A 226,745-nucleotide genomic window follows, 5' to 3' on the forward strand; every position below is an offset into this window, starting at 1 on the left:
TTTCTTTTTGCAATGATAAATCTCAACCGCAGTATCAGAGTTAGCCTTTTTTCCTGTTTAGCCGCGGCGTCAATGACGTTAGCAGCCTCGGCACAGTCTTGTGTCGAGCTTACCGACAGTGTCCCAGAGTTGGAAATTGCGAAGTCTTCATTTGCAGATGGCGATTACGGATCACCAATTGAATTCATGGCGGGGCTGTCTGCATCAGAATCTGAAATTGAAGGGTTTCGAGGGCAGATGTTGGAAACCTATCCTAATGGGTTTGAGTTTTGCGAAACCGTTATTTCGAGGAGCCTTTCTTCGAAGTTTCGTGAGGAAGTGATCGTTCTGGGAGAACCGGGTAAAGAGGTTGTGTACTTGCATTGGCAAGCCGCAAATTTCCATGATGAGTGGATTGTCCTGAGCTTCGTAGTGACCACGAATTTTCTTGATATTGAAGGGTTTTAGACAGCGGCTTTTAAGCTATTTTTACAATGGGCCGTAGCATATCTAAGGGCCCACTGTGAAAAGCCAAGTTAGGAGCGTTGGAAGGTACGCATGGAAAGCAGACTTTGGCGCGGGGACATCGTAGCTAATCTAAATCCCGCTCACCGGTCATTCAGCGCGAAGCCAGATGATCCCACTTATCCATCCACATCGTCCACGTCCGCTTGCCCTGACAACTTGCGCCGCACAATCGACCATGACAGGCCGATCGCCAGCACCAGCGATAGCACAACTAGACCCAGCCATGTGTTGAAGGTCGGATCGGCCAGACTGATCCACCCGAAATCAAACAACACCCAGATCAAGGTGCCCGCCACTGCCAGAATCAGCAGCATCCCGAACAGGCCAATCGACCGCAATGTTGCCCGCAAATAGATAATGTAGCCGACCAACAAGATCAGACAGGCGAGGATCGTCAGCGGGATCTGTGTGGCGTAATTGGCCATGCCCCAGCGCACGACGTTCCATTCTGTCGGGTTATATGTCGCGGCCAATAGCAAAAAGGCAAAGGCCCAGCGTAAAAGAAATCCCATGAAACTCGCCTCTTAACTTGGTGTTGGGGGACTTTGACCAGACCCATCCGCGCCTGTCTAGAACTTTGGTGTTTCACAGGGCGGTTCGCATGGCTATAGGGGGCACGGGATTCCAAAAGGACAGATATCATGGCAAACGTAGTCGTCGTGGGCGCTCAGTGGGGCGATGAAGGCAAAGGCAAGATCGTAGACTGGTTGTCCGAGCGGGCCGATGTGGTTGCGCGCTTTCAGGGTGGTCATAACGCAGGCCACACATTGGTCGTCGGTGAAGAGGTCTACAAACTGCATGCGCTGCCGTCTGGTGTGGTGCGGGGCGGTAAGCTGTCGGTGATCGGCAACGGCGTTGTTCTTGATCCATGGCATCTGGTCAAAGAAATCGAAACGATCCGCGCACAGGGCGTTGATATCACGCCTGAAAACCTGATGGTTGCTGAGAATACACCGCTGATCCTGCCGTTCCACGGTGAACTTGACCGGGCGCGCGAAGGCCAGAATTCGGTCGCGAAAATCGGCACTACTGGTCGCGGTATCGGTCCTTGCTACGAAGATAAAGTTGGCCGTCGCGTCATCCGCGTCGCTGATCTGGCCGACGATGCGACGCTGGAACTGCGTGTTGATCGGGCTTTGGTGCACCATAATGCGCTGCGCAATGGACTTGGTCTTGAGCCAATCGACCGTGACGCGTTGCTGGCTGATTTGCGTGAAATCGCGCCAGCCGTGTTGGCCTATGCTGCTCCCGTTTGGAAAGTGCTGAACGAAAAGCGCAAAGCCGGTAAACGGATTTTGTTTGAAGGGGCGCAAGGCGCGTTGCTCGACATCGACTTCGGGACATACCCGTTTGTGACGTCTTCCAACGTGATCGCGGGTCAAGCGGCAGCGGGCACAGGCATGGGTCCAGACGCGATCGATTTCGTTCTGGGCATCGTGAAAGCCTACACAACACGCGTCGGCGAAGGCCCGTTCCCGACTGAACTTGATGATGCCGACGGTCAAATGCTGGGCGAACGCGGCCACGAATTTGGCACTACAACTGGGCGTAAACGCCGCTGTGGTTGGTTCGATGCGACACTGGTGCGCCAGACATGTATCACATCAGGCGTGACCGGTATCGCATTGACAAAACTTGATGTTTTGGACGGTTTTGAGACGCTGAAAATTTGCACCGGCTACGAATTGGACGGCGAACGTTTGGACTATTTGCCAACAGCCGCCGATCAACAAGCGCGTTGTGTACCAATCTACGAAGAGATGCCGGGTTGGTCCGAAACCACTGAAGGCGCGCGCAGCTGGGCAGATCTGCCAGCCGCTGCCATCAAATACGTGCGCCGCGTGGAAGAGTTGATCGACTGTCCGGTCGCACTACTTTCCACATCACCAGAACGCGACGATACTATCTTGGTAACCGACCCGTTCGCCGACTAAAGGTGTGACTGATGGCGCTTAGCTATAAGGCCCGCAAACGCTGGGCATTGTTCGTGCTGATTTTTGGGATACCGCTGTACATTGTTATGGCGGTGACCATCATGAATTGGCTGTATCCTGATCCGCTCAATCGGCCTTCAGTGCTGGTTGAAGTCGGCGTCTACATCGGGCTGGGCGTGCTTTGGGCGTTTCCGTTGAAGGCAATCTTCAAAGGGATCGGGCAGGCTGATCCGGACGCATAAGCGGCGCGAGGACTTTCGACATACGGAAATTGGACAGGGTGACGCCGTTTTTGGTGACATCCTGTTTTGCGTTTATGACCCAGTCTTGGCGCATGAAGAATGGTTCGGCCTTGATGCTGGCGTCGCTGGTCAATCGGGGGATTTGACGGGCGACGGCCCATTCTTCGACGGCTGCATATAGCTGCGATCCGACCCCTGTCCCGATGTGATCGGAATGGACAAAGGCCAGATCGATATAGCCAGCGTCATCAATGGTCATGAAGCCAAGCATCTGGTTACCATGTTCAGCGACAAATCCGCTGACGCCATCAAAACGATTCTGCCATCCATCAATATCCGGCACAGGGCCAGCCCACGCGCGGCGTTGATCCAAGTTATAGGCGTCAGCCGCGCCGTTCATGATCGCGTCGTAGAAAATCAAAACGGCACGACTTGCGTCGTAAGTTTGCAGCGGCCTGATCATCTTTTCACTTTCTTTGCGGGCGGTTGTTAATGGCTAACTTTTGAAGGCCACAAACGCAAACGGGCGGGGAAATCCCCGCCCGTTTCGTTAGTGTAGCAATCGTTTATGCAGACCGCGCGTCAGGGCGGAACCGTGTCTGTTCAGACACTTGGAAACGACCGTTGCGGACTTTGCTGATCCGGCCTTGGCGCAGCAACGTGCCGAAGGACCGCAGACCGTCTTCACGGCTGAATTCTTCGTCTGTTGTCAGCTGGACCTTTTTCATGATCTGCGGACGCGAGAAGTCTTCGACACCTTCCACGAAGGATGTGTATGCAGCCGCGGCTTCCAGAAGGTCTGGCAGGTCGGACGCACCCATTTGGGCTGCGAATTCTGCGAAACCGCCTGTGTCTTTGGCGTCTACTGGCTGTGTCGCAACGCGGCGTGGCTGCACGTCTTCTTCCATGGCTTCGTCTTCGTCGACACGTTGGGACGCCACCAATTTCAGCGGGGCTGCACGTGGGCGTTCGGTGCGAAGCGCCTGATCTTCAGGGGACGCAGGGCGGCGCGGGCGCACGACCTGGTCCAGATCATCGCGGAACGCTTCTTGCTTTTCAGCGTCGCCGTCTGATTGATCGCCCAATTGACGCGCAGCTTCAGTTGCTGCGACAGCCGCTTTCAGCTGCGCAATCGCATTGCGGCGACGGCTGCCCGTTGGTTCGTTCAGCGCGACGTCGGTCTGATTCAGGATACGAGAAACCGCAGAATCAGGCTCTGGCAGCACACCGCGACCAGCACGTGCAGGCGTTTCAACAACTTCCGGCATTTCAGGTGCTTCTGCTGCGGTGTCTTCGATGACAATTTCCGCAACTTCCGGTGCTTCGTCTTCGATTGACACAACATCTTCAGCGACCGCGGCCAATTCGCGCTGCAGGTCATCTTCGTCGTCAGCAGAAAGGCTGCCCGACGGGATCGCTGCTGCTACCGCGGCGCGGATTTCGTCTTGCTTGGATGTTTCATCCGCAACAACGTCCTCGATTTCGGCAACGTCAGCTGTTGGTTCTGCTTCTGGTGCGTCTTCGATAACAGCTTCAGCTTCGTCAGCGACAACTTCAGGTGCATCGACCTTCAAGGCCGCCGCAACACGTTGCGCGACGTCTGCGTCGTCTTCTGCTTCCTCGGCGACTGGTTCCGCGACAACCTCTGCAGGCTTGTCCTTCCGCAGGCGGACGATCCGCGCACGTACAGGCGCTTTTTGTGTTTCAGCTTGTTCGGCATTTGGCACGTCGATGTCATTCAGGTCAGATGACAAGTCGGACTGCGCTTCTTCCAGTGCTTTTGCTTCGGCTTCGGCGGCTTCGGCAGCAGCTTGCGCTTCTTCCCGTGCTTTCGCTTCGGCTTCGGCAGCAGCCTGTGCTTCTTCCTGAGCTTTTGCTTCAGCTTCGGCAGCCTCCGCAGCAGCTTGCGCTTCTTCCTGAGCTTTTGCTTCAGCTTCGGCAGCTTCCGCAGCAGCTTGCGCTTCTTCCTGAGCTTTTGCTTCAGCTTCAGCGGCCTCCGCAGCAGCATGTGCTTCTTCCTGTGCCTTTGCTTCAGCTTCAGCGGCCTCTGCTGCAGCTTGCGCTTCTTCCTGAGCTTTCGCTTCAGCTTCGGCGGCTTCTGCAGCAGCTTGCGCTTCTTCCTGTGCTTTGGCCTCAGCTTCAGCGGCTTCGGCAGCAGCTTGTGCCTCTTCCTGTGCTTTGGCCTCAGCTTCAGCGGCTTCAGCAGCAGCTTGTGCTTCTTCCTGTGCTTTGGCCTCAGCTTCAGCGGCTTCTGCAGCAGCTTGCGCTTCTGCCTGTGCTTTCGCCTCAGCCTCTGCGTCATGGTCATCTGCAATGATGTCTTCTGCAGTGATTTTCACGACGTCGGCTTCCGCATCGCCAAGTAGTGGTTCCTCTGCGCCTGCACCGTCCTCATACGATTCTTCGACGGGGGCGGCTGGTTTGCCAACGACGGCACGGATGCGCTGCAGCTTTGCCGCGACGCTTTCCGCATCTGGGTGTGCTGGCGCGTCCTGTTTGAATGTATCGTTCGCCGCTTCTGGTGCGACTTCATCGATTTCAACGGCGGGTGCTGCAACCAAAGATGCGGCAGGCATCAATGCGGATGGTGATTCTGCGTTTAAAGGCGCTTCTGCTTTTGGCGGCATCGTGACCGTCTCTTGCGTGGCCGTATCATCGTCGATTTCGGCGCGCAGGCGAATGCCTTTGCCGTCCATTTTTGCTTCGACGCGGCGGGAAATTTCGCGTTCGGCGATCTTCGCCAGCATTTCAGCATCCGGGGCAGGGGGTTCCGCACCGAAGTACCGATCATCCTGCGCAAGATCGCGGAAATATTCCGCAATTGCCTTCATGGAATGAAATGAATCGTCGAACCCTTCCAAGGTACACGAGAAGGTCCCATATGAGACGGTAAGAATCTTTGTTGATCCAGCCATGATTATTGCTCGCTTTCTGCCATTCGCTTTGACAGTCTGTTTACCACCAATTGGTTCCCAATCCGGAACAACACCGCGGTTATTCCAGTATTATTTCGTGTCTGAAATATGGCAAGTTTCCCAAATAAGGCAAAACCCCCATGACAGAGCTGATTGTTGACGCCGCCGAACCGATTGCTTTGATCGGTGGTGCGGACCTTGGGCCAGAACATCTTAACATACTGCAAACACTGACCCAAACCTTTGTTGCGGCCGACAGCGGCGCGGATCATTTGCGCCGCGCGGGGATCACGCCAAAGGCGGTTATCGGCGATTTCGACAGCCTTTCGGCAGCGGCGCGGACGGAATTCGCGCCACAATTACATCATCTCCCTGAGCAAGACACGACCGACCTCGAGAAGGCTTTAAGTTGTGTATCTGCTCCCGTCCTGATCGGTGCGGGATTCTTAGGGGGGCGGTTGGATCATTCGTTTGCGTCGTTCAACGCACTTGCGCGATCATGCGGGAAGCGCTTGATTTTGCTGTCAGACACCGAATGCTGTTTTCTGTCGCCGTCAACGCAGTGGGACATTGAATTACCCGAAGGCACACCGTTCGCGATCCTACCGATGACGGATGTGCGCGCGACAACAAACGGACTGGTGTGGGACATGGACGACATGGCGCTTAGTCCGGTTGGCCGTGTCAGTTCGTCGAACAAGACCAAAGCGCCAATCGTAACAGTCCGTGTGACCGGCGCGGCTATTGTGACGCTTCCGATCGAGATGCTTCAAGCTGCGATAGCCGTTGTTCGCGCAGAATGATGTAAAGTCCGGCTGAGATCGTGATGCAGATCCCAAGTGCGGCCAAGCCGTTCGGCAGGTCTTTGAATATCAGCCATCCAATGGCGGTTCCAAAAGGAATCTCAAGATATTGCATCGGGGCCAGCGTTGACGCGGGCGAATAGCGCAAGCTGCCTGTCATCATCAGGTGGGCGATAGTGCCAAGGACGCCGAGGATCAGAAGTAGGATCACGTCAGTTTGTGCAGGCCAGGAAAGATCAAAACCAGGCACATTCGGAAACGCGATCAGTAAGGGGATCAGGATGACCAAGGCTTGCAGCCCGCTGATCGCTTGGAGGTGAACCGCATCAATTGTTTTCGCGATTTGTCGTGTCACCAGCATGAACAAGGCAAAGACAACTGCGACACCAAGCGGCAAAAGCGCGGGCCACCCGACGGCGGCAAAGTTGGGTTGGATCACGAGTAGCGTACCGACGAAGCCAATGGCGCAGGCCCAAATGCGATGGGGGCCGACAACTTCGTGCAGGACAAAGTGACCCAGTATCAACATGATGAACGGCATAACAAAGGCGATCGCAAGCGCGTCTGCGAGCGGCAAGTACCGCAGGCTTGAAAACATCAGCGCGACCCCCGCGATGTGCAAACACGTCCGCAATAGAATTTTGGGAAACGTGCCTGCAGGCGGCCGTAAAGATTGACCGCGCAATAGAACGAGCGGGGTCAACAAGATCGCCTGGACGCCGAACCGGACGCAGATCAAACCCATCAGTGCAACCGTGCCGCCCAGCACCTTTGCCATGGCGTCGCCAAGCGGTGCGAGCACGCAGAAACCGAGCATAAGAAGGATGCCGAGAAAGGGGCGGTCTTGGGACATAAGAGAACGCTAGTTTGAATGCGCGGTGGGTACAATGCGCGTTGCGTATGGTGCGGAGGCGGGAGCCTCCGGCAGGGGGGTGGAAGTCATCAAAGAAACCAGCGATGCGCCGGAACCGTGATCGCGCGTTTGATGATAGGTCAGCAGTTAGGGACGTTTACCGCCAGACCGCCAAGCGCGGTTTCTTTGTATTTTTCTGACATATCCACGCCCGTTTGCCGCATGGTTTCGATCGCTGCATCAAGCGGGACAAGGTGTGTGCCGTCGCCGCGCAATGCCAGCGAAGCCGCAGAGACCGCTTTGATCGCGCCTAACCCGTTGCGTTCGATGCAGGGAACTTGCACCAATCCTTTGACGGGGTCGCAGGTCATGCCAAGATGATGTTCCAGCGCGATTTCAGCTGCATTTTCGATTTGCGTGGGTGACCCACCCAGCGCTGCACAAAGACCCGCAGCTGCCATGGCGGCGGCAGAGCCTACTTCGGCTTGGCATCCGCATTCAGCACCTGAAATCGACGCGTTGAATTTGATCAATCCGCCGATGGCCGCCGCCGTGAGCAAAAAGTCAGGGACCCGCGTGATCGTGGCACCGGGCACATGATCTAGGTAGTAGCGGATCGTCGCGGGCACCACGCCTGCGGCCCCATTGGTGGGGGCCGTGACGACCTGCCCCCCATCCGCGTTTTCCTCATTCACCGCCATCGCGTAGGTCGACATCCAATCATTGATGGTATGCGGGGCGGATAGGTTCATGCCGCGTTCCGCTTGCAGGGCATCATGGATGCCCTTGGCGCGACGTTTGACATTCAGGCCACCGGGTAGGGTCCCGTCGGTAGCAAGCCCCCGATCTATGCAGGCTGCCATCACGTCCCAAATGCGGGTCAATCCGCGATCTAAATCTGCATGCGCCATCCGGCTCAGTTCATTGGCACGCTTCATATCGGCGATTGATTTGCCGGACGTGTCGGCCATCGTTAGCATTTCCGCCGCCGTTTGGAATGGAAAGGGGACTGGTGCGCCGGTATCGGTGTCCTTTCCGTCCGCTAATTCCTTATCGGTCAGGACAAAACCGCCGCCGATGGAATAATAGGTCTGGCTGATGATGACGTCGCCTTGGCTGTCTGTGCCGTGCAATTTCATCCCATTGGCGTGACCGGGCAGGGGGGCACCATAATCGAACAATAGGTCTGTCGCAGGATCGAACCGCAAAGCTGGCAAGTCGTTTGGTGTTAGTTGTTTCGACGTTCGAATATCATCAAAGGCTGCGTCTGCTTTGGCCTTGTCGTAATCATCCGCCCGAAACCCCGCCAGCCCCAAGATGACGGCACGATCCGTCGCATGCCCGACGCCCGTGAACGCAAGTGAGCCGTGCAGGGATGCTTTGACGCCAGCAACAGCAAAAGGTTGGGACCGCAGATGATCCAAGAAACGGGCAGCAGCCACCATCGGGCCGATGGTGTGGGACGATGAAGGACCAAGTCCCACCTTGAACATATCGAATACGGACAGAAACATTAGGCAGCGCTTCCTTCTAGGGGGCGGGCAGGGCTGGGTTTGGAAAAAGGCGTTTGTCCTAAACCCTCTACTTGGCAAACTTCGCTGACAAGCGGGCGGTTTTCGTAAGCAACGGCAAAGTTGTGCAAGGTCGGCCATTTTGACAGATCGAACCAAGTCGTGTCACCGCCGTAAAGCGCGCACCACCGCAGCATAGGGGCGTGATAACAGGCCAGTGCGGGGCAGGCGACGTTGTCCCAATGGGTGTCTAGTTGCGTGAAATATGACGTCAAGCGCAGGCGGGCTTGCTGCCGCAGCCCTGCGGGATCGCTCGCCATGTAAACGTCAGGATAGAACAACATGCGCAACGCTGGATGCACGGTATTCGACAGCCAAAACAGGCGCGTCAGGGCGATATCACGCGGGCCTGTATCCGGCGCGGGAAAGACGGTGCCGGGGCGCTGGTCAGCCAGCCACAGAAGGATTGCCGCAGTTTCAAACAGCGGACCGTCAGGCGTTTCCAGCGTGGGGATCAAACCGTTGGGGTTCATCGCAAGGTAGGCTGCAGAACGCTGTTCTTTGGTCGCGCGATCAACCAGCACAAGTCGGTGGGGCATATCCATTTCGGCAAGCAAAAGCCGCACGCTAAGCGATGCGTTGTCAGGCGCGTAATGAAGAACCAAATCGTCAGTCATGGTGTGAACTTAGTCCCCGCATCTTTGGCCGACGCGCTGAAAACGACGCAATAGCGGCTTATTCGGCCTCAAGCGCGCGCAGTTCATCTATAGTGTAGCTGATTTGCAATTCACCATCGAGACCAGCCTCAAAGTCGGGGTGTTGGGACAGGCAACCGACGTCACATAGTTGGCTTGCGATTTGATCGACGCCGTCGACATACCAAAACCGTCCGCCCGGTGTGGAAATGTAGCCATCGACGCCTTCGGCTTCATCCGCTTCCAGATCGCCAACAGATGGAAATTCGGCTGGCGTGTCATAATCGAACGCGCCATGCGTATGGTAAGACGCGATTGGTACACTGTCTTCGGGTGGCTCATCTGCTTCGCAGTGGCCGATTGCACCTTGGACGGCAGGGGTTGCTGCTAGTTCGCCGTCAGCGTCGATCACGATGTAGCCGCAATATTCACGATTGGCCGCAAAAGAAGGGCCTTGAAGCGCTTCAAGGGTTGCTTTGGCCAATGCAACTTCGGCGTTGTGTTGTGCGGCGACAGGGGTGGCTATGATGGCCAAAGGGATCAGGAACTGTTTCATGTCAAAACGCTAATGGGTGGCGGCGCAGGTCGCAACATGCCCTGCATTTTTCCGTTTCTTCATGACGCGATGCGGCCTATACATTTTGAAAATCGAATTGAGCGGAGCTGCCACCATGTCGTCTGACCTGTCCCCCATCGACAAAGCAAAATTTGTGGCTGCAAAGCGGGCGGCTCAATTCGTGCAAAGCGGCATGAAAGTCGGTCTTGGAACAGGATCAACTGCTGCGTGGTTGGTGCAATGTTTGGGTGAACGGGTGCGCGATGAAGGGCTTGCGATTAAGGGCATTCCGACATCCAGCCGCACCGCCCAACTGGCCCGCGACGTTGGTATCGACGTCATCTCGCTTGATGAAGCGCAGACGCTGGATTTGACGATTGATGGTGCTGATGAATATGACGGCAAGCTGAACTTGATCAAGGGCGGTGGTGGCGCGCTGTTGCAGGAAAAGATCGTTGCGACTGCGTCCGAACGTATGGTCGTCATCGCAGACGCGTCCAAAAGGGTCGAAACGCTTGGTGCATTTCCATTGCCGGTTGAGGTCATCCCGTTTGGTTGGCAAACGACAAAGGCGCTGATCGAGGAAACATTGATTGGGTTAGATGTGTTGGGCCGGACGACCAGTCTGCGCATGAATGGTGACGCGCCGTTTCATACCGACGAAGGCAACCACATCCTTGATCTGCACCTCAACCGTATCGGTGATCCGCGCCAATTAAGTATGATTATCAATCAGATACCGGGCGTGGTCGAGAATGGTCTGTTCCTTGATATCTGCGACGCCATTGTCGTGGGGTATGGCGATGGGCGTGTCGAAGTGACGGATATTCATGAAGGATCAGTCGAAGAAACCCGTTTTGATTTTGTCGAAAAAGACAACATCTTTGCGGATATCGCCGACTAACGCCCCGACCACTTTGGTTTACGTTTTTCCAAGAATGCGGCGATGCCTTCGTGCGCGTCTTGTGTTGCGCTGATCTGTTTGATCGCTTGGTCGTTCGCGTCCCACATGGCGTCATCGGCACGCCCGCGCAACGCTGTCAGGCTTAGGGTTTCTGCAATCGCGATGGGCGCATTTTTTGCGATGGTCTTGGCAAGCTCAAGCGTCGCATCTGACAAGTCGGACGGCGAAACCGCGCGGTTGATCAAACCCCATTCCACTGCTTTTTCAGCGCTAAAGAGCTGACCTGTCAGCAAAATTTCGTTGGCAATGACTGCCGGTAGGTGGGCGCCCAACCGGACGGCACCGCCGGCACCAGCCACAATGCCAAGCGTAGGCTCGGGCAACCCGAAAACGGCATCGTCAGCCGCGATGATCAGGTCGCAGGCCAGCATCAATTCGAAACCACCAGCAAGCGCGGCGCCTTGGACTTCCGCGATAATCGGCTTGCTGCGGTTCCGTTTCACAAATCCTGCAAAGCCGTGTTCGCCCAGCAATATGTCGTTTGCTTGCCCCGCTTGAAACGCCTTCAGATCCATGCCCGCGCAGAACACGAGTCCTGCGCCGCGCAAGATGCCGACCCGTAATTCCGGTGTGTTTTCAAGGCGATCTACGGCTTCGCGCAGTGCGGTACAAGCGTCGGGGTTGATCGCATTGCGCTGTTCGGGACGGTTGAGCGTGATGATCGCGATATCGTCTTGGACGTCGAAAAGAACGGTGTCGGTCATGTCATTTCCTTTGCCATTTCGCGTAGTTTCGCGCGGATGATTTTGCCTGTTGTCGTCATGGGCATGTCGGTGATGTAGTGGATTTTGCGCGGTGCTTCGTAGGCGGCGAGGCGCGATTTGACGTAAGATGTGATGTCTTGGGTCAACGAACCATCGGGGGTAACATCTTCATTCAAAACAAGAAATGCGGTCACGATGCTGCCCCGCACGGTATCCGGTGTGCCGATGACACCTGCTAGGCGAATGGCGGGGTGGGTGATTAGGCAGTCTTCGATTTCGGCGGGACCGATGCGGTATCCGGCTGAACTGATCACGTCGTCGTCGCGCCCGATGAACTTGATCCGGCCCGACGGCATTTGCTGGCCGCGGTCGCCTGTGAGTAAAAAATCACCGTGGAATTTTGCGGCTGTGGCGTCTGGATTATTCCAGTAATTCAAGAACATAACCGGATTGGGACTACGCACTGCAATTTCGCCTTCGTCGGTAGTTGGGTCGCCGTTTTCGTCAATGATAACAACGTCATGGCCGGGCACAGCGAAACCCATCACGCCGGGTTCGGCGGGCGTGATCGCCCCGCAAGACGACACGATCATGTTGCATTCGGTTTGCCCGTAAAATTCGTTGATTGTCACCCCGAATGTGTCGCGACCCCAATCGATCAGCGCGGCCCCGAGCGTTTCACCGCCAGACGCGACGGACCGCATCGGGACATCGGAAATGCCTGCGGATTTCAACATTTTCAACGCCGTTGGCGGGAGGAACGTGTTGCGGACGTTATGGGTTTTCATCAGTGTAACTGCTTGTTCTGCATCAAATTTCGCAAAGCGATGCGCCACGACAGGCACCCCGTGATGGAGCGCAGGCATAAGCACATCCAGCAACCCGCCGATCCACGCCCAATCGGCTGGCGTCCAGATTTTGTCGCCCGCTTGGGGAAAGAAATCATGGCTCATTTCGACGCCGGGCAGATGGCCGATTAGCACTCGATGCGCATGAAGCGCGCCTTTTGGATTTCCCGTCGTACCGGAGGTGTAGATGATAAATGCGGGGTCGTCAGCGGCGGTATCAACGGGCGTAAATATGTCGGGTTGATCAGCGCAGAGCGTGTGAAAATCAGGGTGTTTTTCACGTGCACAACCCGTGCACAACACGTGCACCAGCGCGGGAAGCTTTGACCGTATGGATTCGATCTTTGCCAAGCCTTCTTGATTGGTCACGACAACCTTGGTCCCTGAATCCCGCAGGCGGTGGAGCAGTGCGTCAGGACCAAAAAGCGTGAAGAGCGGGATCGAAATGCAGCCCGTCTTCAGCGCCCCGATGTGTGCGACGGCCGTTTCGATTGATTGGGGTAAAAGCACCGCGACGCGGTCACCAATATCGACCATGCTTGACAGGACATTGGCAAAGCGGTTCGACATCGCACGCAGATCGCTGAAGCTGTAGGTGATGTGCGACATGTCGGTAGCAACGTCGATGATGGCGGGGGCGTCGGGTGTCTGGTCCGCGATCCGATCGCAGACATCGACACCAATGTTATAGCGGTCGGGTATGTCCCACGCGAAATTGTCGCGCAGCGCTGCAATGCTGGTCGCCTCTTGTAACATGCTGTCCTCCCCCGATTTCGTAAATGAACGACTGTTCAATTTAAGAGTCAAGCAACCATGTACGGCTTCGTGACAAAGGTTACAGTCGCGCACCGTTGTAGTCTGGCCCATGCGGACATAGTTTGACGCTGAAATAGAAATGCGGCGAAGGAATACATGATGGCTTTTGATTTTGACTTGTTTGTCATCGGTGGTGGATCGGGCGGGGTGCGTGCTGGTCGCGTTGCATCGCAGAACGGGTTTAAGGTCGCGTTGGCCGAAGAATTCCGGATGGGTGGCACATGCGTTATTCGCGGCTGTGTTCCTAAGAAGCTGATGGTGTTCGGGTCGCAGTTTTCTGAGAGCTTTATTGACGCGAAATCATACGGTTGGGATGTCCCGACCCATCCGACGTTTGAATGGAAGAATTTTCGCGCGAAGATGCACGGCGAACTTGATCGGCTCGAAGGCATCTACCGCAATCTGCTGAAGAATAACGACGTGACCGTCTATGACAGCCGCGCTGTTGTGAAAGATGCGCATACGGTTGTTCTGCGTGACGGCCATGAAGTGACGGCGAAGACAATTCTGGTGGCCACCGGTGGGCATCCTGTTGTACCTGATTTTGAAGGGTCACAATACGCGATCACGTCGAATGATATCTTCTTGTTAGAGGAACTGCCGAACAAGATTCTGATTGTCGGTGGTGGCTACATCGCGTCGGAATTTGCAGGCATCCTGAACGGGCTGGGTGTTGAGGTGACACAAGCTTATCGTGGCGATCAGATTTTGCGCGGTTTCGATAATGAAGCCCGTAAGGTGATTGCCGAAGGTATGGTCGAAAAGGGCGTTGATTTGCGTTTGAACACCGATGTCGCGAAGATCGAAAAAGTTGCTGACACGTTCTGTGTGACGTTCAAGGATGGTTCTGAAGAGACGTTCGATAAGGTGATGTATGCAACGGGCCGCCGTCCGAATACCGAAGGGCTTGGTCTTGAGGATGCAGGTGTTGCGCTGGGCAAAAGCGGCGAAGTCGTTGTCGATGACTACAGCGCCACTGGTGTGCCGTCGATCTACGCGATTGGTGATGTGACGAACCGCATTCAGTTGACCCCCGTTGCGATCCGCGAAGGCATGGCGTTTGTCGAAACCGTGTTCAAAGGCAACCCGACGAAGGTGGACCACGATCTGGTTCCGTCTGCGGTCTTTACCCAGCCGGAATTCGGCACAGTTGGTCTGACCGAAGACGAAGCCGCAGCCCAAGAACCGATCGAAGTTTATGCTACAACGTTCAAACCGATGAACCATTCCTTCGCCGGTCGTCCTGATCGCGTGTTGATGAAACTGGTGGTGTCGATAGAGACCCGTAAGGTGCTAGGCGTGCATATTGTCGCAGATGGCGCAGGTGAAATGATCCAAATGGCCGGAATCGCCGTGAAAATGGGTGCAACTAAAGAAGATTTCGACGCGACGGTTGCAGTTCACCCCACAATGGCCGAAGAACTTGTGACAATGAAGGAACCCGTCAGATCGACTTGATTTTGCGGGTTTTGCCTACACATATGATATGACAGCCCGGAAGATGCGGGCAGCAGCATAGGAAGCACGATGGCAGGGAATAACGGTGGCCCTTGGGGCGGCGGTGGAAATAACGGTTCCAACAATGGTGGCGATAATCGCGGCAGCAACAATGGCGGGCGGCGTCCCGGCAACAATGACGGGCCGCAAATCCCGGAAATTGATGAGCTGATGAACAAAGGCCGCGAACAATTGCGCGTGCTGATGGGCGGCGGCAATGGCGGGCGTCCGAACGGCTCAGGTGGCGGCGGTGCCGGTGGCCCGCAGATTTCACGCGGGATGATTGGTCTTGGCGCTTTGGCCGCTGTTGGTCTTTGGCTGGCGTCATCGTTCTACACAGTCAAGCCCGAGGAACAGTCGGTTGAGCTGATGTTGGGCCGCTATTCATCGACCGGTGGTCCGGGTCTGAATTTTGCCCCATGGCCGCTTGTGACGAAAGAAATCCTTGCCGTGACGACCGAGCGGAACATTGATATCGGCACAAGCCGGTCCGGTATGGACGCGGGTCTGATGCTGACTGGTGATGAAAACATCGTGGATATCGATTTCCAAGTTGTTTGGAACATTACCGATCCGCAGCAGTATCTGTTCAACCTTGCTGATCCGCCACAGACGATTGCCGCTGTTGCGGAATCCGCGATGCGCGAGATTATTTCGCAGTCTGAACTGGCGCCGATTTTGAACCGCGACCGTGGTGCAATTGCGGATCGTTTGCGCGACCTGATCCAGTCGACATTGGACAGCTACGAATCCGGTGTGAACATCGTCCGGGTCAACTTTGACAAGGCCGATCCGCCTGAACCTGTTATCGCGGCCTTCCGTGCTGTTCAGGATGCCGAACAGGAACGTGACCGTTTGCAGAACGTCGCGGATGCCTATGCAAACCAAGTGGTTGCGGGTGCCCGTGGTGAAGCGGCCCAGTTGATCGAACAATCCGAAGCGTACCGGTCACAGGTTGTGAACGAAGCGCAGGGTGAGGCGTCACGTTTCACCGCGGTTCTTGCTGAATATGAAAAGGCCCCAGAGGTGACACGCAAGCGTCTGTATCTGGAAACCATGGAAGAAGTTCTTGGTGGCGTGGATATTATCCTGCTCGACGATGGGGCAGGCGGCAGCAGTGGTGTTGTCCCATATCTGCCGTTGAACGAATTGCGCCGAACCACTGATGGAGGGTCCAACTGATGAATAAGTCAGCATTTCTTTTGCCAGCCGTTGCGGTTGTTGTCGTTGGTCTTTTGTCGTCTGTGTTCATCGTTGATGAACGTCAGAAGGCGCTGGTCCTGCAGTTTGGTCAGATCGTGCGTGTTGAAGAAGAGCCTGGTCTCAGCTTCAAACTGCCATTGATCCAAGAAGTCGTGCGTTACGATGACCGTATCCTTAGCCGTGATCTTGATCCGCTTGAGGTGACACCGTCTGATGATCGTCGTTTGATCGTTGACGCCTTTGCGCGTTACCGTATCGCGGATGTGGAACGGTTCCGTCAGGCTGTTGGTGGCGGTGGTGAAGAAGCCGCTGCGCGTCGTCTTGATTCCATTTTGCGTGCGGAAACACGTGAGGTTCTGGGGTCTGTTTCATCCAACGACATTCTGTCTGTGGATCGTGCGGCGCTGATGCTGCGTATTCGGAATTCTGCGATTGCCGAAGCGAATGCGCTGGGCTTGCAGGTGGTTGACGTGCGTTTGAAGCGGACTGATTTGCCGTCTGAAAACCTCAACGCGACTTACGAGCGGATGAAAGCCGAACGTGAACGCGAAGCGGCGGACGAAATCGCCCGTGGTAACGAGGCCGCGCAGCGGGTTCGTGCGGGTGCGGATCGTACGGTTGTGGAACTTGTATCTGATGCGACGCGTCAGTCCGAGATCACACGCGGTGAAGCAGATGCAGAACGCAACGCGATTTTCGCCGAAGCATTCGGTTCTGACCCAGAATTCTTTGAATTCTACCGGTCTATGACAGCCTACACACGGGCCTTGAAGTCGGGCAATTCGTCCATGGTTTTGTCGCCTGACAACGAATTCTTTAACTACCTGAAGTCTGATCAAGGCGCCGCTGCAAACTAAGTTTTGCGGAATTGAGATTGATGAATGGCTGGCGGAAACGCTGGCCATTTTTCGTTTGTAGGCTTGCCCGGATGGCATATGGTCGATTGAAAACGAAGGGGATGACAATGGCCGGCACGAAATCGACGCGCGAGACGTTTGCAAAGATGTCGTTTGCGAAGGTCTATCCGATGTACCTGCAAAAGGTTGAAAAGAAAGGCCGGACGCTGGATGAATTACACGCGGTCATTACTTGGCTGACGGGGTATGATGACGATCAGATCCAAGGCCTGATTAATGAAGATGCGACGTTTGAGACCGTGTTTGATCATGCCGATTTGAACCCGAACGCCAGCCTGATCACAGGCGTCATTTGTGGGTACCGTGTTGAAGATATTGACGATCCGCTGATCCAGCAGGTCCGTTATCTGGACAAGTTGGTGGATGAATTGGCCAAAGGGCGCGCAATGGGGAAAATCCTGCGCTGAAGAAGGATAAGATTGATGCACGACGACGGCGTTTTTGATCAAGCCATTGCGGAAAGCTATGACCGTATTCACGGGGACGGTAGTTCTGCCGCTGAAAGGCGTGTCGCGTCGGTTTTGCGTGATCTGGCTTTTGATGGCACGGCTCTTGAATTTGCGATTGGTACGGGCCGGATCGCGGTCCCGTTGCACCATGCGGGTGTGCGCGTGCAGGGGATTGAACTGTCGGCCGCCATGGTAGATCAACTGCGGCAAAAGCCGGAAGGCGCGGACATTCCAGCGGTCGTCGGTGACATGACGACAACCCGTGTGGACGGTGCGTTTTCCCTTGTTTTCCTTGTGTATAATACCATCGACAACCTGACGACACAGGACGCGCAGGTTGCTTGTTTTGCGAATGCTGCCGCCCATCTGACAGCAGGCGGTCATTTCGTGATCGAAACACTTGTGCCCCCGATCCAGAAGATCCCGTTTGGTGAAACCATGCGCGCGTTTAATCGGTCGGATACTCATTGGGGGATAGACGAATTTGATGTGGTCACGCAAAACTATGCCTCCCACCATGTGCGGCTGGAAGGGGAGACTTACGTCAAAAACACAGTGCCATTTCGCTACGCGTGGCCCGCAGAGCTTGATCTGATGGCGCGGATGGCGGGGATGCGTTTGGTGGACCGTTGGGCCGACTGGGACAAATCACCGTTTACGGCCACAAGCCCCAGTCATGTGTCGGTCTGGCGTAAGGATTAGGCCGGCAGCAAATACCGTCCGATCCCGAAGATATAGAGCACAGCAAACATCACGTTGATCCATTTGAGCTGCGGTTCGGTGCGCAGCCAACCGCAATAGATCCAGATTAGACAGAAGGGCAGGCTAAATAACATGGCCCCTAGGTGCCAGCCTTGGACAACGCAGATTGTGCTGCAAAACCCAAGGACAAACGCCACCCATTTCATCGGCTGCTCGTAGGCAGCAAACGACATCAGTGTCATAGAGAAACTTTCAGATGAACAGCGCCGTGGACCCGGCGATCTGCTGCGCATGTTTTAGCGAAAAACCGCCGCTGATGCGACGCTTTTTTTGGCGTTCACGCAAATCGATTCTTCAAAATCGTGGAAAATCAAAGGCGCGTGTTGGGATCGTTTCCAGTTCACGAAAAGCGGACCGCAAATCACAGCTGCGTGATGATAAAGGAGGATAAATTGTGTTGTGTATTTGCCGCCCTACATAGAGTGTTAGTGAAAAGGAATAACCTGCATTCGGTGTAGGTCGTTTCTGACGTCATGCTTGAGAGGGAGAGACTCGTGACATCAAAAGCAATTGCACTTTCGCAGGAATATTCTGCGGCCCGCAATATGGTGAAAGGTCTAATGACAGCGCTGGCCCTTGCTGGGGCCGTTGCCCTTGCACAGGCCAGCCCCGCGTTTGCCCAAGAACGCCCCGCAACCTTTGCCGATTTGGCCGAACAGGTCAGCCCGTCTGTGGTGAACATCACCACGTCCACCGTTGTTGCAGGCCGCACTGGTCCACAAGGTATCGTGCCGGAAGGATCCCCGTTCGAGGATTTCTTCAACGATCTGGAAAACGACAACGAACGGGATCAGGCCCGCCGGTCATCCGCGCTTGGATCCGGTTTCGTGATTTCTGCTGACGGCTATATCGTCACGAACAACCACGTGATCGAAGGCGCCGACGAGATCGAAATCGAATTCTTCCCGGGCGAAGGTCAGCCAACTGAACTGTTGAAGGCTGAATTGGTCGGGACTGATCCGAACACCGATATTGCGGTTCTTAAGGTCGAATACGAGACCGATCTGCAGTTCGTTGAATTTGGCGATAGCAACGCTGTTGGGTCCCGCGTTGGCGATTGGGTCATGGCGATGGGTAACCCGCTGGGGCAGGGGTTCTCTGTCTCTGCAGGGATTGTCTCCGCCCGTAACCGTGCGTTGCAGGGGACCTATGATGACTACATCCAGACAGACGCCGCGATTAACCGCGGGAACTCTGGTGGGCCGTTGTTCAACATGGACGGCGACGTGATTGGTGTGAACACTGCGATCCTGTCACCAAACGGTGGGTCTATCGGGATTGGCTTTGCGATGTCGTCTGACGTTGTGACCAATGTTGTGGACCAGCTGAAGGAATTCGGCGAAACCCGTCGTGGTTGGTTGGGTGTTCGCATCCAAGACGTCACGCCGGACATGGTTGATGCCATCGAAGGTCTGACAGATGCACGCGGCGCGTTGGTCACCGATGTGCCTGCTGGTCCTGCGGAAGATGCCGGTATGCTTGCGGGTGATGTGATCACTGTTTTTGATACGATCGAGATCGAAAACACACGTGAACTGGTCCGCATCGTCGGCAATTCGCCTGTCGGCAAAGAGGTGCCAGTCACCGTTTTGCGTAATGGCGGTACCGAAGACCTGACTGTTGTTCTGGGCCGTCGCGAGACATCCGAAGCGGTTGCATTCCCTGACGACGAAGACGTTCAAGAACCGGAAGCAGCTGAAGAGAAAAGCCTGCTTGGCCTGACATTGTCAGAGATCACACCTGACCTGACAGAGCAGTATTCAATTACAGCTGACACAGGTCTTGTGATTACTGGCATCGACGCGGATAGCGAAGCAGCATCCAAGGGTCTGGTTGAAGGTGATCTGATCACCGAAGCTGGCCAGCAAAAGGTCACAAGCGTAGGCGATTTCGAAGACCGTATTACCGAAGCACGTGACGCGGGTCGCAAGTCCCTACTGCTGCTCGTGCGTCGCGGTGGTGATCCACGGTTCGTCGCGCTGTCCTTGGCTGAGTAAGCGGACAACAAACCAATTAGAGAGGGCGGCCCAGAAATGGGTCGCCTTTTTGCGTTAAAGGGATGCGCGGTCCAGCGATACGATGCCCAGCGTTTCCGCAATGCCGCGTTGGATCAGCGGGCTATCGAAACCTTGGGGGGTTTGAAACGCCTGTATTGCTGCCCGTGTCCCAGCATCCAGCACACTGGTGATGGGGCCGCTGTAGGCGAGCCGTGCTTTAAGCGCGCGTTGCAGCGTGGCGACCCGTTCAGGGGTGTATTCCGGCGGACATAACGTTTCGAACCGCGTGCCTTCGCCAATGGGTTCGGTGACAGGCCGCGTTTGGTTGCGGAAGATTGGTGGCGATGTGAACGTCCCGCCGTCGCCCCTGACGCCTGGTGTCACCAGCACCTGTTCTTCGATTATGCGCGTGCGCGTGGGCGGCGCTGTGCGGGCAAAACACTGCCCTGACACGGTCGTTTCGATTTCACCGTCCGTGATCAGGTTCTGCACGGGAGGCAGCGCTGGCGCGGATTCCGATGGTGGCGGCACAGGTGTGCACGCCAATGCAGCGCATAAAAGTGGCGCGGTCAGAATGGGTCGTAAAGTCATCGGCTGCTCTGCGCGTTGTTTGAGGGATAGTAGCCGGAGTTGCCTCAATCCAAAATGGCCAATCTGCGGACCGCGCAAAACTTGGCTAAGTGTGTCGCGTCACCCCCACATGTGTTGGGGTTTTTGTGACTGGTCCTATGGGGCAAGCTGACCTAGATATAACGCAACGCATTAGACTTGTTGAGGAACGAATGGCGAAAATTACTTATGTTGAGCACGGCGGCAAAGAGCATGTCGTTGACGTAGCAAACGGTCTGACCGTGATGGAAGGTGCCCGTGACAATGGCATTCCAGGGATTGAGGCCGATTGCGGCGGTGCATGTGCCTGTTCAACTTGCCACGTTTACATTGACCCTGCTTGGGTCGAAAAGGTGCCTGCAAAGGACGCCATGGAAGAAGACATGCTTGATTTCGCCTACGAGCCGAACGCAGAAACATCGCGTCTGACTTGCCAAATCAAGGTGACGGATGCTTTGGACGGTCTGCGTGTGCAGATGCCAGAAAAGCAGATTTAAATGCTGGGTCGTCTGACCATTGCGGCATGTCTTGCGGCCCTTGCAGGGGCCGCAAACGCCGACGTGACTGCCGCCCGCTATACGGAGCCGACCACCCGCTATGCCCACGGCATTCTGGGCGATGCGATTGAATTCGGCGCATTGGTCATGACTGTTGACGGGGCGGAGGTGACGCTGCGGTTGCCGGAAACGCATGTCTTTGAAGACGTCGCACCACGCCTTATTGATATTGATTTGGACGGCACGCATGAAGTGATGGTCGTCGAGACGAAGATGACCGAAGGCGCGCGGATCTCTATCTATAACGGTGCTGGTGAATTGGTTGCTGCGACCCCGCATATTGGTCGGTCGAACCGTTGGTATTCCCCTGTCGGGGCTGCTGATATAGACGGCGACGGATTGGTCGAAGTTGCCTTTATCGACCGTCCCCATCTGGCCAAGACGTTACGTGTTTGGCGGTATGATAATGGTGATTTCACCGAAGTGGCCGCAGCCGCTGACATGACCAACCACCGGATCGGCGAAGCTGATATCGCGGGCGGTATCCGTGACTGTGGTGATGGCCCCGAAATGATCGTGGCGTCGGGCAATTGGACGCGGCTTCTGGCGGTGCGTTTTGACGGTGAATTGACGGCAACGGATATCGGGCCGCATGCCGGTCGCGACAGTTTTGTCGCTGCGATGGGCTGCTAAAGAATAGCGGACAATGTGATCAGCAATGCGATTTCGGTCAGTTGCTGTGTTGCCCCTAAGATATCACCGGTTTGACCGCCGATTTTGCGGTGCGCGATACCGGCCCATAGGCTGGCCGTGATGCCCGCGACGATCAGCAACGTGCCTGCTGTGAGCCCCAATGCGAAGAACGCGCCCAACGTAGCGACGCCAATGGCCAGCCACGCCGTGACAGGTTTAGGGCGTCCTACGGATTGGCTTAGGCCGTTGTCCCGCGCGTTGGGCAGACCTGTCATCAGCGCGACCATCGCGGCACGGCTGAGCATGGCCACAGCAATCAATGCTGCAATCCAGTGGTCGGATTGCACGATTGCTGTAAGTGCGGCCCAGCGGATGATCACAGACAACACGAGGGCCAGAACACCGTAGGCGCCATTGCGGCTGTCCTTCATGATTTCGAGCCGTTTGGCTTTGTCCCAACCGCCCCACAGGCCGTCGGCGCTGTCGGCCAGACCGTCTTCGTGCATCGCCCCTGTCAGAATGACGCTGAGCGCGAGCATGAGGCCCGCCGCGATTGGTGGCGCGATGCCGACCCAACCAGCGCAGAGGCCCAAGACCACCATGGCGACCGCGATCTTCAATCCGACAAAGGGATAAGCCCATGCTGCCAGTGGTCCGCGCTGGATCGCGAGATCGGTGTTCACCTGCACGGGTACGCGTGTCAAAAGCCCTGCTGCTGCCGGGACGTCATGCCAGTGAATGAGGCTCATGTCGCGATTTGCCACGGTATGTCCCTTTTACGATCTTTCCATCTGCCCTGTGATCGTTAGACAGATGCAAACGATGTTGCAACGAGGTCCTCATGTCCGCTTCTTTTTCTACCCTTGCTGAATTTCGCGCTGTTTTGGCGTCAGCACCTGATGCGGACCCCGCTGCGACGGCGGCGGCACAGGACCGCAATGGTCAGCTGACCAAGCCGCCAGGTGCATTGGGGCGGCTTGAAGATCTTGCGATTTGGTACGCAGGCTGGCGCGGCACAGACAAGCCGTCGCTTGAAAAGCCGCAAGTCATTGTCTTTGCTGGCAACCACGGCGTTTGTGCGCAGGGCGTGTCGGCCTTCCCGCCGGAAGTGACCGTGCAGATGGTCGCGAACTTTGAACATGGCGGTGCTGCGATCAACCAGTTGTCTCAGGCGTTTGGGGCGAAGATGGACGTGCATGCGCTTGATCTTGATAATCCGACGGCCGATTTTACGGTGGCACCCGCGATGACCGAAGAGGAAGTCATCGCGGCGTTGCGCACGGGGTGGGATGCGGTTGATCCGGATGCTGATTTGCTTGTTACGGGCGAGATGGGGATCGGCAATACGACATCTGCCGCGGCCATTGGTGCGGCGATCATGGGCGGCGATGCGGCTGAATGGACGGGGCGCGGGACGGGTGTTGATGATGCAGGTCTTGTGCGTAAGACCGATGTCGTTGCACGTGGTTTGGCGTTGCATGACGTGTCTGATCCGCTTGAAGCGTTGCGCTGTTTAGGTGGCCGCGAATTGGCTGCCATGGCTGGCGCGATTGCTGCGGCGCGTGCGCACCGTATTCCCGTGATTTTGGATGGTTTCATTTGTACGGCAGCGGCTGCGACGTTGGAAAAGTCGGTGCCGGGAGCGTTGGATCACGCGGTTGCGGGGCACCTGAGTGCGGAAGATGCGCACCGTAAGATGTTGGACGGTATCGGAAAAGAACCGCTGCTACAGCTTGGTCTGCGGTTAGGTGAAGGGTCGGGTGCGGCCCTTGCCATTGGTGTTCTGAAGGGGGCGATTGCCTGTCATTCGGGCATGGCGACATTCGCGGAAGCGGGCGTTGCGGCAGGCGAGGCCTAAGACCTAACGACCACCGCGGCGCTTCTTGGCGTCGCGGGTTTCTTCGCCGGATTGTTGTTTTTCGGCGAGCGCGGTTTCCAGATCGTTGTTCAGTTCTTTCGCGCGCGCCACGTATTCAGCGTTGTCGCGCAGCGCCACGCCCGGTTTCCAGAATTCTGACAGTTCGCGGATTGCCGCGCGGTCATGTTCGTAGAAGAACGTTTCAGCCTCGTTGGCTTCGAATTCCGACAGCCCCAGATTTTCAAGCGCATAGCGCCCCGCACGCAGCGACGAATCGAAGAGTTCGCGCACGATGTCGTTGGCTCCTGCGGCATTCAGTTCGTAGGCGTGCACGCGGTCCCGCGCGCGGGCGATAATATGCAGGTCGGGCCGCGTTTTGCGGGCGTATGTCACCAGCGTGTTGGCCATCTTCTTGTCATCGATGGCTACGACAAGAACGCGCGCATCGTCCAAACCGGCGGCTTTCAGCAGGTCAGGGCGCGTTGGATCGCCGAAATACCCCTTGAACCCAAAGGTGCGCATCATCTGGACGGTGCTGAGGTCGTTGTCGATGACGACCGTCGAAAAGCCTGCGGATTGCACCAGCCTGTTCACGATTTGGCCAAAACGACCGATACCCGCGATGATGACGGTGCCTTGTTCGTCGACGTCATCATCGGCCATGTCATGCCCGTCGGTGATCCGTCGGCTGGCGATTTCGTAGATGATAAACAGCAGCGGTGTAATCAGCATCGACAGGGCGACGATGAGCAAAAGTTGGCTGGATAAACCTGGGCTGAGCACGCCTTGTTGGCCCGAGAACGAGATCAGGATGAAGCCAAATTCGCCTGCTTGCGCGAGGCCGAGTGCGAACAACCAGCGGTCTTTGCCCTTGATTTTAAACAGGACGGAAAGGCCGTAAAGCACGATGCCCTTGATCAGCATGACCCCGACGGTCAGGGACAGGATGAAGACCGGTTCGCGGAAGAAAAGTCCAAAGTCGATGCCCGCGCCGACCGTGATAAAGAACAGGCCGAGCAACAGGCCCTTGAACGGTTCAAGATCGCTTTCCAGTTCATGGCGGAATTCGGAGTTTGCCAAGACGACGCCCGCCAGAAATGTCCCAAGCGCGGGGGAGAGGCCAACAAGGGACATCAGCACGGCGATCGATACGACCATGAGCAGCGCAAGAGCCGTGTACATTTCGCGCAGACGCGCATGATGGATGTACCGAAACACAGGGCGGGTTAGGAAGATACCCGTCAGGATGACTGCCGCGACGGCGCCGAGGGTGACAAGCGTGACGCCCCAACCGGGTAGGCCGTCAACGAGGCTCATCGCGTGATGGGCGTCATCATGATCGGCGGTGCGGACCAGCGATCCGTCTGGCGCAATTGTTGCAGTCGCCGTGATCGCCAAAAGCGGCAAGATGGCCAGCATAGGGATGACGGCGATATCTTGAGTGAGCAAAACCGAGAACGTCGAGCGTCCTCCGTTGGTTTGCATCAATCCTTTTTCCGACAATGTTTGCAAAACGATAGCTGTCGAACTTAAGGCAAATATCATCCCGATTGCGAATGCGACGTTCCATGCATAGCCCATCGCCATCGCACCGCCCATGATGAGCGTTGTGGTCACAGTTATCTGCAATCCGCCAAGGCCGATAAGCCTGTCACGCATGTTCCACAGAACCCGCGGTTCCAGTTCGAGGCCGATCAGGAACAGCATCATGACCACGCCGAATTCTGCAAAGTGCTGAAGGTCTTGGGTTTCTGTGCCGACAAGACCGGTGATTGGCCCGATAAAGATGCCTGCAGCCAGATATCCTAATACCGACCCAAGCCCCATGCGTGCCGCAAAGGGCACCGCAATCACGGCTGCGCCGAGGTAAATCGTGGCTTGAAACAGGAAACTTTCCATAGTTTTGCTTTACGGATTTTGGCCGGACGATTGGCGGGGGACGGGCCATGCGGGCGTGTTGAATAAATGATCAGATGTATTTCGAGAGCTAACGGGATCGGTTCGTTTATGCCAGTCCCCAATGAACATGGCGTTGATGATTGCTGGGATTTTCTATCGTTTGCCCGATTGGACGCAGCGCGGTTGCAGGTTTAGCCCGAGGGCATCTGCAACGCATAGGTTTGCCCGCGTTTAACGAAGTTCAGCGCGCTATCGCCGATCGCTGTCACGCGGCCACCGTCAAGGTTACTGCCGACCTCAACTTTGACGTAGCGCCCGCTTCCCAAACGGATCAAAGCCCGCCGATTGCCCGGACGTCCGTAGACGCCGATCAGGTTCATATCGCGCAACCGGATCGCGTTCGACACGGTCGCGGCTTGCGCAACGGTGGCAGTCGTTGGTCCAGACGCGCGGGCAGGTGCGGTGGCGACGGGTGCTGCAGGGACGGCCGCTGCTGCAGTTGCTGCGGCGGCGTTGCGTTGTTGCTGACGTGCTGCCAGCGTTTGGGCGGATGCGACGACGCTGCTGAAATTACGTGGCCGCGAATCTGGGCGCGGTGACGCGACAATGGCGTTGCGGGTCGGGTTGACGATTTGGCTGGGCGGGGCGGCCGCCGCGATGGACGCAACGATTGAGCTGATATCGGGGTTTTCTGGTACGACTTCTGGCGCTATTTCTTCTGCGACGACGGGATCTTCTTCGACAACAGGGGGCGCGAGATCGGCAGGGCGCACGGACGGGCGCAGACCAGCAAGAGCGGGATCAGCAAACGGTTCAGGTGGTGGTGGCGGGACCAAGCCATCAGGACGCAATGACGGGCGGAACGATGCAAGTGCAGGATCGTTGCCCAGTAAATCACCGTCTTCGCGGGTGGCGTCTGGTGGCGCCGATCCCGGACGCAGCGGCGGTGTCAGGGCAGGGCGACCTGCGATAACGACCGTGCCGTCAGCGGCTTCGTCAATTTCGGGGGATGTGGTGTTTTCGCTTTCGTCGGCTTCGGGCGCAGAAATTTCGGGATCGACGCCGGCCGTTTCGATCTCTGGGGTCGTTGCCTGATCATCCGCTAGCTCTGCGACGTCAGTGTCTGTTTCAGGCTGGGCAGCCTCGTCCGTTTCCGAAACTGGGTTAGTGGTTTCAGTATCTGCTGTGTCCGCATCCGCAACATCTGTTTCAGTCGCATCATCATCGTCGGCAGGTACAACGGCGGCGGCTGGTGTGACTTCCGGCGTGGGCCGTAACGGTGGCGTAATCGCGGGTTTGCGACCGTAAATCCAGACGCCTGTTGGAAGGATCGTTCCGTTCGCAGCCGCGAGGATAAATCCGTTTTCGTCGCGTTGGACATTGCGGTCCGGCGCGGTCGGATTGATCGGCGCGAGAATTGTGCGGTCCGGTGCCGCGACCGCGCGGTCGGGGCCTGCAGGCTGCGTATTTGGCGTGATGGCAGGTAGTGTCGCAATGGCAACGAGACCGTCTAGGGTGCCTGCCTGTGCTTCATCAGGGAGCCGTGGGGCGCGTTGCCAAACGCCTGTTGCGGCGTAGATGCGCGCGGCCTCTGATGGGCTGAGCACAGTTCCCGGTGGTGTCGTGAAAACAGGCTGGGCGGCGGGTTCCGGCGTTGCGGGCGCGTCTTCCGTCGGTGTTACGGCCGCGACATCAACAATCGCGGGGGCCGCAACGACGACAGGCGGTGTTTCGTCCACGTCCGCAACCGTTGGCGTCTTGAAGAGGCCCGCGATCCCGTTTTCCATTCGGCTGCTGGCCCACATGGCCGCAATCACCATGAACGCCAAAAGGGCGGCCGTCATGATCAGGCCGAGGTGCTTGGGCTTGCCGCCCACCGCGGCAGCACCAGCCTTTTTGCCTTTGGTCCCGCCCAATGCCAAGTCGGCCTTGCTAGGAGGCGCGGCTTGTGGACGTTTGATCATCGCGAGAAGCGGTGCAATTGGATTTGAACGCGGTTCTTTCGGTGCGGTCACAGCCGCTCTGTCCGCAGGGCGGGCCGCCACGGGTGCCACCACTGGAACGGGCGCTGCGGGCGTTTCATCAGTGGCCTTCAGCGGCTTTGGAATCGCTGGCGCATCTGGTTCTGAGGTTGAAACGTCATCGGCTTTATTCTTAGTCCCGCTGCGGGCAAAGAATGCGATGGGGCTTTTATCAGGATTAGGTGGTGTCGCAGGGCGCGATTGCTCGCCCGTTTTAGCGTCCGGTGCGGCTAAAGCTGGCGGTTCAGGCGTCGGGTCCGGTACGCGACGCGCTCCGGTTATTTCGACGGCCCGGCTGCGGCTGGCGAAAACGGGTTCTTCGGTTTCGGCGTCCGCGGTTTCTGTGTCGGGCGTCGTTTCCGGTTGGTCGTCGGTTTTCTCTGGAGACGGGACGTCGTCTTCGGGCGCGGGCGTTTCTGCCTTTGGCGGGGCTTTCCGGTCACGGCTGAAAACGGGTTCTGCTTCGGCTTCAACAGCGTCAGTTTCGGTTGTTTCGGCATTCAGATCTGGTTGATCTGATGGTTCGTCGGTTGTGGAGGCTGCGACGTCGTCATCTTTCGCATCCGGCGTGTCGGGCTCGTCGATCGGCAGTTCTGCTTGCGCAGGTTCGGGGTCTTCGGATGGCGCTGGCTCGGGATTTGCCGGGCTTGGCGTTTTCATGAAACCGGGCAGCGTGCCGACGCTTGTCAACACCGCAGGGCTATCGTCGCGGGTGATTTCCACGTCAGGCCCGACCACGCTGACGCAATGCTTCGTCGGTCCAAAGAAGACTTCGGTGCTGAATGTCAGCGGCTCTGCCACAGCGACAAAAGTCATCGGTTCGAAACCGTGTTCCTTTGCGAAAGCTTCCGCTTCTTCAAGGGTTTGACGTGCGACGGCTGCGATTTGTGTGCGGCCACCAGTCCGTTCGAAATCGATCACGAGTTCATTCAGCGGGATCGGTGTTTCCTGATCAATCGCGCCGTGAATATCCTCGAGCGACGTGCGGGTCGTATCGATTTCGATGTATTTGATCTGGTCGTTCGGCAGCAGCAGTTTTGTCCGCAACCCGTCTGGTTCAAGACCCAAAGCGGTGTCGCGCAAGGCCATCATTTCGCTTGCAAGATCAGGCGCTTCTAATGACACCTCTCCGGCCAGCGCCCAGCCGTCCGCTACGCGGTGCAGCAGGCGAATTCCTTCGAAGGAGAGTGAAAGCGCGAAATTTGGCGTCATATGAAAGTCTTAACAGGTTCACAACATACGCGAGAAGGGGAATTATCCCGCCCGCGCTATCTATCGCGAAATTCCGCCAAATCCAAGTGCGGGGCCTAGCCGCGCCAAGGAATGCGGTATCAAATACGTCCAAGGGGTGAATGAAACCCTAATTTGGAGAGGATTTTCCATGCGTGGATTGATGTATGTTGTGGCGGCAATGCTGCTGGTTGTTGGATTTTCGGGGCATGCGAGCGCCCAAGAACGCCCCCTGATCACGGTGGTGGGCCATGGAACAGTGACTGCAAAACCGGATATTTTGCGGATCATGATTGGTGTCGTCGCGCACGCGGATCAGGCCAGTGAAGCGGTTCGCGAAATGAGCGATGATTTGTCCCAAGTCCTGGCCGTGATGTCCGACGAAGGTCTGCCGCCCGCTGATATACAGACCAGCAGTCTGCGGTTGTCTGAACGGTACAGCAACAATCGCGAATACGACGAACCGCCAAAAGTGATCGGTTTTACCGCGCAATCCAACGTCACGGTCATTGTGCGCGATCTGGATCGGGCTGGGGGCATTCTGGATCGGTTGGTGTCTGAAGGTGCCAATCAGATCAGTGGCTTACAGTTCGATGTTGAAGATAAAGCGCCGTTGCTTGAACAAGCGCGGATTGCCGCGGTTGCTGATGCGATTTCCAAGACAGCGCTTTATGCCGACGCGGCGAACGTGAAGCCGGGTGCGATCATTTCGATCTCTGAGGCGTCCGGCGGTGGCGGGTTTGAGCGTGGTCAAGTTATGGCAATGGCCGAAGCGCGGAGCGTGCCGATTGCGGCTGGTACATTGGATGTCACTGCACAAATCACGGTCGTGACAGCCATCGAATAGCCAGCCCCGCACGATACGGGACTGGCTATTGGGTTAGGCAGTGGCTTTGGCCAGTGCCTGATCCAGATCGGCGATGATATCGTTTGCGTCTTCGATCCCGATAGACAGACGAACGATCCCCGGCCCTGCACCAGCTGCTTCTTGCTGTTCAGCCGTTAGCTGGCGGTGTGTGGTCGACGCGGAGTGGATGATCAAAGACCGCGCATCACCCAAGTTGGCGACGTGGCTGAATATTTCGAGCGAATCGACAAGCTTGATACAGGCGTCGTAGCCGCCTTTGACCGCTACCGTGAACAATGCGCCGGCACCACGTGGGCAGATCTTTTCGACAAGATGCTGATATGGCGATGATTTCAGACCCGCATAGGTCACGTAATCCACGCGCGGATCGTTTTCGAGCCACGTCGCGACCTTCATCGCGTTTTCAACGTGACGCTCCATCCGCAAGGAAAGCGTTTCGATCCCCATCAGCGTATAGTGCGCGGCTTGCGGGTTCATCGTCATGCCAAGATCACGTAGACCAATGGCGATGCCATGGAAGGTAAACGCCAGCGGGCCGAACGTTTCCGAGAATTTCAAGCCGTGGTAAGCTGGCTCTGGTTGGCTGAGCGACGGGAATTTGTCGTTTGCGGCCCAGTCGAATTTACCAGAATCGACAACGCAGCCGCCGGTCACAGTGCCGTTGCCTGTCAGGTACTTCGTCGTTGAATGCACGACCAGCGTTGCACCATGTTCGATCGGGCGGCACAGGTACGGTGTCGCTGTGGTGTTATCGACGATCAGCGGAATGCCTGCATCGTCGGCCACGTTAGCAATCGCACGCAGGTCAGTGATATGACCGCCGGGGTTGGCAATCGCTTCGCAGAAAATCGCGCGCGTATTGTCGTCAATGGCAGCAGCGACAGCCTTTGGATCATCCATATCCACGAATGTCGCGGACCAGCCGAAACGTTTGATGGTTTGGCTGAACTGGGTGATCGTGCCACCGTATAGGCGGGACGATGCGACGATGTTCAGACCCGGCCCCATAATCGGGAACAGCGCCATCAACTGGGCAGCGTGACCGGATGAACAGCAAACGCCGCCAACACCGCCTTCAAGGGTCGCGATACGTTCTTGCAGTGCGGCCACAGTCGGGTTTGTCAGACGCGAATAGATGTAGCCAACTTCTTGCAGGTTAAACAATGCGGCTGCGTGGTCGGCGTCGCGAAACACGTAGGCAGTTGTTTGATAGATAGGCACTTGGCGGGCACCGGTCGCCGGATCAGGGCGTGCGCCTGCGTGAATTTGTAGTGTGTCAAAGCCGTAGGTTGGGCCGTCGGTCATGGTTCTCTCCCCTAAATCATGTTGTGTTCACCTAATCGTGAAATGTACGATTTCGCAACGGCACCCGGCAAAGAAGGACCAAATTATGCCTCATCCATTTCACTTGGCGTTCCATGTTCTGGATTTAGATGAGGCCCGAGAATTCTATTCTGGCGCTTTGGGGGCGGTCGAGGGGCGGTCAACAGACACATGGGTCGATTTCGATTTCTTCGGGCACCAATTGTCACTGCATCTGGGCGAACCCTTTGCCAACGCTGCGACGGGTAAGGTCGGCGATCATCTGGTGCCGATGCCGCATTTCGGAATCGTCTTGCCGTTAGGTGAATGGACGGCATTGGCGGGGCGGTTGGAAGAGCGGCAAACCGATTTCATCATTGCTCCCTCGGTTCGCTTTAAGAGTGAACCGGGGGAACAATGGACGATGTTCTTTCGGGACCCGTCAGGTAATCCTATTGAAATCAAAGGCTTTGCTGACAGGTCAGGTCTGTTCGCGGGCGAGCATTAATGCGTAATCACGGACGTCTTTTGGCCACGAAGCGATCTTCGTGGCGAACCCCATCCAGTCGTTAGCAAATAAGCACCGCGACGCTTCTTCAAAGTCCGGCAGATCGCCGCCGATTGATGAGATGAATGCATAGGTTGTTGTCTGTCGCGTATGATCGGATCGGCTGCCTGCTGATCGTTGTATTTCGGCGTCGACCAAGCGGCGCAGGACAGCAGATGCACCGCCTTTCTGACCAGCAAGCCAGTCCCAATGACGTGGCAAAAGGGTAATTTCGCGGGCCTTGACGCCTAGCTTGGGACGGCCACGTGATGGGGGCGGGGCGTCGCGCAAATCAACGTCGCGCACCTGTCCAGTCAAATCATCATAAATCAATAGGTTTACACCGCGCGGCATGGCTTCGCGCTGTGCGGCAATCATCGCAGCCATATCGCCGTTGGCAACAACGGCATGATGGTCGAATGCAGTATAAGTGGTCATTTCAAGTCTCCCTGAAATGTCTTTTATTATCCGGATTTAATTGAGTCAATATAATCCGGGTTTAATTCTTTTGGTCATAAATATCTCGGGGGTTTGGGGGCTGGCCCCCATGCAGCAGTGCAGCGCGCGCAACGCATGACTGCGGACCGCATCGCGGCGTCCGTCTAAAGCTAAATATAGATTGCGGCGCAGCCGCGCCTTCAGGTCAAACTATCGGACCCAGAATCCAGCAGACTTAATCTTGTTGCGGATTTGCTGTTCTTTGCGGGGCAGGTTGTTGCGGTCAAACATGGCCCGTACTTTGTGGCCCCGTTTTTGGAAGACCATCCGTTTATAGGGCTCGTATTGCTTGAGCAGCTTCTTGATCTTGTTAGGGGCGGCAACGGCTTCCATCACTTCAACCGCGTGATCGCTTTCGCGTGCATAGAACAGCGGTAACAGGCGGTAGTGGCAGGTCGCATCGCCATCGAGGCCGTCCAATTCCGGACCCGGTCTCCCGCCGCCAAAGGAATGGATCACCAAGGGCAATACGACTTGGTCCAGCCATGGGTCCAGCGACTGGACTTCTAACTGTTTTGGCGCGTCATCACGCACCGTAAGCGCATATTCCAGGAACCTGTCGCCGAAAGCTTTTGCATCCGCCCCGAAGAACCAGCCTGCGTTGAAATACATGTACCGCTGCCAGTATTCGTCCGGTTGTGACAGATCGAGGCTGCTTTCGAAATCGAGCCCGAATTTGTCGTAAAGCGATTTCCAGATCGCGGTGTAGCCATCCCAATACAACTCTTCTTGCGGCCATGTACCTTCGCGCTTCATCGACGCGGCGGGACGATCAAAATCGAACGTGATTTGCATCAGATCGCCTGTGACCAAGGTGTCTGTGTCGAAGAACACAAACGGTTCGCCCGCAGGCATGGCTTGCAGGCCTTCGATTTTGTTGCCGTAGGGATAGGATTGCCCGAAATGGCGGCTTTCAAACGGCCGGACTTCTGCGCCCAGTTCGATTAAACGCGCACGCACATCGTCGCTGATCCGTGGGTCGTGGTCCCATTTGTCGCCCGGTTGTGGTTCGACGACGATCATCTTACCTGCGAAATCGGGCGTCATCGCGCGCAGCGAGGCCACAAATAACAGCGCTTCATATTCTAGCCGTCCGGATTGCCCGACGATCATGATATTGAATGGCTGGCCTGATGCCTGTGACTGCGCCATAATAAACCTACACTTCTGCGTCTTTCGATCTTCTTAGCCTAGAACGCAGATGTGGGACAGCCTGATGATTGGGCGGTAAAGAACGAATGAGGTAGTGTGATGTTTGGACTTGTTTTGCCTTATGTGATCGGGCTTGCCATCGGGATTGAGCCCAATGCGCCAGCTGACGTGGCCACCAGTCTTTTGCCACCGGTTCTGGAGGACGGGTCAGGCGATGATGCGGCCTTGCGTGAACCCGAGCCACAAGTACCGACGGGCCAATTCACCACGGCCGTAGAGGTCAAACCCATTCTGGGCATGACCAAAACGAATTGGGTCGCTGTGCGTGCATACGAAGGGCAGGATCTGCTCTACTTTTCGCATCTCTTGGCGTGGCGCTGTGGCCTATGGGACATTCGTTATGGGGTGAACGGCGCGCCTGCGGACACGGTTGTCGCGATGGAGCCGTGCCATGATGACACCGCCCAACCCAATAGCCTGACCGATGTGATCAACTTTCCAATTTACGCAACATTGCCGCTCGATTCCGTTGAAAGCGTTTATATAGAGATCGTGTTTGACGACGGCACGACCGACTTTGCCCAGTTCGACAGGTCCGAAATTTTGATCCCCTAAGCGTAAATGTGGCTTCTTGTGCCGCTTCTTGGCTTTTGCATGCGTCTGCGCCTGTTAGACAGCTGAATGACCAAAAGAGCGGGAAATCAAAAAGCGATGCGTAGGATGCGACCAAATCACGTGAAACGGCCACATGGTTGATATTTGGTCGGGCATTGCATCCGCGTTCTGGTTGATCGTGGGTTTGGACGCTGAGCTGCTTGAAATCAGCCTGCTGTCCCTGCGTGTTAGCCTGACAGCTGTTGCGATTGCTTGTCTGATCGCGATGCCCTTTGGTGCGTTTCTGGCTGTGCAACGGTTCCGCTATCGGCGTTTGCTGATTTCGGTGATCAACGCGCTGATGGGATTGCCACCCGTTGTTGTGGGGTTGGTGGTTTATATTTTGCTGTCCCGATCCGGCCCGTTTGGTGTGTTTGGGTTGCTGTTCACGCCGTCCGCCATGATCATCGCGCAGGTGATCATTATCACCCCTTTGATCGCATCCATTACCCATCAGTCGATGCGCGATCTGTGGGCCGAATATCATGATTTGCTGATTTCGATGAACGCGACAAAGGCGCAGCGCATTCGGACTTTGCTTTGGGACGGGCGTCGTAATTTGCTGACTGCCGCGCTCGCTGGTTTTGGTCGTGCAATCGGTGAAGTGGGCGCGATTATGATTGTCGGTGGCAATATTGATCACGCGACGCGGGTTTTGACGACGGCGATTGCGCTTGAGACGGGGAAGGGTGATTTTGCTTTGGCGCTTGGATTGGGCTTTGTCCTGATCGGATTGGCACTGGCCGTCAATATCGCGATCCATTGGCTGTCTGGCACGGAAAGGGATCGTCGATGGTAGCTGAGATGTTTCCTTTAACCCTTCAGGGGGCAGAGGTCCGGCGGCGTGGGACGCGTTTGCTGGGACCGGTTGATCTGTCGCTGCCGCGTGGTGGTTTCACTGCGATTATCGGGCCGAATGGGGCTGGCAAGACGACGCTGCTGCGGATCATGCATGGGGTCGAACGGATCAGTGCGGGATCGGCGGATTGGGCGATTGAACAGGCCGCAGCACGCGCGCGCCAAGCTTATGTGTTTCAACAACCGATCATGTTGCGGCGCAGTGTGGCCGAAAACCTTGCCTATCCGTTGCGGCTTATTGGCACTGAACAGGCCGCGCGTGACCGATTGGTTGCAGAATGGGCCGACCGCATTGGCCTGACCGCGTCTTTGCAAACGCAAGCGACGCGATTGTCTGGTGGGGAGCGGCAGAAACTGGCGTTGGGGCGTGCGTTGATCCGCGATCCGGATGTTTTGTTCTTGGACGAACCCTGCGCTAATCTGGACGGTCCGGCGACACGCGAGATCGAGGCGTTGTTGCAGGCGACCCATGCTGCGGGCAAGACGATCTTTTTGGTCACGCATGACATGGGGCAAGTCCGGCGGTTAGCGACAGATGTTATGTTGCTGGTCGGCGGGCGCGTCGTAGAAATGGGCGGACGTGATGCAATGATGTCGTCGCCGCAAACACCTGAATTAATTGGATTTCTAAACGGAGAAATACTGACATGATCCGCAAAGCTTTGACGGCTGCATTTATTGCATTGATGTCCCCTGCGGCGCAGGCCGAAGTCGTGAAATTGGCTGTGACAACGTCGTTTGAAAACTCTGGTCTGGCCGACGTTTTGTTGCCGGCGATCTACGATGCGCTTGATATTGAAGTGCAGCTTTTGGTTGTGGGAACGGGACAGGCTTTGCGGTTGGGGCAGGCGGGCGATGTCGACGCCGTTTTGGTCCATGCGAAGGCTGCCGAAGAAGCATTTGTGGCCGAAGGCCATACGACGCATCGTCGGGAAATCATGTACAATGATTTCGTGGTGATTGGCCCGAGCTCTGATCCTGCGGCCGCGTCAGATGCGGCCACCGCGACGGCCGCCCTGGCCGCGATCGCACAGACGCAAGCGCCGTTTGTCAGTCGGGGGGACGACAGCGGGACCCATAAGGCCGAACAGGGGTTATGGGCTGAGGCAGGGTTGTCCGTGGCTGATTTTGGCGATTGGTATCAGGAAGTAGGCGCTGGCATGGGGGCGGCACTGAATACGGCATCCGGCCTGAATGCCTATACATTGTCGGATCGCGGCAGTTGGATCAAGTTTGGCAACAAGGGCGATCTTGCCCTGTTGTTCGAAGGGGATCCGGCGTTGTTCAATCAATATAGTTTCCTGCCGATCCGCCCCAGCAAATTTGATCATATTCCGGCGGCTGCCATCGCTGAACTTGAGAACTGGTTGACGGGTGAAGAGGCGGCGCAGCTGATCAATGGATATAGAGTAGATGGTCAGCAGTTATTCACGTTTAACGCGAAAGCACCGTAACGTTGGAGTGCGCTTATGCCCAAAACTATCACGCTGACACATCATTACGATCATCCGCCGCAAGCTGTTTGGGATGTCGCGACCGATTTTGACGCATTTGTTGAAGCGACGAAGCGGCTTGTGTCGTTCGACGGTTTACCGACGGAGCCTATGTTTGAAGGCCAAAAGATCGATGTGACGTTCCGCCTGTTTGGGAAGCTGCCGCCGCAGCCTTACCACATGGAATTGGTCGTCTTTGATCCCGAAGCGCACCGTTTTGAAAGCCACGAATATGGTGGTGCGGTGAAGTCGTGGAATCATACGTTGACTGTCACAGAAACGGCGACAGGATCGGTCCTGACCGACCGTGTTGAGATTGATGCCGGATGGATGACACCCATTTATGCAGCTTACGGGCGGTTTATGTACCGCCAGCGGCATCCTGTCAGAGTGCGGTTGTTGGCGGCTTCAGCCCTTGACCGCGCCGTCGCTGAGACCTGAAACGAGATATTTCTGCGCGATCAGGAAAACCACTGTGATCGGCAATCCTGACAGAATTGCAGCAGCTGCGAAGTCGCCCCAGAGGTATTGGAATTCGTTCAGGTAAAGCCGCGATCCGACAGCAAGGGTCATTTGAGATTCTGACCGGATTAGCACGGACGCAATGGGATAGTCGTTGATGAAGCCGATAAAGGCCAGAACGAAGACGACGGACATGATGGGCACAGCAAGCGGCAAAAAGATGAAACGGAAAGTTTGCCAAGGGGTGGCGCCGTCGATCATCGCCGCTTTGTCGAGGGCTGTGTCGATGCTGTCGAAATAGCCTTTGATTGTCCAGATATGCAGGGTCACGCCGGACATGTAGATTAACACCAGTGATAGATGGCTGTTCAGGCCGAGCAGGGGGCTTACCTCGCCTAGTGCGTCGAAGATTGCGTAGATCGCGACGAGCGCGAGCGTTGTCGGGAACATCTGGATCAGGAAGAGCCCGTCGAGCATGGCCGCCTTGCCTTTGATCCGGATGCGGCTGAAGGCATAGGCCGAGATCGTGGCGATCATCAGAACGCCGAAGCCCGCGATCAGGCCGATTTTGATTGAATTCCACATCCACAAAAGGACGGGATAGGGTGGTGAAACGACTGTGCCGTCTGCGCGCGTATAGTCAAACCCGAAGGCCAGCACCCAGTGTTCGAGGGTCGGGTTTTGCGGGATGATGGAGCCTACTGCGAAGTTGCCTTCGCGGAACGAAATCGACAGGACCATCACGAAGGGGAACAGGATCAGCGCCAGAAAACACAGCATGAAACCATGCGCTAGGATTTTCTTGATGCGGCGCTGGCGGGGGTGTTCAACGATCATGCTGTGGCTCCGGTTTGGCGGTGTGACGCGCGTGCAAGCACGACGCCCCACCCGCCATCCCGCAGGTTTGCGGGGTGGTATAGGTGTATTTCATCGGCCCGCTCTTTTCGCGGCCGCTTTGCGCATTGCGACGAAATTGGCGTAGGAAATCGCTGCGACGACGAGGAAGATCAGCAGTGTGATTGCCCCCGCAAGACCAAATTGTTGGCCTGCATTGTCGAACGCCAACCGGTAGGTGAAGGACGCAAGGATGTCGGTTTCGCCCGCCGGAATGATCGTGCCAGGAATGTCGGGCAGGCCGCGTGTCAACAAAAACACCAGCACCATGTTGTTGAAGTTAAACGCAAATGACGCGATTAGCAGTGGCAAAAAGGGTGGAATGATTTGCGGCAGGGTGATCGTGAAGAAGACCCGCAACGCTGACGCGCCTTCGAGCGCCGCTGCTTTTTTGTGATCTTCCGGCACCGATTGCAGGAAGCCCATCGCGAGGAGCATCATGTAGGGGTAGCCGAGCCAAGTGTTGACGATGACCAGCATCGCCCGCGCCAGATTGCCGTCCGTGAACCACCGCGGTTCGATGCCGAATAGGCCGTTGAGGATCAGGTTAATTTCGCCGTTGTTCTGGTTGAACAACCCTTTGAACACGAGGATCGAGATGAAGGCCGGCACCGCGTAGGGCAGAATTAACAGAACGCGGTAGATGGCTTTGAAACGCAAGTGTTCCCACTGCAGGATCACAGCCAGCGTCAGCCCAATCGCAAAGGTCAGAACGACGGATAAGATCGCGAAAACGAATGTCCAGATGAAGATCGACACCATTGGTTCGCGGATGCCTTCGGAGGTTGCGATCCGTTCGAAATTGTCTGTGCCGATGTTGACGCGCCAACCCGGTGGGACTTGATCGCCATTCTGGTCCACGAAGAAACCCGTTTCGTGGTCTGCCGTCAAAACAGACCCGTCGCTTTTGGTCAGCGTGTCGGGGCCAGTCTGCACATAGTCGGGGGTGACTGTGGCGAAGGTGCGCAGGCCCGCGTTTTCAATGGTGCTGCCGTCTGGTGTGATCAACGACAGGGCCTGCAAGCCTGTCCGCAGTTTGATCGCGTCGCGCCGTTCAAGCAGGGTTTGCGGTGCATCGGCTGGGACAAGGTTTGCGGTTTGCGTGTCTTGCAGCGTGACCGGATCGGATAACAATCCGCTGTCTGGTAGCCAAATTCGGTAGCTATCGCCGTCGGGTGCGACGGCGAAGGGTTGTTCTGTGGACGTATCGGTGCTGCCGCGCGATGTCAGGACTTCGATGGTTCGTTCGTATGTCAGAAGGTTAAAAGACGAATAGTTCGTGAAGCCGATGTAGATCGTGTAAATCACGGGGAATGCGATGAAAATCAGGACGGCGGCAATGCCCGGAAAGATAAACCTGCTGCCATAGAACCGCGTTGCCCCGAAGATGATCGCAAAGCCTGTCGCCAGCGCCAAAAGGATCGCCCCGAACAGAGGTTGCCCGATTTGGTAAAGGTAGAAAGACCCATAGAGCAACACCAGCGACGCGCACACGACGACCGCAAGGCGCGGCCAGTCGCGCGTTGAAGCCGAGGGATGTGTTTCGGTCATGGTGCTCATCTATTGCTCCTCCCAAAGCAGGGGCGGCGCGAACGCCGCCCCGTTTGATTTATTCGCCCAAGATGCGGGATGCCGCGTCGTTCAATGCGTCGGCTGGGGACGCTGCGCCTGTCGTGATGTTCGTCAAAGCAGGTGCCATGGCTGCCCAGAATGCGCCCATTTCCGGATTGGATGGCATAGGCACGCCATTTGCCGCAACGCTGAGCATACCAGACACAAGCGGGTTGTTCTGTGCTTCGGCGGCGGATGCATCAGCCAATGCGCCCAGACCATTTTTCGCGTTCCACGTTGCCAGTCCTTCGTCCGTGGCAAGATAGTTTTCGATCAGTTCAACCGCGAGATCCGCATTTGGGGACGCCGCGTTGATGCCCAATGCCTGCACGCCGAGGAAAGGTGGGGATACTTCGCCGTTGACGGTCGGGATCGGTGCCACTGCGAAGTTCAGGCCTGATGCTTCAAACCCTGCCCATGACCACGGACCGTTCAGGACCATTGCGACTTCGCCGTTGTTCATCGCGCCGTCCATGACGCCGTAGTCCACGCCTTGTGGCATGACGCCATCGTCGAAGAGCGACTTGAGCACTTCCGCACCCGCAACTGCGCCGTCGGTGTTCACGCCTGTCGCTGACCCGTCATAGCTGCCGTCGACCTTTTGGAACGCATAACCGCCACCAGCCATGAGCATCGGCATCGTGAAGTATGTGTTGTTGTAGTCCCAAAGGATCTTTGCGCCGTCCAGTTCGAGGTCTTTGATTTCTTCAAAGGACGCAGGCGGTGTTTCGATCAGGTCGGTGTTGTAGATCAAGGTCACGGCCTCGACCGCCAATGGGTAACCCCATGTTTTACCGTCAAATTGCATAGCGCCCATGGCCGCTGGCAGGATGTCTTCGGACCAACTGGCGGATGGTTGCACGGGGCTGATTAGCCCGCCGTTTGCCCATTCGCCGAAACGGTCGTGCGCCCATAGAACGATGTCCGGGCCATCGCCGGTTGCGGCGGCTTGCTGGTATTTCTGGGGCAGGTCTGGATCGACAACTTCAACGATAACTTCGATGCCGAGGTCTTCGGTGAAGCCTGCGGTTGCTTCTAAAAGCGCGTCGCGGTCGCGGTTTGCGCCTGTCCAGATGACGATTTTGCCATCTTCAAACGCATAGGCCGGTGCTGCTGTTGCAAGCAAAAGTGCCGTGATTGATAGGGTCTTTTTCATGGTCTCTCCTCCCAGAGATTAGGTGTTAGAAATTGTGAGCGGCAGGTCGCCGTCGTGCGTCAGGAATGCAAAACCATTGCCCGGCAAGGACAGGTTGCTGCCATTGTACGTTGCATTGTTTGGTCCGATCATGGTGGCACCCGCTGGCACCGTGATGTTCTGCGGATCAGTCGAAAGATTGAACACGCATGTCATGTTTTGTGTGCCGGTTGACCGCGTGAATGCGAGGATTGGTTCGGATAGCTGCTGGAATTGCGTCTTGCCGTGGCGCAGCGCGTCGGACGCTTTGCGGAAGGCGATGACGTCTTTGTAGAAGGCCAAGATGCTATCTGGCCCTTGTTGATCGACGGCTTTCGCGGCTTGCGGCGGTTTGACGGGTAGCCACGGTTTTCCAGTGGAAAATCCTGCGTTTGGTGCGTCTTTTTCCCAAACCATTGGCGTCCGGCAGCCATCGCGGCCTTTGATCCCGGGCCAATAACGCAGCGCGGGCGGATCTGTCAGTTCTTCGTAAACCAGTTCGGTTTCGGTCAATCCTAGTTCTTCGCCTTGGTAGATCCCGATTGTGCCTTCGAACGACATCAGCATCGCGGCTGTGAGACGGGCAAAGGTGTCGGTGTCGACAGCGTGGTCGGCCCAGCGGGTGACATGGCGAAACACGTCGTGATTGCTGAACGACCAGTAAGGGTGGCCGTCTGGCGCGCCTTGTTGAAAACCTTCGACGCAGGATCGCAGGTGGTCGGCTGTGAATGTGTCGCTGAGCATAGCGAAACTGTACGCCATATGCAGCAGGCCCGACCCGGCGGTGTATTCGCCCATAATGCGGGTCGCGCGATTGCCGCCTTCGCCGACTTCACCAACCATCATGATATCGTCGTATTGATCGGTCAGCGCGCGAAGTTTGCGTAGGAAATCAAGGTTCTCTGGCCGCGTTTTGTTGTAGATATTGTCTTGCATCCCGTACAGATCGGTCGCCATGACCTGTGGGGCGGCCTGTGCTGCGGGATTGCTGCGCAAATCCTGATCGTGGAAATAGTAATTGACCGTGTCCAACCGGAAACCGTCCAAGCCGCGATCAAGCCAAAACTTGCACGTTTCCAGAATGGCGTCGATCACGTCGGGGTTGTGAAAGTTAAGATCTGGTTGCTCAATCAGAAAGTTGTGCAGGTAGTACTGACCGCGCTGCGGATCGAATTCCCACGCGGGCCCGCCGAAATGGCTATGCCAATTTGTCGGCGGGGACCCATCGGGAAGGGGATCTGCCCAAACATACCAATCTGCCTTGGCATTGTCGCGCGAGATCCGGGATTCACGGAACCATTCATGCAGATTCGACGTATGTGACAGAACCTGATCGGTGATGACTTTCAGCCCAAGTTTATGCGCGGTTTCGATCAAGTGATCGAATTCTTCGAGCGTGCCAAACAGTGGGTCAATCGCCGTGTAATCAGAGATGTCATACCCCATGTCTTTTTGTGGCGACATGAAGATCGGGGACAGCCAGACGGCGTCCGCGCCTAGTGTCGCGATGTGGGGTAGCCTGCGGGTAATGCCTGCTAGATCGCCAACGCCGTCACCGTTGTCGTCCTGAAAGGAGCGGGGGTAAATTTGATACACCACCGCATCACGCCACCATTCTCGCATCGTCGTCATCCCTTTTTGATTCGAGGAGACCGTATCAGGTGGTTTCAGAAATTCAAAACGTTTTAAATTGGCATTATGGCTATACAAATGGGAATATATTGGTATTTTGGCGGAGTCATTTTAATCGCTTTGAGGTGTCCATTGTGGCGACGCTAAAGGAAATCAGTGCTGAGTTGGGGTTGTCCGTTGCGACGGTCAGTCGTGCCCTGAACGGATTTCCAGAGGTCAACGTCAAGACGCGGACTAAGGTTCAAGAAACGGCTGCGCGGCTGGGTTACAAGCCGAACAGAGTGGCGCAACGGCTCGTGACAGGGCGATCCGGCATGGTCGGAATGATCGTGAAGATCAAACCGGATATGAGTGCTGATCAGACGTTTTTCGAAATCCTGACGGGACTGACCGCCGCGCTTTCTGCGCATGATGTCGACTTGGTGCTTGCGGTTGATCAGGGCGGCGATCCAGTGAAGCCATACGAGAAAATGCTTGAGCGCGATATCTTGGACGGCTTCATTCTGAACGCATCTGCGCCGAACGATCCGCGTGTCGATTTCCTGCTTAAGATGGGCATTCCGTTTGTTTTGCACGGGCAGGATCGTGTCGATCCCCGGTATCCATTTTATGACATCGACAATAGGGCGGTGTCGGCCGATGGCGTGAATATGTTAGAGGCGTTGGGTCACCGCGCGATTGCGCTTATCAACGGTGGGTTGCATCACGCCTTTGCGGTGGAACGTCTTGCTGGGTTCGAAGAAGCGATGACATCGCGTGGTCTGGAGGTCGTTGTTGAAAACGGCGCTGTTCTTGAAACGCATGGCTATATGGCTGCGCTGAACATGCTGAACGGGGCTACGCCGCCGACCGCGTTCATGTGTGCGTCGACCGTTGTTGCAGATGGTGTCATTCGGGCAATCCGCGATCGCGGACTGCGTGTGCCAGAGGATGTGTCGGTCATGGCGCACGACGACGCGTTGCCATTGACTCGCGCGATTAACTTTGACCCTGCCTTAACAGTGACGCGCGCGCCCTTGCGCGATGCATGTGGTCCGCTGGCGGATATCCTAACGGACCATTTGCAAGGTAAACCCTTGAAAGAATGCCAAGTTCTGGTGAAAGCCGAACTGATTGTGCGCGGCTCCACGGGGCCTGCGCCGAAGGAGAAATCATGTTAGATGCCACCACACCTGCCGCGCTTGCGATCCAAGGTCTGAAAAAAGCTTATGGCGCCGTCGAAGTCCTGCACGACATTGATGTGACGATGGCCGAACGCGAGTTTCTTGTTCTGGTTGGCCCATCCGGCTGTGGGAAATCGACGCTGCTGAATTGCATCGCGGGGCTTGAGGAAATTACAGGCGGCGATCTGCTGATTGGCGGGCGCAACGTGACGGACGTGCCGCCCAAAGACCGTGATATCGCGATGGTTTTCCAATCATATGCGCTTTATCCGACGATGACGGTTGGCGAGAATATCGGCTTTGGGATGCGTATTCGGAAGGTGGCGAAGGCCACGATGGATGCGCGGATCAATGAGGTCGCGGCGCTTTTGCAGATTGATCATTTGCTTGATCGTTTGCCGTCACAGCTGTCTGGTGGTCAACGGCAGCGGGTCGCGATGGGGCGAGCGTTGGTGCGCGATCCGAAGCTATTTCTGTTTGATGAACCGCTGTCTAATCTAGATGCGAAGCTGCGCGTTGAGATGCGGGCAGAGATCAAGCGGCTGCACAAAACCACAAATGCGAGCATTGTGTATGTGACGCATGATCAGATCGAGGCCATGACATTGGCGACGCGCATTGTCGTTCTAAAGGACGGGTTTGTGCAGCAAATTGGGACACCGCAAGAGATTTACGACACGCCTGCAAATACATTTGTTGCGGACTTCATGGGTTCACCGCCAATGAATTTGGTCCCTGCGACAGTAAATGCGGCAGGGGTGCAGGTCGGCGAAACGGTCTTGGGCGCTGACACAACCGATCTGCCGGAAAAGGTGATCCTTGGAATTCGGCCAGAGCATTTTCAGATCGCGACAGGCACGCCGGATCTAACGGTGACGCCGACCTTGATCGAAAATACCGGCGCGGAATGCTACCTTAATTTTATGATCAACGGCGTGCAGGGCACCGCACGTTTGCCCGGACGATTGGACGAGGCGGATTTGTCGCCGCGGGGGCTTCAGATTGCACCTGGTGCGATGTGCTTTTTCGATACGACGACATCTGAACGCATCGCGCGATAGGGCTTCTACGCCGATGTGATGCGAAGCTAGTTGCGAATGCTTCTCATTAACGCTATCTCAATTCTGAGTTTACTTGGATTGAGGCGATACATCGTGACCATGCGACTTTTGACGACCACGTGTTTGGCGACGCTGCTGGCAACCGGGGCCCATGCGGATCGCCTAAAAGTAGTGACGACCTTCACCGTTCTGGCCGACATGGTGCAGAACGTGGCGGGGGATGCGGCGGACGTCGTTTCGATCACCAAACCGGGGGCTGAAATCCACGGGTACGAGCCGACACCGCAGGATTTGGTCCGCGCCATTGACGCTGATTTGATCCTTTGGAACGGGCTGAACCTAGAGTTATGGTTCGAACAGTTCTTGGCGAATTTGGGCGAAAAACCGTCTGTGACGTTAACGGACGGGATTGATCCGATTTCGATTGCAGAAGGTGCCTACGAAGGCAAAGCCAACCCGCATGCGTGGATGGGGTTGGATAATGCGCTGATCTACATCGATAATATCGAAGCGGCTTTGGCTGAATATGATCCGGAAAATGCGGACGTCTATACCGAGAATGCGGATGTATATCGAACAGCTTTGCAGGACACGATTGCGCCGCTACGCGAACAGATTGCGCAAATTCCCGAGGAAGAGCGTTGGCTTGTTACCTGCGAAGGTGCGTTTAGCTATCTGGCCCGCGATTTCGGGATGAAGGAATTGTATTTGTGGCCGATGAACGCCGATGCGATTGGCACGCCGCAACAAGTGCGCGGTGTCATCGATGGTGTCCGTGACAACGATATTCCGGTCGTTTTCTGCGAAAGCACGGTGAATACATCACCTGCGGAACAAGTCGCGCGCGAGACGGGGTCGACTTTTGGCGGCGTGCTTTATGTTGATAGCTTAAGCGCAGAGGGCGGGCCGGTGCCGACCTACCTTGATCTGTTGCGTGTGACATCTGAAACAATCGTGGCTGGCCTCAATGCTGATGAAGACTGACACCGCTGATGGGATTTTCGCGCAAGACGTGACGGTGACCTATCGCAACGGACACACAGCGCTTCATGACGCGAGTTTCGAAATTCCGCGCGGGACGATCACCGCTTTGGTCGGGGTGAACGGGGCAGGCAAGTCTACGTTATTCAAGGCCATTATGGGTTTCGTGCCCGCCGCGAAGGGCGAAATCAAGCTGCTTGGTAAATCGGTGAAGCAAGCGCTGCGTGAAAATCTGATCGCCTATGTCCCGCAATCTGAAGAAGTCGATTGGGCCTTTCCCGTGCTGGTCGAAGACGTCGTGATGATGGGTCGTTATGGCCATATGGGGTTCATGCGGCGGCCACGCGCAAAGGACCGTGCGGCTGTTGAGGATGCGTTGCGGCGCGTGAATATGTTGGAGTATCGCCACCGCCAGATCGGTGAATTGTCCGGCGGTCAGCGCAAACGCGTATTTTTGGCGCGGTCATTGGCCCAAGACGGGCAGGTCATTTTGTTGGATGAACCGTTCACTGGTGTGGACGTCAAAACCGAGGATCAGATCGTCGCTTTGCTGCGTGAATTGCGGGATGAGGGACGGGTGATGCTGGTCTCTACCCATAACCTTGGGTCTGTTCCGCAGTTTTGTGACCGCACCGTTCTGGTGAAAGGCACTGTGCTGGCCCATGGCCTGACTGAAGATGTTTTCACCCACGATAATTTGGAAACGGCGTTTGGCGGCGTGCTGCGGCGGTTCACCATTGGTGGCGCTGATCTGCATGACGATGATGATACCCGCGAGGTCAGTATTATCACCGATGATGAACGTCCTTTCGTGCAGTATGGCGAACGCCCTTCCGAGGATGAAAGGCCGTGATCGACGCGCTGCTACTGCCCTTTAGTTATTCCTACATGTTCAACGCGATGTGGGTATCTGCGCTTGTAGGCGGCGTTTGCGCATTTTTGTCTGCGTATTTGATGTTGAAAGGCTGGTCGTTGATCGGAGATGCGCTGAGTCATTCCGTCGTTCCCGGCGTTGCGGGGGCTTACATGCTGGGCCTACCGTTCGCACTTGGCGCATTCATTTCCGGCGGGTTGGCCGCCGTTGCGATGCTGTTTTTGTCGGGCCGGTCGGGGCTGAAAATTGATGTGATCATCGGGATTATCTTCACGTCGTTCTTTGGCTTGGGCCTTTTCATGATTTCGCTCAATCCGGTGGCCGTGAATATCCAGACGATCATCATGGGTAATATTCTGGCGATTACGCCGGGTGATACGCTGCAACTGGCTGTGATCGGTTTCGTCTGCTTGGCGGTGTTGCTGCTGAAATGGAAAGACCTGATGGTCACCTTCTTTGACGAAAATCATGCGCGCACGATTGGGTTGCGACCTGATCTGTTGAAGGCGATGTTTTTTGTATTGCTGTCCGCCGCAATCGTGGCTGCAATGATGACCGTCGGCGCGTTCCTTGTGATCGCGATGGTCGTCACACCGGGGGCGACGGCCTATCTGCTGTGCGACCGTTTCCCGCGTCTGATCATGGTGTCGGTTGCGATTGGAACGATCACGAGTTTCGTCGGCGCATACATCAGTTTCTTTCTTGATGGAGCCACTGGCGGCGTCATTGTTTGCCTGCAAACGCTGATCTTTCTGTTGGTTTTCGTCTATGCGCCGAAACATGGGATGCTTGCCGGACGACGCAAAGCCGCGGCTGCGTTGAAAGGGGGGGCTGTCTGATGGACTATTGGTTACTGCCTTTTCAGTTTCCCTTTATGCACAATGCGTTCTGGATCACTTTGTTGATTGCGCCGCCGACTGCTTTGCTGTCGTGTTTTCTGGTGATGAAGGGTTGGGCCTTGATGGGCGACGCCGTAAGCCACGCCGTTTTGCCAGGCGTCGTTTTGGCGTGGATGACGGGGATACCGTTGATTGTCGGGGCGTTTGCAGCGGGCATGTCTTGCGCTTTGCTGACCGGATATCTGGCCGAAAACAGTCGTGTGAAACAGGACACCGTCATGGGTGTTGTGTTTTCTGGCATGTTTGGCTTGGGCATTATTTTATATACGTCGATCACGACCAACGAACATTTGGATCATATTCTGTTCGGGAATATGCTGGGGATCGGGTCTGAGGATTTGTGGACCGCTGGCACGATTGCCGTCGGCGTCTGTGCTTTTCTACTGCTGAAATGGCGGGACTTGGAATTGCATGCGTTTGACCCTGTTCAAGCCAAAGCAAGTGGCCTGTCGGTGAACCTGCTGCACTATGGATTGTTGGTTGCGCTGTCGCTGTCCATTGTCGCGACCCTATCAGCGACGGGGCTGATCCTTGCCGTTGCCCTACTGATCACGCCGGGCGCGATTGCGTTTTTGGTTGTCCGCAGTTTTGGTCACATGCTGGTCGTATCGGTGATGGTGTGCCTGTTTTCGATGTTGGCTGGTACTTACGCGAGCTTTTTCCTTGATAGTGCACCCGCCGCGACGATCGTGTTGGTCCTGACGGCTTTGTTCGTGGCGGCCTTCGTTTACCGTTTGCGCGTGACGTACAAAACATCGCGCAGTGCGGGGTGAGATCACGGATGCGTGTTTGTCCTTGGTGACATAGTCACCGTCATTCTGGTTGGGATTTGCCATGATTGGGCGAACGCAACACAGGAGATTTCCCATGCAAATGACACGCAACGTTGGCAAAGCCGACCGTATGATCCGTTTGATCGGTGGGGCCGCATTGGTCGCTGCCGCTGCTTTTGGCGTCATTGGGGTTTGGGGCTATATCGGCCTGATCTTCGTCGCTACGGCCTTTATGAATTTCTGCCCGCTTTATAAAATCGTCGGGTTCAAGACCTGTACCGACTGCTGATGATGTGACGCCACGGCTTTGGTGACTTTATCACTGTTGAAACCAGCCGTGGCCTGTACATATCTGCAAGGAACAAAGGAAAAGGTGCGTCAATGCTTATTGAGACGACGTTTACACCGCTTCAGTCGCTCGCGGGTGGACTGCTGATTGGTGCTGCTGCTGTGATGCTGATGGGCTTCATGGGGCGAATTATGGGGGCCACTGGGATCCTCGCAGGTGTGATCAGCCCGACGGGCTGGTCTGATTGGTCATGGAGAGCCGCTGTTTTGCTGGGCATGATCACGGGCCCGATTGCGGTTCTTGCGATGACGGGTCAGATGCCAGCAGTTGAAGTCCCTGTCGGGATGCCGATGTTGGTTGTTGGCGGCTTTATCGTCGGGATGGGCGTTACATTTGGTGGTGGCTGTACATCTGGTCACGGTGTCTGCGGCATGGCGCGGCTTTCGCCACGGTCTATTGTTGCCACGGGTACGTTTATGGTTACGACTGCGATCACCGTATTTGTGATCCGTCACGTGATCGGAGGATAAGAGATGCGTTTGATTGGAAGCTATATCATCGGTTTGATCTTCGGGATCGGCATTTCGATTTCTGGCATGGCGAACCCGGCTAAGGTCACGAATTTCTTCGACTTTGCAGGTATCTGGGATCCAAGCCTTGCCTTTGTGATGGGCGGTGCCCTGATCGTGACGTTCTTTGGGTATCGGTACGTTTTGAAAAACACGGCCCCGATGGTGGATACCAAATTTCACCTGCCGACGCGCCGTGATCTGGACGCTAAATTGCTTGGTGGATCGGCGCTGTTTGGCGTTGGTTGGGGGATTGCCGGTTTCTGTCCCGGTGGTGCTTTGCCCGCGATTGGCACAGGCCGAACCGAAGTGTTGGTCTTTGTTGGCGCCATGTTGGCAGGGATTTTTGCAGCAAAAGCGTTGCAAAATATGATGGCCGCAAAAGCAGCCACTGCTTGATATCAAAAGGGGGCGTTGATGTTTTCAACGCCCCCTTTGCTTTAGTTGAGAGACAGTTCCGCCACGAGCGGCGCCCAGCCCGCCCCGTGCATATCCCGATCCGTGATGTCGCCCTGAATGACGGGCCGCGGTAGGCTGAATTTCACGACATTCAGCGTGTCGATGTCGAACCGCTTTATTGTATCCACATCCACTTGAAATGCAGCGGCGACGCGGTCAGTCGATAGGCTTTGCACGATCTGCTGATAGGCCTGCGGCGTTCCGCAAAAGACGTCGACCGTCAGCCAGAACGGCCCCGCGTTTTTGCTGCGCACCTTGGTGACGATATCTGCGACGGTGTTCATGCGTGGACCTCCAAACGGAAGGCCTGCATCGGATCATTAAGCGTCATTGTGTGGTGCAAACAGAACGCGTAGGCCGCGCCGCGGTCGATTTCGGCGGGCGAGAAGGGGAAGGCGAACGTTGGCACTTCTTCGTCCTTTGTCAGCGGATGGTGCAGCAGGTAGGGGTTCAGCAACTTGGCAATCGTGTTCGCGGTTGCTTGGGTTTCTGCAGTGACGATGGCCATGACTCCGACCTCGGTCAGGGTGGTGTCGCGCGTTTCGAGTTTGCCGAGGGTACTGTCCTGACCGATGATCCGCAGTTCGCATGTGAAGGCTTCTCCGGCCATGCGGTCGCGGACTTTGGCGGCGTGTTTGGCGATGATATCATCGCACCACGCTTGCACATTTCGCACATAGTGGGCGTCGCGGATCGTGACGATGCTAATCGTCTGATAGCCCGCGATCCGCGCACCTTCGATCTTGACGGTGTAGTTGTCCGATGGATGCCAGACTGATCCGGTAACGCGCACGGATGTGTCGTCTAACGCCGTATAAGTCGCTGAAGTCACATCCAAATGCCCACCCGGTTCATACAGAATGAAGGGATCGGAGTTTTCGTAAAGCATGTGTGCCGATACTGTGTGGGGCGTCGCATGTGCACCGTCAGCGAGCGGCGTGATGGTGAAACCATCCGCGTCAAAATCGATCATGATGACGCCGGATTGCGGGTTGGTTGCACAAAGCGCACCACATTCCCCGATCTTGGCACCATGCCACGCCGCACCTGCATTGTCCCCGTTGGTCAGCGGAAGGGCGGCGATAATGGCAGTGTCGGTGGTGCGACCTGCGATGATGATGTCCGCACCAGTCGCGAGGGCCGCAGCGATTTGTTCGGCACCGGCGAGGGCCACGATGTTTTCGCAGGACGTGATCAGGGCTTCGGAAATGTCCGGCGCGCCTGATAGTGGGGCGAGCGTTGTCTTGGCGATCTCCAATGGGTTTTGGCTAGACCGGATCGTTGCAATTTTGGCGGTGCGGTTATCTTCGACCAGCACTTCACGCGTGATGTCGAGCAGCCAGTCGACCATACTGTCGGTCCCGCAGGTGCCTGCTGTGCCGATCACCAAGGGGCAACCGGCGGCATGGGCGGCACGCATCAGCCCCGCCCATTCCGTTTTTGTAGATTCGCGGGCGTATTTCGACACCCCGCGTCCAAGATATGATGGCCCTGAGTCGGTGGACCCGCCGTCAATAGCGATCAGGTCCGGTTTGAGGGCAACGCCGCGCGAAAGGGCCTCGGCATCATAGCCAAGACCCAATGCGCCTGATGGGATCAAAATTTTAGTCACTGATTGCCTGTGGTTTGCGAAGGATATTGCGCAGGAACATCGGCGCGATGAAGCCAGCAATGGCAAAGACCCAGAACCCAATCGCAATCGGGCTTGAGAAGAGATACGTCGGGTCACCGTCGGAGAGGGTCATGGCGCGGCGCAAAGCGTCTTCCATATTCCCGCCGAGCAAGATGCCAAGGATCACAGGCACTGTTGGCACGTCAAGCTTGCGCAAAACGTAGCCAAGCATCCCGAAGCCCACAAGCATCAGCAAGTCGAAGTAGCTGCCCGTCAGGGAATAGATGCCAGTGAAAGAAATCATCGTGACACCTGGCAGTAGAATCCACGCAGGCACCGTGAGGATTTTGACGAAGATTTTTACCATCGGCACATTCATGATCAAAAGCACGACGTTCGCGATTAACAAAGAAGCGATCAGCCCCCAGACAACGTCGGGGTTGTCCCGGAACAATGTTGGCCCCGGTGTGATGTTGAGCGTCATCAAAAGTGCCAACAGAACCGCTGTTGTTCCCGATCCTGGCACGCCCAGCGTCAGCATCGGTACGAGTGCGCCACCAGCCGCAGAGTTGTTTCCGGCTTCGGGTGCAGCGATCCCGCGGGGGACGCCTGTCCCGAAACCGCCTTTTTCACCGGCGATGGATTTCTCTGTCATATAGGCAAGGAAAGACCCAAGCGACGCACCAGCCCCGGGCAGAACACCGGCAATGAAGCCGACACCAGAGGCGCGCAGCATTGTTGGGAACGTCTGGCGGATGTATTTCCAAGGAATTGTCACCTTGTCGAGCACCACGCCGATGGACGACCCTTTGCCGTGGCTTTCGATAAAGAAGAAAAGTTCCGCGATCGCGAACAGGCCTACGATGGCCACAAGGAAATCCACACCATCATATAGGTGCAGGTTGCCGCCAGTTAAGCGTGGCAGACCAGAGGACGAATCCACACCAATCATTGCAATTCCTAGACCGATACAGGCCGCAATCGCAGATTTGGCTTGGTTGTTAGACGCCATGCCGCCCAAGGTGCAAAACGCCAGCAGATAAAGGGCGAAATATTCGGCCGGACCGAACAGGAAGGCCACGCGTGCAAGTACGGGCGCCAACAAGATTAGACCGATCGTGGCCAAGAAGGCTCCGACAAAGGACGCTACGCCGGACAGCACCAGCGCATCACCCGCTTGTCCGCGTTTGGCCATCGGGTAGCCGTCGAGCGTGGTCATCAACGCAGGCTCATCACCTGGAATGTTGAGCAAGATCGAAGAAATCCTGCCGCCGTACATGGCGCCGTAGTAGACGGCTGTCATCAAGACTAACGCGGACGTCGCATCAAGCCCGAGCGCAAAGGAAATTGGGATCAGGATCGCCACGCCGTTTGATGGGCCAAGCCCCGGCAGTGCCCCGATTATTGTTCCAAAAAAGCAACCGATGACGGCCAGCATGAGGGTGTAAGGCGATAGGGCGACCGAAAAGCCGAGCGCCAAATTAGAGAGGATATCCATCGGATTAGTGCCCCACGAATGGAATGAGAATGCTGATGGCGTCCCACAGCTTGGCTGGGGTTGGCACGCGGTAGGCCACGATGTTGCCCAGCATGAGAATATATTTGAAGATCACGAACAGACCGATGGCTAATCCAAGCCCGGTCAACGCGGCTTTGCCAGCGTGCGGCGCAATTTGATAGCTTAGGATTGCGGCAGTGATCGCGGTTGGCAGAACAAAGCCAAGCGGCGTGATCATCACGGCATAGACGGCCAACACGAGAACGGCGATGAACAGCCCACCCCATGTGCGGGATGCGGGCCAATCAGGGTCGGGGTCGGGTTTGAAGATTAAGACCAAAGACGACAGCGCAGCGACGCCCCCGATCATGAGGGGAAAGAGCTTGGGCAAGAATTCACCCGAAAACATATTCGTCTGGATCTGAGTGGCAGCCGCGATATACGCGGCTGCCGTGATCAGGGTAACCAGACCGAAAATACGGTCTGATGCCATTACTGAGTAACCCCCAGTTCAGCGCTCATGCTCGCGATGTCTGCGACGAGGCCGTCAACGTATGACTGGAAGTCGCCGCCAACTTTAGTGAATGGTGCCAGGCCGTTATCAGCCATTGCTTGCGCCCACTCTGGGCTGTCTGCAACCTGCTGAAGTTTGCCAGCCCACGCATCAAACTGCTCATCGCTGATGTCTTTTGGCACATACAGACCACGCCAGTTGACGGCCACAACAGGGTAACCCTGTTCGGTCGCCGTTGGGATGTCGTCAAAGCCCGGAACGCGTTCGTCTGTGAGTACCGCAATAACGCGGATGTCACCGTTTTCGAGGAAGGACACAACTTCGGACATGTCGCCTGTCATTGCTTGGGTGAAACCGCCGACTGTCTGCGTGATCGCGTCTGCACCACCGTCAACGCCGATGTATTTTACAGAACCGATGTCTGTGAAGCCAGCTTCTTTCAGGACCATCAATGGCTTGAGGTGATCAAAGCCACCAACCGCAGACCCACCTGCGAAGGCCACGGAACCCGGCTCTGCCAAGATCGCATCGACCAGATCGTTCAGGCTTTGATATTCGCTGTCAGCGGCAACTGCGATGATGCCCGGATCAGCACCGATGGCACCCACAAAACGAACCTGATCGGCTGTCATGCCTGCATAGGCGTTCTGGGCCAGACGAGTTGTTGTTGCTGAAGAAGCCGCGATGATCAGGTCTGCATCGTCAGCACGTTCGGTGACAACGTGGTTATACGCCAAACCACCACCAGCGCCTGGCATGTTGGTGACCTGAACAGGGCTGTCTACTGCATCGATATCATACAAGATTTTGCCGATCTGGCGGCATGTGAAATCCCAGCCACCGCCCGGGTTCGCAGGTGCGATGCATTCTGCGGCATAGGACGCAGTGCCCGAAAAGGCGAAGAGTGCGCTGGTGGCGATTGCGCCAAGAAGCGTCTTTTTCATGTGATTTTCCTCCCAGTATTCACATTGCGTGGGAGGTCGTTGTCGTTTCGTCACGCCAAGCTCCCCCCTTGCGTGCCCTTAGGTTTTGGTCCCAACCTGACAGCAACCTGACAGGTGCTCAGGAAATGTGCAGTTTATGAAAAAGAGGCGATCCGGTGCGATTTCTGTTGGTCGAGGATAACCATGATTTGGGGCAGTCTGTGCAGACGCGATTGTCGCTGGATGGGCACGCCGTTGACTGGGCTGTTTCGCTGTCGGATGCAGAAGATCACTTGGCGGCTGCGCGTTATGATTTGATCCTGCTTGATATCATGTTGCCTGACGGGGATGGGCGCGATTTTCTGGCATCCCAAAGGCGCGCAAAACGGGACACGCCTGTGATCGTTATGACCGCACGTTCGGCGGTCGCGGATCGCGTTGCATTGTTAGATACGGGTGCGGATGACTACGTCACAAAACCGTTTGATTTTGCAGAGTTAGAGGCCAGAGTTCGTGCGGTTGTCCGGCGTCGTGGTGGTGCTGCGCAAACGGCATTAAGCTATGCTGATTTGACGTTTGATCCGCTCGCGGCAACCGTCACGTTTGCGGGCGAAACACGTGAACTGCGGAACCGTGAATTGAGGTTGTTCGAGGTCTTGGTCGCAGCACCTGATCGCATCTATTCCAAGGCCCAATTATGCGACCGATTGCTGTCCGCGGCAGAGGCCGTGACCGACAATGCAATTGAGGTTTACGTTGGCCGTCTACGCAAGAAATTGGAAGGGTCTCGCGCCAAGATCGAGACGGTGCGTGGTGTTGGATATCGGCTGACGGAATCATGAAAAACCTGTTCAGTCCGGCAGGATCGATTCGCCAAAGGCTGGTTCTGATTCTGCTTGTTGTGGCCGCTGTGCTGGCGGGGCTGTTATATCTGTCCGTCCGTACGGTTGCAGATGCCGCCGTGGAAACAACTCAGGATGCGATTTTGGGTGCGGCGACGGTTGCGATTGCAGAGGAATTACGCGGTGGCGAAGACGGTATTACCGTCGAAATTCCTTACGCGGCCTTTTCGATGTTGGGGGCTACGGGGCAGGATCGCGTATTTTATCGCATATTGGTTGGCGAAGAGACGGTCACTGGTTACGCGGATTTGCCGTTGCCGAACACGTCGTTAAGCGGGCTTACCCCAACGTTTACTTCGCAGGTATATCAGGGGGTTACGGTGCGGACTGGTGCGGTTTCAAGGTCGGTTCTTGTCGATGGCACATCACAGGTGGTGACGGTCTTGGTGGCGCAAACGCGGACAGCCCAAGAAGCGATTTCGCGACAGATGGCTAATCGGGCAGCGGCCCTAGGTCTTGGGTTCTTCGCCTTTGCAGCGATCCTTTCCATTTTTACTGCGCGGTCTGTCCTGACCCCACTGAACCGATTGGCCGAAGCGATGGGGCGACGCGGCCCGCAAGATTTACGTCCTGTGGAACGCGCGGTGCCGACGGAATTAGCCCCGCTGATGCACGCGTTGAACGGGTTTATCGCACGGCTTCGGGGCGCATTGACGCGCACGGAAACCTTTATCACTGAAGCGGCCCATCACGTGCGGACGCCGCTTGCGACGGTTCGCGTCCAGGCCGAAATTGCGATGCGGCAGACCGATGACGATGCGCTGCGGGCGACATTGCGCAATGTAATCAGGGCGGTAGATGACAGTGCACGCTCTGCAGGGCAGTTATTGGATCACGCGACCGTTGTTTATCGCACGGATCAGCGTGCGGACGAACAGGTTGCGCTTGGTCCTTTGGTTTTGGATGTTGTTGATAGCTTTTCACCGACGGCGGATATGCGCGACATCGCGTTGGGGACCTGTGTACCTGACGATGTGATCGAGCTGCAGTTCGATCGGCTCTTGATCGAAAGCGCGCTGCGCAACCTGATTGATAATGCGGTGAAATACTCCTTTGCGGATAGTGAAGTCGACGTAGAACTGAGCGTGAAGGATCGCATGGCGATGCTGAAGGTGCTCGATCGTGGTCGTGGGATCGGTGCGGGGAATACGGCGCAATTGGCTGGCCGATTTCGGCGTGGCGAAAATGTTGGCGATGTCATCGGGTCCGGTCTTGGGCTGACTATCGTGCGCGACGTGGCCCGTGCTATCGGCGGAAGTTTTGAGATAACAGAGAGATCGGGAGGTGGCACATGCGCCATTTTGTTGCTGCCGCTGGCTTAAGCGTTCTGGCGTCGTTGTGCGATGCGTATGAAATCGAAGAAGAAACCGTTTTTGAAGGCGGAGCCGTTGAACTGTCGATCTTGTCGACGACAGACACCGAAGCATTCGCACCTTTGATCGCAGCATTCCAATCCACGAATCCGGACGTGACGTTGCGCTATACGGTTGCCAACAGTCAGCAAGTCTATGCTGCGGTTCAAGAAGAAGCGCCATTTGATCTGGTGATTTCGTCTGCGATGGATTTGCAGCTGAAGCTTGCGAACGATGGCTTTGCAACGGCGCATGGATCGGATGAAACGATTGGCCTGCCGGGGTGGGCGCGGTGGCGCGATCAGCTATTTGCATTTGCGCAAGAACCTGTCGTCATTATCGCCTCGACGACTGCATTTGGTGCGAACCCGCCTCGCACGCGCGCAGATTTGATTGACGTTTTGCGCGATGACCCTGCGACCTTCACAGGCCGGATTGGCACTTATGATCCAGCGCGATCCGGTGCGGGGTATTTGTTCGCCACCCAAGATGCGCGTCAGTCGGATTCGAGTTGGCGGCTGGCCGAGGTGATTGGTGGTCTTGATCCCAAGTTATACACCACCACTGGCGATATGATCGCAGGCGTTCAATCCGGCGAACTTGCGATTGCTTACAATGTCTTGGGGTCTTACGCGTCACAGCGACTGACGGAAGGCGACGCCATTATCATCGAAGCGCTGGATTTTACGCATGTTTTGTTGCGAACCGCTTTGATCCCGCGCACGGCCACGCGGTCGGATCTAGGTGCATCGTTCTTGGATTTTTTGTTGTCCGAGGAAGGTCAGCGGTTGATTGAAGATGAAACGGGTTTACCGCGTATCAATGAAGCGGCTTTGGCGGCGGGGCCGCATTTGCGTCCGATACGGTTGGACCCCGGCTTATTAGTGTTTGTCGATCCGTTAATGCGTCAGCAGTTTTTGAACGAATGGACCGCTGCTGTTGTGCAAGACTGACGGTGCGGGAGCCTCCGGCGGGGATTTGGAGGGCGTCAAAGAAACTAGGGGACCGTGACATCAATCGTTTGGATCAGCCTGTTGCTCGCGCGGTCATAGACGAGGATTTGATTGTCTGTGGTCACCACGCCAAACCAGTCCTGACCTTGGGTGAACGAATAGGCGCTGGTGCCTTCGGGCAGGGTGATCCGGTCCGGCAAAGGCAAGGGGTCGCGATTCAAGCGGATGACAAGCATTGTGATCATCAGTATGAAGCCCGCAATCATCACAACCGTCAGCACCGTGACCAGCCGTTTCAGGTAGGTCAGATGTGGCGGAAGCGCCTCGGGAACATCATTCATGTCTGCGACCATTGTAAACTTCTCCATCGCGGACAATCCGCCGCCGCGTCTTGATAAGGCGTTGGCCCGTGATGTGCCAGAGGAAGCATCGCTGTCGCGGTCGCGTCTTGCAAAGCTGATCGCGGATGGATCGGTGAAGGTGGATGGCGTCGTGGTCACAGACCCGCGGTTTCGGGTGGCTGAGGATGCCGAGATCGCGATTGCAGTTGAGGTCGCGGAAGAAAGCCATATCGGGGCCGAGGATATCCCTTTGGATGTCGTGTATGAGGACGATGATCTAATCGTTGTGAACAAACCCAGCGGCATGGTCGTTCATCCGGCCCCGGGCACGCCCGGTGGGACGCTTGTGAATGCGCTGATCCACCATTGTGGCGAAACGCTGAGCGGTGTGGGCGGCATGAAACGCCCCGGGATCGTGCACCGGATTGATAAAGAAACCACCGGTTTGCTGGTTGCTGCGAAATCTGATCGCGCGCACCATAGTTTGGCCAAGCAATTCGCGGACCATTCGGTCGAACGACGGTATCTGGCGCTGTGCTATGGTGAGCCGTCGTCGAATGATCCACGCCTGCGTGGGATCAAGGGCGCGTCGTTCGAGGCGTCAAACATCCTGCGGGTTCAGACGTTTTTGGGTCGTCATAAGACAGACCGTCAACGTCAGGCCGTGTCGTTTGAAACGGGCCGTCATGCGGTGACGCGAGCACGGATTGTGCAATCGTTGGGTACGCCGCCGGTTGCCGCGTTGCTGGAATGCTGGTTGGAGACGGGGCGCACCCACCAAATTCGTGTTCACATGGCCCATTGCGGGCATTCGCTGATCGGCGATCCGGTTTACGGTGGACGGCGCAAATTGTCGCCTAAAGCTGTGGGCCAAGCAGGTGTTGACGCTGTGGCTGGTTTCCGCAGGCAAGCGTTGCACGCGGCGACATTGGGTTTCGTCCATCCCGTCACCGGTGACGAGATCGAATTTGAAGCGCCGATGCCTGACGATATGGCCGTACTTCTGCGCGCGCTTGGCGGTCAGGGCTGAAACATACAGTCCCATGTGCGTGATCGCACAGTAATACCACTTCCCCAATCGGCGCGGCGTGTTCATATATTGAATACGAATTTGGGGTAGGGCCACTTGAATAGGTCCAATACTGGCCCCATATCCATGTTAAGCCCATAAACATAGGGCCGCCCATTTTAGGGTAGGGAGTATAAAACATGAGTAGCTACGCAAATTTACCAGCACCGTCCCCGGAACAGGGGCTGAACCGTTATATGCAAGAAATCCGCAAGTTCCCGATGTTGGAGCCGGAGCAGGAATATATGCTCGCGAAACGTTGGGTTGACCACGAAGATACGGATGCGGCGCACCAGATGGTGACGTCTCACCTGCGTTTGGCTGCGAAGATTGCGATGGGTTATCGCGGCTACGGCCTGCCGCAGGCCGAAGTGATATCCGAAGCGAACGTTGGTCTTATGCAGGCTGTGAAGCGGTTTGATCCTGAAAAAGGGTTCCGCTTGGCGACCTATGCGATGTGGTGGATCCGTGCGTCTATTCAGGAATATATCCTGCGGTCTTGGTCACTTGTGAAGCTCGGGACGACATCAGCGCAGAAGAAATTGTTCTTTAACCTGCGTAAGGCGAAGAACCGGATTGGTGCGTTGGAAGAGGGTGATCTGCGTCCTGAAAACGTGGCACGCATCGCGAACGATCTTGGTGTGACTGAGACTGAAGTTGTTTCCATGAACCGTCGGATGTCGGGTGGTGATGCGTCGTTGAACGCCACTGTCGGGTCCGAAGGCGAAGGGACAATGCAGTGGCAGGATTGGCTTGAAGATGAAAGCGCGAACACTGCGTCGGATTACGAAGAGCATGACGAACTGGACGCACGTCGTGAAATCATGGCCGAGGCAATGGGTGTGTTGAATGACCGTGAAAAGGACATCCTGATGCAGCGCCGCTTGGCCGAGGAAACGATCACGCTCGAAGATCTGAGCGGGAAATACGATGTGTCGCGCGAACGGATTCGCCAGATTGAAGTCCGCGCATTTGAAAAGCTGCAGTCTGAAATGCACAAGCTGGCCCGCGAACGTGGGATGCTGGAAACAGCTTAACTGCAGCTTAGAATTTGAAATACAGGCCGTCGCGGGAAACTGCGGCGGCTTTTGTTTGTTTCAGGGACCCGCTACGTTGCCCGAAATGGGAGAAACCACATGACAATTCAATGGGGCGTCTTGGGCGCATCAAGCTTTGCTCGCGATAACATGGCGCCTGCAATCCACGCGGCAAAGGGTGCGAATTTTGCGGCGCTGGCAACATCGTCCGTCGACAAAGCCAAAGGGTTTCAGGCCTATGCGCCGGATATCGCCGTTTACACAGACTACGATGCCATGCTTGCCGATCCAAAGATTGCGGCCATCTACATTCCGTTACCGAACCATTTGCACGTCCCTTGGACGATCAAGGCACTGGAGGCGGGCAAGCATGTGTTGTGCGAAAAGCCGATTGCGTTGAAAGAGTCCGATTTCGACGACCTGATTGCGGCGCGGGACAAGTCCGGATTGATTGCCGCCGAGGCATTCATGATCCCGCATCATGCACAGTTCGCCCGTGCGCGGGAATTGGTCCAATCCGGCGCGATTGGCGAACTGGTCCATATTGACGGCACGTTCAGCTATAATAACGCGGGCGATCTGGACAATATTCGCCACGATCCGGCCAAGGGCGGCGGTGCGCTGCCTGATATCGGCGTCTATCCTATCGGTGCCGCACGGCTTGTATCGGGGCAGGAACCGCAGAGCATCACGCTTGCGAACCTGCGCTATGAGAATGGCGTTGATGTGTTCGCCCAAATTGCTGCGAATTTCGAAAGCTGTACTTTCTCTGCCGTCGTATCAATGCGGATGATGAATTATCAGCAGATGACGTTCCACGGAACCACCGGCGTGTTGCGCCTGACCTGTCCGTTTAACGCGAACAAGGCGGATGTGGCTGAGCTGATTTTGGATCGGAAGGACGCGCCGCGTCATGTTGAACGTTGGCCTGCGGAAAACCATTACGTGCGGCAGGTCGAGAATTTCAGCGCTGCCGCAAGGGGGAACGCGGAATACCCCGTGCCGCTGGAATGGAGCCGCGGCACGCAACAGATGTTGGATATGATTTACGCCGCAGCGAAGTAAGTTGCTTTGGCGGAATGAAAAAGGGCGGTATGTGAACCATGCCGCCCCTTTTATTTAGTCTTCCATCGCTTCGAGTTCGTCGATGAAGCCTTCGATCATCGACAGACCTTTGTCCCAGAATTTCGGGTCAGAGGCATCAAGCCCGAACGGGGCGAGCAGTTCTTTGTGATGTTTTGAACCGCCCGCTTTGAGCATGTCGAAGTATTTGTCTTTGAAGTCGGGGTCGCCTTCTTCGTAGACCGCATAAAGCGCGTTTACCAAACCGTCCCCGAATGCATAGGCGTAGACGTAAAACGGCGAATGCACGAAGTGCGGGATGTAGGCCCAGAAAGTTTCGTATCCCGGTGTGAAATCAAAGACTTCGCCAAGGGATTCGGCCTGTACGGACATCCAAAGCGCGTTGATGTCGTCTGGCGTTAGTTCGCCCTGCGCGCGTGCTGCGTGCAGTTTGCATTCAAAATCATAGAACGCGATTTGGCGCACGACCGTGTTGATCATGTCCTCGACTTTACCAGCGAGCAGAACCTTGCGTTCTTCTTTCGTCTTCGCGCCTTCCAGCAGTTTGCGGAAGGTCAGCATTTCGCCGAACACCGACGCCGTTTCGGCGAGCGTCAGTGGCGTGGACGACAGCAGTTCACCTTGTTCGGCCGCCAATACCTGATGCACACCGTGGCCCAATTCGTGGGCGAGCGTCATCACGTCGCGTGGTTTGCCCAAGTAGTTTAGCATGACGTATGGGTGCACCGTTGTGACTGTTGGATGCGCAAATGCACCCGGTGCTTTGCCCGGTTTCACGGGCGCGTCGATCCAGCCGTCGGTGAAGAACGGTTTCGCGAGATCGGCCATTTCTGGCGCAAAGTCAGCGTAAGCGTCCATCACGGTTTGCTGCGCTTCATCCCAGCCGATCAGGCGTTCGCTTTCCATGGGGAGGGGCGCGTTGCGGTCCCACGTTTCCATCCGGTCCAGCCCTAACCATTTGGCTTTCAACGCATAATATCGGTGCGACAGACGCGGGTAGGCTGAGACGACGGCGTCACGTAGTGCTTCGACAACTTCCGCTTCGACGTGGTTAGACAAGTGCCGACCGGCTTGTGGAGACGGCATTTTGCGCCAGCGGTCTTCGATCTCTTTTTCCTTGGCGAGCGTGTTGTGTACGCGAGCGAAGATCTTGATGTTTTCTTGGAAGACGTCGGCAAGCGCGTGCGTTGCGGCTTCGCGTTTGCTGCGGTCCTGTTCGGTCAGCAGGTTGAGCGTTGCTTCGAGGTTCAGCGTTTCGCCGTTCACTTCGAATTCCAGACCAGCCATTGTTTCATCGAAAAGGCGGTTCCATGCGGCAGAGCCGACAGTGGATTGGTCGTGCAGGAATTTTTCCAGCTCGTCAGACAGTTGATGCGGTTTCATCGCCCGCATACGGTCAAACACCGGTTTGTAACGGGCAAGATCCGCATTGGCGTCCAACAGGCCCGCAAGATGGTCATCTTCAAGCCGGTTAAATTCCAGACCGTAAAACACCAGCGGCGTTGTGAAAGCAGTAATTTTGTCCTGCATATCCGCCATAAACTTCGCGCGGTCGCTGTCAGTTGTGATCTGGTAGTACCGCAAGCCCGCGTAGGACATGATGCGACCCGCAATGACGTCGATTTCTTCGTAGCGTTGTACCGCCTTCAGCAGGCCAGCCGCGTCGAGCGTATCAAGCTTGCCTTCGTAGTCGCTGGCGAAATCGGCACAGGCTGTGTCCAGCCAATCCATGTCCTTTGTAATTTCCGGACCATCGGGGCTGGGGTACAAATCGGTCAGATCCCATTCTGGCAAATCGCCAAATTGATTGTGCCCACCAGCGGGATTTGCATCATGGACTTGGGGATGACTACGCATCTTGGAACCTCTTCTGAACTTTCCAGTCGTACATAGGCAATTGCGGCCTGTGTTAAAAGGCTCGCTCGGTTTTGTGCGAACAAATGCGCCGGTTCATCCGTATAGCGCGAGCATCTGTTTCAAATCATCAAGCGTGTTCGCCTCGGATACCGGTTTATCGTGCCGCCAGCGCAGCATCCTCGGGAAACGCAAAGCGACGCCGGATTTGTGACGCGGGGACGCTTGGATACCTTCGAACGCGATCTCGAACACGTGTTCGGGCGGCACTTGGCGGACGGGCCCGAATTTTTGCAGCGTATTTTTGCGCACCCATGCGGTGATTTCGCGAAACTCTTTGTCGGTCAGGCCGGAGTACGCTTTGGTGAAGGGGGTCAGTTCGTTGCCGTTCCAGACCGCAAAGGTGTAATCGGTGAACAGGTTGGCGCGCCTGCCGTGGCCTGCCTGCGCGTAAATCATGACGGCGTCGATTGTTAGCGGATCGACCTTCCATTTCCACCAGTCACCGCGTTTGCGTCCTGCCAAATACGGGCTGTGCTTGTTCTTCAGCATCAGCCCTTCGGCGTTCAGGTCGCGGGATTTATCGCGCTCCGCTGCCAAATCGTCCCACGTTTGAAAGGCAACGCTTTGCGATAATTTGATCGGTGCCGTGTCAGGGGCCGCGTCGATGATGGCGGACAGCGCAGCGCGTCGGTCAGACAAGGGTTGATCGCGAATGTCGGTTCCGTCTTGTTCCAGCAGGTCGTAGGCCATCAAGATCACGGGGGCCTCGGTCAGCAGCTTTTTCGGAACGGTTTTGCGGCCGATCCGCTTTTGCAGCGCGTTGAACGAGAGGGGGGCATCGTTGGCGAAAGCCAATACTTCGCCGTCAATGACGGTCCCGTCCGGCAGATAATCTTTCAGTTGGGCGAATTCGGGGAAGCGATCTGTCATCAGGTCTTCGCCGCGTGACCAGAGGTGGTGTTCGCCGCCGCGCAATATGAACTGGCCGCGAATACCGTCCCATTTGCGTTCCGCGTTCCAATCCGTTGGTTCGCCAAGGTCGTCGAGCGTGTCCAATCCATAGGCGAGGTAGAACGGGTAGGGGCGCGATAGGTCTGCGGTGGGATCATTCGCTTCGATTAGGGCGTGAAATGTTGTGGTTTCGGGCGTCCAGTTGCCCATCAATTTGTGGGTCAGAGCGGCTTCGTCTTGGTCGGTCGCTTTGGCCAAGGCGCGGGTCATCAGTTTGGTGCTGACACCGACACGAAACCCGCCAGTCAGAAGTTTTGTAAACAAGAACCTTTGCATGTCGGGCAGGGTGTTCCACGCGTCGATGATGCCTGTTTTACGAGCGTCGTCGTCCAGTGTGCCAAGTTGTTTTATCGTTTCAATCCAGTGGGTCAGGGACTGATCCGCCGTCTGTTCCGGTGGTGGCAGAACAAGTGAAATCGTTTCGGCCAGATCGCCGACGATGTTGTAGCTTTCTTCGAACAGCCAATCGGGCAGGCCTGCGACCTCTGCCGCCCATGTGCGGAGTTTTCCGGCTGTGATGGTCCGTTTCGGGCGACGGCCCGAAAACAGTGCGATCGTCCAAAGTTTGTCGTCGTCAGGGGCGGTCGTGAAATAGTCTGCGAGTGCTGTGACTTTGGCGGTTGTTTTGGTGGATTCGTCGATGCGGGCGAATAACTGGGCGAAGTCCTTCATGCGTCGTCCGCCTCTGTTGTGTCTTCGCCGTTGTATTCTGTGGACACGACGTGGGCATCATATCCTTCTTCGCGCAACCATTTGTGGAAGGCGTCCGTGTAGCCGTGGGTGGCAAAGATTTTTTCGGCACCCGTCGCTTTGATTGCCGCGTTCAGCCCATCCCAGTCGGCATGGTCAGACACGATAAACCCACGATCGGCCCCGCGCCTGCGCCGCACACCGCGTAGCGCCATCCAGCCGCTGGCGAATGCGGTCGAGGTCGGGCCAAACTTCTTCATCCATGACCCTGCCATCGCGGATGGCGTCGCGAGCACCAAGGCGCCAGCGTAATCTTTGACGTTTGTTTCGGCAGTGACCCGGATCGTGTCGGGCAAAGCGATGCCCTGACCACGCAAAATGTCGTTGGTGTTTTCAATCGCCCCGTGGGTCAGGATCGGGCCAATGTCGGCGTTCACTGTGGTCAGCAATCGTTGAGCTTTTCCAAGAGCATAGGCACCAAGAACGGATGTTTTACCTGCGGCTTTGTTTGCGGCCCACCAATCGTTGATCTGGGTCGTCAGGATGTCTTCGGGTGTCCATTTGAAGATTGGCAATCCGAACGTGCATTCGGTGATAAACGCGTGGCAGCGGACGGGTTCAAATGGCTCTGACAGGCCGTCGGCCACTGTTTTGTAGTCCCCTGACGCGACCCATGTTTCGCCTTTCACTGTGACCGTGATCTGCGCAGACCCTGGTACGTGTCCGGCGGGATGAAAGGAAACGGTAGCACCCCCGATTTGGCGCGTCTCTGCGTAATTGATCGTGTCGAGCGACACGTCGCCTAAACGGTGGCGCATGACGGGGGCAGCGGCGGCGGTTGCAAGGTAATGGTTCATGCCCCAACGCGCATGATCGGAATGTCCGTGCGTGATCAGGGCCCGATCAACGGGCTGCCACGGATCGATATAAAAATCGCCAGCAGGACAGTAGATGCCGCGGTCTGTGAAGGTAAGAACGTCTGCCATACCCAAAGGATAGAGCTATTCGTGCGTTTGCCTAGGGATGCGCGTTAAAGTGGGCGATCATCGTGTCGTAGACAAACCGGCGCGATGCTGGGATTTCCAACATGACCTCGTGTTCGCCTTTGTCGATCATGTGCAAGGTGCCGTTTGGCCATTTTGCCATGCGATCTTTGATGCGCTGAGGGTCTACAATATCTTCGTTCGTGCCCAAGAAGGTGACAGTTGGTGTGGAGGGAGACGGGCGGTTCGATAACCGCAGCATTTCACGCAGCGATTCCCCTAACCATCTGATCGACGGGCCACCCAAGGCCAGATCGGGGTATTTGGTAAGTTGTTCGACAAGACGATCCCACATGTCGCGGTCTTTGGTCAGCGTGTTGATGTCGAAATCTTCGCGCAGCACATACGACACAGGTGGCTGGCCCGGTGCGAAAACATTGTCTTTTCCAAATGCGCCAGCAACTGCCGACACGGCCCATGCGCCTGGACGCACGACGGGCGAAAGGCCGATGCCCCACATTGGCGCGGAAAAGGCGGCAGCCTTTACCGGCAGACCTTCCATCAAGGCCCGCAAACCGATGCAACCGCCCATGGAATGACCGATCATGTAATAGGGTTCAGGAAGGCCAAGTTCTTTGACGTGTGCCATCACAGCGGACACATCTTTTTGATAGTCGGCAAATTTCCCCACGTGCCCCATGCGTCGATCGCCAACCATCCGGTCGGCCAATCCCTGACCGCGCCAGTCGATGGAGACTGTCGCATAGTTGGCATCAAGAAATTCGCGGGCCGCATCGCCGTATTTTTCAACGTATTCCGTGCGGCCCGGAAAAATAAGCACCGTTCCTTTGACGTCCGCGCCGGTCCAATGACCCACACGAATTTTCAGCCCGTCGACAGTGGTGACCCAATGGGCCGCCCCGCCGTCAGGACCATAAGCGACATCGTCATGAAACGGTGCAATATCCATAGTTTACAGGACGCCTGCCAATTTCATGGCAAGACCCATGTCGCCGTCGACTGACAGTTTGCCTGTCATGAAAGCGGCTGTCGGGTTTTGTTCGCCATCAAGGATTTCCTTGAATGTTTCGGCGGTCGCGGACAGCGTCACATCTGCATCGTCGTCGGCTGCACGCGCGCCGTCGCCATCAATGATAATGGACCCTTCGTCTTCGATGACGAACTTGGCTGTGCCGCCGTCAAATCCACCGTCCATTTTTGCGTTCAACTGGGCTACGGCCTCGTTCACTACGTCGCTCATCGGTTTATCCTTTTTGAATCTTATATGCCCTCTGGCGAAAGCCGCCTGACACGTTACATTACAACTATGGCTACGCTGACACATCTCATCAAACGTACCGTTACGGCATTTGCAGTGACGTTAACGTTAACGACCCAAAGTTTCGCGCAAGAGACCGCTTTGGACGGGCTTTTTCAAGAGCTAAGCGAGGCGGATGAGGGCAATCATGCGCGGATCGCCGACCGCGTGATCGCGCGATTCGAAAAAAGCGGGTCGGCTGCGATGGATTTGTTGCTGCGCCGTGGTGGCGATGCCTTGGAAGAGGGGGATGATCAGGCCGCGATTGAGCATCTTACAGCCTTGGTCGATCATGCGCCTGATTTCGCCGAAGGGTATCATCACCGTGCGACCGCTTATTTTCGTGTGGGGCTGATGGGGCCTGCATTGGATGATTTGCGTCAAACGCTCGTTCTAAACCCACGTCATTTTCGTGCGATGTTTGGTGTGGGTATCCTGATGGAAGAGCTGGGCCGCCGCGATGAAGCGATTGCGGCGTATGAAGCGGTTCTCGAGATTTATCCGTTGGAACCTGACGCGACCGACGCGCTAGCACGCCTTGCCTTAGAAATTGAGGGCCAAGCGATCTAATCGCTGGCCCCGCCGGGGACTATTATCATGCAAAATTCCCGGATTACGGCCGTTCTTGGCCCGACGAACACCGGCAAAACCCATTACGCGATTGAACGAATGTTGTCGCACAGGACGGGTGTGATTGGCCTGCCTTTGCGCCTGCTTGCCCGCGAGGTTTACGACCGGATCGTTGCCGTGAAAGGGCCAAGTGTTGTGGCCTTGGTGACGGGCGAGGAACGGATTGTGCCGCCCCGCACCCAATATTGGGTCTGCACGGTTGAGGCGATGCCCGAAGGCATGGGATGTGATTTCCTTGCTATCGATGAAATTCAATTATGTGGTGATGCGGAACGCGGTCACATCTTTACCGACCGTCTTTTGCACGCGCGGGGTTTGCGCGAGACGCTATTCTTAGGTGCTGAAACGATGCGGTCCGCAATTGCCGCGATGGTTCCGCAGGCGCAGTTTATGTACCGTGAACGGATGTCCCAGCTGACATACTCAGGTTCGAAAAAGCTAAGTCGGATGCCGGGCAGGGCTGCGATTGTCGGGTTTTCGGTTGAAAATGTATATGCGATTGCCGAATTGCTACGTCGTACAAAAGGGGGCGCTGCCGTGGTCATGGGCGCGCTCAGCCCTCGGACGCGTAACGCCCAAGTGGAGATGTATCAGAACGGCGACGTTGATTATCTGGTCGCGACGGACGCGATTGGGATGGGGCTGAACCTTGATATCAATCACGTAGCGTTCTCGGCGATTTCCAAATTCGACGGGCAACGGATGCGGTATCTGTTTCCAGAGGAACTCGCGCAGATCGCGGGGCGCGCTGGGCGGCATACGGCGAACGGCACGTTTGGGGTGACAGGTGAGGCGCCCGCCTTGGACGACGGCGTCGCGCAGGCGATCATGGATCACCAATTCCAGCCGGTGAAAAAACTGCAATGGCGCAATAGCGACCTGCAATTCGGCTCGATCAAACGCCTGACGCAAACGTTGGAAATGCGCACTGACGACCAATGGCTGACCCGCGTACGCGAAAGCGACGACCTTGCCGCACTTAAGGCGCTGGGCGACGATCCGCTGATTGCGGCACGGGCAAAAGATGGCCCGTCTGTGCGGCTTTTGTGGGACGTTTGCCGCATTCCAGATTTCCGTGGCATCAGTCGCGGGGAACATGCGTCACTTTTAACCCGTATTTACAGCGACTTGCATCAGCTAGGACATGTTGACGAAAGCTGGCTGGCGTTGCAGGTTGCGCGGATTGACCGTCATGATGGTGACATAGACACATTGTCTAAGCGCCTCGCGTTCATCCGAACGTGGACCTATGTTGCCCAACGCAAAGGGTGGGTTCGTGACGAAACACATTGGCGTGAGCTTACGCGCGCTGTAGAAGATCGCTTATCAGACGCACTGCATGGTGCGCTGACCCAAAGATTTGTCGACCGGCGCACCAGCATTTTGCTGCGGCGGTTGAAGCAGAAGGAGAGCCTTGTGGCCGAGGTTAATGAGAACGGTGAAGTAACAGTTGAAGGCGAATTTGTGGGGAAGCTGGAAGGATTCCGGTTCCGCATGGATAAAGCTGGCAGCCCCGACGAGGCGAAAACGCTGCGTCAGGCAAGTGTGGCGGCATTGGCCCCGCATTTCCATCTGCGTGCTGATAAATTCTACAATGCCCCCGATACTGAAATTGATTTCACCGAACAGGGCGGCCTGATGTGGGGCGACCAAGCGGTGGGTAAGCTGGTGGCAGGATCCGATATCCTGAAGCCTGGTGTCGCTGTTTTTGTTGACGATGAAGCCGGGGCTGACGTTGCCGCGAAGGTGGAACGCCGCCTGCAGCATTTCATTGACCGCAAGGTCGCCGCCGCGTTTGAACCGCTGCTCGGCTTGAAGAACGACGACACGCTGGAAGGTATCGCCAAAGGCTTTGCATTCCGTCTGGCCGAAGGATTCGGGATTGTCCCACGCGGTGAAGTTGCCGCAGAGGTCAAAGACCTCGATCAAGACGCACGTGGCGCATTGCGCAAACACGGTATCCGTTTCGGTCAGTTCACTATCTTTATGCCGTTGCTGCTGAAGCCTGCGCCGACGCGTTTGCGCTTGGTGCTGTGGTCGCTGGCCAAAGATCTTGCTGAATTCCCAGAAGCCCCACCTCCGGGTTTGGTGACAGTCCCGTCTGAAAAAGGCGCGGCACCGGGCTACTATGCCATGGCAGGTTATCGCGCGGCAGGCGAACGGGCGATTCGCATTGATATGCTGGAACGCCTCGCAGATATGCTGCGCGACCAAGATAGCCGCGGTGGCTTTGAAGGCACCGCAGATATGCTGTCGATCACGGGCATGACGTTGGATCAATTCGCGGATCTGATGATAGGTCTCGGCTACAAGGCCGACAAGGGCGAGCGGGCCAAGGTGAAAGCCGTGAAACCTGCGCCAGAAGCACCAGCTGCGACAGACGACGCGTCAGAAGCACCGGCAGTGTCCGAGGAAACGACTGAAGAAGCGCCCGAGATGGAGGTGTTCTATACCTTCACATGGGGCGGTCGTGCGAATGCAAACCGCCAAGGCGGTCGTCCGCAAGGGCGCGGTGATAAACCACGTGGCGACAACAAGCCGCGCGGTAAGGGTAAGCCAAAGGGCAAACCCGGTGGTCGCGACAGCAATAAACCGCAAAGTTTTCAGGCAAAACCGCGTAAAGAAAAGGCGATTGACCCTGACAATCCTTTCGCGGCATTGGCAGCTCTTAAGAACAAGTGACGGACCAAGCCCGCGATACGATCCGGCTTGATAAATGGCTTTGGCAAGCGCGGTTTTTCAAATCGCGCTCGCTTGCGGCGGGGATCATTACCGCGGGAAAAGTCCGCGTAGATGGTACCCCCGTCAGCAAACCCGCGCGATCCGTGGGGCCCGGTAACACACTGACATTTGTGAAAGAAACCGACACGAAGGTAATCCGCATCGTTGCGTGCGGCACACGGCGCGGACCCGCACCAGAAGCGCAAGCGCTGTACGAAGATCTATCGCCCGAACCGGTGCGGAACACCCATTCCAAAAATCCTAGCTTTGATGGGAAAGGTAGACCGACGAAACGTGATCGCCGGAACTTGATGACGCATCGGGGCGGGAATGGTCCTTTGGACCTTGATTGACCGCACACTCTGTCCTAGGTGGGGCAAGAGATAAACGGATGACCCTGCTATGACCTATATCGTCAACGACAATTGTATCGCCTGCAAGTACACGGACTGTGTGGAAGTATGCCCCGTAGATTGTTTCTACGAAGGCGAAAACATGCTGGTGATCCACCCAGACGAATGCATCGACTGTGGCGTGTGCGAACCGGAATGCCCGGCTGACGCGATCCGTCCGGACACAGAGCCTGACATGGAAAAGTGGGTTGAATTCAACCGCAAGTATTCCGAAATGTGGCCGGTCATCATCACCAAGAAAGACCAGCTTCCGAATGCGGAAGAAATGGACGGCAAAGAAGGCAAGATGGAATTGTTTTCCGAAGCCCCGGGTGAAGGCGGTTAAGCCACGTTTACCCCCATTTGACCTTTCCCAACGCCCCGCTTTTATCGGGGCGTTTTTTGTGATACACTCTTCCGCAATGAACGCTACGATTTGACACATTCCGAAGACGCCATGCATCCGACGGTACCTTTTGGTTCCGCCGGTTTTTTGTCGTCGCGTGTCACAATAACCGCCATGAAAGGACTATCATGAGCAAGAAGAAGTTAGACTTTAGCCCGAACGAATTTGTTGTGTACCCAGCCCACGGTGTCGGCAAAATTATTGCCGTCGAAAAAGAAGAGGTCGCGGGCTTCGACCTTGAGATGTTTGTCATCGTCTTTGAAAAAGACAAGATGAAGCTGCGTGTGCCGACAAACAAGGCGATTGACGTTGGTATGCGGTCGCTTGCGACGCCGGACGTTGTGTCACATGCGATGAAAACACTGCGTGGTAAGGCGAAGGTCAAGAAAGCCATGTGGTCCCGCCGTGCGCAGGAATACGAGCAAAAGATCAACTCTGGCGATTTGATCGCGATTGCGGAAGTTGTTCGCGATCTGCATCGTCAAGACGACCAGCGCGAGCAAAGCTATTCTGAACGTCAGTTGTATGAAGCGGCATTGGAGCGTTTGACACGCGAGATTGCGGTTGTTGCAGGCAGTGACGAAACGGCTGCGGTCGAAGAAGTGACATCTGTTTTGGTTGGTCGCGCCGCATAATTTTGCGAACATTTGAAATGGAAAAGGGCGACACGCGTGTGTCGCCCTTTTTTTGTTGGGTCGGATTGGGGGCCAGCCCGTCGCCATTGTCGATCAGACGAATGGCGCAAATTGAAAGGCGACCCCCCGAGATATTTAAGGCCAAAAGAAGTTAAAGCGCGCGCCAACCGATATCGGTGCGGTAAAAACCGCCGGGCCAGTCAATGTCTTTCGTCATTTTGTAGGCCATGGCATGTGCCTCTTTGAGCGTATCGGCGCGTGCGGTGACTGCCAAGACACGTCCGCCAGTAGCGGTGATCTGTCCGTCTTTTTCAGTTGTGCCTGCGTGGAACGTCATATGTCCGCTGTCTTCGGGAAGGGCGTCGAGCCCTTTGATCACGCTGCCTTTTTCATAAGCGCCGGGATAGCCGTTAGCCGCCATGACAATGGTCATCGCGTGGTCGTCCGCCCATGTCGCGTTGATGTCGGCGAGGCGATGTTCGGCGCAGGCCTGTAGCAGGTCAAGAACCTGACCGCCCAAACGCATCATCAGACACTGGCATTCCGGATCGCCAAAGCGCACGTTGTATTCCACAAGGCGCGGTTGGCCGTCTTTGATCATCAGGCCGACGAACAACACACCTTCAAAGGGTGTGCCGCGTTTCGCCATTTCATCCATTGTTGGCTTGATGATATCGTCGAGCGCCTTTTGCGTCACTGCGTCTGTCATGACAGGGGCGGGGGAGTAGGCCCCCATGCCGCCAGTGTTTGGGCCCGTGTCGCCGTCGCCCACACGTTTGTGGTCTTGCGCCGTGCCGACGGGCAAAATGGAGGTGCCATCGCAAAGAACGAAGAATGATGCTTCTTCGCCGTCCATGAATTCTTCGATCACGACTTCCGCGCCGTCGTTACCGTCGAACATGTCAATGATCGCGGCTTCCGCTTCGGGCAGGGTCATCGCAACGGTGACGCCTTTGCCAGCAGCCAAGCCATCAGCTTTAACAACGATGGGCGCGCCTTGGTCGCGCACGTAGGCCAGTGCCGCGTCGCCGTCGGTGAAATGCGCGTAGCCAGCGGTTGGGGCGTTGGCCGCGTCGCAGATTTCTTTGGTAAAGGCTTTAGACGCTTCAAGCTTCGCTGCCTCTTGCGATGGGCCGAATACCAGCAGACCCGCGTCACGTAGGCGGTCTGCGACGCCGACGGCGAGTGGGGCTTCGGGGCCGACGACCACAAAATCCACAGCGTTTTCAGCGGCGAAGGCGGCCACAGCATCGCCGTCCATGATGTCGACGCTGGCGCATTCGCACATCTGCGCGATGCCTGCATTTCCGGGGGCGACAATCAGCCGGTCGCATTTCGGGTTCTGTTGGATTGCCCATGCCAGCGCATGTTCGCGCCCGCCGCTGCCCAAAATCAAAATATTCATCGCGTGTCCCCGTTGGCCTTTGTTGTCAGGCGTTCTAAAGTCCGCGCGAGCATGCAGCAAGGGCAGATCACATGGACTTATTCGACGACGAAGGCCCCGAGAATGAAGCGGGCAACAATGCCCCGGAATTTTCGGTGTCCGAGATTTCGGGTGCGGTGAAGAAAACCATCGAAGGCGGGTTTTCGCATGTGCGGGTGCGGGGCGAAGTCGGACGCGTGTCGCGGCCGAGGTCGGGTCATCTGTATCTGGACCTGAAGGATGATAAGGCGGTGCTGGCCGGTATCATCTGGAAAGGCCGTGCTGTGGCATTGGCCCAGCAGCCCGAAGAAGGGATGGAGGTTATCGCGACTGGTAAACTGACCACATTCCCCGGTCAGTCGAAGTATCAAATGGTGATCGAAGACATCGCGCCTGCGGGTGCCGGTGCATTGATGGCCATGTTGGAAAAGCGCAAGGCGGCGTTGGCTGCGGAAGGGTTATTTGCCCCGGAGCGTAAGAAGGAACTGCCGTATCTGCCAGAGGTCATCGGCGTTGTAACATCCCCATCTGGCGCGGTTATTCGCGATATTCTGCATCGGTTACGGGATCGTTTCCCCCGCAAGGTGCTGGTCTGGCCTGTCGCGGTCCAAGGTCAGAAAAGTGCAACCGAGGTGGCACGCGCTATCGATGGTTTTAATGCCATGACACCGGGTGGGGCGCTGCCACGACCTGATCTTCTGATCGTCGCCCGTGGTGGTGGATCAATTGAGGACCTGTGGGGCTTTAACGAGGAAATTGTGGCACGCGCTGCGGCCGCGTCTGACATTCCGTTGATTTCCGCGGTGGGTCACGAAACGGATACCACGTTGATTGATTTCGTGTCCGATATGCGGGCACCGACGCCAACGGCGGCTGCGGAACTTGCGGTGCCAGTGCGGCTTGATCTGTTGGCTTGGGTGGATCAGCAGGGCGCACGTTTGAGCCGAGCGCTTTCGACTGGTGTGACGCAGCGCCAGCAACGGGTGCGCGATCTGGGGCGGGCATTGCCGAAGGTCGAAACCTTGGTCGAAGGACCACGGCAGCGCTTGGATTATTTGGGCGAACGTCTGCCTGGTGCGTTGAATGCGGCGGCGGCGAAGAAACGAGTCGCTTTGTCGAACGCTGGCGGGGCGTTGCGGCCCGCGACGCTGGCGCGTGGGATCGCGGCAGAACGGCGGCGCTTGGATGATCTTGGGGGGCGATTAACACCCGCATTGCAACGCAAACTGAACGATAAGGCACAATCTTTCGGGCAGGTCGTACGCGGACTGCAACCTCGTTTGGTGCAAGGCGACGTGATCCGCAAAGGCGAACAATTGACCAACCTCATTGGTCGTCTGTCGGATCGTGCGAGCCGCCAACAGTCTGAAAGACAAGCTAGATTGGACGCGTTGGACCGTCTGCGCGAAACCTTAGGGTATAAAGAAACGTTAAAACGTGGCTACGCCGTTGTACGCGGTGACGGGCAGGTTGTGACGGACACCAAAGCGGCGAAAGCTGCGCGTGATTTGGAGGTCGAATTTGCCGATGGCCGCGTGACGTTGAACAGCAATCCACAAGGGTCGTTGTTCTGACGTGATGTGACAGACCTGCGCCCTTTCCAAACATGGGGGGCTGGGCTATTTGACGGGCAAGCAAAGCGGGAACACTTATGACGTTGAATTTTGAAGAACCGGGTCAGGTCGAAAAAGACTGGTCTGAAGCGATTTCACCCATCGAAGAAATCATCGACGACGCCCGCAATGGCCGGATGTTTGTGCTGGTGGATCATGAAGATCGCGAAAACGAAGGCGATCTGGTGATTCCTGCCCAAATGGCGACGCCGGACGCTGTGAATTTCATGGCGACCCACGGGCGTGGTTTGATTTGTTTGACACTGACGTCCGAACGTTTGGACGCGCTGGATTTGCCTTTGATGGCAGCACAGAATTCATCCCGTCATGAAACCGCCTTTACCGTCTCGATTGAAGCACGCGAGGGCGTGACGACAGGTATCTCTGCTGCCGATCGCGCCCGCACGGTCGCTGTGGCGATTGATGCTGGTAAAGGTGCCGCTGACATCGCGACACCGGGCCATGTGTTTCCGCTGCGGGCCCGCGATGGTGGTGTGCTGGTGCGTGCTGGCCATACCGAGGCAGCCGTTGATATTTCCCGCCTTGCTGGTCTGAACCCGTCTGGTGTGATTTGCGAGATCATGAAGGACGACGGCGAAATGGCGCGTCTGCCGGATCTGGTGTCTTTCGCGCAATTGCATGGGCTAAAGATCGGGACAATTTCCGATTTGATCGCGTATCGCCGTCGCCACGACAACCTTGTGAAGGTGCAGTCGGAAGAGGTGATCACCTCTGAATTTGGCGGTGATTGGGATATGAAAGTCTATTCCGATCAAGCTCATGGCGACGAACACATTGTGCTGACCAAGGGTGACATCACGGGTGACGCACCTGTTCTCGTGCGGATGCACGCAATGGACCCAATGTTGGACGTGATCGGCACCGGACCGAAAGGCCGCGCCGCCGAATTTGGTCACGCTATGCAAGCCGTTGCCGACGAAGGGCGTGGTGTTGTTGTGCTATTGCGCGATACGGAAATGAAGTTGGAAGTCGCAGATGATGTGTCGCCGAAAACCTTGCGGCAATACGGGCTTGGGGCGCAAATCCTGAGTTCTTTGAACCTGAACAAAATTGAACTGCTGACCAATTCACCGACGCCAAAGATCGTCGGGCTCGAGGCCTACGGCCTTGAAATCGTTGGTACACGCAAAATTTCGGAGCTTGGATAATGGCTGGACCGTCTCACTACATCATGCCGCTGCCGGAATTCGATAAGCCGGTGAAAGTTCTGATCGTCGCATCACCTTATTACAAGGACCTGTCCGACCATCAGATCGCGGGCGCGAAGGCCGAAATCGAAAAGGCTGGTGGCACGTGGGACATCGTGAACGTCCCCGGTGCGTTGGAAATTCCGACAGCGATTAGCATTGCCGAACGGATGAGCAATTTTGACGGCTACGTTGCCCTTGGCTGCGTGATCCGCGGTGAGACGACGCATTACGATACGGTCTGCAATGATAGTTCGCGGGCGATCCAGCTGCTTGGCTTGCAAGGCGTTTGCATCGGTAATGGTATCCTTACTGTTGAGAACTACGAACAAGCGCAGGTGCGTGCGGACCCCGCTGATCAAAACAAAGGTGGCGGTGCGGCCGCTGCGGCCTTGCACCTGATCGAACTCAGCCGTAAGTGGGGCCGTCCTGATAAGGGTATCGGGTTCACCAGCGACATTCTTCTCGCGCAGCAAGGCAAAACGACGGCATGACCATTTCGAACAATCAACGGCGCAAGATGAAATCAGCGGCACGGCTTTACGCAGTGCAGGCGTTGTTTCAGATGGAATCGTCTGGTCAGACCGTTGATCAGGTGATGATCGAATTCAAAGACCATCGCTTTGGCGAGGTATTTGACGACGTTGAAATGCAAGAAGGTGACGTGGATACGTTCCATGCGCTGATGGAATATGCCGTTGATAATCAAGCGGCTATCGACCAGATGACCGACCGCGCCTTGGTTGCAAAATGGCCGATTGGCCGGATCGACCCGACATTGCGTGCTTTGTTCCGTGCCGCAGGTGCTGAACTCAGCCTGAAAGACACGCCGCCCAAGGTTGTGATCGTTGAATTTGTTGGCGTCGCCGAGGCGTTCGCGCCGGACAGCAAAGAATCCAAGTTTGTGAATGCTGTGCTGGACCACATGGCCCGCGAGGCCCAGCCGGACGCGTTCTAGAATCAGCTTGGCAAACAGCCTGTCGATGCGTTTGTCATGTCGATATAAGCTAGACCATCATCACCAAACACGCCTTGTGTCACGTAGTCGCCCACTGCGACCGCAACTGTAGCGCCCGCGATTTCTGACCCTGACACTGTGATCTGACGGCCGCCGACAATGGTGTCGTCAAGATCGGCTGTGAGGCGGATCATCGCATCCGTTGGCAGCATGCCCACTGAAATATCCAGCGTTGTATCGCCGTCTGTCACGGCACCTGCCGTGACGTTTTCGGTCAAAACTTCAACGGGTTGAAAGACCTCAACGCCGGCACCTTGTGCGCTTGTATCGAAAATGAGGCCACCATTGGACCCGTTTAAATCGAGTGTCACGGTCGCATTTGTTATCGCGCAGCCAGCGTTCAGCAATGTGATGCTATCCTTTGGTGCGCCATCTTGGAACTGGACTGTCAGGCCCTGCGCTGTGGCGGAGGTCGCAAATAGTGAAAGGGCGATGATCGGCAAACGCATTGGGCTTTCCTTTGTTTTCGGCTCTTTCAGCGACGTAGCGCCCGCGCGGCGTTAATCAACATCTGCTGTAGCTCGCATTAACCTTACCCTCATTTTCCTTCGCTAGATCAGTCGCAACGCTTTTGAGATGAGGAGAACCCATGCAAAATGCAGTCATGACGTTTCTGATGCTGTTGTGCGCAACGTCCGTCAGTGCCGATGGACCATTGCCCAACCTATCGGATCCGCCAGTACGGCCAATTATTCGCGACGCTGGGCAGCGGGGCAGCGTGGTCGGCGGTCCGCCGCTTGCATTACCAACGGGGCAATCCGGCCGGTTTGGGTTTTGCAACAATGCGCAAAGGTCGGGAACGCCGCCAGATGCCTATGGCTATGACGTCAAAATCGCGTGCGACGCTGTCCTGATCGGCGGCGGTATTTTGGGGGTCATGTTTATGCTGGGTACGGCATCGTCTACGAATTGACGTGCAAAGGTGGCGAGAACCGCAGCAACCGTAGGGGGTTTATTCCCGAGGACCTGTATATACAGGTGGGCGCCAGATAACTGAACCAGGGCTCAGACAGAGCCAGCTCCCTCGGATTTGCTTAAGGCCACTGGAATGTAACCGCCTGATCACGAGAAGAGCAGAAGCTCGCCACAGCATCAGATAGGGGGCAGGGCGCGTTGCGACAAGGGGCAACCGACACGAGCGGCAAGAAAACAGCCAAACCGACGGCTGTGTTCCGTGTGCATTGACGGCGTTAACCAGCCTGATGTGCATCTTCACGCAAACGCGCGAGGTGATCGTCCCAGCCTTTATCAAGGGCCAAGGTCAGGCCAAACGCGTCTTCGCTTTCTGGTAGGCCTTCATGCAGCAGCGCAAGGCGTGTGCCGCCCGGAACATCCGTTAGGGTCCATGTAACAGTGCTAGTCGCGTCGCCCAATGGCCCGATTGTAAATGTATAGCGCAGCCTATCAAAGGGTTCAGAGATAAGCACGTCGCCCCACATCAACCGATCTCCGCTTTCGACACCAAACATTTCATAATCACCCGCGGCCAACGGCTTTGCAGGTTTATGGAACCAAATCGCCAGTTTTTCGGGATCAGTAAGGTATTCCCAAACTTTTTCTTTGTCGGCCTTGAGATAGATGGTCTTTTGTAAGGTTGTCATGGTGTGTCCTTTTCAATGGCAGTCTTCAAACTATCGAGACGGTCGTCCCAGAAGGCGTCAAAGTCGCTGATCCAGTCACGGATCGGTCCCAGACCGCTGGGTTCAAAAGTGTTGTATCGCTCGCGGCCCTCTGGTCGGGTCGAGATCAGACCCGCCTCTGCGAGGATGGTCAGATGTTTTTTGACGGCAGCACGCGTCATGTCGAAATTTTCAGACAGCTGTGCGATCGTCATGTCGCCGCCACGTAAATGCATCACGATGGCACGACGTGTCGGGTCAGCGAGGGCGCGAAAAGCGAGTTGTGACATTGATGTTATCCGATACCTTTTGGTATCACAATGAATATGATACCAAAAGGTATCGCGTCAAGCGCCGGTTTGAAAACGCAAAAGGCGGCAGCTTTGCAGCTACCGCCTATTCGGGCCGGATCAATCGTCCAAAGATCCTGCCTTTGGTCTCGATGGATTAGTTGAAGTTGTAGACGACAGAAACACCGAACGTGTTTTTCGCGTCGCCAATTTCTTCGTCTGTTGCATCGTCAAACGCTGTTGCGAGGCTTGTACGCAGAACCATTTGATCTGTGATCGCAACGTTCAATGCCAATTCGTTGGACAATGTTGTTGAGAACTCAGAATAGATCACATCTGTGTCGTTTGTGACGTAGCTTGTGTCAGTCAAGCTGCGGAAATAGTTAGAAGAAACGGCAGCAGCGGCTTCTTCAACGCGCTCTTCACCAACGACATCCGCGATCCGGTAACCTGGACCCGCTTGAACAGACCACTGGGAAATGTTGTCGTTTAGGATGCGGTAACCAACACCGGCACCAACGAAGATGTCCTGTGATGTTTCACCCGTTGTGTCTGCCAAACGGTCAAACGCAAGGTCGGCTTTTGCGAAGCCAAAGAATGCGTCGCCAAAGTTGCGGCGGTAATCAATACCTGCCAGCAATTGGTTTTCTGTTTCTGTGCCGTTGTCTTCGCCGTAGACGAAGCTCGCTGTTGCGTCGATGCCGTTTACGCCGTCGAATGTGCCGTAGCGCAAGCCAATACCCAGATCGGATGACGTGTCGCCATCTTCGGATGTTGATGTGCCGCGCAGGGACAAGGACCCGTATGCGCCGACTTCACGGCCTTCGGTCCCGAATGTAAATGTGTCGCGTTCTGCGTCGTCATTGATCTGTTCTTGCAGGTCTTCTACGGCGTCTGATGTACGGTCTTGGTTATTGAACGCAGATGTCTGTGCGAAACCGGCGTTTGCAGTCAAAGCAGCGGCAGCGGCTAAGATAAAAATATTCGTTTTCATGGGGTTATCCTTTCCCAATAGAATGAACCGTCCTGTCTTAGGTACGGGTGCATTTCTGCTATGGGTGGCATATTGCAATACCAAACATTAGGGAAATTCAAAATAATTGTGGTTAAGCCAACTTTTGCTCATCTATGAGCGGATGTCGTCCACATCGTTTTTTTCCCCTAGAATCTCTGCTGTTTCATCACCGTTAAGTACAGCAAGCTGACTAAGAACAGCGTCACCGTCTGCTTCGGCATGCGACGAAACCAAGTTCAACCTGGAAAGCGCCATGTCGCGGACGTCTTTATCCATGTCTGTACGCCAGACCGCCCAGACAGGGTAGGGGAAGCGAGGGGCATCGGCGACAAGATGCAAATCGCCGCTGTCGAGATACTTTTTGACGTAGCGCGCCGGTAGGTAAGCTGCGGCTTGGCGGTTGATGACGTATTCCGCAACCATCGCCCCCAGCGAAAACGTAAGCCCTGGATTCGTTAGATCAGGCAGTGCGATGGCATGGGCTCCGATAAATTCCGGGCCCCAATCGACGAACACATATCGCCCGGTCAGTCCGTCGCATGTCGCGCCTTTCCACGACGCGACGAGCACGAGTTCTTCTTCCAGCACCATATCGGCGGATAATCCGGGTCTAAGTTGCGGGGTATAGAGCAGGCCGATCTGCGTGATCCCTTCGATCAGGAACCGCGTGAGTCGATCTGGCATCCCAAGTTCCGCCCTGATGTTGAGATCCGGCATCGCCGATTGCATTTGGTCGATCCACCGAAACCCCAGCCGTGGCCAAAGCGAATACTGTGCCCCGATGGAAATGCTGCGCGTGAACCCTTCGGGTATTGCGACTTGCTGGCGCGCTTCTTCCCAGACCCGTATCATCGACAAAGCGTAACGTTCGAATTCACGCCCCGCTGGCGTTAGTTCTGCACCGGCTTTGGATCGCGTAAACAGCGGTTTGCCAAGCGAATCTTCAAGACGTTGAACACGCAAAGACACTGCAGATTGGGTGACAAATAGTCGGTCCGACGCCGACACGAACGAACCAGTTGCAGCAACTTCGAGAAAGGTTTTGAGCAGCGTAATATCCATGATCGCGAGCATGAGTGTTCTTCATGATTGGCGCAAATGATATTTGAAACTGGCATGTGAATTCGTCAAAACGGGCGTTCGTCGACTCAGTCTTGATTTTTGTTCACCTATTGTTCATGTTTGAGGCATGTATGATGAAGCCTCCCAAACACCGCTGATGCCCGGTCAATTGCTAGCCCGTGGGGTCAGCCGCCATATGCGAAGCCATGATTTTGTAAGCGTGGAAGAACTAGTGCCGACCAGCGGTCTGCGTGTTGACGTTATGGCGCTTGGCCCGAAAGGCGAAATTTGGATCATCGAATGCAAATCATCCCGTGCTGATTTTCAATCCGACCACAAATGGGAAGGATATCTGCCGTGGTGTGATCGATTCTTTTGGGCCGTCGATACCGATTTCCCAACAGAGCTGTTGCCAGACGACACTGGGCTCATCATCGCAGATGGGTATGACGCCGAAATCATCCGGATGAGCCCGGAAACCAAGCTGGCACCGGCCCGTCGAAAAGTCATGATCCAGAAATTTGCACGACATGCCGCCGTGCGGGCGCAAGCCGCGCGTGATCCGGGGCTTGCGTTACCGGGTGCTATGCGCGGCTAGGACGTTATTTTTTGCCGATCGCACGCGCAGCCATGGCTGCGGCTTTGATTTCTTCGGCAATATCGTCCGCCTCGGATGGGTCAAAATCCATTGGAATTTCGATACCAGAGCCTTCAATGAACAGGCGCACCATCCCTTGATCGGTTGGGCCGATTTGCAGATTTGCTTCGATATTGCTCTCGTCATTGATACCCATGGGGGTCCCTCCATTTGCGTGTGTGTGACGTAGCCTGCCTTGATGCAATTTGGCAAGACTGGACCCCTTGCAATCGCCGTAGACCCACGTTAAATCCCCCCCAGTGCCGCCTTAGCTCAGTAGGTTAGAGCGCTTGATTGTGGATCAAGAGGTCCCTGGTTCGAGACCAGGAGGTGGTACCATTACCCCATTTTTGGCAATGCGTATGCGCCACGTGTAGACGTGAGGCGAATGTATTAGGCTGCGGAAAAACCAACGATAAGTTGACGTAGGCCCAATGCGGCCCCTGCAAAAATGGCGGCGAAGGTAACAGGCGCGCTGAATGACAGGATCGAAAAGGCGGATAGGCCTTGCCCGATGCTGCACCCTATAGCCACGACGGCCCCCACGCCCATCATCGTTGCGCCAAATATTTGACGGCGCAATTCGCGGGGATCTTCACAGGCTTCCCACCGGAAATGGCCCTTCATCAGGCTACCGATGAACGCGCCAACCCAGACACCTACGACGGACCCGATACCAAACGACAGGCTTTGGCCCGATGCAGTCATTCCATAAAGCATCGTTTCACCGATCGGCACGGAAAAGGTATGCGAAACAATTGCCAGATCGTCAAAACCGGTACGGTTGATAAAGCTCATGCCGGCCCAAGCGGACGCGACTGCAAGCGCGATAACGATGCTCCAGAAGATGTTCATGCGATCCGCACGAAAGGCCTGATTTGACAGGGCAAAGGCCACGGCTGCCACGCCAATGATGACGCCGATCAGAGGTATCGAAATGCCTGTTGCCGCCCCGATCAAATGGGCAATGCCATTTGGCGCGGCTGCGGTTTCAGGTGCGGGGAAAAGGTACACGCGTATCCATGCCAGTGGTCCCGATAATGTCGCAAACGCAGCAAGCCCCATGACGACAACAATCACGAACGACCGCAGATCACCGCCACCAAGACGGGCGAGGGCTGTAAAACCACAGTTGCCCGCAAGCGCCATGCCGTAACCGAACAATAGCCCACCTGCGATGCTTGCAACGGGGGACCACGTCTGCCCGACATAAAAAGATGCTGCCGGATCGAACAGGCCTGCAGCCATCAATCCAAAACTGCCGATAATTGCGAAACCGATTGCTGCAATCCAGATGCGCAGGCGCGAATCGTTGCCGCCGTACAGTACGTCTTCGATGGCCCCAAGCGTACAAAAGCGGCCCAAACGGGCAGCGAGCCCTAGCAAAACACCACCAAACAGGCCGACAACCGCGGCCATATTTGCATCCCCCCATGCGTCAAGCATCGGTTTCCTCCCTGATCATCTAATTGCACCGCCAGCTCCCATTGGCGGACACAGTTAGTCTTTGTTGCAAAACAGCTCGTACACCAGTCCGAGAACCCTGCGGGATCGTTCGTCTGATAGGCTATAATAAATCGTCTTGCCTTCGCGGCGCGGCGTCACCAGTCCTTCGAGGCGTAAACGCCCAAGCTGTTGTGACACGGCTGCCTGTCGGGCAGATAGCAACTCTTCGAGTTCTGTGACCGATTTCTCGCCTGTTGCGAGGTGGCACAGAATCATCAATCGACCTTCGTGGCTGATTGCCTTCAGGTAATTTGTCGCGGTGGTGGCATTATCCATCATCCGATCCAGTTCTTCTGGATCCATGTCTGGATGAAACACGGGGAGGGTCATATTGGGATCAGTCTGCCTTGCCGATTGCGATTGAAACTTCCTATAGAAATTCCCCATCCGATCAAGCCTTCCGCCGGATCAAGCCGTCTAAGGCCGTCCCAACTGTGCCTTTACTGTTGTTATCCTTCGGGTTCGTCATAGGCGACCCCGTGTTGATCCATGAGTTGCCCTAGCAGTCCCCAAAAGAAATCGTCCCCAGGGTATCCTTCGAGACGCCCGAGTTCTGCACCGTCGTCGAGTAAGATAAATGTCGGTGTGAAGTTCACGCGCCGCGCAAGCGCGATGTCGTCTGGCAAGGGTTGCGAGATGTCAACGCGCCGCAACGGGGCTGCGCGTCCTTCGCCCGTCTTGGGATAGATGTGGCCGACTTCGTCATTCCAGCGCGCACACCAAATACAACCGGGTTCTTCGGCCATCATCAGGACGACGTCGGCGCGGGTGATTTGTGGGCTGCCAATACAGGTTGCCACAATCAAGGCGCGAAAGAGGATAGCCAAACGCTTATACATTCAATAATCTTAATATGAATGACGCCGTTCGACAAGGACACTTAATGCTAGATGTAACATTCTTGGGCGCTGCAATGGCGGGCCTGCTATCGTTCTTTACGCCGTGCGTGTTACCGATGGTGCCGTTTTACCTGTGCTACATGGCTGGTTTGTCGATGAACGAACTGCGCGATGACATTGATATTACGGCAGGTGCCCAGCGTCGTTTGATCATCTCTGCCATCTTCTTTGCGTTGGGTGTGACGACGATTTTTGTGCTGTTGGGCATGGGGGCAACCGCACTTGGGCAGGTGTTTGGGGCTTGGCGCGATGCATTGACCTATGCAGCGGCGGGTTTGCTTTTCATGTTTGGATTGCACTTTCTCGGCGTCGTCCGCATCCCGTTGCTTTACCGCGAGGCCAAGATCGAAAGCACGGCAGAGCCGACGACTATCATCGGTGCATACCTGATGGGGCTCGCGTTTGGTTTTGGCTGGACGCCCTGCGTTGGTCCGGCATTGGCCGCGATTTTGATGGTCGCAAGCGGTATGGGCGATGTGTGGCGGGGTGGGCTGCTGCTGTTTGTTTATGGTCTCGCGATGACGGCGCCATTTATCATTGCGGCATTGTTTGCGCGGCCATTCTTGGGCTGGGTGCAGCGTAACCGCAAATACATGGTCCACGTGGAAAAAGTGATGGGCGCGATGTTGATCCTTTTCGCGATCCTGATTGCCACCAATTCGGTCAACTACATTGCCCAATGGATGATCAACGTCTTTCCGGCATTTACGAACTTTGGATAGGGGAACACTATGTTTTTACGTCACATTCTAAGCTTTGCCTTCGCGGTTTCAGCGCTACCCGCGCTGGCGGTCACCTTAGGCGACGATGGTTTGCACAAGACGGATTGGATGCGCGAAACCTTCCTAGATTTGCGCGAAGATCTGGAAGAGGCGAACGCCGAAGGCAAGCGTTTGATGGTCATGATCGAACAGCGCGGATGCATCTATTGCACGAAAATGCACGAAGAAGTTTTCCCAGATCCAGAGGTTACGGCCACCATCGAAGACGCGTTTTTTGTGGTCCAATTGAACCTGTATGGCGACCGCGAAGTTGTGGATTTCGACGGGGTGGCGATGTCCGAAAAGGACCTCGCGCGGCGGTGGAATGCCATGTTCACGCCGATGGTGATGTTCTTTCCGTCAGAGGTCCCAGTAGGGGTGCAAGGTAACGTGGCAGCGGTCGCGACAATGCCAGGTGCATTTGGCCGTGGAACCACGTTGGATATGCTCACTTGGGTGCGGGACGAAGGGTATTTAGGCGATGAAGCCTTTCAACGATATCACGCACGGATGATCGAAGAACGCTCTGCGGCCCAATAAAATAAGGGTCACAAATCAAAACATTCAAATAATTGATTTTGTTGTTGCGAGAATCCTTTTCGGTGGTCTACGGTATACATCAAGATTTTGTGATCCAGGGAGGGACCATGAAGCAGATCGTTTGTATCGGCTTAAGCGTCGTGCTTGCCACGTCGGCCATTGCTGAAAATGTAGCCCCAGATGATGTCGTTTACGGCGAATACGGTGATGTCACCGCGTCGCTGAGCGGGACAGCGGGAGACCCCGCAGCGGGTCGCGAAATTATGATTGCGCGGGGCAAGGGCAATTGCATTGCTTGCCATGCCGTCACCGAACTGATGGATCAACCGTTCCACGGTGAAGTTGGCCCAATGCTGGACGGGGCTGGTGATCGGTGGACCGCCGCAGAACTGCGCGGTTTGGTGGCCAACGCGAAGATGACGTTCGAAGGCACGGTCATGCCAGCCTTCTACAAAACCAGTGGCTTTAACCGCCCGGGTGATGCGTACACAGGCAAAGCAGCCGAAGGTGAACTTTCACCGCTGCTGACCGCCCAAGAAATCGAAGATGTTGTGGCGTATCTGCAAACTCTTACCGAGTGATCAGAGCCAAATTTGCGAGGAAAAACAATGAAACTGACGCGTAGAGACACGCTGATGCTGGGTTTGGGGACCGCTGTTGCAGCGATGATCCCGATGCAAGCATCTGCTGCCGTGGACGAGGCGATTGCAGCCTTTACCGGTGGCGCTGAAATGGGCAGCGAGGGCATCACACTGATCGCCCCCGAGATTGCCGAAAACGGGAACACTGTTCCTATCGAAGTTGACGCACCGGGCGCTGAGGCGATTCTGATCCTTGCTGCTGGCAACCCGACACCGGGTGTCGCGGAAATGCGTTTTGGTCCATTGGCTGCGGCCCAGTCCGGTTCCACACGGATCCGCCTTGCTGGCACACAAGATGTGATCGCGATTGCGAAGATGCCTGACGGGACATTCGTGCGCGCCAGCCAAGAAGTAAAAGTGACCATCGGCGGCTGCGGCGGCTAAGGGAAGGAACAAGTCATGGCAGATAATGTAAAACCCCGCGTCCGCGTTCCACGCGAAGCATCAGCCGGTGAAGTCATCACCATCAAAACGCTGATCAGCCACAAAATGGAATCCGGTCAGCGCAAAGACGACGATGGCAACACGATCCCACGGTCCATCATCAACCGCTTCACCTGTGAATTTAATGGTGAAAGCGTTGTGGATGTAACGCTTGAACCTGCGATTTCGACGAATCCGTTCTTCGAATTCCAGTCGGTTGTGCCAGAAACAGGCACCTTCGTGTTCACATGGTACGACGACGATGGCGACGTCTACACCGAAAGCAAAGACATCGCAGTATCGTAATGCAGTCGTGCGGTCAGGGAGGGCCTAGCGTATGAACAAGTTCCTAAAAACAACGGCACTGGTCACTTTGGCCGCCGGAGCGGCGCAGGCCGATGAAGAGGCAAATCTTGTCGTGAATGGCGAGATTGAAATCACAGTACGGGCAGACGCGCCTGCGCATATCGATGGCCTCAGCGAGGTTCTGTCAGGCTGGGTGTTCCGGTCTGACGAAACCCAAGCGTTCCAAATGGACGACTTTGAAAATCCGGGGATGATCTTTGTGGATGACGCGATTGATGCGTTTAACACAGTCGAAGGGTCCGAAGAAAAGTCGTGCGCAAGCTGTCATGAAAATCCTGAATCGCTTGCTGGTGCGCGGGCCGTTTATCCAAAATGGAATGACGAAGCCGAAGAAGTGCGGACGATGGCGATGCAGATCAACGGCTGCCGGACCGAACAAATGGGTGCCGAAGAATGGGCCTACGACAAGACTGACATGCTGAACATGGAAGCTTTGATGGCGTCTGTTTCGCGTGGTTTGCCGATCAACGTTGCAATCGACGGTCCAGTTGAAGCAACTTATCTGCGCGGTGAAGAACTGTATTACGAACGCACCGGTCAGCTTGATCTGTCTTGTGCCAGTTGCCACGAAGATAACTACGGCAACTACATTCGTGCCGATCACCTGAGCCAAGGCCAGATCAACGGGTTCCCGACATACCGCCTGAAAAACGCAAAACTGAACGGCGTGCATTCGCGGTTCCGTGGCTGTGTGCGTGACACGCGTGCGGAAACATATGCCGTCGGCTCTGACGAATTTGTAGCTCTTGAATTGTATCTCGCATCCCGCGGGAACGGTCTGTCGGTCGAAGGGCCGTCTGTCCGGAACTAAGAACCTCACAAGCCCGTGCTCAGTTTTCTGAGTGCGGGTCTTTTTTTAGGATAAAACATTCATGTTTTTGCATGTGAATGTTTCGAACGAAAGCAAAGCTAATGATTTCACGCCGTGATTTTCTGCAAGCCTCGATGGCCGCGTCCGCAATCTACGGCGCCTCTGGGTTCGGGAATTGGGGCCGATTGGCTGCCCAGCAGGCGTTGTCGCAAGACCAGTTGTTGGACTTTGATACCTACGGCAATGTGTCCTTGATACATATCACCGACATCCACGCGCAGTTGAAACCGATCTGGTTCCGCGAGCCCGAGATCAATCTGGGCGTTGGGTCGAACAAAGGTGCCGTCCCACACATCACTGGCGCTGATTTCCGCAAGGCATATGGTATCGATGATGGATCGGCCTCTGCTTATGCGCTGACATATAATGACTTTTCCGCGCTGGGGCAGGCTTATGGCAAGATGGGTGGTCTTGATCGCTGCGCCACGGTGATCAACAAAATCCGCGCGGATCGTCCCGATGCCTTGCTACTGGATGGCGGCGATACGTGGCACGGATCTTACGGGTGCTATCATACGCAGGGCCAAGACGTCGTGAATGTGATGAATGCTTTGAAGCCCGATGCGATGACATTCCATTGGGAATTCACGCTCGGGTCTGATCGGGTGCGTGATATCGTGAATGATCTCCCGTTCGCGGCACTCGGTCAGAATATTTTTGACGCCGAATGGGATGAACCCGCCGAAGATTTCGCGCCTTACAAGTTCTTTGAGCGCGGTGGGGTGAAGATCGCCGTTATCGGTCAGGCCTTCCCATACATGCCAATTGCGAACCCGGGCTGGATGTTCCCAGAGTATTCATTCGGCATCCGTGATCAGCGCATGCAAGAAATGGTGGATGAAGTACGAGGCATGGGCGCTGAATGCGTTGTTTGCCTGTCTCACAATGGTTTCGACGTCGATAAAAAGATGGCGGAACGGGTGAAGGGGATTGATGTGATCCTTGCCGGTCACACCCACGACGCGCTGCCCGAACCTGTGCTGATCGGCGATACGATTGTTGTGGCCTCAGGGTCCAACGGTAAGTTCATCAGCCGCGTTGATCTGGATGTGCGCGACGGCAAGATGATGGGCTTCCGGCATAAATTGATCCCGATTTTTGCGGATGTGATCGAGCCCGACAAAGAGGTCGCCGCGCTCATTGACGAACAGCGCGCACCATTTGCGGCGGAACTGGCCGAAGTAATCGGAAAGACCGCTGATGATACGACACTATTCCGGCGCGGCAACTTTAATGGATCATGGGATGACCTGATCTGCGATGCGTTGCTCGAGGAACGCGAGGCTGACATCGCCATGTCACCGGGTGTGCGTTGGGGACCGTCGATTATGCCGGGGCAGGATATTACCCGTGAAGACCTGTGGAACGTGACTTCGATGACGTATCCAAACGCCTATCGCACCGAAATGACAGGCCAGTTCATCCACGAGATCGTGGAAGATGTCGCTGACAACCTGTTTAATCCGGACCCCTATTACCAACAGGGTGGTGACATGGTGCGGTTGGGCGGTATGGGCTACCGGATTGATATCACCAAGCCGATTGGTGAACGCATCACCGAAATGACGCTGCTCAAGACCGGCGAAAAGATCGATCCGTCCAAGACCTACGTCGTCGCAGGTTGGGCATCGGTCAACGAAGGCACAGAAGGACCACCGATTTGGGACGTGGTCGAAAACCACATCCGCAATCAGGGCACTGTTTCAGTCACACCAAATACCTCCGTTCAGGTTGTTGGCGCGTAAGATAAGAGGACGAACCATGAGTAATATTTACAAAGGTCTGAAACCGTCTCGCCGGAATTTTCTGCGCGGTGCAGCGGCCAGTGGGGCCGCTTTAGTTGGCGGCGCTACGGGCGCGCGCGCGGCTGGCGATCCGCTGATTACTGAAAAACAGCCGTGGTCGCAGTACCTTGGCGCAGGTGTGGATGAAGCCCCTTATGGGATGCCGTCCAAATTTGAGGCCCACGTGCGCAGGCAAGACGTGCCGTGGCTGACCGCTGATCCGATCAGTTCGATCAACTTTACGCCGCTGCATGAACTCGACGGGATCATCACGCCCAATGGTGTTTGTTTTGAACGGCATCACGGCGGTGTCGCAGAAATTGCCCCGCAAGATTATCGGTTGATGATCAATGGGTTGGTGGACCGCCCGCTGGTCTTTACGATGGACGACCTGATGCGGTTCCCGCGTGAAAACCACGTTTATTTCCTCGAATGCGCGGCGAATTCCGGCATGGAATGGGCGGGATCGCAGCTCAATGGCTGTCAGTTTACCCACGGCATGATCCACAACGTGATGTACACGGGCATCCCGCTGCGTCTGTTGCTCGAAGAGGCGGGTGTGAAAACGTCCGGCAAATGGTTGCTGCCCGAGGGCGCTGATGCGTCCGGTATGACCCGTTCGATCCCAATGGAAAAGGCGATGGACGACTGTCTTGTCGCCTTTAAGATGAACGGCGAAGCGTTGCGGCCAGAGCAAGGCTATCCAGTCCGACTGGTTGTTCCCGGTTGGGAAGGCAACATGTGGATCAAGTGGCTGCGCCGCATCGAAGTGGGCGATCAGCCGTGGCATCACCGCGAGGAAACGTCGAAATACACCGACCTTTTGGCGAACGGTCAGGCGCGGCGGTTTACGTGGGAAATGGACGCAAAGTCCGTGATCACCAGCCCAAGCCCGCAAAAACCGATCACACATGGTCCGGGACGTATGGTTCTGACGGGTGTGGCGTGGTCCGGTCGCGGCACGATCCCGCGTGTGGATGTCACGCTTGATGGCGGTATCACATGGCATCTGGCGCGCATGTCGGGGCCAAGCATGGATAAGTCGATGCACCGTTTCTATTACGACTTCGAATGGGACGGAAAACCGATGCTGCTACAAAGCCGCGCGCACGACAGCACTGGATACGTTCAGCCGACCAAGGATGCATTGCGTGCGATCCGTGGCGAAAACTCAATCTACCATAACAACAGCATCCAAACATGGTCTGTGAACGAACAAGGGGTGGCTGAAAATGTCGAAATTTCTTAAGATTTTCGCGCCTGCAGGGGCGGGTGCTGCCTCTATGTTGACGATGGCCTATGTTTTGGCCGACCAGTTTATCGTTGATATGCCAGCGCCTGTGCGCGGTACGCTTGTGCAGCCCGCGAACGCGCAGGACACAGCGACCACAGCGGAAGAGCCGATGGCGCAAGACGAACCGATGGTCGTGATGGCCGCCGCTGAAATGCCCGAAGGCGGTTTTGGTCTTGGTCGCGATGCGCTTGCTGAAGAAATCGCCGCTTGGGACATCGACGTACGCCCTGATGGTCAGGGGCTTCCTGCAGGTAGCGGCGACGTCTGGACTGGCGAAGAAGTTTTTGTTGCAAAATGCGCGGCTTGCCACGGCGATTTTGGTGAGGCCGTCGGCCGTTGGCCCGTGCTTGCGGGTGGTCGTGATACATTGTCTGACGACGATCCAGTCAAGACAATCGGGTCCTACTGGCCATATCTTTCCACGGTTTATGACTATGTGAACAGAGCGATGCCATTCGGTGAGGCGCAGTCGCTTGAACCGGATGAGATCTACGCGATCACGGCGTATCTGCTTTATGTCAATGATCTTGTCGAAGACGACTTCACCCTGACGAACGAAAACTTCCTCGAAGTTGAAATGCCGAACACGAACAATTTCTTTATGGATGACCGTCCGGAGGTCGAACTGCCGTTGTTTGTCTCTGCGGACGTTTGCATGGAGAACTGCAAAGACAGCGTCGAGATCACGATGCACGCCAGCGTCCTTGATGTGACGCCGGATGACGAAGAGGAAACAGCTGAAGCTGCAGAACCTGCTGTTGAAGCAGAGGTCGTCGTTGAAGAACCAGTCGCCGAAGAAGCAGCTGTAGAAGAGGTCGCAGTCGCGGCCGTTGACCCAGCTTTGGTAGAAGCTGGCGAAGGCGCGTTCCGTCAGTGTAAATCTTGCCACCAAGTAGGCGAAGGCGCTGTCAATCGCAGTGGCCCACAATTGAACGGGATCGTGAACCGCACCATCGGTAGCGTCGAAGGGTTCCGGTATTCCGGCACATTTAACGATGCGCAAGAAGCAGGTGACGTTTGGACCGAAGAGATGCTCGCGGCATTTCTCGCTGATCCCAAAGGCACCATGGCGGGCACCAAAATGTCGTTCCGTGGTGTGCGTAACGAAGACGATATCACGGCGCTCATCGCATATCTCAAGAGCTTTGGTAGCGAATGATCAGGGCTGTCTGCGTTACCATAGGTCTTTGGGCCGCATCGTCTGCCAGCGCACAGCTGAACGGGGATGCGGTGCGCGGTGAAGAAATCTATGCCAAATGCGCAGGCTGTCATAAGATCGGGGAAGGGGCGGTTGACCGGATTGGCCCAAATCTGAACCACATCTTTGATAGGCCTGCGGGTGCATCCGAAGGGTTCCGATATTCGAACGGGTTTCGTCGGGCGGCTGATGGGGGGCTGACGTGGGACTATGAAACGCTGGATGCGTTCATTGAAAATCCACGGGCGTTGGTGACCCAAACAAGGATGAGCTTTCGTGGCATGCCGGACCCGCAAGACCGCGCTGATCTGATTGCTTATCTTCGAGCGTTTTCTGATAACCCGCAGGACATTCCTGAATCTGCCCCAACGGCACAAGCCGTTGACCATTCGGTCGCCCCTGAAATCTTGGCCATCGTGGGTGATCCGAGTTACGGCGAATACCTGTCGGGCGAATGCACGTCGTGCCACCAAACGAGCGGTGTGGGCGACGGTATTCCCGCAATTACCCAATGGCCAACCGAGGATTTTGTGACAGCGATGCATGCCTACAAAGATGGTGTGCGTGCGCATCCCGTCATGCAGATGATGGCGGGACGGCTGTCCAATGAGGAAATCGCGGCCCTTGCCTCGTATTTTAAGGACGTCGAATAAATCGATGCCAATTAGGGAGGATGACATTATGTCATTGAATAGAAGAACATTTATGGCGGCTGCATCTGCTGCTGTAACGGCGCTTTCTGCACCGATGGTCTTAGCGCAAGGGCGTCCGCGCGTTGTAATCGTGGGCGGGGGCGCTGGGGGGGCGACTGCTGCACGTTACATCGCAAAAGACAGCGACGGCGCGATTGACGTCACGCTGATTGAACCATCACGCCAATACTACACATGCTTCTTTTCCAACCTTTACCTTGGCGGTTTCCGCGAAATGAATTCGCTTGGCCATAGCTATGGCGGCTTGGCGGCAGACTATGGCATTAACGTTGTGCATGATTGGGCGACTGGCGTGGACCGTGAGGCAAAAACAGTTGCGTTGGCTGGCGGCGGTGCTGTGCCATACGACCGTTTGATCCTGTCACCCGGCATTGATTTCATCGAAGGGTCGGTCGCTGGTTGGGACTTATCATCACAAAACGCGATGCCGCACGCCTACAAAGCCGGGTCCCAGACTGAGTTGCTGAAAGCGCAAATCATGGCGATGCCTGAAGGCGGAACATTCGCAATGGTCGCCCCGCCGAACCCGTATCGTTGCCCACCTGGTCCTTATGAACGGGTGTCGATGGTTGCGCATTTATTGAAGAATACAAACCCGACCGCGAAAATCCTGATCGTTGATCCAAAAGAGAAATTCTCTAAGCAGGCACTGTTTGAGGAAGGTTGGGCGAAACACTACGACGGTATGATCGAACGCGTTGGCCCCGACTTTGGCGGCGACAACGTGACTGTCGATGCCAACGCGATGACCGTCGATATTGATGGCGAAGTGACCAAGGTTGACGCCTGTAACGTGATTCCAGCCATGAAAGCTGGCCACATTGCAGAAATGGCTGGCATCACCGAAGGGAACTGGGCGCCTGTCAACGCGGCCGACATGTCATCAAAGATGGACGAAAATATCCATGTTCTTGGTGATGCATGTGCGCAGGGCGACATGCCGAAATCAGGCTTCTCTGCGAATTCACAAGCAAAGGTCTGCGCCAACGCGGTGCGTGGTGCCTTGACCGGATCCACCGTGTTCCCTGCGCGTTTTGCGAACACGTGCTGGTCATTGATCGACACAGACGACGGTGTGAAAGTTGGCGCAACCTACGAGGCCACTGACGAAAAGATCGCAAAGGTCGACGGGTTCATCAGTGCGACAGGCGAAACGTCCGAAGTACGGGCTGCGACGTACCGTGAATCCGTGGGTTGGTATGACGGCATCACGTCCGACATGTTTGGGTAAGGTCTGGTGGGGGCTTGACCTGTATCAAGGCCCCACAACCCAACGCGACCTATCGTAAAGTCACAAGGAGGAACGATTATGAAAACTGCTTATATGACTGCGCTACTTGCTGCGATGGCCACCAACGCCATGGCAGAAGATTCCACGATTTACGCGTTTGACGGCACCTTCGAAGATGCGACCTTTGCTGTCGAAAGTGCTATCCTCGATCAAGGCCTCGTGATTGATTACGTCAGCCACACGGGCGAGATGTTGGCGCGGACCGGGCCTGACCTTGGTAGCGACGTCGACCTGTTCGCCGCTGCCGACATTTTCGTTTTTTGCTCGGCAAAGCTGTCGCGCGAAGTGATGGAAATCAATCCCATGAATATCGCGCATTGCCCTTATGGTATCTTCGTGGCCGACCAAGCCGGAGACGTCAGTATCGGCTACCGCAACTATCCAGAGGGCGAAATGCAAATGGTCCAATCCTTCTTGGATGACATCGTGCAGGACGCTTTGGGCGAATAGGAACGACATGAACTACTCTGCTTTTTTTGACCAAACGCTGACTGATCTAAAGGACGACGGAAATTACCGTGTGTTTGCTGATCTCGAACGGCATCGCGGTGATTTTCCGAAAGCCACCAATCGCGGGGATGAAACCCGCGAGGTGACGATCTGGTGTTCGAATGATTACCTTGGCATGGGCCAGCATCCAGACGTGATCGCGGCGATGCATGACGCGTTGGACACGGTCGGGGCAGGGGCAGGTGGGACGCGCAACATATCAGGCACGACCCACCATCACGTCGTTCTGGAACAGGAATTGGCGGACTTACATAGCAAAGAGGCGGCGTTGTTGTTCACGTCCGGCTATGTGTCGAACTGGGCCGCTCTGGGTACTTTGGCCGCGAAAATTCCGAATTGTTTGGTGCTGTCGGATGCGCTGAACCATGCGTCAATGATCGAAGGCATTCGCCATTCCAAAGCAGAGCGGAAGATTTGGCGGCATAACGATCTGGACCACCTCGAAGAACTGCTGGCCGCACAACCGCTGGATCGTCCGAAACTGATTGCCTTTGAAAGCGTCTATTCGATGGACGGGGATATCGCGCCGATTGAGGCGATTTGTGATCTTGCCGAAAAATACAATGCGCTGACCTATATCGACGAAGTTCACGCCGTGGGTCTTTATGGCCCGCGCGGCGGCGGCATCGCGGAACGCGAAGGATTGATGCACCGGATCGACGTGATCGAAGGCACGCTTGGTAAGGCGTATGGCGTTGTCGGTGGCTACATCGCGGCCAGTGCGGCGTTGTGCGATTTCGTGCGGTCCTTTGCGAGCGGCTTTATCTTTACGACGGCGTTGCCTCCTGCCGTGGCGGCAGGCGCTGCCGCGTCTATCAAACATCTGAAGTCGAGCCAGACAGAGCGTGACATCCATCAGTCTAAAGTGGCCGAAGTCCGTGCAAGGCTAGATGCCGCTGGCATCCCGCATATCGACAACCCGAGCCATATCATTCCCGTGATGGTCGGTGATCCGGTGAAGTGCAAATACCTGTCCGACATTTTGATGGCAGAGCACGGTATCTACATCCAGCCGATCAATTACCCGACGGTGCCCAAAGGCACCGAACGGTTGCGGATTACGCCGTCGCCAGTGCATTCGGCCGACGACATTGATGCATTGATCGGCGCGTTGGAAGATCTGTGGCACCAATGCGAATTAGCCCGCATTCCGATGGCCGCCCAGTAGGTTGACGTAAGTCAATGCAGGGTGGTGCCTGACCGATTAGGTCAATGATATGTTAGAAAGTGCACTTGAAAACTATGGCGATGGCGTTGTGCTGGTTAGCTTCGGCGCACTGGTTGGCATCTTGTTTGGGGCCGCGGCGCAGCATTCCAAGTTTTGTTTGCGGGCCTCAACCGTCGAGGTCGCAGAGGGCCAATTTGGCCCACGCTTGTCGATCTGGTTGGTCGCCTTCACGATGGCGGTTGCCACCGTTCAGACCATGATCGTTCTGGGCTGGTTAGACGTCTCTGACAGCCGCCAAATCGCGAATCCCGGTAGCCTTTCTGGCGCGATTATCGGCGGTTTGATGTTTGGTGTCGGAATGGTTTTGGCACGCGGTTGTGCAAGCCGTCTGTTGGTCTTGTCCGCTACTGGCAATCTGCGCGCCCTGATCACCGGACTGGTGCTGACGTTAGTTGCGCAGGCGTCACTGCGCGGGGTCCTGTCACCTGCGCGCGAGGCGCTGAGCGGTTTGTGGATGGTGTCCGGCGGCACTGATCGTGATTTGCTGGCGCAGCTTGGGCTGACATCTGGCATCGCGGCTTTCATCGCAGGTGCTGCCTTGTTTAGTGCGCTTCTTTTTGCGGCGTCTCGCAAGGTTCCGTCGACCCATATCATCGCGGGCATCGGGGTTGGGTTAGCCGTATCTTTGGGCTGGCTGGTCACCTATCTGGTCGCGATGACGTCCTTCGACGTTGTGTCCGTGACGTCGGTGACTTTCACAGGGCCGGCCACAGATACGTTGATGGGCTTGGTCAGCAACCCGCAATTGCCGCTTGGGTTTGGTGTCGGTCTTGTGCCGGGCGTATTCGTGGGCGCTGGGGCTATGGCGCTGTGGAAAGGCGAGGCAAAAATTCAACGCTTCGGCGCTGACAATCCGCTTGAGAACTACCTGATCGGTGCCGCACTGATGGGCTTCGGTAGCATGTTGGCGGGGGGCTGTGCAGTTGGCGCAGGGCTGTCAGGCGGCGCAATATTTGCCGTGACCGCTTGGGTGGCCGTTGGATCAATGTGGGTCGGCGCGATGGTCACGCACCGGATAATCACCCACAGGCCAATCATGCGAACAGTGTAGTCGCGTCCTATTCGAATTCCATTTGTTCGTAGACACGGCCTGCATTCTTTGTGGCCAGTTCTTCGAACGTATCAAGGTGCAAATAGGGCGACTGATCTACGTAATATGCGTCCGCAAGCCCGCCGCCGCTATCAAGATGTTCGCCGACTTTGCCGCGCAAATATTCCAGATAGCCCTTCGTATACAGACGAACTTGATCCATATTCGTCGGATGCCCGTGGCCTGGAATAACATAAGTTGCGTCCAAAGCTTCGAATTCCGTATCCCACGTTTCGAGCCAATCAAGGGTATAGGTATCTTCGAAAATTGGCAGCATACGTTCGTGAAACGCCATGTCGCCTGCAATCACGAGATCTTGGTTCGGCAGCCAAACAACCACGTCGCCCGCACTATGGGATGGACCTAAGTAACGCGCTTCGATCCGGTAATCGCCGAGCTCGATGATATGGTCGTCATCGAAGGTTTCGGTCGGGCCTTGCAACACGGTGCCAGCATGTCGGTCGCGGTTCACCCGTTCGGCATTTGCGATGATCTGGCCACCGCGATCCGCAAATTCGGCTGCGGCATCGACATGGGCAATGATCGGAACGTTTTGGGTTGCCCAATAGGAATTGCCGAGCATCGCATGGCCTTGGCCGTTTTCGTTGATCACAAGAACAACAGGTTCATCTGTCCGCGCCTTGATCTCGGTATGAAGCGCTTCCCCCAATCCGTATGATCCGCCGCCGTTGATCACAACCACGCCTTCGCCTGTGACGATAAAGCTGAGGTTGTTATTATGGCCCGCGTTTTCATATGTCGGCGGGGCTGTGGCCCCGATGGCGCTGAAAACGCCGGGAATGAATTCGACGGGTGCACTGTAAAGCAGCGATCCGGGATATTGATCGGCAATGTCTTCATTTGCGATAGCCGTTGTGGCGGTGCAGGCCGCGATTAAAACGATGGGTTTCATGTTTCTTCTCCGACGAAGATGTATCCGCTGTCGCGTTTCTCGGCGCGACCAAGCCCACCGCCGGGCAGGTGGAACCCAACGAACCGCATCTGGTCTTGCGTCAACTGATCCAGCAACCCTGCACGGGTCTTTGCCCCCAAGATGGGATCCTGATCTGAATTCGAATGCCACGTCGGCTGTTCAAAACCGATGTGGTGATTACCAATTGCATCGCCCACAATCATGATCGTTTCTGTCCCGACCTGCACCGCGAACGCCATATGTCCGGGGGTGTGGCCCGGTGTTGCGCGTGCGGTCACACCCGGCAGTACTTCTGCGCCATCACCAAAGAATGTGATGCGATCTGCAATCTCACCCAGCCGATTGGCGGCACCGACTGCAAAGGCCTGCCGATCTGACCGGATCGTCGAAACGGTGTTCGGATTTGTCCAATAATCCCATTCGGTTTGCCCGATGTGATACGCAGCTTCAGGAAACCAAAGATCGCCAAAGTCATCCAGCAGGCCCCATAGATGATCAGGATGTGCATGGGTAAACACGACGTCCGTGATATCAAATGGGTCGACACCCAGTTGGTCCAAGGCATCGCTGAGCTTACCAGCACTCGCCATGAAATCAGCCCCTGAACCGACATCGAACAGTACTGTCCGATCAGCTGTGCGCAGCAATGTGACATTGCAGTCGGGGGACACAGTTTCACCGACCAATCCGTTACGCGTCAGAATTTCATCCGCACCGGGCGCAGGCATGTCGCCCAAGACAAACGAACGCGGCAAAACAAGGTGCCCGTCGCTAAGCGTGTGCAGCTTGGTATCGCCAGCAACAACAGCGGACTGTGCCCACGTCATGCGCGGTGTCGCAAGTGTCACGCCAGCGGCGGCAACTGATTGAAGCAGGGCACGTCTGCGGATCATCGAAACATCCTCACATATTCTATTTTGTGAATATTAATGTGCAGAACACGATGCCGAAAGTCAAACGAAGCTTGCGGTGTTTAATGGGGGGGGGGCGCACGCGCATCTAAAGGTACCCTTAAGTTATTGAAAAGCGCCGCGAACGGTCTTTTCTTAAGGGCATCTTTAGATGCAATCACTGTGCGTGAATGGTGGGCGACCCTGGAATCGAACCAGGCGTGAGTCGCCTCGAGGGAGTTACAGTCCCCTGCCACACCTTGCGGCCTGTCGCCCACTAGGCGGCTGATTACCGATGCCACATCACCCCGTCAACCGCAAAAAGCCACTCTTTTGCCCCCCTTCACAGTTTGTTTCGAACGCGGTAGGCAGCGGGGTCTCAAAGCGTCAGGAAAACAGATGAAAAAGCCAAAGTGGGTTGTTGCAAAAGAACAAGCAAAACGGGTGGCTGCGAATGAAACAGTCTGGTTGTTTGGCATCCATGCGGTGCGTGACGCGCTTGAGAACCCGAAACGTGTGAAGCTGCGGCTTGTTGTGACGCGCAATGCGATGGACAAACTAGCCGATGCAATCGGGAAGGCGGGCATTGAGCCTGAAATCTCTGATCCACGTAAATTTGCGGCACCGCTTGATCCGCAGTCAGTCCACCAAGGAGCTGCTTTGGAAGTGAAACCGCTGGATTGGGGCAAAATCGAAGAAATTGCACTCGGTGGTGCGGATGATTCAGGTCCACCGCGCATTGTTCTGCTCGACCGTGTGACCGACCCACATAACGTCGGGGCGATTCTACGGTCTGCTGAAGTGTTTGGTGCACGGGCTGTGGTAGCGATGAACCGCCATGCCGCGCCCGAAACAGGTGCCTTGGCGAAAACCGCAAGTGGTGCGTTGGAACGGCAACCCTACGTGCGGGTCCGCAATCTGGCGGATACGATGATTGCCCTGAAAGACATGGGGTATCTGGTGCTGGGCCTTGATGGGACCGCTGAACAGACAATCGAACAGGCTGTCGAAGGCAAGCGTGACCGCGCAATTGCGCTTGTGATGGGCGCCGAAGGACCGGGTTTGCGCGAAAAAACGCTAGAAACCTGCGATTCTTTGGTGAAAATCGATTATGCAGGCGGATTTGGGTCGCTCAACGTCTCAAATGCGGCGGCTGTCGCCCTATATGCTTCTAAAGGGTAAGTAAAAAGGGCTGCTTGATGACGATCACCAAGGTTGGGACGTGTTGCTATTGCGGAACGAAAGCGGCTTTGGTGTTACGCGGATCAGAGCGGCACGAACTTAGCTGCAGCACATGCGGCGCGCCGCTACATGCGCTTAAGATTCTCCCGCAAAGGGCAGCGGAGCCCGCGCGCCTAAAAGCCGTCTCCCATCGCCCAAAGCCGCAAAAGGTTCGCGATTATGAGAACGCCAAGCATCGCGTGAAACCCGGTAAACGCCGGAAATCAAAAAGCCTTGGCCGCAAGATATGGTCAGAGGTTTGGGACGTTGTCGAAGACATCTTTGACTGATCACGCGCGTTAAGAACGTGTTCACATTTTGCTGATCAACTCTTGGATATGCGAATACTAACCCCAGATTCGTAACAAGGCATGGCATTGGAACCTGCCTGTCTGTCTTACTGTCCCTCGTTCCATACCTTGCGCCCGGGTTTTCCCTGGGCGCTTTTTTCTTTCGGGACCGCGGTCTAGGGTGAACCATGACGTATTCAGATGATTTTCTGCGCAGGATTCTGCGCCGCGCCAAAACAATCGCGATTGTCGGGGTGTCCGCCAAAGAAGTTCGGCCAAGCTATTTTGTGGCGAGGTACCTGCAACTGAAGGGCTATCGGATTATTCCGGTCAACCCCGGTATTGCAGGACAGATGCTTTTCGGGGAAAAAGTGTACCCCGATTTGCAAAGCATCCCTGACACCGTTGATGTGGTCGATATTTTCCGCAGATCGGACGCGGTGCCGGGCATCGTTGACGAGGCACTGGCGCGTTGGCCCGATTTACAGACGATCTGGATGCAGATTGGTGTGGAACACGCAGGCGCCGCAGCCGTGGCAGAGGCGCGCGGTGTTGATGTTGTCCAGAATCGGTGTCCGAAAATTGAATACCAGCGATTGATGGGCGAATTGCGGATGGGTGGGTTCAACACCGGAATAATTTCTTCGAAATTATGAAGGGGCGCTGCCCCTTGTGATCCCCGAGATATTTTTGACCAAAAGAAGTTAGCGGGACGCCTTTTCGGCGATGCCAGACTGTGTGGTCCGCGATGCGAGTTCGGCTTCGATGTCGGCGAGTGTGACATCACGCGCGGCGCACATCACCAGCAAGTGGTAAATCGCATCAGCGGCTTCCGAGGTCAGTTTCGCTTTGTCGCCTTTTATGGCTTCGATGATCGCTTCAATTGCTTCTTCACCGAATTTTTCCGCGCACTTTTCCGGCCCCTTAGCGAGCAGTTTTGCGGTCCAGCTGCTGTCCGGATCTGCGCCTTTGCGGGCGGCGATTGTGGCGGCGAGGTCGTGAATGCTCATGCGGTTCTCATCGGGATGCCGGCGTTTTCCATGTGGGTCTTCGCCTCTGCTATGGAATAAGTGCCAAAGTGGAAGATGGACGCCGCAAGTACGGCGGATGCGCCGCCTTCGGTGACGCCCTCAACAAGGTGATCCAGCGTGCCGACACCGCCTGATGCAATGACGGGTACGTTAACTGCGTCGCTGACGGCGCGGGTCAGCGGCAGGTTGAAGCCGGATTTCGTGCCGTCGCGGTCCATGGAAGTCAGAAGGATTTCGCCTGCGCCTTTTTCCACAACTGTGCGTGCAAATTCGACGGCGTCGATGCCCGTCGCCCGACGGCCGCCATGGGTGAATATTTCCCAGCGGCCCGGTTCGACCGTCTTCGCGTCAATCGCCACAACGATACATTGGCTGCCAAAGCGCATCGCGGCTTCTGCCACCACGTCTGGATTGGCCACAGCCGCTGAATTGAAGCTGACCTTGTCGGCCCCTGCGAGCAGAAGGTTGCGCACGTCGTGATGTGTTCGTACCCCGCCGCCAATCGTCAACGGCATGAAACATTGTTCGGCGGTCCGCGTTGCCAGATCGAACATCGTGCCCCGATTTTCTTCGGTGGCCATAATGTCGAGGAAGCAAAGTTCGTCGGCACCGGCTGCGTTATAAGCGATGGCCGCATCAACGGGATCGCCCGCGTCGATAAGGTCCACAAAGTTCACGCCTTTCACGACACGCCCTTCGGCGACGTCCAGGCAGGGGATGATGCGTGTTTTCAACATGCCGTGAGGTTTAGGGGGAATCGTATCGCTTGGAAAGGTGCTGTGTCATGTGTTGGGCTCCCTTATGAGGAGAAAACCATGAAACGTATACTGACTGCCATGACGACGGCACTTTCTCTGATTGGAGCCCCATTGATGGCCGAGACGATCACACAAAACTCACCCAAATCCGTATCTGCAACGATGGACGCGCTTCAGGCTGCTGTTGAAGGCGCGGGTGCGACTGTATTTGCGCGTGTGAACCACGGCGCAGGGGCCGCATCGGTCGAGATGGAGCTTTATGATGCGGAGCTGTTGATCTTTGGCAATCCACGGCTCGGTACGCCTGCGATGCAGGCTGACATTCGTGCGGGCCTGCAATTGCCGCTGCGCGTGCTGGTGTACGCGGGCGACAATGGGACGGTCGTAGCCTACGAAAGCGTCGAGACATTGTTTGACGGGTTGGATGTGCCATTGGACGCTGAATTCGCACAACGCATGACGGGTGCATTGGCCATGCTGACCGGTAAGGCCATCGCGGAGTAAATCCAACGGCTTCTTTGCGGATGTTCGGACAAGGGGCGGCGTGACCGCTGCCCCTTGTCTTGTTATGCAGTGAGCAAGGCCATTGCTTCGGCCAGATCGATGGCCCCATCATAAAGCGCACGGCCTGAAATCGCGCCGGAAATCACGTCTGTTTCTTTCAGCGCTTTGAGGTCTGCAAGCGACGACACACCGCCAGACGCAATCACCGGAATATCGACGGCGCGGGCGAGGGCGGCTGTTGCATCAATGTTAGGGCCTTTCATCGCGCCATCACGTAGAATGTCTGTATAGATGATCGCGGCAATCCCTGCGTCCTCAAACGATTTGGCCAGATCGGTGACCATGACGTCGGTTTCTTCGGCCCAGCCGCGTGTGGCGACGCGCCCGTTACGTGCATCAAGGCCGACGGCTACTTGGTTCGGGAATGCCTTTGCAGCTTCGCGCACCAAATCAGGGTTTTCGACAGCAACCGTGCCAAGAATAACGCGGGTCAAACCGCGGTCTAGCCAACGTTCGATCGTGGCCATGTCGCGGATACCGCCACCCAATTGGGTCGGGACCTTGCAGGCCTTTAGGATCGCCTCAACTGGTGCGGCGTTTACCGGTTCCCCTGCGAAGGCACCGTTCAGGTCAACAAGGTGCAGCCATTCGCAACCCGCTTCAACAAAGCTGCGCGCCTGTGCAGCCGGATCGTCGTTGAAGACGGTTGTTTGATCCATATCGCCGTGCACAAGCCGCACAGCGTTACCGTCTTTAAGATCAATTGCGGGATAAAGGATCATGGCAGTACTCCGGTTGCTTGGCCGCTTTCTACAGTCGGGGGCGTGGAATGCAATGCGTGCCCGACCCAACGTCATTGTTGCTTTGCGACCTTGCTCGCGCCCAATCTGCGACATCACTTACGGGAGGAAGAGAAAATGAAGACTTTGGTATTGGCGGCGGTTGCTGCGATGTCGATGGCGACCACTGCTGTGGCGCAAGAAGCCGTCTATGGCGAATGGAAATCCCAGCCGGGCGAAACCGGTGGTTACATCCACGTGCGCCTTGGGCCGTGTGGGTCAAACGTGTGCGGTGAAATCACGCAAGTGGTTGGCAACGACAACACGTCCATTGTTGGTCGCACGATCATTCAGGGCATGTCACCGCAGGGTGGCGGGTCTTATACCGGCGGCACGATCTGGGCGCCTGATACAGACAAAACGTACAAATCCGACATGACCATGAACGGTAACAATTCAATGGTTGTTCGTGGCTGTGTTGGTGTTTGCACAGCGCTGACAAGCCGTTCACAGACGTGGACGCGTGTACGCTAAATCCTAAAGAAGTTGCGCCTCAGCGGCGCAGCTTCGTTCCCCGCCGGGACGCAGGCCAGTTTCGACAAGTAGGCCGCGATCCCGCGCTTCGTAATAATATCCGCGGGCATACCAACTCACAGCCGTGGCTTCGTCGCCGTTCGAAAGCAACCAAGCACCTCGCAGATATCGCCCCGCATAAAGCAAATTCGTTTCCGCATTCAGCAGGCTTTCAGGCGTGCCGCGATGCCCCATCGTGCGGGCTGTCTGCGGCAAAATCTGCATCAAACCCCAGTAAGGGCCGTTGCGTGCGCCCGCCCGATAATCGCTTTCGCGTTGGATCACGCGGTGTAGCAGGCTTTCGGGAATGCCATGGCAGGCCGCATATTTCTGCACCAAGGTCCGCATTTCGCGGGTTTCACCAGGGTAAAGTCCGATATCGTCGCGCGTGCCTTGCGATTGCGCTGCGACCTCTGGCGATCTTACGGGAATAAACCCGCAACTGGCGACAGAGCAGGCAAGGGCGAGACACATCAAACGCTGAAACATGAGAAGCTTTCTAGGGTTGTTTCCTAAAAGCTAACGCAACTTGGCCCATAACGGTAGTCAGGGTTTCCAGACGGGCAAACAGTCGCCGTCTACGGCTTCCACGACAGGAAGTTGCCAATCATTCGCAGGCCAGCGTCTTGGCTCTTCTCGGGATGGAACTGCATCCCAATGATGTTGTCGCGTCCGACAATAGCAGTGATATCGCCTGCGTAATCAACATGCGCCAGACGTTCAGCCGGATTGGTGACCGTCATCGCATAGGAATGGACAAAATACGCGTGTTCGCCAGTTTCAATGCCCTCAAGAACCGGATGCGGATTGTCGATCATCAGATCGTTCCAGCCCATATGCGGAATTTTCAAGGACGGGTCGGACGGTGTTATTTTGTGAATATCGCCTGCAATCCAGCCAAAACCTGCGGTTGGTTCATATTCATGACCCGTGGTGGCGAGCATTTGCATGCCCACACAAATCCCCATGAATGGGACGCCACGCGCGGTCACGGCCTCTGTGATCGCGTCACCAAGCCCGGTGCGGGCCAGCAATTCGGCGCGGCAATGCGGGAAGGCCCCATCGCCGGGCAGCACGATCCGGTCGGCCTTGGCCACGATGTCAGGGTCGGCGGTGACGTGAATTGCGCCGCTGCCAACTTCCGCAGCCATCCGTTCAAACGCCTTTTGCGCCGAATGCAAATTGCCGCTGTCGTAATCGATAAGGACCGTCGTCATGTTTTGTTACTTTCGCGCAATTTGGTCCAAAAACCGGTGCCCACTTTTTGGATCGCACTCATAGTGCACCCTTAGTCGACGGAATAGCGTCTGCTTTACGCGGGTCCGTTTCCAGCGCATCGCGCAACGCGCGTGCCACAGATTTAAACGCGGCTTCGACGATGTGGTGGGCGTTAAACCCGTGCAGCTTGTCGATGTGCAGCGTGATGCCGCCGTGTGTCGACAGCGCTTGGAAAAATTCGCGCACCAGTTCCGTGTCGAACGTTCCGATCTTGCCGAATGGTAGATCAAGGTTGCAGATCAGATAGGGGCGTGCGGACAGGTCAAGCGCACAGCGGACCTGCGCGTCGTCCATCGCAAGGTGGCAGGACCCGTAGCGTACGATACCCTTTTTATCGCCCATCGCTTCGGTCAATGCTTGGCCAATCGCGATGCCTACGTCTTCGACCGTGTGGTGGTCGTCGATGTGTAGATCACCCGACGCCCGTACTGTCATGTCAATCAACGCATGGCGCGACAGCTGGTCCAGCATGTGGTCAAAGAAACCCACGCCCGTCTGGTTGTCATAAATCCCTGTGCCATCAAGGTTTAGGGTGACGGTGATATCGGTTTCAGCCGTTTTGCGCGTGATCGTTGCAGTCCGCATGGGAACCTCCGTAGGCGTTGCAGCCCGCTTATAGGCGCGCGGCGGGCAGGGGCCAAGATGGTGCGTGACGAATATGGGCAGATGTGGCGAGAAGGCAGGAATACCCGACTTTGGCGGATGCGTCGGCTGTCTTAGGGTGACGGCATTCCAGATACAAAGGATTGCGTCATGATCCACTTTTACCACGGTCTGATCGGGGACCACCGTCATTTTTCGCAGGTCGCTGCGCGGCTTGAGAATGGCGTCGGACGGTGCCACGCGCCAGATATTCCGTTTCTGGATCAAGACTATAGCGATGTTGTCGATGACCTCCGCGATGCGGGACTGCGACCAACGGTGCGGGTCGGCAATTCCATCGGGTGCGGCTTGGCTGTTGCATTGGCGGGCGACGACGATCAATTGATCCTGACGGCCCCGCCGTTTGATTACAGTCGCGGGATGGTACCGTTACGCAAAGCGTTCGTACGTCAGTGGATCAAGGGTCTTTACGTCCAACATGGTGCGATCAAAGGCGAAGCTGCGTTTCTACAGCACGCAACGGCCCAAGTGCACGGGTTGCTTGAAAGCAGGGCACAGATCAAACGGTTGCGGCAGTACAAATCAGCGGCGCAATCTTTCTGGGACGATCCGCGTTTGGTCGATCTTCAAGACCGGATCACGTTTGTCATCGGGGACGCGGATTACACAACGCCCACCGCATGTTTCCTGCAAACGGTGAAACGGCGTCTGCCACGCGCAAAAGTCGAAGTTTGGGCGAACTGCGGTCACGCGGTGCCCTTAGATGCACCGGACCGCTTGGCTGCTTTGATCCGGCATCGGTCCATTGGACTGCTTGGGCGGCAGTCACAACCATTCGCGTTAAGTGCTTGAAAAGATTGGTCCCCGAAACGACGAAGGGCCGCCCGAAGGCGACCCTATCGTGACACTCACTGGGTAGGTGAGTATCCAACTTGGAGCGGGCGAGGCGATTCGAACGCCCGACCCTAACCTTGGCAAGGTTATGCTCTACCCCTGAGCTACGCCCGCTTCCTGTTGGTAAGGGGGGATTTAAGGGGTGTTGCGGATGGCCGCAAGACCAAAATTACACTGATTTCACATTTTTCCAAATTTGCGCGGGAAGCTCTTATTTATAGGGCGTTTAGGGCCGCAGATTTTTGTTGGGGCATCCGAGGCAGTGCAAATTTTACACATCACGGCAGCAAGATCGATCGCCCTGTGGTGCGATGATACCGTGGTCGCGTGAATCGCTGGCCGAGGGTGTTTGAAACAGGGGGCTATTTTGCGAATCTTGGGCCAAAAAAATTCGACCCAAGATGCATTTTCTCGAAATTAATCCGCAGCTTGCGCAAATTCGATGAGATCCCAGCGATTGCCGAACGGGTCTTGGAAGACGGCAACGGTCCCGTAGGGTTCAACACGCGGCGTTTCTTCGAAATGGACGCCATTTGCCACCATCGCCGCATGATCAGTTGCGAAGTCATCCGTCTCAAGAAAAAGCCAAACGCGGTCGCCGCCTTGTTTGCCGATGCAATCGCGCTGGTCGCCCACAGCGCGTGCCAGCAGGAAATTGGTTTGGTTGTCCGGGTGGCCGACGCGGACCCACCGCTTTTCTTCATCAATTTTGTCATCTTGCAGCAGGTCAAAGCCAAGCGTGCCAACAAAGAATGCGATCCCCGCGTCGTAGTCGGGCACGAGGATCGCGAGCATGGAAAGATGTTTCGTCATAGTAGGCTATGCAGAACCAGACCGACAGCGCCAACGGCCTGCATCAATGTGGTCAGGATCATGCCGTATGTTCGGTAGGTAAAATTCATCGGGTGCACCCAGAACGCCATGGCGTGCAGCAATCGACCCGCAAACAGCATCAGACCAAGGATATGAACCGCCAGACCTGGGGCACCTTGCAGTTCGACGCAGGCCAGGATGATCAGGCCAATCGGTGTGTATTCGGTAAAGTTCGCCTGACCACGCACCCGTTGGCGCAGATCTTTGCTGTCCGCATCGCCAAGCGAGACGCGATTGGCACGCCGGAAAAAGATAACGCGGTACGATAGCGCCAGAAAGATGAGGGTCAGAAGGCCCACGTAGAGCGATGTGATGGGAAGCATTTTTATGTCCTGTGATATGTCATCGCAGGCTATAGGGCCGGATCATGCGCGGCTAGGTATTTTTCTGATGAAAAATGTGAGGGCTTTGCCCTCAAACTCCCAGGATATTTGCGGCCAAAAGAAAGGCAGCGAGGACCATGCCCCGCTGCCGATTGGATTTATTCAAGTTCGACGAGCAGGTCTTTGGCGTCGATCTGACCGCCAGCCGCCACGTGAACCGCTTTGATGGTCGCGCCGCGGTCTGCGTGGATGCCGGTTTCCATTTTCATCGCTTCGATGGTCAGCAGCAGATCGCCTTCTTTGACTTTTTGACCTGCGGAAACAGCGACGGTTGCCACCACACCCGGCATTGGTGCCCCGATGTGATCTGCGTTGCCCGCTTCAGCCTTTGGACGCTGCACTTTTTCAGACGCGGCGAGACGGTTCATCACGCGAATTGTCCGTGGTTGACCGTTGAGTTCGAAGAACACTTTAACTTCGCCGTCTTCGTTCATGTCGGACACTGCCTGCATGCGGATTTCCAGCGTCTTGCCCGGATCGATTTCCGCCGCGATTTCTTCGCCCGGTTCCATGCCGTAGAAGAACGTTTTGGTCGGCAATGTGCGCACGGGACCATATGTCCGGTGGCGACCCATGTAATCAAGGAAGACTTTCGGGTACATCAGGTAGCCGTTAAGATCTTCGTCATCAATGACACGTCCATCCAGCAAATCGCTAAGCTCCTTGCGGGTTGCATCCAGATCAACAGGGGCCAAGTGCTGGCCGGGACGGTCTGTCGACGGCTTTTCGCCCTTCAGCACCTTCTTCTGGATTCCCTTTGGCCAGCCACCCGGTGGTTGACCAAGCGAGCCCTTCATCATGTCCACAACAGAATCAGGGAAGACGACGTCGGTTTTCGGGTCTTCAACATCCGCGCGTGTCAGGTTTTGGCTCACCATCATCAAAGCCATGTCACCCACAACTTTGGAAGACGGCGTCACTTTGACGATATCGCCGAACATCTGGTTCACGTCTGCATAGGTCTGTGCGACCTCGTGCCAACGTTCTTCCAGACCCAAGGACCGTGCTTGTGATTTGAGGTTAGTGAACTGACCTCCTGGCATTTCGTGCAGGTAGACTTCGGATGCTGGTGCTTGCAGACCGGATTCGAAGGCTTTGTAATGTTCGCGGACCTGTTCAAAATAGTTTGAAATCTCGCGGATCGCTTTCACATCAAGACCTGTATCACGTTCGGTGCCTTTCAGCGCCTCAACGATAGACCCAAGTGTTGGCTGGGATGTGTTGCCGGAAAAGCTGTCCATCGCCGCATCCACAACATCCACGCCCGCATCTGATACGGCCAGAACGGTTGCTGTTGCAGCACCGGAGGTATCGTGCGTGTGGAAGTGGATCGGCAGGCCGACCTCTTCTTTCAACGCCTTAACCAGCGCACGACCAGCGGCTGGCTTCAACAGGCCAGCCATGTCTTTCAGACCAAGCACATGCGCGCCCGCCGCTTCCAGTTCTTTGGCCATGCCGATGTAGTATTTCAGGTCGTATTTCGCCCGATCAGGGTCCAGCATGTCGCCTGTGTAGCAGATCGTGCCTTCGATGACTTTGCCGGACTTGCCAACCGCATCCATCGCGACGCGCATGTTTTCAACCCAGTTGAGGCTGTCAAACACGCGAAACACGTCAACGCCAGAGTCAGCGGCTTGGCGCACGAATTCTTGCACGACGTTGTCAGGGTAGTTGGTGTAGCCAACCCCGTTGGACGCCCGCAAAAGCATTTGCGTCATGATGTTTGGCATCACCGCACGGATGTCGCGCAGCCGCTGCCATGGGCATTCCTGCAAGAACCGGTAGGCCACGTCAAACGTCGCACCGCCCCAGCATTCTACAGAGAACAATTGATTCATTTTCTGTGCATAAGCAGGGGCCGCGTTGATCATGTCGATCGACCGCATGCGTGTGGCCAGCAAGGACTGGTGACCGTCACGCATTGTGGTGTCGGTGATCAGCAATTGGTTCTGATCGCGCATCCAGTTGGCCACCGCTTCCGGACCGAAATCGTCCAGAATGTTGCGTGTGCCGGGCACGACCTCAAGTGATGGTTTCACCGGTGGTTTTGGTGGTTTCACATCGGCGGCAGGGCGCGGACGACCAGCCGTTTCGGGGTGTCCGTTTACCGTGATGTCAGCAACATATGTCAGGATTTTCGTAGCTCGATCGCGGCGCTTTTTGAAATCCATCAGGCTTGGCGTCTCGTCGATGAATTTGGTGTGGTATTCATTGGACAAGAAGGTTGGATGCTTCAGCAGGTTTTCCACAAACGCAATGTTGGTCGACACGCCGCGAATACGGAATTCGCGCAGGGCGCGGTCCATGCGGGCGATTGCCATTTCCGGTGTGGGCGCGCGGGCGGTCACTTTGGTCAGCAAAGAGTCGTAGTAGCGTGTGATGACTGCACCTGAATATGCGGTGCCGCCGTCAAGACGGATGCCCGGACCCGTCGCCGAACGGTACATTTGGATGCGACCGTAATCGGGAATGAAGTTGTTTTGCGGATCTTCGGTTGTCACGCGGCATTGCAGCGCGTGGCCATCAAGTTGAACGTCGTACTGGGACGCGCAACCAGTTGCTTCGACCAAAGATTTGCCTTCAGCGATCAGGATTTGGGCACGGACGATGTCGATGCCTGTGACTTCTTCGGTCACGGTGTGTTCCACCTGAACGCGCGGGTTTACTTCGATGAAGTAGAATTCGCCGCTGTCCATATCCATCAGGAATTCGACCGTACCGGCACATTCGTAGTTCACGTGCTGGCAGATTTTCTTGCCGAGATTACAGATTTTTTCGCGCTGGGTGCCTGACAGATACGGGGCAGGGGCGCGTTCGACTACCTTTTGGTTCCGGCGCTGAACCGAACAATCGCGTTCCCACAGGTGGTAAATCTGGCCGTGGCTGTCGCCGAGAATTTGGACCTCGACGTGACGGGCCCGCACGATCATCTTCTCCAAGAAACCAGCGCCGTTGCCGAATGCAGCTTCTGCTTCGCGACGGCCTTCAAGAACCTTTTCTTCAAGCTCTTCTTCAGAATTGATGGCACGCATGCCGCGACCGCCGCCACCCCATGAGGCTTTCAGCATCAAAGGATAGCCAACTTCTGCGGCTTCCTTTTTGATCGCGTCCATATCGTCGCCAAGCACATCCGTGGCCGGAATAACCGGAACGCCCGCATCAACGGCCACGTTACGTGCAGAGGCTTTGTCGCCCAACATCCGCATTGTCGCAGCCTTTGGGCCGATAAAGGTGATGCCGTTGGCTTCGCAGGCATCTACAAATTCAGGGTTCTCGGACAGCAGGCCATAACCCGGGTGGATCGCGTCGGCACCTGACATCTTTGCGACGCGGATGATTTCTTCGATGCTCAGGTAGGCGGCGACGGGACCAAGGCCCTCACCGATCCGATATGCCTCGTCCGCCTTGAACCGGTGCAGGCCCAATTTGTCTTCTTCGGCGTAAACCGCGACCGTCTTCTTTCCCATCTCGTTTGCCGCGCGCATGATGCGGATCGCGATTTCGCCGCGGTTCGCAATGAGAATTTTTTTGAAGTCAGTCATGGTCGTCCCTTTCGCAGTTGCGGCACCATTAGTTACAAAACGGCCTTTGTAAAGTTCGTATAACTGCGTAGTTTGCGCTAACGCTGCATTGCGGCGCTATTTTTGCGGTTTTGCAGCCATTCGCGCGGGGATTGCCCAGTCACGCGGCGAAATTCAGTGTTGAAATTCGACTTCGTTGAAAATCCCGCAGCAAACATGGCTTGCGTGATTGGCACGTTTTCGTTGGAAATATCCGCGCAGACCGTTTGGATGCGGTAGCCATTGATGAGACGCGACACGTTTTCGCCAGTGCTTTGGTTGATGGCGGCCGACAGTTTTTTCACTGGTACGTGCAGGCGGTGCGCGAGGCGGGTCAGATTGAGGTCCGGATCAAGATACAGCTTTTCGGATTCAAGCAACGCCGTCGCACGAGCGAAAAGTGCGGTCGCTTCTTCATCGGCTGGTTTTGGTGTTGTTGGCGGCGGGGCGTGTTCGACCGTATGCGTGACCGGTTGCGCCAAGCCGATCAGACCGAGACACAATAAGACGACCGCAGAGATGATGTTGACAATGAATGGCACCAAGTCACCGAAGCCCGCGATCACAGCCCCGAAAATGAACACATCAATGGCCGCAGTCGCCAGCAACGTCAGCGCCGTGCCCATCCATAACTTGCGGGCTGTTTCGGTGCTTTCAAGCGGGACATTCGGTAAGGCGTCCGGTCCTTTCGAAATTGACCTTAGTATCGCGATCCCGTGTCCAGCGAACCAAAGCGCCAGAAGGCTGTCCAAAGCCATTGGCAGCACGTTCGCGATCACAAGCATGATTGCGGGGCCGGCCACCAAATGAAGTTCATCCCACTTGCGTGCGTAAGGACGTTGGGTTGTCGTCACATAAGCAACCCATGCCATGGCGGCGATCAGGCTCGCGTTGGCGACTTGCAGATTAACCAGAAACGGATTGGTGACGATATCGTTCAAGGTCGCAATCATCGCCTGTGCCGCACAAAGTGCCAGCAGGATTAACAAAGGTCGTGCCACACCAGTCAGCCAGCCCCGCACAAGGACAAAGCAAAGGATCAGGCTCACAACAACGGGTAGGGGAAGGTTAATCATGAGACAATTTAGTCCTGAAATCGGTTTGCGGACGACCTGAATGCGGTTTCAGGACGTATTTTTCTAAGGTGTAGGCAATTGCTGGATCAATGTCACAGGAAAGGACGCAGACATGAGACACACGATGACACTTGGGATATGCACCGCAGCGACGGTAGCTGGCGCGGCAATTGTTTTGGCGAGCGATACGCAGAATGCAGCTGCAGCACAGGGGTATACCGTCCAATCCATCACGGCGCCGCATCGCGATGCACCAATCGAGGTGCACGTTTGGTACCCGACGGACAGCGCTGTGGTGTCCGAAACTTTTGCAGAAAACGCGTTGTTCGATGGGTTTGAAGCGCAGCTAGACGCACCCGCACTGTCAGGTGAGCATCCTGTCGTGATCTTTTCACACGGGTCGGGTGGCAAAGCAGTCCAAACCGGATGGTTCGCATCGGCCATGGCCGCACATGGGATCATCGTTGTGTCGACGAACCATCAAGGCACCATGTCACGCGACAGTGACCCGCATCAGACGCCCATGCTCTGGCAACGGACGCGTGATCTGACGGCAGCATTGGATGCGTTAGAGACTGGCGCTTTGGGGGAACTAGCTGCGGATATGGATCGGGTTGCTGCTGTCGGTTTTTCATTGGGTGGTGCGGCTGCATTATCTTTGGGTGGGGCTGCATTGTCAAAAGACGCCTTTATCCGGTATTGCGCACAGCCCGTGGAAAAACCTGACTGTGACTGGATGAACGCAGCAGGTGTCGATTTCGACGCGATTGATGCCAAGCTTTACGAAGCGGATTGGACTGACCCAAGGATCGACGCGGTTCTCGCCATTGATCCGGCTCTGACACAGGCGATGACAGCTGATGGTCTGGCCGCAATGGAACTGCCCGTCATGACGATTGGCTTGGGGACGGCAGATACGATACCGCATGCGGTGGATGCATCCCATCTTGGTACAAAACTGCCGGACGCCGCGCATGTCTGGATACCCGAGGCGGCCCATTTCAGCTTTCTGCCAACTTGCGGGATCATCGGGAAAGCGGCAACGGCGCTGATGGGTGATGATAATATCTGTTCCGATTGGGGGCTGCGCCATCGCGATGTGATCCATGGCGAGGTTTTAGACGCAGCGGGGCAGTTCTTGGCAGACGTTTTTGCCGAAGACGCTTAGGTGAACGTAGCGGGCAGCGGATCAAACCGCTGCTCGCGTCAGACTATATAGAGCCGGCTTCCACCATATAGTTGCTTGCAGTGCACATCGCCGCGTCATCCGATGCCAAAAACAAAACCATGCGGGCGACGTAAACCGGATCAATGAGGTCGGGCAGGCATTGCGATTGCTTATGGTTTTCAAGCGCTTCTGGCGTCGTCCATAGCTCTTTTTGACGCTCTGTCATGATCCATCCGGGAACGACCGTATTCACACGAATACGATCACGCCCCAAATCGCGGGCCATCGTACGGGTCAGGCCATGTACGGCGGCTTTTGCAGTGGCATAGGCGGGGAAATTCCCGACGGCTTCCCACCAGCTGTTCGAACCAAGGTTGATGATCGACCCGCCACCCGCAGAAATCATGCCGGGGGCGACAGCTTGCATCGTGAAGAACATATGGCGCAGGTTCGTATCCATACGTTCGTCCCAATATTCAGGAGTGACGTCTTTCCAATCATGACGATCATCGCGGGCGGCGTTATTGGCAAGCACAAGGAAATCCCCCACTTGCGATGCCAGTTCTGCGATCGCGGTCTGCGTGGCCGCGATGTCGCGTAAATCGCATAGGGCGTAGGCAGCCCCTGTTTCTGCGGCGACCTTTGCACTGGCGTCTGCATCACGATCAAGGAATGCGACCTTGGCACCTTGTTCGGCAAATGCGGCGACGGTCATGGCACCAATTCCGCTTGCGCCGCCTGTGACAAGAACAGGTTTGTTGCGCAAACTAGGGTAGGTCGCGAACTCTGGCATGGGTGATCCTCCTCAAATGTTGTGCAAACCCTAGAACAGGTTGCGGGATAGAACCAGCAGGGGCACAGTCATCTCAAATGGGTTGGAGGAAATGACTAAATGGCACAGGACGTTGTTGGATTCGTAGGCGTAGGCCTGATGGGGCATGGGATGGCCAAGAACATCTTGGGCGCTGGGTTCGAAGTGCATGTGATCGCGCACCGGAACAGAGGGCCAGTGGACGATCTGGTCGGGCAGGGCGCGCAGGAGGCCAGCAACCTCGCCGCTCTCGCGACCGCCGCTTCAATCATCCACATCTGCGCACCGGGTTCGCCGCAGGTCGAAGCCATCGTCATGGCGCTTTTGCCGACTTTGGCAGAGGGCAGTGTCATTGTGGATTGTTCGACGTCTGATCCAACGTCCACTGCGAAACTCGCAGAAATATTGGGAGAAAAAGGATGCTTTATGGCCGACGCGCCATTGGGCGGCACACCCGTGCAGGCCGAAGCAGGGGAACTTGCGACAATGGTTGGGGCGTCTGAAGACACATTTGCGCGGATCAAACCGGTGCTTGATGCGTGGGCCGATACAATCGTGCACATGGGCGACGTCGGCGCTGGGCATAAGATGAAGCTGCTCAACAACATGCTCGCGATGGGCTATGCGGCAATGTATTCCGAAGCACTGGCACTGTCCGAAAAGGTTGGGATCACGACGGATCAGTTCGATAGCGTGATCCGCGGTAGCCGGATGGACTGCGGGTTCTATCAGACGTTCATGGGATATGCGGTCGAAGGTAACGCGGAGGCCCATAAGTTTACGATTACCAATGCGTTGAAAGACATGCGGTATCTCGAGGCGATGGCGGATAGCGTTAACCTTGCGAACCCCGTTGGGAATGCGATCAAGAACAGCCTTGCCATGGCACATGCAGATGGGGGCGATGGTCCCGAAAACTACGTCCCGCATCTGGTGGATTACGTCGCCAAACGAAACGGTGTGAAGCGTAGCTAACGCCTAGATCACACGGTCGGGCAGTTCGGCGAGACGGCGCGCACCGATCTGGCCCATGTTGGCGATCATATCTTGGCGCAGAATATCAACGACATGGGCGGCCCCCGGTTCGCCCATAGCACCTAGGCCGTAATGAAACGCACGGCCCAGCATGACAAAATCCGCCCCCAGTGCGAGCGCACGCATGATATCGAGACCGCCTTGCACGCCGCTGTCGAAGATAATTGGCAGATCGGTCGCTGCGCGGATCGCTGGCAGCACCTCGATTGTCGCGGGAGCCGCATCAAATTGACGGCCCGCGTGGTTGCTGATCCAGATCGCATCAACCCCTTTCGCCGCGAGCGCTGTGACATCGTTAGCGTCCAACACCCCTTTGATAATCAGCGGCCCATCCCATTCAGCCCGCAACATATCGACATAGTCCCAATCAGGAGACGTGCGTAGCAGATAACCCACGTGCTGGTTTGAAGGCAGCCTTGTCGTTTGTTCGGCGTAACTGTCCATTAGTTTCATGCGGGGCATGCCGATCTTGCGAATGCCATCCAGCCACGCAGGACAACGCGCTGCCTGCATCGCCAAGCGCGGCGTCAGGCGCGGCGGTTGTTGAAGCCCACCGCGTGTTTGGCGTTCGCGGCGTGATGCGACCGGCACGTCGACTGTCATCACAAGCGTATGAAATCCAGCATCTTTCGCACGTTTCAGCATGTCTGCGCGAATACCCGCGTCACTTGGGGGGTAAATCTGGAACCAGCCCTGACCGCCGTGATGATCTGCGACGTCCTCTGGCGTTTGGGTTGCGACCGTTGAAATCGTGTATGGGATCGCTTCTTTCGCGGCGGTCCGTGCTAACATCTGTTCCGCACCCGGCCAAATCAGGCCCGACATACCCACGGGGGCGATTCCGAACGGCAGCGGATATTCTCGGTTAAGAAACGTCGTCGACAAGTCTGGTGTAAACACGCCGTGCAGGATCGAAGGTTGGAACAGGACGTCGTCCAGCTTTTTCCGGTTACGCTTCAACGTGGCCTCTGTCCCTGTGCCACTGTCCAGATATTCCCAAACGAAATGTGGAATACGGCGCTGGGCACGGGCTTTTAGGTCGGAAATGGCGGGAAAACGATCGTGGCTCATGGCGGTACCGTATGGGGGAAGGCGCGTTTGGGGCAAGCGTTCAGGTGAGTTGTTTTGGACAGATGAAAGCGGAAGGTCGCGAAGATGTAAAACCTGCAGAACAGACCGCGAACATTAGGGTTTTAACGTGTACGGATTCGCGGTAACATGCGGCATGAGCAATTTTTCCGATGAAGATGCCTTCGAGGCAGCGTCCGTTCCTTTGTCCCAGCGTGCGATGGCCAGTCGCGGTGCGCCTTATCTGGACGGGTTGAACCCTGCCCAACGCGAAGCGGTTGAGGCGTTGGATGGTCCTGTGTTGATGCTGGCTGGTGCTGGCACGGGTAAGACGAAAGCGTTGACCACGCGGATTGGTCATTTGCTGGCGACGGGGACTGCGCGGCCGCACGAGATTTTGGCGGTGACGTTTACCAACAAGGCTGCCCGCGAGATGAAGAATCGTGTGGGTCAAATGATGGGCGAGGCCGTCGAAGGCATGCCATGGTTGGGCACGTTCCATTCGGTTTGTGCTAAACTGTTGCGGCGCCATGCGGAATTGGTCGGGTTGAAGTCGAACTTTACGATTTTGGATACGGATGATCAGCTGCGTCTGCTCAAACAATTGATCCGCGCCGATGGCATTGACGAAAAACGCTGGCCGCCGCGCATGTTGTCAGGGATCATCGACAACTGGAAAAACAAAGCACTGACGCCAGACAATATTCCTGCCGCTGATGGCGGGGCGTTTGATCACAAAGGGGTGGCGCTTTATGCCGCCTACCAGCAACGTCTTAAAGATCTGAATGCGGTCGATTTTGGCGATATCCTGCTGCATATGGTTGTGATCTTTCAGCAGAACCAAGACATCCTAGATCAATATCAACGTTGGTTCCGCTATATTTTGGTGGACGAATATCAAGATACCAACGTGGCCCAGTATCTGTGGCTGCGGTTGTTGGCGAGCAAACACAAGAACATCTGTTGCGTCGGTGATGACGATCAGTCGATCTACGGCTGGCGCGGTGCCGAAGTCGGCAACATCCTGCGGTTTGAAAAAGATTTCCCCGGCGCTGTCGTGGTCCGGCTGGAACAAAACTACCGATCCACCCCGCATATCCTTGCTGCTGCGTCTGGCGTGATTGCGGGCAACAAGGGACGATTGGGCAAAGAGCTATGGACCGCCGAAGAAGACGGCGAAAAGGTGCGCCTGATCGGCCATTGGGACGGCGAAGAAGAAGCGCGCTGGATCGGCGAAGAGATTGAGGCGATGCAACGCGGCACACGTGGTCTGGATAAGATCAGCCCCGACAACATGGCGATTTTGGTCCGTGCGTCGCATCAGATGCGTGCATTCGAAGATCGCTTTTTGACGATCGGCCTGCCGTACCGCGTCATCGGCGGGCCACGTTTCTATGAACGGCTCGAGATCCGCGATGCCATGGGCTATTTCCGGCTCGCCGTGTCACAAGATGATGATCTGGCGTTCGAACGTATCGTGAATACACCCAAGCGCGGCCTTGGCGACAAAGCTGTGCAGACGATCCAGATGGCTGCGCGTGAAAGTGGCGTGTCACTGGTTGAAGGCGCGCGTATTTGTGTTCAGGAAAAACGACTTGGCGGTAAGGGACTGAAAGAACTGACGATCTTGGTCGATGGCTTGGACCGTTGGCATGCCCAAGTGATGGCCGAGGCCGACACACATGTTGAATTGGCCGAGATGATCCTTGATGAATCGGGCTACACAGGCTTCTGGCAAAACGACAAAACGCCTGAAGCACCGGGGCGGTTGGAAAACCTCAAGGAACTTGTCAAAGCGCTTGAGAATTTCGAGAATCTGCAAGGGTTTCTCGAACACGTCAGCCTGATCATGGATAACGAGACCGAAGAGCAGGGCGAGAAAGTCAGCATCATGACGCTGCACGCCGCTAAGGGGCTCGAATTTCCGGCTGTGTTCTTGCCCGGTTGGGAAGACGGATTGTTCCCCTCGCAACGGTCGATGGATGAAAGCGGGGTCAAGGGGCTCGAAGAAGAACGCCGTTTGGCCTACGTCGGCATCACCCGTGCTGAACAGATTTGTACGATTTCATTTGCTGCGAACCGGCGTGTCTATGGTCAGTGGCAGTCGGCGCTGCCGTCGCGGTTCATTGACGAATTGCCAGAGGACCACGTCGACGTTCTAACCCCACCGGGTCTGTACGGCGGCGGATTTGGGGCGGCTGGCATGGCCGCGAGCGCATCGCCCGCGACCCAAGCCGCAATGGGGTCGGACCTGCATGACAAGGCCGCGAACGCTGACGTCTATAACTCACCCGGTTGGCGCAGGTTGCAAACGCGTAGCCAACAACGCGGTGTGGCCCAGCCCGCTGCTGCCAAGAACATGACGATTGATCTGGACGCCGTCAGCGCATTCACAACCGGTGACCGCGTGTTCCATCAGAAATTTGGGTACGGCGAAGTCATGGGGATTGAGGGCGACAAGCTTGAGATCGAATTTGACAAAGCCGGTTCCAAACACGTCGTGGCGCGCTTTGTCGTGAATGCGGCTCAAGCGGACGATGTGCCGTTCTAGTGGGTCAAAACAGGGTAGAGCGACAGTAGTAATAGTACGGCCATCGTGATGTTGAAGCTGCGCAACCGGCGCGGCGTACGCAACAAGCGCCTGACTTGCACGCCCAGCCACGCCCAGACTGATACCGATGGTAGGTTCGTTGCGGCAAAGATTGCGGCGACAGTCAGGGCACCAACCCAGACCCCATTTTCTTGCGGGGCGTAGTTGTTAATGGCTGTAATCGCCATGAACCACGCTTTCGGGTTCACCCATTGAAAAGCGGCCGCCTGCATAAACGTAAAGGGTGATCCGGTGACCGATTTCGCCTCGGGCGGTACCGCATTTGCGATTTTCCATGCGAGCCAGACCATGTAGCCAACGCTCAGCACCTTTAGGACCGTGTTTAATACCGGATAGGTGACAAAAACCTGCAGCAGAATGACGCCGACCATCGTGACCATAAATGCGTGGCCCAACGAAATTCCCAACATATGCGGGATTGTGCGGCGCAGTCCGAAATTCGCACCAGATGCCATCAACATAAGATTATTTGGACCGGGGGTAATGGAGCTGACGAAGGAGAATGTCATCAGGGCGATCAGAATTTCTTGGGTCATTCGGGCACACTAAGCCGACATGCAAGGCAATGGCGAGCCGCGATGTTGCAAGTTAAGGATTTCTCAACAGTGAAGCCTCATTCTGCCAGCTTATGATCAGTATAGGACGGACATGATGTTGCGATTGAGATCGGCGGCGACGGTAGCACAGAAATCCTGGCCTGAAGGTCTGCGTGTGGCCGTTGATCGGGTCATGGCCGTGATCTGGTTCGAAACGGATGGCACAATTATTGAGGCCAACAGTAATTTCTGCAATCTCATGGGCTATGATCCGGCGGACGTCGTCGGGAAACCGCACAGCATATTTGTGGAACCGTCATTCGCGCAAAGCGCTGGGTACAGGGATTTCTGGGCCACTTTGCGCGCAGGTGACGTTCACGAAGGCGAATTTCGGCGGCTGACAAAATCCAGTCAGGCCGTCTGGATCAAGGCGTACTATAATCCTGTCTTTGATGAAAACGGTCAGGTTGTTCGCATTGTTAAGGTCGCAACAGATGTGACAGCGCAGCGGCAGGCGACAACGGATTTGTCCAATGGGTTGCAGTCTTTGTCAGACGGGGATCTGTCCGTGCGGTTACCAGCTGCGACATTGCCGCTGTTTGCGCCGATTAATGCGCAATTCAACGCGACAATGGACCGGCTGGAACAGCTGGTCAGTTCCATCAACAGCGTGTCCCGCGGGTTGGAAACCGAATCAAACGAGATTGCGCGCAACGCACAAGATTTGGCGCACCGCGGTGAAGCGCAAGCGGCCACCTTGGAAGAAACCGCCGCAACGCTTGAAGAAATATCAAGTGCTGTGCAGCAAACCGCATTGAATGCACAACAGGCGACGTCATTCGCCCAAGAGGCAGCCGGCAATTCCGGCACAGGAACACGCGTCGTGTCTGATGCGATTGCCGCAATGCAGGAAATCAAAGACGGGTCAGGTGAAATCGGGAAAATCATTGAAGTCATCGATTCCATTTCTTTCCAGACGAATCTACTGGCGCTGAATGCGGGGATCGAAGCTGCGCGGGCCGGTGATGCTGGCAAGGGGTTCGCCGTTGTCGCCAGCGAGATTCGCGCTTTGGCACAACGCACCGCAGAAGCGGCACGCGATATTTCGGAACTGATCGTACGCAGTAATGCAAATGTCGCGTCTGGGTCTGATCTGGTTGATCAAACAGGCGCATCTTTGGGGCTGATCGGGAATGAACTGGATCAGGTTGTGACAAACATCAAAGAGATTTCACAGGCTGCATTAGAGCAGTCAGAAGGACTGGCTGCGGTAAACGCAGCGACGTCGCAAATTGATAACACGACCCAAAAGAACGCAGCGTTGGCGGATCAGAGTGCGCACAGTGCAGCAAAGCTTGCGCAGGGGGCTACAAAACTACGGGAATTGGTGAGCTTCTTTCAAGCGTCACAGGTCAACGACCAATCTCACAATCAAGATACGGAAATGGTGTTTCGCCGAACCGCTTAGGTTTGACCTGTCGACAAGACGTAAAAAAACCGCAGTGCCCGGGAGGAGGTGGGCGCTGCGGTTCTCTTATTTGTGCCCACGACCACGGGAGGAGGTGTGGTGTAGGCGACGAGAGCGGCTTAACCCGGGAGGAGGTGGGCTGGACCGCTCTATCTCGGCTAGTCGGGAGGAGGTGACATCGCCGAAAATCTGTTTTTTGAGGTGTCCGACGACATCCGGGAGGAGGTGGATGTCGTCGGTCCTTCAAGTGTCCCGGTCATATCTGGGAGGAAGTAGACCGGGGATATCGGATCATTCATTCTGGGAGGAGAGAAGTGATCCGAATGCGATTATTTCTGTGCTGCGTCCAGTGCGATCCGCTTGATCATGGAGCGGTGGATGCCGAGGTCAGCCAGCTCACGGTTTGTGAGGGACTGAAGTTCGTTGTATGTTGTTTTGTACAACTTGCGCTGCGCGTATGCTTCGCTGATGTTCGCGAAAAGCGCTGTTGCGCGGTCTGCAAGTGTTACTGTCGCAGTGCGGTTCTCAGTGATAAATGCCATCGTCTTCGTCTTTCGTTTGCGTCGTTCGGCGGGAGGTGCCGTTCTTTCTGTTGTGACTGTTATGTGGGATTTTGCTGCATCTGCACAATATTCAAATCGGCATTGCTGCTATGCAGAAAATGCATGAGCATTCCTGACCTATTGTCTTGAACCTGTCACAAATTGTCTTAGGGGGCCCGCGTTGTCTTGCGAATTGCCTCAAATCTGTGAAACAGGCTTCTAGATTGTGCAATTTTCAGAAAGAGGCAGAGCGATGTCAGTCACACGTGACCAAGTTTTAGGCGCATTGGGCGCAGTTACGTTGCCGGGCGGCGAATCTATCGTTGCGCGCGACATGGTACGGGCGTTGACAATAGAAGGTAGTACCGTCCGTTTCGTGATCGAAGCACCGACTCCAGAAGAAGCAAGCCGCATGGGCGGCGTCCGAACTGCCGCACAGGCGGTTGTGTCAAATCTGTCCGGCGTTGAAAGCGTGTCTGTTGTCTTGACGGCGCACGGACCTGCGACGCCAGCGGCGGCACCGAAAGGTGAACCGCCAGCGTTGAAGGTCGGACGTCACCCAACACCGCAGGCTGGTCCTGCGAAGGTAACGGGTGTCGACCGTATCCTTGCGATCGGGTCTGGCAAAGGCGGTGTGGGTAAATCGACCGTTTCTTCGAACCTTGCCGTGGCGCTTGCCAAAGAGGGGCGTCGCGTCGGTTTGCTTGACGCTGATATATATGGTCCGAGCCAGCCGCGCATGATGGGCGTCAATCAGCGCCCCGGTTCGCCAGACGGCAAGACTATTATACCACTCAAAGCGCATGGCGTGACGATGATGTCGATTGGGCTGATGGTAGACCCTGACAAGGCTGTCGTTTGGCGCGGTCCTATGTTGATGGGCGCCTTGCAGCAGATGCTGGGGCAGGTGGAATGGGGCGAGCTTGACGTTCTTATTGTCGACCTGCCGCCCGGAACTGGCGATGTGCAGCTGACATTGTGCCAAAAGACGGAACTAACTGGCGCAGTTGTCGTCAGCACGCCGCAAGATGTGGCGCTGCTGGATGCGCGTAAAGCGCTTGATATGTTCAAGTCGCTCAACACGCCTGTCCTTGGCCTGATCGAGAACATGTCGACATTCCATTGTCCGAATTGCGGTCACGAAAGCCATATCTTTGGTCACGGTGGCGTAGCAGCTGAGGCCGAGAAGATCGGCGTGCCGATGCTTGGCGCGTTGCCGATTGATTTGGACACGCGGCTGGCGGGCGACGCAGGAACGCCAATTGCGGCGGGAGACAGCCCGATGGCCGAAGCGTACCGTCAATTGGCGCGGCGTTTCATTGACGGTGGCATGGCGTAACCGGACTGCCAAAGTAATCGAAATAGAAAACCCTCGCGTCAGGCGGGGGTTTTTAGATTCTGGGAATTCATGGGGCGTCTGGGAAATTATGGAATCTAAGTGGACAGATTTGGGATTCGATAAGATTCGCATCAAATACGACACCCGATCCGAGGTAATCGGCGCTTTGAAATGTCTATCAAGCAAACAAACTCAAAAAAAATGGGAATTTTGTGTACCACAATATATGCCGTTGTGGATAACCTTAATTCGGAATTTATCCTTTATTAACTGACGCGAATGTTACCTCCCACGAAACACTGCATACTATATGTTGTTTTTGGGGTGTTCGAAAAACATCATATGGTTCCATGAAATCCCAAAAAGGTGTTGATCGGTGGGCGAACATAGGTCACAACATAAGCACGGCAACGACGAGAACATGACAACAAGGGGCGAAAAAGAACCCCACCGGCAAAAGCAGGTTTCATACAGGCCTCGTCATTACCGAACGAAGAGATCCGGCGCGCGAGCGAGCAGACATCCCCCCAGGTGGCGCGCGCAGCTGGACGAGCCCGATAAGGGCAGAAGGTGGCGAATTGAGCAGTGGCAGCAGCTCAGTTCGCCATTTTCACATCTAACGCCGATTTGGGCACATCAGAGAGGACCAAGGGACAGTGGTCTTGAGTTTTACAGGCGAACACACCCAAAAGGTGGACAGCAAGGGACGCATGTCGATCCCTGCTGATTTTCGTCGTGTGCTTGAGGCTGGCGATCCCGAATGGACCACTGGCCTATCTCCCCGCATGTATCTTCTTTATGGCGATCACCTGAAAAACGAACTGCACGGCTACACCGTGGAAGAGTTCAATAAGGTCGTCGATCAAATCAACGCATTGCCTCGTGGGTCTGACGCGAAAAAACGCCTGTCCCGGCTGTTTATCGGTCAATCCATCAAGCTGGACGTTGATAAGGATGGTCGCACTGTCATGCCCATCAAGCAGCGCCAGAAACTTGGCCTGAAAGACGGTGAGCTGTATTTCAGCGGCCTTGGTGATCACTTCGAGATTTGGAAAGCCGAAACCTATACCGAGGAAGTCGGCGATAACATGGCCGATTGGCTTGAAGGGCAGGGCGACGACTTTGATCCGCTCAGCCTGTTGGACGGATAAAGAATATGTCAGCTGCCGCAGACCAAAACGACCCTCACATTCCTGTCCTGATCCGGCCGCTTATCCAAGCGGTCGCACCTGTCTCTGGCGTTTGGCTGGATGGCACGTTCGGGGCGGGGGGGTACACACGTGAATTGCTGGCCGCCGGCGCGGATAAAGTGATCGGTGTGGATCGCGATCCATTGGCGTTTGAATTGGCCGAACCGTGGACCAAAGATTTCGGCGACCGGATTGAGTTGGTTGAGGGTGTGTTTTCACGGCTCGACGAATATGCGTCTGATCTGGACGGGATCGTGCTGGATCTGGGTGTATCGTCGATGCAGTTGGATTTGGCCGAACGTGGCTTTTCTTTCATGCGCGACGGACCTTTGGATATGCGTATGTCGCAGGACGGGCTGTCTGCAGCCGACATCTGCAACACCTATGATGAAGAAGAAATCGCCAGCATTATCTTCCTGTATGGCGAAGAACGCGCATCGCGTCGCATTGCCAAAGCCATCGTCGCGGCGCGTCCGTTGGAAACAACGCTGGAATTGGCAAAGATCGTTGAAGGCTGTTTGCCACGTTCAAAGCCCGGTCAATCGCATCCCGCGACGCGGACGTTCCAAGCGCTACGGATTGCGGTGAACAACGAATATGGTGAGCTGGCAGAGGGCCTTATGGCCGCTGAACGTGCGCTCAAGCCTGGCGGGCAGCTTGCTGTCGTGACCTTCCATTCAGTCGAAGATCGCATGGTCAAACGGTTCCTGCAGGCCCGTGGCGGCGGCATGGCCAATGCAAACCGCTACGCGCCCGCGACCGAAGAAATTGCTGCTGCCTTTAAGGTGACAAAGCGCAAGGCCATCGGGCCGGATGAACAAGAATTAGCTGAAAACCCAAGATCACGTTCCGCGAAACTGCGCGTGGCCACCAGAACAGACGTTCCGGCGGCGGACATTGATCCAGCGGACTTGGGGATGCCAATGAAGAAGAAAAAGGGAAAACGGTGATGCGGGGGCTCATGTTGTTTGTGGGGGCCATTATGGTGATGGCGCTGGGGTTTTGGTCATATCAAGAGAACTACAAAACCCGTGATGCGATTTCCGAGGTCCGCAAGTTGCACCGCGAAATTGGTGCGGCGCATGAACGTATCGGCATGTTGCGCGCGGAATGGGCTTACCTGAACCGTCCGGACCGCCTGCGTGATCTGGCTGAGCTGAATTATGAACGTCTTGGCCTTCTACCATTGATGCCGGATGCATTCGGTCAGGTTGACCACATCATTTATCCATTGCCGGAAATCCTGCCGATCACTGATCCGATTGACGTCAACAACTACGTTCCAGAACCAACCGACGAGGATCCGCTATGATCCGCACGCCCCTGCGCCCGCTTGCCCGTATTCTCAAAGCCCGTGATCAGGGCGAAGACACGAAAGCGATTGAAAAAGAGAACATCCGCCTGCGTCATGAAGAAATGGCTGATCAGGCACGAATGCGCGCCGAAGGGCGTTTGCTTGTTCTTGGGGCTGCATTCTTCGTGGCGTTTATGACGATTGGTCTGCGCATGGGCACGCTTGCGGGCACCGTCGCGGAAGAACCGCGCGCGGTTGCCAACGGCAACCCGATTATCGGCCAACGGTCCGATATTGTGGACCGCAACGGGCGGATCATGGCCACGAACCTTGAAACATTCAGTCTTTATGCCCACCCGCAAGACATGGTTGATCCTGCAAACGCAGCGACGCAGCTTGCCGCCATTTTCCCTGAAATGGACGAAAAAGAACTGCTCGAAGACTTCACAGGGTCGCGCAAATTTCTGTGGGTCCGCAGACAGTTAAGTCCTGAACAAATGCAGCAGGTCCACGATATCGGCTCTCCGGGGTTGTTGTTCGGTCCGCGTGAAATGCGGCTCTATCCAAACGGTCCTGTCGCCGCACACATCCTCGGTGGTGCGTCCTACGGGCGTGAAGGCGTGGCTAGTGCCGAAGTGATTGGTGTCGCAGGCGTTGAACGTCAATTCGACAACTTCCTACGCGATCCGGCAAGCGAAGGTGCGCCGCTGGAGCTGTCGCTTGATTTGACCGTGCAGGCCACGACCGAAGAAGTGTTGCACGGCGGTATGACGTTGATGAACGCCAAAGGTGCTGCATCCGTATTGATGGACGTGCACACAGGCGAAATCATCGCGATGGCGTCTTTGCCGGACTTCGACCCTAATAACCGCCCGCAGGTTTTGTTGACGGGCGATCAATCAGACAGCCCATTGTTTAACCGCGCGGTGCAGGGGGTGTATGAACTCGGCTCGACATTCAAAATCTTCGCGGTAGCACAGGCCATGGAACTTGGTTTGATCAACGCGAACACGATGATCGATACTAAAGGTCCGCTAACGTGGGGTCGTTTCCGCATCCGCGATTTCCACGACTACGGGGCGCAATTGTCCGCAACGGACATCATCGTGAAGTCGTCCAACATCGGCACCGCTCGCATTGCATTGCAATTAGGTGGCACCCGTCAACGCGATTTCCTGGGTGAACTCGGCTTCTTAGAAGCCACGCCTGTGGAAATGATTGAAGCGCCGTCAGGTGCGCCATTACTACCGCGTAACTGGTCTGAAATCTCAACGATGACAATCTCTTACGGGCACGGCATTTCGACGTCACCGCTGCATTTGGCCGCTGGATACGCGTCGCTTTTGAACGGCGGTACGAAGGTTGAGCCGACATTGCTGCGTCAACATCACCCGCAAAACGGTGAACGTATCGTCAGTGAACGTGTATCTCGCGCATCCCGCGACATGTTGCGGGCTGTGGTTGAACGCGGAACAGCGTCCTTTGGCGAAGTTTTGGGCTACGAAGTGGGCGGCAAGACAGGAACAGCGGACAAGCCGCGCGAAAATGGCGGTGGTTACTACGATGACAAGGTGATTTCGACCTTCGCCAGCGTGTTCCCTGCTGACAACCCGCGCTATGTTCTGATTGTGACGCTGGATGAACCGTCTGAAAATTCAGGCGATAAACCACGCCGCACGGCTGGTTGGACCGCTGTACCTGTCGCTGCAGAGATGATCCGCCGTGTCGCACCGCTGCTTGGCCTCAGACCAGAGATTGAAACCCTCCAGCCCGTTGGTGTAACACTGACCTCAAACTAATACTGAGGGTCGGACATGGGCAGTCAACAACATCAGGCGGCGTCGCTTGCAAGCTTGGGGCTGCGTGCCGCCGGTGGCCGCGAAGCAGATATTACAGGCCTCACGGTTGATAGTCGGGCGGTTTTGCCTGGCATGTTGTTTGCGGCATTGCCGGGTGCGAAAGTGCATGGCGCGTCCTTCATTGGAAAAGCGTTGGCCGACGGTGCAGCGGCCATTTTAACGGATCAGGACGGGGCAGCGCTAGCGGCAGAGGTTCTGACGCAATCAGATGCCGCATTGATCGTTGCCCAAGACCCACGTCAGACATTGGCCCAGACCGCGTCACTCTGGTTTGGCCCGCACCCTGCGAATGTCGTGGCGGTAACCGGAACAAACGGAAAAACATCCGTCTCGACCTTCTGTCGTCAGATCTGGGAAATCATGGGCTGTTCGGCCGTCAATCTTGGCACAACGGGCGTCGAAGGATCGTGGACATATCCGCTCAGCCACACAACACCTGAACCGATCACACTGCACCGCGTCATGGCCGACGCAGCCCGCAACGGTATCACGCACACCGCGATGGAAGCATCGTCGCACGGGCTTGATCAGCGCCGCCTTGATGGGGTGATGCTGTCGGCGGCGGGGTTTACGAACTTCACGCAAGATCACCTTGATTACCACGAAACATTCGAAGCTTACTTTGAAGCCAAAATGGGTCTGTTCACACGCGTATTGTCCGAAGATGGCGTCGCGGTCGTGAACCTTGATGATCCCAAAGGCGACGAGGTCGCAAGCCTGTGCACATCGCGCGGCCAGGAAGTCATCGGCGTTGGCCGTCACCCTGACGCGCAATTGCAATTGACCGGGCAACGGTTTGATTCTGTTGGCCAAGATGTGTTGTTCAAATGGCAGGGCACCCGTTACCAGACCCGCCTTGATCTGATCGGCGGGTTCCAAGCCGAAAACGTTTTGCTGGCCGCAGGGCTATGCATCGCGTCGGGGTCTGAACCCAACGATGTGATTGACGCGCTGCAAGAACTGACAACCGTGCGTGGCCGGATGGAGCTGGCAGCGACACGTGATAACGGCGCTGCCGTGTTCGTTGATTATGCCCATACGCCGGATGCTGTCTCGACCGCGCTGAAAGCAATGCGCCCGCACGTGATGGGCCGCATCGTGGTCATTGTGGGGGCTGGTGGCGACCGTGACACATCGAAACGCCCATTGATGGGGGCTGCTGCGGCCCAGCATGCAGATGTGGTGATTGTGACTGATGACAACCCGCGTTCCGAAGACCCCGCAAGCATTCGTGCCGCTGTCATGGCTGGCGCATTGAACGGCGTCGGGACGCCTTCTGTGACTGAAATCGGTGACAGGGCAGAGGCGATTTTGCGCGGCGTCGATTCGCTGGCACCTGGTGATGCGTTGTTGATCGCGGGTAAGGGCCACGAAAGCGGCCAAACTGTCGGCGATACCGTTTTGCCGTTTGACGATGTGGAACAAGCCAGCGTCGCTGTCGCGGCCTTGGAGGGCAAGATATGACGCTTTGGACCTCTGCGGATGCAGCCGCAGCGACGGGTGGCAAGACCACAACAGACTGGGTGGCCAACGGCGTTTCAATCGACACCCGCACGATCCAAGAAGGCGACTTGTTCGTTGCCCTGAAGGACGTCCGCGACGGGCATGACTTTGTCGCGATGGCGTTGGACAAAGGGGCGGCAGCAGCACTTGTCACACATCGCCCTGAAGGTGTCGCAGACGACGCGCCTTTACTGATTGTGTCCGACGTTTTGGTCGCGTTGGAACAGCTTGGGGCCGCGGCACGCGCCCGCACGAATGCCCGCGTGATTGGGATCACCGGATCCGTCGGCAAAACGTCCACCAAAGAAATGATGCGGATCGTGTTAGAGGCACAGGGCAAGACCCACGCCTCTGTCGCGTCTTACAACAACCATTGGGGCGTGCCGCTGACGCTCGCGCGGATGCCAGCCGACACGGATTACGCGATCATCGAGATCGGGATGAGCAATCCGGGCGAAATCGCGCCGCTGTCCAAGATGGCCAAGCCGCATGTGGCAATGATCACCACCGTGGCGGCGGCACATTTGGAAGCGTTTGAAGACCTGTCCGGCATCGCCGTTGAAAAAGCGTCGATCATGGACGGGCTGCAGTCCGGTGGCATCGCAATTTTGAACGGCGATATCGAAACGGCGCATGTGCTGCGGGATCATCTGGGCGAGAACACTGGCGTCTGGTTCGGCCATGGTGCGCAAAGTGATTGGAAAATCAATGACGTACGGATCACACCTGATGCAACGGTGATTCAAGCACACGGCGCAGGGGAAGATTATCTTTTCAAGCTCTCTGTCCCTGGACGTCATTTTGCGATGAATGCGGTTGGGGTTTTGGCGGCGGTTAAAGCGCTTGGTGCTGACCCGATGCAAGCCGCACTTTCCATCGCGGGATGGTCACCCGTTGAAGGGCGCGGCACCCGTGAAGTTGTGACGATTGACAGCGGTATCGAACACGGCACGATTGACCTGATCGACGACGCCTTTAACGCCAATCCAACGTCCATGACAGCTTCACTAGAAGTGCTGGCCGCGACGCAACCCATTGATAATGTGGGGCGTATCATCAAAGGCCGGCGCATTGCCGTGCTGGGTGATATGCTGGAACTGGGCCCTGATGAAACCGCCAATCACCGCGATCTGAGCGAAAATGAGCATCTTCAATCTTTGGACGTGGTGCATTGTGCTGGGCCGCGGATGAAACATCTTTGGGATGCGTTACCCGAAGAGCAACGCGGCGAATGGCGCGAAACCGCTGCGGATGTGGCTGCGATTGCCAACACGCTAGTGGACGCGGGCGATGTGATCCTTGTGAAAGGGTCAAAAGGCAGCAAAGTCAGCCTTGTCGTTGACGCGATCCGTAAACTGGGGCATCGCGATGCTGCGCAATCAAAAACCGACCAAGAAGGACGAGTTTAAATGTTATATTGGCTAACGGCCCTATCTGATGGCGGTGATTTTTTCAACCTTTTCAGATACATCACCTTCCGTGCGGGCGGTGCGTTCCTGACTGCGCTGACATTCGGTTTCATCTTTGGCCTGCCATTGATCAACGTCCTGCGTAAGCGTCAGGGCAAGGGCCAGCCGATCCGCGAAGATGGTCCTGAGGGGCATTTTGTCAAAGCTGGGACGCCAACGATGGGCGGTTTGCTGATTGTGGGCGCGTTAACCACGTCTACGCTGCTTTGGGCGCGGTTGGATAACCCCTATGTCTGGATGGTTTTGTTTGTGACGCTGTCATACGCGGCGATTGGTTTTGCCGACGATTATGCAAAAGTATCCAAGCAAAACACGGCTGGTGTGTCGGGGCGTGTGCGTCTTGGTCTTGGCTTCCTGATTGCCGCAATTGCGGGCCTGTGGGCGGCGTATTTCCATCCGGCTGAACTGTCGAACCAGCTTGCCGTGCCGATCTTCAAAGATCTTTTGTTCAACATGTCGTTCCTGTTTGTCCCGTTCGCAGTCATCGTGATTGTGGGCGCTGCGAACGCGGTCAACCTGACGGACGGGTTGGACGGTTTGGCGATTATGCCGGTTATGATCGCGGCGGGAACCTTTGGAATCATTGCGTATTTTGTGGGTCGGGTCGATTTCTCGGAAAGCCTTGGTCTGCATTATGTGCCTGATTCAGGTGAAATTCTGATCTTCTGCGCTGGCCTAATTGGCGGCGGTTTGGGCTTTCTCTGGTACAACGCGCCACCCGCTGCGGTGTTCATGGGCGACACAGGATCGCTGGCACTTGGCGGCGCTTTGGGGGCGATTGCTGTGGCCACAAAACACGAGATCGTTTTGGCAATTGTCGGCGGCCTGTTTGTGGTCGAGGCGCTGTCTGTGATCATCCAAGTGCTGTACTTCAAAGCGACTGGGAAACGCGTTTTCCTGATGGCCCCGATCCATCACCATTACGAGAAAAAGGGCTGGGCGGAATCGACGATTGTGATCCGATTCTGGATCATTTCGTTAATCCTCGCGATGATCGGTTTGGCGACGCTGAAAGTCCGCTAAACCGCTTGTGATTTGCGTGCACAATGCGTGCACAACCCGTGCACCGCGATGTCGTGTCGTGCCGCATGGTTTTGGACAAAGTTGAAGGGCGTCATATGATTCCAGTGCAGGGGTATCGCGGTCAGAAGGTCGCTGTTTTGGGCCTTGGCCGGTCTGGCAAAGCAGCCGCATTGGCATTGCGCGAAGGCGGGGCGGTTCCAGTTGTATGGGACGACGGGCAACCTGCACGAGAAGCTGCTGCCGACGAAGGCTTCGACATCTTGAATCTGACCAAAGCGGGGGCGTTCGACGGTATTGCGGCACTGATCGTTAGCCCCGGCATTGCCCACCTGTACCCCAAACCACATCCGGTGATTGCTGCTGCATGGGACGCGGGTGTACCCGTGGACAATGACATCGGCCTGTTCTTCCGGTCCTTCGCGACGTCCGATTGGGCAAGTTTCGACACTGCCCCGCGCGTCATTGCGATTACGGGATCAAACGGGAAATCCACGACCTCTGCCTTGGTGCATCATATCCTGACCGAAAACGGGCGTGCTGCTCAATTGGCCGGTAATATTGGCCGTGGGGTGCTGGACATTGATCCACCGTTGGACGGGGACATCGTGGTGCTGGAACTGTCGTCTTATCAGACTGATCTGGCTCGTGCGCTGACGCCTGACATTGCAATCCTGACGAACCTCAGCCCCGATCATCTGGATCGTCACGCGGGCCCCGGTGGCTATTTTGCCGCCAAACGACGCCTGTTTGCCGAAGGTGGTCCGGACCGCGCCGTGATTGGCGTGGATGAAGACGAAGGACGCTATCTGGCCAATCAGTTGGTCGATAGCCTTGCTGATGATCGGGTGATCAGGGTGTCGTCTGGCCGTAAGCTTGATCAGGGTGGCTGGGCCGTCTTTGCGAAGAAGGGGTTCCTGTCAGAATACCGCAAGGGCCGTCAGGTGGGGTCGATTGATCTGCGCGGGATTGCGGGATTGCCCGGTGCGCATAATCATCAGAACGCCTGTGCAGCTTATGCGGCGTGCAGGTCGTTGGGGCTTGGGCCAAAGGGGATCGAGGCCGCGATGCGGACGTATCCGGGGTTGCCGCACCGATCACAGGTGATCGCGACGTCCGGCGGGGTGACGTATGTGAACGACAGTAAAGCCACGAATGTGGATAGCGCGGCCAAAGCATTGGCGGCGTTTCCGAAGGTGCGCTGGATTTGCGGTGGGTTACAGAAAGAAGGTGGGCTTGAGGCGTTACACAGCGCTTTAGCTCACGTCGTGAAGGCTTATGTCATTGGTCGCGAAGCGGACGCGTTTGCCCGTGATTTGCCTGGTGTCGATGCGGCGATTTGCACAACAATGGAAGCGGCCGTCGCTGCGGCTGTGGCAGATGCGCAGGACGGTGAAGTGGTCCTGTTGGCCCCTGCTGCTGCGTCGTTTGATCAATACGATAACTTTGAACAACGTGGTGATGATTTTGCGGCACAAGTCCAAGCTGCGTTGGGCTAATTTGACCGGTAGGTTGCAATGGTGTCTGCGGCGGCGCCTGACTGTACCGCCTTTTTATGCGTCACCCCAAGCAGCACGGTGATTTTCTTCACCTTGGCGAGTTTTGCGATCGAAAGCCTGTGGAAGCCTTGGTTTCCGAAGATCAGCTTCCCGTCGCGATCCATATGGACGACGATACAATCATGCAGCCGCGCGTTTTTGTTAAGCGCATCGGGCAATGCGCCGTTGCGTTTGGTTTGTTCCCACAAGTCGTCAAGTCTGGCATAGCGTGCGACGAGGTCTGCGCGGGTGAAGCAATCATCGTATTTGCGCTGGATCGCGATACGTTTCACCCCATAGTCGATGATGCCCGTCTCTTCCCAAGATTGCCCGCCAATGAAGTGTTTTTTGCAGGCTTTGAATTTGACGGATCGCACGAACGGGCGTTGCGCGATGTCCCAATCACCGTCTTTGATTTGCCCAGTGCGCCAGTGGGGCAGGCGCAGATTGCCATTCGCGGCAGCGTGGTACCTTTCTTGTAGCAATTCAGGGGGGATATTCAGGCGCATCGCGGGGGCAGGCGCATTGCTCCCAAAGCGCAACCAGTTTGATAGGCGGAGTAGTCCGCTAATCCGCGACAAGTAGCTTAGCGCCCTGAGATGGTGGTCGGACCGCGTCATGTCCGCGTGTTTCTGATCGCTTGCCCCGCTGCCCAACCCGATGACCATGCCCATTGGAAGTTGTAGCCGCCGAGCCAGCCTGTGACGTCGACCGCTTCGCCGATGACATACAGGCCGGGGACGGATTTGGCTTCCATTGTTTTGGACGATAGGCCGTCCGTGTTGACGCCGCCGAGTGTGACTTCGGCTGTGCGGTAGCCTTCGGAACCCGATGGCAGGAGTGGCCAAGCCGATAGTGCGTCGCAGATGGCTTGTAGTCGTGCGTCGCTTTGATCCGCGATGTTGCCGGTCAGATTCATGTCGTCCTTGAGGAAATCAATCAGGCGGGCGGGGAGGTGCATCGACAGGATGCTTGTCAACGCTTTCTTGCCAGACGTTTCCCGTGCCCCGCGCAGCTTGTCGAAGAGATCGGCGGCGGGGATGACGTTGACGGTGATTGGATCACCTTCGTGCCAATAGCTGGACGCTTGCAGGATCGCGGGGCCGGATAGGCCGCGGTGGGTAAAGAGCAGCGCTTCGTCGAAGCTGGTGCCGTTTGCCGTCACGCGGGCAGGGGTGGCGACGCCGGCGAGCGGTTTGAATTTGTCGTCGCTGAAGGTCAGCGGCACAAGGCCGGGGCGCGGGGTGATCACATCAAGCCCGAAGCGATCAGCGATCTGATAGGCGAGGCCGGTCGCACCCATTTTAGGGATCGACTTGCCGCCTGTGGCGACGACCAGATTGGTCGCAGTGATCTGCGTATCGCGCCCGTCGCGTGTCAAGGTTGCTGTAAAGTGCGTGCCATCGTGGGCGATGTTGCTGATCGCCGTATTCAGCCACAGCTGCGCGCCGGCTCTGTCCATTTCCGATCGCAGCATCGCGACGATGTCTTTTGCGGTCTCGTCGCAGAACAATTGGCCGAGCGTTTTTTCATGCCATGCGATGCCGTAATCGGACACCAGATTGATGAAATCCCACTGCGTGTAGCGCTTGAGCGCGGATTTGGCGAAATGGGGGTTCTGGCTGAGGAATTGCGCGTGTGTCGTGCCCATATTCGTGAAATTGCAGCGTCCACCGCCGGAAATGCGGATCTTTTCGCCCGGCGCTTTGGCATGGTCGATGATCACGACGCCCGGACCCGCGTGAGCGGCGGCCATCATGCCTGCGGCACCTGCGCCAAGGATGAGAGTTTGGATATGCATGTCGCTGTGGGTGGCCTGAAATTTGAACCAGTGCAAGAGGCAGGCCGCAAAGTTGCGGTGTTGCGGTAGGTGAAAGCGGGCGCTGCACCAGTAAAAGACGTTATTTTTAGTGGTAAGACGCGTTTTTTCGCGCTAAGGTCACAGAATATAGATCCGCAAAAGCGGGCAAAGAGGCAGTAAGAGCGGTGATCCATGACGGAAATGGTCTATGGCACGGTCCCGGTACGTACCGGTGACCCTATTCTTCCACGTTGGTGGCGTACGATTGATCGATGGACGATGTCCTGCATTCTGATCCTGTTCGGGATTGGTCTCATGCTGGGTCTTGCGTCTTCGCCGCCATTGGCTGCGAAAAACGGGCTGGAGCCGTTTCATTACGTGACGCGTCAGGCTGTTTTCGGCGGTGTTGCGATGATGGTGATGGTCAGCGTGTCGATGATGCCGCCGCAGCTTGTGCGTCGTTGGGCCGTTATTGGATTTGCCTGCGCGTTTGTGGCGCTGGCTTTGCTGCCTGTACTGGGCACAGATTTTGGCAAAGGCGCTGTACGTTGGTATTCGCTGGGGTTTGCGTCGGTTCAACCGTCCGAATTTTTGAAGCCGGGGTTTGTTGTTGTCGCCGCGTGGATGTTGGCCGCTGGACAGGCTGTTGGTGGCCCGCCGGGTAAGTCGTATTCCTTTGCGCTGACCGTTGTCATTTGTACGTTCTTGGCGTTGCAGCCGGATTTCGGCCAAGCCTGTCTGGTCTTGTTTTCATGGGGTGTGATGTATTTCGTGGGCGGTGCCCCGATGATGCTGTTGCTGGTTTTGGCCGGTGTTGTCGTGCTTGTGGGCACGTTTGCTTACGCCAATTCAGAACACTTTGCCCGTCGGATCGACGGGTTTTTGTCGCCTGATGTCGACCCGACAACACAGCTTGGCTACGCGACGAATGCCATCCGCGAAGGTGGTTTTTTCGGCGTGGGTGTTGGTGAAGGTCAAGTGAAATGGTCACTGCCGGACGCGCATACCGACTTTATTATCGCCGTTGCCGCCGAGGAATATGGCCTTGTCTGCGTCATCGCGATCATTGCGCTTTATGCCACGATTGTGGTTCGGTCGCTGACCCGTCTGATGAAAGAACGTGATCCGTTTATTCGTTTGGCTGGCACGGGCCTTGCTTGTGCGTTTGGCGTGCAAGCGATGATCAACATGGGCGTGGCCGTCCGGTTGTTGCCAGCCAAGGGCATGACGTTGCCGTTTGTATCATATGGTGGGTCATCGCTGATCGCTGGCGGGATTGCAGTGGGCATGTTGCTAGCGTTTACGCGGTCGCGTCCGCAGGGCGAACTGGCGGATGTGCTTGGACGGAGGCTTGGATAATGCCTGCACCTTTATTGATTATCGCGGCGGGTGGCACGGGCGGACATATGTTTCCTGCCCAAGCGTTGGCTGAGGCGATGCTGGCAAAGGGTTGGCGGGTGCGCCTGTCGACTGACGCACGCGGTGCTCGTTATACGGGCGGATTTCCGGACGCGGTTGAAGTATCGGTCGTAGGGTCTGCGACCTTTGCCCGTGGTGGGATCGCCGCGAAACTGGCAGTGCCGTTTCGTATATTAGGCGGTGCGTTTTCAGCGATTGGTCGGATGATCAAGGATCGCCCTGTCGTGGTTGTGGGCTTTGGCGGGTATCCTGCGATCCCCGCGATGACCGCTGCGTGGGTGCTGCGCATTCCGCGGATGATCCATGAACAAAACGGTGTTCTGGGTCGTGTGAACCAGTTGTTTGCGAAACGTGTTGATCAGATTGCTTGCGGGACGTGGCCGACTGAATTGCCTGACGGTGTTGAGGGTATTCATACGGGCAACCCTGTGCGGTCCGCGATTTTGGATCGTGCGGGTGCACCTTATATTCCCCCCGGTGATTACCCGATGTCGATTGTGGTGATGGGCGGATCGCAAGGTGCGCGTATCCTGTCGGACGTTGTGCCGCCTGCGATTGCGAACTTACCGATGGAAATGCGCCGCAATATCCGCGTGTCCCAGCAGGCCCGCGAAGAAGACCTGGAACGGGTGACGGATTTCTATGCGGCCGAAGGTATCAAAGCCGATGTGCAGACGTTTTTTACGGATGTGCCGGAACGGTTAGCTGATGCGCAGTTGGTGATTGCACGCTCTGGTGCCTCTACAGTGGCGGACGTCAGCATCGTTGGCCGCCCTGCGATCTGGGTGCCGTTGGCTGTCGCGATCCGCAATGAACAAGAAGCGAATGCGCGCGAGCTCGTTAATGCGGGCGCCGCTGTGATGATGAAAGAGGACGTGTTCGAAGTCGACGCACTGTCCGCAGAGATTGCCAAGATCTTGGGCGACACGGACGCGGCATTGCAGATGTCGCGCGCCGCATTGGCCTGCGCTGTACCTGACGCGACAAACCGCCTTGAAACTTTGGTTGAAACGCTGGCAAACGGCCCGCAAGCTTAACGAATAGAAAGACCCGTGCGATGATGAAATCCGCCACAAAACTGCCTCTTGATATTGGTCCGATCCACTTTGTGGGGATTGGTGGCATTGGGATGTCGGGCATCGCCGAAGTGTTGATTGAACACGGGTACACCGTGCAGGGGTCTGACCTGAAGGCTACGAAGATCACGGATCGTCTGGCTAAATTGGGGGCCACGATTTTTGTGGGTCAGAAGGCCGAGAACCTTGAAGGCGCAGAGGTCATTGTGATTTCAAGCGCGATTAAGCCGGGGAACCCTGAGCTGGATACCGCCCGTGCGAAGGGTCTGCCTGTTGTGCGCCGTGCGGAAATGCTGGCTGAACTGATGCGGCTGAAATCGAACATTGCCGTGGCGGGGACGCACGGGAAGACGACGACGACGACGATGGTCGCGGCTTTGCTGGATGAGGGCGGGATTGATCCGACTGTCATCAACGGCGGCATTATCCACGCCTACGATTCCAACGCGCGGATGGGCCAAGGCGAATGGATGGTGGTTGAGGCGGATGAAAGCGACGGGACGTTCAACCGTCTGCCCGCGACGATTGCGATCGTGACCAACATCGATCCGGAACACATGGAACATTGGGGTACGATTGAGAACCTGCGCCAGGGTTTCATCGATTTCACGTCCAACATTCCGTTTTACGGGCTGGCTGTGTGCTGCACGGATCACCCTGAGGTGCAATCGCTCGTGGGCAAAATCCGCGACCGCCGTGTGACGACATTTGGGTTTAACGCGCAGGCCGACGTGCGGGCGATGAACCTGACATTTAAGGCGGGTGTCGCGCATTTTGATATTGCGTTGCAGGCCGAGGATATTGTGATCGAAGGCTGCGAATTGCCGATGCCGGGAGACCATAACGTGTCGAACGCGTTGTCCGCTGTCGCGGTGGCGCGGCATTTGGGCATGACGGCGGACGCGATCAAGGCGGCGCTGAAGGGCTTTGGCGGGGTGAATCGCCGCTTTACTAAAGTGGGCGAAGTGGACGGTGTGACGATCATCGACGACTACGGCCACCATCCGGTTGAGATTGCAGCTGTGCTGAAAGCGGCCCGCCAAGCGACCGAAGGCCGCGTGATCGCTGTGCACCAACCGCACCGCTACACGCGTCTGCACCACCACTTTGCGGAGTTCTGCGCCTGCTTCAATGACGCCGATGTGGTTGGGATCGCTGACATTTTTGCGGCTGGCGAAGAACCGATTGAAGGGGCGGGCCGCGACGATCTGGTCCACGGTCTGATCGCCCACGGCCACCGCCACGCGCGGGCTGTGGAAAGCGAAGATGATCTGATGCGGCTGGTGAAGGAACAAGCGCGTCCAGGGGATATGGTTGTGTGTCTGGGTGCCGGTACGATTTCTGCTTGGGCGAACGGGCTGCCTGCGCGGTTGAAGGGGTGATTTGGTGGAGATTGCGGAGGTTGTCGATCGAGAGAGTTTAGAAGCCTATTTGAATGGGCTTCCGGATGAATCGAATATGACGACTGCGCAATTTGTAGCGTTTCGTTCGGGCGCGCGCGTTGCGCCTATAGCGTTTCGTTTCTTTGCTGAGAATGGATTTGCCGACGATCATGCTGCGAGGGTTTTACCAATTTGGGCAAGCATAGCGGTGCAAAATGTTGTTTTGAGTGCGCCGGCTCGCAGTCTTAGCGGCGTCGCTATTTCACATGCCGCGAAAGCGATCGATTACCATGCCGACTATGCTGGCGCACATTCGACTGACATGGTTGCAGATGCGACCTTGGCAGTCAGCAACGGCAGCTTTTCTTCTGCTGCGGTAGTTGAAGCCGCCGATTATTTCAAAGGTACGGTTATCAATTCCGTGACCCACGGGGTGTATTATGCAGCCAATGCATTTGCCCAAATGACGCCCAAGGCAAGGGTCGATTTTTGGTCGTTTGTGCGTGATGACCTGCAGCATGGGCGGGCTGCGCAGGATAAACCCTTATGGTTAGACGCGGGTATGCCGGTTGCGCTTGAGGCTGAATGGCACGCGGCGTGTTCCGCATGCGATGCCGACAAATCTGGGGCAGATTGGACGTTCTGGACCACGTGGTACGACCGGATTTTAACCGGCAAAGACATACACGCAGATCGCCTTGCACCTATTTTCAACGAAATCACGGAAGAGCATTGGGTCGTTGATCCCGCGCGTGTAAATGCTCGATTTGAAGAGGTCTTGGCAATTTATCAGGCGGAATATGTCGTCCTTGATGGCGCCGGAACTGCGAGCAATCCACAGATCACAGACCTTCAGATTTATGTGGACACGGAGTACCGCACTTTGAATGGGCGCGTACATCGCGATCCTGCCGAGATTGAAATACTTGAGTTGCTCGAAGATATGAAAGTGTTCGTTGATTACATGCTTGGGCGGATTGAAACGTCCACTGATGCTGAACAAGCATCAACATTGGCGCATGAGATTTGGTCGGTCGTCGTGAAAAAGGCTAAAAAGCTTGCAATTGTAGAACCCGATCATCGGATGAGCTCTGCTATTTTGGGCATGGCGGAATCCGCTGGGGTTCTGGCCGACGCTGGCGTCGATGCTGATCCTAGACGGACAACCCGCACTGAACTAGCTGGCCCTGCGATTCAAAAGCAGGCAACGGGGTGGCGGCGGTTTTTTCCATTCATGAAGCAGGCGAGTGACCGATCATGACCCTTTCTGCCATCATCGCCTGTCTTTGGGTCATTGCTTCGGCTGTTGTCGCCTTTTTGCCGATGAAAAATCAGTATTTTCCGGGTATCATGTTACTTATCGCTGCCCCATTGATCATTGTCTGGCTGGGGTATGATTATGGCTGGTGGCTTGCTCTGATTGGTTTGTTCGGGTTTGTTTCGATGTTTCGAAACCCGCTTATTTACATCTATCGTCGCCTGCGCGGCGAAAATCCGGAGGTTCCGAAATGACGTTATCTGTTGTCTGTGCCTTGCTCTGGTTGGTTGTTGCGAATGTGTTGGGGATGATGCCGTCCAAGGATAATCATTGGCGTCGCGCCTATCTGTTGATTGCCCTTGGTGTCCCGCTTTTGGGGTGGGTCACGATTGAAAATGGCCCGTGGTTGGCGCTTGTGTTTTTGGCTGCTGGCATGTCTGTATTGCGGTGGCCCGTGCTGTATCTGGGTCGCTGGGTCCGGACCCAGTTTGCGAAAGATTAAGTTTTCATGGCCAACGTCCTTGTTCTTCTTTTGATGTCAGCTGCAGGGCTGATCCCGTTTTTTGCGGCCGCTGCGTGGATGAAGGCGGGCAAGGTCGGTTACACGATGACGTTGTTTGCCATTCTCGCGGCCTGTCTTGCGATTTCGGTGCAGGCTTCCACAAGATTGATGGGCGTTGATCCGATCAAAGCCATTGGTGCTGCGTTGTTGGTGTTTTTGCCCGCCACGATTGGCTGTGCGGTTGGCGCTCTGCTTGGATGGATGATAGAGCGGCGGCGCGTGAAGAAGTTTCAAGGAAAATAACCATGTTTGATCTGCCTGAGGTGCGCGGGACCCTGACCATGGATCGTGCGTTGGATAGTCTGACGTGGATGCGTGTCGGCGGGCCTGCTGACGTGCTGTTCCAGCCTGCGGATGTGGATGATCTGGCGGGTTTTCTTGCTGCATTGGACCCGCGCGTGCCTGTGTTTACGATGGGCGTCGGGTCGAACCTGATTGTCCGCGATGGTGGTATTCGTGGCGTCGTGATCCGCATGGGGCGCGGGTTTAACGGGATCGAGATTGGTGATCAGGTTGTTGCGGGTGCCGCTGCATTGGATGCGCATGTGGCGCGCAAAGCTGCCGCTGAGGGCCTTGATCTGACGTTCCTGCGCACGATCCCGGGGACGATTGGCGGTGCTGTGCGGATGAACGCTGGGTGTTACGGCACTTATATGGCTGACGTGCTGGACCATGTGGATGTGATTTATCGCGATGGATCGCGTGGCGTTTTGCAGGCGGCCGAACTGGATTTGCAGTACCGGCAAAGCACGCTGCCCGAGGGCGCCGTGATTGTCAGCGCGACGATGACCCCGCCGAAGGGGGATGTGGCGACGTTGGAACAGCGGATGACGGATCAGCTGGCAAAACGGGATGAGACCCAACCGACAAAGGATCGCACCGCCGGGTCCACATTCCGCAATCCGGCCGGGTTTTCATCCACGGGGCAGGCGGATGACAGCCACGAATTGAAGGCGTGGAAGGTGATTGACGACGCAGGAATGCGGGGCGCAACCGTTGGCGGGGCCGTGATGAACACGATGCATTCCAACTTTTTGACCAATGCAGGCGGTGCCACGGCGGGTGACCTTGAAGAATTGGGCGAAGAGGTGCGGAAAAGGGTTTACGCAGACTCTGGCATCACGTTACAATGGGAAATCAAACGGGTCGGCGAAAAGGCATCGTCAGGCGCGTAGATAATCAGGTCCGAAAACGGACCAACTATAAACGATGGGGCGCAAAGTCCCACGAAAGAGGCGGTGGGTATGTCGAGCAGGGCAAACCCGAAAGTTGTTGTTTTGATGGGCGGACCATCGGCGGAGCGTGACGTGTCGCTCTCAACCGGTCGTGAATGTGCAGCAGCTTTGCGGGTATCAGGATGTGACGTGATCGAAGTGGACGCGGGCGAAAACCCGAGTGCAGCTTTGGCTGTTCAGCTGCAAGATATTGCACCCGACGCTGTCTTTAACGCATTGCATGGCCGTTGGGGCGAAGATGGCTGTATTCAGGGGATGCTGGAATGGCTCCGCATTCCTTACACGCATTCTGGTGTTTTTGCGTCCGCGTTGACGATGGACAAGCAGCGCACCAAAGAAGTCTACGCCGCCAACGATCTGCCTTTTATGAAGTCCGTGATCGCGAGCCGCGAAGACGTTGAAGCTGCCCACGTGATGGAACCACCTTATGTGGTGAAGCCGTTCAACGAAGGGTCGTCGGTCGGTATTTATATTGTCGGCGAAAACCCGAATGGTCCCCCGCAGCTTGCCCGCGATATGCCGGATCAGGTGATGGTGGAAACATATGCGCCGGGTCGCGAATTGACGACTGCCGTGATGGGTGATCGCGCCTTGACCGTGACAGACATTATTACGGACGGTTGGTACGACTATCACGCCAAATATGCAGACGGCGGGTCGCGACATGTGATCCCCGCAGAGATCCCGCAAGAGATTTTCGATGCCTGTATGGACTACGCTCTGCGTGCCCATCAGGTGCTTGGCTGTCGTGGATTGTCCCGCACGGATTTTCGGTGGGACGAAAGCCGCGGTTTGGACGGGTTGATCCTGCTCGAAACCAACACGCAGCCCGGTATGACCCCGACGTCGCTGGCCCCTGAGCAAGCTGACAAGATGGGGATTTCTTTCCCTGATCTGTGCCGCTGGTTGGTGGAGGATGCGTCATGCGATCGTTGATCTTCAAGCACCCGCTCGAACGTAAAGCAGCAGCGCAGCCGAAGTTGCGCGCGCCACGTGATCCGGCCCCGTCGAAATGGCACTACCGCTATCAGCGCTGGATGTTGACGCCAGGTGTGCGGACGGCGGTGCGTGTGGGGACACCTTTGGCGTTGATCGCGATTGTCGCGACGTTGTGGGTGTCGAGCGACAATAACCGCGCGATGGTTGCCGGAAAATATGCTCAGGTGAAAGCAAGCCTGCAGCAACGTCCCGAATTTGTTATGACCGATTTCAACGTGATCGGGGCTGATCCGCAGACGACCGCTGATATCGAAGGTATCTTGCCTGTCGAATTTCCGGTGTCGTCGTTTGATCTGGATATGGAAGAGCTGCGCGAAACGGTTGAGCAGCTTTATGCGATTAAGTCCGCCCGTGTGCGTGTCGGTGAAAACGGTTTGTTGGATGTTGATGTCACGCCGCGCGTACCTGTCGCCGTTTGGCGGGATCGCAATACGCTGCGTCTGATTGATGCCGATGGAATTATCGCGGGCATTATCGAAGAACGCGCTGAACGCCGTGATCTGCCATTGATCGCGGGCGATGGTGCATTTGAAAATATCGACGAGGCGCTGACGTTATTCCAGACCGCTGGACCGATCCGCGAACGTGTGCGCGGTCTTGTGCGGATGGGCGAACGGCGCTGGGATCTGGTGCTGGATCGGGGGCAACGCCTGCTGTTGCCTGATGAAAACCCAATCACGGCGCTTGATCGCATGATTGTATTGAACGAAGCGCAAGACATGCTCGACCGGGACGTCGCGGTTGTCGATATGCGCAATCCAAAAAGAGCTGTCCTAAGAATGACAGCCGAGGCAGCAAATGCTTACCGCAGAGTAAGCGATACGGGGAACTAAGGGCAGATGCGGGATTTATACGAAAGCCAACGGGCCATGCGGAATATGCGCAAGGCGGCGATGCAACGGGGTGTGGTTGCCATTTTGGACGTGGGGACGTCCAAGATTGCATGCCTTGTGTTGCGCTTTGACGAAGCCAAGCCGCTTGAAGCGGATGGTATCGGATCAATGGCGGGGCAGTCGTCCTTCCGTGTGATTGGCGCTGCGACGACACGGTCGCGCGGTGTGCGTTTTGGTGAAGTCGATGCGATGCAGGAAACCGAACGTGCGATCCGCACGGCGGTGAATGCGGCCCAGAAGATGGCGCAGGTCCGTGTGGATCACGTGATCGCCTGTCTATCCGGTGCGCGTCCGCGGTCATATGGCCTTGATGGTGCGCTTGATCTTGAGGGCGGCATGGTCACAGAGCAGGACATCGCTCAAGTGATGGCGTCTTGCGATGTGCCTGATTACGGCGATGACCGCGAAGTGTTGCACGCCCAACCTGTGAATTTTGCGTTGGATCATCGGTCTGGCATGGCTGATCCGCGTGGTCTTGTCGGGAATACGCTGACGACTGATATGCATATGCTGACCGTGGATGCGGTGGCTGTGCAGAACATTTTCTTCTGTATCAAGCGCTGCGATTTAGAATTGGCTGGTCTTGCGTCATCTGCTTACGTGTCTGGCATGTCGTCGCTGGTTGAGGACGAACAAGAACTGGGTGCGGCCTGTATCGACATGGGCGGCGGGGCCACTGGCATTTCCGTCTTCATGCGCAAGCACATGATTTATACGGATGCTGTCCGCATGGGCGGCGATCATATCACGTCTGATATTTCGATGGGCCTTCAGGTGCCATTGGCGACGGCCGAGCGGATCAAGACATTCTACGGCGGCGTGATGGCCACGGGGATGGATGACCGCGAAATGATCGAGATCGGCGGGAATACCGGCGATTGGGAGCATGACCGTCGCACTGTGAGCCGCGCTGAATTGATCGGGATCATGCGCCCGCGCGTCGAAGAAATTCTGGAAGAAGTACGTGTCCGTTTGGATGCCGCAGGGTTTGAACACTTGCCGTCACAGAAGATCGTGCTGACCGGCGGGGCGAGCCAAATTCCGGGGCTTGATGGTCTCGCATCGAAGATTTTGGGGAGCCAAGTGCGTCTTGGTCGGCCATTGCGCGTGCAAGGTCTTCCGCAGGCGGCGACGGGTCCGGCATTTGCGGCTGCAGTGGGCATGACGTTGTTCGCGGCGAACCCACAAGACGAATGGTGGGACTTTGAAATTCCAGCGGATCGCTATCCGTCCCGGTCGTTCCGGCGCGCGGTGAAGTGGTTCAAAGACAACTGGTAGGGGTGACATGCCGCTGAGCGACGGATTCTCCGAATCCGTTGCTTCGTAATGTATGCATTGCCTAGGTGTGAGCGCTACATATGGCGCTACACCGAGTCTGATAGGGTCTAGATGTGGTGTTCCGCTTGTGCGGGCACTGTTGTCGTGCGTCTACATGTTGGGGTGTGGTGCGCTGACTTTTCAATATCTGGGATTTTCGGCGCGATCTCGCCGAAACCAAAGTAGATTTACCTATATTTTGTGGCTATTTCACGTTTTTTAGGTGACGTCATGGCGCTCTGGGTTTAGGATCGGCGTAATTATGCGACGACTGCCCGGTGGGACGGGCCCAAAAAAACAGGCGGACAGGAACCATGACATTGAATCTTTCGATTCCCGGACAGGACGAACTTAAACCACGTATCACTGTATTTGGTGTGGGTGGGGCAGGCGGCAACGCCGTGAACAACATGATCGAGCAAGAGCTTGATGGTGTTGAATTTGTCGTGGCCAACACTGACGCGCAGGCGTTGCAGCAATCCCGCTCTGAAGCGAAAATTCAGATGGGCATCAAAGTAACCGAGGGTCTGGGTGCTGGTGCACGCGCGACTGTTGGTGCTGCTGCCGCTGAAGAAAGCATCGAACAGATCGTTGATCACCTTGCTGGCGCGCATATGTGCTTCATCACTGCCGGTATGGGCGGTGGTACAGGTACTGGCGCTGCTCCGATCATCGCACAGGCTGCCCGCGAAATGGGTGTTCTGACTGTTGGTGTTGTGACGAAGCCGTTCCAGTTCGAAGGCGGCAAGCGGATGAAGCAAGCGGATGAAGGCATCGAAGCCCTTCAGAAGGTTGTCGACACGCTGATCATTATTCCAAACCAAAACCTGTTCCGTCTGGCCAATGAAAACACCACATTTACCGAGGCTTTCGCGCTGGCAGACGACGTTCTGTACCAAGGTGTGAAAGGCGTGACAGACCTAATGGTCCGTCCGGGCCTGATCAACCTCGACTTTGCTGATGTTCGCGCCGTCATGGACGAAATGGGCAAAGCGATGATGGGTACAGGCGAAGCAGAGGGTGAAAACCGCGCTGTTGAAGCCGCTGAAAAGGCGATCGCGAACCCGCTGCTCGACGAGATTTCACTCGAAGGCGCAAAAGGCGTTCTGATCAACATCACCGGTTCCTACGACCTGACATTGTTCGAACTGGACGAAGCTGCGAACAAGATCCGCGAAAAGGTCGATCCAGAAGCAAACATCATTGTTGGTTCCACACTGGACACAGCGATGGAAGGCAAAATGCGTGTGTCCGTCGTGGCCACAGGCATTGACGCGATTGCACGTCACATGGAAACACCTGTGCCGCGCCGGTCTATGTCCCAGCCATTGACACAAGCACCTGCTGTTGAAGAAGCGGCACGTGCGCCAGCACCTGTTGCTGCACCAGCGCCAGTTGCTGCTGCACCAGTCGCGGCCGTTGCAGCAGAACCTGCGCCACAGCCAGAGCAGCGCACAATGTTCGAACAGCCAGCAGCTGAAGCAGCCCCAACATTCGCGCCACGTCGCGAAGCAGTGGCTGACGATCTGCCACCGCCTGCGTACCAGCCTGCACCAGAGCCGACATTGGAAGCACCTGAAGAATTCGTAGCACCACGTGCTGCAGCGGGTACACCAACACCGGAAGCAATGGCGCGTCTGCAAGCCGCAGTTGGCCGTGCCCCAACAGGTCAAGTTGAACGCCCTGCAGCAGCGGGTCCTGTGCCAACAGCCGCTTCCGCAGATGCTGGTGAAGAGAAGCGTGGCTTCGGTATCAATTCACTGATCAACCGCATGACAGGTGCCGCTGCTGAGCCGCAGCAATCTGCCCGTCGCGCGCCAGAAGTGACTGCAATTCACGACGAAGCAGACGTTGATCCAGACCAAGAACGCATCGAGATTCCAGCGTTCCTGCGTCGTCAGGCGAACTAAGAATACGACATATTCTGTGATGTGGGCGTCCTGACGCCCCGTCACGATCACGAACGAAGGCCACCCTCTGGTGGTCTTTTTCGTTTGAAATCAGTGTATTGCTGGTGTTTCGGTCCCTGCGCTGCAATGCGGCGTGATCATGTTTCAGTCCGTCGCAATTGGTGAATTGAGATGCGGGCCTTGTCACCCTACTTTGCAGGTTAACGAAACATGTCTAATCCGCTGAGGCCCTGTGCAAGCAACGTTGAAATCATCTGTGACCTTTGAAGGGGTTGGCCTGCATGCAGGACAGACCGCCAAGATGGTTGTCCGCCCCGCATTGGCCGGAAGCGGAATCACGTTTCGCCGGATGGATATCTTGGGCGAAGCAGGACGTTTGCCTGCGCGTTGGGACATGGTGGAAGTGTCGCCGTTGAACACGCGTCTGCGTAATACGCATGGTACGACGATTTCGACAATTGAACATGTGATGGCAGCATTGGCCGGCTGTGGTATCCACAACGCCTTTATCGAACTGAATGGCCCTGAAGTGCCGATCATGGACGGGTCTGCTGCGGCGTTTGTCCGTGGTTTTGTGGATGCGGGTGTAGTTCATTTTGATGCGCCGATGCGCGCGATTGAGATTCTGGACACAGTTACGGTTGAAGAAGGCGACGCCTTTGCGACGCTGTCTCCTGCGACGTCACTGCAAATTGCTTTCGATATTGCCTTTCCTGATGCGGCCATCGGGACACAACGCAAAACGCTGAACATGGCAAACGGTGCTTTTGTGCGCGAACTTTGCGATAGCCGGACGTTCTGCCGCGCATCGGATGTGGACACGATGCGGGCCAATGGGTTGGCGCTTGGCGGCACCATGGAAAATGCGGTCGTCGTTGACGGCGATCAAGTGCTTTCTCCGGGTGGCCTGCGCCACGCTGATGAAGCCGTGCGTCACAAAATGCTGGACGCTTTGGGTGATCTTTACACAGCCGGCGCGCCGATCTTGGGCCGCTACACCGGCCACAAGGCAGGGCACGCTTTGACGAACAAGTTGCTGCGCGCGCTTTTTGCGCAGCCGAAGGCATGGCGCTGGGTCAATGTTGACCACACAATCGCGGCGCGTTTGCCCGGTGTTGGTGTGTCACATGCCGATCTGGACGCTGTCGCTTAACTTCTTTTGGTCTTAAATATCTCGGGGGTATGGGGGCTGGCCCCCATGTTCTCACGTATCCTCACGCGATGGATGCGCGGAAGTGACCGCAGGGTCTGTAAAAGGCATTTTGCACCCCAAATTTTTCTGTTAGACCTCTTCGGAAATGGGGCAAAACCCCTTTGAGCAGAAGTTGCGTTGCACGAGGACATCTATGTCAGGCATTTCCAAACCAAATGGGCGCAAAGCCCGCCGCTTGGGCCCTGTACTGGCGCTTGGACTTTTGGCAAGCTGCGGTTTGTTGGACCAAGAAACGCCGGTTGAGCTTGAAAACCTGACTGCGCAGCAGATTTTTGCGATGGGCGAGCTGGAGCTGGAAAAGGGCAAAGCGGACGAAGCGGCCAATATTTTCGGTGAAATCGAACGCCTGTATCCGTATTCCGGGTTCGCCCAGCGTGCGTTGATCATGCAGGCCTTTGCGTTCCATAAGAACCAGGATTACCCGAACAGCCGTGCCAGCGCCCAACGCTACATTGATTTTTATCCTGTCGAAGAAGATGCGGCTTACGCGCATTATCTTCTCGCGTTGTCTTACTACGATCAGATTGATGATATTGGCCGCGATCAAGGGCTGACCTTTCAGGCGTTGCAGGCTTTGCGCGTTGTGATCGAACAATACCCGGGGACGGAATATGCGTCTGCGGCCATCCCGAAATTCGACCTCGCGTTCAGCCATTTGGCTGCGAAGGAAATGGAAATCGGGCGTTATTATCTGAAGCGCAACAATTACGCCGCAGCCGTGAACCGGTTCCGCATCGTGGTTGAGGATTTCCAGACCACACCGCACACACCCGAAGCGTTGCATCGCTTGGTTGAATCGTATTTGTCGCTTGGCCTGACTGCCGAAGCCCAGACGGCTGGTGCCATCTTGGGTCACAACTACCAATCAACCGAATGGTATCAGGACAGTTTCGCATTGCTGACGGGGCAGGGCCTAGAGGCGCGGTCAGTGGGAGACAATTGGTTGTCGTCAATCTACCGCCAAGTGCTGCTTGGCGAATGGCTCTGATCTTTCACGGAAGGCGCGTTTAGGATGCTACGCGGCTTAGACATACGCGACATGTTGATCATCGACCGGTTGGAACTTGCGTTCCAGCCCGGTTTGAATGTGCTGACGGGCGAAACTGGTGCTGGTAAGTCTATCCTACTGGATTCACTGGGGTTTGTGCTGGGATGGCGTGGCCGTGCCGAACTTGTGCGCGCCGGCGCTGATCAAGGTGAAGTGACTGCGGTTTTCGATCTTCCTATAGGCCATGCCGGACGCGATGTTCTGGCTGAAGCCGGGATCGAAGTTGAAGACGGCGAGGTTATTCTGCGCCGGATCAACACACGTGACGGCCGCAAAACCGCGTGGATCAATGACCGCCGCGTCAGTGGTGAAGTGTTGCGCAATCTGTCCGAAACGCTGGTGGAACTGCACGGCCAGCATGATGATCGCGGGCTTTTGAACCCGCGTGGTCATCGGTTGATGCTGGACGAATACGCAGGCCTTGATGCAGACATCACGAAGGCTCGCGCCGCGTGGAAAGCACTGGCTGAGGCGCAAAAACGCCTGAGCGCGACACACGCCCGCATCGCCGAAGCACAAGCCGAAGAAGAATATCTGCGCCATGCGGTGGCTGAATTGGATGCCCTTGATCCGCAAGCGGGTGAAGAGGCGACATTGGATACTCAGCGCCGCCTGATGCAAGCCGCTGAAAAGATTAGGGCCGATATCGCGAAGGCTGGCGATGCGTTGGGCCTGTCCGGTGCGGAAGGCATGGTGAACGATGCGAACCGCTGGTTGATTGGTGCCGCTGACAAGGCCGACGGGCGTCTGGATGATCCGTTGGCTGCGATTGAACGGGCTGTTCTGGCGCTGGATCAGGCCCAGCAAGGCGTTGCGTCCTGTTTGGATGCCCTGACGTTTAACCCCGCCGAGTTGGAAGAAGCCGAAGAACGGTTGTTTGCCATTCGCGGTTTGGCTCGTAAGCATAACGTTTTGGCCGATGATCTTGGTCCGTTTGCCGATGATCTACGCGCGCGGTTGGCCGTGCTGGATGGCGGTGCGAAAGATCTTGCCACGTGCGAGGCTGACGTGATGACCGCGCAGGCGGCTTACGATGCGGCGGCGGATCGTTTGACCGCAAAACGCACCAAGGCCGCAAAGGCGCTGGACAAAGCGATGGCTGCCGAATTGGCGCCGCTTAAGATGGAACGCGCTGTTTTTGTGACGATGGTCACGCCGACAGACGCAGGCCCTGAAGGCCGCGACAATGTGGCCTTTACGGTTGCGACGAACCCCGGCGCACCTGCTGGACCATTGAACAAGATCGCTTCAGGCGGGGAATTGTCCCGCTTCTTGCTGGCTTTGAAAGTCTGTCTGACCCAAGCGGGCAAGGGCGGTCTGACGATGATCTTTGATGAAATCGACCGTGGTGTTGGTGGAGCGACTGCCGATGCGGTCGGGCGGCGTCTGTCCGAACTGGCAGGCGGTGGTCAGGTGCTTGTGGTGACACATTCCCCGCAGGTCGCAGCCCTTGGGCAGCACCATTGGCGTGTCGAAAAGCGGCAGACCAAGAAAGAAACAACATCTACGGTTGTGCCTTTGCTTGATGACGCGCGTATCGATGAAATTGCGCGCATGTTATCGGGCGATACTGTGACCGATGCAGCACGCGCCGCTGCCGAAGCCCTGATGGCACCAAGCAGCTAGCAACCACCCCTTGGACCACGCCACGTGATCCCGTAGGGTTTTGGTAACGCTGAACTTTGGCTTTGAAAGACCCGACCATGTCGTCGCCTGTTTCCCAGTTTCTGTCCGAAAGTTGGACCAAATGGTGCGGCATGGCCCAGAGCGGTCTCGTCACGATCAAACGTGAAGGACCGTCGCAGGTTCAGTTCTGGTTTATCGCGCTGTTCGTCGGGATCGGGGCAGGTTTTGCTGCACTCGGGTTTCGGCTTAGTGTCGATTGGCTTCAATCTTTTTTGTATCAGGCTGAAGACGTCAGTCGGCTGCATTCCTTGGCCACGCGGTTGCACTGGGTTCACATCATATTGATCCCCGCGTTTGGCGGATTATTAGTTGGCTTGATTCTGCATTTCTTCACAGATGATGGCAGATCACGGTCGGTCGCTGACGTGATCGAAGGGGCGGCGCTGAACGAAGGTCGGGTGCAGGTCCGGCGCGGCATTGCGTCAGCTTTGGCCAGTATGGTGACCTTGTCGTCGGGCGGATCCACGGGGCGTGAAGGTCCTGTGGTCCACATGGCTGCGGTGATTTCAACTGTGGTGTGCCGGTTCATTCGCGCCGACGGGATCACAGGCCGTGATTTGTTAGGATGTGCGGTGGCGGCGGCTGTTTCCGCCAGCTTTAACACGCCGATCGCGGGGGCATTATTCGCGTTGGAGATCGTGCTGCGTCACTTCGCGGTTCACGCCTTTGCGCCAATCGTGATTGCCTCTGTCGCCGGGACGGTCATCAATCGATTGGCCTTTGGGGATGTGACCGAATTTGTGCTGCCCGCCCAAAACGCGCTGAACTTCTATGTTGAATTGCCAGCGTTCTTGTTGCTGGGCCTCATGTGTGGTGGGATTGCAGTTGTGCTGATGCGGGCGATTTTCTGGACCGAAGATCTGGCAAACCATTTCCAGACCCAAACAAAACTGCCCGGCTATTTGCGTCCTGCAATCGCAGGCGTGTTATTGGGCCTGCTGGCCGTCGAATTCCCACAAATTATCGGGGTTGGGTACGAGACGACGACACAGGCGCTTTCGGGCAATTTGACCTTTGGGATGGCGGTGATGATCGCGGTCGTAAAGGTCGTCGCGGTTGCGATCACGATGGGCGGACGCATGGGCGGCGGGGTATTTTCGCCAGCGCTGATGGTGGGGGCTTTAACAGGGCTGGCTTTCGGGATCGTTGCGACAAGCATTTTCCCGAACGTGTCCGGAGAAGGATCGTTGTATGCGCTGGCAGGGATGGGGGCCGTGGCGGCCGCTGTGCTGGGTGCGCCGATCTCGACGTCATTGATTGTGTTTGAATTAACAGGTGACTGGCAAACGGGTCTGGCCGTGATGGTAGCTGTGTCCATGTCGACAGCTATTTCGTCCAAACTGGTAGATCGGTCATTCTTCCTGACACAGCTGGAACGGCGCAACGTGCATCTGGCAGCGGGGCCGCAAGCCTATCTGCTCGCCACCTTCATGGTCGCCAATGTCATGCGCAAAGCTGACAGCCAAGGCAGTGCAGACACCGAAAGTTGCTGGGCACTGATCCGCGAGGGCGTCTATATCGACGGGAATGCGACCTTGGAACAAGCCATGCCGATTTTTGAGGCGGGCAATCAGGTCTTCATTCCGGTCGTGACAATCGCAGACGAAGACGCGCCGCCCGAATTGTGGGGGGCGCTGTTTCAAGTTGATGCGCTGAAAGCGATGAACAAAGCACTATCTGCGACGGCTGCGGAAGAACATTCCTAAGGCATTCTCGCGCTGCACCTTGCTTCTTTGACGTTCTCTATATCCTCGCCGAAGGCTTGGGATCTGCAAGATCCCAAATCCACCGCGCGATATTGGACTTAGACCTGTTCAATAGTGACCTTGTCGCCCTGAAAGGCCAGATAACCCGCGATCTGTTTCGCGCCATCAAGCGGATTTTCGTAAGTCCAGACCGCGTCGGCAAGCGTGCCGCTTTTCGCTTCAATCGCGAAATACGTGGCCGTGCCTTTGTGCGGGCAGACAGTTGTGGTGTCTGACGGTTCGAGGAACGCCATCGCAATGCTGTCGCGCGGAAAATAGATGACGGGATCGTAATCGCCTTCGGTCAGCATAAGCGCCGATGTGGTTTCGCCAAGAACAGCACCTGCGACGCGGACGACCCACGTCCCCTCGGCTGGTGAAATGGTCATTTGATGAGCCATGTGAATAGTCCTTTCAAAATAGTCGGCAGGGCCCCGTCGGGCGCTGCTACAATTGCATTATGCGGGGCGGTCTGCAGCAAGTGGGGCGCAGGCCGCTTTTAACCAATCAAGGGCCGGTCCGTCGATCCGATCTGCCAGAAGCCGCAACGTATCAGCATGGTAGCGATCAATCCAGTGACGTTCGTCGCCTGTCAGCGCGTCTGTATCAATCAATCGGCGATCAAAGGGCACATAGGTCAGCGTTTCAAATGACAACATCGCGCGATCATCGCCGCCCGCGATCTGGGGCGCGTCCTGCACGACAATAAGGTTTTCAATCCGGATACCGAAAGCACCTTCGCGGTAGTACCCGGGTTCATTTGATACGATCATGCCCTGTTCAAGCGGGATCGTGCTACGCCGCGAAATGCCTTGCGGGCCTTCATGGACGCTCAGGTAGCTGCCAACACCGTGGCCGGTGCCGTGGTCATAATCCATCCCAGCTTGCCAAAGCGGCGTGCGGGCAAGCGCATCCAGATGCGATCCTGCGACACCTTTCGGGAAACGGGCCATTGAAACCGCCACCATGCCGCGCAAGACGCGGGTGTAGCAGTCGATATGATCTTGCGCAGGTGTGCCAACGATCATCGTGCGCGTGATATCAGTGGTGCCGTCTTGGTACTGGCCACCTGAATCGACCAGCAAAAGCTCTGATGGTTTCACAGCGCGGTTGGTTTTGTCGCTGACCCGATAATGAACGATGGCACCGTTTGGACCAGACCCGGAAATGGTTTCAAACGAAATATCGCGCAACGCGTTGGTGTCGCGACGAAAACCTTCGAGCGCTTTGACGACGTCAATTTCTGTCAATCCGCCCGCGGGGGATTCGCGATCCAGCCACGCCAGAAAACGGACCATTGCAGCACCATCACGCAGATGGGCATCACGTGACCCTTGGACTTCAACAGCGTTTTTACGTGCCTTTGGCAGCGCGCATGGATCGGCCTGTTCGACAAGCGGCGCATCGCCAAGCAGTTGTTTTACAGCGTAGGGGCAGGATTTCGGATCGACCTGAACGGCACCGTCAAGCGCCGCGATGGCCGTCCCGAAATCGTCCCAACCGTGCAAAATCACATCAGACCCCAGGTGATCTTTGATGCCATCTGCTTTGCCACTGCGAGCAAACAGGTCCACGGTTCCGTTGACCCGCAAAACGGCAAATGCGTGCGGCACAGGATTGCGTTCGATGTCGGTGCCACGGATGTTCAAAAGCCACGCGATACTGTCCGGCAAGGTCAGGATGCAGGCGTCTGCCTTCAGTGTTTCGGCCACACGCGCCCGCTTCGCGGCGTGACTCTCGCCAGCAAAATTATCGGGATGGGCGGTGAACGGGGCCATCGGTGGGGCAGGTTGGCCCGCCCAGATGTGATCCACTGGATTTGCGATTGGTCGCAGCGTGATATCCGTACCGTCCAATGCGTCCCTTAGTCCCGCGATCTCAGTCATCGTGTGCAACCACGGATCAAACCCAATCACCGCAGATCCAGACAGGTTGTCCTTCAACCAATCAGCTAGTTGGATTTCCGGCCAGTGGACTGGCGTGAAAACATCGGCCACCTGATCCTGGACTTGCAAACGATACCGGCCATCAATGAAAACGCCCGCCACATCAGGCAAAACGGCACAGAAACCCGCAGACCCAGTAAATCCAGTAAGCCATTCCAAACGCGCGTCACGCGGGGCCACATATTCGCCTTGGTGCACATCGGCGCGCGGCACCAAAACCCCGTCAACACCAAAGGCGGGCAAGGATTCCCGTAACGCCGCAAGCCGTGCGAGACCCTGTTCCGGCGTCGAAGATGCTTCAAAGGTCTGAAACATGGGGCGGTCCTTATCTTCTTTTGGTCTGAAATATCTCGGGGGTTTGGGGGCTGGCCCCCAATGTCTTTCGCAAAGAACGACTACCCTGCTTTGCGCATCCCCATGACACGGGCGCGTTTGCGCGGGTCAGTGTCGAACAGGCTGGCGAGCTGTTCTGTCATAGCACCCGCCAATTGTTCCACATCGGTGATTGTGACCGCGCGTTCGTAATAACGTGTCACGTCGTGCCCGATGCCGACGGCGATCAATTCGACCGCTCTTTGCTTTTCGACCATCGCAATCACGTCACGTAGGTGTTTTTCCAGATAGTTGGCAGGGTTCACTGACAAGGTGCTGTCATCCACTGGCGCACCATCTGAAATCACCATCAAAATCTTGCGCTGTTCATGACGGGCTAACATCCGGCGGTGTGCCCATTCCAGCGCTTCACCGTCGATGTTTTCCTTCAACAGCCCTTCTTTCATCATCAGACCAAGGTTCGGCCGCGCACGCCGCCAAGGCGCGTCGGCTTGTTTGTAGATGATGTGGCGCAGGTCGTTCAGGCGTCCGGGCGTGGCTGGGCGTCCGTCGTTCAGCCATTTTTCGCGGGCAAGCCCACCCTTCCAAGCCTTTGTTGTGAAGCCAAGAATTTCGACTTTCACCTGGCAGCGTTCCAGCGTCCGCGCCATGACGTCGGCACAGATCGCGGCGATCGAAATCGGGCGGCCACGCATGGAGCCTGAGTTATCCAATAGAAGCGTCACACAGGTATCGCGGAATTCGGTGTCTTTTTCCTGTTTGAACGACAGCGGTGTCGTTGGGTTCGCGACAACTCGCGCAAGGCGGCCCGCATCAAGCGTGCCTTCCTCAAGGTCGAATTCCCAAGACCGGTTTTGCTGGGCTTGCAGACGGCGTTGCAGTTTGTTGGCAAGACGCGACACGGCACCTTTGAGCGGTTCAAGCTGCTGGTCGAGGTAGGCGCGCAGGCGTTCCAGCTCGATCGGTTCTGCCAGATCTTCTGCGCGAATTTCTTCGTCGTCGGCGTCCGAATAGACGCGGTATTCGGGGTCGGCGGCAGAAACAGGCTGCGGGGCAGGCGGTTCAAGCGGCGCTTCGCCGTCGGGCATTTCGGTTTCTTCGCCCATTTCGGCGTCGGCTTGGTCGTCCATCGACACTTCGGCCTGCGACGCGTCTTGTTGGTCTTCTTGCGTCTGCTCTGGCGATGCTTCGGCTTCGTCGCCTTCGCTTTCGTCGTCGCCTGTGCTGTCAGGTTCGTCTTGGTTGTCGTCTGCGCCTTCTTCGGCTTCGTCTTCTTGGTTGTCGTCGATCTGATCGGGGTCGTCGCCCAATTGATCAGCGTAGCCGAGATCGGCGATCATCTGACGTGCGAATTTTGCGAAAGCTTTTTGATCTTCAAGCATATCGGTCAGGTTTTCGAGCGTCCCGCCCGCCTGTTCTTCGATAAAGCCGCGCCATTGGTTCATGACGTTGTCCGCGCCTTCTGGCAGATCGCGACCGGTGGCGAGATGCCGGATCAGGTAGCCTGCCGCGACGGACAGGGGCGCAGAGGCTGTGTCTTTGACTTGGTCATAGCCCTTGCGCATCGCCTCGTTACCGATCTTGGCGTCAATGTTGCCTGCGGTGCCGGGCATGTGCTGCGCACCGACCGCTTCGATCCGCGCGGTTTCCATGGCGTCGTAGAGATCGCGCGCCATTTGGCCCTGCGGCATGTAACGCGCAGCCGTTTTCGGGTCGTGGAATTTGTGGCGCAGCGCAAATGCGTCTGCCGTGCCGCGTGCCAGCAAAACTTCGTCGCGGGTCATACGCCGCGAGACCTGCGGCAGACGGATCGTTTCCGCTGTTTGTCCTGCAGGATCAACGGAATAGGTGACCGCAAGTTCCGCGTCATCGGCCATGACTTTCGTCGCTTCAGCCAGCGCTTTTTTGAACGGATCAGCTGGGTTGTCGTTTTGTTTGGTCATGGCACAAGACATCCGGATAAGAGTTGTCTTTTGAATATAGGATTTGTGACGCGGATGCCATGGCAGCGTCTTGTAAATTATCGCTTAGTCTGCGGAGGCCGACATCAGCACGCTGGTGCATTCGTGCAGCATTGCTTCGGCCCGCGATAATGCCCAATCCGCGTCAACCGGATCGCGGTTGATTACGGTCCGGCGCAGCAGGCGGGCTTGGGCGTGTTTGGCTTCGACCCGCATCAGGAGCACGTCGCGGCCACGATCTGCGGGCATCACGGCTGTGACAAGATCAATCATTTCAGTGCGGTAGGACTTGGTTTGGTCAGCAGAGGCTGTGTCGTGGTTCCACTGGTGTTCCATGGTCGCCGACAATCGGCCTGCGCAGCTTGCAAAGAAATGAAGCTGCTGATCTGCCGTTCCGTTGAAAGCCGCAAGCGGGGTTGCTGTCACCATCACGAGGCATGCTAATCTTTTTAAACCGCCCATAGATGCAGCATTGACCGGCTTTTTGTGCCAGTCAACTGATCAGAAAATAAACTTTTACCAAAGGATAGGTGCGCTACGGGGGGCGGTACCCCTTATGGCTGTACCGTTATTCGTCGTATTCTGGTTCTTCGAAGCTGATCTGCGCTTCCGGAGCAAGGTTGAATGGCTCTGATGCGAGGTCGTGCATCGTGTTTAATTCTGCTGCACCGGCAAGTGTTTGGCCGGTTTCGTCAACGAAGGACAAACGCGGGCGGTATGTCTTGCCACCCATTTCAATTTCACCATCGTCGAAGAGGTAAGCCAGTTCCATGACAATGCCTTCGACATTCGCTTTTGCCGCGTCTTCCGGCATGTTGTCGATAAACAATGGCAAAAGGGCATGGGCCATCAGGCTGGCAGACGTCGCGGCCAAGTCGTTGTGCCCGGGTGTGTACCCGTCGGGCAGTTCAGCGCCAATAATCATCTTCATTTTCTGTGCCTCATTCGGTCGAAATCTTGATCTCGCACAATGTCTGTTGGAGATTCGTCAACACCAAGGCACATTTCGGGTTCTTTATTGTCATTTCCTTACGTGTATCTGGTCTTTATGGCTGCGGAACGAACAAATAAACGCTGCGTAGGTTTCGGGCAAATAGATGATGCCGCGTTTGTTGCACCCCTGCTGGGAGGGGGAACCTGAGCGAAAAAGCAGGTGGCACCAGATCAGAGCTGTCGCGTGTTTTATTCCAAGATAGTTGGTTGCGTGGATCAGGTACGTACCAGAGAGGGGGGAACGGAGGAACCTGACTTTCTTGTAGGCAAACTGCGCTTAGTTGCTGATCTGTCCACACAGAACGAAACTCGTAATGCGGCAACAGATATGGGTGAAAGTGATATGTACCCCAAGGCCAAGCAAAACATGGTGACAAAGAACTATGTGCTTCGGCCACCAAGGTTGACGGCCAAAACATCAAGATCAAAGCAAACCGACGAAGAAAGGTCACCCCAAAGACATGCTGGCCGCTGATTCTGGCAGTTCTTCGTCGAAGCAGCGCTGGTAGAATTCGGCAACCGTTTGGCGTTCGAGTTCGTCGCATTTGTTCAAGAAGGACAGGCGGAATGCGTAGCCAACGTCTTGGAAGATGCGTGTGTTTTCGGCCCAAGCCAAAACGGTCCGAGGTGACATGACTGTGGACAGGTCACCGTTCATGAACGCCGTCCGTGTCAGGTCCGCGACTGTCACCATTTGTGAAATCTGCTTGCGACCGTCTGCAGTGTTAAAGTGCGGAGACTTTGACAACACGATTGCTGCTTCGGCGTCGTGGCTGAGGTAGTTGAGCGTCGCGACAAGAGACCAACGGTCCATCTGCGCTTGGTTGATCTGCTGCGTGCCGTGGTAAAGACCGGTCGTATCACCCAGACCAACAGTGTTGGCTGTCGCGAAAAGACGGAAGGACGGGTGCGGTGTGATGATCTTGTTCTGATCCATCAGCGTCAGTTTACCGTCGGTTTCCAGCACGCGCTGGATCACGAACATCACGTCCGCACGACCTGCATCGTATTCATCAAATACGATCGCAACAGGGTTGCGCAGCGCCCAAGGCAGGATGCCTTCGTGGAATTCTGTTACTTGCACGCCGTCGCGCAGTTTGATCGCGTCTTTACCGATCAGATCGATCCGCGAAATGTGGCTGTCGAGGTTCACACGCACAGATGGCCAGTTCAGACGGGCCGCGACTTGTTCGATGTGCGTTGATTTACCGGTCCCGTGGTACCCTTGGATCATCACGCGGCGGTTGTAGCCAAAGCCCGCGAGGATCGCCAATGTCGTATCAGGGTCAAATTTATATGTGCTGTCGATTTCAGGCACGCGGTCAGTTTTTTCGGCAAAACCTTTGACCTTCATGTCGGAATCGATGCCAAACACCTCGCGAACAGAAATCTCTTCGGTTGGTTTTACTGGTGTTTCCATTGTGCCGTCGGCCATAATATCTTGCCTTCCAAAATCGCGCGTCTCTGTCCTGTCGGGATGCAACATAATGCAGGGGTTCGCAAGGGGAAGGGTGGCGCATTTGAGACCATGAATCGCACTGGCCCCAACGGAAAATGCAGACTGGTCGGATTTTTCAGTACCTTCGCCAACTTAAGGTCACATTTGTACAGTTTGAGAACACCAATTGCCTTGGAGTTATTCGATTGGCTGTACAATCAATTTTGTCGCAAATTAGTCGCGGCGAACGAAGTTTTATTTTTGCGATGATCGGCACCTCTATTTTGGGGGCCACGCTTTCTTGCGTTGCAGTCATGCACCTGTCTGAAACATCACCCGAAAGCCGGGTATCAACTGCGATTACCTATTGGACCTTACTTGCAGGCTGCATTGGGGGCGCGAGCGGGCTTTGGGCCTGTTATGAACGCTGGTTCGGCCACGAAGGTGCGAGAGGCTGGGCGTCCGCGCTGATCGGGGCGTTTATCACCAGCGGTATTGGATCGGTGATTGCCGGCACTTTGATTTTGCCGTTTTACGGGACCATGTTCGGCCCGTTCCAGTTGATCATGTTGATCGTTGCCTACCCAAGTCTTGGCCTGATCTGGTTAGGCATGTTGATGTGTGCGCATGGGTTGTTGGGACAATGGCGCCAAGAACGCGACAGCATCTTCCGATCGGGTCAGTTTTCAGCGTAACCGCCCAAGAAAAAGGGCCGCTGAATGCGGCCCGATGTCTTTGTCTTTTCGACTTAGTCTTTTTCGCGGAAATGTTTGCTGGCCTTGATCTGATCCCATGCCCAAACGACTTCGGATAATTGTTCTTCTTGGCTCCGGTCCCCGCCATTCATGTCGGGATGAAGAACCTTGATCAACGCTTTGTATTGCTTGCGAATCTGTGGCTTGGACTGGGTGTCCTTGGCTTCCAGAATTTCGATTGCACGGCGTTCAGTCGGCGGTAGGCGGCGTGTGCTGCCCAGTTTCGCGTTACGCCCCGGGTTCTGGGTCGCATTCTGGCCCAGCACCTGATGTGGATCATCAACCCCCAGACGTGCCCAAGCCCGTTCTTCTTCGGACCGTTTGAACGGCTTTGTTGGCCGTTCCCAGACTTTGTCTTTGGCCTGCTGGGCCATCAATTCAGCTTCGGACGTGCCGTCGAAGAAGTTCCACTTCAGATTGTATTCCCGCACGTGTTCTTGGCAGAACCAGAAATAGTCATCCATTGTGTCGGGTGACTTTGGCGCACGGAATTTGGCCTGCTCTTGGCAGCCTTCATGTTCGCAAACGCGTTGCGATGTCTCTGATGCCCCTGACATCCCCCGTCGGCCGCGCGGATTTTTCTTCTTCGCGCTGGAGACGGACATATCAAAACCAAACGGATCATCTTTCTTCATGTCACGCGACTCCTTGTCTCATCGAGGTGCAGACAATAAACCTTTGGGTGCAGGATAGAAGAGGTTAGGTGCAAAATAATGGGGCTTGAAGTCGAAATAATTGACGCGATCAAAACGAAGCTGAATCCGGCGTCGTTTGAGGTGATCAACGAAAGCCATCTGCATGCGGGTCACGCAGGCGATGATGGGTCCGGTGAAAGCCACTGGAAGATCGTGCTGGATGCACCTGATTTAGCAGACAAAACGCGCATTGCGCGGCACCGCGCAGTGCACGCGGCGTTAGGGCCTGACATCATCAGTAGGCTGCATGCATTGGCGATTTCGTTCCGCTGATCAGTCGGATTTCAGGGGCGGCTCTGTCCGGCCTTGGTCGGCGGCCCCGTCAACTTTCATCATGTGATCCGGCGCTGGGGTTGGCACCGCTGGCGGCGCAGGTGCGACGTCTGGCGCGGCTGGTGATGTCGGTGGGGTGGGTTCTGGCGGCGCAAGTAACGCGGCAGGTTTAGGTTCCGCGCCGGGTACAGCGGCGGCCAGCGGCTTGCGGAACACCATCATATTCTGGAAAACGGTCGTGCGGCCCGTCAAGCCAGACCGTTCTTCGGAAGGGAGCGTATCGGTGCGGACATATTCCCACCCTTCGGCCCCGTATTCGTTCATGATAGTCTGCAGGGCATATGCAAAACGATCTTCGGTGGATTTCACACCACGGGCCTTGAGCCCCTTTTTCGGTGCAGGCACCACTGCATATTCGTAAGACATTTCACCATCCCTGTTAAGATGTCGCCCCTATAGCAAAGAAGGTTGCGCGGGCCAAGCAGAGCAGATGCGGTCACAGCGCCTCTACGCGGTTTTTGACCACTGTGAGGATCGCTTCGTGGAAGTCTTCAAAGAAGAAGTGATGCCAGAACTTTGCGTACGCCCCTAGTTCTGATCCGTCGTAGGTACGTGTGGTTAATGTCAGCTGCGTGCCTGTCTCAGTTGCGGCCAACGTATAAGAGCCCGAAAGCACATCAAAATACGGACTGCCGACTGTGATGTGCGGATCTTGGATGCCGTCTACGATCCAGTTCTCGGGAAAGCTGAAGTCCCACGCGATGTGTTTGTCGGGAATGACGGCTGTGATGTTTTCGCGGAAATGGATGCCGTCACCCCAGTACGAATGCCGCACCGCGCCGCTGCTCGTGTCTTCCCAAACGGCTGCTGTTGGTTTCGGAATGCCGAGCCAATGTGACGGCAGGGTTGGAACTTCGGATGGTGCGATGTCAGGGATGTTCTGCAGCATTGCGTAAACGTCAGCAGGTGCCGCCTGAATGATGATCGTATTCGATATGGTGTATGTGGTTTGCGGTGCTTTTGCATATCCAAGTGCAACAAGCAGCATAATGGGTGCAACAACGGCTTTAAGTGTACCATGGGACTTGTCGCGCCAGCGAAGGGCAACAACCATAAATAGACCGCCCAGCATCACACCAAACAAGATTGGACCGACGGCCATGGCAATGCACACCATTCCTTCGAGACCGGACACGAAGGACAGGGCGACTGACCCCAAGGTGATTCCACCCAACCACAAAATACTGCCCCACAGTGTATTCAGTTGGTTCTTAGGCTTGAAATAGTAGATGACCGCGCCCGCAATCATTGGAAATCCGATGAGGAAAGCAAAGCTAACCGTATTGGCCCCACCCGTTAACGCGAGCGCATAAAGACCAAGGAATGCACAGCAAAGAATGACAGCCGGAAGAAGAACATAGAGCGCGCGCTTCAACATTGGTTGCATTTCAACTGTCCGTAGATGCGTGCGAGTGGGTCGGCGGAATTAATCCGCCGACATCAGGGCTTAAAGGCCTAGTTTTTCGCTGACCAATTTGTTCACGGCCGCGGGGTTCGCTTTGCCGCCTGTCGCCTTCATCACTTGGCCGACGAAGAAGCCGACCAGCTTCGGGTTCACTTTGGCTTTTTCGACCTGCGCGGGGTTGGCGGCGATGATTTCATCCACAGCGGCCTCGATCGCGCCTGTGTCTGTGACCTGCTCCATGCCTTCGGTCGCGACGATTTCTTCGGGGTCACGGTCAGAGGTGTAGGCGATTTCGAACACGTCTTTGGCGATCTTGCCGCTGATCTTGTCGGATTTGATCAGGCCGACGATCTGGCCCAAACGTGCCGCTGAAATTGGGCTTTCGGTGACGTCTTTGTCGTCTTTCTTAAGGCGCCCAAACAGTTCGTTGATCACCCAGTTCGCCGCCAGTTTGCCGTCGCGGCCTTCGGCCACGGCTTCAAAGAACGCCGCGTTGGTCACGTCGGCGGTCAGCACGGAGGCGTCGTAGTCGGACAGGCCGAAGTCCGCCATGAAACGGGATTTCTTGGCGTCTGGCAGTTCCGGCAATTTGGACGCCAGATCATCGACCCAGTCCTGTTCGATTTCGAGCGGCAGCAGGTCCGGATCGGGGAAGTAGCGGTAATCGTGTGCTTCTTCCTTTGACCGCATAGAACGCGTTTCGTTCTTGTCCGGATCGTAGAGCCGTGTTTCCTGCACAACCTCTTTGCCGTCCTCGACGAGGGCGATCTGGCGGCGGGCCTCCACATCAATGGCGGCTTGAATAAACCGCATCGAGTTCATGTTTTTGATTTCGCAGCGCGTGCCGAGGTGGCTAAAGTCCTGCGTTTCCATGTATTTCTCGTATTGGCCCGGACGGCAGATCGATACGTTCACGTCAGCCCGCAGGTTGCCGTTTTGCATGTTGCCGTCGCAGGTCCCGAGGTAGCGGAGGATTTGGCGTAGTTTCGACACATAGGCAGCTGCTTCTTCAGGCCCACGGATGTCAGGACGCGATACGATTTCCATCAGCGCCACGCCGGTTCGGTTCAGGTCCACGAAGGACATGTTCGGGTCCATGTCGTGCACAGATTTACCAGCGTCTTGTTCAAGGTGGATGCGTTCCACGCGGACGTTGCGGGCTGTGCCGTCACCGAGTTCGACCAAGACTTCACCTTCGCCGACGATCGGGTGGTAAAGTTGGGAAATCTGGTAGCCTTGCGGCAGATCAGGGTAGAAGTAGTTCTTCCGGTCGAAGGCAGAGAACAGGTTAATTTCGGCTTTCAGGCCCAGACCCGTGCGAACCGCCTGCGCGACGCATTCTTCGTTAATGACGGGCAACATGCCGGGCATGCCTGCGTCCACGAAGGCCACGTTGCTGTTCGGCTCTGCGCCGAAGAGGGTGGATGCGCCGGAAAAAAGTTTCGCTTTGGTCGCGACCTGCGCGTGGACTTCAAGGCCGATCACAAGCTCCCAATCATGCTTCGCACCAGCGATCACTTTGGGGGCAGGGGTGTCGTATGTCAGGTCCAACATGGGGTCTCTCCGTCAGGGTGTTGCTGCGTTCTAAGACAGGGGGCAGGCAGGGACAAGAGGATGCGGGGATTTGGGTGTTTTGTTGGTAAGGTGGGTGTTGGTTTGGAGCCGTCAATCACGGTGTTGAAAACACCTGTTTTATACGGTGGTCGGTCAACGGGCTAATGTGTGACTGCGATAAACTGAATTTATGCGTTACGCGCAGGCCTATTCGATGCGGCCTTGTTGCCGCATCTCTTGAAGCAGGCGACTACAATTTTGATGGTCGGCAAATAGCAAAGAGATCGTAACGGCTTGATAGGGGCACCACTGGGGTGATGTCGCGTCTTTAGGTTCGGCCATGCCAAAACCCTGCGCGACGAATTCAGCCAGTGGGATTGCGTTTTTGGCCCAGTAGGCAATGATTTCATCGCTAACGCCGCCCACATCCGTCTCTTGCGCACTTACTGGTCCGGACAAAATTAGGGCGAGACCAAGCCATTTTGTCATGCCGTGTGCGTTCATCAGGATCACCATTGTAACAGGCCCCGAGGTATGTCGCGGCATCCACAATGGTTTACCGCCAGCCTTAGACATTTTCTAGTTCAAATCGCTCAAGTTTTAAGGGCCGCCGAGGGCTATGGTGTGAACGTTCCACAGTAATCGTTGTATCTGTTGCACTGTAAACGGGTGAGTGGTTTCAAGCGTTGCCCCGCCTGCATCTGAAATTCCGCTTGCATTCATGCGCATGCGCAAGGCAAATTTTGCGCCATGATGAATGCCAAGACACTTCTGGGGGGGATTTTGGCGATATGTGTGGGGGCCGCTGCCATGGCCGACACACCTGTCAGACCCTTCTCGCGCGATGATGCTGCGACTTTGCAGGCCGAGGCCGCTGCAAATCGCCTTGCAGGGTTTCGTGTGCAGGCCCGTCCTGCCCACATGATCCGGTATCCGGCCATAGTGGAAACACGCGCGCCCGATGTGCGCCCTGTTGCGCGATCCAGCTTTTTGCCGAACACACGTTGGACTCATAAGGACGGGTCTGATTTGTGGACGCGTGCTGCGATGACGGCGATTTCGGGTCATGGTGACGGGCTCGAATCACTCGTTCCGCGCGACATTGACACGTGGTGTCCTGCTTATATTGAAAACGGCCCCGAACAGCGCCGTGCGTTTTGGGTGGGTGTCATGTCGGCTTTGGCCAAGCATGAAAGCACCTATAATCCAAGTGCCGTGGGCGGCGGAAACCTTTGGTTTGGTCTGCTGCAAATCTATCCGGATACGGCACGCCGCTATGGCTGCTACGCCCGCACTGGCGAGGCGTTGAAAGATCCCGAGGATAACCTGTCCTGTGCTGCCCGCATTATGAACGTGACGGTCGCCCGCGATAACGCGATTGCGGTGCGCGATAGCCGTTGGCGCGGCATTGCTGCGGATTGGGGCCCGATGTCGAACCGGAGCAAGATTTCGGAAATGGCCGCTTGGACAAACCGTCAAAGCTATTGCAAGCCACAGGTCAACATCCGCCCGCAGGCGCGTCCAGCGGGCAATTGGGACGTGACCGTGTCCACTATGACAGCGCCTGCGAACGGGTAAGATCTATCGCGTTTGGCGCTGTGCGTGCTTCTTTTGGTCTTAAATATCCCCGCCGGAGGCTCCGACGCTTAGCCTAGACGCGACAATAGTGGTCGGGTCACGGCCATCATATCAATCTCTGGCGTCGGCTTTTCACCCAGTAGCAACGTGGCATCCCGCAGCACGGCGATGCCGTCGTCCGCTGATTTCGGTAAGGTGCGGCCTTGGATGTGCGGACCGACCGTGACTTGGAACGGCTGTTTGTGCTTGTTCAATGTCTCGTGGAACAGTGTGATGTCGCGCAGTGTCGGGTGGATGCGGTCGAAGAGATAGAACAGCGCTGAATTGCGGGCGCGAATGTTCACGGGCACGACGGGCAGGTCGAATTTGCGCGCGAGCATTGCTGCCGACGCCATCCATGGACGTTCCCATAGGCGCAGGCCGCGTCGTTTGGCCAGCCGCCCCGACGGAAAGATCACGCCGAGCCTGCCTGCATCCGTTGCTTTGCGGACGTATTGCATCGTTTCGCGCGCAGATGTGCGGCTGCGTTTTTCGAGCCGCCATTCGACGGGGCAGATCATGTCATCCATTTGTGGCAGAACACGCAAAATGTCTTTGTTCGCGAAGAAATAGGTGTCCGGTCGTCTTTGCGCGATCAGGTGGTGCAGTATGATGCCGTCCGCGATGCCCGTCGGGTGGTTTGCCACGATTAATGCGGGACCCTCTGCAGGAATATGACCCAGACCCGTTGCTGTCACGTGTTGGGACAGCATCTGTCCCATTGTGTGCATCACGTCAGCCGCAGATGCGTTTTCCAGCTTTTCTGCCAAGGCGACGGTTTCGCCGTAACCAAGCAGGTGATCAAGCGACTGTTGTGCGACTTGCGTCAGTGCGGTGTTGCGCCCCAGCCAAGGGGCGCGTTCGTGGATCAGGGGATCAATGCGATGTCTCATGGGATGCACCATGTGGTGCAACCGTAACAGGCAAATGACAGATTGCGGGGATAGGCGATCTACGCCGTATCGAGGATACGTGTCACCATTTCGCGTGTGTCGCCGGACAGGTTTGGTGTCGCTGCGATCCGGTTGAGCGCCGCCTTCATTTTTTCCTGACGCCCCGCATCGTAACGTTTGAAACTATCAAAGGCCGTGACCACCCGCGCGGTGGTTTGGGGGTTGATCGCGTCTAGTTTCACCAGCCAATCCGCCAGCAGCGCATAGCCACTACCGTCCGCGCGATGGAAACCGGCGGCGTGTCGTGCGAACGCGCCAAAGACTGCACGGAACCGGTTTGGGTTCTTTTCGTTGAAGTCGGGGTGGGCGGCCAAGGCTTTGACCGTCGCGACTGTGTCTTCTGGTGCGCTCAGCGCGACTTGGAGCCCGAACCATTTGTCCATGACCAGACGGTCGTCGGACCATTGGTCTGCAAATGCCGCTAGCTGCGTTGTTTCGTGCCCGTTCCACAGCAATGCTGACAGCGCACTGATTTGTTGCGTCATGTTGTCTGCGGTCGCGAATTGCTGGGCTGCTTGTTTGCCGCCATCAAGCCGCGAAATCAGACCCAAGACCGCGTTCCCCAAATCGCGTTTGCCTGCTGGTCCAGCGTCAGGGCTATAGTCCCCATCAACGGTCATCGCCGCATAGAGCGCGGCAAGGTGATCCTGTAGATGTTCTGCTAACGCCTGCCTGAGTGTTTGGTGGGCCAGATGGATTGCATCTGGATCAGGTATAACCCCCTGCATATGCAGCGCTTGGGCTGTTTCAGCTTGGCTTGGGAACGACAAAAGGAACGCGCGGTAGGCTGGATCAAGATCGTTGTCACGCACAGCCACGCGCATCGCATCAAGGTAGCGCGTATCAGGCGCTGTTTCGTGCATCACCATCCGGCATAGAACGTCGGACACCAGTTTCCGGCCCGCGTCCCAGCGGTTGAAGGGATCACTGTCACGAGCAAGTAAAAGCGCCCGATCCGCGTCCGATTGCGTTTGTGACAGTGTGATGGGTGCTGTGAAGCCACGATTGATCGACAGGATCGGACGGGCAGGAAGCCCTGCGATGACAACAGTTTTGACCGTATCGTCGAGGATCAATAGCTGTTCAGCCTGCATTTCGGCCCCGTCTTGGCCGATCAACGCGTAACGCAATGGGATAACGCGGGCAGGCCAATCGATGCGACCAAGCGCGTCAATGGACTGTGACAGGTGTAAAGTCAGGGTGCTGTCGTTCCATTCTTCGGTGACGGTGACGTGGGGCGTGCCGGGATCGGTCCACCAGCGCGTGAACTGCGTAAGGTCGGTATCCATCGCCTGTTCGAAACAAGCGCGGAAATCTTCGATGGTGGCCGCGTCGCCGTCGTGGCGGTCGAAATACAGGTCAAGCGCTGCTTTGTAGCCTTCGTCACCCGCGAGGGTATGCAGCATGCCGATAATCTCTGCCCCTTTTTCGTAGACGGTCGCTGTGTAGAAGTTGTTGATTTCGGAAAAGCTGGACGGGCGGGGCGGGTGTGCCAGTGGTCCGGCATCTTCGCGAAACTGTGCTGCGCGCAATGTGATCGCGTCGTCGATCCGTTTGACAGGGGCGGATCGCATGTCTGCGGTGAACTGCTGGTCGCGGTAGACGGTCAGTCCTTCTTTCAGGCAAAGCTGGAACCAGTCGCGGCAGGTGATCCGGTTGCCTGTCCAGTTGTGAAAGTATTCGTGGGCGATGATCGCTTCGATCCGTTCAAAGTCTGCATCTGTCGATGTGGTAGGGGATGCGAGAACACAGCTGGAGTTGAAAATGTTCAATCCCTTGTTCTCCATTGCCCCCATATTGAAGTCATCGACGGCCACGATGTTGAAAATGTCCAAGTCGTATTCACGGCCGTAGACATCTTCGTCCCATTTCATCGACCGTTGCAGTGCGCCCATCCCGAAAGCGCATTTGTCTTCATCGGGCCCCGGGCGCACGTAGATGTTTAATGCGACGTCGCGGCCTGACATTGTTGTAAATGATCCCGGATGTGCCACCAGATTGCCCGCGACCAGCGCGAAAAGGTACGCGGGTTTTGGCCACGGATCGTGCCATTCGGCCCAGCCGTCGCCGGACGCCTGCGGATTGCCGTTGGACAGCAAGACAGGATAGTCGCCTTCGATCCGCACGGTGAAGACGGCCATCACATCGGGCCGGTCGGGGTAGTAGGTGATTTTGCGAAACCCTTCGGCTTCGCATTGGGTGCAGTACATGCCGCCGGACATATAGAGCCCTTCAAGCGCGGTGTTGGTTTCCGGCGATATCGTGACCTCTGCTTCCCAGATGAACGGGGCGTTGGGCGCGTCGCAGATGAGACCGTCGTCAGTGAGCGTGGGATCTACAGGCGCGCCGTCTATTTTGGCGGAGACCAAGTTCAGTTCCGTGCCGTGTAGAGAGAAGGTGCTGTCGGTCGCATCCGGATTAGGTCGGAACGCGATACGGCTGATCACGCGGGTCTGGGTTGGGTGCAGATGGAAGGTCAGGTGAACATCGTCGATCAAATAGGCGGGCGGGGTATAGTCTGCCAGATAGATGACGGACGGCGCGGAATCTTTCATGGGACAGCCTTTATGATACGCAGGGTTGATCTAACTATTGGGAACCCGCCCCCGAACTGCAAGCGAAAGGCAGACCATTGGCAAAGATGCGCAAGAAATCAGATTTACCCCAGAAAATATGTATCGTGTGCGAGAAACCGTTCACATGGCGCAAGAAATGGGCAACGGTTTGGGACGAGGTCCGCTACTGCTCTGACCGGTGTCGGCGGGTCAAATGAAAGATTGGTAAAAAGATTTTACCAGATTTGTTGCCTATAGGAAACTTTTGTTCTAATGGTGATGAAAGCCGTGCTGCGGATACTCAATTTGTACTGAAAGGCCCGATTATGACTGCTTATGTGACACGTGATGAATTGCAAGTTGACCCTGTCCTTGCTGATTTTATTGAACAAAAAGCGTTGCCAGATACAGGCATTGCCCCGCATACGTTCTGGGCCGGATTGTCGGGCCTGATTCATGAGATGGGCCCGAAGAACCGCGCTTTACTGGAAAAACGGGCCGAAATTCAGGAACAAATCGATGGTTGGCACGTCGCGAACCGCGGTCAGGACCATGATCCGGTCGCGTACAAAGCGTTTCTGACGGACATTGGTTATCTGGTGCCCGAAGGGCCGGACTTTGAAATCGAGACAACAAACGTTGATCCTGAAATCGCATCTGTGCCGGGTCCGCAATTGGTTGTGCCGATTATGAATGCGCGGTTTGCGCTGAACGCTGCGAATGCGCGGTGGGGCAGCTTGTACGATGCGCTTTATGGCACCGATGCGCTGGGCAGCACTGCACCGAAGGGTGGCTATGACGCGGAACACGGTGCGAAAGCGATTGCATGGGGGCGCAAGCATCTGGACGATGTGGCACCGCTGGCCGAAGGGTCTTGGGCGGACATCGACGGGCTTGCCGTGGATAATGGCAACCTTGTGCCTGCGCTGAAAGACCCGAACCAGTTTGTGGGCGGCAATGCTGACGACAACGGTCTGACGGATGTATTTCTGCGCGCCAACGGTCTGTTGATTGGTGTGATCATTGATCCGGAATCCAACATCGGTAAAACCGACAAGGCGGGTATTGCGGACATCATGCTGGAAAGCGCGTTGTCGGTGATTATGGACTGCGAAGATTCAGTTGCCGCTGTGGATGGTGAGGACAAAGTCGTCGCCTATGCCAATTGGCTTGGTCTGATGCAGGGCACCTTGTCCGAGACTGTGACCAAGGGCGGCGAGACGTTTGAACGTGTCCTGAACGACGACATTGGTTTCACGGGCAAGAAGGGGCAGGAAATCCGTTATAAGGGTCGCGCATTGATGCTGATCCGCAACGTGGGTCATTTGATGACGAACCCTGCTATTCTGGATCGCGACGGTAATGAAGCGGGCGAAGGGCTGATGGATGCGATGATCACGACGATGATCGCGATCCACGATCTGCGCCGTCAGGGCGGGAATACGATCACCGGTTCCGTTTATGTCGTGAAACCAAAGATGCATGGCCCAGAGGAAGTTGCTTTCGCTGACGAGATTTTCACAGCTGTTGAAAAGGCGCTGTCGCTGCCTGCGAACACCGTGAAGCTGGGGATCATGGACGAAGAACGGCGCACGTCCGCCAACCTGAAGGAATGTATCCGTGCCGCGAAATCGCGGGTCGCATTTATCAACACAGGGTTCTTGGACCGCACCGGCGACGAAATCCACACGTCGATGGAAGCGGGGCCAATGGTGCCGAAGGGCGAGATGAAATCGTCTGCGTGGATCAACGCATATGAAGATCGCAACGTTGACATCGGTCTGGCCTGTGGCCTGCAGGGCAAGGCGCAAATCGGCAAGGGGATGTGGGCGATGCCTGATCGTATGGCCGAGATGCTGGACGCCAAGGTCGGCCATCCGATGTCAGGTGCGAACTGTGCGTGGGTGCCGTCACCAACGGCTGCGACGCTGCACGCCACGCATTACCACAAGATCGGTGTGCTTGACCGCCAGAACGAGATCAAAGCAGGCGGTGCCCGTGGCACGCTTGATGATCTGCTGACAATTCCTGTGGCACGCGGGGCGAACTGGTCCGAGGACGAAATCACCCGCGAGATCGAAAACAACGCGCAAGGGATTCTTGGCTATGTTGTGCGCTGGATTGATGCCGGTGTCGGCTGTTCCAAGGTGCCGGATATCAACGATGTGGGCCTGATGGAAGACCGCGCGACCTGCCGGATTTCGTCGCAGGCGCTGGCAAACTGGTTGCACCATGACGTCGTGTCTCAAGAACAGGTGATGGCGGGCATGCAGAAAATGGCCGAAGTCGTTGATCGTCAGAACGCGAACGACCCGAGCTACATTCCGATGGCTCCGAACTTTGACACAGTTGCGTTCCAAGCTGCCTGTGATCTGGTGTTCCAAGGCCGTGTGCAGCCGTCTGGTTATACGGAACCTGTGCTGCACCGCCGTCGCCAAGAATTCAAAGCGCAAGCTTAACACACTCATCTAAAGGAGCCTGCAAATGGCTGAGATTTCGATTGAAAACGCGCGCGTAATCATTGCGCAAACCATCGCTAAGGGCCGTGAAATGGGTCTGAAGCCGCTGTCTGTTGTGGTGTTGGATGCAGGCGGTCACGTCAAAGCATTTGAGCGTGAAGATGGCGCTGCTCCGGGTCGTTTTGCGATTGCGCACGGCAAGGCCTACGGCTGCGTGATGCTGGGTATGACGGGGTCTGCGCAGATGGCGCGGGCCGAACAGCAGGCTTATTTCATGGACGCTGTGAATGGTGCCTTTGGTGGTCAGGTTGTGCCTGTCCCGGGGGGCGTGATTGTGCGCGGTGACGATGGTGCCGTGATCGGCGCTGTGGGTGTTACAGGCGACACAAGCGACAACGATCTTGAAGCGGCGATGGCCGGAATTGCGGCAGCTGGCCTGAAAGGCGAAGGCTAACGCAATAGGACGCGCAAGTCCGTTAAACCATGTATCCCCGTCCTTGTTGTATAGGACGGGGAACTATCCGGCACAGCCAAGACGGTGTCCGGAAAGCGGGTGAATAGCTGTGTGATCGCGATCCGCGCTTCCGCCCGTGCCAACTGCATCCCCAAACAGACATGTGGTCCGTGCCCAAAACCGATGTGCGCGTTGGGTTGGCGACGTGGCTGAAACGTATCGGCTGCATCAAAGCGGTCAGGATCACGGTTGGCAGCGATCAGGAGTGGCATGACGGTGTCGCCTCTGCGCAGTTGCACCCCTTCAAAAGCGACGTTGCGGGCGACGAAATGCGGCTTCGTCAGCATCACTGGTGAATCGTGGCGCATGACTTCTTCGATCAGCAGGGGCAGGGCGTCGGGGGTATCGCGGACGGCTGCCCGTGCGTCTGGCCATGTAAGTATGCTGAGAATGGTCATGGTGATCAGGTGGACGGTCGTTTCGTGACCCGCCACGAACAGTGTGAACACCATCGCCAGCAATTCGTCGTCGTCCAGTTTGTCGCCTGCGGCCTCTGCGGCGACCAGTTCGGATATTAGTCCGGGGCGGGGCGATATGCGTTGCGCCGCGAATGCGTCGCGGAAGTATTGCATCAAGCGACGTAGGCTTGGCAGGGCGAGCAGCAGGGACATGCCGTTGACGGGACCCGATATGGGCGCAATCCATTGTGCGATACGGGCGCGGTCTGCCGGATCAATACCCAGCAATATACAAATCGCCATCAACGGTAGCGGACGGGCGTAACTGGACAGGATATCGACGGGCCCCTGTGTGTCTAAACCTGCAAGCAGGCCATCCGCTATGTCTGTCAGTTCAGGTTCCATGTCTGCGATCTGGTGACGCGCAAAGGCCTGATCGACCAAGCCGCGCAACCGTTTGTGATCTGTACCGTCCGCGCCAAGCATGTTGCGCAACAGAGGTTTCATAAACTTCGGTAACCACCAAACCGACGCATCAAGGCCGCGTCCGGTGATCGGTTTAGGGTTCCGGACAAAAAGGTCGGTTTTCTTTAGGACGCTGCGGGCGGTTTGATCATTGGTGGTTACCCAAACTTCACCTAACAAAGGTATCTTTGCGCGTACGAGTGGCGCATCTTCCCGCATGTGTGTGAGTTGCGATGTCGGATCAGCCAGAAATGACGAAGAATTCAGCGAATAGCGCATATCGGTATCATTACGGCCTGTGCATTGGTGTCAATGCTGCTGTGTGCCGAGTGAGGGTTCCCAAGCACAGTTGCTGGGCTATAATCACGATTGCAAAGTAAAGATTGGATAGACCGCAATGTCTCGGCCTGTGATCGGCGTTATCGCCAATGCCCATACCATCAATGACGATTATCATGTTCAAGCAGCAGGCGAGCTAAACTTGCAAGCCGTTGTCGAAGCGTCGGGGGGGATACCGTTGATTGTGCCGGCGAACCCGAATTTGTTCGATCTGCAGGAATTACGCGAAACCTGCGCCGGTTTCGTTTTCACGGGCGGGCGGCCGAATGTGCATCCAGAGGAGTACGGCGAAGTCGAAACGCCAGCCCATGGTACGTTTGACCGCAATCGCGACCGTTTGGTATTGCCGCTGATCCGTGCATGCGTGGCGGCGGGGCAACCGATCATTGGTATCTGCCGCGGCTTTCAAGAGGTGAACGTGGCGTTTGGCGGATCGCTGTATCCTGAAATTCGCGATCTGCCCGGTCGTGACAACCACCGCATGCCACCGGATGGCACGCTGGAAGAAAAGTTCGCGATGCGCCACGAGATCACATTTAGCGCGGGCGGACCCTTTGAACGAATCATTGGGGCGCAGAAGGTGATGACGAATTCGCTGCACGGGCAGGGAATCAAGGAACCCGGGCCACGTATTGTGGTTGATGGCTATGCGCCCGATGGCACGCCTGAGGCGATCTTTGTCAAAGATGCACCCGGATTTACCTATTCGGTTCAATGGCATCCGGAATGGAATGCGGCGTCAGATCCGGTTTCAAGGCCGCTTTTTGCGGCTTTTGGCGATGCATGTCGCGCTTGGGTTGCGGGACAATCGGAATTGTCGCTAAAATCAGCCTAGGGTTGATATTCACGGATGCAAATGTGTTTTTTTTCCCCCTAGTTGCTGCGAGGGGGGGGTGATCAAATGAGGGCATCACTCCCGTCCCAAGTAGTTTCGTAGTGAGTTTTTTGTTCTGGGTGTGAGTAACCTGTTCAGTAATTTCCGCCGCGCAAGCGGCGGAACTTCGAACGGGGCTGTATCGGTTGACGGTCCCAACACCGCCAACCGATACAGGCCTTTTTACCAAAAATGAGACTTGCCGTAACGTGTTACGCCAGCCAAATAGTAAGCGACGCTTACCTATTTTGAGGCCGCTATGAAACGTTCGACAATCAATGATATTATGGCGCAAGCCGATGACATGATCCGTAGCCACGGGTTTACCTTGCCGCCGTGGGCCTATTGGACACCATCTGAATTTAAGGCAAACGCGGACCGCGCCGCCAATGTGATCTCTGCGCGCTGCGGGTGGGACATCACCGATTATGGCGCAGGACGCTACGATGAGATGGGCCTATTCCTGTTCACCTTGCGCAATGGCCGTCAGGAAGACCTGAAACGCGGTGGCGGCATGTGCTATGCGGAAAAGCTGCTGATTTCGAAACAGGATCAGCTGTCTCCGATGCACACGCATGTCCTTAAGGCCGAAGACATCATCAACCGTGGCGGGGCTACGATGGTGATTGAATTGTTCGGTTCTGACGCGGACGGCAATTTTGACGAAAACGCCGGTGGTGTTGTGATGTGTGACGGGATCCGTCGCGAATTTTCGGCAGGCGAAAAGATCAAATTTGCGCCGGGCGAAAGTGTCACGTTGATGCCGGGCGACTGGCACGCGTTTTGGGGCGAGGGCGGTGATGTATTGATCGGCGAGGTCAGCACCGTGAACGACGATGAAACCGACAATATTTTCCGCGAACCGATCGGTCGTTTTGCCGATATCGAAGAAGATGTTGAACCAACGCATTTGTTGGTCAGCGATTATAAGACGTGGTTGTCATAAACGCCTTTTGGCGCAACCCGTGGTCTGAAAAAGCGAAACCACCCTGTCGCAAAACAGGGTGGTTTTTTGTTTCTAGCTCTGGCTGCGATTATGACTGGTTCGCGGCGCGTGCTTCGCTCAGGTGGCGGCGTACGATTTCAAACCATGCACCGGATGTTTTCATCTCGATCAGGCTGTCATCCAGCGTCTTGAGGTATGCCTCTGCGTTCGGATTTGTGTTCGAGATCACCGCGTGCAGCGTCAGAACTTGGCTCAATGGTTCGTTGTATGTCACGACCTCTGACAGGCCCTCTGATGCGATCACGCCGTCAGATGCTTCGGTTGCAAGCGCTACAACGTCGTATGTCCCGTCTGCTAGGCCAGTGAAGCAGGCTTGTGGTGTATCGGCGCGGACGATTGTGACGTTTGGTTCGACCAGTTCGTGCTCTTCCAGCATGAACATGGAATAGCCAGCCGGACGACAGATGGTTTTGCCCATCAGGTCTGCGTGTGTTTCTGGCACTGCTGTGCCCACAACGGTGTAATATCCGAGGATTTGTTCGAACAATGTCTCGGACCACATCAGGTTGTTGCAGCGGAATTTGCTGCCGTCGCCAAGGCGTTCGACAATGTCACAGTTCGGCTGGAACCATGCCAGCGAGAAATCGTAGCGGTGATCGGAAATCAGTGGGGTGAGGTGCGCGCCCCAGTCGTTGATAAAATCGATGCGGTATTCTGGATTGCCTTCGGCTGTGTCCAGCGCCACGTTGACGATTTCGGTCAGCATGCCGCCTTGGGCTTGGTCTTCGTGGACGAAAGGTGCCCAGTTTGAACCGGCCACGACGCGGATCATGTCATTGGTTGGCGCAGGCAGGCTTTCTGTCGTTTCGATCTGTGTGATCGCGGCGGTGTCTGCTGTAGATGCAACGACTTCGTCATCCAAGCACGGGATGTTCAGCGTCGTACCCACGCGGATGACACCCGGGTTTGGACCGATCGCAGCTGCGTTGGCGCTGTAGATGATCTGGAAATCACCGCCTGGGCCATATGCATTGTTTGCGATGGCAGACAGTGAATCGCCGGATTGGATTGCGTAGGGCGTGCCGCATGCGATGTCATCAGCAAAGGCCGTGGATCCGACCGCTGTCAGGCAAAGGGCAAGGGCGCAGGCGGTTTGTGGGGCATGAAGTTTCATTTGAGGGGCTCCGTGTTGGTTTTGTTTGGAACAGGGGGAATGTTCCGATTGGGGTCGGGTCGCGCAGATGCGCGTGGGTCAGGTTTGGGAAGGACGAATGGGGTGGCTTAGAGCCCTGCAGGGCAGGCCGCACCAACGCAACTGATGTCATCGTTCGGGATGCCGACGGTTCCGTATGACGTCTTGATGCTGATCAGGTCGTCGTCGAATGACACGATTTCACCGATCACAGAGACGAGCCCATCAGCCGAAACCAGTTCGATTTCGTTGGTAACGGGCGCTGCGACCTCCACGATATCGGTATCTGGCGCGACGGGTTCTTCAACGACTGCAGGCACGGCATCCGCTTGTGCAATTTCGGTCCAGAGCAGGTCGATCATCAAGGCTTTGGCATCTTTGGCTTCAGGCGTGCCCGGGTAGGCCGCGATAAACGCAAAAACGTCTTCTTTCACACGGCTTTCAGCAACGGCAGCCCATGCGATTGCGGCTTCCGTTGGTGTTTCGGCCGTGTCGGCATCGAATGATGCGCGTGTGGATGATGCCTGCACTGTCGCGTCCGCCGCTGAGGGCAATACTGCGTCGGCAGAAGAGGGAGAGGTTTGCGCAATGGCAAGGCTAGGAACCAAGGCCGCGAAAATCAGGGCGCCAATCGGAAGCGTCAGCCTAGTGCTGATCTCAAACATTTAACAACTCACTTTCTAACCAAATAACTGTAAAAATTTGTCTAAGGGTGGAATGTGGCAAGAAGGCGGTGTGCGTATGTTTCATTGATGAATTTGCTGAAACCATAGGCGCTTTGACTGCTACTTGTGCGTTAATGAATGCATTATTGGCGGCGCTAGTGACCACGCTAAGGTTTTCCCTGAAAAACACAAAAAGACCGCCCCCGAGCAGAAGGGCGGTCTTTTCTTTCAGCGCTGATGAACCGTTATTTGGTCCGTAGCATCTGAGATTCGTGTTGCTTAAGGGTCCGGCGGGCTGTCCGACCGTATCCTTTTGGATCGCTGCGCAGGGCAGGGAACAACGCGAACAATTCTTCGCGGGCTTTGTCTGCCACACCTGTCAGGCCAATCTCACCGGGGTGGAAGCTTTCGGATGCTGCACCTTCCGCGTAGACGACTTCATGTTCGTCAAACATCATGTGAATGTATGTGACAAACCCGCCTTCTTCACGCGTGACCATTTTGTCGTCGATCAGGTGGGTCGCGGGCATCAAGACTTCGCTTTCACCGAACAAAAGTTCTGCACGGTAGCCTTGGAACAACATCCGGTGCTGTGGTGACACAAGCAGATCACGTTCCAGACCTGTTACAACACCCGGACGCAGACGCACTGGTGCGAATTTGTCGGTCGCAGGCACAGTCCGCTGCTGGATCCAGCGGATCGGCTGCATGCCATGGTCGCGTGTCACAACCAGATCGCCAACGCGCAGCGTTTCGATCGGGCGGGACCCGTGTGGCGTTGCGATGTTTGTGCCTGGTGTGAAGCAGATGACCTGTTCGATGCCAGAGAAGTTCAGCGTCGTGCCATCGTCCAGTTCCACAGAACCCGAGAAGGTTTCATTGCCGCTGGCGTTGATGCCGTCGGACGTTTGAACCAGTGTTGTCAGGTCAGCCAGATCACCCAACTTGAGGATATCGCCGCCTGTTCGCGCCACAGGATCAACAGGGGCTTCGTCACCGTCGCCGCCTGTAATCGTGATGACGCCATTTGTCGGCTCACCCAAGTCTTCGAGCGTGAATGTGTCGTTGCCGTCACCGCCCGCGATGCTGTCGCCTTCAGAGAAGGTGATGATGTCATCGCCGTCGCCAGCGTTGATCGTGTCCGCACCTTCGCCTGTGCTGATCACGTCAGCGCCTGCGCCGGTTGAGACTGAATCGTCGCCTGTACCGCCAACGACTGTGTCGTCGCCAGAGCCTGTGACGATTTCTTCAACGCCAGTGAAATCAAGCGTATCGACGCCGTCTGTCACGGTGCCAACTTCGTCGCCAGTCAATGTGACTGTTACGTCGTCGGTCAGGCTTGAACCATCCAGAACGTCCACATCGCCGTTACCAACGTCTTCGCCTGCGTCGATGGTATCGTTGCCGAACCCATCTGTGATCGCAATCGTATCGGTGCCGGTGCCAGCCGTGATGTTGTCGTCACCAGCGCCTGCGTTGATGCGGTCGTCGCCTGCACCCAGATCGATGATGTCGTCGCCAGCAGAGCCAGTCGCGGAATCGTCGCCAGAGCCCAAGAAGAACTGTTCAATCTCGGCCAAAGATGCAGTGTCGGCACCGTCCGTCAAAGTCCCTGTTTCAGGGGATGTCAGGTTCAGGATCGTATCGACGGTGATGTCGGATGCATTCAAGACATCCACATCGCCGTCACCTGCGTCTTCGCCGCCTGTGATCGTGTCGTCACCGAAGCCATTGGTCAGAACGATTTCGTCGTCGCCTGTGCCACCGGCAATTGCGTCGTCACCAGCACCCGCGTTGATCGTATCGTCACCGGCACCAAGATCGACAAAGTCGTCGCCAGTTGAACCGGTTGCCGTGTCGTTGCCAGAGCCCAAGAAGAACTGTTCGATTTCCGCGAGCGTCGCGGTATCGGTTCCGTCTGTCAGGGTTCCGGTTTCAGGCGCTGTCAGGTCAAGCGTTGTATCAACTGTGACGCCAGTCGCATCCAGAACATCTGTATCGCCATTGCCGACGTCTTCGCCGCCGACGATATCGTCGTTACCGAAGTTGTCGTTCAATACGACAGTATCATCGCCAGTGCTCGCATCGATGACGTCATCGCCAGCGCCGCTGGTGATTGTATCGTCGCCTGTGCCGCTTTCGACTGTGATGCCGGATGTATCGTTGGTCAGGTCAATCGTGTCGTCGTTGTCAGTACCAACAACACGTTCGATTTCTGTGAACGACCCGTCGGACCCAGTTGTGCCGACTTGGTAATCCGCCGCTTCATCGCCGGTAAAGCTGACATCGACGCCGTCTGTTGTGCCGACGCTGTCGAAGGTCACGGTATCGATATCCGCGCCGTCCGCGTCTTCGCCACCAGTGATCGTGTCTGTGTTATCCGCCTCGGACACGATGACCGTATCGTCGCCAGCGCCGCCGAACAGCGTATCGTCGCCCGTGCCACCGATGATGATATCATCACCCGTTGCCGCGCGCAGACCGTCATATCCGGTCAGGGACGTTTGCACACCGCCTGTATCGGGGCCTGAGATAAACGCCTCTAGCGAATTTCCACCATCGTTTTCGAAGTAGATGATATCGATTGTGTGTTCGCCAGCCGTCAATGTCACCGGAGTTCCGTCGACGTATGTAAGAGCGTGTAGGCCGTCATTGTTGACAACTTCAACGCCATCAATGAACATCTTCGATCCGTCATCGGACCCGGTCCGGAACGTGTAATCGCCCGCGGTGTCGATGATCAACGTGGAGGAATATTTGATCGCGAAGTCATCTGCGCTGTCGATGTCAGCCGGGTTCAGACTGTCGGTGTAGCCAACGGATGTTGGTGTCCCGTCATAATCAGGTGAGCCCGCAACAAAGCCTGCTTCCGCGAGGCTCGTTGGATTGCCTGTCGGGTCGAGATCGAAATATTCATAGTGCCATGCACCGTCGGGTGTATCGCCATAAACGGTATCGTCGCCTGCGCCTCCATCGATTGTGTCCGATCCATCGCCACCGTAGATGTCGTCCGCACCTGCACCAGCAAGAACGCTATCGTCACCGCCTTGGGCCACGATAATATCGTCGTTTGGTGCTTCGCCTGCGACTAGCGCATCGCCGCTATCGACGAAATCGCCTTCGAGGTCGCCGTTGTAGCTGCCGTCGATCAGGTCGTCGCCTTGTGTGCCTGTGACGATACCGTCTTCTGGCATCGGAATACCGATGGCGTTCAGGTAGAACGGGTTGTCCGCGTCTGCAGGGGAAATACCGTCGAGGGTGATCGTCTCACCGTTCGGGAACGTGAGGACTGCATTGCCGGACCCGTCATCGCTGACCACAACGTCGTTTGTGTTGACCGGGTTGCGGGCAGGGTCGCCGGATGGCGCGTCGAACAGGTTCGTGACGTCAAGCGTATCGATGCCTGTGAATGTGCCGTCCAGATTGTCGGTTGGGGCGTCGAAGTTTGTGACGATGTCGTTGCCGAAGCCGTCTTCGAGAACCACAACGTCCGGGTCCTGATCCGGATTGCCGGGGCTGTCTTCGCCCAGATTGATCTGGTCGTCGCCTGCGCCTGCGTTGATCGTGTCGGTCCCTTGGCCAAGGTTCACAACGTCATCACCAGCAGAGCCGATGACGCTATCGTCGCCAGAGCCAAGAACGATTTCTTCGATCTCGCTAAAGGATGTTGTGTCTGTGCCGTTCGAGATCGTGCCAGCTTCGGGCGCGGTCATGTCAACGGTCAGGTCTTCGGTCAGGCTTGACCCGTCAAGGACGTCTACATCACCGTTGCCAGCATCTGCGCCGCCATCGATGGTGTCATTGCCGAACCCGTCAGTGATGACGATTTGGTCGTCGCCAGTGCCAGCGGTGATGTCGTCGTCACCTGCGCCACCGATGATTGTGTCATCGCCTGCGCCTGTGTCTGCGATAAAGCCAGCCGTATCGAGTGTTGCGTCGATGACGTCTGTGTTGTCGGTCCCGATGACGCCTTCGATTTCGTCGAACGTCCCGTCAGAACCAGTTGCGCCAACAGCGTAATCCGCAGATTCATCGCCGTCGTATGTGACTGTGACACCGTCTGATCCGGTCACACCAGAGAAGTCGACAGTGTCGACGTCTGCGCCACCAACGTCTTCGCCGCCAGTGATGGTATCCGTGCCGTCCGCATCCGCGATGGTAAAGATGTCAGAGCCATCTTCACCGAACAACGTATCGTTGCCAACGCCACCATCAATGGTGTCGTCGCCAGTGCCGCCGTAAACTTCATCGTCGCCGTCTGCTGCAAAGACAGTGTCATTGCCGCCGTTCGCTTCGATCAAGTCGTCGTTTGCTGCGTCACCTGTCAGGATCGCGTCGTTGTTGTCGACGATGTCGCCGTCTGGATCGCCAAGGTAAGATCCGTCGATCAGATCACCGTTGTTCGACCCTGACACTGTGCCGTCGGGCAGGGGAATGCCGATGGCGTTCAGGTAGAACGGATCGTCTGCATCTGCAGCCGGGATACCGATTAACGTCAGGCTTTCGCCATTCGGGAAAGTCAGTACAGCGTTGCCAGACCCGTCATCGGTCACAACAACATCGTTTGTGTTAACCGGTTCACGTGTCGGATCGCCTGCAGGGCGGTCGTACAGGTTGGTCACGTCCAGCGTGTCGATACCTGTAAACAGCCCGCCGCCTGCTGGGGTAGGTGCGTCAAAGTTTGAGACAATGTCGTCGCCGAAGCCGTCTTCGAGTACCACAACATCATCGTCGCCATCAGGAACGCCGCCCGTGATGTCAGCGGTCGCGTCACCGAGGTTCACGATGTCGTCGCCCGCACCCATGGTGACGGTGTCTGCGCCAGCGCCTGTGACGATGGTGTCATTGCCGGAAGAGCCGACAATAGTGTCGTCGCCGCTACCAAGAATAACAGTTTCGATGTTGTCGAATGTGGTCACATCCGCGCCAGATGTCAGCGTGCCGTTTTCGTTGTCAGCCGTATTTACAGCCGAAAGATCAAGCGTCACGTCCGAGGTCACCGTAGAGGCATCCAACACGTCAACGTCGCCGTTGCCTGCGTCTTCGCTGCCATCGATTGTGTCTGACCCAAAGTTATTTTCAACGATGAAGGTATCGTCGCCAACACCACCTGTCAGGTCATCGTTGCCAGTGCCACCAGCGATGATGTCATCGCCGCCTTGACCGAAGATAACGTCGTCACCGATGCCGCCGTCGAGGCTATCGTTTTCACCGATGCCGTCTTCGACTGGAATGCTTGTGACCTCCAGATCGCCGATCCGGATCGCATGCGCGCCGTAAGCAGGGTCTGTGTTTGCATATTCGATGACGATTTTGGACACCGGACCTGCAACGCTGACTTGAACAAAGCCTGCATCCAGGTTGGTTTCGGTATTGCCCGCGGCGTTGTCTGCGACCGCTTGCGCTGTACCGTCAGGGTTGGACGTTGTGTTGATCGTTGTGTTGCCGTTGCCGACTGTCGACAAGGTAACCGGAACAAGGTTGCCGTCCGCGTCATAGGCGCGAATGGTAACTTCGTCGGTAAACTGTCCGGCGAAGCGGTCCAGATCGAAGATACCGAATGTGACGTTGCTGACTTCGTCGTGGTAGCCCGGATCATTGCCTTCAAAATCAAGTGTGACGACTGCAGCGCCTGATGACGTGCCAGAGCTACCGCCAGTGATGGCGATGGAAGATGTGTCGCTCTGACCGTCATAGTCATACAGCGTGTCGGTGGTTTCCATTGCAGCGGACGTAAAGTTCGTCCCCTCTGCGACGCTCATGGTAACAGCAACGTCACCGTTTGCTGTGGTCCCTGTCAGGCCGCCGCTAACGTCAGCGCCATCGGCCACACCCAATGTGGACCAGCTGAAAGTCGACGTGCCAGCCGATGCGTTCGTGTCGCCTGCGCTGTCGCCGTAGATTGTGTCGTTGCCAGCACCGCCTGTAATGGTGTCCTGACCGCCCGCAAGTGTGGATTGGTCGCCGACCAAGAAGTCGTTTCCTGCGCCACCGTCGATCGTATCGTCGCCAGTGCCACCGTATGCTTCGTCATCGCCTGCGCCCGCAGAAATCGAGTCGTCGCCGCCGAAACCGTAGATCAGGTCATCGTCAGCTACATCGCCGGCCAAGATGGCGTCGTTGTTATCGACGATATCGCCATTTGGATCACCTAAGTAGGTGCCATCGATGATGTCGTCGCCCGCAGTACCGGTGACAGTGCCGTCTGGCGGTGTGACATCAGAGAAAGACATCGATTCAAGGTTGATCACACCTGCGTCGTTGGTGTCAGTTGTGCCGTCTTCGTAGAAAATTTTGAAAGACCCAACAGGGCCTGCAATGTTCACGATGATGGAAGACTGGTTGTCGCCGTCGTTGTTGCTGGCTTCAATCTGGAGGTTGCCGTCGAGACCATTGCTTTCCACAACATGGCCCGTGCCAGTGGTCGTGTAAGTGATCGGAATCGGGTTGCCGTCCGGATCGTAAGCTTCGACGCGGATTTGGTCGTCCCAGCTGCCTGTGGCTTGGTCAACGTCAAACAGTGTGAACTGGACGTCTTCGACCGTGTTCGAAAAGTCGACTTCAAGTGCTGGGTCGTTTGATGGCGCGTAGTTGCTGCCACGCAGGCCAACGCCCGTCCGGCTCCAGAATGGTGCTTCAAGCGAATTGGCGGTGAAGGTAGCGACGGTCGAAAGCCCGTTGTCCCCTGTCAGGGTTTGGGTGGTCGACGTGGTAGGGATTACAATGTTTGCCATGATTTATTCTCTAGATATCAGTTCAGGAATTACGAAACTTGGTTTGAACTGAGGCTCTAGAACGCTCCTTTAAGTGAGTTGCGGTGCGCACTGACAAAATCAATGACGTTGGAAGTGCTGGGAACAGCACGAAGTTTTTTCGAGAATTTCTGTGGGGCCTGCTGCGCATACGTTTTGGGGCCGTCAAAATTGACAGCCTTGCCGGCGTTATTGTGTGGACCAACCGAACATCCGGTCTTCCCCCAAAAGGAACCGCCTAAACCACTATAGACACTCTGTAACATCGTAACTCACTCCAGCCTCAAAACAGGCACATGCCTGAATGCCGGAACCGCAAAACAACCGCGCGGATTCCGACTTCGTTGACGTTTGAGTAATGGCGAGAGAAGGCGACACTGAGTGTGAAGAGTGACGCAAATGAGAAAGTTTTAGACTAAATTGTGTCAGCCTATCCTTTTGGACAGGCAAAATAGACGTTTTTGCCCTTGAATCACGATCAAGGGCAATTCGTTGCAATCATTACGCGAATTTGAATTCTTGGTCATAGAATCAAGTCGAACGTCTTCATTAGCGGCAATTCTGTGGCACGCGTGCCTGTCAGATCAAACAGCGCGTTCCCCAAGGCTGGCATTGATGGTGGTGTTCCCGGTTCGCCGACCCCGCCGATGCTGTGCCCGCTTTCCAAAATCGAGACCTCGAATTTGGGCGTGTTGTGCATCCGCAAGGCATCATAGTCAGGGAAATTCCACTGATCCGCTGCGCCATCGGTGAAGGTGATTTCACCCTGTGCCGCCGCCGACATGCCGTAGATCGCACCAGAGACCATCTGCGCTTCGATGATGCTTGGGTCAAGTGCTGTGCCAACGTCGCATGCGATCCAGCATTTGTTGATCCGGATTGCGCCGTCTTCATCCACGACTTCCACAATTTCCGCCGTGGGTGTGCCGAACGAATAGGTGAACCCGATACCGCGTCCAACGCCGTCGGGTGTCTGTCCGGTCCAACCTGCCATTTCTGCAACCGTTTCAATGACTTTCGCAGAAGCAGAATGTTCCTTGGCTGCCATGTTCAACCGGAATTGTACGGCGTCTGCGCCTGCAGCCACGGCCATTTCGTCGATGAACGTATCAAAGAAGAACCCGTTGAAAGAATTCCCGACAGAGCGCCAGAACCCGACCGGCACGGATATATCTGTCAGGTGGCCTGACAGACGGAAGTTCGGGATGGCGTAGGGTTGGTCTGCAGACCCTTCGATGTGTCCACGGTCAGGGCCGGGCGGTATTTGTCCTGCGATACGGAGTGACGATTGATGCGTGACTGACGGCGCTGCGACTTTGCCGTGTAGCAATACCGGCTCGCCGTCTTTGACCACGCCCCGGAATGACGCCGCTGCGGCTGGTCGGTAGAAATCGTGGCGCATGTCTTCTTCGCGCGACCATGTCAGTTTGATTGGTGTACCTTCAAATTCTTTCGCGACACGTGCTGCGTGCACTGCTGCGTCAAATTCAGTACGTCGTCCAAAACCGCCGCCCATATAGGTCGTCTGCACGGTGACTTGTTCGGGTGTCAGACCGACAGCTTCCGCAGTCTTTTGTTGAATGATCACCGGCGCTTGGTTCCCCGCCCAGATGGTCATGGCGTCGCCTGTGTAAAGCGCAGAGGACGTCATCGGCTCCATTGTGGAGTGAGCGAGCCAAGGCACGCGATATTCTGCTGTGATTTCTGTGCCTTCGACCGCTGCATCCACATCGCCATCATCGCGGGTGACACTGTTCGGTTCGGACGACAGGGATGCGGTGATCGCCTCCATCAGGCCGTCTGTTGTTTCTGGATAGGTGGATGGTTCCCAGGTGATGTCAACCATTTCGGCTGCCTGCATCGCCAGCCACGTGTTGGACGCCACAACGGCGATGCCATTGCCTAGGTCAATCACGCGGTCTACGCCGTCCATCGCTTCGGCCTCGGTTGCGTCAAACGACACCATGCCCGCACGGGCAGGGTTGATCCGCACCGTCGCGAACTTTGCGCCGTCGAGCGCTACATCAGTGGCGTAGGTTGCTGTGCCCGTTGATTTTCCGACCATGTCGGTGCGGGGCATGGCTTTGCCGAGTTTGGTCCATGCAGACTTTGCGCGCAGGTCCACCTTCGGCGGGTCAATGGCGGCGGCTTCTGCTGCTAGATCAATATAGGACAGCTTTTCGCCACCAGCGGCGATCACATGTCCATTTTCCGTCTTAAGCGTGCTGGCGTCGACGCCAAGCCGATCTGCGGCTGCAAGCTTGAGCGTTTCGCGTGCCGTAGCACCTGCTTCGCGCATTTTGGTGTAAGCGTCGCGTGTCGATGTGGAGCCGCCTGTGACCTGCAGGTTCAACAGCTTGCCGACCTCACCAACGGTTTCGCGCATACCGGTCATGAATTCGGAATCGGTGTAGTGGTGATAAGGCAGGGCGAGACCCAGAAGCGCGCCGTTGTAGTAGGCCTTTGCGGGCGGGCCGTGCATCACGTTGATGTCGTTCCAATTCAGATCCATTTCTTCGGCAACAAGTGCGGCCATTGTGGTCTGGATGCCTTGGCCCATTTCGGCACGCGGCGTGATGATCGTGACGCCATCTGTGTTGATCAGGATGTAAGGGTTCAGGGTGCTTTCACCGTCTGCGGTTTGCAGCGGGTTTGGTGCGTCTTTTTTGACTTGATAGACCCCGAAAGCGACCCCACCCACCAAAGCGGCGGACCCGATAAGGAATGTGCGGCGGGCGATTTTACCGATGCTGGCCATGGATCAAGCCTCCTTCATTTTTGTGGCGGCGTCATGGATGGCGGCGCGGATACGCGGGTAGGTGCCGCAGCGGCATAGATTGCCCTGCATCACATCGTCGATGTCTTGGTCCGTTGGTTCGGGGTTATTTGCTAAAAGATCAGCGGCTTGCATGATTTGACCCGACTGACAGTAGCCGCATTGTGCGACTTGGTTGTCGACCCATGCCTGTTGGATGATCGCCATGTTGTCGGGTGTTCCCAGACCTTCGATGGTTGTCACATCACCCCAAACGTCCGCGAGTGCGACCTGACAAGACCGTACCGCTTCACCGTCGATATGGACCGTACAAGCCCCGCACGCTGCAACACCACATCCAAATTTTGTTCCCGGAAGACCCACTTCGTCCCGCAGGACCCAAAGAAGGGGCACATTGTCTGGTAAATCAATATCGTAGGACGTGTCGTTGATTTTCAGCGTTGTTGGCATGTCGGCCCCTTAGTGTGATTGGTGTCGTTCGGTTTTAGATAAGCGTTATGTGGCGTTTACAAGTGTATCATATCAGGGGTGACGTTGGGGAAGCAGTTTGGGGATCGCGTCTTTGAATTTGAAGAACCCTTTGGTGGCATAGGGCCAAGCCGCTGAATCGTAGGGTCTGACGACTTGGCAGAGCGTGATATCGGCTGCTGCGAGTTGAGGTTTCAGCGCGGCCAACTGATCGGCTGCGGGTCCGACGGGTGTATAGGGTGTTACGATCTGCGTGATTTGGTTGGCTTGCGCCCATGCGGTGATGTCCGCGTCTTCTGATACCGGACCGATCCGATCGCTGAAGCGCGTCGTTGCGGCCGTGATGGCCGCGCCTGCAAAATCTGTGACCTTTGGGCTGACGTGGTTTGGGCTGCGGTATTGGGTAGCGTCGAGAGTGATTGTGGCCACCGGTTTGCAAACCGAGAGTACATGATGAAGCGATAGGTCTTCTTCTGTCACCAGTAAACCGGTGCGTGCGGTTGGGTCGATTGGATCGCTGGTTGGAATGTCAGTCGGCGGCGGTGGTGGCGTGCCATCCAGTGGGATCGCTTCGGTTGCTAATCCTTTGGGCTGGAACCGTCCGTCCGTATATTTTGCGATGTTATCAGGCCGTGCGAGGTAGGTTTTTCCAAGGGTTTGTAACCCGCCAACCCAGCGCCAAGACAGTGTGTTTGATGCCGGATCGCCGTCGAGCAGGTGCCGTAGAAAGAAATCTGCCCCTAAGGTCCATGGCAGGCGCAGCGTGAAAATCCAGATCGATGAGAACCACATGCGGGCGTGGTTGTGTAGATAGCCTGTTTCGACCAGTTCTTTTGCCCAATGGTCGAAGCAATCAATGCCGGTTTCGCCTTTGCAGGCCGCTTCCCAATCAGCGCGCAGTCCGGTTTCGGTTTGGATACGATTTTGTGCGGCTTGCAGGTCGGCTTTGTATGATGCCCAAACGGAAGGGCGCATTTCTAGCCAGCCTTTCCAGTAGGTCCGCCAGAATACCTCTGCGATGAATTTATCAGCCGCTTTGGGGGTATGCCGGGCCAGCGTTGCTTGCAACACTTCGTTTTCGGTGATGATGCGGTGACGCAAGTAGGGCGACAGTTGCGACACTTGGGGATGGTCGGGGCGGTCGTAATTGCGTTTGGTCGCGTAGTCGAAGCCGGCATGCGGCGTGAATGCGTTCAGGCGGGCGAGGGCGGCGGTATATGTCGGGTCAATCATCACCGACAGCTATCGCGATGCAGTGTGAAATCAAGCAGTGACCCGCAGCTTTGACGCCGCAAAACAATAGGACCCGAGCGTCAGGTCCCATCCGATCAGATAGGACGTGCTGACGGCATCGGCGGTATCACCCAGAACGTCGAACCCGCCGTGTGTCAGATCAAGCTGGCAGCCATCTGCCGTTTGTTTGAAGGACACCGCCACGACCGTCGCCGCGTCTTCATCGCCGTCAGGGTGCCATGTGAAGGCCATGTAGTGGTCGGCGTCCCATCCGATGATTGTGCCCCAGTTGATTTGTGTACCATCCGCGCAAATTTCGATGATGCGCCCATTTTTGCGGGGTTCAACGATCAATTTGGCGGTTGGGTCCGACGCGTGCCGATCTTTGGGCCACCATGTGTCGAGGTCCGCCATGAACAGATCAAACGCTTCGGCTGGCGAAAGCGGGACATGCGTTGTTTTGTGAATTGGGATCATGATTTATCCTTCTGCGCGGCTTTGTCGCGTGCTGCTTTTGCGAATGCGTCGAGCGCGTCATCCCACATGCTGTCTAGATATCGGCGCAAGTCATCTGCGCCACGCGGGTCGATGGTATATAGGCGCTTAGTTCCGCGTTGCGAGACCATAAGTAGGCCCGCGTCCGACAATACTTTCAGGTGCTGGCTGACCGCCGGACGACTGACAGGCAAACCTTCGGCCAATGCCCCGACGGCAAGGGGGCCGTCACGCAGGCACGCAAGAATCGCACGGCGGGTCGGGTCGGCCAAAGCGGCTATTGTCATTTCGTAAGTCATGGCTTACCGTAAGTCACGGCTAACGCACTTGTCAATCCAAATCGCCAAGATGAAACAGCCGCCCTTGAAGCCCCTGTCAGGCGACACTAAGACTCTGTCAGGACATTTGAAGTAATGATGGTCAAAAGCCATCCCGGAGTGAGGCACAGCCGATGCAAGATCCAGTCGAAACATACATGAACCTCGTGCCTATGGTCGTCGAACAGACAGCCCGTGGTGAACGCGCCTACGATATTTTTTCGCGCCTTCTGAAAGAGCGGATCATTTTCCTGAATGGGCCTGTCCATGACGGCATGTCCCAGCTTGTTGTGGCGCAGCTGTTGCACCTTGAAGCTGAGAACCCGAAAAAAGAAATCTCTATGTATATCAACAGCCCAGGCGGCGTTGTGACATCCGGTTTGTCGATCTACGACACGATGCAATACATCAAACCGAAGGTGTCCACGCTGGTTATCGGGCAGGCGGCATCCATGGGGTCATTGCTTTTGACAGCTGGTGAAAAAGGCATGCGTTTCTCACTGCCGAACAGCCGCGTCATGGTCCACCAGCCTTCTGGCGGTTACCAAGGTCAGGCAACGGATATCATGATCCACGCCCAAGAGACCCAGAAGCTGAAAGATCGTTTGAACCAGATCTACGTGACGCACACAGGCCAGACTTTGAAAAAAGTCGAAGCCGCACTTGAGCGCGACAACTTTATGTCGCCTGAAGAAGCGAAAGATTGGGGCCTGATCGACGAAATCGTGACGAACCGTGCGAAAGACGACGACGCAGACGCATAATCAACTTCCGCACGGTGGATTGTTAACACCCTGTTAACACCACCGTGCGGTAGACATTTTGACATTGTGGACCGGTGCGTGCTGCCCTAGACTTGGGTCGGTAAGCAGTTCACGGCAGCAGTATGGCCGTCCGGCCAAGGGGAAGATAATGGCGAATTCGTCCAACAGCGACAGCAAAAACACCCTCTATTGTAGCTTTTGCGGCAAGAGCCAACATGAAGTGCGCAAACTGATCGCGGGTCCGACCGTTTTCATTTGCGACGAATGTGTCGAACTATGCATGGACATTATTCGCGAAGAAACCAAATCCGCTGGTCTGAAAGCCGGTGAAGGTGTACCAACGCCGACCGAGATTTGTGGTGTTCTGGATGATTATGTCATCGGCCAGATGCATGCGAAACGCGTGCTGTCTGTGGCCGTACACAACCACTACAAACGCCTGAACCATGCGGATAAATCCGACATTGAACTGGCGAAATCCAACATCATGCTGATCGGCCCGACCGGTTGTGGTAAGACACTGCTTGCGCAGACCCTTGCCCGCATTCTGGACGTGCCTTTCACAATGGCCGATGCGACAACGCTGACGGAAGCCGGTTATGTCGGTGAAGATGTCGAAAACATCATTCTCAAGCTGTTGCAGGCGTCCGAATACAACGTGGAACGCGCGCAGCGCGGCATCGTCTACATCGACGAAGTTGATAAAATTACACGGAAATCTGACAACCCTTCCATCACCCGTGACGTATCGGGCGAAGGTGTTCAGCAGGCGCTGCTGAAGATCATGGAAGGCACTGTGGCCTCTGTTCCGCCGCAAGGTGGCCGGAAGCACCCGCAGCAGGAATTCCTGCAAGTGGACACGACGAACATCCTTTTCATCTGTGGCGGTGCGTTTGCAGGTCTCGACAAGATTATTTCACAGCGCGGTAAGGGCTCTTCCATGGGCTTCGGTGCGGAAGTGAAAGACGTCGACGAACGTGGCGTGGGCGAAGTGTTCACCGATCTCGAACCAGAAGATCTGTTGAAGTTCGGTTTGATCCCTGAATTTGTTGGCCGTTTGCCCGTGATCGCGACGCTGACCGATCTGGACGAAGATGCGCTGATCATCATTCTGACCAAGCCGAAAAACGCGCTTGTGAAGCAATACCAGCGTCTGTTCGAACTTGAGAACACGAAGCTGACATTCACCGATGACGCCCTGCAGGCGATTGCGAAACGTGCAATCGAACGCAAAACAGGTGCACGTGGTCTGCGGTCTATCATGGAAGACATCCTGCTTGATACGATGTTTGACCTGCCGGGCATGGATACAGTGACCGAAGTTGTCGTGAACGAAGAAGCTGTTGGTCCAGACGCATCCCCATTGATGATCCACGACGATGCAAAATCATCGGAAAAAGAGCCCGCAACAGCGAGCTAACGGATGAAGCGTATGACATCAGGCGGTATTTTCGAGGACAAGATCGGATATTGCCGCGCTGTTGTTGCAGGTGGTTTTGTGCATGTGTCGGGGTGTGTTTATCCCGGCACGGATGTCCCCGAGGACGTGATCGCACAGTGTCACGGCGCGCTTGAAGTGATCAAAACGGCGCTAGCGGATGCAGGGGCCGAGATGGCCGACGTCGTGCGTGTGCGTTATATCCTACCAAATGCTGACGATTTTGAACCATGCTGGCCGCTTTTGCGTGCCACCTTTGGCGAGAATCCCCCGGCTGCGACGATGATCAGCTGCGGGTTGATTGATCCGAAATACAAAATTGAGATCGAAGTGACCGCACTGGCGCCGGACGCATAATTTTTCGCCAAAGATTTTGGGCTTACACCCGCCTGACCACATCTGTCGGACTAGACGTTTGGCATCAATTGGGGCATGACAGCGGGGACGAATTGGAGACGCGCAATGGGCATCGGCTACACAATCAAACGCATTTTCACATGGTGGGAAGGTCAGTCCTTCGGCACGCAGTTCTGGACTTGGCGGAACGGTGAAAAAGTCGGCGAAGACGGTCAAGGGAACATCTTTTACCGCAACGCGGACGATAGCCGTCGTTGGGTAATCTACAACGGTGACATTGAAGCGTCCCGCATCGATCCGGATTGGCATGGCTGGTTGCACCGGACCTGGGACGAACCACCTACCGACAAACCGCTGGTCCACAAATCATGGGAACAGCCGCATCAGGTTAACCTGACGGGTACCGTGAACGCCTATGCACCAGCCGGATCTTTGCGTGCGGCTGCACCAAAATCCCGTAGCGATTACGAGGCGTGGAGCCCCGAATAGACGGGTCCCGTGGTGGTTTGATCATGCGTGAGAACCGGACAGAGACGCTTGTTGGGGCCGTCGTTTTGGCTGTGGCCCTCGGCTTTGGGTTTTACGCGGCTCAGGCTGCTGGCCTAGGAAGATCGTCCCAAGGGTATGATTTGACGGCGAGTTTCAGGTCCGCCGAAGGTATCACCACCGGAACAGATATCCGCCTTGCTGGCGTGAAGATCGGCCAGATCGGTGCGCTGACGCTAAACCCTGATACATTCCGCGCTGACGCTGTGCTGTCCTTCGCAGACGGCGTCGCAATTCCGAATGACAGCGCTGTGGCCATCGCGTCTGAAGGCGTTTTGGGCGGCAGTTTCGTGGAGATTGTACCGGGCGGATCGCTGGATAACTTTGCGCCGGGTGAAGAAATCGAAGATACACAGGGCGCGATTAGTTTGATTTCCTTGCTGTTGAAATTTGTGACCGGGGACGGGGATACGCAATGAAGGCTTTGATTCTTAGTACTGCGCTTGCGATGCTGCCTTTTGGCGCTGTTGCCCAGCAGGCAGCAACCGCCGTTGGCGGTGAATTGCGGGTGCTGGATAAGCTGAACGGCACCGTGACCGACGTCGAAATGACGAACGGCGAAACCCGTGACATTGGCCATCTCAAACTAACGCTCGAAGAATGCCGCTATCCGCGCGCTAACCCGTCGGGTGATGCTTTTGCAAACATTACAGTGGCTTATCGGGATAACGCTGATCCGGCATTTCAAGGCTGGCTGATCGCCTCTGCGCCTGCGCTGAACGCGATGGAGCACCCGCGCTACGACGTTTGGGTGTTGCGCTGTATCAGGTCCTGAGCAGACGCCATTTGCGGGCTTGGCGTAAATTCGGCGGGCTGTTGTAAGGCATCGCGTAACAAGGCGTGATAGGCTGATCTGGGAATTTCTACACCCCCTAAGCTGGCCAAATGGTCGGTGATGAACTGCGTGTCAAACAATGTGAATCCGTCTGACCGCAGCTTGTCTGTCAGGTAGGCAAGGGCGACTTTTGATGCGTCTGTAGCCGTGCTGAACATGCTTTCGCCGAAGAAGGCACTGCCGATTGTGACACCGTAGACGCCGCCCACAAGCGTGTCGTTCTGCCATACCTCGCAGCTGGCCGCGTCGCCTTGGTCGTGCAGGGCTTTGTATAGATCAAAGATGGTGGCGTTGATCCACGTTTCGTCACGGTTCGCACAACCGCGCACAACGTCAGCAAAACAGGTGTTAAAGCTCACCCGGTAATTGCCGCGCAGCAGCCGTTTGCGCAAAGACCGTGAGATGTGAAAACCGTCGAGCGGCAGGATGCCGCGAAAACGGGGATCGACCCAAAAGACGTCTTCGCTGTCGCGCGTTTCTGACATCGGAAAAACGCCAGCCCGATAGCCTTGCAGCAACAGGTCTGGCGTCAATTCGATTTCGTCTTGATTACTCAATGGCTTAAGCGAGGTTGGCGTCTAACCATTCCTCGAGCCAATGAATGGTGTAATCGCCGGTTTGCACCGCTTCTTCCGCCAAAAGCGCGTGGAACAGTGGGATCGTCGTGTCGACACCGTCCACGATCAATTCGCCCAAGGCACGGGCCAAACGGGCCAACGCTTCTGGACGGTCGCGGCCGTGTACGATCAATTTGCCGATCAAACTGTCGTAGTAGGGCGGGATCCGGTAGCCGTCGTAAAGCGCCGAATCCATCCGTACGCCCAAACCACCTGGTGCGTGGTATTGTGTGATCGTACCGGGGCAGGGCGAAAAGTTTGGTAGCTTTTCAGCGTTGATCCGGACCTCGATCGAATGACCATTGATTTTCAAATCGTCCTGCGTGAACGACATAGGCAGGCCAGAAGCCACGCGCAGCTGTTCGCGTACAAGATCGACGCCGAAAATTGCTTCGGTCACAGGGTGTTCCACCTGCAAACGTGTGTTCATTTCGATGAAGTAAAATTCATCGTTCTCGAACAGAAATTCGATTGTCCCCGCACCGATGTAGTTGATTTTCGCAACTGCGTCCGCGCAAACTTTACCGATCCGTTCACGCAGTTCAGGCGTGATGCAGGGGCCGGGAGCTTCTTCGAAAACCTTTTGGTGGCGCCGCTGTAAGGAACAATCGCGTTCGCCGAGGTGGACTGCGTTGCCTTTGCCGTCACCGAACACTTGGATTTCGATGTGGCGCGGTGTTGTCAGGTATTTCTCGATGTAGACTTCGTCGTTGCCAAATGCGGCTTTGCCTTCGGCCCGCGCAGAATAGAACGCCTGTTCCATGTCTTTCGCGGTTTCGGCGACTTTCATGCCGCGACCACCGCCACCAGCGGTGGCTTTGATGATGACCGGATAGCCGATTTCAGCGCCAATGCGCTGTGCATCTTCCAGCGTATCGACACCACCGCCAGAGCCGGGAACGCATGGCACGCCCAGTTCTTTCATGGTCTCAATCGCAGAGATTTTGTCGCCCATGACGCGGATATGTTCGGCTGTCGGGCCAATGAACGTGATGTCATGGTCTTGGACGGCCTGCACAAAAGCAGCGTTTTCCGACAAGAAGCCGTAGCCTGGGTGGATCGCCTGCGCGCCTGTGATTTCACAGGCCGAAATCAGGGCCGGGAACGACAGGTAGGATTGCGCGCTGGATGGCGGTCCGATGCAGATCGCTTCGTCGGCCATGCGGACATGCATCGCGTCGGAATCGGCTGTCGAATGGACCGCGACAGATTTCACGCCCATTTCACGGCACGCACGCACCACCCGCAAGGCGATTTCGCCGCGGTTGGCAATGAGGATTTTGTCGAACATTGGCTGCCCCTTATTCGATAATCACAAGTGGTGCGCCGAATTCGACTGGTGCGCCGTCTTCGACCAGAATCCGTTTGATCGTGCCGGATTTGGGGGCAGGGATGTGGTTCATTGTTTTCATCGCTTCGATGATCAACAGTGTTTCACCTTCAGCGATTGTTTTGCCCACGGCCGCGAAAGGTGCAGCACCGGGTTCTGGTGCCATGTAGATTGTGCCGACCATTGGCGATGTCACAGCGCCCGGATGGCTTGCTGGATCTTCGCTACCGCCCGAAGGTGCGGCAGATGGTGCCGCGGCAGGGGCTGCCGCCGGTGCAGCAGCAACGGGTGCTGGGGCTGCGGCCACAACCTGTTGTGGTGCTGGCTGCGCATAGCGGCCGACACGTACATCAAGGCTGTCGTTTTCGGCGTAATCGCGTTTGACACGCAATTCGGTCAAATCATTTTCGCGCAGCAATTCTGCCAATGCTTGGATAAAGCTGACGTCGCTGTCGTGAGAGGTTTTTTTGCTCATGTCGTCCTCGGCCCGTTGCCCAAAGTTCCTCAGATCCGCTTTTGCGCGGTATCAATCGGGACGCTTATAGGGGAACGGTGACGCAGTGGAAAGCCAGAGCATCAGGGAAAGTGACGGAGCGTCGGAATTGACAGGTCAAAGCTTCCGTGTCGTGGCTTCGTCATCTTCACGAATTGGTAGCATTATCACGCCATAAGGCTTCAAAGTCTGTTCTTCGGTCAGGGCAGGTTTTTCGATTTCTGATAGACCAAGAAGCGGGGCCTTATCGATTTTTGACCGTGGATCACTGACGGTGACGATTTCGTCAGGTGTTTTCGCTGTTGTTCTGCTGGTTTCTTCGTCGGCAGCAGGCGTGGTTTGATGTGTTACAACGTCGTTCTGATATTGCGGTGCGGCGCGTGGCGCTAAGGAAACTTCCATCTCTGACCTCAATGATTGACACCATATTGGTCTAGTTTCCGTCAATTTCCTTAGCAAAGTATGAATTGCGGACAATCGGATAAAATTGTCCGCAATAAAATCAGATCGCCAAGTACTGCGCACGCAGTGCTTCGTCTTCCAGAACTTCCTGAGCAGAGCCGTCATAGACCACGGTGCCCGTATCAAGAATCACCGCCCGATCCGCCAGCTTCAACGCAGCAACCGCGTTTTGCTCAACAATCACGGTTGTAATGCCTTGATCGCGGATGATGTTTAGTGTCTTTGCGATTTCTTGCACAATGACCGGGGCCAGACCTTCGTAAGGTTCGTCCAACAGAAGAACCTTAATATCGCGTGCAAGGGCGCGAGCGATGGCAAGCATCTGCTGCTCACCACCAGACAGTGTGACGCCTTCTTGTTTCTTACGTTCGCCAAGACGTGGGAAGAGTTCATAGATTCGCTCAAGCGACCAGCCGATTGGCGGGGCGATTTGGGCGAGCTGCAGGTTTTCTTCAACTGTCAGGCCCGCAATGATGCGCCGGTCTTCTGGCACAAGCGCGATGCCTGCGGCAGATGCCTGATGGGCTTTCATGTCGTGAAGCGGCTGGTGGTCCAGCCAGATTTCACCGTGCTTCAATGCGGGGTCATCAAGGCGCGCAATGGTGCGCAGCGTTGATGTTTTACCCGCACCGTTCCGACCGAGCAGAGCCAGAATTTCGCCCTCGTGGATATTAAAGCTGACGTTTTGAACGATGTAGCTTTCGCCGTAATACGCTTCAATTTCCCACACGCTCAGGAAAGCAGGGTGGGTGGCCGCGTTGTTGGCGTTTTTGTTGAATGGTTGGTTCATTGGATTGTTCCTTACACCTGTGCTTCGCCGAGGTACGCTTCGCGTACTTTCGGGTGGCCTTTGATGTTTTCAGGTGTTTCTTCCACCAGCGGCGTACCTTGCGCCAGAACGGTGATCCGTTCCGCTAGGCTGAACACAACGTGCATGTCGTGCTCAATGATTGCCATTGTGATGTCGCGCTTTTCCTTGATCTCTTTGAGCAGATCAATCGTGTTGTTTGTATCCGCACGGGCCATACCCGCAGTCGGTTCGTCCAACAGCAACAGGCGCGGTTCCTGCACCAGACACATCGCCATTTCCAAGCGACGTTTGTCACCACGTGACAAGCTGGATGCCACCATGTGACGTTTTTCCAGCATGTTAACGTCTTCCAAAATCGCTTCTGCGGTCTCGTGGATGTCTGTTTCGTGGCGTGTGCTGCCGATCGCGTGAAGCCGGAAGGCCCCGTCACGTTTGGCAAAGCACGGGATCATCACGTTTTCAAACACGGTGAGATCAGCAAAGATTTCAGGTGTTTGGAACACGCGGCTGATGCCCATCTGGTTGATCTCGTAGGGCTGACGCCCAAGCACAGATTGACCGTCGAACATCACCGACCCGCTGTCGGGGATCAATTTGCCCACAAGCACGTTCAGCAGGGTGGATTTACCGGCCCCGTTTGGACCGATAATCGCGTGGACTGTGTTTTCAGCGACGCTGAGGTTCACGTCACCAAGCGCTTGCAAACCGCCGAAGCGTTTGTTGACGCCTTTTACTTCAAGGATACCCATCATATTGCTCCTTATTCAGCTGGTGTCGTGGCGCCATCAGAGGCGTCAGTTGTTTTCTTGCGGCTGAACTTTGCGCCAATGCGCTGACCAAGTTCGACCAGACCACCCGGCAGGAAGATAACAACCGCCATGAACACAAGGCCCAGTGTCAGGTGCCAGCCCTTACCGATGAACGGATGGATGATCGCCACAAAGAAGTTCTCAAGACCTTCCGGCATGAAAGCGAACCAGCCGTGCACCACAGTGTCGTTGATCGTGGATACGATGTTTTCCATGTATTTGATCACACCAGCGCCCAAAATCGGACCGATCAGCGTGCCAACACCACCAAGGATCGACATGATTACGATCTCACCAGACGCAGTCCAGAACATCCGTTCTGCACCTGTCAGGGGATCCATTGCAGCCAGCAGACCGCCAGCCAGACCCGCATACATTCCAGAAATGACAAAGGCGGTCAGCATGTAAGGACGCGTTGAAATACCAGTGTAGTTCAGGCGCTGTTGGTTGGACTTGATGGACCGCAGCATCAGGCCAAACGGCGACCGGAAGATGCGGATCGCTAAGTAGAAGGACGCGATCATAAAAAGGCCAGCAAGGTAGTAACCGTTCTGGAATACGAAGCTCCAGCCCCCCACATCCCAAGTAACAGACCCGTTCATCTCAAGTCCGAACAGGTGCGGTGTGATTGGTGCATCCGCCCCTTGCAGGATTTGCGGATCGTCGTTGTAGACCTGCAGGCCAGTCTCACCGTTGGTGATTGGCGTCCCCAGGACCTTACCGACCAAGTCGGAGTAGGCGATGGAATACATCATCTGTGCAAAGGCCAGTGTCAGGATCGAAAAGTAGATTCCTGACCGACGCAAGGACACATAACCGATGACGACTGCGAACAGGCCGGCCACGATCACTGACAAGATGATAGCAGGTACGATGTTGTAGGACAGCAGTTTGAACATCCAAACGGCTGCGAACGACCCCACACCTAGAAAAGCGGCGTGACCGAAGGACAGGTAACCTGTCAGGCCGAACAGGATGTTAAACCCGATGACCAAGATCCCGAAGATCACGAACCGCTGCAACAGGGCAGGGTAGCCCGCATTGAACTGCGCAAATGCACTGTCCGTTGGGAAAGGGTTGAGTAGGATCGGGGCTGCCAAAACCATCAGGCAGACCACGATGAAGAGAGCGGTGTCTTTTCCGTTCATACCAAGCATGATTATTCCTCCATCACGCCCTTGCGTCCCATCAGGCCACGTGGCCGGGTCAGCAAGATGATGATTGCAACAAGATAGATGATGATTTGGTCGATACCCGGCAGGATCGCTTTGACTTCGTTCATCGAAGCAAAGGACTGCAGAATACCCAGCAAGAAGCCCGCCAGAACAGCGCCCGGCAATGACCCCATGCCGCCAACAACAACCACAACGAAGGACAGGACCAAGAAGTCCATACCGATGTTATAGTTCGGCGACAGGATTGGTGTGTACATCACGCCAGCCAGACCGGCGACCGCAGCCGCAAGACCAAACATAAAGGTGAAGCGTTTGTCGATGTCGATGCCAAGCAGGCCAACTGTTTCGCGGTCTGCCATACCTGCACGCACGACCATGCCAAATGTTGTGAACTGCAAGAAGGCAAACACAGCAGCAATAATGGCCATTGAGAAGAGGAAGTAGACCAAGCGCCAGATCGGATAGATGATCGCGTTTGGTTCAAATCCCATCAGCACACCAAAGTCCATCGCACCCGCAAATGCAGAAGGTGCTGGGGTTGGGATTGGGTTTGCGCCGAAGTTTGCCTTGACGATCTCACCGATCACAATCGCCAAACCAAAGGTCACAAGGATCTGGTCTGCGTGTGGGCGGTGATAGAAGTGCTTGATCAGGCCGCGTTCCATGGCGAAACCCACAAGGATCATCACAGGGATTGCGAAGATGATCGCGATAGGCACAGCCCAGTCGATCAGGCTCATGCCCATTTCAGGCCCGAACCACTCCACCACATAGGGTGTTTCGACCTTCAGCGGATTGCCCAAGAAATCTGTTTGGGTCTCATCAATCTTCTCAAAGCTAATCGAGAGTAGACGTGACACTGTGACCGAGCAGAATGCACCGATCAGGAAAAGGGCACCGTGGGCGAAGTTCACCACACCTAGTGTCCCGAAGATCAACGTCAGACCCAAGGCAATCAATGCATAAGCAGAGCCTTTGTCCAAACCGTTGAGAATTTGAAGGATAATATCGTCCATCGACCCCGCCTCTTTTTACCAGTTCTCTACTGATACGGCGCATCGTGATGATGGCCGTTTACGCCCCGCTCCCCCGGGGTGGGTGAGACCGGCACAGCGTGCCGATCTCGGATTTGGTTAGCTTATGCGCCAGGGTTACATGCACCCAGGTCGCCACCGGCGAACATTGGGTGATCTGGTGCGTACTCAACCTGTGCACGTGGCGTAACTTCCACGATTTCCAGTGTATCGAACTGGTTGGTTGGGTTGTCCGTGCCTTTCATGACCAGCACGTCTTTGAAGCACTGGTGGTCGGCGCCACGGTAAGATGTAGGACCGTTGCCCATGCCGTCGAAATCGAAGTCTTCGAGAGCTTCTGCAACGCCACAAGGGTTGAACGTGCCAGCACGTGTAACAGCATCCGCATACAGCAACGTCTGAACGTAGCATGTGTGCGCCGCACCGGATGGTGGGAAGCCGTACTTTTCGCCAAAGGATTTAACGAAAGCTTTTGTGCCTTCATCCTGCAGCTGCCAGTTCCAGTTCATAGAACCGAACACGCCTTGGATGTTGGAACCCGCACCAGCGGCCATCAGTTCAGAGTAAAGCGGCACGATGATCGTGAAGTCTTTACCGTTGACCTGCTTGTCTTTGAGACCGAACTGAACAGCCTGTGTCAAAGAGTTCACCATGTCCCCACCGTAGTGGTTCAGGATCAGCGTATCAGCACCGGAGTTCAAAACAGGCGCGATGTAGGATGAGAAGTCACCCGCACCAACTGGTGTCAGAACGTTCTGTGTTGTGTTCCAACCCAGCGCTTCTGTTGCACCTTGGATGGATTCCTGCTGTGTCCAGCCCCATGTGTAGTCAGCTGTCAGGTGGTAAGCGTTACGCTCGTTACCGTACTCAGCTTCCAGAACTGGACCCAGAGCCGCACCAGACATGTAACCGTTAAAGAAGTGACGGAAGCCGTTGGCTTTCTTATCTTTACCAGTTGTGTCGTTAGAGTGCGTCAGACCAGCCATGAAGATCACGCCAGCTTCTTGGCACAGACCTTGAACCGCGATGGCAACACCAGAAGATGAGCCGCCGTTGATCATGATGCATTCGTCTTTCTGGATCATGGACTGTGCAGATGCACGTGCCACGTCAGATTTCGTCTGCGTATCACCTGTGACGAACTCGACTTTGCGGCCCAGGATACCTGTACCGTCGAGGTTCTTCTCAGAGAATGTGTTCAGCATGCCGCCGTCGCCGATACCGTTGAGGTGCTCAACAGCCAGTTCCTGCGCGCGCAGTTCGTCGAGACCTTCTTCAGCGTAAGGACCTGTTTGTGGAACGTTGAAACCGATTTTCACGGAACCGCCGTCACCCGGTGCGTTTGTGTAGCCAGTGTGGCCATCAGCACGGAGATACGTCGGAACAGCAAGACCGGCACCAGCGATGGCGCCTGTCTTCAGCACGCCACGACGTGAGAAGTTAGAATTGGACATTAAAATCCTCCCATTTTGATTTCGCTATATCCAGCCTCCTACCGAACACAGCTCGCATTTTACATGCTGATGCTATCTTGGCTGCGTGACCCCGCGTTACCAACAGTGCTTTGTGCAAGTGTCATTTTTTTGTAAAGTACTGGACTCTAATTCTGTAAATCTTGTAAATTGATTATCGAACAGGCGCAGAAAGCGTCTGATATGTATTGGAGAAATCGGTTGGCAGCCCACGCAATGACAGGGTCTCGTATTCGCGAACGCCGCTTGGATCAAGGAATGCGTCAAGCTGATGTGGCCGACGCCGCGGGTATTTCCGCTAGCTATCTGAATTTGATCGAGCACAACAAACGCAGAATCGGCGGGAAATTGCTACAGTCGCTTGCGCGCGCCTTGAACGCTGATCCGGCCAGTTTGTCTGAGGGGGCAGAACCCGCTGTTTTGAATGGTATGCGGGCCGCCGCTGCGCGGACGTCGCACCCGATTGAAACAGACCGTGCAGAAGATCTTGCGACCCGCTTTCCGGGGTGGGCGGGTTTGATTGCCGCCCAAGAAGCGCGGGTTGATACGTTAGAGGCGGAAGTGCGCGTTCTACGTGATCGCATGACCCATGACCCCGCGTTGGCGGGCGCGTTGCACAACGTGATTACGGCGGTGACGTCGATCCGCGCGACTGCGGGTATCTTAGCCAACGACGACAATATTGATGCCGATTGGCAACGCAGGTTTCACGTCAACATTCACGACGATAGCCGGCGGTTGGCGGTCGAAAGCGAAGCCTTGGTCGCCTACCTTGAACCCCCGACAGAAGCGGCATCGTCGCGCGAACACCTGACGGGGTTCGAAGAAGTTGAAGCCTTTTTATTGCGCGAAACCAAATTGTTAGATTGGGTAGAGGCGCATCCAAACGCAGCGCCTGACACTTTGCTGCGCGACTATGATGCGCCCGCATTGTCACGGGAAGGCCGCGAGGTTTTACTGCAATATTTGGTACGCTTCAGCAAAGACGTGCGTCTTATGCCGCGCGCCACCTTCGTGCCTGCCGCAGTCGCCGCACATGGTGATCCGTCGACCCTTGCCGCACAGTTTGACGCAGACTTGCCCGCCGTGTTGCGCAGGCTTGGCGGGTTGCCTGCTGATATAGGCCTTCCGCCGATGGGGTTAGCTATCGCTGATCAAACTGGCGCGTTGACTTATCTGAAAACAGTTCCCGGATTTGCGCCGTCTCGGTTTACGGCAGGGTGTCCGTTATGGCCGCTGTACGCCGCACTGACGCAGCCCATGCGCCCCATCAAATCAGAGGTCGTTTTGCCGGGGCAGGCTGGGGCGCGGTTTATGTGTTACGCGATTGCTGTGCCGAAAACGCTTGCCGATTTCAGCGCGGCACCCGTGCTTGAAACCACAATGTTGGTTGTCTCCGATCCCGCGCCCGGCCTACAGGAACCGATCAAGGCTGGCGTGTCTTGCAGGGTTTGCCCACGTTCGGGATGTGCGGCGCGCCGTGAACCGTCCGCAATTGAAGTGAAATCTTAATTGCACGTGATAAGCGCTTCGTTTTGTTAAGGTTTTGGAAATCCCGATTTTACATAAGTTGTTTCGTGTGCGAAACATCTTGGGGTTGTTCGTCGCGGCGTAGCACGATCAGCTGGTCAGTGTTTTTGGCGTTTCGGGCTTTGACAGGGCCGCGCATTGCCGCAATACTCTGCGCAAGAAAATTACCATGGCGTCATTCGGGGGGAGCAACATCATGGGTAGACGGGTCCTGCTGATCGAGGACGAACCAAATATCATCGAAGCGATCAGCTTTATTCTGTCGCGTGACGGGTGGACTGTTCATACACATGAAGACGGCGAAACCGCGATGGATAAAGTCCGCGCGACGCCGCCTGATCTTATTATTCTTGATGTCATGCTGCCTGGTCGCAGTGGTTTTGATATCTTGCGTGATATTCGCGCGGAGCCTGATTTTGAAAATCTGCCGGTCATGATGTTAACGGCACGTGGGCAAGTCAAAGATCGCGAACTTGCATTAAGGCTGGGCGCTAACCATTTCATGACAAAGCCATTTTCGAATCAAGAGGTGAAGGATTATGTCCGCAAGTTGATGGATGAAACGGCCTAGATGCAGGACGATCCGAAACCCCTAAGACCTGTTACACCGACCATATCGGCCGCCAAGATGCCGCTATATCTGGCACGCGCGTCTTATCGGCAGCGGCGATTACGGGATGTGATCCGGATGCTGCCGTTCGTCGGGTTTCTGGCGTGGATTTTGCCGATTATGTCCGGATTGATCCCTGCAACGTCTTCTGTCGGGCTGTATATTTTCGCGGTTTGGGTGATCCTGATTATTGTCGCGGCGGTGATCACACGCAGCCTGTCGCCGGAAGGATCACCGGACAAAAGTGACGACGCACTCACATGAAGGGGCGGTGACGGATGTCGTTTAACCTGCTTGTCTTTGTGTCGCTTGCCTACGTCGCGTTCTTGTTTTTGGTTGCATTTTGGGCCGAACGGCGGGCGCGCACGACCTTAGCATCATGGCTTCGTGGTCCGTTTGTATACACGCTATCGTTGTCGATTTATTGCACGGCTTGGACGTTTTACGGGGCGGTTGGTTATGCGGCCCGATCGGGGTTGGAATACGTCACAATCTACCTTGGCCCCACGCTGGTCATGATTGGATGGTGGTGGATTTTGCGCCGTCTTGTCCGGATTGGGCGCACGCAGCGGATCACGTCGATTGCAGATTTGATTTCCAGCCGGTTCGGGAAATCCGGTTGGCTGGGCGCGATTGTGACCGTCATGGCCGTGGTGGCCGCGACGCCTTACATTGCATTGCAGCTCAAATCCGTGACCCAATCGTTTTCCGCATTTGTGCCGGTCAGTGGTGGGATTTGGGAACAGGCCGATTTGAATACAACAGCGCTGTGGGTTGCTGTTGGGCTGGCTATCTTTACGGTCCTGTTCGGGACGCGCAGTCTGGATGCGAACGAACGGCACAGCGGGATCGTGATTGCGATTGCGGTTGAAGCCGTCGTGAAACTGGTGGCCTTGGTCGCCGTTGGGGTCTTTGTGATCTGGGGGCTTGCGGGTGGTCCTGCTGCGGTGTTGGACCAGATTGATGCATCAAAAATTGCGCAGTTTGAACCGCAAGGAGGCCGTTGGGTCGCGATTATTTTCCTGTCTGCGGCCGCGTTCATTTGTTTGCCGCGCATGTTCCAGGTGTTGGTTGTTGAACACCCAGACGAGCGGAACCTGCACATGGCCAGTTGGGCTTTCCCGATTTACCTGATGCTGATGTCGCTGTTTGTGCTGCCGATCGCAGTCGTCGGCCTACGATTGATGCCGGAAGGGGCGAATCCCGATCTGTTCGTGCTGACACTGCCGTTATCGCAGGGGGAAAACGGGCTGGCGATGCTCGCGTTCTTGGGCGGTTTTTCGTCGGCCACGTCGATGGTGATCGTCTCTACGATTGCTTTGGCCACGATGGTGTCGAACCATATTATCGTACCATTATGGCTCAGCAGTCGTCCGCAAGGCGCGCTCGTCTCTGGCGATATTCGCAACGTCAACGTTTTGGCGCGCAGGCTATCCATCGCGAGCATCTTGGCGCTAGGTTACCTTTACTTCCGTATCTCTGCGGGCGGGGCTGCGCTGGCAGCGATTGGTTTGGTGTCGTTCAGCGGCGCGGTTCAGGTTTTGCCGGCGCTGCTGGGGGCCATCTTTTGGCGGGGTGCGACGCGCGTTGGGGCTGCACTCGGCCTCGTGACTGGTTTCGTCGTTTGGCTGTGGACGCTGTATATTCCGAGTTTCGGCGCGGACGCCTTTATTTCCGAGACCGTTCTTGCGAACGGGCCGATGGGGATGTGGTGGCTGCGGCCACATGCGCTGTTTGGTCTTGAAGGCATGGATGACCTTGTTCATGGCTTGATGTGGTCGCTCGTTCTGAATGCATTGGCCTTTTTTATTGGGTCCGTCTTCAGTTTTCCAACGCCGTTAGAACGCTTGCAGGGCGCGCAATTTGTCAACGTGTTCGAGATGTCGGCGGGTACAACGTCTTGGACAAACAGCGGTGCGCGTGCGGATGATCTGCTGATCATGGCGCAACGCATTTTGGGCGGGGCAGAGGCGCAACGCTTGTTTCAGAAATCGGCGGAAGAGCAGGGAAAAGAGGGCTATTTGCCTGACGTCACCCCCGATTTTGTTGTGCGCCTTGAACGCGAACTGGCTGGGTCTGTCGGGGCGGCAACAGCCCATGCGATGGTCGGTCAGTTAACGGAAGGGGCTGCGATTTCGGTCGAAGACTTGATCGCTGTGGCGGATGAAGCCGCGCAAATCCTAGAGTATTCAAACGAGCTTGAGGCGAAGTCGGCCGAACAAGAACGCACGGCGCGTGCTTTGCGCGATGCAAACACAAAGCTGACGGCGATTTCGATCCAGAAGGATGCGTTCCTTAGTCAGATTTCGCACGAGTTACGCACGCCGATGACGTCGATCAGATCGTTCTCGGAAATCTTACGCGATATGGATATGTCGCCTGAAGATCACGGGAAATATGCGGGCATTATTCACGATGAAGCCTTACGGCTCACGCGTTTGCTGGATGATCTGCTGGACTTGTCGGTGTTGGAAAACGGGCAGGTGACGCTACACATTCATACTGGGCAGTTGTCTGATTTGCTTGATCGGGCCATCGGGGCATCTGGCGTACAAGAACGTGGTTTGCAGATTTTGCGGAACCGCAGCCGCGAAGACGTGACCCTGACCACTGATCTGGATCGGCTTGTGCAGGTGTTTGTGAATGTGATCGCAAATGCGCAGAAGTATTGCACCGTTGATCGTCCAATTCTTAACGTCAAGGTGCGGGTCGTTGATGGACGGGATGTCATTGATTTTATTGATAATGGCGATGGGATCAGTATCGAAAATCAAACGATGATCTTTGAAAAATTCGCAAGGATCGAAGACGAAGGTAAAGCAGGCGGCGCGGGGCTAGGTCTTGCGATTTGTCGCGAAATCCTTGGTCGGCTTGGCGGTGAAATCAGTTATTTGCCGGGGCAGAAGGGGGCTGCTTTCCGCGTGACGTTGCCCAAGCATGATGCAAGTGCAAAAGGCGCTGATCTGTTAGCGTCTCAGTAAGAATTTTCGGTGTATTTTTAATGATATGAGGTTGGCTTGCATTCTGCGGGTGGACGATTCGACGAGTCTGGTTTGGGGTCTATGACAAGACAGGTTGCACATGATGTCCTGCGCCGTATGGCGTCGCCGCCCCCCCCGGCACCAGAAGATGTGCCCATTACGTCGTCGCGCGCGATCCGGTTAGCGATTACGCGGGCGGCGGACAAAACACACGACTTTGTGGTCAGTGTCAGCTCCCTGCGCGAAGAAGTCTTGTCGCTGGATCAACTGCTTGCAGCGTTAGAACCGGAACTGATGTTAATTGGCATGACCGCGGGTGGCGCGGTGACCGGTCTGGCCGCCCTCGATCTGAATATGCGGACCGCCCTTCTAGAGGTGCAGACGGTCGGAATGGTTTTGCCGGATGTCCCCGAAGATCGACCGCCGACCGGAACCGATGCGCAAATGGCGCAGCCGCTGATCGCGGCGTTTCTTCATCACCTGCAGGATACGGCTGAACGCACGCCGCTGGACGGGTGGGGATCGGGTTTCGATGCGGGCGACAAAATCAATTCGACGCGGGCGGCGGGATTGATCCTTGATGACGGGAAATACCGACTGATCCGTTTGTCGCTCGATCTAGGTGTTGGTGATCGTATGGCGGAACTGGCGTTGGCTTTGCCCTGCCGCGCAGAAACCGTGGGAAAGGTCCTGACACCTGAGGTCACGGGCGATTGGGATGAACGTTTCCGAAAGGTGGTCGACGGGTCACCCGCCCGATTGGATGCGGAACTGCACCGTTTCAAATTGCCACTTCATCAGGCGGAAAATTTGGTTGTTGGGCAGGTCCTGCCGCTGACAGGGTGCACCGTGTCATCTGTCAAGATCCTGGCGCGCGATGGGCGTAAGGTAGCGACGGCCAGATTAGGTCAATCTGCGGGGATGCGCGCCGTTCGGATCGAAGTCCCACCGCAGGTCGCGCTGTCCGATATGAACCAGTTGGGCAAAAGCGATATGTCAAGCTTGGCTGATCTCCCCGAGACGGGGGCCGCATTTGATATCGATGGTGCGGCCAGCATGATGGATATTGATAACGCAGCCAATGACGATGACGGGGGGCTGGATATGCCGATGGCCGCCCCGATGGATATGCCGGAAGCTGACGACATGGCCGTCGCTGCTGCCCCTTTATCTTGGGATGACGAAGATCTGGAAGCAGATCCCGTCGCGCCTGCGAAACTGAGTTGGGAAGACGAAGGGTTAGAAAACCCGACTGAAGACTAAATCAGGACTTTTGCGCCGCGATCATTTCTAGCTGCGGGTGCAATCCGCGTAGATCGTAGCCTGCTTTACCAGTGGCTTCGATAATGTCGTCGCTGGCCATATCACCCGCTAGGCCCAGTGACCAAGCAATGGATGACCGTGTGCCGGACGCGCAGTAAGCCAGAACTGGCCCGCCAGCCGCATCAATCGCGGCGCGATGTGCTGCCACATTTTCTGCGTTCATGGTTTGATGGGTCAGCGGCAGAACGGTGAACCCAAGACCTACGGCTTTTGCTGCGGCCTCAATAGCTGCTGCCTGACAATCTGGTGTGATTTCCATGTCGGGCCGGTTGCAAATGATTGCCTTAAATCCGGCGTCTGCGATGGCTGCACAATCGTCAGGCGCGATTTGCGGGCTGACAGCGTAGGTCGGTGTGATCTGACGAATATCCATGCGCGTCTTTTAGAAGGCCTGACTGCGAAGGTCTAGTCGCAAGAGGGTCCAATCGTGCGTTACCCCAGCAACACGCCCATGACGACCATCATCAGGCCTAAGATCGAAAACAGCAGGGACCCGATATTGATCGGCAAGATGCTGGTGAGCTTGAGCCGCAGCGCGTCATCGTCCAAACCCGCTTTGCGGGCCGCGTTTACGGCGACGATGCTATAGACGATGCCGACCAGCCCAATCATCGAGATCGCAGCGCCGATCCATACCAACCATTCCATCGTATTCCCCTTTGTTTGACCGGGGCAGCCCTAACGCTCGCGGCCTGCGCTTGCAAGGGTTGCGATGCGGGGCGCGGGTCGCTAGGGAAGGGCGATACGCCTTATTTGTGACGCCCAGAGGAGACCATCATGAGCGACGTTATTTCAGATACCGCCAGCACCGTTGCCGGCCAAGAGTTGCGCCAGTTCATTGAACGTTACGAACGCCTTGAGGCCGAAAAGAAAGACATTGCAGACGGCCAGAAAGAAATCATGGCTGAAGCAAAAGGCCGTGGGTACGACACCAAGGTGATCCGCAAGCTGATCGCGATCCGCAAACGTGACGCGAACGATCTGGCCGAAGAAGAAGCGGTCATGGAAATGTACATGGCCGCGTTGGGCATGTAATCCGCTATATGTTAGGGCGTGATGAAGTTCACGCCCTGCATTGACCGGATGAAATCGACATCGGCATCATATTGGTCAGACAATTGGTCAACCAATTCGTGGGTAAATTCCGGCAGGTCGATATCTTCGTCCAGTGCGTCATCCTGCGCATATTTGTCCAAAAACGCGAGAATGATCTTGAGTTCATGCTGTGGCGTGGGGGGCGGATTGTTTTTCAGATACCCCTTCATCCGCTGCATGCCTTCTTTTTCCATAATCGTGGCCAGCAGGTCGTAAGTTCCGATCAATGGCACACTATTTGGAACGCCCGCAATTTCGCGCATCAAGCGGCCCCAGATCAGTGGCGTATCTTCGTTGCACCAGACCGATAGCCTGCAATGCGGTGCGACGTATTGGATGCGTTTGATCACGTCCGACCATCGGACGTCGATCGGTTGCATCCCCCGCATGAAGGTCCCGAGGTCGTCAAATTTCGATTTCGAAAAGTTCTCCGGAATGAATGTCGCCGGATTGCGCAAGGCGATGCACAATTCAATATCATCCCCCGGAAACAGCTGAAGCAATCCGCGCACCTTCGGTTCCACCAAAGCATAGAACACGCCCTTATCAAACACCCGATTGGGGATGCAGATAAAGTTCGAATTCGACAGAACAAGCCGCTCTGTCGGTTCATCATCAAGGATCGCATCGAGCATGATGGACCGCGTTTCTGGCGCGGGCGTCGCCCCGTCCAATCCTTGGATGGTTTCGCGGATAAGCCGTCTGTATTTGCTCGGACCCGGCACCTTGACCCCATCTTGGGACAGGACATCGACATTGCGTAGCAACGATTTAAGCAGACGATCCTCGTCCGTGCAGTTTGCACCGATGTGATATACGATTTCCATGTGATCCGGGCCTTTGGTATTGCGTCCGTTTATCATAGTCCAATTTCTGGACAGTTAAACTGCTTTCAGCTATCGGCTTTTTATGTCTGAGCAAATCCGTCAGTTATTGCCGCTGAAGGCAAATCGTCGTGGGATCGATCGCTGGTCGATGGGTGCCCTTATCATCGCCGTCTTGGTTGTTTTGCCGATTGCAGCCGTTGTCTGGTTTGCTTTGACGCCGACCGATAACATCTGGCCGCATCTGATATCGACGACATTCCCGCGATATCTGCGCAATACAGTCATCTTAATGCTCAGCGTCGGTGCGTTGACTGCCGTTGTTGGTACAATCACCGCATGGGTCGTGGCGATGTACCGCTTTCCTGGGCGGTCGTGGTTGCAATGGGCGTTGCTGATGCCCTTGGCCGTTCCGGCCTATGTTGGTGCCTACGCCTTGGTCGATTTCTTGGAGTACGCGGGACCCGTTCAATCCGCGTTACGTGACACGATGGGGTGGGAAAACGCGGCGGATTACGCCTTTCCAGCGATCCGCACGCGATCGTCTGCGGTCATCGTTCTATCGGCATCGCTATATCCCTATGTCTACTTGCTGGCGCGCGCCGCATTTCGCGAACAATCGGGGGCAGGGTTCGAAGTTGCCCGCGCCCTGGGCGTCGGTCCTTTTGGGCGGTTTTTCCGCGTGGGTCTTCCGCTTGCCCGTCCGGCCATTGCCGCAGGCGTTGCTGTTGTCATGATGGAAACCGTCAATGATTTCGGCACCGTGGATTATTTTGCCGTGCAAACTCTGACGACTGGGATTTTTACGGTTTGGCTGCAAGGCGGGAACCTAGGCGGTGCGGCGCAACTGGCGACCTGTGTGCTGGGGATGATCGTGGTTCTTGTGGCGCTTGAAAAGTTAAGCCGCCGTCGCAGTAAATTCTTCGCCTCGGCCCGTGGTCAGAGGCCAGTGTCATTGACGCAGCTTTCAGGCGGGCAGGGGGTGTTCGCGTTTTTGGTGTGTCTGTTGCCGATCTTGATCGGGTTCGTGTTGCCTGTGTCCGTTTTGACGTCTCACGCGTTGGATGCCGGACAATGGGTGGCACCGGGATTGCGCAAAGCGTTGCTGCATACTGTCACCGTCGCAGGCATGGCCGCGATCCTGACAGTTTTGGGTGGTCTGTTCATGGTGTACGGGGTCCGTCTATCGCGGCGAAGACTGCCACGGTTGCTGATGCCAGTGACGGCGATTGGCTACGCGGCACCGGGCGCCGTGCTGGGTTTGGGCATTTTGGTGCCACTGGCGGCGTTGGATAACCGTTTCGCGGACGCGGTGCTGGCGTTGACGGGACGAGATCCGGGGCTGTTGGTGACCGGAACAGCCGGCGTTTTGGTCATTGCTTACGTTGTGCGATTCTTCGCGATCGCGCAGGGAACAGCTGACGCAGCGTTCGGTCGGGTGTCACCGAGCCTACCGATGGCTGCACGGTCGCTTGGACAGTCATCAGGCGGCGTTTTGAAACGTATTTATTTGCCCTTGATGCGGGCCTCTGTCGGGTCAGCTTTGCTGCTGGTTTTCGTGGACGCGGTGAAGGAACTACCGGCAACTTTGCTTTTAAGACCCTTTAGTTACGACACTTTGGCGACCCGCGTCCATGCGAAGGCATCGCTCGAGAATATCAGTGAAGCCGCACCCGCAGCGCTGATGATTACGTGCGTCGGATTGCTTGCAGTCATTTTTCTTGCGAAAGCGCAAAAAGAGGGGTTGCGGAGGTGAGAATCCTTTTCTAAAAGCAGCCGCAGTGCCCCTATAGCTCAGCTGGTAGAGCAACTGATTTGTAATCAGTAGGTCCGCGGTTCGAGTCCGTGTGGGGGCACCATTTCATCATCCAGTTTTATCCAATGACATCCAATTAGGCCTTATCTATAAGGGTCTTAGGATATCTCGTTGTCCGATGCCGTCCAGCGGTGTTTGATACGATACGGCCAGTCTGTGGGTGCGATTGGGGGTATCCCGAGTCGGGAAAGTGATGCCTGCAGCGCCAATGTCTATGAAAATAGTGAAAACGGAATCGCATTTCCTGAAAGCTTTCATCTGGCTTGGCATGCGATAGCCACGGGGGCAATCTTATGCATTAAAAGTTTGGTGCGGTGGGTTGGCCATTTATTTCCCAATTCGATTTCGTGTTTGGTGTGTCAGTCTGTCGTTCGTGAAAACGAGACTTACCGCCTCGGCTCAAAATCACCAAAATAACCTCTTGCCTGTTGTCACGGAAAACGTGAAAGTGCCCGCACTTGACGTCGGGAGAACCAGCAAAGTTGGTGCCGAAGGAGCAACCGCCCCGGAAACTCTCAGGCAAACGGACCGACGTTGAGACGAATACTCTGGAGAGAGGCACGCAATGTGCCCGCCGAAGGGATAGCAATCTCAGGCACACGGACAGAGGGGGCATCACAGGCGAAAGCAGTGCTTTCGTGCCAGAGTGGTGCCGTGCGATATCAGCATATCGAGATGGCCGTTATTAATAAGAGGCTTACGATGTCTGATCTATTGCAAACCCCGCTACATCAGTTTCACGAAACGCTTGGCGCAAAGATGGTGCCGTTTGCGGGCTATGCGATGCCTGTTCAATACCCGATGGGCGTCATGCAAGAACATCTGCACACCCGCACCAAAGCTGGATTGTTTGACGTCAGTCATATGGGGCAGGTGATCATCAAGGGGGCGGATCATGCTGCCGCCGCGACGGCCTTAGAGACGTTGATACCTGTCGACATTCTGGGTCTAGCCCCGGATCGTCAACGTTACGGATTTCTAACGAATGACACGGGCGGGATTATGGATGATCTGATGCTTGCCAATCGGGGTGATCATATCTTCATGGTCGTGAATGCGGGCTGCAAACGGAATGATATTGCTTACCTCAAGTCCAAGCTAGCCGATGTCAGCGTCACCGAAGTTACGGATCGTGCGTTAATTGCATTGCAGGGGCCTGCCGCTGAAGCAGTGTTGGCAGCCCTTGATCCAAAGGTCGCGGATATGCGTTTCATGGATGTGATCACGGCGTCGCTGGCAGGTGCGGATTGTTGGGTGTCGCGGTCGGGTTATACCGGTGAAGACGGCTATGAGGTTTCAGTGCCCGCCGCACAGGCCGCGACATTGGCGAAAGCGCTGCTGGCGCATGACGACGTGGCCCCGATTGGGCTTGGTGCGCGGGATAGTCTGCGATTGGAAGGCGGGTTATGCCTTTACGGGCACGATATTGATACGGACACGACCCCGACTGAAGCGGCGCTGAATTGGGCGATCCAAAAGGTGCGTCGCAGTGGCGGTGATCGCGCTGGTGGGTTTCCGGGGGCTGACGTTATTTTGGCCCAGCTGGCTGACGGGGCGGATCGCAAACGGGTTGGGCTGCTGCCCGAAGGGCGCGCACCGATGCGCGAGGGCGTGCCGCTGTTTGCACATATTGAGGACGAAACGCCGATTGGGGCGATCACATCGGGTGGTTTTGGCCCGACTGTCGGTGGGCCTGTGGCGATGGGCTACCTGCCGGTCGCACAGGCTGACCTAGGAACAACGGTCTATGGCGAACTGCGCGGAAAACGATTGCCGCTGACGGTCGCAGCACTTCCTTTCACACCTGCAAATTTCAAACGTTAAACGAACCGGAGAAGATACATGAAATTCACTGAAGAACACGAATGGCTGCGCCCTGAAGGCGATATTGTTGTCGTTGGCATCACCGAACACGCCACGACCCAACTGGGCGATATTGTCTTTGTTGAACTGCCTGATGTCGGGGCAACTGTGACCAAAGACGAAGAAATTGTCGTGATCGAAAGCGTCAAAGCCGCGTCCGATATTATGGCTCCGATTGATGGTGAAATCGTCGAAGTGAACAGTGCGCTTGCGGACAATCCCGCCCTTGCGAACGAGGATGCAATCGGCGCGGGCTGGTTTTTCAAAATCAAACCGTCTGATGCGTCCCAGATGGACGAATACATGGATGAAGCTGCGTACAACGCCTTGATCGCCTAACCTACGGAGCCTGACATGACCTTCACCCCGACCGACTATTTGCCATATGATTTTGCCAACCGCCGCCACATTGGGCCAACGCCTTCGGAAATGGCCGACATGCTGGATGTCCTCGGGGCGAAGGATCTGGAAACGCTGATCGACGACACGTTGCCAGCCAAGATCCGTCAGGATGCGCCGCTTGAATTCGGGAAACCGATGTCAGAGCGCGAATTGCTGCATCACATGAAGGTCACGGCGTCTAAGAATAAGGTGCTGACATCACTGATCGGGCAGGGGTACCACGGCACGGTGACGCCGCCCGCTATTCAGCGCAACATCTTTGAAAATCCGGCATGGTACACGGCTTACACACCTTACCAGCCCGAGATTTCGCAGGGACGTCTTGAAGCGCTTTTGAATTTCCAGACAATGGTGTCCGATCTGACTGGTTTGGAGATTGCGAACGCATCCTTACTGGACGAAGCCACGGCCTGCGCTGAAGCGATGACAATGGCGCAGCGTATCGCGAAAACGAAGGTGAAGGGCTTTTTCATCGACGAAAACTGCCATCCGCAGAACATTTCGGTAATGAAAACCCGCGCGGCGCCGCTGGGCATCGAGATCACGGTCGGAAGGCCTGACGATATGGACGCCGACGCCGTCTTTGGCGCGATTTTCCAATATCCGGGCACCTACGGACACATCCGTGATTTCACGCCTGAAATCGCCAAACTGCATGCTTCAAAAGCGATTGGTATCATCGCGGCTGACCCGTTGTCGCTAACGTTGCTGAAGGAACCGGGTGCGATGGGGGCGGATATTGCCGTAGGTAGCACCCAACGTTTTGGTGTGCCTGTGGGCTATGGCGGCCCGCACGCTGCCTATATGGCTACCAAGCAGAACTACGCGCGCTCTATGCCCGGGCGGCTTGTGGGTGTGTCCATCGACAGTCACGGCAACCGCGCATACCGGCTGTCGTTGCAAACGCGCGAACAACATATCCGGCGCGAAAAGGCGACGTCGAATGTCTGTACCGCCCAAGCGTTGCTTGCCGTGATGGCGGGCTTCTATGCGGTGTTCCACGGGCCAGAGGGGCTTAAGGCGATTGCGCAGCGTATTCACCGCAAAACGGCGCGACTGGCAGAGGGGATCAAGGGCGCGGGTTTTGACGTACGCCCAGCCACGTTCTTTGACACGATCACCGTTGAGGTTGGACCGCTGCAAGCGGCTGTCATGAAATCGGCAGTTGATGAAGGGATTAACCTGCGTGCTGTTGGCACAACGCAGGTGGGGATCACGTTGGATGAACGCACGCGTCCCGCGACGATTGAGGCCGTCTGGCGCGCCTTCGGGATCGAGCGGGCGGACAAGGATTACACGCCGCATTACCACGTCCCAGAAAAGCTGATCCGTACGTCTGATTACCTGACGCATCCGGTGTTCCACATGAACCGCGCTGAAACCGAGATGATGCGCTATATGCGGCGGCTGGCCGATCGTGATCTGGCACTTGATCGTGCGATGATCCCGTTGGGGTCTTGCACGATGAAGCTTAATTCCGCCGCTGAAATGATGCCGGTGTCTTGGGATGAATTTTCGTTGCTGCACCCTTATGTGCCACGCGATCAGGCGGCCGGTTATATGGAAATGATCGACGACCTGTCGGCGAAGCTGTGTGACGTGACAGGCTATGACGCGATTTCGATGCAGCCCAATTCGGGTGCACAGGGCGAATATGCGGGACTATTGTCGATGGCCCGTTATCACCAAGCAAACGGGCAGGAGCACCGTAACATTTGCCTGATCCCGATGTCCGCGCATGGCACTAACCCTGCGTCCGCCCAAATGGTTGGTTGGAAAGTTGTGCCGATCAAATCCGCCGACAACGGTGATATTGATGTCGATGATTTCCGCGCGAAGGCCGAACAACATGCTGATAACCTTGCGGGCTGTATGATCACCTATCCGTCAACCCACGGCGTGTTCGAGGAAACTGTGATCGAGGTATGCCAAATTGTGCATGACCACGGCGGTCAGGTCTACATTGACGGGGCCAACATGAACGCGATGGTGGGTCTGTCCCGCCCCGGTGATCTGGGCGGGGACGTCAGCCACCTGAACCTGCACAAAACGTTCTGCATTCCGCATGGCGGCGGTGGTCCGGGCATGGGGCCCATCGGAGTTAAATCCCATCTGATCCCGCATCTGCCTGGCGATCCGACAACGGGGGACGGCGCAGTATCTGCCGCGGCTTTCGGGTCGCCGTCGCTGTTGCCGATTTCGTGGGCCTATTGTTTGATGATGGGCGGCGACGGGCTGACGCAAGCGACGCGCGTGGCGATCCTCAATGCCAACTACATTGCCAAACGGCTCGAGGGGGCATTCGAGGTGCTATATAAGGGCCCTTCAGGTCGCGTCGCACATGAATGTATCATCGACACACGTCCTTTCGCCGACAGCGCACATGTGACGGTGGATGACATCGCCAAGCGGTTGATCGATTGTGGTTTCCACGCCCCCACAATGAGCTGGCCTGTTGCAGGCACCTTGATGATCGAACCCACTGAATCCGAGACAAAGGCCGAACTCGACCGTTTTTGCGATGCGATGCTCGCCATCCGCGCAGAGATCAAGGATATCGAGGACGGCAATGCTGATCCGGAAAATAATCCTTTGAAGAACGCGCCGCACACGATGGAAGACCTGATCACAGACTGGGACAGGCCTTATTCGCGCGAAGCGGGGTGTTTCCCGCCTGGTGCGTTCCGGATCGACAAATACTGGCCGCCGGTCAACCGTGTCGACAATGTCTGGGGGGATCGCAACCTTGCCTGTACTTGCCCGCCGATGGACGACTATCTGGACGCGGCTGAATAGGTTCAGCGTTTGAATTGATGGCCGCGACAGTTGTGCGATTGTCGCGGTCTTTGACGCGGAGCTAGGTGAATTTCCGGAACAGTTTTGTCTGGTCGAACATATCCTCAAGCCCTTCGATGCGGGCCTTTGTTTCGGTCCAGTTTAAGGTTTGCACAGACGAAATCATCGTCTCAATCAACAGCATCGTGGTTGTCGCGCTGTCCCATGCGGACGGCACGATGATCCTGTTGCTCAGGCAGACCGTGGCAAGCGGGTGCACAGGTGATAGCCATTGATCGGTCATCAAGATGATCAGTGCGCCACGTTCATGCGCCATTTCAGCCAATTTCAGCGTGTTGTTTTCGTACCTGCGCACGTCAAAAATCACAAAAACATCGCCCTTTTTTGCGTTCAGCAAATAGTGCGGCCATGTGTTTGAGGTGGATTGGACGTGCGTCAGGTTCGCCCTGATGACCTGCATATGCAAAAACAGATATTCGGCCAAAGTGTGTGTAATGCGGCCCCCAACGATATAAAGATGCCGGTCCTTGTCTGCGAGCAGTTCACAGGCGTGATCGAACGCATCGGGATCAATTTGACCAAGTGTCAGACGGATATTGTCGATCACAGCGTCGGTGAACCTGTTCAGGATATGCTCGGATGGTGCCGCCTCGGCCCACGTGTCGTGTTTGGCGATGGGGGTTTGTACGCGTGCCTTTAATTCGTCGCGTAAGCCCGACTGGAATTCTGGATAGCCTTTGTATCCGAGTTTTTGCACCATACGTGCGACTGTGGGCACAGACACGTCGGCATTCTTAGCCAACGCCGTGAGCGGCCCGAGACCAGATGCCGGATAATTCTCGAGGACGGACAGGGCCAATTGCCGCTCTGCGCGCGTGAGCTGATCAAGCATTTCGTGGATGCGATCGGATATTGTTTGTGCAGCCTCGGTCATCGTTGCCCCCATTTTGTTCACAAAAATAACAGCGCAAACTGATGTGTGATAAATATTTCACAATTGTGTTGACATCGCGGGGGTATGGCAAGCACTTTATCACTGGGGGTTGCGATGAATTCACGGACAGACGATTCAGGTTGTGTTGAGGTCGTACGCGGCACGGCAAGCTCTGCCGTGGTTTTAGTCTGCGAACATGCCAGCCCGTTTATTCCCGAAGCGTTCAACGACCTCGGGATTGCCCCTGCCGCAAAGCGAAGCCACGTCGCGTGGGATCCCGGTGCGATGGCTGTGGCAAAGGCGATGGCGCAAGACCTTGATGCGGTGCTTGTTGCCTCGAAGGTGTCGCGCCTTGTCTACGATTGTAATCGCCCGCCGGAGGCCGCAGACGCGATGCCAATCCGCAGCGAAGCGTTTGATGTGCCCGGCAATGTGGGCCTGACGCAGTCGGACAGAGACGCCCGTGTTTCCCAGTTCTACACGCCGTTCAAAGACACGCTTGCGCATGAGATTGCACAGCGGTCGGGTCCGGTTATCGTGACTATTCACAGTTTTACCCCCGTCTACAATGGACAGGCGCGGGGCGTTGAAATCGGGGTGCTGCATGACAGTGACAGCCGCTTGGCCGATGCGATTTTGGATGTTGCGGACACGTTTGATGTGCGCCGGAACGCGCCTTACGGTCCCGAAGACGGGGTCACGCATACCCTGAAAGAGCACGCGATCAAGCAGGGCCACCTGAATGTCATGATCGAGGTGCGCAACGATCTGATTGCAGATGCGAAATCTCAAACTGCGATGGCTGCAACGCTGACGCGCTGGGTTAGTAATGCCATCGACGCTGTGGAGGCCGCCGCATGCAAGGGGTGATGCGCGGATATATTCGCGGCGTGGATGCTGTGAACTACCGGATCGGCCGCGTTGCGATGTACGGGATTTTTGTTCTCATGGGGATTTTACTGTGGTCGTCGATCAGCAAGACATTCTTCCTGCCAACACTTTGGACGCTTGAGTTGGCTCAGTTCGTTATGGTGGGGTATTACATCCTTGGCGGGCCGTACTCCTTGCAGCTTGGGTCGAACGTGCGGATGGACCTGCTGTATGGCGATTGGTCGGTGAAACGCAAAGCGTGGTTTGATGCGATCACAGTCCTATTTTTGATCTTTTACCTATGTGTGCTGATCTATGGCGCGGTGAGTTCCACGGCCTATTCGTTGGGCTATTGGAAAGACGCGCCGTTTTCGTTCCTCGCAGGCGTCGTGATCGGGACCGAAGAGATCGGCACGCTGGAACGGTCGTCGTCGTCGTGGCGCCCCTACATGTGGCCGATCAAAGTGGTGATGATCGTGGGCTTCGTGCTGATGCTGCTGCAATGCATTTCCGAATTTTTCAAAGATATCCTGCGTCTTAAAGGGGCTGACATCTGATGCCTTACGAGATGATCGCGACCCTTATGTTCTCGACCATGATGCTGATGTTGCTCACAGGTCAGCGGGTGTTTGGTGCTATTGGGTTTGTCGCAGTGGTCGCGGCGTTGCTGCTCTGGGGTGATAAAGGCGGGTACGACATCGGGTTTGCTGCCGCGATGAAACTGATGAAGTGGTATCCGCTACTGACGCTGCCGATGTTCATTTTTATGGGCTACGTGTTGAGCGAATCCAAGATTGCCGATGATCTTTATAAGATGTTCCATGTCTGGATGGGCGGCCTGCGTGGTGGGCTTGCGATCGGGACGATTGGCCTGATGGTGCTGATTTCCGCGATGAACGGGCTTAGCGTGGCTGGCATGGCGATTGGGGCGACGATTGCGCTGCCTGAACTGCTGAAACGTGGCTACGACAAACGCATGGTGACGGGTGTTATTCAGGCCGGATCGTCGTTGGGTATTCTCGTGCCACCGTCCGTTGTGCTGGTGCTCTACGCGATGATCGCGCGGCAACCGGTAGGGCAGTTGTGGCTGGCTGGTGTGGTGCCAGGCCTGATGATGGCGGCACTTTTCATCATCTATATCGTGGTGCGTTGTTGGAAGAACCCTGATCTCGGGCCCGCATTACCTGCCGCAGAACGCGACATTCCGCAGGCTGAGAAATACCGCCTGCTGCTGGCCGGATTGCTGCCGTTGGTAATTTTTGCGGTGATGATGGTCCCCTTCGTGAACGGGTGGACATCTTTGGTGGAAAGCTCTGCGATTGGTGCAATTGCCGCGTTTTTAGCGGCGGTGCTCAAGGGGCGCATGACCCGCGAGGTGTTCGAGAATTCGGTGCGCAATACGCTGGGTATCACCTGTATGTTTATGTGGATCATCCTTGCGGCGTTGGCTTTCGGTGCTGTGTTTGACGGTCTGGGTGCGGTCAAGGCGATCGAGAGCCTATTCACAGAACGTCTAGGCCTGAACCCTTGGGTGATCCTGATTCTGATGCAGTTGTCGTTTATCGTAATGGGCACGTTCCTTGATGACACGGCGATGCTGGTCATTGTCGCCCCACTTTATGTACCGCTGGTGGGCGAGCTGGGCTTTGATCTAATCTGGTACGGCATTTTGTACACGATCACCTGCCAGATCGCCTATATGACGCCGCCGTTTGGCTACAACCTGTTCTTGATGCGGGCGATGGCCCCGCCAGAGATCAGCATTCAGGACATCTACCGGTCCATCGGGCCCTTCGTGATGGTGATGGTCGGTGCGCTGATCCTCGTGATGGTGTTCCCGCAACTGGCCCTGTGGCTGCCCAATTATGTTTACGGAAATTAAGATCAAGAACTCCACCAATGGAGCCTAACCCAACAAGGAGACTATTATGACGACAAGACGTAATTTTATTCGCAATGCGAGCCTCGCCGGTGCCGCAACGTTGGCGGCACCATCGATCGCCCGCGCACAAGAAGCGATCAAATGGCGGTTCCAGACCTATGCGGGGTCCGCGCTTGGTGAACATGTGACCAAGCCTGTGATTGATTACATCAACACTGCGGCCAACGGCGAGCTGGAAGTCGAGCTGTTCTACGCCGATCAGATTGTGCCCACGGGCGAGTTGTTCCAAGCGTTGCAGCGCGGCACGATTGATGGTGTGCATTCCGATGATGACTCCATGGCCTCACCCACACCGCTACAGCAGTTTGGTGGCTATTTCCCGTTTGCGACGAAACATATCCTCGACGTGCCGGTCTTGTTTAACCAGTACGGTCTCAAGGAAATCTGGGAAGAAGAATACGCCAAGGTTGGCGTCAAATGGCTGTCAGCGGCGGGGCAGGACCCTTGTAACTTTAACACCACCAAAGAAATCACCAGCGTTGCCGATCTTGAAGGGTTGAAACTGTATACCTTCCCGACGGCGGGTCGGTTCCTGTCGAAATTCGGTGTGGTCCCAGTGAACATCCCATACGAGGATGCAGAGGTTGCCGTGCAAACGGGCGAGCTGGACGGTATGGCGTGGTCGGGCATCACCGAGGATTACACCGTCGGCTGGGCCGACGTGACCGACTATTTCCTGACGAACAATATTTCAGGCGCATGGATCGGGTCGTGGTTCGTGAACGAAGAACGCTGGGCGGATCTGCCTGACCACCTTAAGGCCATCGTCATGGCTGCGACCGAAGCCGGGCACACCTACCGCAACCAGTGGTACTGGGGTGGCGAAGCCGCGTTGCGGGCCAATGGCGACAAGTTGCAACTGCGGTCTGTCCCTGCTGGCGAATGGGCGGAAGTCGAGAACGCAGCGAAAGAATTCTGGGAAGAAGTGGCGGAAGAAGGTGAAGTTCACCAGAAGATCGTCAACATCTTCAAAGAATATAACAGCGTCATCAATCAGGCCGGTGCCCCTTACAATTTCGAGTAAGACACCGCATCGTTAACCGACCATCCCGCCTGATCTGCGGGGTGGTTCCCAATTCGACAAGGACATACATCATGGCTGGAAATCTGACGTTTGAGGCGCTTAAGGCTGCGGTCAAGGACGGTGCAATTGATACTGTCCTTGTCTGTTTTCCTGACATGCAGGGTAGGCTGCTTGGCAAACGGTTCCATGCGGTTAATTTCGTTGAGACATCGTTCAAGGAAACCCATTGCTGCAATTATCTGCTGGCAACAGACCTTGAGATGGCCACACCCGAAGGCTACGCCGCAAGCAGTTGGGAAAAGGGGTACGGGGATTACGTTATGGCGCCGGACCTGACCACATTGCGCAGCGTGCCGTGGCTGGAAGGCACCGCGATGGTGCTTTGCGATACCCTTGATCACCATACGCACGCACCGGTGCCCCATGCGCCGCGCCAGATCCTCAAGACTCAAATTGCTCGCCTCAAAGAGCTGGGCTTTGACGCGATGATGGCGACCGAGTTGGAGTTTTTCCTGTTCGAGAAATCGTTCGACGACATCCGCAAGGGCGACTTTCGCGACCTGACACCGATCAGCGGCTATAACGAAGATTACCACATCCTTCAGACCACCAAAGAAGAAAGCGTGATGCGCCCGATCCGCAATCATCTGTTTGCGGCGGGCCTGCCCATTGAGAACTCGAAAGGCGAGGCCGAGGCGGGTCAGGAAGAACTGAACATCCGCTACGCAGACGCGCTGGATTGCGCTGACCACCACACCATTGCGAAGAACGCGATCAAGGAAATCGCATGGCAACAGGGCCATGCGGCGACATTCCTGCCGAAATGGGATCACACCAAGGTTGGATCATCGTCGCACGTTCATCAATCGCTGTGGAAAGATGGGGAACCGGTTTTCTACGATGCGGACGCCGATCTTGGTATGTCGCAAGTGATGCAGCATTATATGGCCGGTCTGATCGCCTATGCCCCTGATTACACGTTCTTTCTGGCCCCTTATGTCAACAGCTACAAACGGTTTGCCAAGGGTACATTCGCCCCTACTAAAACCGTTTGGTCAGTGGATAACCGCACCGCTGGGTTCCGCCTGTGTGGTGACGGCACCAAAGGGATCAGGGCAGAATGCCGGATCGGTGGGTCGGATTTGAACCCTTATTTGGCACAAGCCGCGATGCTGGCCGCTGGTATCAAGGGCATCGAGGACAAGATGGAGCTTGCCGCGCCCACGCGCGGCGATGTCTACGAAGACGCCAAAGCACAGGACATTCCGCAAACCCTACGGGCCGCGACCGAAACCATGCGCGGATCGGCAATGCTACGCGTTGCGATGGGCGACGATGTGGTTGACCACTACACGCGCTGCGCGGAATGGGAACAAGAAGAATTTGACCGCGTTGTGACCGATTGGGAAATCGCTCGCGGCTTTGAAAGGGCTTAAGATGATCCGTTGTATTTCCCCGATTGACGGCTCCGTTTATGCAGAACGGCCGACCCTTTCGGCTAATGAGGCTTCCGCCGCAGTGGCACGCGCCAAAGCCGCGCAATCCGACTGGGCGGCGCGTCCTTTGGAGGAACGGATTGCCCTTGTGCAAGCCGGTGTTGCGAATGTGGGTGCGATGAACGATGAAATCGTGCCGGAACTTGCGCATCAAATGGGCCGGCCTGTGCGCTACGGCGGCGAATTTGGAGGGTTTAACGAACGCGCGAGCTACATGGCCGAGATCGCGCAAGACGCGCTCGCTGATATCGAAATCGAAGATAGCGCCGCGTTTCGCCGCGTGATCAAACGTGTGCCGCACGGTGTCGTGCTTGTCGTGGCCCCGTGGAATTACCCCTATATGACGGCGATCAACACCGTCGCACCCGCGCTGATCGCAGGCAATGTGGTGATGCTGAAACACGCAAGCCAGACGCCGCTGGTTGGCGAACGTATGGCGCAAGCGTTTCACGCGGCGGGTATTCCAGAGGACGTTTTTCAGAACGTGTTTCTCGACCACGAAACCACGTCCGACTTGATCGCTGCAAAATCATTCGGCTTTGTCAATTTCACGGGCTCTGTGGGTGGCGGGCAAGCTATGGAACAGGCGGCGGCGGGCACGTTCACTGGCATCGGGCTTGAGCTAGGTGGCAAAGACCCCGGTTATGTGTGTGACGACGCGGATATTGATGCGGCGGTGGATACGCTAATTGACGGGGCGATGTTCAATGCGGGTCAATGCTGCTGCGGGATCGAACGGATTTACGTGGCCGAGCAACACTTTGACAGCTTCGTGGAAAAGGCTGTGGCGATTGTGAATGGCTATAAGCTGGGCAATCCATTGGACCCTGAAACAACGCTTGGGCCGATGGCGCACAAACGCTTTGCCGACGAGGTGCGCGCGCAAACTGCTGAGGCGGTAGCCGACGGTGCGACTGCCCACATCGAGAAATTCGCGGAAGACGATGGCGGTGCTTATCTGACCCCGCAAATCCTGACCAACGTGACCCATGATATGCGCGTGATGCGCGACGAAAGCTTTGGTCCCGTGGTCGGCATCATGTCCGTCAAGGACGACGCAGATGCGATCCGCCTGATGAACGACAGCAACTTTGGCCTGACAGCATCTATCTGGACAAACGATGCCATCCGCGCTGAAACCATTGCAGATCAGATCGAGACGGGTACGGTGTTTATGAACCGCGCCGATTATCTTGATCCGGGTCTGTGCTGGACCGGATGCAAAGACACGGGGCGCGGCGGTGGCCTGTCGATCATTGGCTACCACAACCTGACACGGCCAAAATCCTATCATCTAAAGAAAGCCTGAGACATGACGTTGACTGCTAACTGGTCCTATCCGACCGCCATTCGTTTCGGCGCTGGGCGCATTTCGGAAATCGCCGATGCCTGCCGTGCGGCGGGTATCACCAAACCGCTGCTGATTACGGATCGCGGGCTCGCCGATATGGAGATCACCACACGCACGCTTGATCTGCTGGCGGATGCGGGGCTGGGGCGTGCGATCTTCGCGGATGTGGACCCGAACCCGAACGAGAAAAACGCGGCCGCAGGTGTGAAAGCCTATAACGACGGCGGGCACGACGGGGTTGTGGCCTTTGGTGGTGGGTCGGGGCTTGATCTGGGGAAACTCGTGGCGTTTCTTGCAGGGCAAACGCGGCCTTTGTGGGATTTCGAGGATATCGGCGATTGGTGGACCCGCGCGGATGCGGACGCGATTGCGCCCATCGTGGCGGTGCCAACCACCGCAGGGACAGGGTCCGAGGTGGGCCGCGCGTCGGTCATTACCAATTCCGAAACCCAAGAGAAAAAGATCATCTTCCACCCTAAATTCCTGCCTAGTGTCGTGATCTGTGATCCCGAGCTCACGGTGGGGATGCCGCAGTTTATCACGGCGGGCACGGGGCTTGATGCGTTTGCCCATTGCGTGGAGGCGTTCTGTTCGCCGCATTACCACCCGATGTCGCAGGGTATGGCGTTAGAGGGGATGCGTCTTGTCAAAGATTACCTGCCGCGGGCTTATGCCGACGGTACTGATATCGAAGCGCGGGCGCATATGATGTCCGCCGCCGCGATGGGGGCCACAGCGTTTCAAAAGGGGTTGGGTGCCATCCATGCGCTGTCGCATCCGATTGGCGCGATGTATCACACGCACCATGGCACGACGAATGCGGTCTGCATGCCTGCGGTCCTGCAATTCAACCGTCCCGCAATCACGGGCGTGATGACGCAAGCCGCCGATTATCTCGGGATTGCGGGCGGGTTTGACGGGTTCTGCGCCTATGTGGACGAACTGAACGCATCGCTCGGGATTCCCAAGACACTGACCGCACTTGGCGTCACCGATCCCGATATCGACCGGATTGTTGCAGGCGCACTTAGCGACCCGAGCACCGGCGGCAACCCCGTTGAGATGACCGAGGAGAACACACGCGCCCTTTTGCAGGCCTGTTTGTAGATTTCAGACGTCACGACAAAAAACCGTTACAAATCAAACATAAAGACAACGCGACACCATATTAACAGGGAGAAGAACCATGAAAATTTCATTCGTTTCCACCATCGCTGTCGTCACGGCGTTGGCCGCACAAGGCGCACAGGCCGATACGCTGCGGCTGCTCACATGGGGCGGCTACGCCCCCGAAGAAGTGATCGCCATGTTCGAGGCCGAAACCGGTCACACGGTTGAGGTTACAACATCCAACAACGAAGAAATGATTGCAAAACTGCGGGCCACAAACGGCGGCGGTTTCGATCTGGCGCAACCAAGCCAAGACCGGATCACCAGCGCACAAGAAGAATTCGGCATCTACAAGCCGATTGATATGTCCAAAGTCACGGCGGATCAGTTCATCCCGTCGATGCTGTCGGCGACCGCGTCGAACACCACATTTGACGGTGAGGTCTACGGCCTGCCACATGTTTGGGGCACCAGCGGTCTTGTCGTGAATACGGCGATGGCAGGCGATGTGACCGATTATGCCGACCTGTGTGATGCGTCCGTGGCTGGTAAAGTGTCCTACCGCCTCAAACGTCCGACGTTGATCGGCTTTGCTTATTCGATGGGGCTCGATCCGTTTGCGGCCTACGGCGACACCGACGCCTATCAGGGCATTCTGGATCAGGTCGAAGCAAAGCTGACCGAATGTAAGGCCAACGTCAAAACCTATTGGGATGGCGGCGACGAGATCAAGAACCTGCTGCGCTCTGGCGAAGTTGTCGCGTCGATGGCGTGGGACACGGGCGGCTGGCAGCTGAACGCGGACAATCCCGATATCACATTTGTAGCTCCAGAAGCCGGTGCATTGGGCTGGATCGACACGTTTGTTCTGCCTGCGCGTGGTCGTGCGGATGATGCGGCTTACGATTGGATCAACTTTGTGATGCAGCCTGAAATCGCTGCGATGATCACGAACACAGCCGGTAACTTTACCGCCGCGGTTGATGGTGACGCAAACGTAAGCGCTGATCTGAAGGCACGCTATCAGGGCAGCTTTGATCAGGCCGCAATCGACAACATCAAATGGTATCCACCTGTACCTGCGGGTCTGGAAACACTGGAAGGTGCGACGCTCGACCGGATCAACGCCGCGAACTAAGCGTTTGAAACTAAACACAGAGGGCGCATCGCTGCGCCCTCTTTTTACACTGCGAGGGTGCCCTTTGTCCGATCCCCATCCCGATCTTGTCTGCCGCGACCTGACCAAAGATTTCGATGCGTTCCGCGCTGTCGATCACGTCAGTTTTGACGTGCCGCAAGGGTCATTCTTTTCCATCCTTGGCCCGTCTGGGTGTGGCAAAACCACCTTGCTGCGGATGATCGCAGGTTTCCAGTCGCCCACAAGCGGTGATCTGCGGATCAAGGGCAAATCGATGATCGGCGTGCCGCCCAACAAACGGCCCGTGTCGATGGTGTTTCAACATCTGGCGCTCTTTCCGACAATGAATATCGGCGACAACGTGGGCTTTGGCCTGCGGCAACGCGGTGTCGGCAAATCCGAAATCAAAACCCGCGTCGAAGAAGTGCTCGCTCGTGTTGGTCTGCCTGGCGTGTCGGAGCGGCGGATCGACCAGATTTCAGGTGGTCAGAAACAACGGGTCGCGATTGCACGCTGCATGGTGCTGGAACCCGATGTTTTGCTGCTGGATGAGCCGCTTGGTGCGCTCGACCTCAAACTGCGCGAGCATATGAAGGTTGAGTTGAAATCGCTGCAAGCCGCGTTCAACACCACCTTTGTTTACATCACTCACGACCAATCCGAAGCGTTGGTGATGAGCGACAATATCGCCGTGATGAACAACGGCAAATTCGAACAGATTGGCACGCCGCACGACGTCTATCACGCTCCCGATACTGCCTTTGTCGCGGGCTTTGTCGGTGAGGCCAACAAGATCGACGCTAAGGTCACGGGCGCGGATGGATCGCAGTTGCACGTCGTGTCGCAAGACGGGACGGACATGAAGATCGATGCGCCCGCTAACGGATTGACCGTGGGGCAGGGCGTACAGGTGTTTCTACGCCCTGAAGTGATTGAACTGACAACACAAAGCGACGGCGTGAACGTTTCGCAGGGTACGGTGGAATCGGTGCTGTTCAACGGTGCGAATTCCAGTGTCACCGTCAAGGACGGGGCAGGCGGTATGCTCAAGGTCGCACTTCCGCAAACCGGTGATTTCGCCCGCCTGCAACGCGGGGATAGCGTGTTCACCAAATGGGATCCGCGTCAGGCCCGCTGCTACGCTGTGACGGGATCCTAGACGATGGTTTCTGATACATCTCGCCTCGGGTTTTACCTGCTGCTTGCGCCGATCCTGCTGTGGTTAGTCGTGCTGATCATCCTGCCGCATGTGGGGCTGTTCATCGTCTCGATCAGCGAAAAAGTCGGACCACGCGAATATGAAA

General features: G+C 56.1%; 225 protein-coding genes, 4 tRNA genes and 1 riboswitch (1 of these 230 cut by a window edge). Of the genes, 132 read left to right on the plus strand and 97 right to left on the minus strand.

Features of this window, described 5'->3' with window-relative positions; genetic code table 11:
• Positions 1 to 12: 12 nt before the first annotated feature.
• Entirely contained in the window at positions 13 to 447 is a 435-nt protein-coding gene (locus tag K3729_07615) for a hypothetical protein (protein ID UWR00628.1), read from the plus strand.
• A gap of 176 nt (positions 448 to 623) precedes the next feature.
• Here the strand turns inward: K3729_07615 and K3729_07620 are convergent, their stop codons facing one another.
• Positions 624 to 1,019 (minus strand): hypothetical protein, encoded by a 396-nt coding sequence (locus K3729_07620; GenBank protein ID UWR00629.1) that lies wholly within the window; start codon positions 1,017 to 1,019, stop codon positions 624 to 626.
• Between the two features lie 129 nt (positions 1,020 to 1,148).
• Here K3729_07620 and K3729_07625 point away from each other — a divergent pair, with 129 nt between their 5' ends.
• The gene (locus K3729_07625; GenBank protein ID UWR00630.1) at positions 1,149 to 2,441 is read left to right on the plus strand and encodes an adenylosuccinate synthase; all 1,293 of its coding nucleotides are present in this window, start codon (positions 1,149 to 1,151) and stop codon (positions 2,439 to 2,441) included.
• An 11-nt stretch (positions 2,442 to 2,452) separates the two neighbouring features.
• On the plus strand, positions 2,453 to 2,683 hold the full coding sequence (locus K3729_07630) for a DUF2842 domain-containing protein (protein ID UWR00631.1): 231 nt from the start codon (positions 2,453 to 2,455) through the stop codon (positions 2,681 to 2,683).
• On the opposite strand, the gene K3729_07635 is transcribed toward K3729_07630, so the two are convergent.
• Both K3729_07635 and K3729_07640 read right to left on the minus strand, forming a co-directional pair.
• On the minus strand, positions 2,649 to 3,146 hold the full coding sequence (locus tag K3729_07635; protein ID UWR00632.1) for a GNAT family N-acetyltransferase: 498 nt from the start codon (positions 3,144 to 3,146) through the stop codon (positions 2,649 to 2,651). The two genes, K3729_07630 and K3729_07635, sit on opposite strands and share 35 nt — an antisense overlap.
• 103 nt (positions 3,147 to 3,249) lie before the next feature.
• Positions 3,250 to 5,598 (minus strand): hypothetical protein, encoded by a 2,349-nt coding sequence (locus tag K3729_07640; protein ID UWR00633.1) that lies wholly within the window; start codon positions 5,596 to 5,598, stop codon positions 3,250 to 3,252.
• 140 nt (positions 5,599 to 5,738) lie between these two features.
• Here K3729_07640 and K3729_07645 point away from each other — a divergent pair, with 140 nt between their 5' ends.
• On the plus strand, positions 5,739 to 6,401 hold the full coding sequence (locus K3729_07645; GenBank protein ID UWR00634.1) for a thiamine diphosphokinase: 663 nt from the start codon (positions 5,739 to 5,741) through the stop codon (positions 6,399 to 6,401).
• Here the strand turns inward: K3729_07645 and K3729_07650 are convergent.
• From K3729_07650 to K3729_07665, 4 genes are all read right to left on the minus strand, one after another.
• Positions 6,340 to 7,254: a DMT family transporter gene (locus tag K3729_07650; protein UWR00635.1), complete on the minus strand. Its 915-nt coding sequence runs from the start codon at positions 7,252 to 7,254 to the stop codon at positions 6,340 to 6,342. The two genes, K3729_07645 and K3729_07650, sit on opposite strands and share 62 nt — an antisense overlap.
• 140 nt (positions 7,255 to 7,394) lie before the next feature.
• Positions 7,395 to 8,768: an L-serine ammonia-lyase gene (locus K3729_07655; protein ID UWR00636.1), complete on the minus strand. Its 1,374-nt coding sequence runs from the start codon at positions 8,766 to 8,768 to the stop codon at positions 7,395 to 7,397.
• Positions 8,768 to 9,442, minus strand: coding sequence for a glutathione S-transferase N-terminal domain-containing protein (locus K3729_07660; GenBank protein UWR00637.1), 675 nt, complete (start codon positions 9,440 to 9,442; stop codon positions 8,768 to 8,770). Before K3729_07660 ends, K3729_07655 begins: the two co-directional genes overlap by 1 nt.
• Positions 9,443 to 9,500: 58 nt before the next feature.
• Positions 9,501 to 10,016: a DUF4329 domain-containing protein gene (locus K3729_07665; protein UWR00638.1), complete on the minus strand. Its 516-nt coding sequence runs from the start codon at positions 10,014 to 10,016 to the stop codon at positions 9,501 to 9,503.
• Positions 10,017 to 10,131: 115 nt separating this feature from the next.
• Between K3729_07665 and rpiA the strand changes: the two genes are divergently transcribed.
• On the plus strand, positions 10,132 to 10,920 hold the full coding sequence (gene rpiA / locus K3729_07670) for a ribose-5-phosphate isomerase RpiA (GenBank protein UWR00639.1): 789 nt from the start codon (positions 10,132 to 10,134) through the stop codon (positions 10,918 to 10,920).
• On the opposite strand, the gene K3729_07675 is transcribed toward rpiA, so the two are convergent.
• Together K3729_07675 and K3729_07680 are read right to left on the minus strand one after the other, a co-directional pair.
• On the minus strand, positions 10,917 to 11,684 hold the full coding sequence (locus tag K3729_07675; protein ID UWR00640.1) for a crotonase/enoyl-CoA hydratase family protein: 768 nt from the start codon (positions 11,682 to 11,684) through the stop codon (positions 10,917 to 10,919). The two genes, rpiA and K3729_07675, sit on opposite strands and share 4 nt — an antisense overlap.
• Entirely contained in the window at positions 11,681 to 13,288 is a 1,608-nt protein-coding gene (locus tag K3729_07680) for an AMP-binding protein (protein ID UWR00641.1), read from the minus strand. The genes K3729_07675 and K3729_07680 overlap by 4 nt, the downstream gene beginning before the upstream one ends.
• Positions 13,289 to 13,447: 159 nt before the next feature.
• Here K3729_07680 and gor point away from each other — a divergent pair, with 159 nt between their 5' ends.
• From gor to K3729_07705, 5 genes are all read left to right on the plus strand, one after another.
• A complete protein-coding gene (gene gor / locus K3729_07685) occupies positions 13,448 to 14,806 on the plus strand; it encodes a glutathione-disulfide reductase (protein ID UWR00979.1) in 1,359 nt (452 codons plus the stop codon).
• A 69-nt stretch (positions 14,807 to 14,875) separates the two neighbouring features.
• A complete protein-coding gene (gene hflK / locus K3729_07690; protein UWR00642.1) occupies positions 14,876 to 16,027 on the plus strand; it encodes an FtsH protease activity modulator HflK in 1,152 nt (383 codons plus the stop codon).
• Entirely contained in the window at positions 16,027 to 16,905 is an 879-nt protein-coding gene (locus tag K3729_07695; GenBank protein ID UWR00643.1) for a protease modulator HflC, read from the plus strand. Before hflK ends, K3729_07695 begins: the two co-directional genes overlap by 1 nt.
• A gap of 146 nt (positions 16,906 to 17,051) precedes the next feature.
• Positions 17,052 to 17,372, plus strand: a complete 321-nt coding sequence (locus K3729_07700; protein UWR00980.1) for a DUF2200 domain-containing protein — start codon at positions 17,052 to 17,054, stop codon at positions 17,370 to 17,372.
• 15 nt (positions 17,373 to 17,387) lie between these two features.
• The gene (locus K3729_07705; protein UWR00644.1) at positions 17,388 to 18,116 is read left to right on the plus strand and encodes a class I SAM-dependent methyltransferase; all 729 of its coding nucleotides are present in this window, start codon (positions 17,388 to 17,390) and stop codon (positions 18,114 to 18,116) included.
• Here K3729_07705 and K3729_07710 read toward each other — a convergent pair.
• The gene (locus tag K3729_07710; GenBank protein UWR00645.1) at positions 18,113 to 18,358 is read right to left on the minus strand and encodes a peptidase; all 246 of its coding nucleotides are present in this window, start codon (positions 18,356 to 18,358) and stop codon (positions 18,113 to 18,115) included. The genes K3729_07705 and K3729_07710 overlap by 4 nt on opposite strands.
• A 363-nt stretch (positions 18,359 to 18,721) precedes the next feature.
• On the opposite strand from K3729_07710, the gene K3729_07715 reads away from it, so the two are divergent.
• Positions 18,722 to 20,173 (plus strand): Do family serine endopeptidase, encoded by a 1,452-nt coding sequence (locus K3729_07715; GenBank protein ID UWR00981.1) that lies wholly within the window; start codon positions 18,722 to 18,724, stop codon positions 20,171 to 20,173.
• 54 nt (positions 20,174 to 20,227) lie between these two features.
• Here the strand turns inward: K3729_07715 and K3729_07720 are convergent, their stop codons facing one another.
• Positions 20,228 to 20,764 (minus strand): peptidoglycan-binding protein, encoded by a 537-nt coding sequence (locus K3729_07720; protein ID UWR00646.1) that lies wholly within the window; start codon positions 20,762 to 20,764, stop codon positions 20,228 to 20,230.
• Between the two features lie 191 nt (positions 20,765 to 20,955).
• On the opposite strand from K3729_07720, the gene K3729_07725 reads away from it, so the two are divergent.
• Complete coding sequence (locus tag K3729_07725) at positions 20,956 to 21,279, plus strand: 2Fe-2S iron-sulfur cluster binding domain-containing protein (protein UWR00647.1); 324 nt, start codon at positions 20,956 to 20,958, stop codon at positions 21,277 to 21,279.
• Positions 21,280 to 21,972 carry a VCBS repeat-containing protein gene (locus K3729_07730; GenBank protein ID UWR00648.1) on the plus strand — a complete coding sequence of 231 codons (693 nt, stop codon included), beginning with the start codon at positions 21,280 to 21,282 and terminating at the stop codon, positions 21,970 to 21,972.
• Here the strand turns inward: K3729_07730 and K3729_07735 are convergent.
• Positions 21,969 to 22,721 (minus strand): adenosylcobinamide-GDP ribazoletransferase, encoded by a 753-nt coding sequence (locus K3729_07735; protein UWR00982.1) that lies wholly within the window; start codon positions 22,719 to 22,721, stop codon positions 21,969 to 21,971. The two genes, K3729_07730 and K3729_07735, sit on opposite strands and share 4 nt — an antisense overlap.
• A gap of 92 nt (positions 22,722 to 22,813) precedes the next feature.
• On the opposite strand from K3729_07735, the gene cobT (K3729_07740) reads away from it, so the two are divergent.
• On the plus strand, positions 22,814 to 23,830 hold the full coding sequence (gene cobT, locus K3729_07740) for a nicotinate-nucleotide--dimethylbenzimidazole phosphoribosyltransferase (GenBank protein ID UWR00649.1): 1,017 nt from the start codon (positions 22,814 to 22,816) through the stop codon (positions 23,828 to 23,830).
• A 3-nt stretch (positions 23,831 to 23,833) separates the two neighbouring features.
• Here the strand turns inward: cobT (K3729_07740) and K3729_07745 are convergent, their stop codons facing one another.
• Positions 23,834 to 25,729 (minus strand): monovalent cation:proton antiporter-2 (CPA2) family protein, encoded by a 1,896-nt coding sequence (locus K3729_07745; protein ID UWR00650.1) that lies wholly within the window; start codon positions 25,727 to 25,729, stop codon positions 23,834 to 23,836.
• Between the two features lie 191 nt (positions 25,730 to 25,920).
• Positions 25,921 to 28,962 (minus strand): hypothetical protein, encoded by a 3,042-nt coding sequence (locus tag K3729_07750; GenBank protein UWR00651.1) that lies wholly within the window; start codon positions 28,960 to 28,962, stop codon positions 25,921 to 25,923.
• Positions 28,963 to 29,131: 169 nt separating this feature from the next.
• Between K3729_07750 and K3729_07755 the strand changes: the two genes are divergently transcribed.
• A complete protein-coding gene (locus tag K3729_07755; protein UWR00652.1) occupies positions 29,132 to 29,827 on the plus strand; it encodes an SIMPL domain-containing protein in 696 nt (231 codons plus the stop codon).
• Between the two features lie 33 nt (positions 29,828 to 29,860).
• Here K3729_07755 and K3729_07760 read toward each other — a convergent pair whose 3' ends face one another.
• Positions 29,861 to 31,153: an O-acetylhomoserine aminocarboxypropyltransferase/cysteine synthase gene (locus K3729_07760; GenBank protein ID UWR00653.1), complete on the minus strand. Its 1,293-nt coding sequence runs from the start codon at positions 31,151 to 31,153 to the stop codon at positions 29,861 to 29,863.
• Between the two features lie 85 nt (positions 31,154 to 31,238).
• On the opposite strand from K3729_07760, the gene K3729_07765 reads away from it, so the two are divergent.
• Positions 31,239 to 31,658 (plus strand): dioxygenase, encoded by a 420-nt coding sequence (locus tag K3729_07765; protein ID UWR00654.1) that lies wholly within the window; start codon positions 31,239 to 31,241, stop codon positions 31,656 to 31,658.
• Here the strand turns inward: K3729_07765 and K3729_07770 are convergent.
• Both K3729_07770 and K3729_07775 read right to left on the minus strand, forming a co-directional pair.
• Entirely contained in the window at positions 31,632 to 32,135 is a 504-nt protein-coding gene (locus K3729_07770; GenBank protein ID UWR00655.1) for a DUF2239 family protein, read from the minus strand. The two genes, K3729_07765 and K3729_07770, sit on opposite strands and share 27 nt — an antisense overlap.
• A 210-nt stretch (positions 32,136 to 32,345) precedes the next feature.
• Positions 32,346 to 33,347 carry a hypothetical protein gene (locus K3729_07775; GenBank protein UWR00656.1) on the minus strand — a complete coding sequence of 334 codons (1,002 nt, stop codon included), beginning with the start codon at positions 33,345 to 33,347 and terminating at the stop codon, positions 32,346 to 32,348.
• A 99-nt stretch (positions 33,348 to 33,446) separates the two neighbouring features.
• On the opposite strand from K3729_07775, the gene K3729_07780 reads away from it, so the two are divergent.
• The 5 genes from K3729_07780 (at position 33,447) to K3729_07800 (ending at position 36,793) form a co-directional block, all read left to right on the plus strand.
• Positions 33,447 to 33,962, plus strand: a complete 516-nt coding sequence (locus tag K3729_07780) for a hypothetical protein (protein ID UWR00657.1) — start codon at positions 33,447 to 33,449, stop codon at positions 33,960 to 33,962.
• A 133-nt stretch (positions 33,963 to 34,095) separates the two neighbouring features.
• Positions 34,096 to 34,800 carry an ABC transporter permease gene (locus K3729_07785; GenBank protein UWR00658.1) on the plus strand — a complete coding sequence of 235 codons (705 nt, stop codon included), beginning with the start codon at positions 34,096 to 34,098 and terminating at the stop codon, positions 34,798 to 34,800.
• Positions 34,794 to 35,510: an ATP-binding cassette domain-containing protein gene (locus K3729_07790; GenBank protein ID UWR00659.1), complete on the plus strand. Its 717-nt coding sequence runs from the start codon at positions 34,794 to 34,796 to the stop codon at positions 35,508 to 35,510. Before K3729_07785 ends, K3729_07790 begins: the two co-directional genes overlap by 7 nt.
• Entirely contained in the window at positions 35,507 to 36,313 is an 807-nt protein-coding gene (locus K3729_07795; protein UWR00660.1) for a substrate-binding domain-containing protein, read from the plus strand. The genes K3729_07790 and K3729_07795 overlap by 4 nt, the downstream gene beginning before the upstream one ends.
• Positions 36,314 to 36,328: 15 nt before the next feature.
• Positions 36,329 to 36,793: an SRPBCC family protein gene (locus tag K3729_07800; GenBank protein ID UWR00661.1), complete on the plus strand. Its 465-nt coding sequence runs from the start codon at positions 36,329 to 36,331 to the stop codon at positions 36,791 to 36,793.
• On the opposite strand, the gene malG is transcribed toward K3729_07800, so the two are convergent.
• From malG to K3729_07820, 4 genes are all read right to left on the minus strand, one after another.
• Entirely contained in the window at positions 36,761 to 37,651 is an 891-nt protein-coding gene (gene malG / locus K3729_07805) for a maltose ABC transporter permease MalG (GenBank protein UWR00662.1), read from the minus strand. The two genes, K3729_07800 and malG, sit on opposite strands and share 33 nt — an antisense overlap.
• A 90-nt stretch (positions 37,652 to 37,741) precedes the next feature.
• Positions 37,742 to 39,268, minus strand: coding sequence for a maltose ABC transporter permease MalF (gene malF / locus K3729_07810; GenBank protein ID UWR00663.1), 1,527 nt, complete (start codon positions 39,266 to 39,268; stop codon positions 37,742 to 37,744).
• A gap of 49 nt (positions 39,269 to 39,317) precedes the next feature.
• Positions 39,318 to 40,475, minus strand: a complete 1,158-nt coding sequence (malE, locus tag K3729_07815; protein ID UWR00664.1) for a maltose/maltodextrin ABC transporter substrate-binding protein MalE — start codon at positions 40,473 to 40,475, stop codon at positions 39,318 to 39,320.
• An 18-nt stretch (positions 40,476 to 40,493) separates the two neighbouring features.
• The gene (locus tag K3729_07820; GenBank protein ID UWR00665.1) at positions 40,494 to 42,116 is read right to left on the minus strand and encodes an alpha-glucosidase family protein; all 1,623 of its coding nucleotides are present in this window, start codon (positions 42,114 to 42,116) and stop codon (positions 40,494 to 40,496) included.
• A gap of 143 nt (positions 42,117 to 42,259) precedes the next feature.
• Here K3729_07820 and K3729_07825 point away from each other — a divergent pair, with 143 nt between their 5' ends.
• The 9 genes from K3729_07825 to K3729_07865 all read left to right on the plus strand — a co-directional run bounded on the left by K3729_07825 (position 42,260) and on the right by K3729_07865 (position 49,133).
• Entirely contained in the window at positions 42,260 to 43,285 is a 1,026-nt protein-coding gene (locus tag K3729_07825) for a substrate-binding domain-containing protein (GenBank protein ID UWR00666.1), read from the plus strand.
• Complete coding sequence (gene ugpC, locus K3729_07830; GenBank protein UWR00667.1) at positions 43,279 to 44,349, plus strand: sn-glycerol-3-phosphate ABC transporter ATP-binding protein UgpC; 1,071 nt, start codon at positions 43,279 to 43,281, stop codon at positions 44,347 to 44,349. Before K3729_07825 ends, ugpC begins: the two co-directional genes overlap by 7 nt.
• 99 nt (positions 44,350 to 44,448) lie before the next feature.
• Complete coding sequence (locus K3729_07835; protein UWR00984.1) at positions 44,449 to 45,333, plus strand: metal ABC transporter substrate-binding protein; 885 nt, start codon at positions 44,449 to 44,451, stop codon at positions 45,331 to 45,333.
• Positions 45,323 to 46,183 carry a manganese/iron ABC transporter ATP-binding protein gene (locus K3729_07840; protein ID UWR00983.1) on the plus strand — a complete coding sequence of 287 codons (861 nt, stop codon included), beginning with the start codon at positions 45,323 to 45,325 and terminating at the stop codon, positions 46,181 to 46,183. The genes K3729_07835 and K3729_07840 overlap by 11 nt, the downstream gene beginning before the upstream one ends.
• On the plus strand, positions 46,183 to 47,043 hold the full coding sequence (locus K3729_07845) for a metal ABC transporter permease (protein UWR00985.1): 861 nt from the start codon (positions 46,183 to 46,185) through the stop codon (positions 47,041 to 47,043). Before K3729_07840 ends, K3729_07845 begins: the two co-directional genes overlap by 1 nt.
• Positions 47,043 to 47,876, plus strand: coding sequence for a metal ABC transporter permease (locus tag K3729_07850; GenBank protein UWR00668.1), 834 nt, complete (start codon positions 47,043 to 47,045; stop codon positions 47,874 to 47,876). The genes K3729_07845 and K3729_07850 overlap by 1 nt, the downstream gene beginning before the upstream one ends.
• A 100-nt stretch (positions 47,877 to 47,976) precedes the next feature.
• Positions 47,977 to 48,165: a DUF2892 domain-containing protein gene (locus K3729_07855; protein UWR00986.1), complete on the plus strand. Its 189-nt coding sequence runs from the start codon at positions 47,977 to 47,979 to the stop codon at positions 48,163 to 48,165.
• 92 nt (positions 48,166 to 48,257) lie between these two features.
• Positions 48,258 to 48,695: a YeeE/YedE family protein gene (locus K3729_07860; GenBank protein ID UWR00669.1), complete on the plus strand. Its 438-nt coding sequence runs from the start codon at positions 48,258 to 48,260 to the stop codon at positions 48,693 to 48,695.
• 3 nt (positions 48,696 to 48,698) lie between these two features.
• The gene (locus tag K3729_07865) at positions 48,699 to 49,133 is read left to right on the plus strand and encodes a YeeE/YedE family protein (protein ID UWR00670.1); all 435 of its coding nucleotides are present in this window, start codon (positions 48,699 to 48,701) and stop codon (positions 49,131 to 49,133) included.
• A 41-nt stretch (positions 49,134 to 49,174) separates the two neighbouring features.
• On the opposite strand, the gene K3729_07870 is transcribed toward K3729_07865, so the two are convergent.
• From K3729_07870 to K3729_07890, 5 genes are read right to left on the minus strand one after another with little or no spacing between them, the layout of a single operon-like run.
• Positions 49,175 to 49,477, minus strand: coding sequence for a DUF4387 domain-containing protein (locus K3729_07870; protein ID UWR00671.1), 303 nt, complete (start codon positions 49,475 to 49,477; stop codon positions 49,175 to 49,177).
• Positions 49,474 to 50,805 carry a DUF1446 domain-containing protein gene (locus tag K3729_07875; protein UWR00672.1) on the minus strand — a complete coding sequence of 444 codons (1,332 nt, stop codon included), beginning with the start codon at positions 50,803 to 50,805 and terminating at the stop codon, positions 49,474 to 49,476. The genes K3729_07870 and K3729_07875 overlap by 4 nt, the downstream gene beginning before the upstream one ends.
• Positions 50,798 to 52,303 carry a tripartite tricarboxylate transporter permease gene (locus tag K3729_07880; protein ID UWR00673.1) on the minus strand — a complete coding sequence of 502 codons (1,506 nt, stop codon included), beginning with the start codon at positions 52,301 to 52,303 and terminating at the stop codon, positions 50,798 to 50,800. The genes K3729_07875 and K3729_07880 overlap by 8 nt, the downstream gene beginning before the upstream one ends.
• 4 nt (positions 52,304 to 52,307) lie before the next feature.
• Complete coding sequence (locus K3729_07885; GenBank protein ID UWR00674.1) at positions 52,308 to 52,796, minus strand: tripartite tricarboxylate transporter TctB family protein; 489 nt, start codon at positions 52,794 to 52,796, stop codon at positions 52,308 to 52,310.
• On the minus strand, positions 52,796 to 53,761 hold the full coding sequence (locus K3729_07890) for a tripartite tricarboxylate transporter substrate binding protein (GenBank protein UWR00675.1): 966 nt from the start codon (positions 53,759 to 53,761) through the stop codon (positions 52,796 to 52,798). The genes K3729_07885 and K3729_07890 overlap by 1 nt, the downstream gene beginning before the upstream one ends.
• Positions 53,762 to 53,916: 155 nt before the next feature.
• Between K3729_07890 and K3729_07895 the strand changes: the two genes are divergently transcribed.
• Genes K3729_07895 through K3729_07905 form a run of 3 tightly spaced genes read left to right on the plus strand, consistent with a single transcriptional unit; the run spans position 53,917 to position 56,947 of the window.
• Positions 53,917 to 54,582, plus strand: coding sequence for a response regulator transcription factor (locus K3729_07895; GenBank protein UWR00676.1), 666 nt, complete (start codon positions 53,917 to 53,919; stop codon positions 54,580 to 54,582).
• The gene (locus tag K3729_07900; GenBank protein UWR00677.1) at positions 54,579 to 55,964 is read left to right on the plus strand and encodes a sensor histidine kinase N-terminal domain-containing protein; all 1,386 of its coding nucleotides are present in this window, start codon (positions 54,579 to 54,581) and stop codon (positions 55,962 to 55,964) included. Before K3729_07895 ends, K3729_07900 begins: the two co-directional genes overlap by 4 nt.
• Positions 55,934 to 56,947: an extracellular solute-binding protein gene (locus K3729_07905; GenBank protein UWR00678.1), complete on the plus strand. Its 1,014-nt coding sequence runs from the start codon at positions 55,934 to 55,936 to the stop codon at positions 56,945 to 56,947. The genes K3729_07900 and K3729_07905 overlap by 31 nt, the downstream gene beginning before the upstream one ends.
• A gap of 44 nt (positions 56,948 to 56,991) precedes the next feature.
• Here the strand turns inward: K3729_07905 and K3729_07910 are convergent, their stop codons facing one another.
• On the minus strand, positions 56,992 to 57,288 hold the full coding sequence (locus K3729_07910; GenBank protein UWR00679.1) for a hypothetical protein: 297 nt from the start codon (positions 57,286 to 57,288) through the stop codon (positions 56,992 to 56,994).
• Here K3729_07910 and K3729_07915 point away from each other — a divergent pair.
• The 3 genes from K3729_07915 to K3729_07925 all read left to right on the plus strand — a co-directional run bounded on the left by K3729_07915 (position 57,287) and on the right by K3729_07925 (position 60,459).
• Entirely contained in the window at positions 57,287 to 58,318 is a 1,032-nt protein-coding gene (locus K3729_07915) for an RluA family pseudouridine synthase (GenBank protein UWR00680.1), read from the plus strand. The genes K3729_07910 and K3729_07915 overlap by 2 nt on opposite strands.
• Before the next feature lie 179 nt (positions 58,319 to 58,497).
• The gene (gene rpoH, locus K3729_07920) at positions 58,498 to 59,394 is read left to right on the plus strand and encodes an RNA polymerase sigma factor RpoH (GenBank protein UWR00681.1); all 897 of its coding nucleotides are present in this window, start codon (positions 58,498 to 58,500) and stop codon (positions 59,392 to 59,394) included.
• A gap of 99 nt (positions 59,395 to 59,493) precedes the next feature.
• Positions 59,494 to 60,459, plus strand: coding sequence for a Gfo/Idh/MocA family oxidoreductase (locus tag K3729_07925; GenBank protein UWR00682.1), 966 nt, complete (start codon positions 59,494 to 59,496; stop codon positions 60,457 to 60,459).
• A gap of 54 nt (positions 60,460 to 60,513) precedes the next feature.
• On the opposite strand, the gene K3729_07930 is transcribed toward K3729_07925, so the two are convergent.
• The 5 genes from K3729_07930 to K3729_07950 form a co-directional block, all read right to left on the minus strand.
• The gene (locus K3729_07930; protein UWR00683.1) at positions 60,514 to 62,334 is read right to left on the minus strand and encodes a M3 family oligoendopeptidase; all 1,821 of its coding nucleotides are present in this window, start codon (positions 62,332 to 62,334) and stop codon (positions 60,514 to 60,516) included.
• A 93-nt stretch (positions 62,335 to 62,427) separates the two neighbouring features.
• Entirely contained in the window at positions 62,428 to 64,017 is a 1,590-nt protein-coding gene (locus K3729_07935) for an ATP-dependent DNA ligase (protein UWR00684.1), read from the minus strand.
• Positions 64,014 to 65,021 (minus strand): ligase-associated DNA damage response exonuclease, encoded by a 1,008-nt coding sequence (locus K3729_07940; GenBank protein UWR00685.1) that lies wholly within the window; start codon positions 65,019 to 65,021, stop codon positions 64,014 to 64,016. Before K3729_07940 ends, K3729_07935 begins: the two co-directional genes overlap by 4 nt.
• 31 nt (positions 65,022 to 65,052) lie before the next feature.
• Entirely contained in the window at positions 65,053 to 65,988 is a 936-nt protein-coding gene (locus K3729_07945) for an alpha/beta hydrolase (GenBank protein ID UWR00686.1), read from the minus strand.
• A gap of 3 nt (positions 65,989 to 65,991) precedes the next feature.
• Positions 65,992 to 66,279, minus strand: coding sequence for an SCP2 sterol-binding domain-containing protein (locus K3729_07950; protein UWR00687.1), 288 nt, complete (start codon positions 66,277 to 66,279; stop codon positions 65,992 to 65,994).
• Between the two features lie 159 nt (positions 66,280 to 66,438).
• On the opposite strand from K3729_07950, the gene K3729_07955 reads away from it, so the two are divergent.
• The 5 genes from K3729_07955 to K3729_07975 all read left to right on the plus strand — a co-directional run bounded on the left by K3729_07955 (position 66,439) and on the right by K3729_07975 (position 71,120).
• Positions 66,439 to 66,906, plus strand: coding sequence for a tetratricopeptide repeat protein (locus K3729_07955; GenBank protein ID UWR00987.1), 468 nt, complete (start codon positions 66,439 to 66,441; stop codon positions 66,904 to 66,906).
• 27 nt (positions 66,907 to 66,933) lie between these two features.
• The gene (locus K3729_07960; protein UWR00688.1) at positions 66,934 to 69,648 is read left to right on the plus strand and encodes a disulfide oxidoreductase; all 2,715 of its coding nucleotides are present in this window, start codon (positions 66,934 to 66,936) and stop codon (positions 69,646 to 69,648) included.
• A complete protein-coding gene (locus K3729_07965) occupies positions 69,645 to 70,040 on the plus strand; it encodes an RNA-binding S4 domain-containing protein (GenBank protein ID UWR00689.1) in 396 nt (131 codons plus the stop codon). The genes K3729_07960 and K3729_07965 overlap by 4 nt, the downstream gene beginning before the upstream one ends.
• 49 nt (positions 70,041 to 70,089) lie before the next feature.
• Positions 70,090 to 70,425, plus strand: a complete 336-nt coding sequence (locus K3729_07970; protein ID UWR00690.1) for a ferredoxin family protein — start codon at positions 70,090 to 70,092, stop codon at positions 70,423 to 70,425.
• A 188-nt stretch (positions 70,426 to 70,613) separates the two neighbouring features.
• Positions 70,614 to 71,120, plus strand: a complete 507-nt coding sequence (locus K3729_07975; GenBank protein ID UWR00691.1) for a CarD family transcriptional regulator — start codon at positions 70,614 to 70,616, stop codon at positions 71,118 to 71,120.
• A gap of 151 nt (positions 71,121 to 71,271) precedes the next feature.
• Here the strand turns inward: K3729_07975 and purD are convergent, their stop codons facing one another.
• Positions 71,272 to 72,525: a phosphoribosylamine--glycine ligase gene (gene purD / locus K3729_07980; protein ID UWR00692.1), complete on the minus strand. Its 1,254-nt coding sequence runs from the start codon at positions 72,523 to 72,525 to the stop codon at positions 71,272 to 71,274.
• A 71-nt stretch (positions 72,526 to 72,596) separates the two neighbouring features.
• On the opposite strand from purD, the gene xseA reads away from it, so the two are divergent.
• The 4 genes from xseA to nusB all read left to right on the plus strand — a co-directional run bounded on the left by xseA (position 72,597) and on the right by nusB (position 76,322).
• On the plus strand, positions 72,597 to 74,117 hold the full coding sequence (xseA, locus tag K3729_07985; GenBank protein ID UWR00693.1) for an exodeoxyribonuclease VII large subunit: 1,521 nt from the start codon (positions 72,597 to 72,599) through the stop codon (positions 74,115 to 74,117).
• 77 nt (positions 74,118 to 74,194) lie between these two features.
• On the plus strand, positions 74,195 to 75,325 hold the full coding sequence (gene ribB / locus K3729_07990; GenBank protein UWR00694.1) for a 3,4-dihydroxy-2-butanone-4-phosphate synthase: 1,131 nt from the start codon (positions 74,195 to 74,197) through the stop codon (positions 75,323 to 75,325).
• Positions 75,325 to 75,858, plus strand: a complete 534-nt coding sequence (locus tag K3729_07995) for a 6,7-dimethyl-8-ribityllumazine synthase (protein ID UWR00695.1) — start codon at positions 75,325 to 75,327, stop codon at positions 75,856 to 75,858. Before ribB ends, K3729_07995 begins: the two co-directional genes overlap by 1 nt.
• The gene (gene nusB / locus K3729_08000) at positions 75,855 to 76,322 is read left to right on the plus strand and encodes a transcription antitermination factor NusB (GenBank protein UWR00696.1); all 468 of its coding nucleotides are present in this window, start codon (positions 75,855 to 75,857) and stop codon (positions 76,320 to 76,322) included. The genes K3729_07995 and nusB overlap by 4 nt, the downstream gene beginning before the upstream one ends.
• 2 nt (positions 76,323 to 76,324) lie before the next feature.
• Here nusB and K3729_08005 read toward each other — a convergent pair whose 3' ends face one another.
• Positions 76,325 to 76,831: an aggregation factor core gene (locus tag K3729_08005; protein ID UWR00697.1), complete on the minus strand. Its 507-nt coding sequence runs from the start codon at positions 76,829 to 76,831 to the stop codon at positions 76,325 to 76,327.
• 140 nt (positions 76,832 to 76,971) lie between these two features.
• Between K3729_08005 and K3729_08010 the strand changes: the two genes are divergently transcribed.
• On the plus strand, positions 76,972 to 77,295 hold the full coding sequence (locus K3729_08010; GenBank protein ID UWR00698.1) for a hypothetical protein: 324 nt from the start codon (positions 76,972 to 76,974) through the stop codon (positions 77,293 to 77,295).
• A gap of 277 nt (positions 77,296 to 77,572) precedes the next feature.
• Here the strand turns inward: K3729_08010 and K3729_08015 are convergent, their stop codons facing one another.
• The 4 genes from K3729_08015 to K3729_08030 form a co-directional block, all read right to left on the minus strand.
• A complete protein-coding gene (locus K3729_08015; protein ID UWR00699.1) occupies positions 77,573 to 77,983 on the minus strand; it encodes an SRPBCC domain-containing protein in 411 nt (136 codons plus the stop codon).
• On the minus strand, positions 77,980 to 78,291 hold the full coding sequence (locus K3729_08020; GenBank protein UWR00700.1) for a metalloregulator ArsR/SmtB family transcription factor: 312 nt from the start codon (positions 78,289 to 78,291) through the stop codon (positions 77,980 to 77,982). Before K3729_08020 ends, K3729_08015 begins: the two co-directional genes overlap by 4 nt.
• 157 nt (positions 78,292 to 78,448) lie before the next feature.
• Entirely contained in the window at positions 78,449 to 79,285 is an 837-nt protein-coding gene (locus K3729_08025; protein ID UWR00701.1) for a DUF481 domain-containing protein, read from the minus strand.
• A gap of 132 nt (positions 79,286 to 79,417) precedes the next feature.
• On the minus strand, positions 79,418 to 80,368 hold the full coding sequence (locus tag K3729_08030; GenBank protein UWR00988.1) for a LysR family transcriptional regulator: 951 nt from the start codon (positions 80,366 to 80,368) through the stop codon (positions 79,418 to 79,420).
• A 127-nt stretch (positions 80,369 to 80,495) separates the two neighbouring features.
• On the opposite strand from K3729_08030, the gene K3729_08035 reads away from it, so the two are divergent.
• Positions 80,496 to 80,966, plus strand: a complete 471-nt coding sequence (locus tag K3729_08035; GenBank protein ID UWR00702.1) for an MmcB family DNA repair protein — start codon at positions 80,496 to 80,498, stop codon at positions 80,964 to 80,966.
• Positions 80,967 to 80,970: 4 nt separating this feature from the next.
• Here K3729_08035 and K3729_08040 read toward each other — a convergent pair whose 3' ends face one another.
• Positions 80,971 to 81,162 (minus strand): hypothetical protein, encoded by a 192-nt coding sequence (locus tag K3729_08040; GenBank protein ID UWR00703.1) that lies wholly within the window; start codon positions 81,160 to 81,162, stop codon positions 80,971 to 80,973.
• Positions 81,163 to 81,267: 105 nt separating this feature from the next.
• Between K3729_08040 and K3729_08045 the strand changes: the two genes are divergently transcribed.
• A tRNA-His gene (locus tag K3729_08045) sits at positions 81,268 to 81,344 on the plus strand.
• Positions 81,345 to 81,398: 54 nt separating this feature from the next.
• Here the strand turns inward: K3729_08045 and K3729_08050 are convergent.
• The 3 genes from K3729_08050 to K3729_08060 all read right to left on the minus strand — a co-directional run bounded on the left by K3729_08050 (position 81,399) and on the right by K3729_08060 (position 83,350).
• Positions 81,399 to 82,451 carry a YeeE/YedE family protein gene (locus K3729_08050; protein ID UWR00704.1) on the minus strand — a complete coding sequence of 351 codons (1,053 nt, stop codon included), beginning with the start codon at positions 82,449 to 82,451 and terminating at the stop codon, positions 81,399 to 81,401.
• Between the two features lie 54 nt (positions 82,452 to 82,505).
• Positions 82,506 to 82,841 (minus strand): metalloregulator ArsR/SmtB family transcription factor, encoded by a 336-nt coding sequence (locus K3729_08055; protein ID UWR00705.1) that lies wholly within the window; start codon positions 82,839 to 82,841, stop codon positions 82,506 to 82,508.
• A 119-nt stretch (positions 82,842 to 82,960) separates the two neighbouring features.
• Positions 82,961 to 83,350 (minus strand): hypothetical protein, encoded by a 390-nt coding sequence (locus K3729_08060; GenBank protein UWR00706.1) that lies wholly within the window; start codon positions 83,348 to 83,350, stop codon positions 82,961 to 82,963.
• A 44-nt stretch (positions 83,351 to 83,394) separates the two neighbouring features.
• Here K3729_08060 and K3729_08065 point away from each other — a divergent pair, with 44 nt between their 5' ends.
• The 14 genes from K3729_08065 to K3729_08130 all read left to right on the plus strand — a co-directional run bounded on the left by K3729_08065 (position 83,395) and on the right by K3729_08130 (position 96,081).
• Complete coding sequence (locus tag K3729_08065; GenBank protein UWR00707.1) at positions 83,395 to 84,132, plus strand: cytochrome c biogenesis protein CcdA; 738 nt, start codon at positions 83,395 to 83,397, stop codon at positions 84,130 to 84,132.
• 9 nt (positions 84,133 to 84,141) lie between these two features.
• Positions 84,142 to 84,711, plus strand: coding sequence for a thioredoxin family protein (locus K3729_08070; GenBank protein ID UWR00708.1), 570 nt, complete (start codon positions 84,142 to 84,144; stop codon positions 84,709 to 84,711).
• Between the two features lie 107 nt (positions 84,712 to 84,818).
• The gene (gene soxX, locus K3729_08075) at positions 84,819 to 85,292 is read left to right on the plus strand and encodes a sulfur oxidation c-type cytochrome SoxX (protein ID UWR00709.1); all 474 of its coding nucleotides are present in this window, start codon (positions 84,819 to 84,821) and stop codon (positions 85,290 to 85,292) included.
• A 27-nt stretch (positions 85,293 to 85,319) separates the two neighbouring features.
• Complete coding sequence (gene soxY, locus K3729_08080; protein ID UWR00710.1) at positions 85,320 to 85,736, plus strand: thiosulfate oxidation carrier protein SoxY; 417 nt, start codon at positions 85,320 to 85,322, stop codon at positions 85,734 to 85,736.
• A 15-nt stretch (positions 85,737 to 85,751) separates the two neighbouring features.
• The gene (gene soxZ / locus K3729_08085; GenBank protein UWR00711.1) at positions 85,752 to 86,081 is read left to right on the plus strand and encodes a thiosulfate oxidation carrier complex protein SoxZ; all 330 of its coding nucleotides are present in this window, start codon (positions 85,752 to 85,754) and stop codon (positions 86,079 to 86,081) included.
• A gap of 31 nt (positions 86,082 to 86,112) precedes the next feature.
• Positions 86,113 to 86,952 carry a sulfur oxidation c-type cytochrome SoxA gene (gene soxA / locus K3729_08090; GenBank protein UWR00712.1) on the plus strand — a complete coding sequence of 280 codons (840 nt, stop codon included), beginning with the start codon at positions 86,113 to 86,115 and terminating at the stop codon, positions 86,950 to 86,952.
• A 101-nt stretch (positions 86,953 to 87,053) separates the two neighbouring features.
• Complete coding sequence (gene soxB, locus K3729_08095) at positions 87,054 to 88,757, plus strand: thiosulfohydrolase SoxB (GenBank protein UWR00713.1); 1,704 nt, start codon at positions 87,054 to 87,056, stop codon at positions 88,755 to 88,757.
• A 16-nt stretch (positions 88,758 to 88,773) separates the two neighbouring features.
• Positions 88,774 to 90,045 (plus strand): sulfite dehydrogenase, encoded by a 1,272-nt coding sequence (gene soxC / locus K3729_08100; GenBank protein ID UWR00714.1) that lies wholly within the window; start codon positions 88,774 to 88,776, stop codon positions 90,043 to 90,045.
• Complete coding sequence (locus K3729_08105; protein UWR00715.1) at positions 90,029 to 91,249, plus strand: c-type cytochrome; 1,221 nt, start codon at positions 90,029 to 90,031, stop codon at positions 91,247 to 91,249. Before soxC ends, K3729_08105 begins: the two co-directional genes overlap by 17 nt.
• Positions 91,246 to 91,941 (plus strand): c-type cytochrome, encoded by a 696-nt coding sequence (locus K3729_08110; GenBank protein ID UWR00716.1) that lies wholly within the window; start codon positions 91,246 to 91,248, stop codon positions 91,939 to 91,941. The genes K3729_08105 and K3729_08110 overlap by 4 nt, the downstream gene beginning before the upstream one ends.
• A gap of 28 nt (positions 91,942 to 91,969) precedes the next feature.
• Positions 91,970 to 93,232 (plus strand): NAD(P)/FAD-dependent oxidoreductase, encoded by a 1,263-nt coding sequence (locus K3729_08115; GenBank protein ID UWR00717.1) that lies wholly within the window; start codon positions 91,970 to 91,972, stop codon positions 93,230 to 93,232.
• Positions 93,233 to 93,310: 78 nt separating this feature from the next.
• Positions 93,311 to 93,742, plus strand: a complete 432-nt coding sequence (locus tag K3729_08120; protein ID UWR00718.1) for a DUF302 domain-containing protein — start codon at positions 93,311 to 93,313, stop codon at positions 93,740 to 93,742.
• A gap of 7 nt (positions 93,743 to 93,749) precedes the next feature.
• Positions 93,750 to 94,970, plus strand: a complete 1,221-nt coding sequence (gene hemA / locus K3729_08125) for a 5-aminolevulinate synthase (protein UWR00719.1) — start codon at positions 93,750 to 93,752, stop codon at positions 94,968 to 94,970.
• Between the two features lie 49 nt (positions 94,971 to 95,019).
• Positions 95,020 to 96,081: a YeeE/YedE family protein gene (locus K3729_08130; GenBank protein UWR00720.1), complete on the plus strand. Its 1,062-nt coding sequence runs from the start codon at positions 95,020 to 95,022 to the stop codon at positions 96,079 to 96,081.
• A 7-nt stretch (positions 96,082 to 96,088) separates the two neighbouring features.
• On the opposite strand, the gene K3729_08135 is transcribed toward K3729_08130, so the two are convergent.
• The 3 genes from K3729_08135 to K3729_08145 all read right to left on the minus strand — a co-directional run bounded on the left by K3729_08135 (position 96,089) and on the right by K3729_08145 (position 98,220).
• Complete coding sequence (locus K3729_08135; protein UWR00721.1) at positions 96,089 to 97,033, minus strand: MBL fold metallo-hydrolase; 945 nt, start codon at positions 97,031 to 97,033, stop codon at positions 96,089 to 96,091.
• Entirely contained in the window at positions 97,030 to 97,947 is a 918-nt protein-coding gene (locus tag K3729_08140) for an MBL fold metallo-hydrolase (GenBank protein UWR00722.1), read from the minus strand. The genes K3729_08135 and K3729_08140 overlap by 4 nt, the downstream gene beginning before the upstream one ends.
• Positions 97,948 to 98,136: 189 nt before the next feature.
• Positions 98,137 to 98,220: transfer RNA gene (locus tag K3729_08145), tRNA-Tyr, on the minus strand.
• 123 nt (positions 98,221 to 98,343) lie between these two features.
• On the opposite strand from K3729_08145, the gene rlmB reads away from it, so the two are divergent.
• From rlmB to K3729_08160, 3 genes are all read left to right on the plus strand, one after another.
• Positions 98,344 to 99,126 carry a 23S rRNA (guanosine(2251)-2'-O)-methyltransferase RlmB gene (gene rlmB, locus K3729_08150; GenBank protein UWR00723.1) on the plus strand — a complete coding sequence of 261 codons (783 nt, stop codon included), beginning with the start codon at positions 98,344 to 98,346 and terminating at the stop codon, positions 99,124 to 99,126.
• Positions 99,127 to 99,143: 17 nt separating this feature from the next.
• On the plus strand, positions 99,144 to 99,455 hold the full coding sequence (locus tag K3729_08155) for a hypothetical protein (protein UWR00724.1): 312 nt from the start codon (positions 99,144 to 99,146) through the stop codon (positions 99,453 to 99,455).
• A 188-nt stretch (positions 99,456 to 99,643) separates the two neighbouring features.
• Positions 99,644 to 100,111, plus strand: coding sequence for a CoA-binding protein (locus K3729_08160; protein ID UWR00725.1), 468 nt, complete (start codon positions 99,644 to 99,646; stop codon positions 100,109 to 100,111).
• Positions 100,112 to 100,159: 48 nt separating this feature from the next.
• Here K3729_08160 and K3729_08165 read toward each other — a convergent pair whose 3' ends face one another.
• Together K3729_08165 and hisF are read right to left on the minus strand one after the other, a co-directional pair.
• Entirely contained in the window at positions 100,160 to 100,465 is a 306-nt protein-coding gene (locus tag K3729_08165; GenBank protein ID UWR00726.1) for a phosphoribosyl-ATP diphosphatase, read from the minus strand.
• Positions 100,462 to 101,223, minus strand: coding sequence for an imidazole glycerol phosphate synthase subunit HisF (gene hisF, locus K3729_08170; GenBank protein UWR00727.1), 762 nt, complete (start codon positions 101,221 to 101,223; stop codon positions 100,462 to 100,464). The genes K3729_08165 and hisF overlap by 4 nt, the downstream gene beginning before the upstream one ends.
• A 78-nt stretch (positions 101,224 to 101,301) precedes the next feature.
• Here hisF and K3729_08175 point away from each other — a divergent pair, with 78 nt between their 5' ends.
• Entirely contained in the window at positions 101,302 to 101,748 is a 447-nt protein-coding gene (locus tag K3729_08175) for a DUF302 domain-containing protein (GenBank protein UWR00728.1), read from the plus strand.
• Positions 101,749 to 101,810: 62 nt separating this feature from the next.
• On the opposite strand, the gene hisA is transcribed toward K3729_08175, so the two are convergent.
• Positions 101,811 to 102,530 (minus strand): 1-(5-phosphoribosyl)-5-[(5-phosphoribosylamino)methylideneamino]imidazole-4-carboxamide isomerase, encoded by a 720-nt coding sequence (hisA, locus tag K3729_08180; protein ID UWR00729.1) that lies wholly within the window; start codon positions 102,528 to 102,530, stop codon positions 101,811 to 101,813.
• 135 nt (positions 102,531 to 102,665) lie between these two features.
• Here hisA and K3729_08185 point away from each other — a divergent pair, with 135 nt between their 5' ends.
• Complete coding sequence (locus tag K3729_08185; GenBank protein ID UWR00730.1) at positions 102,666 to 103,061, plus strand: DUF2147 domain-containing protein; 396 nt, start codon at positions 102,666 to 102,668, stop codon at positions 103,059 to 103,061.
• 3 nt (positions 103,062 to 103,064) lie between these two features.
• On the opposite strand, the gene K3729_08190 is transcribed toward K3729_08185, so the two are convergent.
• The 3 genes from K3729_08190 to hisB all read right to left on the minus strand — a co-directional run bounded on the left by K3729_08190 (position 103,065) and on the right by hisB (position 104,963).
• On the minus strand, positions 103,065 to 103,574 hold the full coding sequence (locus K3729_08190; protein ID UWR00989.1) for a transglycosylase SLT domain-containing protein: 510 nt from the start codon (positions 103,572 to 103,574) through the stop codon (positions 103,065 to 103,067).
• A gap of 104 nt (positions 103,575 to 103,678) precedes the next feature.
• The gene (hisH, locus tag K3729_08195; GenBank protein ID UWR00731.1) at positions 103,679 to 104,317 is read right to left on the minus strand and encodes an imidazole glycerol phosphate synthase subunit HisH; all 639 of its coding nucleotides are present in this window, start codon (positions 104,315 to 104,317) and stop codon (positions 103,679 to 103,681) included.
• Positions 104,318 to 104,375: 58 nt separating this feature from the next.
• Complete coding sequence (gene hisB / locus K3729_08200) at positions 104,376 to 104,963, minus strand: imidazoleglycerol-phosphate dehydratase HisB (GenBank protein UWR00732.1); 588 nt, start codon at positions 104,961 to 104,963, stop codon at positions 104,376 to 104,378.
• A gap of 168 nt (positions 104,964 to 105,131) precedes the next feature.
• Here hisB and K3729_08205 point away from each other — a divergent pair, with 168 nt between their 5' ends.
• Entirely contained in the window at positions 105,132 to 105,833 is a 702-nt protein-coding gene (locus K3729_08205) for an alpha/beta hydrolase (GenBank protein ID UWR00733.1), read from the plus strand.
• Between the two features lie 81 nt (positions 105,834 to 105,914).
• On the opposite strand, the gene K3729_08210 is transcribed toward K3729_08205, so the two are convergent.
• From K3729_08210 to K3729_08230, 5 genes are all read right to left on the minus strand, one after another.
• Positions 105,915 to 105,989 (minus strand) — tRNA-Gly (locus K3729_08210).
• A 303-nt stretch (positions 105,990 to 106,292) separates the two neighbouring features.
• A complete protein-coding gene (locus K3729_08215) occupies positions 106,293 to 106,688 on the minus strand; it encodes a VOC family protein (GenBank protein UWR00734.1) in 396 nt (131 codons plus the stop codon).
• Positions 106,685 to 107,071, minus strand: coding sequence for an MAPEG family protein (locus K3729_08220; GenBank protein ID UWR00735.1), 387 nt, complete (start codon positions 107,069 to 107,071; stop codon positions 106,685 to 106,687). The genes K3729_08215 and K3729_08220 overlap by 4 nt, the downstream gene beginning before the upstream one ends.
• Before the next feature lie 158 nt (positions 107,072 to 107,229).
• On the minus strand, positions 107,230 to 110,673 hold the full coding sequence (locus tag K3729_08225) for a pyruvate carboxylase (protein ID UWR00736.1): 3,444 nt from the start codon (positions 110,671 to 110,673) through the stop codon (positions 107,230 to 107,232).
• 77 nt (positions 110,674 to 110,750) lie between these two features.
• On the minus strand, positions 110,751 to 111,767 hold the full coding sequence (locus K3729_08230; GenBank protein ID UWR00737.1) for an AraC family transcriptional regulator: 1,017 nt from the start codon (positions 111,765 to 111,767) through the stop codon (positions 110,751 to 110,753).
• Between the two features lie 112 nt (positions 111,768 to 111,879).
• On the opposite strand from K3729_08230, the gene K3729_08235 reads away from it, so the two are divergent.
• Complete coding sequence (locus K3729_08235) at positions 111,880 to 112,935, plus strand: hypothetical protein (GenBank protein UWR00738.1); 1,056 nt, start codon at positions 111,880 to 111,882, stop codon at positions 112,933 to 112,935.
• A gap of 43 nt (positions 112,936 to 112,978) precedes the next feature.
• Here K3729_08235 and K3729_08240 read toward each other — a convergent pair whose 3' ends face one another.
• Positions 112,979 to 113,728 carry an SDR family oxidoreductase gene (locus tag K3729_08240; protein ID UWR00739.1) on the minus strand — a complete coding sequence of 250 codons (750 nt, stop codon included), beginning with the start codon at positions 113,726 to 113,728 and terminating at the stop codon, positions 112,979 to 112,981.
• Positions 113,729 to 113,827: 99 nt separating this feature from the next.
• On the opposite strand from K3729_08240, the gene K3729_08245 reads away from it, so the two are divergent.
• Entirely contained in the window at positions 113,828 to 114,721 is an 894-nt protein-coding gene (locus K3729_08245) for an NAD(P)-dependent oxidoreductase (protein UWR00740.1), read from the plus strand.
• 3 nt (positions 114,722 to 114,724) lie between these two features.
• Here the strand turns inward: K3729_08245 and K3729_08250 are convergent, their stop codons facing one another.
• On the minus strand, positions 114,725 to 115,852 hold the full coding sequence (locus tag K3729_08250) for an alpha-hydroxy-acid oxidizing protein (protein ID UWR00741.1): 1,128 nt from the start codon (positions 115,850 to 115,852) through the stop codon (positions 114,725 to 114,727).
• 154 nt (positions 115,853 to 116,006) lie between these two features.
• Here K3729_08250 and K3729_08255 point away from each other — a divergent pair, with 154 nt between their 5' ends.
• Complete coding sequence (locus K3729_08255) at positions 116,007 to 118,400, plus strand: UvrD-helicase domain-containing protein (protein ID UWR00742.1); 2,394 nt, start codon at positions 116,007 to 116,009, stop codon at positions 118,398 to 118,400.
• Here the strand turns inward: K3729_08255 and K3729_08260 are convergent.
• Positions 118,397 to 118,996: a LysE family translocator gene (locus K3729_08260; protein ID UWR00743.1), complete on the minus strand. Its 600-nt coding sequence runs from the start codon at positions 118,994 to 118,996 to the stop codon at positions 118,397 to 118,399. The genes K3729_08255 and K3729_08260 overlap by 4 nt on opposite strands.
• Before the next feature lie 112 nt (positions 118,997 to 119,108).
• Between K3729_08260 and K3729_08265 the strand changes: the two genes are divergently transcribed.
• The gene (locus tag K3729_08265) at positions 119,109 to 120,464 is read left to right on the plus strand and encodes a methyl-accepting chemotaxis protein (GenBank protein UWR00744.1); all 1,356 of its coding nucleotides are present in this window, start codon (positions 119,109 to 119,111) and stop codon (positions 120,462 to 120,464) included.
• 329 nt (positions 120,465 to 120,793) lie between these two features.
• Here K3729_08265 and K3729_08270 read toward each other — a convergent pair whose 3' ends face one another.
• Positions 120,794 to 121,006 (minus strand): DUF1127 domain-containing protein, encoded by a 213-nt coding sequence (locus tag K3729_08270; GenBank protein ID UWR00745.1) that lies wholly within the window; start codon positions 121,004 to 121,006, stop codon positions 120,794 to 120,796.
• Positions 121,007 to 121,259: 253 nt separating this feature from the next.
• Here K3729_08270 and K3729_08275 point away from each other — a divergent pair, with 253 nt between their 5' ends.
• The 9 genes from K3729_08275 (at position 121,260) to murD (ending at position 132,179) form a co-directional block, all read left to right on the plus strand.
• Complete coding sequence (locus K3729_08275; protein ID UWR00746.1) at positions 121,260 to 122,345, plus strand: Mrp/NBP35 family ATP-binding protein; 1,086 nt, start codon at positions 121,260 to 121,262, stop codon at positions 122,343 to 122,345.
• 656 nt (positions 122,346 to 123,001) lie between these two features.
• Positions 123,002 to 123,496: a cell division/cell wall cluster transcriptional repressor MraZ gene (locus tag K3729_08280; protein UWR00747.1), complete on the plus strand. Its 495-nt coding sequence runs from the start codon at positions 123,002 to 123,004 to the stop codon at positions 123,494 to 123,496.
• Positions 123,497 to 123,501: 5 nt separating this feature from the next.
• Entirely contained in the window at positions 123,502 to 124,485 is a 984-nt protein-coding gene (rsmH, locus tag K3729_08285) for a 16S rRNA (cytosine(1402)-N(4))-methyltransferase RsmH (GenBank protein ID UWR00748.1), read from the plus strand.
• Positions 124,485 to 124,847 (plus strand): cell division protein FtsL, encoded by a 363-nt coding sequence (locus tag K3729_08290; protein ID UWR00749.1) that lies wholly within the window; start codon positions 124,485 to 124,487, stop codon positions 124,845 to 124,847. The genes rsmH and K3729_08290 overlap by 1 nt, the downstream gene beginning before the upstream one ends.
• Positions 124,844 to 126,628: a penicillin-binding protein 2 gene (locus K3729_08295; GenBank protein ID UWR00750.1), complete on the plus strand. Its 1,785-nt coding sequence runs from the start codon at positions 124,844 to 124,846 to the stop codon at positions 126,626 to 126,628. Before K3729_08290 ends, K3729_08295 begins: the two co-directional genes overlap by 4 nt.
• Positions 126,629 to 126,643: 15 nt before the next feature.
• Positions 126,644 to 128,152 carry a UDP-N-acetylmuramoyl-L-alanyl-D-glutamate--2,6-diaminopimelate ligase gene (locus K3729_08300; GenBank protein UWR00751.1) on the plus strand — a complete coding sequence of 503 codons (1,509 nt, stop codon included), beginning with the start codon at positions 126,644 to 126,646 and terminating at the stop codon, positions 128,150 to 128,152.
• On the plus strand, positions 128,149 to 129,600 hold the full coding sequence (murF, locus tag K3729_08305; protein UWR00752.1) for a UDP-N-acetylmuramoyl-tripeptide--D-alanyl-D-alanine ligase: 1,452 nt from the start codon (positions 128,149 to 128,151) through the stop codon (positions 129,598 to 129,600). The genes K3729_08300 and murF overlap by 4 nt, the downstream gene beginning before the upstream one ends.
• Positions 129,601 to 130,683: a phospho-N-acetylmuramoyl-pentapeptide-transferase gene (gene mraY, locus K3729_08310; GenBank protein UWR00753.1), complete on the plus strand. Its 1,083-nt coding sequence runs from the start codon at positions 129,601 to 129,603 to the stop codon at positions 130,681 to 130,683. It abuts the gene before it with no gap.
• Positions 130,684 to 130,778: 95 nt separating this feature from the next.
• The gene (gene murD, locus K3729_08315) at positions 130,779 to 132,179 is read left to right on the plus strand and encodes a UDP-N-acetylmuramoyl-L-alanine--D-glutamate ligase (GenBank protein ID UWR00990.1); all 1,401 of its coding nucleotides are present in this window, start codon (positions 130,779 to 130,781) and stop codon (positions 132,177 to 132,179) included.
• On the opposite strand, the gene K3729_08320 is transcribed toward murD, so the two are convergent.
• Both K3729_08320 and K3729_08325 read right to left on the minus strand, forming a co-directional pair.
• A complete protein-coding gene (locus K3729_08320; protein ID UWR00754.1) occupies positions 132,176 to 132,838 on the minus strand; it encodes a hypothetical protein in 663 nt (220 codons plus the stop codon). The genes murD and K3729_08320 overlap by 4 nt on opposite strands.
• On the minus strand, positions 132,835 to 134,019 hold the full coding sequence (locus tag K3729_08325; protein ID UWR00755.1) for an NAD(P)/FAD-dependent oxidoreductase: 1,185 nt from the start codon (positions 134,017 to 134,019) through the stop codon (positions 132,835 to 132,837). The genes K3729_08320 and K3729_08325 overlap by 4 nt, the downstream gene beginning before the upstream one ends.
• Before the next feature lie 192 nt (positions 134,020 to 134,211).
• Between K3729_08325 and ftsW the strand changes: the two genes are divergently transcribed.
• The 16 genes from ftsW (at position 134,212) to K3729_08405 (ending at position 151,723) form a co-directional block, all read left to right on the plus strand.
• Positions 134,212 to 135,378, plus strand: a complete 1,167-nt coding sequence (gene ftsW, locus K3729_08330; GenBank protein UWR00756.1) for a putative lipid II flippase FtsW — start codon at positions 134,212 to 134,214, stop codon at positions 135,376 to 135,378.
• Positions 135,378 to 136,475 carry a UDP-N-acetylglucosamine--N-acetylmuramyl-(pentapeptide) pyrophosphoryl-undecaprenol N-acetylglucosamine transferase gene (locus tag K3729_08335; GenBank protein ID UWR00757.1) on the plus strand — a complete coding sequence of 366 codons (1,098 nt, stop codon included), beginning with the start codon at positions 135,378 to 135,380 and terminating at the stop codon, positions 136,473 to 136,475. The genes ftsW and K3729_08335 overlap by 1 nt, the downstream gene beginning before the upstream one ends.
• A gap of 23 nt (positions 136,476 to 136,498) precedes the next feature.
• Positions 136,499 to 137,896, plus strand: coding sequence for a UDP-N-acetylmuramate--L-alanine ligase (gene murC, locus K3729_08340; protein ID UWR00991.1), 1,398 nt, complete (start codon positions 136,499 to 136,501; stop codon positions 137,894 to 137,896).
• Positions 137,897 to 138,119: 223 nt separating this feature from the next.
• Positions 138,120 to 139,157, plus strand: a complete 1,038-nt coding sequence (locus K3729_08345) for a hypothetical protein (GenBank protein UWR00758.1) — start codon at positions 138,120 to 138,122, stop codon at positions 139,155 to 139,157.
• Positions 139,154 to 139,408, plus strand: a complete 255-nt coding sequence (locus K3729_08350) for a DUF2484 family protein (GenBank protein UWR00759.1) — start codon at positions 139,154 to 139,156, stop codon at positions 139,406 to 139,408. The genes K3729_08345 and K3729_08350 overlap by 4 nt, the downstream gene beginning before the upstream one ends.
• Positions 139,405 to 139,656 carry a DUF2484 family protein gene (locus K3729_08355; GenBank protein ID UWR00760.1) on the plus strand — a complete coding sequence of 84 codons (252 nt, stop codon included), beginning with the start codon at positions 139,405 to 139,407 and terminating at the stop codon, positions 139,654 to 139,656. The genes K3729_08350 and K3729_08355 overlap by 4 nt, the downstream gene beginning before the upstream one ends.
• Positions 139,657 to 139,662: 6 nt before the next feature.
• Positions 139,663 to 139,959: a UDP-N-acetylmuramate--alanine ligase gene (locus tag K3729_08360; protein UWR00761.1), complete on the plus strand. Its 297-nt coding sequence runs from the start codon at positions 139,663 to 139,665 to the stop codon at positions 139,957 to 139,959.
• Between the two features lie 2 nt (positions 139,960 to 139,961).
• A complete protein-coding gene (gene murB, locus K3729_08365) occupies positions 139,962 to 140,891 on the plus strand; it encodes a UDP-N-acetylmuramate dehydrogenase (GenBank protein UWR00762.1) in 930 nt (309 codons plus the stop codon).
• Between the two features lie 69 nt (positions 140,892 to 140,960).
• Positions 140,961 to 141,887 carry a D-alanine--D-alanine ligase gene (locus K3729_08370; GenBank protein UWR00763.1) on the plus strand — a complete coding sequence of 309 codons (927 nt, stop codon included), beginning with the start codon at positions 140,961 to 140,963 and terminating at the stop codon, positions 141,885 to 141,887.
• Positions 141,875 to 142,783 (plus strand): cell division protein FtsQ, encoded by a 909-nt coding sequence (locus K3729_08375; protein ID UWR00764.1) that lies wholly within the window; start codon positions 141,875 to 141,877, stop codon positions 142,781 to 142,783. The genes K3729_08370 and K3729_08375 overlap by 13 nt, the downstream gene beginning before the upstream one ends.
• A gap of 6 nt (positions 142,784 to 142,789) precedes the next feature.
• Positions 142,790 to 144,121 carry a cell division protein FtsA gene (ftsA, locus tag K3729_08380; protein ID UWR00765.1) on the plus strand — a complete coding sequence of 444 codons (1,332 nt, stop codon included), beginning with the start codon at positions 142,790 to 142,792 and terminating at the stop codon, positions 144,119 to 144,121.
• A gap of 353 nt (positions 144,122 to 144,474) precedes the next feature.
• Positions 144,475 to 146,070: a cell division protein FtsZ gene (ftsZ, locus tag K3729_08385; GenBank protein ID UWR00766.1), complete on the plus strand. Its 1,596-nt coding sequence runs from the start codon at positions 144,475 to 144,477 to the stop codon at positions 146,068 to 146,070.
• A 232-nt stretch (positions 146,071 to 146,302) separates the two neighbouring features.
• Complete coding sequence (gene lpxC / locus K3729_08390; protein ID UWR00767.1) at positions 146,303 to 147,223, plus strand: UDP-3-O-acyl-N-acetylglucosamine deacetylase; 921 nt, start codon at positions 146,303 to 146,305, stop codon at positions 147,221 to 147,223.
• A 193-nt stretch (positions 147,224 to 147,416) separates the two neighbouring features.
• Positions 147,417 to 148,271 carry an outer membrane protein assembly factor BamD gene (locus K3729_08395; protein UWR00768.1) on the plus strand — a complete coding sequence of 285 codons (855 nt, stop codon included), beginning with the start codon at positions 147,417 to 147,419 and terminating at the stop codon, positions 148,269 to 148,271.
• A 24-nt stretch (positions 148,272 to 148,295) separates the two neighbouring features.
• On the plus strand, positions 148,296 to 149,957 hold the full coding sequence (gene recN / locus K3729_08400) for a DNA repair protein RecN (protein UWR00769.1): 1,662 nt from the start codon (positions 148,296 to 148,298) through the stop codon (positions 149,955 to 149,957).
• A gap of 77 nt (positions 149,958 to 150,034) precedes the next feature.
• The gene (locus K3729_08405) at positions 150,035 to 151,723 is read left to right on the plus strand and encodes a chloride channel protein (protein UWR00770.1); all 1,689 of its coding nucleotides are present in this window, start codon (positions 150,035 to 150,037) and stop codon (positions 151,721 to 151,723) included.
• Positions 151,724 to 151,821: 98 nt separating this feature from the next.
• Here K3729_08405 and K3729_08410 read toward each other — a convergent pair whose 3' ends face one another.
• From K3729_08410 to cobS, 6 genes are all read right to left on the minus strand, one after another.
• Positions 151,822 to 152,163 (minus strand): DUF427 domain-containing protein, encoded by a 342-nt coding sequence (locus tag K3729_08410; protein ID UWR00771.1) that lies wholly within the window; start codon positions 152,161 to 152,163, stop codon positions 151,822 to 151,824.
• Positions 152,164 to 152,220: 57 nt separating this feature from the next.
• On the minus strand, positions 152,221 to 154,023 hold the full coding sequence (locus K3729_08415; GenBank protein UWR00772.1) for an aminopeptidase P family protein: 1,803 nt from the start codon (positions 154,021 to 154,023) through the stop codon (positions 152,221 to 152,223).
• 80 nt (positions 154,024 to 154,103) lie between these two features.
• Positions 154,104 to 155,984 carry a cobaltochelatase subunit CobT gene (gene cobT / locus K3729_08420; protein UWR00773.1) on the minus strand — a complete coding sequence of 627 codons (1,881 nt, stop codon included), beginning with the start codon at positions 155,982 to 155,984 and terminating at the stop codon, positions 154,104 to 154,106.
• A gap of 84 nt (positions 155,985 to 156,068) precedes the next feature.
• Positions 156,069 to 156,431, minus strand: coding sequence for a hypothetical protein (locus tag K3729_08425; protein ID UWR00774.1), 363 nt, complete (start codon positions 156,429 to 156,431; stop codon positions 156,069 to 156,071).
• Between the two features lie 139 nt (positions 156,432 to 156,570).
• The gene (locus tag K3729_08430; protein ID UWR00775.1) at positions 156,571 to 156,933 is read right to left on the minus strand and encodes a hypothetical protein; all 363 of its coding nucleotides are present in this window, start codon (positions 156,931 to 156,933) and stop codon (positions 156,571 to 156,573) included.
• Between the two features lie 510 nt (positions 156,934 to 157,443).
• The gene (gene cobS, locus K3729_08435; GenBank protein UWR00776.1) at positions 157,444 to 158,430 is read right to left on the minus strand and encodes a cobaltochelatase subunit CobS; all 987 of its coding nucleotides are present in this window, start codon (positions 158,428 to 158,430) and stop codon (positions 157,444 to 157,446) included.
• A gap of 209 nt (positions 158,431 to 158,639) precedes the next feature.
• On the opposite strand from cobS, the gene K3729_08440 reads away from it, so the two are divergent.
• Positions 158,640 to 159,128: a hypothetical protein gene (locus tag K3729_08440; GenBank protein ID UWR00777.1), complete on the plus strand. Its 489-nt coding sequence runs from the start codon at positions 158,640 to 158,642 to the stop codon at positions 159,126 to 159,128.
• 53 nt (positions 159,129 to 159,181) lie between these two features.
• Here K3729_08440 and K3729_08445 read toward each other — a convergent pair whose 3' ends face one another.
• Positions 159,182 to 159,823: a J domain-containing protein gene (locus tag K3729_08445; GenBank protein UWR00778.1), complete on the minus strand. Its 642-nt coding sequence runs from the start codon at positions 159,821 to 159,823 to the stop codon at positions 159,182 to 159,184.
• Positions 159,824 to 159,901: 78 nt separating this feature from the next.
• Here K3729_08445 and K3729_08450 point away from each other — a divergent pair, with 78 nt between their 5' ends.
• Positions 159,902 to 160,156: a BolA family transcriptional regulator gene (locus tag K3729_08450; GenBank protein UWR00779.1), complete on the plus strand. Its 255-nt coding sequence runs from the start codon at positions 159,902 to 159,904 to the stop codon at positions 160,154 to 160,156.
• Here the strand turns inward: K3729_08450 and K3729_08455 are convergent, their stop codons facing one another.
• The 4 genes from K3729_08455 to K3729_08470 form a co-directional block, all read right to left on the minus strand.
• Entirely contained in the window at positions 160,157 to 160,582 is a 426-nt protein-coding gene (locus K3729_08455; GenBank protein ID UWR00780.1) for a DUF4177 domain-containing protein, read from the minus strand.
• Positions 160,583 to 160,652: 70 nt separating this feature from the next.
• Entirely contained in the window at positions 160,653 to 161,594 is a 942-nt protein-coding gene (locus K3729_08460) for a polyketide cyclase/dehydrase (GenBank protein UWR00992.1), read from the minus strand.
• A 69-nt stretch (positions 161,595 to 161,663) separates the two neighbouring features.
• Entirely contained in the window at positions 161,664 to 163,175 is a 1,512-nt protein-coding gene (gene gatB / locus K3729_08465; protein ID UWR00781.1) for an Asp-tRNA(Asn)/Glu-tRNA(Gln) amidotransferase subunit GatB, read from the minus strand.
• Between the two features lie 207 nt (positions 163,176 to 163,382).
• Entirely contained in the window at positions 163,383 to 163,751 is a 369-nt protein-coding gene (locus K3729_08470) for a hypothetical protein (GenBank protein UWR00782.1), read from the minus strand.
• 177 nt (positions 163,752 to 163,928) lie between these two features.
• Here K3729_08470 and K3729_08475 point away from each other — a divergent pair, with 177 nt between their 5' ends.
• Positions 163,929 to 164,753 carry a lytic transglycosylase domain-containing protein gene (locus tag K3729_08475; GenBank protein ID UWR00993.1) on the plus strand — a complete coding sequence of 275 codons (825 nt, stop codon included), beginning with the start codon at positions 163,929 to 163,931 and terminating at the stop codon, positions 164,751 to 164,753.
• 68 nt (positions 164,754 to 164,821) lie between these two features.
• On the opposite strand, the gene K3729_08480 is transcribed toward K3729_08475, so the two are convergent.
• Positions 164,822 to 165,697: a lysophospholipid acyltransferase family protein gene (locus K3729_08480; GenBank protein UWR00783.1), complete on the minus strand. Its 876-nt coding sequence runs from the start codon at positions 165,695 to 165,697 to the stop codon at positions 164,822 to 164,824.
• 47 nt (positions 165,698 to 165,744) lie between these two features.
• Entirely contained in the window at positions 165,745 to 168,300 is a 2,556-nt protein-coding gene (gene pepN, locus K3729_08485; GenBank protein UWR00784.1) for an aminopeptidase N, read from the minus strand.
• 86 nt (positions 168,301 to 168,386) lie between these two features.
• Here pepN and K3729_08490 point away from each other — a divergent pair, with 86 nt between their 5' ends.
• From K3729_08490 to K3729_08500, 3 genes are all read left to right on the plus strand, one after another.
• On the plus strand, positions 168,387 to 168,518 hold the full coding sequence (locus K3729_08490) for a DUF2256 domain-containing protein (GenBank protein ID UWR00994.1): 132 nt from the start codon (positions 168,387 to 168,389) through the stop codon (positions 168,516 to 168,518).
• 108 nt (positions 168,519 to 168,626) lie between these two features.
• Positions 168,627 to 170,759, plus strand: coding sequence for a malate synthase G (locus K3729_08495; protein ID UWR00785.1), 2,133 nt, complete (start codon positions 168,627 to 168,629; stop codon positions 170,757 to 170,759).
• Between the two features lie 25 nt (positions 170,760 to 170,784).
• Positions 170,785 to 171,213: a heme-binding protein gene (locus tag K3729_08500; GenBank protein ID UWR00786.1), complete on the plus strand. Its 429-nt coding sequence runs from the start codon at positions 170,785 to 170,787 to the stop codon at positions 171,211 to 171,213.
• Here the strand turns inward: K3729_08500 and K3729_08505 are convergent.
• A complete protein-coding gene (locus K3729_08505) occupies positions 171,210 to 172,415 on the minus strand; it encodes a cytochrome P450 (protein ID UWR00787.1) in 1,206 nt (401 codons plus the stop codon). The two genes, K3729_08500 and K3729_08505, sit on opposite strands and share 4 nt — an antisense overlap.
• Before the next feature lie 118 nt (positions 172,416 to 172,533).
• On the opposite strand from K3729_08505, the gene K3729_08510 reads away from it, so the two are divergent.
• Positions 172,534 to 173,310, plus strand: a complete 777-nt coding sequence (locus K3729_08510; protein UWR00788.1) for a gamma-glutamyl-gamma-aminobutyrate hydrolase family protein — start codon at positions 172,534 to 172,536, stop codon at positions 173,308 to 173,310.
• 298 nt (positions 173,311 to 173,608) lie between these two features.
• Positions 173,609 to 174,295, plus strand: a complete 687-nt coding sequence (locus K3729_08515; protein ID UWR00789.1) for a D-lyxose/D-mannose family sugar isomerase — start codon at positions 173,609 to 173,611, stop codon at positions 174,293 to 174,295.
• Between the two features lie 88 nt (positions 174,296 to 174,383).
• Here the strand turns inward: K3729_08515 and K3729_08520 are convergent, their stop codons facing one another.
• From K3729_08520 to K3729_08555, 8 genes are all read right to left on the minus strand, one after another.
• Positions 174,384 to 175,469, minus strand: coding sequence for a transporter substrate-binding domain-containing protein (locus K3729_08520; protein ID UWR00790.1), 1,086 nt, complete (start codon positions 175,467 to 175,469; stop codon positions 174,384 to 174,386).
• Positions 175,470 to 175,576: 107 nt separating this feature from the next.
• Positions 175,577 to 176,152: a hypothetical protein gene (locus tag K3729_08525; protein ID UWR00791.1), complete on the minus strand. Its 576-nt coding sequence runs from the start codon at positions 176,150 to 176,152 to the stop codon at positions 175,577 to 175,579.
• Positions 176,153 to 176,397: 245 nt separating this feature from the next.
• A complete protein-coding gene (locus K3729_08530; protein ID UWR00792.1) occupies positions 176,398 to 182,886 on the minus strand; it encodes a Hint domain-containing protein in 6,489 nt (2,162 codons plus the stop codon).
• A gap of 541 nt (positions 182,887 to 183,427) precedes the next feature.
• The gene (locus tag K3729_08535; GenBank protein ID UWR00793.1) at positions 183,428 to 185,662 is read right to left on the minus strand and encodes a molybdopterin-dependent oxidoreductase; all 2,235 of its coding nucleotides are present in this window, start codon (positions 185,660 to 185,662) and stop codon (positions 183,428 to 183,430) included.
• 3 nt (positions 185,663 to 185,665) lie between these two features.
• Positions 185,666 to 186,130 carry a (2Fe-2S)-binding protein gene (locus K3729_08540; GenBank protein UWR00794.1) on the minus strand — a complete coding sequence of 155 codons (465 nt, stop codon included), beginning with the start codon at positions 186,128 to 186,130 and terminating at the stop codon, positions 185,666 to 185,668.
• A 72-nt stretch (positions 186,131 to 186,202) separates the two neighbouring features.
• Positions 186,203 to 187,381, minus strand: coding sequence for a DNA photolyase (locus K3729_08545; GenBank protein UWR00795.1), 1,179 nt, complete (start codon positions 187,379 to 187,381; stop codon positions 186,203 to 186,205).
• 30 nt (positions 187,382 to 187,411) lie between these two features.
• Complete coding sequence (locus K3729_08550) at positions 187,412 to 187,858, minus strand: SRPBCC domain-containing protein (GenBank protein UWR00796.1); 447 nt, start codon at positions 187,856 to 187,858, stop codon at positions 187,412 to 187,414.
• Complete coding sequence (locus K3729_08555) at positions 187,855 to 188,175, minus strand: metalloregulator ArsR/SmtB family transcription factor (protein ID UWR00797.1); 321 nt, start codon at positions 188,173 to 188,175, stop codon at positions 187,855 to 187,857. Before K3729_08555 ends, K3729_08550 begins: the two co-directional genes overlap by 4 nt.
• A 152-nt stretch (positions 188,176 to 188,327) precedes the next feature.
• Here K3729_08555 and K3729_08560 point away from each other — a divergent pair, with 152 nt between their 5' ends.
• The 6 genes from K3729_08560 to K3729_08585 all read left to right on the plus strand — a co-directional run bounded on the left by K3729_08560 (position 188,328) and on the right by K3729_08585 (position 192,073).
• The gene (locus K3729_08560; protein ID UWR00798.1) at positions 188,328 to 188,957 is read left to right on the plus strand and encodes an ATP-dependent Clp protease proteolytic subunit; all 630 of its coding nucleotides are present in this window, start codon (positions 188,328 to 188,330) and stop codon (positions 188,955 to 188,957) included.
• Positions 188,958 to 189,105: 148 nt separating this feature from the next.
• Positions 189,106 to 190,377, plus strand: a complete 1,272-nt coding sequence (clpX, locus tag K3729_08565) for an ATP-dependent Clp protease ATP-binding subunit ClpX (protein UWR00799.1) — start codon at positions 189,106 to 189,108, stop codon at positions 190,375 to 190,377.
• A 3-nt stretch (positions 190,378 to 190,380) separates the two neighbouring features.
• On the plus strand, positions 190,381 to 190,752 hold the full coding sequence (locus K3729_08570; GenBank protein UWR00800.1) for a RidA family protein: 372 nt from the start codon (positions 190,381 to 190,383) through the stop codon (positions 190,750 to 190,752).
• A gap of 105 nt (positions 190,753 to 190,857) precedes the next feature.
• Positions 190,858 to 191,241: an NADH:ubiquinone oxidoreductase subunit NDUFA12 gene (locus K3729_08575; GenBank protein ID UWR00801.1), complete on the plus strand. Its 384-nt coding sequence runs from the start codon at positions 190,858 to 190,860 to the stop codon at positions 191,239 to 191,241.
• A gap of 23 nt (positions 191,242 to 191,264) precedes the next feature.
• Positions 191,265 to 191,717 carry an outer membrane lipid asymmetry maintenance protein MlaD gene (gene mlaD, locus K3729_08580; protein ID UWR00802.1) on the plus strand — a complete coding sequence of 151 codons (453 nt, stop codon included), beginning with the start codon at positions 191,265 to 191,267 and terminating at the stop codon, positions 191,715 to 191,717.
• Complete coding sequence (locus K3729_08585) at positions 191,714 to 192,073, plus strand: DUF2155 domain-containing protein (protein ID UWR00803.1); 360 nt, start codon at positions 191,714 to 191,716, stop codon at positions 192,071 to 192,073. Before mlaD ends, K3729_08585 begins: the two co-directional genes overlap by 4 nt.
• Here K3729_08585 and aat read toward each other — a convergent pair.
• From aat to K3729_08630, 9 genes are all read right to left on the minus strand, one after another.
• Positions 192,037 to 192,690, minus strand: coding sequence for a leucyl/phenylalanyl-tRNA--protein transferase (aat, locus tag K3729_08590; GenBank protein ID UWR00804.1), 654 nt, complete (start codon positions 192,688 to 192,690; stop codon positions 192,037 to 192,039). The genes K3729_08585 and aat overlap by 37 nt on opposite strands.
• Positions 192,691 to 192,694: 4 nt before the next feature.
• Entirely contained in the window at positions 192,695 to 194,041 is a 1,347-nt protein-coding gene (accC, locus tag K3729_08595; protein ID UWR00805.1) for an acetyl-CoA carboxylase biotin carboxylase subunit, read from the minus strand.
• A gap of 10 nt (positions 194,042 to 194,051) precedes the next feature.
• A complete protein-coding gene (gene accB / locus K3729_08600; protein UWR00806.1) occupies positions 194,052 to 194,555 on the minus strand; it encodes an acetyl-CoA carboxylase biotin carboxyl carrier protein in 504 nt (167 codons plus the stop codon).
• Positions 194,556 to 194,690: 135 nt separating this feature from the next.
• Positions 194,691 to 194,975: a hypothetical protein gene (locus K3729_08605; GenBank protein ID UWR00807.1), complete on the minus strand. Its 285-nt coding sequence runs from the start codon at positions 194,973 to 194,975 to the stop codon at positions 194,691 to 194,693.
• Between the two features lie 100 nt (positions 194,976 to 195,075).
• Positions 195,076 to 195,825, minus strand: a complete 750-nt coding sequence (locus tag K3729_08610; GenBank protein UWR00808.1) for an ABC transporter ATP-binding protein — start codon at positions 195,823 to 195,825, stop codon at positions 195,076 to 195,078.
• Positions 195,826 to 195,836: 11 nt separating this feature from the next.
• Positions 195,837 to 196,595, minus strand: coding sequence for an ABC transporter ATP-binding protein (locus K3729_08615; protein UWR00995.1), 759 nt, complete (start codon positions 196,593 to 196,595; stop codon positions 195,837 to 195,839).
• An 11-nt stretch (positions 196,596 to 196,606) separates the two neighbouring features.
• A complete protein-coding gene (locus tag K3729_08620) occupies positions 196,607 to 197,812 on the minus strand; it encodes a branched-chain amino acid ABC transporter permease (GenBank protein UWR00809.1) in 1,206 nt (401 codons plus the stop codon).
• A 2-nt stretch (positions 197,813 to 197,814) separates the two neighbouring features.
• Positions 197,815 to 198,846, minus strand: coding sequence for a branched-chain amino acid ABC transporter permease (locus K3729_08625; GenBank protein ID UWR00810.1), 1,032 nt, complete (start codon positions 198,844 to 198,846; stop codon positions 197,815 to 197,817).
• Between the two features lie 122 nt (positions 198,847 to 198,968).
• Positions 198,969 to 200,318, minus strand: a complete 1,350-nt coding sequence (locus K3729_08630) for a substrate-binding protein (protein UWR00811.1) — start codon at positions 200,316 to 200,318, stop codon at positions 198,969 to 198,971.
• Between the two features lie 201 nt (positions 200,319 to 200,519).
• On the opposite strand from K3729_08630, the gene K3729_08635 reads away from it, so the two are divergent.
• The 5 genes from K3729_08635 (at position 200,520) to K3729_08655 (ending at position 206,720) form a co-directional block, all read left to right on the plus strand.
• Positions 200,520 to 201,848, plus strand: a complete 1,329-nt coding sequence (locus K3729_08635; protein UWR00812.1) for a helix-turn-helix domain-containing protein — start codon at positions 200,520 to 200,522, stop codon at positions 201,846 to 201,848.
• Between the two features lie 214 nt (positions 201,849 to 202,062).
• The gene (locus K3729_08640) at positions 202,063 to 202,437 is read left to right on the plus strand and encodes a response regulator (GenBank protein ID UWR00813.1); all 375 of its coding nucleotides are present in this window, start codon (positions 202,063 to 202,065) and stop codon (positions 202,435 to 202,437) included.
• 42 nt (positions 202,438 to 202,479) lie between these two features.
• On the plus strand, positions 202,480 to 202,740 hold the full coding sequence (locus K3729_08645; protein ID UWR00996.1) for a hypothetical protein: 261 nt from the start codon (positions 202,480 to 202,482) through the stop codon (positions 202,738 to 202,740).
• A gap of 14 nt (positions 202,741 to 202,754) precedes the next feature.
• Positions 202,755 to 205,457 (plus strand): sensor histidine kinase, encoded by a 2,703-nt coding sequence (locus K3729_08650; GenBank protein ID UWR00814.1) that lies wholly within the window; start codon positions 202,755 to 202,757, stop codon positions 205,455 to 205,457.
• 81 nt (positions 205,458 to 205,538) lie between these two features.
• Positions 205,539 to 206,720, plus strand: a complete 1,182-nt coding sequence (locus K3729_08655) for a FliM/FliN family flagellar motor C-terminal domain-containing protein (GenBank protein UWR00815.1) — start codon at positions 205,539 to 205,541, stop codon at positions 206,718 to 206,720.
• A 1-nt stretch (position 206,721) separates the two neighbouring features.
• On the opposite strand, the gene K3729_08660 is transcribed toward K3729_08655, so the two are convergent.
• The gene (locus K3729_08660; protein UWR00816.1) at positions 206,722 to 207,153 is read right to left on the minus strand and encodes a TIGR01244 family phosphatase; all 432 of its coding nucleotides are present in this window, start codon (positions 207,151 to 207,153) and stop codon (positions 206,722 to 206,724) included.
• Positions 207,154 to 207,212: 59 nt separating this feature from the next.
• Positions 207,213 to 207,428 carry a hypothetical protein gene (locus K3729_08665; protein UWR00817.1) on the minus strand — a complete coding sequence of 72 codons (216 nt, stop codon included), beginning with the start codon at positions 207,426 to 207,428 and terminating at the stop codon, positions 207,213 to 207,215.
• Between the two features lie 129 nt (positions 207,429 to 207,557).
• Here K3729_08665 and K3729_08670 point away from each other — a divergent pair, with 129 nt between their 5' ends.
• Positions 207,558 to 207,815: a DUF2312 domain-containing protein gene (locus K3729_08670; GenBank protein ID UWR00818.1), complete on the plus strand. Its 258-nt coding sequence runs from the start codon at positions 207,558 to 207,560 to the stop codon at positions 207,813 to 207,815.
• A gap of 11 nt (positions 207,816 to 207,826) precedes the next feature.
• Here K3729_08670 and K3729_08675 read toward each other — a convergent pair whose 3' ends face one another.
• Positions 207,827 to 208,702, minus strand: a complete 876-nt coding sequence (locus tag K3729_08675) for a hypothetical protein (protein UWR00819.1) — start codon at positions 208,700 to 208,702, stop codon at positions 207,827 to 207,829.
• Positions 208,703 to 208,784: 82 nt separating this feature from the next.
• Here K3729_08675 and K3729_08680 point away from each other — a divergent pair, with 82 nt between their 5' ends.
• The 5 genes from K3729_08680 to gcvP all read left to right on the plus strand — a co-directional run bounded on the left by K3729_08680 (position 208,785) and on the right by gcvP (position 215,576).
• Entirely contained in the window at positions 208,785 to 210,455 is a 1,671-nt protein-coding gene (locus tag K3729_08680) for an iron ABC transporter permease (GenBank protein UWR00820.1), read from the plus strand.
• Between the two features lie 27 nt (positions 210,456 to 210,482).
• Positions 210,483 to 210,558: transfer RNA gene (locus K3729_08685), tRNA-Thr, on the plus strand.
• A 412-nt stretch (positions 210,559 to 210,970) separates the two neighbouring features.
• A riboswitch (glycine riboswitch) is annotated at positions 210,971 to 211,056 on the plus strand.
• 161 nt (positions 211,057 to 211,217) lie between these two features.
• Positions 211,218 to 212,339 carry a glycine cleavage system aminomethyltransferase GcvT gene (gene gcvT, locus K3729_08690; GenBank protein UWR00821.1) on the plus strand — a complete coding sequence of 374 codons (1,122 nt, stop codon included), beginning with the start codon at positions 211,218 to 211,220 and terminating at the stop codon, positions 212,337 to 212,339.
• Between the two features lie 18 nt (positions 212,340 to 212,357).
• Positions 212,358 to 212,717 carry a glycine cleavage system protein GcvH gene (gene gcvH, locus K3729_08695; GenBank protein UWR00822.1) on the plus strand — a complete coding sequence of 120 codons (360 nt, stop codon included), beginning with the start codon at positions 212,358 to 212,360 and terminating at the stop codon, positions 212,715 to 212,717.
• Between the two features lie 15 nt (positions 212,718 to 212,732).
• Positions 212,733 to 215,576 (plus strand): aminomethyl-transferring glycine dehydrogenase, encoded by a 2,844-nt coding sequence (gcvP, locus tag K3729_08700; protein ID UWR00823.1) that lies wholly within the window; start codon positions 212,733 to 212,735, stop codon positions 215,574 to 215,576.
• 61 nt (positions 215,577 to 215,637) lie between these two features.
• Here gcvP and K3729_08705 read toward each other — a convergent pair whose 3' ends face one another.
• Entirely contained in the window at positions 215,638 to 216,510 is an 873-nt protein-coding gene (locus K3729_08705; protein UWR00824.1) for a MurR/RpiR family transcriptional regulator, read from the minus strand.
• 114 nt (positions 216,511 to 216,624) lie between these two features.
• Here K3729_08705 and K3729_08710 point away from each other — a divergent pair, with 114 nt between their 5' ends.
• The 10 genes from K3729_08710 to K3729_08755 form a co-directional block, all read left to right on the plus strand.
• On the plus strand, positions 216,625 to 217,380 hold the full coding sequence (locus tag K3729_08710; protein UWR00825.1) for an N-formylglutamate amidohydrolase: 756 nt from the start codon (positions 216,625 to 216,627) through the stop codon (positions 217,378 to 217,380).
• Entirely contained in the window at positions 217,368 to 217,937 is a 570-nt protein-coding gene (locus K3729_08715; GenBank protein UWR00826.1) for a TRAP transporter small permease subunit, read from the plus strand. Before K3729_08710 ends, K3729_08715 begins: the two co-directional genes overlap by 13 nt.
• Positions 217,937 to 219,262 (plus strand): TRAP transporter large permease subunit, encoded by a 1,326-nt coding sequence (locus K3729_08720; GenBank protein ID UWR00827.1) that lies wholly within the window; start codon positions 217,937 to 217,939, stop codon positions 219,260 to 219,262. The genes K3729_08715 and K3729_08720 overlap by 1 nt, the downstream gene beginning before the upstream one ends.
• 46 nt (positions 219,263 to 219,308) lie before the next feature.
• The gene (locus K3729_08725; GenBank protein UWR00828.1) at positions 219,309 to 220,346 is read left to right on the plus strand and encodes a TRAP transporter substrate-binding protein; all 1,038 of its coding nucleotides are present in this window, start codon (positions 219,309 to 219,311) and stop codon (positions 220,344 to 220,346) included.
• 71 nt (positions 220,347 to 220,417) lie between these two features.
• Positions 220,418 to 221,782, plus strand: a complete 1,365-nt coding sequence (locus tag K3729_08730; protein ID UWR00829.1) for a glutamine synthetase family protein — start codon at positions 220,418 to 220,420, stop codon at positions 221,780 to 221,782.
• A gap of 1 nt (position 221,783) precedes the next feature.
• On the plus strand, positions 221,784 to 223,151 hold the full coding sequence (locus K3729_08735; GenBank protein UWR00830.1) for an aldehyde dehydrogenase family protein: 1,368 nt from the start codon (positions 221,784 to 221,786) through the stop codon (positions 223,149 to 223,151).
• Positions 223,152 to 223,154: 3 nt separating this feature from the next.
• The gene (locus K3729_08740; protein ID UWR00831.1) at positions 223,155 to 224,300 is read left to right on the plus strand and encodes an iron-containing alcohol dehydrogenase; all 1,146 of its coding nucleotides are present in this window, start codon (positions 223,155 to 223,157) and stop codon (positions 224,298 to 224,300) included.
• Positions 224,301 to 224,379: 79 nt separating this feature from the next.
• Positions 224,380 to 225,441 (plus strand): extracellular solute-binding protein, encoded by a 1,062-nt coding sequence (locus tag K3729_08745; protein UWR00832.1) that lies wholly within the window; start codon positions 224,380 to 224,382, stop codon positions 225,439 to 225,441.
• Between the two features lie 64 nt (positions 225,442 to 225,505).
• Positions 225,506 to 226,600, plus strand: coding sequence for an ABC transporter ATP-binding protein (locus K3729_08750; protein UWR00833.1), 1,095 nt, complete (start codon positions 225,506 to 225,508; stop codon positions 226,598 to 226,600).
• A 3-nt stretch (positions 226,601 to 226,603) separates the two neighbouring features.
• A protein-coding gene (locus K3729_08755; protein ID UWR00834.1) for an ABC transporter permease crosses the window boundary here: on the plus strand, positions 226,604 to 226,745 show its 5' portion. The gene runs 725 nt beyond the window's last position; only the first 142 of its 867 coding nucleotides appear in the window; its start codon is at positions 226,604 to 226,606; the stop codon falls past the right edge of the window.

This window comes from Rhodobacteraceae bacterium S2214 (assembly GCA_025141675.1).
Classification (GTDB): domain Bacteria; phylum Pseudomonadota; class Alphaproteobacteria; order Rhodobacterales; family Rhodobacteraceae; genus Yoonia.

What these genes read in the sequence shown, in the direction of transcription:
- ftsA (UWR00765.1), top strand. Translation starts at nt 142,790, where the DNA reads ATGCGGGATTTATACGAAAGCCAACGGGCCATGCGGAATATGCGCAAG.
- K3729_08535 (UWR00793.1), bottom strand. Translation starts at nt 185,662, where the DNA reads ATGGCCAGCATCGGTAAAATCGCCCGCCGCACATTCCTTATCGGGTCC.
- soxY (UWR00710.1), top strand. Translation starts at nt 85,320, where the DNA reads ATGAAACTGACGCGTAGAGACACGCTGATGCTGGGTTTGGGGACCGCT.
- K3729_07650 (UWR00635.1), bottom strand. Translation starts at nt 7,254, where the DNA reads ATGTCCCAAGACCGCCCCTTTCTCGGCATCCTTCTTATGCTCGGTTTC.
- K3729_08220 (UWR00735.1), bottom strand. Translation starts at nt 107,071, where the DNA reads ATGCTTCCCATCACATCGCTCTACGTGGGCCTTCTGACCCTCATCTTT.
- K3729_08415 (UWR00772.1), bottom strand. Translation starts at nt 154,023, where the DNA reads ATGTTTCAGACCTTTGAAGCATCTTCGACGCCGGAACAGGGTCTCGCA.
- murD (UWR00990.1), top strand. Translation starts at nt 130,779, where the DNA reads ATGATTCCAGTGCAGGGGTATCGCGGTCAGAAGGTCGCTGTTTTGGGC.
- K3729_08035 (UWR00702.1), top strand. Translation starts at nt 80,496, where the DNA reads ATGTATGATGAAGCCTCCCAAACACCGCTGATGCCCGGTCAATTGCTA.
- cobT (UWR00649.1), top strand. Translation starts at nt 22,814, where the DNA reads ATGTCCGCTTCTTTTTCTACCCTTGCTGAATTTCGCGCTGTTTTGGCG.
- cobT (UWR00773.1), bottom strand. Translation starts at nt 155,984, where the DNA reads ATGACCAAACAAAACGACAACCCAGCTGATCCGTTCAAAAAAGCGCTG.
- hisH (UWR00731.1), bottom strand. Translation starts at nt 104,317, where the DNA reads ATGACGACGGTCCTTATCGATTACGACAGCGGCAATTTGCATTCGGCG.
- K3729_08020 (UWR00700.1), bottom strand. Translation starts at nt 78,291, where the DNA reads ATGTCACAACTCGCTTTTCGCGCCCTCGCTGACCCGACACGTCGTGCC.
- K3729_07640 (UWR00633.1), bottom strand. Translation starts at nt 5,598, where the DNA reads ATGGCTGGATCAACAAAGATTCTTACCGTCTCATATGGGACCTTCTCG.
- K3729_08205 (UWR00733.1), top strand. Translation starts at nt 105,132, where the DNA reads ATGATCCACTTTTACCACGGTCTGATCGGGGACCACCGTCATTTTTCG.
- K3729_08650 (UWR00814.1), top strand. Translation starts at nt 202,755, where the DNA reads ATGTCGTTTAACCTGCTTGTCTTTGTGTCGCTTGCCTACGTCGCGTTC.
- K3729_08530 (UWR00792.1), bottom strand. Translation starts at nt 182,886, where the DNA reads ATGGCAAACATTGTAATCCCTACCACGTCGACCACCCAAACCCTGACA.
- K3729_08190 (UWR00989.1), bottom strand. Translation starts at nt 103,574, where the DNA reads ATGTGTCTCGCCCTTGCCTGCTCTGTCGCCAGTTGCGGGTTTATTCCC.
- K3729_08370 (UWR00763.1), top strand. Translation starts at nt 140,961, where the DNA reads ATGTCGAGCAGGGCAAACCCGAAAGTTGTTGTTTTGATGGGCGGACCA.
- K3729_08360 (UWR00761.1), top strand. Translation starts at nt 139,663, where the DNA reads ATGGCCAACGTCCTTGTTCTTCTTTTGATGTCAGCTGCAGGGCTGATC.
- hisA (UWR00729.1), bottom strand. Translation starts at nt 102,530, where the DNA reads ATGATCCTTTATCCCGCAATTGATCTTAAAGACGGTAACGCTGTGCGG.
- K3729_07680 (UWR00641.1), bottom strand. Translation starts at nt 13,288, where the DNA reads ATGTTACAAGAGGCGACCAGCATTGCAGCGCTGCGCGACAATTTCGCG.
- K3729_07725 (UWR00647.1), top strand. Translation starts at nt 20,956, where the DNA reads ATGGCGAAAATTACTTATGTTGAGCACGGCGGCAAAGAGCATGTCGTT.
- pepN (UWR00784.1), bottom strand. Translation starts at nt 168,300, where the DNA reads ATGAAAGATTCCGCGCCGTCCGTCATCTATCTGGCAGACTATACCCCG.
- K3729_08410 (UWR00771.1), bottom strand. Translation starts at nt 152,163, where the DNA reads ATGGCTCATCAAATGACCATTTCACCAGCCGAGGGGACGTGGGTCGTC.
- hisB (UWR00732.1), bottom strand. Translation starts at nt 104,963, where the DNA reads ATGCGGACTGCAACGATCACGCGCAAAACGGCTGAAACCGATATCACC.
- K3729_08620 (UWR00809.1), bottom strand. Translation starts at nt 197,812, where the DNA reads ATGCTTGGTATGAACGGAAAAGACACCGCTCTCTTCATCGTGGTCTGC.
- K3729_07760 (UWR00653.1), bottom strand. Translation starts at nt 31,153, where the DNA reads ATGACCGACGGCCCAACCTACGGCTTTGACACACTACAAATTCACGCA.
- K3729_08615 (UWR00995.1), bottom strand. Translation starts at nt 196,595, where the DNA reads ATGGGTATCCTTGAAGTAAAAGGCGTCAACAAACGCTTCGGCGGTTTG.
- K3729_07925 (UWR00682.1), top strand. Translation starts at nt 59,494, where the DNA reads ATGACAATTCAATGGGGCGTCTTGGGCGCATCAAGCTTTGCTCGCGAT.
- hemA (UWR00719.1), top strand. Translation starts at nt 93,750, where the DNA reads ATGAACTACTCTGCTTTTTTTGACCAAACGCTGACTGATCTAAAGGAC.
- K3729_08715 (UWR00826.1), top strand. Translation starts at nt 217,368, where the DNA reads ATGCAAGGGGTGATGCGCGGATATATTCGCGGCGTGGATGCTGTGAAC.
- malE (UWR00664.1), bottom strand. Translation starts at nt 40,475, where the DNA reads ATGAAAAAGACCCTATCAATCACGGCACTTTTGCTTGCAACAGCAGCA.
- K3729_08350 (UWR00759.1), top strand. Translation starts at nt 139,154, where the DNA reads ATGACCCTTTCTGCCATCATCGCCTGTCTTTGGGTCATTGCTTCGGCT.
- K3729_07625 (UWR00630.1), top strand. Translation starts at nt 1,149, where the DNA reads ATGGCAAACGTAGTCGTCGTGGGCGCTCAGTGGGGCGATGAAGGCAAA.
- K3729_07750 (UWR00651.1), bottom strand. Translation starts at nt 28,962, where the DNA reads ATGACGCCAAATTTCGCGCTTTCACTCTCCTTCGAAGGAATTCGCCTG.
- K3729_08425 (UWR00774.1), bottom strand. Translation starts at nt 156,431, where the DNA reads ATGGTGACAGCAACCCCGCTTGCGGCTTTCAACGGAACGGCAGATCAG.
- K3729_08235 (UWR00738.1), top strand. Translation starts at nt 111,880, where the DNA reads ATGAGACACACGATGACACTTGGGATATGCACCGCAGCGACGGTAGCT.
- K3729_07775 (UWR00656.1), bottom strand. Translation starts at nt 33,347, where the DNA reads ATGGCGCAGTCACAGGCATCAGGCCAGCCATTCAATATCATGATCGTC.
- K3729_08610 (UWR00808.1), bottom strand. Translation starts at nt 195,825, where the DNA reads ATGAACCAACCATTCAACAAAAACGCCAACAACGCGGCCACCCACCCT.
- rlmB (UWR00723.1), top strand. Translation starts at nt 98,344, where the DNA reads ATGAAAAAGCCAAAGTGGGTTGTTGCAAAAGAACAAGCAAAACGGGTG.
- gcvT (UWR00821.1), top strand. Translation starts at nt 211,218, where the DNA reads ATGTCTGATCTATTGCAAACCCCGCTACATCAGTTTCACGAAACGCTT.
- accC (UWR00805.1), bottom strand. Translation starts at nt 194,041, where the DNA reads ATGTTCGACAAAATCCTCATTGCCAACCGCGGCGAAATCGCCTTGCGG.
- K3729_08455 (UWR00780.1), bottom strand. Translation starts at nt 160,582, where the DNA reads ATGTCTTACGAATATGCAGTGGTGCCTGCACCGAAAAAGGGGCTCAAG.
- K3729_08065 (UWR00707.1), top strand. Translation starts at nt 83,395, where the DNA reads ATGCTAGATGTAACATTCTTGGGCGCTGCAATGGCGGGCCTGCTATCG.
- K3729_08445 (UWR00778.1), bottom strand. Translation starts at nt 159,823, where the DNA reads ATGAAGAAAGATGATCCGTTTGGTTTTGATATGTCCGTCTCCAGCGCG.
- K3729_08670 (UWR00818.1), top strand. Translation starts at nt 207,558, where the DNA reads ATGAGCGACGTTATTTCAGATACCGCCAGCACCGTTGCCGGCCAAGAG.
- K3729_07665 (UWR00638.1), bottom strand. Translation starts at nt 10,016, where the DNA reads ATGAAACAGTTCCTGATCCCTTTGGCCATCATAGCCACCCCTGTCGCC.
- K3729_08470 (UWR00782.1), bottom strand. Translation starts at nt 163,751, where the DNA reads ATGTCTAAGGCTGGCGGTAAACCATTGTGGATGCCGCGACATACCTCG.
- K3729_08050 (UWR00704.1), bottom strand. Translation starts at nt 82,451, where the DNA reads ATGCTTGACGCATGGGGGGATGCAAATATGGCCGCGGTTGTCGGCCTG.
- K3729_07675 (UWR00640.1), bottom strand. Translation starts at nt 11,684, where the DNA reads ATGACCGACACCGTTCTTTTCGACGTCCAAGACGATATCGCGATCATC.
- accB (UWR00806.1), bottom strand. Translation starts at nt 194,555, where the DNA reads ATGAGCAAAAAAACCTCTCACGACAGCGACGTCAGCTTTATCCAAGCA.
- K3729_08515 (UWR00789.1), top strand. Translation starts at nt 173,609, where the DNA reads ATGAAACGTTCGACAATCAATGATATTATGGCGCAAGCCGATGACATG.
- malG (UWR00662.1), bottom strand. Translation starts at nt 37,651, where the DNA reads ATGATCGTTGAACACCCCCGCCAGCGCCGCATCAAGAAAATCCTAGCG.
- K3729_07720 (UWR00646.1), bottom strand. Translation starts at nt 20,764, where the DNA reads ATGACTTTACGACCCATTCTGACCGCGCCACTTTTATGCGCTGCATTG.
- K3729_08655 (UWR00815.1), top strand. Translation starts at nt 205,539, where the DNA reads ATGACAAGACAGGTTGCACATGATGTCCTGCGCCGTATGGCGTCGCCG.
- K3729_08355 (UWR00760.1), top strand. Translation starts at nt 139,405, where the DNA reads ATGACGTTATCTGTTGTCTGTGCCTTGCTCTGGTTGGTTGTTGCGAAT.
- xseA (UWR00693.1), top strand. Translation starts at nt 72,597, where the DNA reads ATGGACTTATTCGACGACGAAGGCCCCGAGAATGAAGCGGGCAACAAT.
- K3729_07730 (UWR00648.1), top strand. Translation starts at nt 21,280, where the DNA reads ATGCTGGGTCGTCTGACCATTGCGGCATGTCTTGCGGCCCTTGCAGGG.
- K3729_08540 (UWR00794.1), bottom strand. Translation starts at nt 186,130, where the DNA reads ATGCCAACAACGCTGAAAATCAACGACACGTCCTACGATATTGATTTA.
- K3729_08705 (UWR00824.1), bottom strand. Translation starts at nt 216,510, where the DNA reads ATGACCGAGGCTGCACAAACAATATCCGATCGCATCCACGAAATGCTT.
- K3729_08725 (UWR00828.1), top strand. Translation starts at nt 219,309, where the DNA reads ATGACGACAAGACGTAATTTTATTCGCAATGCGAGCCTCGCCGGTGCC.
- K3729_08675 (UWR00819.1), bottom strand. Translation starts at nt 208,702, where the DNA reads ATGGAAATCGTATATCACATCGGTGCAAACTGCACGGACGAGGATCGT.
- K3729_08730 (UWR00829.1), top strand. Translation starts at nt 220,418, where the DNA reads ATGGCTGGAAATCTGACGTTTGAGGCGCTTAAGGCTGCGGTCAAGGAC.
- K3729_07800 (UWR00661.1), top strand. Translation starts at nt 36,329, where the DNA reads ATGCCCAAAACTATCACGCTGACACATCATTACGATCATCCGCCGCAA.
- K3729_07700 (UWR00980.1), top strand. Translation starts at nt 17,052, where the DNA reads ATGTCGTTTGCGAAGGTCTATCCGATGTACCTGCAAAAGGTTGAAAAG.
- ugpC (UWR00667.1), top strand. Translation starts at nt 43,279, where the DNA reads ATGTTAGATGCCACCACACCTGCCGCGCTTGCGATCCAAGGTCTGAAA.
- K3729_08010 (UWR00698.1), top strand. Translation starts at nt 76,972, where the DNA reads ATGCAAAATGCAGTCATGACGTTTCTGATGCTGTTGTGCGCAACGTCC.
- K3729_08060 (UWR00706.1), bottom strand. Translation starts at nt 83,350, where the DNA reads ATGTATAAGCGTTTGGCTATCCTCTTTCGCGCCTTGATTGTGGCAACC.
- K3729_07755 (UWR00652.1), top strand. Translation starts at nt 29,132, where the DNA reads ATGCGTGGATTGATGTATGTTGTGGCGGCAATGCTGCTGGTTGTTGGA.
- K3729_07695 (UWR00643.1), top strand. Translation starts at nt 16,027, where the DNA reads ATGAATAAGTCAGCATTTCTTTTGCCAGCCGTTGCGGTTGTTGTCGTT.
- gcvH (UWR00822.1), top strand. Translation starts at nt 212,358, where the DNA reads ATGAAATTCACTGAAGAACACGAATGGCTGCGCCCTGAAGGCGATATT.
- K3729_08030 (UWR00988.1), bottom strand. Translation starts at nt 80,368, where the DNA reads ATGGATATTACGCTGCTCAAAACCTTTCTCGAAGTTGCTGCAACTGGT.
- K3729_08430 (UWR00775.1), bottom strand. Translation starts at nt 156,933, where the DNA reads ATGAAGATGATTATTGGCGCTGAACTGCCCGACGGGTACACACCCGGG.
- K3729_07960 (UWR00688.1), top strand. Translation starts at nt 66,934, where the DNA reads ATGCAAAATTCCCGGATTACGGCCGTTCTTGGCCCGACGAACACCGGC.
- K3729_07780 (UWR00657.1), top strand. Translation starts at nt 33,447, where the DNA reads ATGTTTGGACTTGTTTTGCCTTATGTGATCGGGCTTGCCATCGGGATT.
- ftsZ (UWR00766.1), top strand. Translation starts at nt 144,475, where the DNA reads ATGACATTGAATCTTTCGATTCCCGGACAGGACGAACTTAAACCACGT.
- K3729_08745 (UWR00832.1), top strand. Translation starts at nt 224,380, where the DNA reads ATGAAAATTTCATTCGTTTCCACCATCGCTGTCGTCACGGCGTTGGCC.
- K3729_08665 (UWR00817.1), bottom strand. Translation starts at nt 207,428, where the DNA reads ATGGAATGGTTGGTATGGATCGGCGCTGCGATCTCGATGATTGGGCTG.
- K3729_07880 (UWR00673.1), bottom strand. Translation starts at nt 52,303, where the DNA reads ATGGATATCCTCTCTAATTTGGCGCTCGGCTTTTCGGTCGCCCTATCG.
- K3729_07885 (UWR00674.1), bottom strand. Translation starts at nt 52,796, where the DNA reads ATGGCATCAGACCGTATTTTCGGTCTGGTTACCCTGATCACGGCAGCC.
- malF (UWR00663.1), bottom strand. Translation starts at nt 39,268, where the DNA reads ATGAGCACCATGACCGAAACACATCCCTCGGCTTCAACGCGCGACTGG.
- K3729_07870 (UWR00671.1), bottom strand. Translation starts at nt 49,477, where the DNA reads ATGAACACCGTCGCAGATATCGTCACCAAGGTGCGCAGCAAAAACGCG.
- K3729_08735 (UWR00830.1), top strand. Translation starts at nt 221,784, where the DNA reads ATGATCCGTTGTATTTCCCCGATTGACGGCTCCGTTTATGCAGAACGG.
- K3729_07710 (UWR00645.1), bottom strand. Translation starts at nt 18,358, where the DNA reads ATGACACTGATGTCGTTTGCTGCCTACGAGCAGCCGATGAAATGGGTG.
- K3729_07835 (UWR00984.1), top strand. Translation starts at nt 44,449, where the DNA reads ATGCGACTTTTGACGACCACGTGTTTGGCGACGCTGCTGGCAACCGGG.
- K3729_08320 (UWR00754.1), bottom strand. Translation starts at nt 132,838, where the DNA reads ATGACGCGGTCCGACCACCATCTCAGGGCGCTAAGCTACTTGTCGCGG.
- K3729_07850 (UWR00668.1), top strand. Translation starts at nt 47,043, where the DNA reads ATGGACTATTGGTTACTGCCTTTTCAGTTTCCCTTTATGCACAATGCG.
- K3729_07940 (UWR00685.1), bottom strand. Translation starts at nt 65,021, where the DNA reads ATGGCAGACGTTCTTACCTTCACAGACCGCGGCATCTACTGTCCTGCT.
- K3729_07945 (UWR00686.1), bottom strand. Translation starts at nt 65,988, where the DNA reads ATGGATATTGCACCGTTTCATGACGATGTCGCTTATGGTCCTGACGGC.
- K3729_08625 (UWR00810.1), bottom strand. Translation starts at nt 198,846, where the DNA reads ATGGACGATATTATCCTTCAAATTCTCAACGGTTTGGACAAAGGCTCT.
- K3729_08585 (UWR00803.1), top strand. Translation starts at nt 191,714, where the DNA reads ATGAAGGCTTTGATTCTTAGTACTGCGCTTGCGATGCTGCCTTTTGGC.
- K3729_08740 (UWR00831.1), top strand. Translation starts at nt 223,155, where the DNA reads ATGACGTTGACTGCTAACTGGTCCTATCCGACCGCCATTCGTTTCGGC.
- K3729_08640 (UWR00813.1), top strand. Translation starts at nt 202,063, where the DNA reads ATGGGTAGACGGGTCCTGCTGATCGAGGACGAACCAAATATCATCGAA.
- K3729_08395 (UWR00768.1), top strand. Translation starts at nt 147,417, where the DNA reads ATGTCAGGCATTTCCAAACCAAATGGGCGCAAAGCCCGCCGCTTGGGC.
- K3729_08460 (UWR00992.1), bottom strand. Translation starts at nt 161,594, where the DNA reads ATGTTGAAGCGCGCGCTCTATGTTCTTCTTCCGGCTGTCATTCTTTGC.
- K3729_08225 (UWR00736.1), bottom strand. Translation starts at nt 110,673, where the DNA reads ATGACTGACTTCAAAAAAATTCTCATTGCGAACCGCGGCGAAATCGCG.
- ribB (UWR00694.1), top strand. Translation starts at nt 74,195, where the DNA reads ATGACGTTGAATTTTGAAGAACCGGGTCAGGTCGAAAAAGACTGGTCT.
- K3729_08570 (UWR00800.1), top strand. Translation starts at nt 190,381, where the DNA reads ATGAAGCGTATGACATCAGGCGGTATTTTCGAGGACAAGATCGGATAT.
- K3729_07855 (UWR00986.1), top strand. Translation starts at nt 47,977, where the DNA reads ATGACACGCAACGTTGGCAAAGCCGACCGTATGATCCGTTTGATCGGT.
- soxB (UWR00713.1), top strand. Translation starts at nt 87,054, where the DNA reads ATGATTTCACGCCGTGATTTTCTGCAAGCCTCGATGGCCGCGTCCGCA.
- K3729_08605 (UWR00807.1), bottom strand. Translation starts at nt 194,975, where the DNA reads ATGGAAGTTTCCTTAGCGCCACGCGCCGCACCGCAATATCAGAACGAC.
- K3729_07975 (UWR00691.1), top strand. Translation starts at nt 70,614, where the DNA reads ATGAGCAAGAAGAAGTTAGACTTTAGCCCGAACGAATTTGTTGTGTAC.
- K3729_08070 (UWR00708.1), top strand. Translation starts at nt 84,142, where the DNA reads ATGTTTTTACGTCACATTCTAAGCTTTGCCTTCGCGGTTTCAGCGCTA.
- purD (UWR00692.1), bottom strand. Translation starts at nt 72,525, where the DNA reads ATGAATATTTTGATTTTGGGCAGCGGCGGGCGCGAACATGCGCTGGCA.
- K3729_07715 (UWR00981.1), top strand. Translation starts at nt 18,722, where the DNA reads ATGGTGAAAGGTCTAATGACAGCGCTGGCCCTTGCTGGGGCCGTTGCC.
- K3729_08140 (UWR00722.1), bottom strand. Translation starts at nt 97,947, where the DNA reads ATGATCCGCAGACGTGCCCTGCTTCAATCAGTTGCCGCCGCTGGCGTG.
- K3729_08325 (UWR00755.1), bottom strand. Translation starts at nt 134,019, where the DNA reads ATGCATATCCAAACTCTCATCCTTGGCGCAGGTGCCGCAGGCATGATG.
- K3729_08250 (UWR00741.1), bottom strand. Translation starts at nt 115,852, where the DNA reads ATGAGCCACGATCGTTTTCCCGCCATTTCCGACCTAAAAGCCCGTGCC.
- K3729_08450 (UWR00779.1), top strand. Translation starts at nt 159,902, where the DNA reads ATGGGGCTTGAAGTCGAAATAATTGACGCGATCAAAACGAAGCTGAAT.
- K3729_08475 (UWR00993.1), top strand. Translation starts at nt 163,929, where the DNA reads ATGAATGCCAAGACACTTCTGGGGGGGATTTTGGCGATATGTGTGGGG.
- K3729_07840 (UWR00983.1), top strand. Translation starts at nt 45,323, where the DNA reads ATGAAGACTGACACCGCTGATGGGATTTTCGCGCAAGACGTGACGGTG.
- gatB (UWR00781.1), bottom strand. Translation starts at nt 163,175, where the DNA reads ATGTTGGACCTGACATACGACACCCCTGCCCCCAAAGTGATCGCTGGT.
- recN (UWR00769.1), top strand. Translation starts at nt 148,296, where the DNA reads ATGCTACGCGGCTTAGACATACGCGACATGTTGATCATCGACCGGTTG.
- K3729_07900 (UWR00677.1), top strand. Translation starts at nt 54,579, where the DNA reads ATGAAAAACCTGTTCAGTCCGGCAGGATCGATTCGCCAAAGGCTGGTT.
- K3729_08500 (UWR00786.1), top strand. Translation starts at nt 170,785, where the DNA reads ATGGCTGAGATTTCGATTGAAAACGCGCGCGTAATCATTGCGCAAACC.
- murB (UWR00762.1), top strand. Translation starts at nt 139,962, where the DNA reads ATGTTTGATCTGCCTGAGGTGCGCGGGACCCTGACCATGGATCGTGCG.
- soxZ (UWR00711.1), top strand. Translation starts at nt 85,752, where the DNA reads ATGGCAGATAATGTAAAACCCCGCGTCCGCGTTCCACGCGAAGCATCA.
- rsmH (UWR00748.1), top strand. Translation starts at nt 123,502, where the DNA reads ATGTCAGCTGCCGCAGACCAAAACGACCCTCACATTCCTGTCCTGATC.
- K3729_07820 (UWR00665.1), bottom strand. Translation starts at nt 42,116, where the DNA reads ATGCGAGAATGGTGGCGTGATGCGGTGGTGTATCAAATTTACCCCCGC.
- K3729_08230 (UWR00737.1), bottom strand. Translation starts at nt 111,767, where the DNA reads ATGATTAACCTTCCCCTACCCGTTGTTGTGAGCCTGATCCTTTGCTTT.
- K3729_07915 (UWR00680.1), top strand. Translation starts at nt 57,287, where the DNA reads ATGTCTGCGACCATTGTAAACTTCTCCATCGCGGACAATCCGCCGCCG.
- hflK (UWR00642.1), top strand. Translation starts at nt 14,876, where the DNA reads ATGGCAGGGAATAACGGTGGCCCTTGGGGCGGCGGTGGAAATAACGGT.
- clpX (UWR00799.1), top strand. Translation starts at nt 189,106, where the DNA reads ATGGCGAATTCGTCCAACAGCGACAGCAAAAACACCCTCTATTGTAGC.
- K3729_07930 (UWR00683.1), bottom strand. Translation starts at nt 62,334, where the DNA reads ATGCGTAGTCATCCCCAAGTCCATGATGCAAATCCCGCTGGTGGGCAC.
- soxC (UWR00714.1), top strand. Translation starts at nt 88,774, where the DNA reads ATGAGTAATATTTACAAAGGTCTGAAACCGTCTCGCCGGAATTTTCTG.
- K3729_08255 (UWR00742.1), top strand. Translation starts at nt 116,007, where the DNA reads ATGAGCAATTTTTCCGATGAAGATGCCTTCGAGGCAGCGTCCGTTCCT.
- murF (UWR00752.1), top strand. Translation starts at nt 128,149, where the DNA reads ATGACGCTTTGGACCTCTGCGGATGCAGCCGCAGCGACGGGTGGCAAG.
- K3729_07655 (UWR00636.1), bottom strand. Translation starts at nt 8,768, where the DNA reads ATGTTTCTGTCCGTATTCGATATGTTCAAGGTGGGACTTGGTCCTTCA.
- K3729_08505 (UWR00787.1), bottom strand. Translation starts at nt 172,415, where the DNA reads ATGCGCTATTCGCTGAATTCTTCGTCATTTCTGGCTGATCCGACATCG.
- K3729_08270 (UWR00745.1), bottom strand. Translation starts at nt 121,006, where the DNA reads ATGGCATTTATCACTGAGAACCGCACTGCGACAGTAACACTTGCAGAC.
- K3729_08520 (UWR00790.1), bottom strand. Translation starts at nt 175,469, where the DNA reads ATGAAACTTCATGCCCCACAAACCGCCTGCGCCCTTGCCCTTTGCCTG.
- K3729_07790 (UWR00659.1), top strand. Translation starts at nt 34,794, where the DNA reads ATGGTAGCTGAGATGTTTCCTTTAACCCTTCAGGGGGCAGAGGTCCGG.
- K3729_08555 (UWR00797.1), bottom strand. Translation starts at nt 188,175, where the DNA reads ATGACTTACGAAATGACAATAGCCGCTTTGGCCGACCCGACCCGCCGT.
- K3729_07890 (UWR00675.1), bottom strand. Translation starts at nt 53,761, where the DNA reads ATGAAAAAGACGCTTCTTGGCGCAATCGCCACCAGCGCACTCTTCGCC.
- K3729_07860 (UWR00669.1), top strand. Translation starts at nt 48,258, where the DNA reads ATGCTTATTGAGACGACGTTTACACCGCTTCAGTCGCTCGCGGGTGGA.
- K3729_07935 (UWR00684.1), bottom strand. Translation starts at nt 64,017, where the DNA reads ATGAAGGACTTCGCCCAGTTATTCGCCCGCATCGACGAATCCACCAAA.
- K3729_07950 (UWR00687.1), bottom strand. Translation starts at nt 66,279, where the DNA reads ATGAGCGACGTAGTGAACGAGGCCGTAGCCCAGTTGAACGCAAAAATG.
- K3729_08480 (UWR00783.1), bottom strand. Translation starts at nt 165,697, where the DNA reads ATGGTGCATCCCATGAGACATCGCATTGATCCCCTGATCCACGAACGC.
- K3729_08495 (UWR00785.1), top strand. Translation starts at nt 168,627, where the DNA reads ATGACTGCTTATGTGACACGTGATGAATTGCAAGTTGACCCTGTCCTT.
- K3729_08265 (UWR00744.1), top strand. Translation starts at nt 119,109, where the DNA reads ATGATGTTGCGATTGAGATCGGCGGCGACGGTAGCACAGAAATCCTGG.
- K3729_07645 (UWR00634.1), top strand. Translation starts at nt 5,739, where the DNA reads ATGACAGAGCTGATTGTTGACGCCGCCGAACCGATTGCTTTGATCGGT.
- K3729_08130 (UWR00720.1), top strand. Translation starts at nt 95,020, where the DNA reads ATGTTAGAAAGTGCACTTGAAAACTATGGCGATGGCGTTGTGCTGGTT.
- K3729_08300 (UWR00751.1), top strand. Translation starts at nt 126,644, where the DNA reads ATGGGCAGTCAACAACATCAGGCGGCGTCGCTTGCAAGCTTGGGGCTG.
- K3729_08375 (UWR00764.1), top strand. Translation starts at nt 141,875, where the DNA reads ATGCGATCGTTGATCTTCAAGCACCCGCTCGAACGTAAAGCAGCAGCG.
- K3729_07905 (UWR00678.1), top strand. Translation starts at nt 55,934, where the DNA reads ATGCGCCATTTTGTTGCTGCCGCTGGCTTAAGCGTTCTGGCGTCGTTG.
- K3729_07635 (UWR00632.1), bottom strand. Translation starts at nt 3,146, where the DNA reads ATGATCAGGCCGCTGCAAACTTACGACGCAAGTCGTGCCGTTTTGATT.
- K3729_07660 (UWR00637.1), bottom strand. Translation starts at nt 9,442, where the DNA reads ATGACTGACGATTTGGTTCTTCATTACGCGCCTGACAACGCATCGCTT.
- K3729_07970 (UWR00690.1), top strand. Translation starts at nt 70,090, where the DNA reads ATGACCTATATCGTCAACGACAATTGTATCGCCTGCAAGTACACGGAC.
- K3729_08550 (UWR00796.1), bottom strand. Translation starts at nt 187,858, where the DNA reads ATGATCCCAATTCACAAAACAACGCATGTCCCGCTTTCGCCAGCCGAA.
- K3729_08290 (UWR00749.1), top strand. Translation starts at nt 124,485, where the DNA reads ATGCGGGGGCTCATGTTGTTTGTGGGGGCCATTATGGTGATGGCGCTG.
- K3729_08245 (UWR00740.1), top strand. Translation starts at nt 113,828, where the DNA reads ATGGCACAGGACGTTGTTGGATTCGTAGGCGTAGGCCTGATGGGGCAT.
- K3729_07795 (UWR00660.1), top strand. Translation starts at nt 35,507, where the DNA reads ATGATCCGCAAAGCTTTGACGGCTGCATTTATTGCATTGATGTCCCCT.
- K3729_08115 (UWR00717.1), top strand. Translation starts at nt 91,970, where the DNA reads ATGTCATTGAATAGAAGAACATTTATGGCGGCTGCATCTGCTGCTGTA.
- rpoH (UWR00681.1), top strand. Translation starts at nt 58,498, where the DNA reads ATGAGTAGCTACGCAAATTTACCAGCACCGTCCCCGGAACAGGGGCTG.
- K3729_08120 (UWR00718.1), top strand. Translation starts at nt 93,311, where the DNA reads ATGAAAACTGCTTATATGACTGCGCTACTTGCTGCGATGGCCACCAAC.
- K3729_08275 (UWR00746.1), top strand. Translation starts at nt 121,260, where the DNA reads ATGTCAGTCACACGTGACCAAGTTTTAGGCGCATTGGGCGCAGTTACG.
- K3729_08110 (UWR00716.1), top strand. Translation starts at nt 91,246, where the DNA reads ATGATCAGGGCTGTCTGCGTTACCATAGGTCTTTGGGCCGCATCGTCT.
- K3729_08260 (UWR00743.1), bottom strand. Translation starts at nt 118,996, where the DNA reads ATGACCCAAGAAATTCTGATCGCCCTGATGACATTCTCCTTCGTCAGC.
- K3729_08680 (UWR00820.1), top strand. Translation starts at nt 208,785, where the DNA reads ATGTCTGAGCAAATCCGTCAGTTATTGCCGCTGAAGGCAAATCGTCGT.
- K3729_07630 (UWR00631.1), top strand. Translation starts at nt 2,453, where the DNA reads ATGGCGCTTAGCTATAAGGCCCGCAAACGCTGGGCATTGTTCGTGCTG.
- nusB (UWR00696.1), top strand. Translation starts at nt 75,855, where the DNA reads ATGACCATTTCGAACAATCAACGGCGCAAGATGAAATCAGCGGCACGG.
- K3729_08545 (UWR00795.1), bottom strand. Translation starts at nt 187,381, where the DNA reads ATGATTGACCCGACATATACCGCCGCCCTCGCCCGCCTGAACGCATTC.
- K3729_08055 (UWR00705.1), bottom strand. Translation starts at nt 82,841, where the DNA reads ATGACCCTCCCCGTGTTTCATCCAGACATGGATCCAGAAGAACTGGAT.
- gcvP (UWR00823.1), top strand. Translation starts at nt 212,733, where the DNA reads ATGACCTTCACCCCGACCGACTATTTGCCATATGATTTTGCCAACCGC.
- K3729_08175 (UWR00728.1), top strand. Translation starts at nt 101,302, where the DNA reads ATGAAACGTATACTGACTGCCATGACGACGGCACTTTCTCTGATTGGA.
- K3729_08105 (UWR00715.1), top strand. Translation starts at nt 90,029, where the DNA reads ATGTCGAAATTTCTTAAGATTTTCGCGCCTGCAGGGGCGGGTGCTGCC.
- K3729_08040 (UWR00703.1), bottom strand. Translation starts at nt 81,162, where the DNA reads ATGGGTATCAATGACGAGAGCAATATCGAAGCAAATCTGCAAATCGGC.
- K3729_08525 (UWR00791.1), bottom strand. Translation starts at nt 176,152, where the DNA reads ATGTTTGAGATCAGCACTAGGCTGACGCTTCCGATTGGCGCCCTGATT.
- K3729_07785 (UWR00658.1), top strand. Translation starts at nt 34,096, where the DNA reads ATGGTTGATATTTGGTCGGGCATTGCATCCGCGTTCTGGTTGATCGTG.
- K3729_08510 (UWR00788.1), top strand. Translation starts at nt 172,534, where the DNA reads ATGTCTCGGCCTGTGATCGGCGTTATCGCCAATGCCCATACCATCAAT.
- K3729_08165 (UWR00726.1), bottom strand. Translation starts at nt 100,465, where the DNA reads ATGAGCATTCACGACCTCGCCGCCACAATCGCCGCCCGCAAAGGCGCA.
- K3729_08660 (UWR00816.1), bottom strand. Translation starts at nt 207,153, where the DNA reads ATGGATATTCGTCAGATCACACCGACCTACGCTGTCAGCCCGCAAATC.
- rpiA (UWR00639.1), top strand. Translation starts at nt 10,132, where the DNA reads ATGTCGTCTGACCTGTCCCCCATCGACAAAGCAAAATTTGTGGCTGCA.
- mraY (UWR00753.1), top strand. Translation starts at nt 129,601, where the DNA reads ATGTTATATTGGCTAACGGCCCTATCTGATGGCGGTGATTTTTTCAAC.
- K3729_08635 (UWR00812.1), top strand. Translation starts at nt 200,520, where the DNA reads ATGTATTGGAGAAATCGGTTGGCAGCCCACGCAATGACAGGGTCTCGT.
- K3729_07910 (UWR00679.1), bottom strand. Translation starts at nt 57,288, where the DNA reads ATGAATGATGTTCCCGAGGCGCTTCCGCCACATCTGACCTACCTGAAA.
- mlaD (UWR00802.1), top strand. Translation starts at nt 191,265, where the DNA reads ATGCGTGAGAACCGGACAGAGACGCTTGTTGGGGCCGTCGTTTTGGCT.
- soxA (UWR00712.1), top strand. Translation starts at nt 86,113, where the DNA reads ATGAACAAGTTCCTAAAAACAACGGCACTGGTCACTTTGGCCGCCGGA.
- K3729_07735 (UWR00982.1), bottom strand. Translation starts at nt 22,721, where the DNA reads ATGAGCCTCATTCACTGGCATGACGTCCCGGCAGCAGCAGGGCTTTTG.
- murC (UWR00991.1), top strand. Translation starts at nt 136,499, where the DNA reads ATGAAATCCGCCACAAAACTGCCTCTTGATATTGGTCCGATCCACTTT.
- cobS (UWR00776.1), bottom strand. Translation starts at nt 158,430, where the DNA reads ATGGCCGACGGCACAATGGAAACACCAGTAAAACCAACCGAAGAGATT.
- K3729_07615 (UWR00628.1), top strand. Translation starts at nt 13, where the DNA reads ATGATAAATCTCAACCGCAGTATCAGAGTTAGCCTTTTTTCCTGTTTA.
- K3729_08575 (UWR00801.1), top strand. Translation starts at nt 190,858, where the DNA reads ATGGGCATCGGCTACACAATCAAACGCATTTTCACATGGTGGGAAGGT.
- K3729_08405 (UWR00770.1), top strand. Translation starts at nt 150,035, where the DNA reads ATGTCGTCGCCTGTTTCCCAGTTTCTGTCCGAAAGTTGGACCAAATGG.
- K3729_07620 (UWR00629.1), bottom strand. Translation starts at nt 1,019, where the DNA reads ATGGGATTTCTTTTACGCTGGGCCTTTGCCTTTTTGCTATTGGCCGCG.
- K3729_07995 (UWR00695.1), top strand. Translation starts at nt 75,325, where the DNA reads ATGGCTGGACCGTCTCACTACATCATGCCGCTGCCGGAATTCGATAAG.
- K3729_08135 (UWR00721.1), bottom strand. Translation starts at nt 97,033, where the DNA reads ATGAAACCCATCGTTTTAATCGCGGCCTGCACCGCCACAACGGCTATC.
- K3729_08560 (UWR00798.1), top strand. Translation starts at nt 188,328, where the DNA reads ATGCAAGATCCAGTCGAAACATACATGAACCTCGTGCCTATGGTCGTC.
- K3729_07865 (UWR00670.1), top strand. Translation starts at nt 48,699, where the DNA reads ATGCGTTTGATTGGAAGCTATATCATCGGTTTGATCTTCGGGATCGGC.
- K3729_08295 (UWR00750.1), top strand. Translation starts at nt 124,844, where the DNA reads ATGATCCGCACGCCCCTGCGCCCGCTTGCCCGTATTCTCAAAGCCCGT.
- hisF (UWR00727.1), bottom strand. Translation starts at nt 101,223, where the DNA reads ATGTTGAAAACACGCATCATCCCCTGCCTGGACGTCGCCGAAGGGCGT.
- K3729_08335 (UWR00757.1), top strand. Translation starts at nt 135,378, where the DNA reads ATGCCTGCACCTTTATTGATTATCGCGGCGGGTGGCACGGGCGGACAT.
- K3729_08005 (UWR00697.1), bottom strand. Translation starts at nt 76,831, where the DNA reads ATGCGTTTGCCGATCATCGCCCTTTCACTATTTGCGACCTCCGCCACA.
- soxX (UWR00709.1), top strand. Translation starts at nt 84,819, where the DNA reads ATGAAGCAGATCGTTTGTATCGGCTTAAGCGTCGTGCTTGCCACGTCG.
- K3729_08710 (UWR00825.1), top strand. Translation starts at nt 216,625, where the DNA reads ATGAATTCACGGACAGACGATTCAGGTTGTGTTGAGGTCGTACGCGGC.
- K3729_08160 (UWR00725.1), top strand. Translation starts at nt 99,644, where the DNA reads ATGACGTATTCAGATGATTTTCTGCGCAGGATTCTGCGCCGCGCCAAA.
- K3729_07770 (UWR00655.1), bottom strand. Translation starts at nt 32,135, where the DNA reads ATGACCACTTATACTGCATTCGACCATCATGCCGTTGTTGCCAACGGC.
- K3729_08490 (UWR00994.1), top strand. Translation starts at nt 168,387, where the DNA reads ATGCGCAAGAAATCAGATTTACCCCAGAAAATATGTATCGTGTGCGAG.
- K3729_07745 (UWR00650.1), bottom strand. Translation starts at nt 25,729, where the DNA reads ATGGAAAGTTTCCTGTTTCAAGCCACGATTTACCTCGGCGCAGCCGTG.
- K3729_08215 (UWR00734.1), bottom strand. Translation starts at nt 106,688, where the DNA reads ATGACGAAACATCTTTCCATGCTCGCGATCCTCGTGCCCGACTACGAC.
- K3729_08185 (UWR00730.1), top strand. Translation starts at nt 102,666, where the DNA reads ATGAAGACTTTGGTATTGGCGGCGGTTGCTGCGATGTCGATGGCGACC.
- K3729_08025 (UWR00701.1), bottom strand. Translation starts at nt 79,285, where the DNA reads ATGAAAACGAATATTTTTATCTTAGCCGCTGCCGCTGCTTTGACTGCA.
- K3729_07705 (UWR00644.1), top strand. Translation starts at nt 17,388, where the DNA reads ATGCACGACGACGGCGTTTTTGATCAAGCCATTGCGGAAAGCTATGAC.
- K3729_08240 (UWR00739.1), bottom strand. Translation starts at nt 113,728, where the DNA reads ATGCCAGAGTTCGCGACCTACCCTAGTTTGCGCAACAAACCTGTTCTT.
- K3729_07765 (UWR00654.1), top strand. Translation starts at nt 31,239, where the DNA reads ATGCCTCATCCATTTCACTTGGCGTTCCATGTTCTGGATTTAGATGAG.
- K3729_08015 (UWR00699.1), bottom strand. Translation starts at nt 77,983, where the DNA reads ATGACAACCTTACAAAAGACCATCTATCTCAAGGCCGACAAAGAAAAA.
- ftsW (UWR00756.1), top strand. Translation starts at nt 134,212, where the DNA reads ATGACGGAAATGGTCTATGGCACGGTCCCGGTACGTACCGGTGACCCT.
- K3729_08720 (UWR00827.1), top strand. Translation starts at nt 217,937, where the DNA reads ATGCCTTACGAGATGATCGCGACCCTTATGTTCTCGACCATGATGCTG.
- gor (UWR00979.1), top strand. Translation starts at nt 13,448, where the DNA reads ATGGCTTTTGATTTTGACTTGTTTGTCATCGGTGGTGGATCGGGCGGG.
- K3729_08630 (UWR00811.1), bottom strand. Translation starts at nt 200,318, where the DNA reads ATGTCCAATTCTAACTTCTCACGTCGTGGCGTGCTGAAGACAGGCGCC.
- K3729_08155 (UWR00724.1), top strand. Translation starts at nt 99,144, where the DNA reads ATGACGATCACCAAGGTTGGGACGTGTTGCTATTGCGGAACGAAAGCG.